The sequence below is a fragment of the Streptomyces sp. NPDC026538 genome, from assembly GCF_055567535.1.
Window position 1 is genome coordinate 1 of record NZ_JBVHQG010000009.1, and the last position, 226,258, is coordinate 226,258.

205 protein-coding genes, 1 tRNA gene, 1 rRNA gene and 6 pseudogenes (1 of these 213 cut by a window edge) are annotated in these 226,258 nt (G+C 71.2%); 123 read left to right on the forward strand and 90 right to left on the reverse strand.

Annotated features, from left to right (window positions below; genetic code table 11):
* The 3 genes from rrf to ACZ4N4_RS31485 all read left to right on the forward strand — a co-directional run.
* Positions 1-91: ribosomal RNA gene (rrf, locus tag ACZ4N4_RS31475) — 5S ribosomal RNA — on the forward strand; the annotation flags it as partial.
* A 159-nt stretch (positions 92-250) separates the two neighbouring features.
* Positions 251-1,477, forward strand: coding sequence for a hypothetical protein (locus ACZ4N4_RS31480; RefSeq protein WP_467595800.1), 1,227 nt, complete (start codon positions 251-253; stop codon positions 1,475-1,477).
* Positions 1,360-2,280 (forward strand): tetratricopeptide repeat protein, encoded by a 921-nt coding sequence (locus ACZ4N4_RS31485; protein ID WP_467595803.1) that lies wholly within the window; start codon positions 1,360-1,362, stop codon positions 2,278-2,280. Before ACZ4N4_RS31480 ends, ACZ4N4_RS31485 begins: the two co-directional genes overlap by 118 nt.
* 65 nt (positions 2,281-2,345) lie before the next feature.
* Here ACZ4N4_RS31485 and ACZ4N4_RS31490 read toward each other — a convergent pair whose 3' ends face one another.
* Positions 2,346-3,629 carry a DUF1015 family protein gene (locus ACZ4N4_RS31490; protein ID WP_467595172.1) on the reverse strand — a complete coding sequence of 428 codons (1,284 nt, stop codon included), beginning with the start codon at positions 3,627-3,629 and terminating at the stop codon, positions 2,346-2,348.
* 85 nt (positions 3,630-3,714) lie between these two features.
* On the opposite strand from ACZ4N4_RS31490, the gene ACZ4N4_RS31495 reads away from it, so the two are divergent.
* The 4 genes from ACZ4N4_RS31495 (at position 3,715) to ACZ4N4_RS31510 (ending at position 7,755) form a co-directional block, all read left to right on the forward strand.
* Positions 3,715-4,743, forward strand: coding sequence for an HAD hydrolase-like protein (locus ACZ4N4_RS31495; protein WP_467595174.1), 1,029 nt, complete (start codon positions 3,715-3,717; stop codon positions 4,741-4,743).
* A gap of 62 nt (positions 4,744-4,805) precedes the next feature.
* Positions 4,806-5,849, forward strand: a complete 1,044-nt coding sequence (locus tag ACZ4N4_RS31500; protein ID WP_467595176.1) for a FecCD family ABC transporter permease — start codon at positions 4,806-4,808, stop codon at positions 5,847-5,849.
* Positions 5,846-6,883, forward strand: coding sequence for a FecCD family ABC transporter permease (locus tag ACZ4N4_RS31505; RefSeq protein WP_467595178.1), 1,038 nt, complete (start codon positions 5,846-5,848; stop codon positions 6,881-6,883). The genes ACZ4N4_RS31500 and ACZ4N4_RS31505 overlap by 4 nt, the downstream gene beginning before the upstream one ends.
* Positions 6,880-7,755 carry an ABC transporter ATP-binding protein gene (locus tag ACZ4N4_RS31510; RefSeq protein WP_467595181.1) on the forward strand — a complete coding sequence of 292 codons (876 nt, stop codon included), beginning with the start codon at positions 6,880-6,882 and terminating at the stop codon, positions 7,753-7,755. The genes ACZ4N4_RS31505 and ACZ4N4_RS31510 overlap by 4 nt, the downstream gene beginning before the upstream one ends.
* Here the strand turns inward: ACZ4N4_RS31510 and ACZ4N4_RS31515 are convergent.
* Positions 7,739-8,086 (reverse strand): sterol-binding protein, encoded by a 348-nt coding sequence (locus ACZ4N4_RS31515; RefSeq protein ID WP_351699480.1) that lies wholly within the window; start codon positions 8,084-8,086, stop codon positions 7,739-7,741. The genes ACZ4N4_RS31510 and ACZ4N4_RS31515 overlap by 17 nt on opposite strands.
* 42 nt (positions 8,087-8,128) lie before the next feature.
* Between ACZ4N4_RS31515 and ACZ4N4_RS31520 the strand changes: the two genes are divergently transcribed.
* The 5 genes from ACZ4N4_RS31520 (at position 8,129) to ACZ4N4_RS31540 (ending at position 13,532) form a co-directional block, all read left to right on the forward strand.
* Positions 8,129-8,449 (forward strand): hypothetical protein, encoded by a 321-nt coding sequence (locus tag ACZ4N4_RS31520; protein ID WP_453574769.1) that lies wholly within the window; start codon positions 8,129-8,131, stop codon positions 8,447-8,449.
* Between the two features lie 7 nt (positions 8,450-8,456).
* A complete protein-coding gene (locus ACZ4N4_RS31525) occupies positions 8,457-9,272 on the forward strand; it encodes a TlyA family RNA methyltransferase (protein ID WP_467595184.1) in 816 nt (271 codons plus the stop codon).
* The gene (locus tag ACZ4N4_RS31530) at positions 9,269-10,174 is read left to right on the forward strand and encodes an NAD kinase (protein WP_384489717.1); all 906 of its coding nucleotides are present in this window, start codon (positions 9,269-9,271) and stop codon (positions 10,172-10,174) included. Before ACZ4N4_RS31525 ends, ACZ4N4_RS31530 begins: the two co-directional genes overlap by 4 nt.
* A gap of 242 nt (positions 10,175-10,416) precedes the next feature.
* Positions 10,417-12,144 carry a DNA repair protein RecN gene (recN, locus tag ACZ4N4_RS31535; protein WP_453575031.1) on the forward strand — a complete coding sequence of 576 codons (1,728 nt, stop codon included), beginning with the start codon at positions 10,417-10,419 and terminating at the stop codon, positions 12,142-12,144.
* A 257-nt stretch (positions 12,145-12,401) separates the two neighbouring features.
* Positions 12,402-13,532, forward strand: coding sequence for a glycosyltransferase family 4 protein (locus ACZ4N4_RS31540; RefSeq protein ID WP_467595187.1), 1,131 nt, complete (start codon positions 12,402-12,404; stop codon positions 13,530-13,532).
* A 3-nt stretch (positions 13,533-13,535) separates the two neighbouring features.
* On the opposite strand, the gene ACZ4N4_RS31545 is transcribed toward ACZ4N4_RS31540, so the two are convergent.
* The 3 genes from ACZ4N4_RS31545 to ACZ4N4_RS31555 form a co-directional block, all read right to left on the reverse strand.
* Positions 13,536-15,176: a PucR family transcriptional regulator gene (locus ACZ4N4_RS31545; RefSeq protein WP_453574773.1), complete on the reverse strand. Its 1,641-nt coding sequence runs from the start codon at positions 15,174-15,176 to the stop codon at positions 13,536-13,538.
* Positions 15,177-15,219: 43 nt separating this feature from the next.
* Positions 15,220-16,602 carry an FAD-binding oxidoreductase gene (locus tag ACZ4N4_RS31550; protein ID WP_467595190.1) on the reverse strand — a complete coding sequence of 461 codons (1,383 nt, stop codon included), beginning with the start codon at positions 16,600-16,602 and terminating at the stop codon, positions 15,220-15,222.
* A 123-nt stretch (positions 16,603-16,725) separates the two neighbouring features.
* Positions 16,726-18,528, reverse strand: a complete 1,803-nt coding sequence (locus tag ACZ4N4_RS31555) for a glycoside hydrolase family 15 protein (protein ID WP_467595806.1) — start codon at positions 18,526-18,528, stop codon at positions 16,726-16,728.
* A 513-nt stretch (positions 18,529-19,041) separates the two neighbouring features.
* Between ACZ4N4_RS31555 and ACZ4N4_RS31560 the strand changes: the two genes are divergently transcribed.
* The 11 genes from ACZ4N4_RS31560 (at position 19,042) to ACZ4N4_RS31610 (ending at position 31,942) form a co-directional block, all read left to right on the forward strand.
* Positions 19,042-20,712: a CTP synthase gene (locus ACZ4N4_RS31560; RefSeq protein ID WP_467595192.1), complete on the forward strand. Its 1,671-nt coding sequence runs from the start codon at positions 19,042-19,044 to the stop codon at positions 20,710-20,712.
* Positions 20,713-20,824: 112 nt separating this feature from the next.
* Positions 20,825-21,451: an NUDIX domain-containing protein gene (locus tag ACZ4N4_RS31565; RefSeq protein ID WP_450758540.1), complete on the forward strand. Its 627-nt coding sequence runs from the start codon at positions 20,825-20,827 to the stop codon at positions 21,449-21,451.
* 171 nt (positions 21,452-21,622) lie between these two features.
* The gene (locus ACZ4N4_RS31570; protein WP_467595195.1) at positions 21,623-23,680 is read left to right on the forward strand and encodes a tetratricopeptide repeat protein; all 2,058 of its coding nucleotides are present in this window, start codon (positions 21,623-21,625) and stop codon (positions 23,678-23,680) included.
* Between the two features lie 135 nt (positions 23,681-23,815).
* Complete coding sequence (ald, locus tag ACZ4N4_RS31575; RefSeq protein WP_453574781.1) at positions 23,816-24,940, forward strand: alanine dehydrogenase; 1,125 nt, start codon at positions 23,816-23,818, stop codon at positions 24,938-24,940.
* Positions 24,941-25,352: 412 nt separating this feature from the next.
* Complete coding sequence (locus tag ACZ4N4_RS31580) at positions 25,353-26,480, forward strand: ParA family protein (RefSeq protein ID WP_450758544.1); 1,128 nt, start codon at positions 25,353-25,355, stop codon at positions 26,478-26,480.
* Positions 26,465-27,091 (forward strand): hypothetical protein, encoded by a 627-nt coding sequence (locus ACZ4N4_RS31585; RefSeq protein WP_453574783.1) that lies wholly within the window; start codon positions 26,465-26,467, stop codon positions 27,089-27,091. Before ACZ4N4_RS31580 ends, ACZ4N4_RS31585 begins: the two co-directional genes overlap by 16 nt.
* Before the next feature lie 18 nt (positions 27,092-27,109).
* Entirely contained in the window at positions 27,110-28,189 is a 1,080-nt protein-coding gene (locus ACZ4N4_RS31590) for a segregation and condensation protein A (RefSeq protein WP_467595198.1), read from the forward strand.
* Positions 28,186-28,836 (forward strand): SMC-Scp complex subunit ScpB, encoded by a 651-nt coding sequence (gene scpB, locus ACZ4N4_RS31595; protein ID WP_453574787.1) that lies wholly within the window; start codon positions 28,186-28,188, stop codon positions 28,834-28,836. Before ACZ4N4_RS31590 ends, scpB begins: the two co-directional genes overlap by 4 nt.
* Before the next feature lie 11 nt (positions 28,837-28,847).
* Complete coding sequence (locus tag ACZ4N4_RS31600) at positions 28,848-29,969, forward strand: pseudouridine synthase (protein ID WP_453574789.1); 1,122 nt, start codon at positions 28,848-28,850, stop codon at positions 29,967-29,969.
* Positions 29,970-30,203: 234 nt separating this feature from the next.
* The gene (locus ACZ4N4_RS31605) at positions 30,204-30,923 is read left to right on the forward strand and encodes an NUDIX hydrolase (protein ID WP_467595807.1); all 720 of its coding nucleotides are present in this window, start codon (positions 30,204-30,206) and stop codon (positions 30,921-30,923) included.
* Entirely contained in the window at positions 30,920-31,942 is a 1,023-nt protein-coding gene (locus tag ACZ4N4_RS31610; protein WP_467595201.1) for an ADP-ribosylglycohydrolase family protein, read from the forward strand. Before ACZ4N4_RS31605 ends, ACZ4N4_RS31610 begins: the two co-directional genes overlap by 4 nt.
* Here the strand turns inward: ACZ4N4_RS31610 and ACZ4N4_RS31615 are convergent.
* The 3 genes and pseudogenes from ACZ4N4_RS31615 to ACZ4N4_RS31625 form a co-directional block, all read right to left on the reverse strand.
* The gene (locus ACZ4N4_RS31615; RefSeq protein ID WP_467595204.1) at positions 31,939-32,625 is read right to left on the reverse strand and encodes a nucleotidyltransferase domain-containing protein; all 687 of its coding nucleotides are present in this window, start codon (positions 32,623-32,625) and stop codon (positions 31,939-31,941) included. The genes ACZ4N4_RS31610 and ACZ4N4_RS31615 overlap by 4 nt on opposite strands.
* A gap of 22 nt (positions 32,626-32,647) precedes the next feature.
* Complete coding sequence (locus tag ACZ4N4_RS31620) at positions 32,648-33,130, reverse strand: Rieske (2Fe-2S) protein (RefSeq protein ID WP_467595206.1); 483 nt, start codon at positions 33,128-33,130, stop codon at positions 32,648-32,650.
* Positions 33,130-33,309, reverse strand: a pseudogene (locus tag ACZ4N4_RS31625) (DUF6529 family protein); the annotation flags it as partial. The gene ACZ4N4_RS31620 and the pseudogene ACZ4N4_RS31625, both read right to left, overlap by 1 nt.
* A 41-nt stretch (positions 33,310-33,350) precedes the next feature.
* On the opposite strand from ACZ4N4_RS31625, the gene ACZ4N4_RS31630 reads away from it, so the two are divergent.
* The 6 genes from ACZ4N4_RS31630 (at position 33,351) to der (ending at position 38,372) form a co-directional block, all read left to right on the forward strand.
* On the forward strand, positions 33,351-33,806 hold the full coding sequence (locus ACZ4N4_RS31630) for a YidB family protein (protein ID WP_467595810.1): 456 nt from the start codon (positions 33,351-33,353) through the stop codon (positions 33,804-33,806).
* Positions 33,807-33,902: 96 nt separating this feature from the next.
* Positions 33,903-34,265, forward strand: a complete 363-nt coding sequence (gene aroH, locus ACZ4N4_RS31635; protein ID WP_453378616.1) for a chorismate mutase — start codon at positions 33,903-33,905, stop codon at positions 34,263-34,265.
* The gene (locus ACZ4N4_RS31640; RefSeq protein ID WP_453574797.1) at positions 34,262-35,347 is read left to right on the forward strand and encodes a prephenate dehydrogenase; all 1,086 of its coding nucleotides are present in this window, start codon (positions 34,262-34,264) and stop codon (positions 35,345-35,347) included. The genes aroH and ACZ4N4_RS31640 overlap by 4 nt, the downstream gene beginning before the upstream one ends.
* A gap of 96 nt (positions 35,348-35,443) precedes the next feature.
* On the forward strand, positions 35,444-36,130 hold the full coding sequence (gene cmk, locus ACZ4N4_RS31645; RefSeq protein WP_467595209.1) for a (d)CMP kinase: 687 nt from the start codon (positions 35,444-35,446) through the stop codon (positions 36,128-36,130).
* Positions 36,088-36,816 carry a lysophospholipid acyltransferase family protein gene (locus ACZ4N4_RS31650; protein ID WP_467595212.1) on the forward strand — a complete coding sequence of 243 codons (729 nt, stop codon included), beginning with the start codon at positions 36,088-36,090 and terminating at the stop codon, positions 36,814-36,816. Before cmk ends, ACZ4N4_RS31650 begins: the two co-directional genes overlap by 43 nt.
* Before the next feature lie 77 nt (positions 36,817-36,893).
* The gene (gene der / locus ACZ4N4_RS31655; RefSeq protein WP_450758566.1) at positions 36,894-38,372 is read left to right on the forward strand and encodes a ribosome biogenesis GTPase Der; all 1,479 of its coding nucleotides are present in this window, start codon (positions 36,894-36,896) and stop codon (positions 38,370-38,372) included.
* 55 nt (positions 38,373-38,427) lie between these two features.
* Here der and ACZ4N4_RS31660 read toward each other — a convergent pair whose 3' ends face one another.
* Together ACZ4N4_RS31660 and ACZ4N4_RS31665 are read right to left on the reverse strand one after the other, a co-directional pair.
* Positions 38,428-38,844 carry a hypothetical protein gene (locus ACZ4N4_RS31660; protein WP_453574803.1) on the reverse strand — a complete coding sequence of 139 codons (417 nt, stop codon included), beginning with the start codon at positions 38,842-38,844 and terminating at the stop codon, positions 38,428-38,430.
* 161 nt (positions 38,845-39,005) lie between these two features.
* A complete protein-coding gene (locus ACZ4N4_RS31665; RefSeq protein ID WP_467595215.1) occupies positions 39,006-39,791 on the reverse strand; it encodes a hypothetical protein in 786 nt (261 codons plus the stop codon).
* Between the two features lie 541 nt (positions 39,792-40,332).
* Here ACZ4N4_RS31665 and ACZ4N4_RS31670 point away from each other — a divergent pair.
* Positions 40,333-41,025 (forward strand): transglycosylase family protein, encoded by a 693-nt coding sequence (locus ACZ4N4_RS31670; RefSeq protein ID WP_467595218.1) that lies wholly within the window; start codon positions 40,333-40,335, stop codon positions 41,023-41,025.
* Between the two features lie 462 nt (positions 41,026-41,487).
* Positions 41,488-41,703: an I78 family peptidase inhibitor gene (locus tag ACZ4N4_RS31675; RefSeq protein WP_467595221.1), complete on the forward strand. Its 216-nt coding sequence runs from the start codon at positions 41,488-41,490 to the stop codon at positions 41,701-41,703.
* 108 nt (positions 41,704-41,811) lie between these two features.
* On the opposite strand, the gene ACZ4N4_RS31680 is transcribed toward ACZ4N4_RS31675, so the two are convergent.
* Entirely contained in the window at positions 41,812-42,843 is a 1,032-nt protein-coding gene (locus ACZ4N4_RS31680; protein ID WP_467595223.1) for a phosphatase PAP2 family protein, read from the reverse strand.
* A 238-nt stretch (positions 42,844-43,081) separates the two neighbouring features.
* Positions 43,082-44,413: a mannosyltransferase family protein gene (locus tag ACZ4N4_RS31685; RefSeq protein WP_467595225.1), complete on the reverse strand. Its 1,332-nt coding sequence runs from the start codon at positions 44,411-44,413 to the stop codon at positions 43,082-43,084.
* A gap of 260 nt (positions 44,414-44,673) precedes the next feature.
* Here ACZ4N4_RS31685 and ACZ4N4_RS31690 point away from each other — a divergent pair, with 260 nt between their 5' ends.
* On the forward strand, positions 44,674-46,281 hold the full coding sequence (locus ACZ4N4_RS31690; protein WP_467595228.1) for an MFS transporter: 1,608 nt from the start codon (positions 44,674-44,676) through the stop codon (positions 46,279-46,281).
* A gap of 101 nt (positions 46,282-46,382) precedes the next feature.
* On the forward strand, positions 46,383-47,576 hold the full coding sequence (locus ACZ4N4_RS31695) for an acyl-CoA dehydrogenase family protein (protein WP_453574816.1): 1,194 nt from the start codon (positions 46,383-46,385) through the stop codon (positions 47,574-47,576).
* Between the two features lie 37 nt (positions 47,577-47,613).
* Here ACZ4N4_RS31695 and ACZ4N4_RS31700 read toward each other — a convergent pair whose 3' ends face one another.
* Entirely contained in the window at positions 47,614-48,054 is a 441-nt protein-coding gene (locus ACZ4N4_RS31700; protein WP_351699550.1) for a cell division protein SepF, read from the reverse strand.
* Between the two features lie 889 nt (positions 48,055-48,943).
* On the opposite strand from ACZ4N4_RS31700, the gene ACZ4N4_RS31705 reads away from it, so the two are divergent.
* The 11 genes from ACZ4N4_RS31705 (at position 48,944) to ACZ4N4_RS31755 (ending at position 58,840) form a co-directional block, all read left to right on the forward strand.
* On the forward strand, positions 48,944-49,108 hold the full coding sequence (locus ACZ4N4_RS31705) for a hypothetical protein (protein WP_467595230.1): 165 nt from the start codon (positions 48,944-48,946) through the stop codon (positions 49,106-49,108).
* Positions 49,105-50,862: an FAD/NAD(P)-binding protein gene (locus tag ACZ4N4_RS31710; protein ID WP_467595233.1), complete on the forward strand. Its 1,758-nt coding sequence runs from the start codon at positions 49,105-49,107 to the stop codon at positions 50,860-50,862. Before ACZ4N4_RS31705 ends, ACZ4N4_RS31710 begins: the two co-directional genes overlap by 4 nt.
* A gap of 36 nt (positions 50,863-50,898) precedes the next feature.
* Positions 50,899-51,030 carry a hypothetical protein gene (locus ACZ4N4_RS31715; RefSeq protein WP_453574822.1) on the forward strand — a complete coding sequence of 44 codons (132 nt, stop codon included), beginning with the start codon at positions 50,899-50,901 and terminating at the stop codon, positions 51,028-51,030.
* Positions 51,027-51,185, forward strand: a complete 159-nt coding sequence (locus ACZ4N4_RS31720; RefSeq protein ID WP_467595237.1) for an amino acid ABC transporter ATP-binding protein — start codon at positions 51,027-51,029, stop codon at positions 51,183-51,185. The genes ACZ4N4_RS31715 and ACZ4N4_RS31720 overlap by 4 nt, the downstream gene beginning before the upstream one ends.
* 22 nt (positions 51,186-51,207) lie before the next feature.
* Positions 51,208-52,023 (forward strand): LLM class flavin-dependent oxidoreductase, encoded by an 816-nt coding sequence (locus tag ACZ4N4_RS31725; protein ID WP_467595240.1) that lies wholly within the window; start codon positions 51,208-51,210, stop codon positions 52,021-52,023.
* Between the two features lie 93 nt (positions 52,024-52,116).
* Positions 52,117-52,893, forward strand: coding sequence for a DUF1684 domain-containing protein (locus ACZ4N4_RS31730; protein ID WP_467595243.1), 777 nt, complete (start codon positions 52,117-52,119; stop codon positions 52,891-52,893).
* 250 nt (positions 52,894-53,143) lie between these two features.
* Positions 53,144-54,043, forward strand: a complete 900-nt coding sequence (locus tag ACZ4N4_RS31735; RefSeq protein WP_453574830.1) for a S1 family peptidase — start codon at positions 53,144-53,146, stop codon at positions 54,041-54,043.
* Positions 54,044-54,166: 123 nt separating this feature from the next.
* Positions 54,167-55,015 carry a slipin family protein gene (locus ACZ4N4_RS31740; RefSeq protein WP_467595247.1) on the forward strand — a complete coding sequence of 283 codons (849 nt, stop codon included), beginning with the start codon at positions 54,167-54,169 and terminating at the stop codon, positions 55,013-55,015.
* Between the two features lie 232 nt (positions 55,016-55,247).
* On the forward strand, positions 55,248-56,327 hold the full coding sequence (locus ACZ4N4_RS31745; protein ID WP_467595249.1) for a S1 family peptidase: 1,080 nt from the start codon (positions 55,248-55,250) through the stop codon (positions 56,325-56,327).
* Between the two features lie 189 nt (positions 56,328-56,516).
* Positions 56,517-58,595 (forward strand): ATP-binding SpoIIE family protein phosphatase, encoded by a 2,079-nt coding sequence (locus ACZ4N4_RS31750; protein ID WP_467595252.1) that lies wholly within the window; start codon positions 56,517-56,519, stop codon positions 58,593-58,595.
* A gap of 68 nt (positions 58,596-58,663) precedes the next feature.
* Positions 58,664-58,840 carry a hypothetical protein gene (locus tag ACZ4N4_RS31755; protein ID WP_453574837.1) on the forward strand — a complete coding sequence of 59 codons (177 nt, stop codon included), beginning with the start codon at positions 58,664-58,666 and terminating at the stop codon, positions 58,838-58,840.
* A 10-nt stretch (positions 58,841-58,850) separates the two neighbouring features.
* Here the strand turns inward: ACZ4N4_RS31755 and ACZ4N4_RS31760 are convergent, their stop codons facing one another.
* Positions 58,851-60,347, reverse strand: a complete 1,497-nt coding sequence (locus ACZ4N4_RS31760; protein ID WP_467595254.1) for an MFS transporter — start codon at positions 60,345-60,347, stop codon at positions 58,851-58,853.
* A gap of 168 nt (positions 60,348-60,515) precedes the next feature.
* Between ACZ4N4_RS31760 and ACZ4N4_RS31765 the strand changes: the two genes are divergently transcribed.
* The 3 genes from ACZ4N4_RS31765 to ACZ4N4_RS31775 all read left to right on the forward strand — a co-directional run bounded on the left by ACZ4N4_RS31765 (position 60,516) and on the right by ACZ4N4_RS31775 (position 63,605).
* Positions 60,516-61,418 carry a LysR family transcriptional regulator gene (locus ACZ4N4_RS31765; protein WP_453574840.1) on the forward strand — a complete coding sequence of 301 codons (903 nt, stop codon included), beginning with the start codon at positions 60,516-60,518 and terminating at the stop codon, positions 61,416-61,418.
* A 205-nt stretch (positions 61,419-61,623) separates the two neighbouring features.
* Positions 61,624-62,589: an alpha/beta fold hydrolase gene (locus ACZ4N4_RS31770; RefSeq protein ID WP_467595257.1), complete on the forward strand. Its 966-nt coding sequence runs from the start codon at positions 61,624-61,626 to the stop codon at positions 62,587-62,589.
* Between the two features lie 350 nt (positions 62,590-62,939).
* Complete coding sequence (locus ACZ4N4_RS31775) at positions 62,940-63,605, forward strand: CBS domain-containing protein (protein WP_453574844.1); 666 nt, start codon at positions 62,940-62,942, stop codon at positions 63,603-63,605.
* On the opposite strand, the gene ACZ4N4_RS31780 is transcribed toward ACZ4N4_RS31775, so the two are convergent.
* The 7 genes and pseudogenes from ACZ4N4_RS31780 to ACZ4N4_RS31810 form a co-directional block, all read right to left on the reverse strand.
* Complete coding sequence (locus ACZ4N4_RS31780; protein ID WP_467595260.1) at positions 63,571-63,810, reverse strand: hypothetical protein; 240 nt, start codon at positions 63,808-63,810, stop codon at positions 63,571-63,573. The two genes, ACZ4N4_RS31775 and ACZ4N4_RS31780, sit on opposite strands and share 35 nt — an antisense overlap.
* A 127-nt stretch (positions 63,811-63,937) precedes the next feature.
* A complete protein-coding gene (locus ACZ4N4_RS31785) occupies positions 63,938-64,705 on the reverse strand; it encodes a CBS domain-containing protein (protein ID WP_467595262.1) in 768 nt (255 codons plus the stop codon).
* A gap of 138 nt (positions 64,706-64,843) precedes the next feature.
* Positions 64,844-66,562: a sensor histidine kinase gene (locus tag ACZ4N4_RS31790; RefSeq protein WP_467595265.1), complete on the reverse strand. Its 1,719-nt coding sequence runs from the start codon at positions 66,560-66,562 to the stop codon at positions 64,844-64,846.
* Positions 66,563-66,888: 326 nt separating this feature from the next.
* A pseudogene (locus tag ACZ4N4_RS31795) lies at positions 66,889-67,038 on the reverse strand (universal stress protein); the annotation flags it as partial.
* 68 nt (positions 67,039-67,106) lie between these two features.
* Positions 67,107-67,547 (reverse strand): pyridoxamine 5'-phosphate oxidase family protein, encoded by a 441-nt coding sequence (locus tag ACZ4N4_RS31800; RefSeq protein WP_467595268.1) that lies wholly within the window; start codon positions 67,545-67,547, stop codon positions 67,107-67,109.
* A 68-nt stretch (positions 67,548-67,615) separates the two neighbouring features.
* Positions 67,616-68,290: a helix-turn-helix domain-containing protein gene (locus tag ACZ4N4_RS31805; protein WP_467595271.1), complete on the reverse strand. Its 675-nt coding sequence runs from the start codon at positions 68,288-68,290 to the stop codon at positions 67,616-67,618.
* Between the two features lie 23 nt (positions 68,291-68,313).
* A complete protein-coding gene (locus tag ACZ4N4_RS31810) occupies positions 68,314-69,381 on the reverse strand; it encodes a zinc-dependent alcohol dehydrogenase family protein (RefSeq protein ID WP_467595812.1) in 1,068 nt (355 codons plus the stop codon).
* Positions 69,382-69,659: 278 nt separating this feature from the next.
* Between ACZ4N4_RS31810 and ACZ4N4_RS31815 the strand changes: the two genes are divergently transcribed.
* Positions 69,660-70,073 (forward strand): STAS domain-containing protein, encoded by a 414-nt coding sequence (locus ACZ4N4_RS31815; protein WP_467595273.1) that lies wholly within the window; start codon positions 69,660-69,662, stop codon positions 70,071-70,073.
* Between the two features lie 255 nt (positions 70,074-70,328).
* The gene (locus ACZ4N4_RS31820) at positions 70,329-71,249 is read left to right on the forward strand and encodes a DUF1918 domain-containing protein (RefSeq protein WP_467595275.1); all 921 of its coding nucleotides are present in this window, start codon (positions 70,329-70,331) and stop codon (positions 71,247-71,249) included.
* Positions 71,250-71,402: 153 nt separating this feature from the next.
* Here ACZ4N4_RS31820 and ACZ4N4_RS31825 read toward each other — a convergent pair whose 3' ends face one another.
* Entirely contained in the window at positions 71,403-71,897 is a 495-nt protein-coding gene (locus ACZ4N4_RS31825; RefSeq protein WP_467595278.1) for a flavodoxin domain-containing protein, read from the reverse strand.
* 31 nt (positions 71,898-71,928) lie between these two features.
* Positions 71,929-74,313, reverse strand: a complete 2,385-nt coding sequence (locus ACZ4N4_RS31830) for a phosphoketolase family protein (RefSeq protein WP_467595281.1) — start codon at positions 74,311-74,313, stop codon at positions 71,929-71,931.
* A 41-nt stretch (positions 74,314-74,354) separates the two neighbouring features.
* Here ACZ4N4_RS31830 and ppk2 point away from each other — a divergent pair, with 41 nt between their 5' ends.
* A complete protein-coding gene (gene ppk2 / locus ACZ4N4_RS31835) occupies positions 74,355-75,158 on the forward strand; it encodes a polyphosphate kinase 2 (RefSeq protein ID WP_453574862.1) in 804 nt (267 codons plus the stop codon).
* 17 nt (positions 75,159-75,175) lie between these two features.
* On the opposite strand, the gene ACZ4N4_RS31840 is transcribed toward ppk2, so the two are convergent.
* From ACZ4N4_RS31840 to ACZ4N4_RS31855, 4 genes and pseudogenes are all read right to left on the reverse strand, one after another.
* Positions 75,176-76,036 (reverse strand): universal stress protein, encoded by an 861-nt coding sequence (locus ACZ4N4_RS31840; protein ID WP_467595814.1) that lies wholly within the window; start codon positions 76,034-76,036, stop codon positions 75,176-75,178.
* Positions 76,037-76,041: 5 nt separating this feature from the next.
* A pseudogene (locus ACZ4N4_RS31845) lies at positions 76,042-76,209 on the reverse strand (zinc-dependent alcohol dehydrogenase); the annotation flags it as partial.
* Between the two features lie 99 nt (positions 76,210-76,308).
* Positions 76,309-77,253: a universal stress protein gene (locus ACZ4N4_RS31850; protein WP_467595284.1), complete on the reverse strand. Its 945-nt coding sequence runs from the start codon at positions 77,251-77,253 to the stop codon at positions 76,309-76,311.
* 175 nt (positions 77,254-77,428) lie between these two features.
* Complete coding sequence (locus ACZ4N4_RS31855; RefSeq protein ID WP_467595287.1) at positions 77,429-78,058, reverse strand: hypothetical protein; 630 nt, start codon at positions 78,056-78,058, stop codon at positions 77,429-77,431.
* Between the two features lie 215 nt (positions 78,059-78,273).
* Between ACZ4N4_RS31855 and ACZ4N4_RS31860 the strand changes: the two genes are divergently transcribed.
* The gene (locus tag ACZ4N4_RS31860; RefSeq protein WP_467595290.1) at positions 78,274-79,998 is read left to right on the forward strand and encodes a SulP family inorganic anion transporter; all 1,725 of its coding nucleotides are present in this window, start codon (positions 78,274-78,276) and stop codon (positions 79,996-79,998) included.
* A 227-nt stretch (positions 79,999-80,225) separates the two neighbouring features.
* Here the strand turns inward: ACZ4N4_RS31860 and pflA are convergent.
* The 3 genes and pseudogenes from pflA to ACZ4N4_RS31875 all read right to left on the reverse strand — a co-directional run.
* Positions 80,226-80,950: pseudogene (gene pflA, locus ACZ4N4_RS31865) on the reverse strand (pyruvate formate-lyase-activating protein).
* Between the two features lie 8 nt (positions 80,951-80,958).
* A complete protein-coding gene (pflB, locus tag ACZ4N4_RS31870; protein WP_467595292.1) occupies positions 80,959-83,217 on the reverse strand; it encodes a formate C-acetyltransferase in 2,259 nt (752 codons plus the stop codon).
* A 108-nt stretch (positions 83,218-83,325) separates the two neighbouring features.
* Positions 83,326-83,454: pseudogene (locus tag ACZ4N4_RS31875) on the reverse strand (carbamate kinase); the annotation flags it as partial.
* A gap of 134 nt (positions 83,455-83,588) precedes the next feature.
* On the opposite strand from ACZ4N4_RS31875, the gene ACZ4N4_RS31880 reads away from it, so the two are divergent.
* From ACZ4N4_RS31880 to ACZ4N4_RS31890, 3 genes are all read left to right on the forward strand, one after another.
* Positions 83,589-84,053: a Crp/Fnr family transcriptional regulator gene (locus ACZ4N4_RS31880; protein ID WP_467595295.1), complete on the forward strand. Its 465-nt coding sequence runs from the start codon at positions 83,589-83,591 to the stop codon at positions 84,051-84,053.
* 15 nt (positions 84,054-84,068) lie between these two features.
* On the forward strand, positions 84,069-84,782 hold the full coding sequence (locus ACZ4N4_RS31885; protein ID WP_467595298.1) for a CBS domain-containing protein: 714 nt from the start codon (positions 84,069-84,071) through the stop codon (positions 84,780-84,782).
* Between the two features lie 79 nt (positions 84,783-84,861).
* Positions 84,862-85,563, forward strand: coding sequence for a response regulator (locus tag ACZ4N4_RS31890; RefSeq protein ID WP_453574869.1), 702 nt, complete (start codon positions 84,862-84,864; stop codon positions 85,561-85,563).
* A 92-nt stretch (positions 85,564-85,655) separates the two neighbouring features.
* Here ACZ4N4_RS31890 and ACZ4N4_RS31895 read toward each other — a convergent pair whose 3' ends face one another.
* From ACZ4N4_RS31895 to ACZ4N4_RS31905, 3 genes are all read right to left on the reverse strand, one after another.
* Positions 85,656-86,099 carry a universal stress protein gene (locus tag ACZ4N4_RS31895; RefSeq protein ID WP_467595302.1) on the reverse strand — a complete coding sequence of 148 codons (444 nt, stop codon included), beginning with the start codon at positions 86,097-86,099 and terminating at the stop codon, positions 85,656-85,658.
* A 200-nt stretch (positions 86,100-86,299) separates the two neighbouring features.
* A complete protein-coding gene (locus ACZ4N4_RS31900) occupies positions 86,300-87,283 on the reverse strand; it encodes a DNA polymerase Y family protein (RefSeq protein WP_467595816.1) in 984 nt (327 codons plus the stop codon).
* A 5-nt stretch (positions 87,284-87,288) separates the two neighbouring features.
* A complete protein-coding gene (locus tag ACZ4N4_RS31905; RefSeq protein ID WP_467595304.1) occupies positions 87,289-90,741 on the reverse strand; it encodes a DNA polymerase III subunit alpha in 3,453 nt (1,150 codons plus the stop codon).
* 849 nt (positions 90,742-91,590) lie between these two features.
* On the opposite strand from ACZ4N4_RS31905, the gene ACZ4N4_RS31910 reads away from it, so the two are divergent.
* Both ACZ4N4_RS31910 and ACZ4N4_RS31915 read left to right on the forward strand, forming a co-directional pair.
* The gene (locus ACZ4N4_RS31910; RefSeq protein ID WP_467595307.1) at positions 91,591-92,451 is read left to right on the forward strand and encodes an esterase/lipase family protein; all 861 of its coding nucleotides are present in this window, start codon (positions 91,591-91,593) and stop codon (positions 92,449-92,451) included.
* A gap of 364 nt (positions 92,452-92,815) precedes the next feature.
* The gene (locus tag ACZ4N4_RS31915) at positions 92,816-93,265 is read left to right on the forward strand and encodes a GNAT family N-acetyltransferase (RefSeq protein WP_467595310.1); all 450 of its coding nucleotides are present in this window, start codon (positions 92,816-92,818) and stop codon (positions 93,263-93,265) included.
* 20 nt (positions 93,266-93,285) lie between these two features.
* On the opposite strand, the gene ACZ4N4_RS31920 is transcribed toward ACZ4N4_RS31915, so the two are convergent.
* Positions 93,286-93,420 carry a hypothetical protein gene (locus ACZ4N4_RS31920; RefSeq protein WP_352220125.1) on the reverse strand — a complete coding sequence of 45 codons (135 nt, stop codon included), beginning with the start codon at positions 93,418-93,420 and terminating at the stop codon, positions 93,286-93,288.
* 141 nt (positions 93,421-93,561) lie between these two features.
* Here ACZ4N4_RS31920 and ACZ4N4_RS31925 point away from each other — a divergent pair, with 141 nt between their 5' ends.
* Positions 93,562-94,176 carry a class I SAM-dependent methyltransferase gene (locus ACZ4N4_RS31925; protein WP_467595313.1) on the forward strand — a complete coding sequence of 205 codons (615 nt, stop codon included), beginning with the start codon at positions 93,562-93,564 and terminating at the stop codon, positions 94,174-94,176.
* A gap of 33 nt (positions 94,177-94,209) precedes the next feature.
* Here the strand turns inward: ACZ4N4_RS31925 and ACZ4N4_RS31930 are convergent, their stop codons facing one another.
* Positions 94,210-94,710 carry a ribonuclease FAU-1 family protein gene (locus ACZ4N4_RS31930; RefSeq protein WP_453574881.1) on the reverse strand — a complete coding sequence of 167 codons (501 nt, stop codon included), beginning with the start codon at positions 94,708-94,710 and terminating at the stop codon, positions 94,210-94,212.
* Positions 94,691-95,620: a GNAT family N-acetyltransferase gene (locus tag ACZ4N4_RS31935; RefSeq protein WP_467595316.1), complete on the reverse strand. Its 930-nt coding sequence runs from the start codon at positions 95,618-95,620 to the stop codon at positions 94,691-94,693. Before ACZ4N4_RS31935 ends, ACZ4N4_RS31930 begins: the two co-directional genes overlap by 20 nt.
* Before the next feature lie 70 nt (positions 95,621-95,690).
* Between ACZ4N4_RS31935 and ACZ4N4_RS31940 the strand changes: the two genes are divergently transcribed.
* A complete protein-coding gene (locus ACZ4N4_RS31940; RefSeq protein WP_450758630.1) occupies positions 95,691-96,059 on the forward strand; it encodes a GntR family transcriptional regulator in 369 nt (122 codons plus the stop codon).
* A 193-nt stretch (positions 96,060-96,252) separates the two neighbouring features.
* Here ACZ4N4_RS31940 and ACZ4N4_RS31945 read toward each other — a convergent pair whose 3' ends face one another.
* Complete coding sequence (locus ACZ4N4_RS31945; protein ID WP_467595319.1) at positions 96,253-97,023, reverse strand: DUF72 domain-containing protein; 771 nt, start codon at positions 97,021-97,023, stop codon at positions 96,253-96,255.
* A 15-nt stretch (positions 97,024-97,038) separates the two neighbouring features.
* Positions 97,039-98,133 (reverse strand): DUF5925 domain-containing protein, encoded by a 1,095-nt coding sequence (locus ACZ4N4_RS31950; RefSeq protein WP_467595322.1) that lies wholly within the window; start codon positions 98,131-98,133, stop codon positions 97,039-97,041.
* A 174-nt stretch (positions 98,134-98,307) separates the two neighbouring features.
* Between ACZ4N4_RS31950 and ACZ4N4_RS31955 the strand changes: the two genes are divergently transcribed.
* On the forward strand, positions 98,308-99,732 hold the full coding sequence (locus tag ACZ4N4_RS31955; protein ID WP_467595325.1) for a GH39 family glycosyl hydrolase: 1,425 nt from the start codon (positions 98,308-98,310) through the stop codon (positions 99,730-99,732).
* 23 nt (positions 99,733-99,755) lie between these two features.
* Here the strand turns inward: ACZ4N4_RS31955 and ACZ4N4_RS31960 are convergent, their stop codons facing one another.
* From ACZ4N4_RS31960 to ACZ4N4_RS31980, 5 genes are all read right to left on the reverse strand, one after another.
* Complete coding sequence (locus ACZ4N4_RS31960) at positions 99,756-103,628, reverse strand: lipopolysaccharide biosynthesis protein (protein ID WP_467595327.1); 3,873 nt, start codon at positions 103,626-103,628, stop codon at positions 99,756-99,758.
* The gene (locus tag ACZ4N4_RS31965) at positions 103,621-104,421 is read right to left on the reverse strand and encodes a polysaccharide deacetylase family protein (protein WP_453574892.1); all 801 of its coding nucleotides are present in this window, start codon (positions 104,419-104,421) and stop codon (positions 103,621-103,623) included. The genes ACZ4N4_RS31960 and ACZ4N4_RS31965 overlap by 8 nt, the downstream gene beginning before the upstream one ends.
* A complete protein-coding gene (locus ACZ4N4_RS31970) occupies positions 104,414-105,427 on the reverse strand; it encodes a glycosyltransferase family 2 protein (RefSeq protein WP_467595330.1) in 1,014 nt (337 codons plus the stop codon). The genes ACZ4N4_RS31965 and ACZ4N4_RS31970 overlap by 8 nt, the downstream gene beginning before the upstream one ends.
* Positions 105,424-106,245: a glycosyltransferase family 2 protein gene (locus ACZ4N4_RS31975; protein ID WP_467595332.1), complete on the reverse strand. Its 822-nt coding sequence runs from the start codon at positions 106,243-106,245 to the stop codon at positions 105,424-105,426. The genes ACZ4N4_RS31970 and ACZ4N4_RS31975 overlap by 4 nt, the downstream gene beginning before the upstream one ends.
* Before the next feature lie 421 nt (positions 106,246-106,666).
* Entirely contained in the window at positions 106,667-107,113 is a 447-nt protein-coding gene (locus ACZ4N4_RS31980) for a hypothetical protein (RefSeq protein WP_467595335.1), read from the reverse strand.
* Positions 107,114-107,460: 347 nt separating this feature from the next.
* Between ACZ4N4_RS31980 and ACZ4N4_RS31985 the strand changes: the two genes are divergently transcribed.
* Complete coding sequence (locus tag ACZ4N4_RS31985) at positions 107,461-108,258, forward strand: SGNH/GDSL hydrolase family protein (protein ID WP_467595338.1); 798 nt, start codon at positions 107,461-107,463, stop codon at positions 108,256-108,258.
* Positions 108,259-108,343: 85 nt separating this feature from the next.
* Here the strand turns inward: ACZ4N4_RS31985 and ACZ4N4_RS31990 are convergent, their stop codons facing one another.
* The 4 genes from ACZ4N4_RS31990 to ACZ4N4_RS32005 form a co-directional block, all read right to left on the reverse strand.
* Positions 108,344-109,951, reverse strand: a complete 1,608-nt coding sequence (locus ACZ4N4_RS31990; RefSeq protein WP_467595340.1) for a serine/threonine-protein kinase — start codon at positions 109,949-109,951, stop codon at positions 108,344-108,346.
* 45 nt (positions 109,952-109,996) lie between these two features.
* On the reverse strand, positions 109,997-111,820 hold the full coding sequence (locus ACZ4N4_RS31995) for a sulfite exporter TauE/SafE family protein (RefSeq protein WP_467595819.1): 1,824 nt from the start codon (positions 111,818-111,820) through the stop codon (positions 109,997-109,999).
* Positions 111,821-111,849: 29 nt separating this feature from the next.
* Positions 111,850-113,256, reverse strand: a complete 1,407-nt coding sequence (locus tag ACZ4N4_RS32000; protein WP_467595342.1) for a tetratricopeptide repeat protein — start codon at positions 113,254-113,256, stop codon at positions 111,850-111,852.
* Positions 113,257-113,462: 206 nt separating this feature from the next.
* Positions 113,463-114,986: a DUF4331 domain-containing protein gene (locus tag ACZ4N4_RS32005; protein WP_467595345.1), complete on the reverse strand. Its 1,524-nt coding sequence runs from the start codon at positions 114,984-114,986 to the stop codon at positions 113,463-113,465.
* A 206-nt stretch (positions 114,987-115,192) separates the two neighbouring features.
* Here ACZ4N4_RS32005 and ACZ4N4_RS32010 point away from each other — a divergent pair, with 206 nt between their 5' ends.
* The 3 genes from ACZ4N4_RS32010 to ACZ4N4_RS32020 all read left to right on the forward strand — a co-directional run bounded on the left by ACZ4N4_RS32010 (position 115,193) and on the right by ACZ4N4_RS32020 (position 116,934).
* Entirely contained in the window at positions 115,193-115,735 is a 543-nt protein-coding gene (locus ACZ4N4_RS32010; RefSeq protein WP_358915503.1) for a sigma-70 family RNA polymerase sigma factor, read from the forward strand.
* Positions 115,732-116,535 carry an anti-sigma factor gene (locus ACZ4N4_RS32015; protein WP_467595347.1) on the forward strand — a complete coding sequence of 268 codons (804 nt, stop codon included), beginning with the start codon at positions 115,732-115,734 and terminating at the stop codon, positions 116,533-116,535. The genes ACZ4N4_RS32010 and ACZ4N4_RS32015 overlap by 4 nt, the downstream gene beginning before the upstream one ends.
* A 126-nt stretch (positions 116,536-116,661) precedes the next feature.
* Positions 116,662-116,934 carry a hypothetical protein gene (locus tag ACZ4N4_RS32020; protein ID WP_450758657.1) on the forward strand — a complete coding sequence of 91 codons (273 nt, stop codon included), beginning with the start codon at positions 116,662-116,664 and terminating at the stop codon, positions 116,932-116,934.
* 15 nt (positions 116,935-116,949) lie between these two features.
* Here the strand turns inward: ACZ4N4_RS32020 and ACZ4N4_RS32025 are convergent, their stop codons facing one another.
* From ACZ4N4_RS32025 to ACZ4N4_RS32035, 3 genes are all read right to left on the reverse strand, one after another.
* Positions 116,950-118,146: a CaiB/BaiF CoA transferase family protein gene (locus tag ACZ4N4_RS32025; protein ID WP_467595350.1), complete on the reverse strand. Its 1,197-nt coding sequence runs from the start codon at positions 118,144-118,146 to the stop codon at positions 116,950-116,952.
* A 177-nt stretch (positions 118,147-118,323) separates the two neighbouring features.
* Positions 118,324-119,100, reverse strand: a complete 777-nt coding sequence (locus ACZ4N4_RS32030; protein WP_467595352.1) for an ABC transporter permease — start codon at positions 119,098-119,100, stop codon at positions 118,324-118,326.
* On the reverse strand, positions 119,097-120,032 hold the full coding sequence (locus ACZ4N4_RS32035; RefSeq protein ID WP_467595355.1) for an ATP-binding cassette domain-containing protein: 936 nt from the start codon (positions 120,030-120,032) through the stop codon (positions 119,097-119,099). The genes ACZ4N4_RS32030 and ACZ4N4_RS32035 overlap by 4 nt, the downstream gene beginning before the upstream one ends.
* A gap of 63 nt (positions 120,033-120,095) precedes the next feature.
* On the opposite strand from ACZ4N4_RS32035, the gene ACZ4N4_RS32040 reads away from it, so the two are divergent.
* Complete coding sequence (locus ACZ4N4_RS32040; RefSeq protein ID WP_453574914.1) at positions 120,096-120,806, forward strand: TetR/AcrR family transcriptional regulator; 711 nt, start codon at positions 120,096-120,098, stop codon at positions 120,804-120,806.
* 76 nt (positions 120,807-120,882) lie between these two features.
* Here ACZ4N4_RS32040 and ACZ4N4_RS32045 read toward each other — a convergent pair whose 3' ends face one another.
* The 3 genes from ACZ4N4_RS32045 to hmgA are packed head-to-tail and all read right to left on the reverse strand — an operon-like array spanning position 120,883 to position 124,178.
* Complete coding sequence (locus tag ACZ4N4_RS32045) at positions 120,883-122,034, reverse strand: type ISP restriction/modification enzyme (RefSeq protein ID WP_467595360.1); 1,152 nt, start codon at positions 122,032-122,034, stop codon at positions 120,883-120,885.
* Between the two features lie 12 nt (positions 122,035-122,046).
* Complete coding sequence (locus ACZ4N4_RS32050; protein WP_453574918.1) at positions 122,047-122,796, reverse strand: GntR family transcriptional regulator; 750 nt, start codon at positions 122,794-122,796, stop codon at positions 122,047-122,049.
* Between the two features lie 26 nt (positions 122,797-122,822).
* Positions 122,823-124,178, reverse strand: coding sequence for a homogentisate 1,2-dioxygenase (gene hmgA / locus ACZ4N4_RS32055; RefSeq protein ID WP_467595363.1), 1,356 nt, complete (start codon positions 124,176-124,178; stop codon positions 122,823-122,825).
* 157 nt (positions 124,179-124,335) lie between these two features.
* Here hmgA and ACZ4N4_RS32060 point away from each other — a divergent pair, with 157 nt between their 5' ends.
* The 9 genes from ACZ4N4_RS32060 (at position 124,336) to ACZ4N4_RS32100 (ending at position 133,409) form a co-directional block, all read left to right on the forward strand.
* The gene (locus ACZ4N4_RS32060) at positions 124,336-125,019 is read left to right on the forward strand and encodes a hypothetical protein (RefSeq protein WP_467595365.1); all 684 of its coding nucleotides are present in this window, start codon (positions 124,336-124,338) and stop codon (positions 125,017-125,019) included.
* A 64-nt stretch (positions 125,020-125,083) separates the two neighbouring features.
* A complete protein-coding gene (locus ACZ4N4_RS32065) occupies positions 125,084-125,701 on the forward strand; it encodes a TetR/AcrR family transcriptional regulator (protein WP_467595368.1) in 618 nt (205 codons plus the stop codon).
* 261 nt (positions 125,702-125,962) lie between these two features.
* Positions 125,963-127,399: a CitMHS family transporter gene (locus ACZ4N4_RS32070; RefSeq protein WP_467595371.1), complete on the forward strand. Its 1,437-nt coding sequence runs from the start codon at positions 125,963-125,965 to the stop codon at positions 127,397-127,399.
* A gap of 23 nt (positions 127,400-127,422) precedes the next feature.
* Positions 127,423-128,667: an MFS transporter gene (locus ACZ4N4_RS32075; RefSeq protein WP_467595374.1), complete on the forward strand. Its 1,245-nt coding sequence runs from the start codon at positions 127,423-127,425 to the stop codon at positions 128,665-128,667.
* Between the two features lie 101 nt (positions 128,668-128,768).
* Positions 128,769-129,530, forward strand: a complete 762-nt coding sequence (locus ACZ4N4_RS32080; RefSeq protein ID WP_467595377.1) for a hypothetical protein — start codon at positions 128,769-128,771, stop codon at positions 129,528-129,530.
* A complete protein-coding gene (locus ACZ4N4_RS32085) occupies positions 129,517-130,173 on the forward strand; it encodes a class F sortase (RefSeq protein WP_453574932.1) in 657 nt (218 codons plus the stop codon). The genes ACZ4N4_RS32080 and ACZ4N4_RS32085 overlap by 14 nt, the downstream gene beginning before the upstream one ends.
* A gap of 190 nt (positions 130,174-130,363) precedes the next feature.
* Positions 130,364-130,816: a DUF3574 domain-containing protein gene (locus ACZ4N4_RS32090; RefSeq protein WP_467595380.1), complete on the forward strand. Its 453-nt coding sequence runs from the start codon at positions 130,364-130,366 to the stop codon at positions 130,814-130,816.
* A gap of 102 nt (positions 130,817-130,918) precedes the next feature.
* Positions 130,919-132,307, forward strand: a complete 1,389-nt coding sequence (locus tag ACZ4N4_RS32095; RefSeq protein ID WP_467595383.1) for an aldehyde dehydrogenase family protein — start codon at positions 130,919-130,921, stop codon at positions 132,305-132,307.
* A gap of 13 nt (positions 132,308-132,320) precedes the next feature.
* Positions 132,321-133,409, forward strand: coding sequence for a Zn-dependent alcohol dehydrogenase (locus tag ACZ4N4_RS32100; RefSeq protein ID WP_453574938.1), 1,089 nt, complete (start codon positions 132,321-132,323; stop codon positions 133,407-133,409).
* Positions 133,410-133,423: 14 nt separating this feature from the next.
* On the opposite strand, the gene ACZ4N4_RS32105 is transcribed toward ACZ4N4_RS32100, so the two are convergent.
* A complete protein-coding gene (locus ACZ4N4_RS32105; RefSeq protein ID WP_453574940.1) occupies positions 133,424-134,356 on the reverse strand; it encodes a DMT family transporter in 933 nt (310 codons plus the stop codon).
* Between the two features lie 140 nt (positions 134,357-134,496).
* Positions 134,497-135,144 (reverse strand): TetR/AcrR family transcriptional regulator, encoded by a 648-nt coding sequence (locus ACZ4N4_RS32110; protein ID WP_467595385.1) that lies wholly within the window; start codon positions 135,142-135,144, stop codon positions 134,497-134,499.
* A 65-nt stretch (positions 135,145-135,209) separates the two neighbouring features.
* Between ACZ4N4_RS32110 and ACZ4N4_RS32115 the strand changes: the two genes are divergently transcribed.
* From ACZ4N4_RS32115 to ACZ4N4_RS32125, 3 genes are all read left to right on the forward strand, one after another.
* Positions 135,210-136,361 (forward strand): acyl-CoA dehydrogenase family protein, encoded by a 1,152-nt coding sequence (locus ACZ4N4_RS32115; RefSeq protein WP_467595822.1) that lies wholly within the window; start codon positions 135,210-135,212, stop codon positions 136,359-136,361.
* 59 nt (positions 136,362-136,420) lie between these two features.
* Positions 136,421-136,708, forward strand: a complete 288-nt coding sequence (locus ACZ4N4_RS32120; protein WP_360489640.1) for a YiaA/YiaB family inner membrane protein — start codon at positions 136,421-136,423, stop codon at positions 136,706-136,708.
* A 91-nt stretch (positions 136,709-136,799) separates the two neighbouring features.
* Positions 136,800-137,423, forward strand: coding sequence for a TetR/AcrR family transcriptional regulator (locus ACZ4N4_RS32125; RefSeq protein WP_453574943.1), 624 nt, complete (start codon positions 136,800-136,802; stop codon positions 137,421-137,423).
* A 70-nt stretch (positions 137,424-137,493) separates the two neighbouring features.
* On the opposite strand, the gene ACZ4N4_RS32130 is transcribed toward ACZ4N4_RS32125, so the two are convergent.
* A complete protein-coding gene (locus ACZ4N4_RS32130) occupies positions 137,494-137,955 on the reverse strand; it encodes a MaoC family dehydratase (protein WP_467595389.1) in 462 nt (153 codons plus the stop codon).
* A 113-nt stretch (positions 137,956-138,068) separates the two neighbouring features.
* Here ACZ4N4_RS32130 and soxR point away from each other — a divergent pair, with 113 nt between their 5' ends.
* Positions 138,069-138,527, forward strand: coding sequence for a redox-sensitive transcriptional activator SoxR (gene soxR, locus ACZ4N4_RS32135; protein ID WP_453574945.1), 459 nt, complete (start codon positions 138,069-138,071; stop codon positions 138,525-138,527).
* Positions 138,528-138,630: 103 nt separating this feature from the next.
* Here the strand turns inward: soxR and ACZ4N4_RS32140 are convergent, their stop codons facing one another.
* On the reverse strand, positions 138,631-139,233 hold the full coding sequence (locus ACZ4N4_RS32140; protein WP_467595392.1) for a hypothetical protein: 603 nt from the start codon (positions 139,231-139,233) through the stop codon (positions 138,631-138,633).
* Positions 139,234-139,501: 268 nt separating this feature from the next.
* Between ACZ4N4_RS32140 and ACZ4N4_RS32145 the strand changes: the two genes are divergently transcribed.
* Positions 139,502-142,291: a penicillin acylase family protein gene (locus tag ACZ4N4_RS32145; protein WP_467595395.1), complete on the forward strand. Its 2,790-nt coding sequence runs from the start codon at positions 139,502-139,504 to the stop codon at positions 142,289-142,291.
* Positions 142,292-142,311: 20 nt separating this feature from the next.
* Here ACZ4N4_RS32145 and ACZ4N4_RS32150 read toward each other — a convergent pair whose 3' ends face one another.
* Both ACZ4N4_RS32150 and ACZ4N4_RS32155 read right to left on the reverse strand, forming a co-directional pair.
* Positions 142,312-143,631: a serine-threonine protein kinase gene (locus tag ACZ4N4_RS32150; protein ID WP_467595397.1), complete on the reverse strand. Its 1,320-nt coding sequence runs from the start codon at positions 143,629-143,631 to the stop codon at positions 142,312-142,314.
* Between the two features lie 80 nt (positions 143,632-143,711).
* Positions 143,712-144,950 carry an exo-beta-N-acetylmuramidase NamZ family protein gene (locus ACZ4N4_RS32155; protein ID WP_453574953.1) on the reverse strand — a complete coding sequence of 413 codons (1,239 nt, stop codon included), beginning with the start codon at positions 144,948-144,950 and terminating at the stop codon, positions 143,712-143,714.
* A gap of 203 nt (positions 144,951-145,153) precedes the next feature.
* On the opposite strand from ACZ4N4_RS32155, the gene ACZ4N4_RS32160 reads away from it, so the two are divergent.
* The 5 genes from ACZ4N4_RS32160 (at position 145,154) to ACZ4N4_RS32180 (ending at position 149,777) form a co-directional block, all read left to right on the forward strand.
* The gene (locus ACZ4N4_RS32160; protein WP_467595401.1) at positions 145,154-145,918 is read left to right on the forward strand and encodes an SDR family oxidoreductase; all 765 of its coding nucleotides are present in this window, start codon (positions 145,154-145,156) and stop codon (positions 145,916-145,918) included.
* Positions 145,915-147,591 (forward strand): class I adenylate-forming enzyme family protein, encoded by a 1,677-nt coding sequence (locus ACZ4N4_RS32165; RefSeq protein WP_467595404.1) that lies wholly within the window; start codon positions 145,915-145,917, stop codon positions 147,589-147,591. Before ACZ4N4_RS32160 ends, ACZ4N4_RS32165 begins: the two co-directional genes overlap by 4 nt.
* Positions 147,592-147,620: 29 nt before the next feature.
* Positions 147,621-148,214 (forward strand): TetR/AcrR family transcriptional regulator, encoded by a 594-nt coding sequence (locus tag ACZ4N4_RS32170; RefSeq protein WP_450758706.1) that lies wholly within the window; start codon positions 147,621-147,623, stop codon positions 148,212-148,214.
* 109 nt (positions 148,215-148,323) lie between these two features.
* The gene (locus ACZ4N4_RS32175) at positions 148,324-149,019 is read left to right on the forward strand and encodes a type 1 glutamine amidotransferase domain-containing protein (protein ID WP_467595407.1); all 696 of its coding nucleotides are present in this window, start codon (positions 148,324-148,326) and stop codon (positions 149,017-149,019) included.
* A 44-nt stretch (positions 149,020-149,063) separates the two neighbouring features.
* On the forward strand, positions 149,064-149,777 hold the full coding sequence (locus ACZ4N4_RS32180) for a methyltransferase domain-containing protein (protein WP_467595410.1): 714 nt from the start codon (positions 149,064-149,066) through the stop codon (positions 149,775-149,777).
* A gap of 63 nt (positions 149,778-149,840) precedes the next feature.
* Here ACZ4N4_RS32180 and ACZ4N4_RS32185 read toward each other — a convergent pair whose 3' ends face one another.
* The 3 genes from ACZ4N4_RS32185 to ACZ4N4_RS32195 form a co-directional block, all read right to left on the reverse strand.
* Positions 149,841-151,055, reverse strand: a complete 1,215-nt coding sequence (locus tag ACZ4N4_RS32185; protein ID WP_453574963.1) for an acyl-CoA dehydrogenase family protein — start codon at positions 151,053-151,055, stop codon at positions 149,841-149,843.
* Positions 151,056-151,058: 3 nt separating this feature from the next.
* The gene (locus ACZ4N4_RS32190; protein ID WP_453574965.1) at positions 151,059-152,081 is read right to left on the reverse strand and encodes a phosphotransferase family protein; all 1,023 of its coding nucleotides are present in this window, start codon (positions 152,079-152,081) and stop codon (positions 151,059-151,061) included.
* Between the two features lie 176 nt (positions 152,082-152,257).
* A complete protein-coding gene (locus ACZ4N4_RS32195) occupies positions 152,258-152,554 on the reverse strand; it encodes a hypothetical protein (RefSeq protein WP_453574967.1) in 297 nt (98 codons plus the stop codon).
* A 127-nt stretch (positions 152,555-152,681) separates the two neighbouring features.
* On the opposite strand from ACZ4N4_RS32195, the gene ACZ4N4_RS32200 reads away from it, so the two are divergent.
* The gene (locus ACZ4N4_RS32200; RefSeq protein WP_467595414.1) at positions 152,682-153,626 is read left to right on the forward strand and encodes an NADP-dependent oxidoreductase; all 945 of its coding nucleotides are present in this window, start codon (positions 152,682-152,684) and stop codon (positions 153,624-153,626) included.
* A 9-nt stretch (positions 153,627-153,635) separates the two neighbouring features.
* Here the strand turns inward: ACZ4N4_RS32200 and ACZ4N4_RS32205 are convergent, their stop codons facing one another.
* From ACZ4N4_RS32205 to ACZ4N4_RS32220, 4 genes are all read right to left on the reverse strand, one after another.
* Complete coding sequence (locus ACZ4N4_RS32205; RefSeq protein WP_467595417.1) at positions 153,636-153,950, reverse strand: DUF202 domain-containing protein; 315 nt, start codon at positions 153,948-153,950, stop codon at positions 153,636-153,638.
* Positions 153,947-154,339 carry a YidH family protein gene (locus ACZ4N4_RS32210; protein ID WP_360489622.1) on the reverse strand — a complete coding sequence of 131 codons (393 nt, stop codon included), beginning with the start codon at positions 154,337-154,339 and terminating at the stop codon, positions 153,947-153,949. Before ACZ4N4_RS32210 ends, ACZ4N4_RS32205 begins: the two co-directional genes overlap by 4 nt.
* A gap of 205 nt (positions 154,340-154,544) precedes the next feature.
* Positions 154,545-155,054, reverse strand: coding sequence for an NUDIX hydrolase (locus tag ACZ4N4_RS32215; protein ID WP_467595420.1), 510 nt, complete (start codon positions 155,052-155,054; stop codon positions 154,545-154,547).
* 33 nt (positions 155,055-155,087) lie between these two features.
* Positions 155,088-155,981, reverse strand: a complete 894-nt coding sequence (locus tag ACZ4N4_RS32220; protein ID WP_467595423.1) for a DMT family transporter — start codon at positions 155,979-155,981, stop codon at positions 155,088-155,090.
* A gap of 394 nt (positions 155,982-156,375) precedes the next feature.
* Here ACZ4N4_RS32220 and ACZ4N4_RS32225 point away from each other — a divergent pair, with 394 nt between their 5' ends.
* From ACZ4N4_RS32225 to ACZ4N4_RS32235, 3 genes are all read left to right on the forward strand, one after another.
* Positions 156,376-157,344, forward strand: coding sequence for a hypothetical protein (locus tag ACZ4N4_RS32225; protein WP_467595426.1), 969 nt, complete (start codon positions 156,376-156,378; stop codon positions 157,342-157,344).
* A 90-nt stretch (positions 157,345-157,434) separates the two neighbouring features.
* Positions 157,435-158,157, forward strand: coding sequence for a molybdopterin-dependent oxidoreductase (locus ACZ4N4_RS32230; RefSeq protein ID WP_467595428.1), 723 nt, complete (start codon positions 157,435-157,437; stop codon positions 158,155-158,157).
* Positions 158,141-158,764 (forward strand): cytochrome b/b6 domain-containing protein, encoded by a 624-nt coding sequence (locus tag ACZ4N4_RS32235; protein WP_450758731.1) that lies wholly within the window; start codon positions 158,141-158,143, stop codon positions 158,762-158,764. Before ACZ4N4_RS32230 ends, ACZ4N4_RS32235 begins: the two co-directional genes overlap by 17 nt.
* 18 nt (positions 158,765-158,782) lie before the next feature.
* Here the strand turns inward: ACZ4N4_RS32235 and ACZ4N4_RS32240 are convergent, their stop codons facing one another.
* From ACZ4N4_RS32240 to ACZ4N4_RS32250, 3 genes are all read right to left on the reverse strand, one after another.
* On the reverse strand, positions 158,783-158,971 hold the full coding sequence (locus tag ACZ4N4_RS32240; RefSeq protein ID WP_467595431.1) for a hypothetical protein: 189 nt from the start codon (positions 158,969-158,971) through the stop codon (positions 158,783-158,785).
* 38 nt (positions 158,972-159,009) lie between these two features.
* Positions 159,010-160,407 (reverse strand): GntT/GntP/DsdX family permease, encoded by a 1,398-nt coding sequence (locus tag ACZ4N4_RS32245; RefSeq protein WP_467595434.1) that lies wholly within the window; start codon positions 160,405-160,407, stop codon positions 159,010-159,012.
* 82 nt (positions 160,408-160,489) lie between these two features.
* Entirely contained in the window at positions 160,490-161,011 is a 522-nt protein-coding gene (locus ACZ4N4_RS32250; RefSeq protein WP_360489614.1) for a gluconokinase, read from the reverse strand.
* Positions 161,012-161,171: 160 nt separating this feature from the next.
* On the opposite strand from ACZ4N4_RS32250, the gene ACZ4N4_RS32255 reads away from it, so the two are divergent.
* Positions 161,172-161,873 carry a FadR/GntR family transcriptional regulator gene (locus ACZ4N4_RS32255; protein ID WP_467595437.1) on the forward strand — a complete coding sequence of 234 codons (702 nt, stop codon included), beginning with the start codon at positions 161,172-161,174 and terminating at the stop codon, positions 161,871-161,873.
* A 6-nt stretch (positions 161,874-161,879) separates the two neighbouring features.
* Here ACZ4N4_RS32255 and ACZ4N4_RS32260 read toward each other — a convergent pair whose 3' ends face one another.
* From ACZ4N4_RS32260 to ACZ4N4_RS32275, 4 genes are all read right to left on the reverse strand, one after another.
* Positions 161,880-162,278, reverse strand: coding sequence for a YchJ family protein (locus ACZ4N4_RS32260; RefSeq protein WP_453574987.1), 399 nt, complete (start codon positions 162,276-162,278; stop codon positions 161,880-161,882).
* A 12-nt stretch (positions 162,279-162,290) separates the two neighbouring features.
* Positions 162,291-163,664, reverse strand: a complete 1,374-nt coding sequence (locus tag ACZ4N4_RS32265; RefSeq protein WP_467595440.1) for a M1 family metallopeptidase — start codon at positions 163,662-163,664, stop codon at positions 162,291-162,293.
* 77 nt (positions 163,665-163,741) lie between these two features.
* On the reverse strand, positions 163,742-167,611 hold the full coding sequence (locus ACZ4N4_RS32270; RefSeq protein ID WP_467595443.1) for a Pls/PosA family non-ribosomal peptide synthetase: 3,870 nt from the start codon (positions 167,609-167,611) through the stop codon (positions 163,742-163,744).
* Between the two features lie 377 nt (positions 167,612-167,988).
* Complete coding sequence (locus tag ACZ4N4_RS32275) at positions 167,989-168,432, reverse strand: ATP-binding protein (protein WP_453574992.1); 444 nt, start codon at positions 168,430-168,432, stop codon at positions 167,989-167,991.
* Between the two features lie 241 nt (positions 168,433-168,673).
* On the opposite strand from ACZ4N4_RS32275, the gene ACZ4N4_RS32280 reads away from it, so the two are divergent.
* Both ACZ4N4_RS32280 and ACZ4N4_RS32285 read left to right on the forward strand, forming a co-directional pair.
* On the forward strand, positions 168,674-169,540 hold the full coding sequence (locus tag ACZ4N4_RS32280) for a helix-turn-helix domain-containing protein (RefSeq protein ID WP_450758748.1): 867 nt from the start codon (positions 168,674-168,676) through the stop codon (positions 169,538-169,540).
* Positions 169,541-169,543: 3 nt separating this feature from the next.
* Positions 169,544-169,780 carry a DUF397 domain-containing protein gene (locus ACZ4N4_RS32285; protein ID WP_467595446.1) on the forward strand — a complete coding sequence of 79 codons (237 nt, stop codon included), beginning with the start codon at positions 169,544-169,546 and terminating at the stop codon, positions 169,778-169,780.
* A 51-nt stretch (positions 169,781-169,831) separates the two neighbouring features.
* Here the strand turns inward: ACZ4N4_RS32285 and ACZ4N4_RS32290 are convergent.
* Positions 169,832-169,919 (reverse strand) — tRNA-Leu (locus ACZ4N4_RS32290).
* A 198-nt stretch (positions 169,920-170,117) separates the two neighbouring features.
* Here ACZ4N4_RS32290 and ACZ4N4_RS32295 point away from each other — a divergent pair.
* From ACZ4N4_RS32295 to ACZ4N4_RS32305, 3 genes are all read left to right on the forward strand, one after another.
* On the forward strand, positions 170,118-171,443 hold the full coding sequence (locus tag ACZ4N4_RS32295; RefSeq protein ID WP_467595448.1) for a M20/M25/M40 family metallo-hydrolase: 1,326 nt from the start codon (positions 170,118-170,120) through the stop codon (positions 171,441-171,443).
* 162 nt (positions 171,444-171,605) lie between these two features.
* Positions 171,606-171,839 (forward strand): chaplin ChpH, encoded by a 234-nt coding sequence (gene chpH / locus ACZ4N4_RS32300; protein WP_046732802.1) that lies wholly within the window; start codon positions 171,606-171,608, stop codon positions 171,837-171,839.
* A gap of 134 nt (positions 171,840-171,973) precedes the next feature.
* A complete protein-coding gene (locus tag ACZ4N4_RS32305; RefSeq protein WP_467595451.1) occupies positions 171,974-172,972 on the forward strand; it encodes a chaplin family protein in 999 nt (332 codons plus the stop codon).
* Between the two features lie 102 nt (positions 172,973-173,074).
* On the opposite strand, the gene ACZ4N4_RS32310 is transcribed toward ACZ4N4_RS32305, so the two are convergent.
* Positions 173,075-173,263, reverse strand: coding sequence for a DUF5703 family protein (locus tag ACZ4N4_RS32310; protein ID WP_046732800.1), 189 nt, complete (start codon positions 173,261-173,263; stop codon positions 173,075-173,077).
* A 47-nt stretch (positions 173,264-173,310) separates the two neighbouring features.
* Between ACZ4N4_RS32310 and ACZ4N4_RS32315 the strand changes: the two genes are divergently transcribed.
* Complete coding sequence (locus ACZ4N4_RS32315) at positions 173,311-174,039, forward strand: hypothetical protein (protein WP_453575000.1); 729 nt, start codon at positions 173,311-173,313, stop codon at positions 174,037-174,039.
* A gap of 117 nt (positions 174,040-174,156) precedes the next feature.
* On the opposite strand, the gene ACZ4N4_RS32320 is transcribed toward ACZ4N4_RS32315, so the two are convergent.
* Positions 174,157-176,574 carry a helix-hairpin-helix domain-containing protein gene (locus ACZ4N4_RS32320; protein WP_467595455.1) on the reverse strand — a complete coding sequence of 806 codons (2,418 nt, stop codon included), beginning with the start codon at positions 176,572-176,574 and terminating at the stop codon, positions 174,157-174,159.
* Positions 176,571-177,554 (reverse strand): aldo/keto reductase, encoded by a 984-nt coding sequence (locus ACZ4N4_RS32325; protein WP_467595458.1) that lies wholly within the window; start codon positions 177,552-177,554, stop codon positions 176,571-176,573. Before ACZ4N4_RS32325 ends, ACZ4N4_RS32320 begins: the two co-directional genes overlap by 4 nt.
* A gap of 254 nt (positions 177,555-177,808) precedes the next feature.
* On the opposite strand from ACZ4N4_RS32325, the gene ACZ4N4_RS32330 reads away from it, so the two are divergent.
* Both ACZ4N4_RS32330 and ACZ4N4_RS32335 read left to right on the forward strand, forming a co-directional pair.
* Positions 177,809-178,864, forward strand: coding sequence for an LLM class F420-dependent oxidoreductase (locus tag ACZ4N4_RS32330; protein ID WP_467595461.1), 1,056 nt, complete (start codon positions 177,809-177,811; stop codon positions 178,862-178,864).
* 229 nt (positions 178,865-179,093) lie between these two features.
* A complete protein-coding gene (locus ACZ4N4_RS32335) occupies positions 179,094-179,882 on the forward strand; it encodes a ferritin-like domain-containing protein (RefSeq protein ID WP_467595463.1) in 789 nt (262 codons plus the stop codon).
* 29 nt (positions 179,883-179,911) lie between these two features.
* On the opposite strand, the gene corA is transcribed toward ACZ4N4_RS32335, so the two are convergent.
* Positions 179,912-180,916: a magnesium/cobalt transporter CorA gene (corA, locus tag ACZ4N4_RS32340; RefSeq protein WP_453575010.1), complete on the reverse strand. Its 1,005-nt coding sequence runs from the start codon at positions 180,914-180,916 to the stop codon at positions 179,912-179,914.
* Positions 180,917-181,089: 173 nt separating this feature from the next.
* Between corA and ACZ4N4_RS32345 the strand changes: the two genes are divergently transcribed.
* The 4 genes from ACZ4N4_RS32345 (at position 181,090) to mshC (ending at position 184,587) form a co-directional block, all read left to right on the forward strand.
* Positions 181,090-181,776, forward strand: a complete 687-nt coding sequence (locus tag ACZ4N4_RS32345) for a histidine phosphatase family protein (RefSeq protein ID WP_467595466.1) — start codon at positions 181,090-181,092, stop codon at positions 181,774-181,776.
* 108 nt (positions 181,777-181,884) lie between these two features.
* Entirely contained in the window at positions 181,885-182,475 is a 591-nt protein-coding gene (locus tag ACZ4N4_RS32350) for a DUF3090 domain-containing protein (protein ID WP_360489597.1), read from the forward strand.
* A complete protein-coding gene (locus tag ACZ4N4_RS32355; RefSeq protein ID WP_453575014.1) occupies positions 182,439-183,254 on the forward strand; it encodes an SCO1664 family protein in 816 nt (271 codons plus the stop codon). The genes ACZ4N4_RS32350 and ACZ4N4_RS32355 overlap by 37 nt, the downstream gene beginning before the upstream one ends.
* Before the next feature lie 103 nt (positions 183,255-183,357).
* Complete coding sequence (gene mshC, locus ACZ4N4_RS32360) at positions 183,358-184,587, forward strand: cysteine--1-D-myo-inosityl 2-amino-2-deoxy-alpha-D-glucopyranoside ligase (RefSeq protein WP_467595469.1); 1,230 nt, start codon at positions 183,358-183,360, stop codon at positions 184,585-184,587.
* Positions 184,588-184,720: 133 nt separating this feature from the next.
* On the opposite strand, the gene ACZ4N4_RS32365 is transcribed toward mshC, so the two are convergent.
* The 6 genes from ACZ4N4_RS32365 to ACZ4N4_RS32390 form a co-directional block, all read right to left on the reverse strand.
* The gene (locus ACZ4N4_RS32365; protein ID WP_467595472.1) at positions 184,721-185,764 is read right to left on the reverse strand and encodes a PAC2 family protein; all 1,044 of its coding nucleotides are present in this window, start codon (positions 185,762-185,764) and stop codon (positions 184,721-184,723) included.
* 163 nt (positions 185,765-185,927) lie between these two features.
* Complete coding sequence (locus ACZ4N4_RS32370; protein WP_450758776.1) at positions 185,928-186,599, reverse strand: FadR/GntR family transcriptional regulator; 672 nt, start codon at positions 186,597-186,599, stop codon at positions 185,928-185,930.
* Positions 186,600-186,849: 250 nt separating this feature from the next.
* The gene (locus ACZ4N4_RS32375) at positions 186,850-188,466 is read right to left on the reverse strand and encodes a glycerol-3-phosphate dehydrogenase/oxidase (RefSeq protein ID WP_453575023.1); all 1,617 of its coding nucleotides are present in this window, start codon (positions 188,464-188,466) and stop codon (positions 186,850-186,852) included.
* Positions 188,467-188,519: 53 nt separating this feature from the next.
* Entirely contained in the window at positions 188,520-190,058 is a 1,539-nt protein-coding gene (gene glpK, locus ACZ4N4_RS32380; protein ID WP_453575025.1) for a glycerol kinase GlpK, read from the reverse strand.
* Positions 190,059-190,139: 81 nt separating this feature from the next.
* Positions 190,140-190,934, reverse strand: coding sequence for an MIP/aquaporin family protein (locus tag ACZ4N4_RS32385; protein WP_351700240.1), 795 nt, complete (start codon positions 190,932-190,934; stop codon positions 190,140-190,142).
* 377 nt (positions 190,935-191,311) lie between these two features.
* On the reverse strand, positions 191,312-192,076 hold the full coding sequence (locus ACZ4N4_RS32390) for an IclR family transcriptional regulator (RefSeq protein WP_453575335.1): 765 nt from the start codon (positions 192,074-192,076) through the stop codon (positions 191,312-191,314).
* A gap of 376 nt (positions 192,077-192,452) precedes the next feature.
* Between ACZ4N4_RS32390 and metH the strand changes: the two genes are divergently transcribed.
* The 3 genes from metH (at position 192,453) to ACZ4N4_RS32405 (ending at position 198,858) form a co-directional block, all read left to right on the forward strand.
* Positions 192,453-195,968, forward strand: a complete 3,516-nt coding sequence (metH, locus tag ACZ4N4_RS32395; protein ID WP_453575337.1) for a methionine synthase — start codon at positions 192,453-192,455, stop codon at positions 195,966-195,968.
* Between the two features lie 160 nt (positions 195,969-196,128).
* The gene (locus ACZ4N4_RS32400) at positions 196,129-196,830 is read left to right on the forward strand and encodes an HAD family hydrolase (protein WP_453575339.1); all 702 of its coding nucleotides are present in this window, start codon (positions 196,129-196,131) and stop codon (positions 196,828-196,830) included.
* 423 nt (positions 196,831-197,253) lie between these two features.
* Positions 197,254-198,858: an ABC transporter substrate-binding protein gene (locus ACZ4N4_RS32405; protein ID WP_467595480.1), complete on the forward strand. Its 1,605-nt coding sequence runs from the start codon at positions 197,254-197,256 to the stop codon at positions 198,856-198,858.
* A gap of 104 nt (positions 198,859-198,962) precedes the next feature.
* On the opposite strand, the gene ACZ4N4_RS32410 is transcribed toward ACZ4N4_RS32405, so the two are convergent.
* Both ACZ4N4_RS32410 and ACZ4N4_RS32415 read right to left on the reverse strand, forming a co-directional pair.
* Entirely contained in the window at positions 198,963-199,634 is a 672-nt protein-coding gene (locus ACZ4N4_RS32410) for a response regulator (RefSeq protein ID WP_020939010.1), read from the reverse strand.
* 15 nt (positions 199,635-199,649) lie between these two features.
* Entirely contained in the window at positions 199,650-200,591 is a 942-nt protein-coding gene (locus tag ACZ4N4_RS32415; protein ID WP_467595482.1) for a RecB family exonuclease, read from the reverse strand.
* A gap of 140 nt (positions 200,592-200,731) precedes the next feature.
* Between ACZ4N4_RS32415 and ACZ4N4_RS32420 the strand changes: the two genes are divergently transcribed.
* The 3 genes from ACZ4N4_RS32420 (at position 200,732) to ACZ4N4_RS32430 (ending at position 204,297) form a co-directional block, all read left to right on the forward strand.
* Positions 200,732-202,300: a site-2 protease family protein gene (locus ACZ4N4_RS32420; protein ID WP_467595485.1), complete on the forward strand. Its 1,569-nt coding sequence runs from the start codon at positions 200,732-200,734 to the stop codon at positions 202,298-202,300.
* Between the two features lie 50 nt (positions 202,301-202,350).
* Entirely contained in the window at positions 202,351-203,253 is a 903-nt protein-coding gene (locus ACZ4N4_RS32425; RefSeq protein ID WP_360489583.1) for a tRNA (adenine-N1)-methyltransferase, read from the forward strand.
* Positions 203,254-203,715: 462 nt separating this feature from the next.
* Positions 203,716-204,297 carry a hypothetical protein gene (locus ACZ4N4_RS32430; protein ID WP_453575347.1) on the forward strand — a complete coding sequence of 194 codons (582 nt, stop codon included), beginning with the start codon at positions 203,716-203,718 and terminating at the stop codon, positions 204,295-204,297.
* A gap of 46 nt (positions 204,298-204,343) precedes the next feature.
* Here ACZ4N4_RS32430 and ACZ4N4_RS32435 read toward each other — a convergent pair whose 3' ends face one another.
* Positions 204,344-204,649, reverse strand: coding sequence for a ferredoxin (locus tag ACZ4N4_RS32435; RefSeq protein ID WP_467595488.1), 306 nt, complete (start codon positions 204,647-204,649; stop codon positions 204,344-204,346).
* A 535-nt stretch (positions 204,650-205,184) separates the two neighbouring features.
* Here ACZ4N4_RS32435 and arc point away from each other — a divergent pair.
* The 6 genes and pseudogenes from arc to prcA all read left to right on the forward strand — a co-directional run bounded on the left by arc (position 205,185) and on the right by prcA (position 211,171).
* Entirely contained in the window at positions 205,185-206,951 is a 1,767-nt protein-coding gene (gene arc, locus ACZ4N4_RS32440) for a proteasome ATPase (RefSeq protein ID WP_453575351.1), read from the forward strand.
* 244 nt (positions 206,952-207,195) lie between these two features.
* Positions 207,196-208,707 (forward strand): depupylase/deamidase Dop, encoded by a 1,512-nt coding sequence (dop, locus tag ACZ4N4_RS32445; RefSeq protein ID WP_450758797.1) that lies wholly within the window; start codon positions 207,196-207,198, stop codon positions 208,705-208,707.
* Between the two features lie 195 nt (positions 208,708-208,902).
* Positions 208,903-209,121: a ubiquitin-like protein Pup gene (locus ACZ4N4_RS32450; RefSeq protein ID WP_351739822.1), complete on the forward strand. Its 219-nt coding sequence runs from the start codon at positions 208,903-208,905 to the stop codon at positions 209,119-209,121.
* Positions 209,122-209,310: 189 nt separating this feature from the next.
* Positions 209,311-209,544, forward strand: a pseudogene (locus tag ACZ4N4_RS32455) (endonuclease domain-containing protein); the annotation flags it as partial.
* Positions 209,496-210,341, forward strand: a complete 846-nt coding sequence (prcB, locus tag ACZ4N4_RS32460; protein WP_365796801.1) for a proteasome subunit beta — start codon at positions 209,496-209,498, stop codon at positions 210,339-210,341. The pseudogene ACZ4N4_RS32455 and the gene prcB, both read left to right, overlap by 49 nt.
* A 71-nt stretch (positions 210,342-210,412) precedes the next feature.
* Complete coding sequence (gene prcA, locus ACZ4N4_RS32465) at positions 210,413-211,171, forward strand: proteasome subunit alpha (protein ID WP_453575355.1); 759 nt, start codon at positions 210,413-210,415, stop codon at positions 211,169-211,171.
* Positions 211,172-211,251: 80 nt separating this feature from the next.
* Here prcA and ACZ4N4_RS32470 read toward each other — a convergent pair whose 3' ends face one another.
* The gene (locus tag ACZ4N4_RS32470; protein WP_467595492.1) at positions 211,252-212,268 is read right to left on the reverse strand and encodes a LacI family DNA-binding transcriptional regulator; all 1,017 of its coding nucleotides are present in this window, start codon (positions 212,266-212,268) and stop codon (positions 211,252-211,254) included.
* 88 nt (positions 212,269-212,356) lie between these two features.
* On the opposite strand from ACZ4N4_RS32470, the gene ACZ4N4_RS32475 reads away from it, so the two are divergent.
* From ACZ4N4_RS32475 to ACZ4N4_RS32525, 11 genes are all read left to right on the forward strand, one after another.
* Positions 212,357-213,616, forward strand: coding sequence for an MFS transporter (locus ACZ4N4_RS32475; protein ID WP_467595495.1), 1,260 nt, complete (start codon positions 212,357-212,359; stop codon positions 213,614-213,616).
* Between the two features lie 9 nt (positions 213,617-213,625).
* Positions 213,626-214,987, forward strand: coding sequence for a Pup--protein ligase (gene pafA / locus ACZ4N4_RS32480; RefSeq protein ID WP_059196529.1), 1,362 nt, complete (start codon positions 213,626-213,628; stop codon positions 214,985-214,987).
* Positions 214,988-215,091: 104 nt separating this feature from the next.
* On the forward strand, positions 215,092-216,093 hold the full coding sequence (locus ACZ4N4_RS32485; RefSeq protein ID WP_453575361.1) for an FKBP-type peptidyl-prolyl cis-trans isomerase: 1,002 nt from the start codon (positions 215,092-215,094) through the stop codon (positions 216,091-216,093).
* 74 nt (positions 216,094-216,167) lie between these two features.
* Entirely contained in the window at positions 216,168-216,539 is a 372-nt protein-coding gene (locus ACZ4N4_RS32490; protein ID WP_453378758.1) for an FKBP-type peptidyl-prolyl cis-trans isomerase, read from the forward strand.
* A gap of 207 nt (positions 216,540-216,746) precedes the next feature.
* The gene (locus ACZ4N4_RS32495) at positions 216,747-217,700 is read left to right on the forward strand and encodes a helix-turn-helix transcriptional regulator (protein WP_453575363.1); all 954 of its coding nucleotides are present in this window, start codon (positions 216,747-216,749) and stop codon (positions 217,698-217,700) included.
* A gap of 19 nt (positions 217,701-217,719) precedes the next feature.
* Entirely contained in the window at positions 217,720-218,742 is a 1,023-nt protein-coding gene (locus tag ACZ4N4_RS32500) for a helix-turn-helix transcriptional regulator (protein ID WP_453575365.1), read from the forward strand.
* A gap of 86 nt (positions 218,743-218,828) precedes the next feature.
* Entirely contained in the window at positions 218,829-219,062 is a 234-nt protein-coding gene (locus ACZ4N4_RS32505) for a hypothetical protein (RefSeq protein WP_360489570.1), read from the forward strand.
* Between the two features lie 10 nt (positions 219,063-219,072).
* Positions 219,073-219,267 (forward strand): hypothetical protein, encoded by a 195-nt coding sequence (locus ACZ4N4_RS32510; protein WP_453575367.1) that lies wholly within the window; start codon positions 219,073-219,075, stop codon positions 219,265-219,267.
* A gap of 260 nt (positions 219,268-219,527) precedes the next feature.
* Entirely contained in the window at positions 219,528-219,812 is a 285-nt protein-coding gene (gene tatA / locus ACZ4N4_RS32515) for a Sec-independent protein translocase subunit TatA (protein ID WP_360489568.1), read from the forward strand.
* Between the two features lie 47 nt (positions 219,813-219,859).
* The gene (gene tatC, locus ACZ4N4_RS32520) at positions 219,860-220,804 is read left to right on the forward strand and encodes a twin-arginine translocase subunit TatC (protein ID WP_453575369.1); all 945 of its coding nucleotides are present in this window, start codon (positions 219,860-219,862) and stop codon (positions 220,802-220,804) included.
* A gap of 83 nt (positions 220,805-220,887) precedes the next feature.
* Positions 220,888-223,740: a DEAD/DEAH box helicase gene (locus ACZ4N4_RS32525; protein WP_453575371.1), complete on the forward strand. Its 2,853-nt coding sequence runs from the start codon at positions 220,888-220,890 to the stop codon at positions 223,738-223,740.
* Between the two features lie 99 nt (positions 223,741-223,839).
* Here ACZ4N4_RS32525 and atzF read toward each other — a convergent pair whose 3' ends face one another.
* On the reverse strand, positions 223,840-225,495 hold the full coding sequence (atzF, locus tag ACZ4N4_RS32530) for an allophanate hydrolase (RefSeq protein WP_467595500.1): 1,656 nt from the start codon (positions 225,493-225,495) through the stop codon (positions 223,840-223,842).
* Between the two features lie 19 nt (positions 225,496-225,514).
* On the reverse strand, positions 225,515-226,258 hold the 3' end of the coding sequence (locus ACZ4N4_RS32535) for a 5-oxoprolinase/urea amidolyase family protein (protein WP_467595503.1). Its footprint extends 2,769 nt past the window's final position; 744 of the gene's 3,513 nt are visible here — the last part of the coding sequence; its start codon lies off the right edge, out of view — the gene reads right to left on this strand; the stop codon is at positions 225,515-225,517.

The following is a 226,258-nucleotide window of genomic DNA, read 5'->3' on the forward strand; positions in this document are numbered from 1 at the left end:
GCCCGGTTACATTCCGAACCCGGAAGCTAAGCCTTACAGCGCCGATGGTACTGCAGGGGGGACCCTGTGGGAGAGTAGGACACCGCCGAACAATCTTTGAGGACCCCTGGTCACCAGCGTTCAGCTGGGACCAGGGGTCCTTTTGTTTTTACAATGCTTGTGGTACCGAAGACAGGAGTCACCATGTCCACCAACTCTCCCGACGAGCGACCGGAGCGCGACCAGCGGCGACGGGACAGTGGTGACCGCGGTGACCGTGGCGGATACCGCGGAGACCGCAACGACCGCGGCAACGACCGCGGAGACCGCGGCGGTTACGGCCGTCGCGACGACAATCGCGGCGGCAGCGGCGGCGGTGGCTACGGTCGCCGCGACGACAACCGCGGTGGTGGATACGGCCGTCGGGACGACCGTCGTGGCGACGACCGCGGCGGCAGCGGTGGCGGTGGCTACGGTCGTCGTGACGACAATCGCCGTGACGACAACCGGCGTGATGACCACCGTGGTGGTGACAACCGTGGTGGTGGCTACGGCCGTCGGGACGACAACCGCGGTTCCCGCCCGGCGTTCCAGCGGGACGACCGTGGCGACCGGGGCGGCTTCCGTCGGGACGACAACCGTGGCGGCGGCTACCGCGGCCGGGACGACCGGCGCGATGACAATCGTGGTGGCGGCGGTGGCTACGGCGGCCGTCGAGACGACAACCGCGGTGGTGGCGGTTACGACCGCCGTGACGACAACCGGCGTGATGACCACCGTGGTGGTGACAACCGTGGTGGTGGCTACGGCCGTCGGGACGACAACCGCGGTTCCCGCCCGGCGTTCCAGCGGGACGACCGTGGCGACCGGGGCGGCTTCCGTCGTGATGACCGTGGTGGTGACCGCCCGGCGTTCCGTCGTGACGACCGTGGCGACCGTCCGACGTTCCGTGGTGACGACCGGGGCGACCGGGGCGGCTTCCGCCGTGATGACCGTGGTGGTGACCGCCCGGCGTTCCGTCGTGACGACCGTGGCGACCGTCCGACGTTCCGTCGTGACGACCGCGACGACCGTGGCGGGCGGAGTGACTTCCGTCGGGACGACAACCGGAGCGGTGGTGGCTACCGGGGCCGGGACGATCGGCGTGACGACCGCAGGGACGACCGGCGCGACGACAACCGTGGTGGCTTCCGCGGCCCCCGCAGCGACGACCGCCGTGATGACCGCCGAGACGACCGGGGCGGCTTCCGTCGGGACGACAACCGTGGCGGCGGCGGTTACCGCGGCCGGGACGACCGACGTGACGACCGGCGTGGCGACGACCGGCGCGGCGGTGGTGGTTACGGACGCCGTGACGAGCGGGACCGTGACCGGGAGCCGATCAAGCGGCTGCCGATCCCGGAGGACGTCACCGGCGACGAGATCGACAAGGACGTACGGCAGGAGCTGCAGAGCCTGCCCAAGACGCTCGCGGAGGACGTCGCCAAGAACCTGGTGATGGTCGCACGGCTCATCGACGAGGACCCCGAGGGCGCGTACGGCTACTCCAGGGTGGCGCTGCGCCTCGCGTCCCGTGTCGCCGCCGTACGGGAGGCCGCCGGGTTCGCCGCGTACGCGAACCAGAAGTACAGCGAGGCGCTCGCAGAGTTCCGGGCCGCGCGGCGGATGACCGGCAGCGTGGACCTGTGGCCGGTCATGGCCGACTGCGAGCGTGGGCTCGGGCGGCCGGAGAAGGCGCTGGACATGGCCGGTGCCCCCGAGGTGCACAAGCTCGACAAGGCCGGCCAGGTCGAGATGCGGCTCGTCGCCGCCGGCGCCCGGCGTGACATGGGGCAGCTGGACGCGGCCATCGTGACGCTGCAGAGCCCCGAGCTGGCGTCCAACTCCGTGCAGCCGTGGACCGCACGGCTGCGGTACGCCTACGCCGACGCCCTGCTCGAGGCCGGGCGTGTGGACGAGGCGCGGGAGTGGTTCGGCAAGGCCGTCGAGGCCGACCGGGACGGTAGCACGGACGCCTCCGACCGGCTGGCCGAGCTGGACGGGGTCGAGTTCGTCGACGCCCTGAACGACGAGGACGCGGAGACGGACGCGGACGCGGACGAGGACCTGGACGAAGACGAGGGCCCGGACGAAGACGCGGACGAGTCCGAGGAGACCCTCGTCGAGACCGCGACCGAGCCCGAGACCGAGCCCGAGTCTGCCACCGCCCCCAAGGCGGAGTCCGAGCCCGTGTCTGAGTCTGCCACCGAGCCCAAGGCGGAGTCCGAGCCCGTGTCTGAGTCCGAGGCCGACAAGGACTGATCAGCGCGTTCGACAGAGGGCAGGCTCCGACCGGAGCCTGCCCTCTCTCGTTGTCGTCGTCGCTCTCAGACGTCGAGCGCCCGCAGCACCAGCCCCGACGCCGGCTTCGGGCCGAAGGACGTCGACTTGCGGGGCATCGTCACGCCTTGGCGGGCCAGGTCGCGGACGACCTCCTCGCGGACCGGGTGCAGGAGGACGGCCGTGCTGCCGGCCCGTTCGGCCTTGGCGACCGTCGCCGCCGTGTCGTGGATGTACGCGATGTGCGCGTTCGAGTCCTCGGGGATGCGCCAGACGTGGTCGAGGAGCGTGGCGTGCAGGACGGTGGCGTCGAGCGTGCGCCACGCGGCCGGGCGGTCGGCGGGGATCGTGCGGGCCAGGAGATCCGGGTCCGGGCGGTCGATGAGGTGGAAGGTACCGTCACCGGCCAGCAGGAACGCGTTGCCGACGCAGGCCGCGTCCGCGAGCGCCTCCTGGGCCTGCGGCAGGGGGACGTCGAGCCGTCGTACCCGGAAATGGTCCCGCACGGCCGCCAGGGCGTCCGCCACCGGCAGGCCGTGCAGCAGGCGGTGGATGGCGCGGACGCGCAGCGGGTAGCGGGCGGTGTCGACCAGGAGCACCAGGCCGTAGTCCCAGGGGCTGGGAGAGGCGTGCTCCGCGCGTAGACGTAGGTAGGTGGCCCAGCGGTGATGGCCGTCGGCGATCAGGGCCTGGTGGTGGGCCAGGTCGGACTGGACGCGTGCCACCTCGGCCGGATCGGTGATCGACCAGAGGCGGTGGTGGAAGCCGTCCTCCGTGGTGGTGGCCAGGAGCGGGGGGCGGTCGGCCGCCGCTTCGACGACTTCGGCGGCCGCGCCGTTGCCCCGGTAGGTCAGGAGAAGGGGTTCGAGGTTCGCGGAGGTCGCGCGCATCAGGGCCGCGCGGTCGGCGACCACCGGGGGCATGACCTCCTCGTGCGGCAGCACCACGCCCTCCGACGGTTCCGAGACCCGCAGGGCGCCGATGACGCCGCGCTGCAGCATGCCGTCGCCGTCGTGCTGCTCGTAGACGTACAGGCCGGGTTCGGGGTCCATGGTGAGGACACCCTCGGCCTGCCAGCGGTGCAGGGTGTCGGCCGCCTGTTCGGTGCCGGCGCTGGGGGTACCGGCCTGGGGAAGGATCAGGCGGACGATGTTGTACGGGTCGGCGGACTGGAGGTGGTGTACGCCGTCGGGACGTACGACGACGTCGTACGGCGGGGAAGTGACGGCGGCGAGGCTGCCGACCCGGTCGGGGTCGTAGCGAAGGCCTCGGAACGGGTTGAGTTCCAGGCCTCGGCGCTCCGTTGCTTCCGAGTGACCTGCAGTGTTCATCCCGGCATCGTACGTGTGTCAGTGGCGTGCGGGATGATCGATGGGGAAAGGCGGGGCAACGAAGAGTGACGAGGAGCGATGGGGAATGAGCCAGGGTGTCAGGACGGGTCCCGAGGGCAGCGGACAGGCTCTGAGCACGGCGTATGACACGGCGCTGCTGGATCTGGACGGCGTGGTGTACGCGGGCGGCAGCGCGATCGCGCACGCAGTGGAGTCGCTGGCGGCGGCCCGCGCGGGCGGGATGCATCTGGCGTACGTCACCAACAACGCGCTGCGGACGCCGGACACGGTGGCGGGGCATCTCACCGAGTTGGGGATCCCGACCGGCGCCGATGACGTCATCACCTCGGCGCAGGCGGTCGCGCGGCTGATCAGCGAGCAGGTGCCGGCAGGCGCGCGGGTGCTGGTGATCGGCGGCGAGGGACTGCGGGTCGCGCTCCGGGAGCGGGGGCTCGAGCCGGTGGAGTCGGCGGACGACGATCCGGCGGCGGTGGTGCAGGGGTTCGGCGGTCTCGATCTGCCGTGGGGACGGTTCGCCGAGGCGTCGTACGCCGTCGCGCGCGGGGTGCCGTGGTTCGCGTCCAACACCGATCTGACGATTCCCAGCGGGCGCGGGATCGCCCCGGGCAACGGCGCGGCGGTGGAGGTTGTCCGGATCGCGACCGGTGCCGAGCCGCAGGTGGCCGGCAAGCCGCTGCCGCCGATGCACCGGGAGACGGTCCTGCGGACGGGTGCGAAGCGGCCGTTGGTGGTCGGGGACCGGCTGGACACCGACATCGAGGGCGCGTTCAACGGCGAGGTCGACTCGCTGCTCGTCCTGACCGGCGTCACCGACGGGCGGCAACTGCTCGCCGCGCCGCCGCAGCACCGGCCGACCTACGTCGACGCCGATCTGCGGGGGCTGCTCACCGGGCAGCCGGAGGTCACGGCGGACGGCGACGGCTTCCGGTGCGGTGGCTGGACGGCGACGGCGGCGGCGAACGGCCTGGAGCTGGAGGGGGACGGCGAAGCCCTCGACGGCCTGCGAGCCCTGTGCGCCGCGGCCTGGACGGCGGCCGGGGAGGGCTCCTGCGAGCTGGACGGAGGCAAGGCGCTGGCCCGGCTCGGGCTCTGAGTCCACGCTGCTCACGGGACCGGGCATCGAAAGTCGTGGGGAGGGTAGGCTAACCTAACCAGGTGTTGGTCGACAGTCCTCTCGAACAGCGCGCGGAGACCGCCCCCGCGCCCCCAACCCGCCGGGCGATACGAACCCTTGGGCTCCTCGTCTCCGTCGCGGTCCTGATGCTCGTCGCCCTGTCGAGCATCGCGATCGGAGCGAAAGAGCTGCCGCTGGACCAGGTCTGGCACGGCCTGTTCCACAACACGGGGACGTACGGGGACGTGGTCGTCGACGAGCGGCTGTCCCGGACCGTGCTCGGTCTGCTGGCCGGTGCCGCCCTCGGCCTGTCCGGGGCGGTGCTCCAGGCACTCACCCGCAACCCGCTCGCCGACCCCGGACTCCTCGGCATCAACGCGGGCGCGTCGGCCGCGGTCGTCACCGCCATCACCTACTTCGGCGTCACCACCCTCGACGGCTATGTGTGGTTCGCCTTCTTCGGGGCGGCCGCGGTGGGCGCCCTGGTGTGGTTCCTGGGCGGCAGCCGGGGCGCCACCCCGGTCCGGCTGGCGTTGGCCGGCACGGCGATCAGCGCCGCGCTCTACGGCTACCTCCAGGCCGTGATGATCACGGACGGCGCGGCGCTCAACAAGTGGCGGTTCTGGACGGTCGGTTCGCTGGCCTCCGCGAACAACTCGACGATCATGCAGGTACTGCCGTTCCTCGTGGCCGGCACCCTGCTCGCCCTGGGCCTCGCCCGGCCGCTGAACGCGGTGGCGATGGGCGACGACACCGCCCGTGCCCTCGGCGCGAACCTGGGCCGCACCCGGGCCCTCGCCATGCTCGCGGCCGTCGTCCTGTGCGGCGCGGCCACCGCGGCCTGCGGACCGATCGCCTTCGTCGGCCTGATGGTGCCGCACGTCGTGCGCTCCTTCACCGGCCCCGACCTGCGCTGGATCCTGCCGTACGCGACGATCCTGTCGCCCGTGCTGCTGCTCGGCGCCGATGTCGTCGGCCGGATCGTCGCCCGCCCCTCGGAGCTCCAGGTCGGCATCGTCACCGCGATCATCGGCGGGCCGGTTTTCATTCTTCTCGTACGACGGCGGAGGACGGCCCAGCTGTGAGGAACACGCGTACCCTACGCACCCCTGGCGGGCTCTCCCTGCGGACGGAGCTGCGCGCGCTGGTCGTCGTGAGCGCGTTGCTGCTGGCCGCGTGTGCCGCGAGTGTCGTGCTGATCGGCACCGGCGACTTCCCGATCTCCTTCGGCGACGTGGTGAGGACGCTGGCCGGCAACGGCACCGCGGGCCAGGACTTCATCGTCAACGAACTGCGGCTGCCGCGCGTTCTGGTCGGTCTCCTGGTCGGCGCCTCGCTCGGCCTCGGCGGCGCCCTGTTCCAGTCGATCTCCCGCAACCCGCTCGGCAGTCCGGACGTCCTCGGCCTCTCTCAGGGTTCGACGTCCGGCGCGCTCGTCGTCATCGTGCTGACGTCCGGGGGAGCGGCCCAGGTCACGGTCGGCGCCCTGGTCGGCGGTCTGCTGACCGGCCTCGCCATCTACCTGCTCGCCTGGAAGCAGGGCGTGCACGGCTACCGGCTGGTCCTGGTCGGTATCGGCGTCTCGGCGGTCGTCACCGCGGTCAACGGCTATCTGCTCACCAAGGCCGACTTCGTCGACGCGACCCGGGCGGTCGTCTGGATGACCGGTTCCCTCAACGGCCGGGACTGGAGCCAGGTCTGGCCGCTGCTCGCGCTGTGTGCCGTCCTCGTCCCACTGGCTCTCGCCAACGCGCGCGGCCTGCGGATGATGGAGATGGGCGACGACGTGTCCAACGCCCTCGGCGTGCGCGTGGAGCGGGTACGGCTGCTGCTGATGGTGTCGGCCGTGCTGCTGACCGCGGCCGCAACCGCCGCCGCGGGCCCGGTCAGTTTCGTGGCGCTCACCTCCCCGCAGCTCGCCCGCCGTCTCACCCGCTCGCCCGGCCCCAACCTGCTGCCCTCGCTCTGCATGGGCGCCACCCTGCTGGTCACCGCCGACTGGGCCTCCCAGCGCGCCTTCGGCGCCGACCAGCTGCCCGTGGGCGTGGTCACCGGCGTCCTCGGCGGGGTCTACCTGCTGTGGCTCCTCGTCACCGAACGCAGGGCGGGCCGGATATGAGCACGCGCGGCGGGCCGGAGAAGAGCACGAACCCCGAGTCGGAGAGCAAGAACAAGAAGAGGAACGCTGTGAACCGCCTGTCCGCCGAGAACGTCACCCTCGCCTACGACCAGCGCGTCATCGCCGAGCAGTTGTCGGTGGAGATCCCCGACAACTCCTTCACGGTGATCGTCGGCCCCAACGCCTGCGGCAAGTCGACGCTTCTGCGCGCGCTGTCCCGGATGCTCAGGCCCAGCCAGGGCCGGGTCCTGCTCGACGGGCAGGTCATCCAGTCGATGCCGGCGAAGAAGGTCGCCCGCACGCTCGGCCTGCTGCCCCAGTCGTCCATCGCGCCCGACGGCATCACCGTCGGCGACCTGGTCGGCCGCGGCCGCTACCCGCACCAGGGACTGCTGCGCCAGTGGTCCGCCGAGGACGAGCGGGTCGTCCAGGAGTCGATGGCCCGGACGGGTGTCGCCGAACTCGCCGACCGGTACGTCGACGAGCTGTCCGGCGGTCAGCGGCAGCGTGTGTGGATCGCCATGGCGCTCGCCCAGCAGACCCCGCTGCTGCTCCTCGACGAGCCGACCACCTACCTGGACATCCAGCACCAGATCGACGTCCTCGACCTCTGCGCCGAGCTGCACGAGGAGCAGGGCAGGACGCTGGTCGCCGTGCTGCACGACCTCAACCACGCGGCCCGGTACGCCACCCATCTCATCGCGCTGCGCGACGGCGAGGTGATCGCCGAGGGCGCCCCGAACGACATCGTCACCGCGAAGCTGGTCGAGGACGTCTTCGGGTTGCGCTGTCAGATCATCGACGACCCGGAGACGGGCACCCCGCTGGTGGTGCCGGCCGCCCGGAAGGCACGGCTCACAGCAGCTTCCTGAGCCGGAACAGGTCCAGCAGGTTCGCGTCCAGTTTCACCCGGCCCGAGCCCCAGGCCCCGGCGAAGTTCAGCTCGCCGTCGACCAGGGCCACCAGGTCGTCGCCGGCCATGGCCAGCCCGATCTGCGCCTTCTCCCGCGGCGGCCCGGGAAACGTCTCCTCCACCTCGATTCGGCCGCCGGTGAGCCGGCCCGCGAAGGTGACGTCCAGGTCGGTGATGTGGCAGCTGACGGTTCGGTCCATGGCGGCGGCCGCGCGAACATCGCCCTCGGCGCCGCCCATGGTGTGGGAGAGCTTGTCGAGTGCGGCGCGGCACTCCTCGATCGTGGCCATCGCGATCGACGGTACCCCAGCGGTTCGGGGTAGCGTCGGGGCATGACCGACTCTGTGCCCGAGGGCCGGGTGGCGGAGGCGGCGGAAGCGGTACCGGCCGAGCCCGAGTACGACCCCGCCGCCCCGGCCCCGCTGAACGTCCCCCGCACCCCCACCGGCAACGCCGAGGTCGACGCCCAGCTCGACCGGCTGGGCGACGCCGACCACCTCGCCACGGACGGGCATCTGGAGGTGTACGAGGATGTACACCGGGGGCTGCGCGACGCGCTCACCGCGCTCGACGCCCGCCCCGGGCCTCCGGCGCCCGCACCGCCGTACGGCGACCGGGCGCCCACACCGTCGTACCACCAGAGCAGGAGCTGAACCGAACGTGGCAGGAGTCGCACGCCGCCGTCTGGACGCGGAGCTGGTCCGCCGGAAGCTGGCGCGCTCGCGCGAGCACGCCAGCCAGCTGATCGCCGCCGGGCGGGTCACCGTCGGCAAGACCCTCGCGACCAAGCCGGCCACCCAGGTGGAGACCGCCGCGGCCATCGTGGTGCAGTCCGACGACAGCGACCCCGAGTACGTGTCCCGGGGCGGTCACAAGCTGGCGGGGGCGCTGACGGCGTTCGTCCCGCAGGGGCTCGTGGTCGAGGGGCGGCGGGCGCTGGACGCGGGTGCGTCCACCGGAGGCTTCACCGATGTGCTGCTGCGCGCGGGCGCCGCGCATGTCGTCGCCGTCGACGTCGGATACGGCCAACTCGCGTGGTCTCTGCAGAGCGATGAACGCGTCACCGTCAAGGACCGTACGAACGTACGCGAGTTGACGCTTGAAGCGATCGATGGGGAGCCTGTGGATCTTGTCGTGGGTGATCTGTCCTTCATCCCGCTCGGGCTGGTGCTGCCGGCCCTGGCGCGGTGTGTGAAGCCGGACGCCGACCTGGTGATGATGGTCAAGCCGCAGTTCGAGGTGGGCAAGGAACGGCTGGGCAGCGGGGGAGTCGTACGGAGTCCGCAGCTGCGGGCGGAGGCCGTGCGGGGGGTCGCCGAGCGGGCGTGGGAGCTGGGACTCGGGGTGAACGGTGTCACCGCCAGTCCGCTGCCCGGGCCGTCCGGCAATGTCGAGTACTTTCTGTGGCTGCGGGCCGGGGCACCCCGACTGGACCCGGCCGACGTTGACCGTGCAGTGGCGGAGGGGCCGCGTTGACACAGAACCGAGCTCGTACTGTTTTCCTGCTGGCCCACACCGGGCGGCCTGCGGCGATCCGCAGCGCCGAGCTTGTGGTGAAGGGGCTGCTGGCGGCCGGAGTCGGCGTGAGGGTCCTGGATTTCGAGGCCCGCGACCTGCCGCTTCCCGAGGAGGTCGAACTCGTCGAGGAGGCCTCGCCGCACAGCCTCGACGGCTGCGAGCTGCTGATCGTGCTCGGCGGTGACGGGACGCTGCTGCGCGGCGCCGAGTTCGCACGCGCCTCCGGGGTGCCGATGCTCGGCGTCAACCTCGGCAGCGTCGGCTTCCTCGCGGAGGCCGAGCGGGACGACCTCGACAAGGTCGTGGACCGGGTGGTGAGCAGGGCGTACGAGGTCGAGGAGCGGATGACCGTCGACGTCGTCGTGCACCGCAACGGGGACATCGTGCACACCGACTGGGCGCTGAACGAGGCGGCCGTGCAGAAGGCGGGCGCTGAGAAGCTGCTCGAAGTGGTGCTGGAGATCGACGGGCGGCCGGTGACGGGGTTCGGGTGCGACGGGATCGTGCTGTCGACGCCTACCGGGTCCACGGCGTACGCGTTCTCCGCGGGCGGGCCGGTGGTGTGGCCTGAGGTGGAGGCGCTGCTGATGGTGCCGATCTCCGCGCATGCGCTGTTCGCCAAGCCGCTGGTGACCTCGCCGGACTCGGTGCTGGCGGTGGAGGTGCTGCCGCACATCCAGCCGGGCGTGCTGTGGTGCGACGGACGGCGGACTGTCGAGCTGCCGCCGGGGGCGCGGGTCGAGGTGCGCCGGGGCGCGGTGCCGGTGCGGCTGGCCCGGCTGCACCACGCGTCGTTCACGGACCGGCTGGTGGCGAAGTTCGCGTTGCCGGTCTCCGGATGGCGGGGGGCGCCGCAGTAGCGGTTCGTGGGGGGGCGGCCGGGGAGCGTCGGCGGCTGCGGGTGGTTCGTGGTCGCTCGCGCAGTTCCCCGCGCCCCTTGGTTTCTCCGCTCGCCCGCGTGACTGGCTGCCGCGCCCCTTGGTTTCTCCGCTCGCCCGCGTGACTGGCTGCCGCGCCCCTTGGCTTCTCCACTCGCCCGGGTGACAGGGGGCCTCGCACTTCGTCGGCCGGACCTCGTAAGGTCTTCTCCGTGCTGGAAGAAATGCGGATACGGTCGCTCGGGGTCATCGACGACGCTGTCGTCGAGTTGTCGCCGGGGTTCACCGCCGTCACCGGTGAGACCGGTGCGGGCAAGACCATGGTGGTCACCAGCCTGGGGCTGCTGCTCGGTGGGCGGGCCGATCCCGCGCTCGTGCGGATCGGCTCCGAGAAGGCGGTCGTCGAGGGACGGCTCACCGTGCCACCTGGCACCTCCGCGGTCGTACGGGCCGAGGAGGCAGGCGCCGAGCTGGACGACGGGGCGCTGCTGATCAGCCGTACCGTTTCCGCCGAGGGCCGCTCCCGGGCGCACCTCGGCGGGCGGAGCGTGCCCGTGGGGCTGCTCGCGGAACTCGCCGACGACCTGGTGGCCGTGCACGGCCAGACAGACCAGCAGGGCCTGCTGAAGCTGTCCCGGCAGCGGCAGGCCCTGGACCGGTACGCGGGCGACGGGGTCACCGTGCCGCTCGCCAAGTACGGCGAGGCCTACCGGCGGCTGCGGGCCGTGGCGGTGGAGCTGGAGGAGATCGTCACCCGGGCGCGTGAGCGGGCCCAGGAAGCCGACATGCTGCGCTTCGGCCTCGACGAGATCGCCGGCGTGGAGCCGCGGGCCGGCGAGGACGTCGAGCTCGCCGAGGAGGCCGAGCGGCTCGGGCACGCCGAGGCGCTGTCGTCGGCCGCGACCGCCGCGCACTCCGCGCTCGCGGGCAACCCCGAGGACCCCGAGGGCATAGACGCGACCACCCTCGTGGCGGGCGCCCACCGAGCCCTGGAGGCCGTACGGTCGCACGACCCGGCGCTGGCCGCGCTCGCCGACCGGATCGGCGAGGTCGGGATCCTGCTGGGGGACGTGGCGGGCGAGCTGGCCGGATACGCCGACGACCTCGACGCCGACCCGCTGCGGCTCGCGGCCGTGGAGGAGCGGCGCGCCGCGCTCACCGCGCTCACCCGCAAGTACGGCGAGTACGGCGACGGCATCGACGCGGTGCTGGCCTGGGCCGAACGGGGCGCCGCGCGGCTGACCGAACTCGACGGCGACGACGAGCGGATCGACGAGCTGACCGCCGAACGCGATGCCCTTCGTGCGGAACTGAGCGGGCTCGCGCAGGCGTTGACCGACGCGCGTACCGAGGCCGCCGCGCGCTTCGCGGCCGCCGTCACCGCCGAGCTGGGCTCGCTCGCGATGCCGCACGCGCGCGTGTCCTTCGACATCCGCCAGACCGAGGACCCGGAAGGCGTGGAGGTCGGCGGGCGCACGGTCGCGTACGGTCCCTCGGGCGCCGACGAGGTCGAACTGCTCCTCGCCCCGCACCCCGGCGCCCCGCCCCGGCCGATCGCCAAGGGCGCCTCCGGCGGTGAGCTGTCCCGGGTGATGCTCGCCGTGGAGGTCGTCTTCGCGGGCACCGACCCGGTCCCGACCTACCTCTTCGACGAGGTCGACGCGGGCGTCGGCGGCAAGGCCGCAGTCGAGATCGGCCGTCGGCTGGCGAAGCTCGCCAAGTCGGCGCAGGTGGTCGTGGTCACGCACCTCCCGCAGGTCGCCGCCTTCGCCGACCGGCAGTTGCTGGTCGAGAAGACGAACGACGGGTCGGTCACGCGCTCGGGCGTGAAGGTCCTGGAGGGCGAGGAGCGGGTCCGGGAGCTGTCCCGGATGCTGGCCGGACAGGAGGACTCGGAGACGGCACGGGCCCACGCGGAGGAACTGCTCGCCACCGCGAGAGCGGACGCCTGACGAGCCCCTTCCCGGTCGCGGGGGGCTCGCCGGTGGGCGAGGGCTCCGCCGGGTGGGCGCGACAACGCGCCCACCCCTCCGCGCGCCCGCGCCCCCTCGGCTTGCCGTACTGTCACTCTCACGGGTGACACACTCCGGCGCGTGCCCCGGCCCGCCCCGGTATGCCCCTCCTCGGAGCCCCGCAGTGCCCCCCTCGGCAGATACCTTCTCTACGTACCCTCGTGACGCCCCGACGCCGAACACAGGAGCCCGGCTGCGTGAGCCCCGTGAGCAGCAACGCATCGCACGGTCAGTCGCCGCTGCGCACCGTGCAGGTGCTGGGCGGTGGCAACGCCGGCAGCAGTGCGCACGTGCGTTCGCTCGCCGCCGGTCTTGTCGCACGGGGCGTGCGGGTCACGGTGTGCGCCCCCGTCGAGGCCGACCGCGCCTACGACTTCTCGGGCGTCGGCGCCGACCACGTTCACGTACCGCGCAGCAGTGACCCGGGGTCGGTGGCCGCGCTGCGTGCCGCCTGTACCGATGCCGACCTGGTGCACGCGCACGGTCTGCACGCCTCCTTCCGTGCCGTGCTGGCGCTCAGCGGCCGCAGTACCCCGCTCATCGTCACCTGGCACAACCGGGCGGAGGCCGAGGGCGCCCGGGCGCATCTGCTGCGGATGCTGGAGCGACGGGTGGTGCGCACGGCCGCCGTGGTGCTGGGCACGACCTCCGACCTGGTGGACCGCGCCCGCCGTACCGGCGCCCGGGACGCGCGGCTCGCCGCCGTGACGCTGCCCGGTCTGCGGCGGCCCGTGGAGGAGGAGGCGGACCGGCTGCGGCCCAAGGTGCGGGCCGAACTCGGCGCCATGGGACGGCCGTTGCTCATCGCCGTCGGCTCCCTCGACCGGCACCGCGGCTATGACGTCCTGCTGGACGCGGCACGTGCCTGGTGCCGGCTCGATCCGGTACCCCTGCTCGTCATCGCGGGGGAGGGGCCGCTGCGTGCGGTGCTGCAGCGGCGGATCGAGGACGAGCAGCTGCCCGCCCGGCTCATCGGCCGCCGCGACGACGTCAGCGAACTGCTCGCCGCCGCGGATCTGGCGCTGCTGCCCAGCAGTTGGGAGTCGCGTTCGGTGCTGGCCCAGGAGGCCCTGCACGCGCGCGTGCCCCTCGTCGCGACCGCTGTCGGCGGTATCCCCGACCTGGTCGGCGACGCGGCCGAACTCGTGCCCTACGGCAACGCTGCCGCCCTCGCCGACACCGTCCTACGACTGCTCGGCGACCCGGAGCGCTGCGAGGAGCTGCGCGAGAAGGGCACCCGGCAGGCGGCGAGCTGGCCGACGGAGGACGAGACGGTCACCCAAGTGCTCAGCGTGTACGACGAGTTGACCCAGCCCCGGCCGCTCTAGCGGCTAGGGGGCGTGCCGGCGGGCCCGCAGGGCGAGGCTCAACGCCAGTACCACCTGGGGGTCGTCGAGGTCGGTGCCCAGCAACTCGCCGATCCGGGCGAGCCGGTTGTAGAGGGTCTGCCGGTTGAGGTGGAGTTCACGGGCCGTCTCCGCCTTGCGGCCGGCATGCGCCAGGTAGGTCTCCAGGGTGGGCAGCAGGGGCGGCCTGGAGCGGTTGTCGTGGTCCCGGAGCGGGCCGATCGCCCGGTCGACGAAGGCCGCCAGGTCGGGGTGGTCGCGCAGCCGCCACAGCAGGAGGTCGATGTCGAGGCGGCGGGCGTCGTACCAGGGGCGGTCGGACAGGCCCTGGGCCGCCGTCGCCGTCTCGGCCGCGTGCCGCAGACCCGCCGAGGCGGCCGCCCAGCCGCCGGCCGCCCCGACCACCACGACCGGGGGAGCGGACCCGGGACGCTGCATCCCGGCGCGCTCCACGCCCGCCCGCAGCGCCGCCGCGACCCGGTCCGCGACCGTCGCCCGCTCCGCCTCCGAGCGCAGGCCCAGCAGGAGCGGCACCCGGCCCTCCACCGGCCGTACCCCAAGGAGCACGGGCGCGCCCACGGCCGCCAGCTCCTCGCCGACCGCCCGGGCCAGTACCGCCCAGCCCCCGCCCGGGGACAGCGAGTCGCCGACCCGCATGACCACCGGCAGCAGCGGGCTGTTGCCGGGCTTGAAGCCGAGGACGCGGGCCTGGGCCGGGGCGTCCGCCGCGGTGATGCGGCCCTCGGCGAGATCGGTCAGGAAGTCGCCGCGGCCGCGGGCCGCCAGCTCCTCCTCCTGACGGGCCTGCATCAGGACGACGGCCAGGATGCCGGCGGCCCGCTCGGCGGCCATGCGGTGCACGGAGGTGAGCGGCCCGCGTACCGGCAGCAGCACCAGCCGGGCGCGCACCGAGCCGGTCCCCGGGCCGCCGCCCGGCACGTCCACCAGGACGGCCCCGGTCGGCGGCGGCGCGTGCTTGTGCTGGCCGCGCAGCCCCTCCCACACCTGGAGCGGATCCGCACCCTCGGGCCCCGGTCCGGCGGCGTACAGCAGCTGGCCGTCGGTGGTCTCCAGGAAGACCGGGTTGCCGCAGAAGTCGGCGAGGATCGCCAGGACCTGAGGGACCCCGCCGCCGCCCAGCAGGGCCTCGGTGCAGCGGCGGTGCACCTCCTCGGCGCGCTGGAGGAGCGTGTAGTGGTGGTTGACGATCTCGGTGTGGATCTCCTCCGTCACCGTCACGAAGGGCACCTCGCGGTGCAGCGCGACCAGCGGCAGTCCGGTCGCCCGGGCGGTGTCGACGAGGGTGGCGGGCAGCCGGGAGAAACGCGGGCCCAGCTCCACCACCAGGGCGGCGATGCCCCGATCGGCGAGCGTGCGCACGAACGCCCGCTGGTCGCCCGGCCGGGTGCCCAGCCCGTAGCCGGTGGTGAGCAGCAGCTCGCCGCCCTTCAGCAGCGAGGCGATGTTCGGCACCTCGCCGGCGTGCACCCACCGCACGGTCCGGCCCAGCCGGTCTGCGCCCGCCAGGATCTCCGGGAGCCCGCTGCGCAGCCCGGGCAGCTCCAGCGCCCGCTGCACGGTGATCCCGCCCTGGGTGTCGAATCCGCTGCCCGTACCGCTGTCCATGGAGCGGACGCTACCTGGGCGAACGCCTTCCCGGCACCTTCCGCTAGAGCGGTTCGATGTTGTGGTTGAAGCGGAAGACGTTGTCGGCGTCCCAGGTCCGCTTCACCTTGCCGAGCCGCAGCGCGTTCGCCGCGCCCAGACCGGCCCGCACCCGCTCGGGGCCCTCGTCGCCGATGAAGTTGAGATAGACCGCGCCGGTGGACCAGGGCCGTACGGCGCTCCGGACGTCCCGCACCCAGGCGACCGCCCGCTCGTCGTCCGCGGGCCGAGCCCACATGCCGAAGGGGTGCACCGCCCAGGACGCGCTCCGGTACGGCACGGGGTACTCGGCCGGCCCGGCCGCGATCGCCCCGCCCTGCGGGAACAGCACATGCTGCGTGCCGGACGGCACCGGCATACCGTCCGCGCAGGCGCAGTAGGCGTCCACCGCCTCGTCGGGCAGCGCGGCCAGGTACTCGGCCGACCAGTAGTTCCGCAGGCCGAACGGGAAGTCGAGCATGCACTGCACCTCGGTGTACGGCATCGGGCCGACCACCTCCGCCTCGTGCGGCAGCGCCAGCAACGGCTCGGCGACCTTCCGCAGGCCCTCCTCGCCGCCGGCGTAGGTCACCAGGGCGACGCACACCAGCCTGCCCACCAGGTGCGCCGGTACGAACGGCAGCGGCGGGCCGGTGAGGTACTGCACCAGGCCGGCCGCCTCGTCGGGGCCGGTGCGGATCACCTCGCGGAAGGTGCGCACCGCGTCCGGGCCGGACTGCGGCGCGTACAGCAGCAGCGCGATCGAGAAGGCCGGCAGTTCGTGCAGTTCGAGGGTGAGTGCGGTGGCGACGCCGAAGTTCCCGCCGCCGCCGTGCAGGGCCCAGAACAGCTCCGGGTTCTCGTCGGCGCTGGCGTGCGTGAGCTCGCCGTCGGCGGTGACCAGCTCGACGCCGAGCAGGTTGTCGACGGCCAGGCCGAAGGCGCGGTCCAGCCAGCCCGTCCCGCCGCCCAGCACGAATCCGCCGACACCGGTGGTGGGGGCCCGGCCACCGGTGGTGGCGAGGCCGTACGGCTCGGTCGCCCGGTCCAGATCGCTCATGGTGGCGCCGCCCTGCACGCGCACCGCCTCCGCCGCCGGGTCGACGGTCACCGTGTGCATCCCGCGCAGATCCACCACGAGCGCGCCGTCGCCGCTCGCCGAGCCCGCCACGCTGTGGCCGCCGCCACGCACCGCGATCGCCAGGTCCAGCTCCCGGCCGAACCGCACCGCGCGGACCACGTCGGCGTTGTCGGCGCACTGGGCGATCACGGCGGGCCGCCGGTCGATCATGGAGTTGAAGACGGCACGGGCGTCGTCGTACCCGACGTCCCCCGGCGCGAACACCGGACCGATCAGATCCTCACGCAACGCGGCGAGCGCGGTGTGCGCCTTCGACGGGGGAGCCATGGCCGCCCCCCTTCCGACAACGGGGAGTCGCTCTCCACCAGCCTAAGCGTGAGCGCCCCGTCAGGGGCGCGGGGAACTGCGCGACCCGCCACAGCGGACGCGCAGACACCCGACCACCCGCACCTAGCCCCCGTACGCGCCCGACGCGGTCAGCCGCAGCGCCGTGTCGATCAGCGGCACATGGCTGAACGCCTGCGGGAAGTTCCCCACCTGCCGCTGCAGCCGCGGATCCCACTCCTCCGCCAGCAGCCCGAGGTCGTTCCGCAGCGCGAGAAGCTTCTCGAACAGCTTCCGGGCCTCGTCGACGCGGCCGATCATCGCGAGGTCGTCCGCCATCCAGAACGAGCAGGCCAGGAACGCCCCCTCGTCACCGGGGAGGCCGTCCACGCCCTCCTTGCCGCCCGAGGTCGGGTACCGCAGGATGAAGCCGTCCGACGTGGACAGCTCGCGCTGGATCGCCTCGATGGTGCCGATGACCCGCTTGTCGTCCGGCGGCAGGAACCCCATCTGGGGGATCAGCAGCAGCGACGCGTCCAGCTCCTGCGAGCCGTACGACTGCGTGAAAGTGTTCCGCTCCTTGTCGTAGCCCCGCTCGCAGACGTCCCGGTGGATGTCGTCGCGCAGTTCCTTCCAGCGCTCCAGCGGGCCGTCCGCGTCCCCGGACTCGATCAGCTTGATGGTGCGGTCCACCGCGACCCAGGCCATCACCTTGGAGTGCACGAAGTGCCGGCGTGGGCCGCGCACCTCCCAGATGCCCTCGTCCGGCTCGTCCCAGTGGTCCTCCAGGTAGCGGATGAGCTTCAGCTGGAGGAGGGAGGCGTAGTCGTTGCGCGCGAGGCCGGTCATGTGGGCCAGGTGCAGGGCCTCGGTGACCTCGCCGTAGACGTCCAGCTGGAGCTGGTGCGCCGCGCCGTTGCCGACCCGGACCGGGGCGGACTGCTCGTAGCCGGGCAGCCAGTCCAGCTCGGCCTCGCCCAGCTCGCGCTCGCCCGCGATGCCGTACATGATCTGCAGGTTCTCCGGGTCGCCGGCGACCGCGCGCAGCAGCCACTCGCGCCAGGCGCGGGCCTCCTCGCGGTAGCCGGTGCGCAGCAGCGAGGAGAGCGTGATGGCCGCGTCGCGCAGCCAGGTGTAGCGGTAGTCCCAGTTGCGGACGCCGCCGATGTCCTCCGGCAGGGAGGTGGTGGGCGCGGCGACGATGCCGCCGGTGGGGGCGTAGGTCAGCGCCTTCAGCGTGATCAGGGAGCGGATCACCGCCTCGCGGTACGGGCCGTGGTACGTGCAGTGCTCGACCCACTCCCGCCAGAAGTCCTCGGTCGCCTGCAGTGACTGCTCCGGCTCCGGCAGCGCGGGCGGCTGCTTGTGCGAGGGCTCCCAGGAGATCGTGAACGCGATCCGGTCACCCGGGGCCACCGTGAAGTCCGCGTACGTGGTCAGCGCCTTGCCGTAGGTCTCCGCCGAGGTGTCGAACCACACCGAGTCGGGGCCGGCGACGGCGACCGTACGGCCGTCGTGCTTGTGCACCCAGGGGACGACCCGGCCGTAGGAGAACCGCATGCGCAGCACCGAGCGCATCGGCACCCGGCCGGTGACGCCCTCGACGATCCGGATCAGCTGGGGCGCGCCGTCACGCGGCGGCATGAAGTCGGTGACCCGGACCGTGCCGCGCGGGGTGTCCCACTCCGACTCCAGGATCAGCGAATCGCCGCGGTAGGTGCGGCGGGCGGCGGTCGGCGGCTCGGAGTCGGCCGCGTGGGCCGGGCCGAGCCGCCAGAAGCCGTGTTCCTCGGTGCCGAGCAGACCGGCGAAGATGGCATGCGAGTCGAAGCGGGGCAGGCACAGCCAGTCCACTGTGCCGTCCCGGCAGACCAACGCCGCGGTCTGCATGTCTCCGATGAGTGCGTAGTCTTCGATGCGCCCGGCCACGTGCAACTCCAGTCGAACGGCCACGTCACCCCCCAGGCAAAAGGGGGCTGTCGCTAGTGCGGTCAAGGGGGGTTGTTGTTGTGCGTCGTTAAGCGGTGAAGCAAAGCAGCCCGCCGCGCCCTGAGGCAAAACGACAGTCATAGCTCAACGAACTGCCAAGCTCTCGTGTTCCGGGTGTGACGGGCGGGGGTGTGCCGTGTTTTTCCGGCCGGCTCGGCAGCGAGTGTCCGAGCAGGATACGACGCACGTAGATGATCTGCGTGCCGCTCCGGGCAACCCGTGTGAGCCGAATGGGTGAGCCCTGAGTGAAAACACGGTAAGCCAGGCCCCACGTCTGTGCCGATGTGTGTACGGAGCGTGGCCGGAAGCCATCTCTCCGCGGCGCTGATACCCTGGTAGCCCGTGGACCGGTGGGCACGAAACCCCCGAACCGCCGCGACGGCACCCCCGGAAACCTCCGGCGGGCGGCCGTACCGCATGACAGACCGCGACCACGGGAGCACCCTCTTGGCCATGCCGCCGAAATCTACGACGACCAAGCACATCTTCGTCACCGGGGGTGTCGCCTCCTCGCTCGGCAAGGGCCTCACCGCCTCCAGCCTGGGCATGCTGCTCAAGGCCCGCGGCCTGCGTGTGGTGATGCAGAAGCTCGACCCGTACCTGAACGTCGACCCGGGCACGATGAACCCCTTCCAGCACGGTGAGGTGTTCGTCACCAACGACGGTGCCGAGACCGACCTGGACATCGGCCACTACGAGCGTTTCCTCGACCGCGACCTGGACGGCTCCGCCAACGTCACCACAGGTCAGGTCTATTCGACGGTGATTGCCAAGGAACGGCGCGGCGAGTACCTGGGCGACACCGTCCAGGTCATCCCGCACATCACCAACGAGATCAAGCACCGCATCCGCCGGATGGCCACCGACGAGGTGGACGTCGTCATCACCGAGGTCGGCGGCACGGTCGGCGACATCGAGTCGCTGCCCTTCCTGGAGACCGTCCGCCAGGTCCGCCACGAGGTCGGCCGGGACAACGTCTTCGTGGTGCACATCTCGCTGCTGCCCTACATCGGGCCCTCCGGCGAGCTGAAGACCAAGCCCACCCAGCACTCGGTGGCCGCCCTGCGCAACATCGGTATCCAGCCGGACGCGATCGTGCTGCGCTGCGACCGCGAGGTGCCGACCGCCATCAAGCGCAAGATCTCGCTGATGTGCGATGTCGACGAGGCCGCGGTCGTGGCCTGCCCGGACGCCCGCTCGATCTACGACATCCCGAAGACCGTGCACGGCGAGGGCCTGGACGCCTATGTCGTCCGCAAGCTGGACCTGCCGTTCCGCGATGTGGACTGGCGGACCTGGGACGACCTGCTCGACCGCGTCCACAACCCCGACCACGAGATCACCCTCGCCCTGGTCGGCAAGTACATCGACCTGCCCGACGCCTACCTCTCGGTGACCGAGGCGCTGCGCGCCGGCGGTTTCGCCAACAAGGCCCGCGTGAAGATCAAGTGGGTGACGTCGGACGAGTGCAAGACGCAGGCCGGTGCCGCCGCGCAGCTCGGTGACGTCGACGGCATCTGCATCCCCGGCGGCTTCGGCGACCGCGGTGTGCTCGGCAAGGTCGGCGCCATCAGGTACGCCCGCGAGAACCGGATCCCGCTGCTCGGCCTCTGCCTGGGCCTGCAGTGCATCGTGATCGAGGCCGCGCGCAACCTGGCCGACATCCCGGACGCCAACTCCACCGAGTTCGACTCCGCCACCGGCCACCCGGTCATCTCCACCATGGCCGAGCAGCTGGACATCGTCGCCGGCGAGGGCGACATGGGCGGCACCATGCGGCTGGGCATGTACCCGGCCAAGCTGGCCGAGGGCTCCATCGTGCGCGAGGTGTACGACGGCAAGGAGTACGTCGAGGAGCGCCACCGGCACCGCTACGAGGTGAACAACGCCTACCGCGGCGAGCTGGAGAAGAAGGCCGGCATCGTGTTCTCCGGCACCTCCCCGGACGGCAAGCTCGTCGAGTACGTCGAGTACCCGCGTGACGTCCACCCCTACCTGGTCGCCACCCAGGCGCACCCGGAGCTGCGGTCCCGCCCGACCCGCCCGCACCCGCTCTTCGCGGGCCTGGTGAAGGCCGCCGTCGCCCGTCAGCAGGCCGAGGCCGAGCAGCCGAACTCGAAGTGACACACCGGTTGTACGGTGGCCGGGGTGCATACCTTCAAAGGGCGGGCACCCCGGTTTCATCCGGCCGGTCTTCTCGGCCGGTCTTTGAGAAGCGTGTGCGGAAGGGCAGGGCATGACGATCAAGGACACCCCCGAGGAGTGGGAGATCCGGGCGACGGAGACCCCCTTCGTGGGCAACAAGACCTCCGTCCGCACGGACGAGGTGGTCATGCCCGACGGCTCGGTGGTCCGCCGTGACTACCAGGTCCACCCCGGCTCGGTCGCCGTCCTCGCCCTCGACGAGGAGGACCGGGTGCTGCTCATCCGCCAGTACCGCCACCCGGTCCGGCACAAGCTCTGGGAGATCCCGGCCGGGCTGCTCGACGTCCCCGGCGAGAACCCGCTGCACGCCGCCCAGCGCGAGCTGTACGAAGAGGCGCACGTCAAGGCCGAGGAGTGGCGGGTGCTGACCGACCTCTACACCACCCCCGGCGGCTGTGACGAGGCCGTACGGATCTTCCTCGCCCGCGATCTCTCCGAGGCCGAGGGCGCGCGCTTCGAGACGGAGCACGAGGAGATCGACCTGGAGTACGCGCGCGTACCGGTCGACGAACTGGTACGGCTGGTGCTCGCCGGCGATGTGCACAACAACTGCCTGGTGACGGGCGTCCTCTCGCTGGTCGCCGCCCGCACCGGCGACGGCCTCGACACGCTGCGCCCGGCCGACGCGCCGTGGCCGGCCCGGCCCTTCGAGTCCTGACCCCCCTCAGGCGGTCCGGTGTGACCATCGCCTGATCCGATCGGGCGATGTGCCCGCCGCGCTCCACCCGGAACGTCCTTGCACGTGAACTAGGCTCGACGCGATTGAGCCGAAAGGCCCGAACCGGAGTCCCGGCGGGCATGCGTGTGCGGTGGGACGGGAGTGTGGCCCGTGACGGATCAGGCGGTGGACACAGGCGGCGCGCGAGTGCCGGCGCCCGCGGCCACGGAAGACCAATTCCTGGGCCGTACAAGGGAGTTGAAAGAACTGCGCGCCGACATCGAGCGCGCGGGCCTGGACACCATCGCCGGGCGCAAGGCACCGCGCGCCCGGGTCCTGCTCATCGCGGGCAGACCCGGATCCGGCCGCACCGCCCTCGCCGGGGAACTCGTACGGCGGGTCGCCGCCGACTACCCCGACGGGGTGCTGCGAGCCCGCCTCGCCGAGCCCGACGGCACCCCCGTCCCCGTCGAGCGCACCGCCCGGGAACTCCTCACCGCCCTGCGGCTGCCCACCCCGGCCGGCGCCGCCGAGGACGACCTCACCCACGCCCTGCGCACCGCCCTCGCCGAGCGCCGGATGCTGCTCCTCCTCGACGACGCGCCGGGCGCCGAACACGTCGACGCGCTGCTCCCGGACACCCCCGGCTGCCTGGCCGTCGCCGTCTCCGGCGGCCCGCTCACCGGGATCTCCGACGTCCGCCCGTGCACCCTGGGCGGACTGGACACCAAGTCGGCCGTGGAACTCCTCTCCCGGTACACCGGCTCGGTCCGCATCACCGTCGACCCGCGGTCCGCCGAGGCGCTGGTCGAGGTGTGCCAGGGGCAGCCCGCCGCGATCACCCTGGCCGGCGGCTGGCTGGGGGCACACCCCAAGGTGGCCGTCTCCGACCTCGCCAAGCGGCTGCACGCCGACCCCGAGGACGGCACCGCCCTCGCCCGGGTCTTCCGGTTCGTCCACGACGACCTGTCCGCCCAGTCCGCCCGGATACTGCGACTTCTCTCCCTGGCCCCGGCCGGCCTGGTCGACCCGCACACCGCCTCCTCCCTGGCCGGCTGCTCTGTTGACACCGCCCGCACCACCCTGGACGAGCTGGTCCGCCTCAGCCTGCTGCACCCCATGACCACTCCGCTGCCCCAGTACGAGGTCCCCGGCTGCCTGCACCCCCTGCTCCGCGGGCTGGCCGAGACCCAGGAACGCGCCGGGGAACTCCAGCTGGCCCGGGCCCGGATGCTGGAGCGCACGGTACGGCTGCTGCAGTCCTGCCGGGCGATCACCGAGACCGACAACCCGCAGGCCCGCGAGAAACTTCAGGCCCTGCCCCGCGAGCTGCGCTTCCCCACCCCCCGGGCCGCCGCCGACTGGCTGCGGGTCCGGCGCCCGGCGCTGCTCGCCGCGGCCCGCGCGGCGGTCGCCGACGGCGAGCTGGACACCCTGGCCCGCCGGCTGATGTCCCAGCTGGTCAAGGCCATGGCGGCACACTTCGGCACCCAGGCGGCCGCCCCCGACCTGTACGGGATCCACCGGCTCGTCCTCGATGTCGCCGAGCGCCGTCACCTGCCCCGCGAGCAGGCCGCCGCGCTGCTGAACCTGGCGGACCTGGACGCGCAGACCGGACGCACCATGGACGCGCTGGTCCGCTATCGGTCTGCTCTGAACGCCGGACGCAGTGCAAATGACCCGTACGCGACCGGCCGCGCAATGGAATCCGTAGGTGGCGCGTACCAGGAGCTGGGGGATTACGACCGGGCCGCCGACTGGTTCGGCCGCGCCCTCGCCGAGCGCCTCGCCCGGGACGAGCGCGCCGAGGCCGCCCGGCTCTACGGCCGTATCGCCGGTGCGCACACCTACGCGGGCCGCTACGGCGAGGCGCTGCGGGCCTGGCGGGCGGCCGTTTCCGGACACCGCAAGAACGGCGATGTGGCCGCGCAGGCACGGGCGTTGAGCGAGCTGGCCCGGGTCCAGGAGTACGCCGGCCGGCCCACGGAGTCGCTGCGCACCTGCCGGGAGGCGGTCGAGTGGGCGCGCCGCGCCGAGGACACCCGGCTGCAGGCCGCGCTCCAGCTGCGGCTCGCCGACACGCTGGAGCGCCTCGGCGACTCCACCGCCGCGAGCCTGCACCGCTCCGCCGCCGAGCGCATGCTGGGTGAGGAGCCCCTCGACCAGGACTCCAGCCCGGAACAGGGAGATAACGCCTGCGAAATCCGTAGCGAGTCCGGCGAAGATTGATGCAATGAAAGGCTAGACAGCCGGAACGCCTTCATTAAACTGGCTCTGCCGCCGGTTCTCCTGCGGTGTCTCCTGGTGTGTTCCCGCATGCCGGGTATGTGCTGTTATGCCCCCACACCCTCTGAGCCAAGGACCGTGATCGACGTGAAGGTCGGCATCCCCCGCGAGGTCAAGAACAACGAGTTCCGGGTGGCCATCACCCCCGCCGGTGTGCACGAGCTGGTGCGCCACGGCCACCAGGTCGTCGTCGAGCGCGGCGCCGGCGTCGGCTCGTCGATCCCGGACGACGAGTACATCGCCGCCGGCGCGCAGATCCTGGACACGGCCGACGAGGTGTGGGCCACCGCCGACCTGCTGCTGAAGGTCAAGGAGCCGATCGCGGAGGAGTACCACCGTCTCCGCAAGGACCAGACCCTCTTCACCTACCTGCACCTGGCCGCGTCCAAGGAGTGCACCGACGCCCTCCTGGAGTCCGGCACCACCGCCATCGCCTACGAGACCGTCGAGCTGCCGAGCCGCGCCCTGCCGCTGCTCGCCCCGATGTCCGAGGTCGCGGGCCGGCTCGCCCCGCAGGTCGGCGCCTACCACCTGATGCGCGCGGCCGGCGGCCGTGGCGTCCTGCCCGGCGGCGTCCCCGGTGTGCTGCCCGCCAAGGCCGTCGTCATCGGCGGCGGTGTCTCCGGCTGGAACGCCGTGCAGATCGCCATCGGCATGGGCTTCGACGTGACCCTGCTCGACCGTGACATCAACAAGCTGCGCGAGGCCGACAAGATCTTCGGCACCAAGGTCAAGGCCGTCATGTCCAACTCCTTCGAGCTGGAGAAGGCGTGCCTGGAGGCCGACCTGGTGATCGGCGCGGTGCTCATCCCGGGCGCCAAGGCCCCCAAGCTGGTCACCAACGAGCTGGTCTCCCGCATGAAGCCGGGAAGTGTTCTTGTCGACATCGCGATCGACCAGGGCGGCTGCTTCGAGGACTCCCGCCCCACCACGCACGCCGAGCCGACCTTCCGGGTCCACGAGTCGGTCTTCTACTGCGTCGCCAACATGCCCGGCGCGGTGCCCAACACCTCCACCTACGCGCTCACCAACGCCACGCTGCCGTACATCGTGTCGCTGGCGGACAACGGCTGGGTCGAGGCGCTGCGCCGCGACGCCGCGCTCGCCCGGGGTCTCAACACCCATGACGGCAAGGTCGTTTACCGCGAGGTCGCCGAGGCGCACGGCCTGGAGCACGTGGAGCTCGACACGCTGCTGGACTGAGCCGCTCCGCCGAGGCGGTGGCTAAGTCACCTTTTCGTAAAGGCGATACGTCAACAAGCCGCGTCAATCGCGTACACCCGGCCGGACCTTGCCCGACAAGGTCCGGCCGGATGTGTGTATGGTCACTTTGCGACGCTCGGTCAACTCGCCTCGAACGTAACCCTTCGACCGATTCGCACACCGGTGAAACCTGCTGTGCGACGGCCGTACGCCCTTGACAGCAGGATGTTTCATTGCCGACACATCCTGCCGGGTCCGGCGGATTGTGTTGCTGCGGACGCCCGACACGCCATAGAGTCGCCAACCGTCGGCATGGTGCCACGCTGACCTGTCTAGAAGTTTCCTGGTCACCAAGGAGGTAAGACGACTTGTGAATGAGTCGACATTTTCTCCCGGGGGTGGTCAACCAGGAATGCCGGTGAGGGACCAGGGTCCCGCGGGGTTCGAGGCTGTCGGCTCCGTCGCGGTGCGCACCTTCGCAGCCCATCAGAGTTCGCTGACCACGCGGACAGCACACCAGAGCATGGATGGCCATCACGTGAACGCCATGGCCGGCGACGGAAGTGGCGCGCCCCACAGCCAGTTCGCCGACTACGACGACCTGCCCGACGGGCACTTCTACGACCCCGACGCCGAATACGAGCCCGATCCGGAGTACGCGGCCACACTCGCGCCCGACGCGGCCCGCCAGCGCCGCGAGCGCGTCGGCCCGACCGGGCGCCCACTGCCGTACTTCCCGATCCCGGGCCCGGTGACCAGTCACGGCCCCGCGACGATCATCGCGATGTGCAACCAGAAGGGCGGCGTCGGCAAGACCACGTCGACCATCAACCTGGGTGCCGCGCTCGCGGAGTACGGCCGGCGGGTGCTGCTCGTGGACTTCGACCCGCAGGGCGCGCTGTCGGTCGGTCTGGGCGTCAACCCGATGGAGCTCGACCTCACCGTCTACAACCTGCTCATGGAGCGGGGCATGGCGGCCGACGAGGTGCTCCTGAAGACGGCGGTCCCCAACATGGACCTGCTGCCCTCCAACATCGACCTGTCGGCCGCCGAGGTCCAGCTGGTCTCCGAGGTCGCCCGCGAGTCGACGCTGCAGCGCGCCCTGAAGCCGCTGCTGCCCGACTACGACTACATCGTGATCGACTGTCAGCCCTCGCTCGGCCTGCTCACGGTCAACGCGCTGACGGCCGCCCACAAGGTGATCGTGCCGCTGGAGTGCGAGTTCTTCGCCCTGCGTGGTGTCGCCCTGCTGACCGAGACCATCGAGAAGGTCCAGGAGCGGCTCAACCCGGAGCTGGAGCTCGACGGCATCCTCGCCACCATGTACGACTCCCGCACCGTGCACAGCCGTGAGGTGCTCGCGCGTGTCGTCGAGGCCTTCGACGACCACGTCTACCACACGGTCATCGGCCGCACGGTCCGCTTCCCGGAGACCACGGTCGCCGGCGAGCCGATCACCACGTACGCCTCCAACTCCGTCGGTGCCGCCGCCTACCGCCAGCTCGCCAGGGAGGTGCTCGCCCGGTGTCACGCCGAGTGAGTCTGCCGGGGGCCGACGAACTGTTCCGTACGACCGGGGGGATGGCGCTGCAGCCGTCCACACCCAGGCGCCCGGCCAACGGCGAGGCCCGGGTGCCGGCTCCCGCGAGTCCCGCGGAGAGCGACGGCACGGCGGCCGAGGCCGCCGACGACGCGCCGCACTCGGTGCCCGTGCAGGGCGGCGACGGCGAGGGCGCGGAGCACGTGGCGGCGGAGGCCGAGTCGACCGACGCCGGGGAGTCCCGCAACCACGCCGTGGCGCCGGCCGGGTCCTCGGCGACGGTCACGCCGTCGGTCGACCGGTCCGGGCGGCGGCAGGCGGCGCAGGAAGGTTCTGGCGCCTCCGCCGAGCAGGCGCAGCCCCGCAAGCGCGGCGGCCGGGCACCCGCGCGGCGGCCCAGCGGCCGCGAACGGCACGACGAGAAGATCACCGTCTACGTCTCCGCCGAGGAGCTGATGGATCTGGAGCACGCGCGTCTCGTGCTCCGCGGCGAACACGGACTGGCCGTGGACCGGGGCCGGATCGTCCGCGAGGCGGTCGCCGTGGTGCTGGCCGACCTGGAGTCCCGAGGGGACGCGAGCATCCTCGTACGACGGCTGCGCGGCCGGTAGGGGTAGCCTGCGGGGGCTATGACCTCGACCGACGCTCCCGTTCCCGGCCCCTCGGGCGGCCGTCGGCGTGTGCTGGGACAGGGTCCGGGCACGGCGGCTCCGACCGTTTCCGCGGAGGCGGAGGCGGCGCCCGAGGCCGTCGTGGCGGAGCCGGAGCCTGCCGTAGCGGAGCCCGTCGTACCTGCCGTAGCGGAGCCCGTCGTAGCGGAGCCCGGACCCGAGCCGGAGGCTCCTCCTGCCGAGGAGGTCGGCGAGGCTCCCGCCGCGACCAGTGAACCGGAACCCGTACCCGACGGGGTCTTCAAGGTCCGGCTCGCCAACTTCGAGGGTCCCTTCGACCTCCTCCTCCAGCTGATCTCCAAGCACAAGCTGGACGTCACCGAGGTCGCGCTCTCCAAGGTCACCGACGAGTTCATGGCGCACATCCGGGCCATGGGGCCGGACTGGGACCTGGACCAGACGACCGAGTTCCTCGTCGTCGCCGCCACCCTGCTCGATCTCAAGGCCGCCCGGCTGCTGCCCGCCGCCGAGGTCGAGGACGAGGCCGACCTGGCCCTCCTCGAAGCCCGCGACCTGCTCTTCGCGCGGCTGCTGCAGTACCGCGCGTACAAGCAGATCGCCGACATCTTCAACCGGCGCCTGGACGAAGAGGCCCGCCGCTGGCCCCGTACCGTCGGCCTGGAGCCGCACCTGGCCGAGCTGCTGCCCGAGGTCGTCATCAGCATCGGCCCCGAAGGCTTCGCCAAGCTCGCGGTCAAGGCGATGCAGCCCAAACCCAAGCCGCAGGTGTACATCGACCACATCCACGCCCCGCTGGTCAGCGTGCAGGAGCAGGCCGGGATCGTGGTGGCGCGCCTGCGGGAGCTGGGCGAGGCCAGCTTCCAGTCGCTCATCGAGGACACCGACGACACCCTCACCGTCGTCGCCCGCTTCCTGGCCCTCCTCGAGCTGTACCGCGAGAAGGCCGTCGCGCTGGACCAGGAGACCGCGCTCGGCGATCTGATCGTGCGGTGGACCGGCGGGGACGGCGCCACCGAGCCGGTGGTGACCGACGAGTTCGACCGGCCGCCCGAGCCGCCCAAGGAGGACAAGGCGTGAGCGAGGACACCACCCAGCTGCCGGCCGGGCTGCGCCCGGTCGCCGAACTCGACCTCAAGCCGGCCCTGGAGGCCGTCCTCATGGTCGTGGACGAGCCCGCCACCGCCGAGCACCTGGCCAAGATCCTGGAGCGGCCGAGGCAGACGATCACGAAGGCGCTGCGGGCGCTGGCCGAGGAGTACACCGCCCAGGGCCGCGGCTTCGAGCTGCGCTTCGTCGCGGGCGGCTGGCGCTTCTACACGCGGGGCGAGTACGCGCCCGCCGTCGAGCGGCTGGTCCTGGAGGGCCAGACAGCCCGCCTCACCCAGGCCGCGCTGGAGACCCTGGCGGTCGTCGCGTACCGCCAGCCGGTGAGCCGCAGCCGCGTCTCGGCCGTACGCGGAGTCAACTGCGACGGTGTGATGCGCACCCTGCTGCAGCGCGGTCTGGTCGAGGAGGCGGGCGCGGAACCCGAAACAGGTGCGATCCTGTACAGGACGACGAACTACTTCCTGGAGCGGATGGGCCTGCGCGGCCTGGACGAACTTCCGGAACTCGCGCCCTTCCTCCCGGAGGCGGAGGCGATCGAGGCCGAGACCCAGGAGGGCGTACCGTCGTTCGACCCGGACGCACCCGATGCGCCGGGTACAGACGACGCAGACGACTAGACGGAAATTTGATGCGAAGCAGCAGCGGCAGGAACAGCAGCGGAAACAACGGCGGGAGCCGTGGTGGCAACAGCGGCGGCCGCGGCGGGAGCAGCGGTGGCCGCGGTAACTACCGTGGCGCCGGTAACGCCCGCGACGACAAGCAGGGGGGCCGGCCGAAGAAGCCGCGCCCGGAGGAGCGGCGCTACGACGTGGGCCCCGGCGCCACCCAGGACGGCCCGAAGTCGGGCCGCGGCGCCTCGGCGCGCGGCGGCGCCAAGGGCGGTCCCAGGCAGGGCCAGGGCACCGGGCGCGGCCGTACCGCTCCGGCGAGCTCCCGCGAGTACGACGCCCGGGCCGAGGAGCGCAACCGGGAGCGGTACGCCGGCAAGCCGGACGTGAAGCTCCCCAAGACCTTCCCGGGCGCCGAGCAGGAGGGCGAGCGGCTGCAGAAGGTCCTCGCCCGCGCGGGCTACGGCTCACGGCGCGCCTGTGAGGAGCTGATCGAGCAGTCCCGGGTCGAGGTCAACGGCGAGATCGTCGTCGAGCAGGGCAAGCGGGTCGACCCCGAGAAGGACGAGGTCAGGGTCGACGGGCTGACCGTCGCCACGCAGTCGTACCAGTTCTTCTCGCTGAACAAGCCGGCCGGCGTGGTGTCCACCATGGAGGACCCGGACGGGCGGCAGTGCCTCGGTGACTACGTCACCAACCGGGAGACCCGGCTCTTCCACGTGGGGCGCCTGGACACCGAGACCGAGGGCGTCATCCTGCTCACCAACCACGGCGAGCTGGCGCACCGGCTGACCCACCCCAAGTACGGCGTGAAGAAGACCTACCTCGCGCACATCGTGGGCCCGATCCCGCGCGACCTCGGCAAGAAGCTCAAGGACGGCATCCAGCTGGAGGACGGGTACGCGCGCGCGGACCACTTCCGGGTCGTCGAGCAGACCGGCAAGAACTACCTCGTCGAGGTCACCCTGCACGAGGGCCGCAAGCACATCGTGCGGCGCATGCTGGCCGAGGCCGGCTTCCCGGTCGACAAGCTGGTGCGGGTCTCCTTCGGGCCGATCACCCTCGGCGACCAGAAGTCGGGCTGGCTGCGCCGCCTGTCCAACACCGAGGTCGGGATGCTCATGAAGGAAGTCGACCTCTAAGACCCCGTACAAGGCCCGCGACCCCGTGAAGGGGCTTGCGCGGCTTTCTGACGGCCGGTTCCGGGCACCCCGGAACCGGCCGTCGTCATGTCCGGGAACAGGGCTCCAGCGGCCGCTGAGGGCTTGCACGGTGACCTGCGACGACTTTATAGTCGTAGCGACTATTAGTCGGTTCGGGCAACAAGTACCGGGCGACAAGTACCGAGCAACAAGATCGAGGGGGTGGACGGGCGCATGCGGGGCTACGACAAGTACGCCTACGAACCCTTCGCCGTCACCGTCGACCTCGCCGTCCTTACTCTCCGCGCGGGTGCCCTGCACGTGCTGCTCGTCGAGCGCGGGCAGGAGCCGTACGCCGGACGGTGGGCGCTGCCGGGCGGCTTCGTGCTGCCCCGGGAGTCGGCCGAGACGGCGGCTCGGCGGGAACTCGCCGAGGAGACCGGACTGTCGGACGTGTCGGGGCTGCACCTGGAGCAGCTGCGCACCTACAGCGAGCCGGACCGCGACCCGAGGATGCGGGTCGTCTCCGTCGCCTTCACCGCGCTGCTGCCCGACGCGCCCGAACCGCACGGCGGCGGCGACGCGGCCCAGGCGCGCTGGCTGCCCTACGACGCGGCGCGGCCGCTCGCCTTCGACCACGAGCGGATCCTGGCCGACGGCCATGACCGGGTCGGCGCGAAGCTGGAGTACAGCAGCCTGGCCACCGCCTTCTGCCCGCCCGAGTTCACGCTCGGCGAGCTGCAGAACGTCTACGAGACCGTGTGGGGCGTCCAACTGGACCGCCCCAACTTCCGCCGCAAGGTGCTCGCCACACCCGGGTTCGTCGAACCGGTGCCGGGTGCCGCCCGGTTGACCGGCGGCCGCGGCAAGCCCGCCGCGCTCTACCGCGCGGGCACCGCCGCCACGCTCCATCCGCCCCTGCTCCGCCCGTCCCGGGAAGGACGCCCCGCATGACCTCGAACCTCGCGTACAAGCGTGCCGCCAGCGGCTCCCTGATCGGTCTCGCCCTCGGGGACGCGCTCGGCTTCCCGACCGAGTTCAACGACGTGCCCTCGATCCTCGCCAAGTGCGGGCCGTGGCGGGAGATGGAGCTGCCCGCGCGGGCCCACGTCTCCGACGACACGCAGATGACGCTCGCGGTCGGGCACGGGCTGCGCACCGCCATGGACCGGGGGGTGCTCGCGCCCAAGCGGCTGGAGCGGCCGCTGCGCGAGGAGTTCGTCAACTGGTACCAGTCGCCCGAGAACAACCGGGCGCCCGGACGGACCTGTCTGGTGGCCTGCAATCTGCTGAAGGAGGAGGGGCGGCTCTGGCAGGACGCCAGCCAGATCGGCTCCAAGGGGTGCGGGGCCAACATGCGGGTCGCGCCGGTCGGGCTCGCGCCCGGGCTGAGCGACGAACAGCGGGCCGGCGCCGCCCAGTTGCAGTCCGCCCTCACCCATGGCCATCCCACCGCCCTGGCCGCCTCGGACCTCACCGCGCGGGCCGTGCGGCTGCTGGCAACGGGGACCGAACCGTCCGCCCTGGTGGGGCGGTTGCGGTCGTACGCCGTCGACAACCGCACCCACTACCGCCACACCTGGCTCGGCGACCTGTGGACCCGGAGCCAGGACCCGACCTCTGAGGCGTTCATCGCGCGCGGCTGGGACGAGTGCCTGGCGATGCTCGACCGCCTCCAGGAGGCCGTGCGGACCGCCTCCCCGGAGGCCGACCCGTGCCTGGCCACCGGCGCCGGCTGGATCGCCGAGGAGGCCCTGGCCACCGGGCTGCTGTGTTTCCTGCTCTTCCCCGAAGAGCCGGTGACGGCCCTGCGCCGGGCCGCCTGCTCCTCCGGCGACTCGGACTCCATCGCCTGTCTGACCGGCGCCTTCGCGGGCGCCTGGCTGGGCGTCGAGGCCTGGCCGACGGAGTGGGCCGACCGCATCGAGTACCGAGGCGACCTGCAGGCCCTGGGTGCGCTCTGGGACGCCTAGGCGCAGAGCGCCGAGGCGCGGCGGGCCCGGAGCAGGAAGTCCGCCACGCGCGCGTGGTCCGGCTCCGCCGGCAGCGGGCTGCCGTGCAGGGCCCGCTCGGTCTCCTCGGCGAGCCGGGTCATCCGGGTCTCGATCTCCGGCCAGGGGACCTCGCCGCGCTTCACCGCCAGGAGTGACTCGCGCGCGTCGCCGACGTCGATCGTCAGCTCGCCCCTGCGCAGCAGATCGCGGGCGCTCGTCAGGAGCCGCAGGAGATGCATCGCGTGCTTCCAGCGCGGGGCGCCGTGGACCCGGATGTCGGCGTCGAGCTTGCGGCGCTGGCCCAGGGCGTAGCCGGTGAAGGTGTCGTACGCCTGCCGGGAGAGGAAGGCGCCGCGCAGGCCGCGCAGTTCGCGGCCGGTGTCGTCGATGTGCTCGACCAGGGGCGAGTGCAGGCACTCCAGGATGTTGGGGTTGGCCCGCAGTGCCAGCTCGCAGAACCGCTCCAGCTCCCAGGAGAACCGCTCCTCGCCCGGGCCCTCCACATGCGTCGGCGGCTTCTCGAAGCGCCAGAACAGGGGAGTGGGTGCGAGGAACACGCCCCGGTGGTCGGTGTCGCTGTCCTCCGTGGCCAGCCCGAAGGCCCGTGACCCCATGACACAGGCGTAGATCGTGTGGTCGCGTACCAGGTCCTCGGGCTGCATGGCCGGGAGCGTACGCGGCCGGTCACGTCAGGGTGATCGAATTTCCGCTCACCGTGATGGACTTGGTGGGCAGCGGCCTCGTAGCCGGGCCGTGCGCGACCGAGCCGTCGGCGATGTGGTACTTGCTGCCGTGGCAGGGGCAGTCGATGGTGCCGTCCGCCACCTGCGAAACCGTGCAGCCCTCGTGGGTGCAGATCGCCGAGAAGGCCTTGTACTCGCCCTTCTTAGGCTGTGTCACCACGATCTTCTGCTCCTTGAAGATCATGCCGCCGCCCTCCGGGATCTGACTGGTCTGCGCCAGCGCCTTGCCGGCGGCCGCGCTCGCCGACCCGGAGGAGGACGCCTCGGCGGAGGCTGATGCGGAGGCCGATGCCGACTCGGAGGCGGAGGCCGATGCGGAGGAGCTGGAGGAACTGTTGTTGCTGTTGCTGCATCCCACGCAGCACGCGGCGAGCGCCGACGCGCCCGTCGTGAGCATTGTGCGGCGGGTGGATCCGTCGGGCATGTCGTCACTCCGAACGTGCGAAAGAACCAGAAGGCGGACGCCAGGGAGTGCTCCGAGCGGAGCAGCAGCATCTTGGCACTGAAAGCACCCAAGGAGAAGCAAGTGGGGATGGAGTGCCATAAAACGTGCGATTCGTACGTCTGATAGCTCAACGCGGGGCGGCCGCGCACCGCCACGGGGCGTTTCACCCCAAGTAGCGGGACGGGGCGATTCGGGTCAGATTGGCGACGGGACACAACCGGTACCGAGAAGACTCCCGAAAGGCGCGGCCATGGCGGGCAACGATCTCGACCGCATACTCGGCCGCCTGCTGGGCGGCGACGGGAACGGCGCCGGGAACGGCGCCGGACCGCTGTCCACGCTGATCGGCGCCCTCAGCCAGGGCCAGGGCGGCGGTTCGCTGGACGGCCTCCTCGACAGCCTGGCCAGGTCCGGTCGCACGCAGAAGGACTCCTGGGGCGGCACCGGCACCGACCGGCCCGTCACCGGCGACCAGGCCCAGCGGGCCCTGCCCGACGACACCCTCCGGCAGGGCGCCGAGCGGGCCGGCGTCAGTCCAGGGCAGGCCGCGGACCTGATCGCCCGGGAGCTGCCCCAGGCAGTCGACAGGCCGACGCCCGCCGGCGAGGTGCCGCAGGACTCGGTCGAGGACCTCGTCGGGCAGCAGTCCCGGTGAGCCGTCGTCTCAGCGGGCGGGCACCGCGCACCGGCCCGCCGACGGTCTGACTAGGCTGGACGGACCAAGCGCCCACGTCAGAACAGGAGCAGCGCCGTGGCGGTACGAGCGGTCCGGGGGGCCGTCCAGCTGGAGCGGGACGAGGCCGGTCACATGGACGAGCAGGTCGGAGCGCTGCTCACCGCCGTCCTGGAGCGGAACGGGCTGACCGCCGACGACCTGATCAGCATCTGGTTCACGGCCACGCCCGACCTGCACAGCGACTTCCCGGCGGCCGCCGCGCGCAAGCTCGGCATCGTCGACGTGCCCCTGATCTGCGCCCAGGAGCTGGACATCGAGGGTGCCATGCCCCGGGTCGTCCGGATCCTCGCGCACATCGAGTCCGACCGGCCCCGCACCGAGATCAACCATGTCTACCTCGGCGCCGCGGCCACCCTGCGCAAGGACATCGCCCAGTGAGAACCGCGCTCGTCATCGGTACCGGTCTCATCGGTACGTCCGCCGCACTCGCCCTCTCCCAGCGGGGCGTCGTCGTCCACCTCGCCGACCACGACCCCGAGCAGGCCCGCACGGCGGCCGCGCTCGGCGCCGGCACCGACGAGACCCCGCACGGCCCCGTCGACCTGGCGATCGTCGCCGCCCCGCCCGCCCATGTGGCCGCCGTCCTCGCCGACGCGATGAGCAGGGGCCTGGCCCGCGGCTACATCGACGTGGCCAGCGTCAAGGGCGGCCCGCGCCGCGAGCTGGAGGCGCGGGGCCTGGACCTGTCGTCGTACATCGGGACCCACCCCATGTCCGGCCGGGAGAAGTCCGGGCCGCTGGCGGCCACCGCGGACCTCTTCGAGGGCCGCCCCTGGGTGCTCACCCCCACCCGGGACACCGACACCGAGGTGCTGAACCTCGCCCTGGAACTGGTCTCGCACTGCCGTGCCGTGCCGGTCGTCATGGACGCCGACGCCCACGACCGCGCGGTCGCCCTGGTCTCCCACATGCCCCACCTGGTCTCCAGCATGGTCGCGGCCCGTCTGGAGCACGCCGAGGAGGCGGCCGTACGACTGTGCGGGCAGGGCATCCGGGACGTGACCCGGATCGCCGCCTCCGACCCCGGGATGTGGATCGACATCCTCTCCGCGAACCCCGGCCCGGTCGCCGACCTGCTCGCCGACGTCTCCGCCGACCTCGACGAGACCGTGCGCGCGCTGCGGGCCCTGCAGTCCTCGGACGACGCCAAGCGGCACGAGGGCGGGGCCGGCATCGAGGACCTGCTGCGGCGCGGCAACGCGGGCCAGGTCCGGGTGCCCGGCAAGCACGGGTCCGCGCCCCGCGCCTACGAGGTCGTGGCGGTGCTCATCGACGACCAGCCCGGTCAGCTGGCCCGGATCTTCGCGGACGCCGGCGCGGCCGGGGTCAACATCGAGGACGTGCGGATCGAGCACGCGACCGGACAGCAGGCCGGTCACGTCCAGATCTGGGTGGAGCCGAAGGCGGTGCCGGTGCTCACCGCGGCGCTGCGGGACCGCGGCTGGGCGCTGCGGCAATAGGCTGAATCAGGCGGTCGCGGGGGCCGGTAACCTTGTGCGGGGCGCGACGGCGCCCCGCACACCACCCACCACCCTGCACCCGGAAGGTTTCCCCCCGTGGAAAACGGCGCCGTAAAGCCCGTGATTGTCGCGATCGACGGCCCCTCGGGCACCGGCAAGTCGAGCACGTCCAAGGCCGTGGCCGCCCAGCTCGGCCTGAGCTACCTGGACACCGGCGCCCAGTACCGGGCGATCACCTGGTGGATGGTGAACAACGGCATCGACCTCACCGACCCGACCGCCATCGCGGCGGTCGCCGGCAAGCCGGAGATCGTCTCCGGGACCGACCCGGCCCACCCGACGATCACCGTCGACGGCGTGGACGTCGCCGGCCCGATCCGCACCGAGGAGGTCACCTCCAAGACCAGCGCGGTCAGCGCGGTCCCGGAGGTGCGCACGCGGATCAGCGAGCTGCAGCGGTCGCTGGCCCGCAACACCGAGACCGGGATCGTCGTCGAGGGCCGGGACATCGGTACGACCGTGCTGCCCGACGCCGACCTGAAGGTCTTCCTCACCGCCTCCGCCGAGGCCCGCGCGCTCCGGCGCAGCGGCGAACTCAAGGGCGCCGACGTCAACGCCACCCGCGAGGCCCTGGTCAAGCGGGACGCGGCCGACTCCACCCGCAAGACCTCGCCGCTCGCCAAGGCGGACGACGCGGTCGAGGTGGACACCACCGAGCTGACGCTGGCCCAGGTCATCGAGTGCGTCGTCACCCTCGTCGAGGAGAAGCGGGCAGGGAAGTGAGCCTTCCGTCGAACCCGTCGGACCCGTCGACACCGTCGGACCCGTCGATTCCGTCGCAGCGGGGCGCCGAGGTGGGGCGGCGCATCGGTGTCGGCCTCATGTACGGGCTGTGGAAGCCGCGCGTACTCGGTGCCTGGCGGATGCCGGCGCACGGCCCGGCGATCCTCGCCGTGAACCACTCCCACAACATCGACGGCCCGATGGTCATGGGCGTGTCGCCCCGCCCGACGCACTTCCTCATCAAAAAGGAGGCGTTCATCGGGCCGCTGGACCCGTTCCTGAACCGGATCGGCCAGCTGAAGGTGGACCGCCAGTCCACCGACCGCACGGCGGTCACCCGCGCGCTCGGCGTGCTGGCGGCCGGGGGAGTGCTCGGCATATTCCCCGAGGGCAGCCGGGGTGAGGGCGACTTCGCCTCGCTGCGCGCGGGCCTCGCCTACTTCGCGGTCCGCTCCGGGGCGCCGATCGTGCCCGTGGCCGTGCTGGGAAGCTCCGAGCGGCGCGGACGGTTGGTGAAGGGGCTGCCCCCGCTGCGCGCCCGTGTCGACGTCGTCTTCGGCGACCCCTTCGAGGCGGGCGACGGCAGCGGCCGGCGCACCCGCACCGCCCTGGACCAGGCCACCGAGCGCATCCAGAAGCAGCTCACCAGTCACCTGGAAAACGCCAGGCGTCTGACCGGACGCTAGGCGACACTAAGTAGTGGATCAGCCCGATACGGGGCCTATCCACCGATCACCACGATGAACGACGAGGTACGGACTTCATGAACGACCACATCCAGCCCGGCGACTCGGCTGAGCACGAGTACGACCACGGGGCGCTCGGCGACGCCGAGTACGCGGAGTTCATGGAGCTCGCCGCCGAAGAGGGCTTCGACATCGAGGATGTCGAGGGTGCCATCGAGGCGGCGGGCCACGGCCCGTTGCCGGTGCTCGCGGTCGTCGGCCGCCCGAATGTCGGCAAGTCGACGCTCGTGAACCGCATCATCGGCCGCCGCGAGGCCGTCGTCGAGGACAAGCCCGGCGTCACCCGCGACCGGGTGACCTACGAGGCCGAGTGGGCCGGCCGCCGCTTCAAGGTCGTCGACACCGGCGGCTGGGAGCAGGACGTCCTCGGTATCGACGCCTCCGTGGCCGCCCAGGCCGAGTACGCGATCGAGGCGGCCGACGCGGTCGTCTTCGTCGTGGACGCCAAGGTCGGCGCGACCGACACCGACGAGGCGGTCGTACGACTGCTGCGCAAGGCCGGCAAGCCCGTGGTGCTGGCCGCCAACAAGGTCGACGGACCCAGCGGCGAGGCCGACGCGGCCTACCTCTGGTCGCTCGGCCTCGGCGAGCCGCACCCGGTCTCCGCCCTGCACGGGCGCGGCACCGGCGACATGCTCGACGCCGTCCTGGAGGCGCTGCCGGAGGCGCCCGAGCAGACCTTCGGCACGGCCGTCGGCGGCCCGCGCCGGATCGCGCTCATCGGCCGCCCGAACGTCGGCAAGTCCTCCCTCCTCAACAAGGTGGCGGGCGAGGAGCGGGTCGTCGTCAACGAACTCGCCGGGACCACCCGCGATCCGGTCGACGAGCTGATCGAGCTCGGCGGGATCACCTGGAAGTTCGTCGACACCGCCGGTATCCGCAAGCGGGTCCATCTCCAGCAGGGCGCCGACTACTACGCCTCGCTGCGCACCGCGGCCGCCGTCGAGAAGGCCGAGGTGGCGGTCATCCTGATCGACGCCTCCGAGAACATCTCGGTCCAGGACCAGCGGATCGTCACCATGGCCGTCGAGGCGGGCCGCGCGATCGTCGTCGCCTTCAACAAGTGGGACACCCTCGACGAGGAGCGCCGCTACTACCTGGAGCGCGAGATCGAGACCGAGCTCGGCCAGGTCGCCTGGGCGCCCCGGGTCAATGTCTCCGCGCAGACCGGCCGCCACATGGAGAAGCTGGTCCCCGCCATCGAGACCGCCCTCGCCGGCTGGGAGACCCGCGTTCCCACCGGCCGCCTGAACGCCTTCCTCGGCGAGCTGGTCTCGGCCCACCCGCACCCGGTCCGGGGCGGCAAGCAGCCCCGCATCCTGTTCGGTACCCAGGCCGGCACCAAGCCCCCGCGGTTCGTCCTCTTCGCCTCCGGCTTCATCGAGGCGGGCTACCGGCGCTTCATCGAACGCCGGCTGCGCGAGGAGTTCGGCTTCGAGGGCACCCCGATCCACATCTCCGTCCGGGTGCGCGAGAAGCGCGGCAGGAAGAAGTAGCCGTACGCCTGAGGGGCGGCCACCGTCACCGGTGGCCGCCCCTCAGGCATGTCCGTCACTGACCCCGGCGCGGTCCCGGCGGAAGCGCTGCCGGCACGGGATGCATCCCGGTGTCGTGGGAGCGCCCGAGCGTCCCGATCCGCTGCCACTGCGGCGGCTGGGGCTGCGGCTGGTCACCGCCGTTGCGGGCACTGTAGGCGCCCGCGCTGTACGCGCTGTACGAGTTCCCTCCGTACATCCCCAGACCGTGCGTGCTGCCGGTACTGAAGGGGGTCGTGCCGAAGGCGACGAACCCCAGCCCCTCCTCACCGCTGCGGTCACCCGGCAGCGTACGGAAGGCCTTGACCCACTCCGCGTAGAGCGAGTCGTAGATCGGCGTGGCCGAGAGCGCGGCCAGGCTCTCCTGCCCCGCCCGAGCGGACGGAACAGTGGAGAAGGACGGCCGGCGGGGCGGAAAGTCGTATGCGTGCACGTATGTCCAAACGACCGGGTCACCAAAGAGATGCGGCTATGCGGCGCCCCGTTGGGGCGCGGGACCGCATCAGACATGCGGCTCCGCCGCGCGGGCGCGACCAGCCGCGATGCACCCGTGCCCGCCGACGAGGCGGGCACCTTCCGCCCTCCGGGCGACCCTCAGACCCCCGCGAGGGGCAACGCCGCCGCCACCAGCTTCCCGTTCGCCGCGGCCTTGTCCAGCGCATCGCGCAGCAGGTCCTCCCGGGGCTGCCGCCCGATCGACCCGACCGGCGCCGCGAACATCAGCACCTGCTGGTGCTTGTTGGCGGCCGCCCGCCACCCGTCGGTCACCTGCAACGGCTGGTGCGCCTGCCACCAGGCAACCGGCTGCCCGCCGTTGCTCCCCGGCTGGAGCACGGCGTGCAGCTGGCCCACCGCCAGCAGCACCGACCAGCCGTGCAGCACCGGCGGCACCGCGGCCAGCTCCGTCACCGGCATGAAGCCCTGCTCGATGAGGAGCGGCAGGAAGTCGTCGCCCACCCCGTCCGTGCCCGGCCGTACGATCGGCGAGGTCGGTTCGACGACGAGCGCGGGGTGCAGTTCCCCGGCGATCAGTACGAGTCCGCTGGTCACGCCGAGCACCGCCTGCTCGGGCACGGACTTCTGCGCCCCGCCGCCGGGCGCGCCGTCGCCGCTGATGGAGCGGACCGCGCCCTGCAGTTGCTCCTCGGTGACCTGGACGACCTGCGAGGGCAGGCAGCCCGCGTGGGCGAAGGCGAGGACGGCGGTCTCGTCCCCGATGAACAGGACGGTGCTGGTGCGCTCCTGTTCGGAGTCGCCCGGGGTACGGCAGGACGTGCAGTCGTAACTGCCTGGGGCGTTGTCTCCGGCGAGCAGCCGGTCGGCTTCTTCGTCGCCGATCTCGGCGCGTACCTCGTCGCTGACGTCGAGCATGCGCGGCACGGTGGCTCCCTCGGGATGCGGTCGTGAAGGCCCGGGCGGATCCCGGTCCGTGAGCCCCAGGGGGTTGCGGGCTCATGAAGAAGACAACGGGTGATCTGTGGTGGTGGTCACGCCCCGGGGGGATCGGGATCCAACCATCCATTGCACAGGGTCACTCGACGTGCGGAATCCGGCACTCACCGTCAACTCTTCGCAAGCCAAAGGAATTTGACGTGGTGAAGTGAATCACAGATCCATCGATCCGATGGTCGACAAATCATGAAATCAGGGAATGTAGCGGGTGTCCGAAAATCGCTGCTACCTACGGTAACGCTGAACTGGCCTGGCCTGACGGGGAGTTGGTTGATTTCGGGCGTTCCAGATCTCTAGATTCCTCCGCCGTGTGCAACGAGCACCGCTCGGGTACGTCCGCCGGCCGGCACCAGGCAGAGCACCATCGCAGTACCGGCCGCGGCGGACGGGGCGAGCGCGACGAACCGCGTCCATCGCGCGGGGACCGCGTCCCGCTTGGGGGATCCCGGGTATGTGGAGAGGGAAATACATGTCCGAGTGTGCCGATACCACCCGTGAGACCGTCGCCAAGAACGGCTCCCGCAAGGGCCGTACGACGGCGGCCCTGGCCGGAGCGGCGCTGCTCGCCCCGCTGGGCCTGCTGGCCGCGACCGGCAACGCCGAGGCGGCGGACAACGGAGTGTGGGACCGCATCGCCCAGTGCGAGAGCGGCGGCAACTGGCACATCAACACCGGCAACGGCTACTACGGCGGACTCCAGTTCTCCGCCTCCACCTGGCGCGCGTACGGCGGCTCCGCCTACGCGTCGACGGCCGACCAGGCCTCCAGGGAAGCGCAGATAGCCGTCGCCACCAAGGTTCAGCAGGCCCAGGGCTGGGGCGCGTGGCCGGTCTGCTCGGCGCGGGCCGGTGCGACCGGCTCGGCGCCCGAGGGGGCCTCGGCGACCACGAAGAGCAGCACCGAGCCGGCCACCAGGTCCACCGGCGGATCGACCGCCAGGTCGACCACCGAGTCGGCCCCCGCGCAGAAGAAGGCGCAGCGCCCGACGGCCCACACCGGCCGTGACTCCGCCCGGGGCGACTACACCGTCCGCGAGGGCGACACCCTGAGCGAGATCGCCGAGCGCCACGGCACCACCTGGCGACACGTGTACGCCGCCAACGAGGCCGTCATCGGCGACGACCCGAACCTCATCGTGCCCGGGCAGAGCCTCGCGCTCTGACGCCCGTCCCTGCCCCGCACCGCCACGCCCCGCCCGGTCCGACCGGGCGGGGCCCGGTGCGTTGTGAGGGAGATTCATGTGAGGTCGACCGGCTTCGAGTTCGCGCCGCCGGAACCGGCCCGGGCCCGGGGCCGTAGGGGGGTTCTGTGCCGAAGCAGTGAAACTCTTATGCGGTGTCAGCTTCGGCGGCGGCTCGCGGATTCGGAATGGAATGGGCTCCCCTGAGCGCCCCTGATCGTTACTCCCGGTTCTTTCCGGCTGGATTTTCGGAAGACCCTACCGGCATCAGGGAATTGCGCGGGAATGCGCCAGGAAGGCGTACTGAACCGCCCGTACGTGTGACAGAGTTCGAACGAAACGCGTGTCGTGATTCTGTGACAGAAGTGTGACCGGAGACGGACGGCGGACTTCGCCGGCCGTTCTCGACTTCCGCCGCCGCCGGAAGCGGCCTAGCGTGGCCGTATGGCACCGAATCCGGCTCCGCCGAAGGAGCCCCAGGACAGCCCGCAGGGGTACGTAGGCCTCGACGCGGGCGACGCGGAACGGCTCGCCCGGCAGCGCGGGTGGCCGACGATCCGCTCGCTGCCGCCGGGCGCGATCATCACCATGGAGTACCGGATGGGACGGCTCAACTTCGAGGTACGGGACGGCGTCGTGGCACGTGCCTGGAAGGGCTGACCGTACGACGGCGAAGGCCCCGGTTCCCGCAATGGGGAACCGGGGCCTTCGCCGTGCGGGCCGGCTGTGCGTACCGGGCTCCCGCGCTGTCGTGTCTTCGTTCGGCCGTCAGCCGCCCGTCAGCGGGCGGGCCGGCTGGGGGGCGCCGCCGCGCGGCTGACGCTCGGGGTGCTGCGGGCGGCGGCTGCCGACCGGGGTCACCGGGGTGCGCTCCGAGCGGGCCGTGTGCGGCCCGGGGGCCAGATGGATCGGGGCCCGGGGCGAGCGGGTCGAGGAGACCGGCTCGCGCTCCGGTGCGGGCGCGTCCTCGGCGGGCGCCGTTCGCGGCTTGAGCGCCACCGGCGAGACCGGGACGGGCGCGGGCACGGGTGCCGTACGGCCGCGGCCGGCGCGCCAGCGGTCGCGCAGGTCGAAGAGCCAGGTCTCGGCACGGGCGATGAACGGCTCGCACCACGGCAGCGCCAGCAGGATCAGCAGCCCGGCGGCCCAGCCCAGCAACACGTCGCTCAGCCAGTGCGTACCGAGGTAGACGGTGGACATGCCGACGCCGAGCGAGGTGACCGCGGAGGCCGCGGAGAGCCAGCGGCGGGCTCTCGGGGTGGAGGCCAGATACGCCAGAATTCCCCAGGTCACCACCGCGTTGGCGGTGTGGCCGCTGGGGAATATATCGCCGCCCAGGCCCATCTCGTTCGAGCCGATCACGGTCGCGTAGTGCGGTCCCAGGCGCCCCATGCCGAGCTTGGCGGCGCCGACCGTGATGTTGAGCAGCAGCAGTGAGGCGCCGAGGGTCAGCAGCGGGCGCAGGGTGTGCTGTCGCCATGAGCGCCAGCCCAGCCAGGCCGCGACCATCACGGCGGTCGGGCCGCGCTGGCCGAGGACCACGTAGTAGTCGACGAACCAGTGGATTCCCGACCACTGCTGGTACGGCCGGAAGAACATGACCTGCCAGTCCAGCCGGACAAGCCAGGACGTGATCACGACGGCCCACACGATCGCCAGGTAGAAGGCCAGGGTCGCGGTGAACAACACGACCCGGTGCCGGCTCATCTTCGGCAGATCAAAGTGGGCCGGTCGTTCCGGCTCACGGTCCAGCCTGGTGAACACCCGGTCCAGACGGGTGAGGTTTCGTTCGGTACGCACCCAATCGACGTTACAGCGAGTGAGCTCTGTTCCCGGTCGAAACTGCGGCTTTGTGATGACGATGTGATGTGGGAAACCTCTCAGGAGGCCTCCGAATTCTAAGGATTTCGCAATCCTCGGCGCGCCCGTCCTTCAATTCCTTTGATCATGCCGGGCAGCCGTTTTATGGCACTTATGAATTCGTTAACCAAAGCGTGGTGTGGAATCCTCCGACTGCTCACCGTCGCCACGGCGATGATCATGGTGGCCCCGAACCGTTCAGCCAGAACGCGCCATACACCGCCGAGGCCACCGCCACACCTGTGATGACCAGCATCGATCTACGGGTACGCGCCCGGGCGAGGAGCTGGGCAGGCGGCAGCAGTACCGGGAAGGCCGGCATCAGCAGGCGCGGCTTGGAGCCGAAATAGCTCGACGCGCACAGCGCGAGCGCGAGGACGACACCCGTGTAGACCAGCAGGGGAAGTGGTTGCCGCTGCCGGACGCCGATCACGTAGAGCCACAGCAGCAGGCAGACAGCGACGATCAAACCTGCTCCGGCCAGGGCGGACGGAAATGACGCGAACTTGTCGGCGACGAAGCGCGCGAAGGCGTAGCCGCCGTCGAAGCCGTTGCGCCAGCCCGCCTGGACGTCCAGATAGCCGAGCGGGCCCTTGCCGGTGCGATGGCCGACCCACAGGACATAGGCGGCGGCGCCGGCGGGGGCGAGGATCATGCCGAGGACGCGGCGCCAGGGGGGTGCGCCGGAGGCGCGTGCGCTGGTTGCGGTGTACGGGGCGCGTGTCGTGCGCGGGGCGCGTGTTGTCTGGTGCGCGCCGGTCGTTCGTGGAACGCGCCGGGCGCGGGCGGCGCTGGACGGCTCGGGGGCGCGTCCGTCGTCCCGCGCGCCCTGCGCGCGCTTTTCGCCACCGTCGCGCACGCCCCCGCTCCGATCCCGCACGAACGAGACCACCCCCGCCGTCCACACCGCCGCCACGACGGCGAGCCCCACCGGCCGGGTCAGCCCGGCCAGCGCGGCCAGCGTGCCCGCGCTCAGCCAGCGGCCGGTCAGCACGGCGTACAGCGACCAGGCGGCCAGCGCCGTGAAAAGGGACTCGCTGTACGCCATCGACTGCACGATCCCGACCGGCAGCACGGCCCACAGCAGCACCGCGCAGAGGCCGACCCGCGGGCCGTACACGAAGTCGGCGACCGCGAAGATCCCCCAGGCCGCGGCGAGCGAGGCGAGCAGACCGACCGTGAAGCCCGCGCCGGCGTACGACAGGGGCGTGAGCGCGTGCAGCACGCGCTCCAGCCAGGGCAGCAGCGGGAAGAAGGCCAGGTTGGAGTGGACGTCGCCGTTCGGCAGCCGTACCTCGTAGCCGTACCCGTGCTCGGCGACCCGCGTGTACCACAGCGAGTCCCAGCGTGCCGTCAACAAGGTGTACGCGCTCTTGCCGCGCGCCCCGCTCCATACGGCCAGCGCCAGCAGGCCGAGGGCGCGCACGGCGGCGTATCCGAGCAGGGCCGGCGCCGCCCGGCGCGGGGTGGGGGCGCGCGGTACCGCCACGGGCGTTTCAAGATCGGTCACGGGCTCGATTATCGGGGGGGCACGGAACCGGAGGGCGCGCCGTGGCGTGGTGCGAGGCGAGGCCAGTGGCGTACGCCACACGACTTCCGTGGAGCGTGTGAGAGGTCCGCCACGTGCCACCGGAACGAACTCGCGTACGCTGACGTGTCACTCGCGTTCGTATGCGCGGGCCGGAGATCCCGCTCCTCTCCGGCCGTACGACGGGGAGTCCCCGCCCCGTCGATCCGCCGCCCGCGAGGGATCATCTGGGAGGTACGTACATGTCCGGGACGACCACGGCAGCCGTACGGCCGCGCCGTCGGGCGACCGGGGCCGGTGCCGGTGCCAACCGCTGGGTCGTCCTCGTCGTCCTCTGCGTCAGCCTGCTGCTGGTCGCCCTCGACGCGACCGTGCTGCATGTCGCGGTGCCGGCCGTCACCAAGGACCTCAGGCCCGGCGCCATGGAACTGCTCTGGATCGTCGACGTCTACCCGCTGGTCTGCGCCTCGCTGCTGATCCTCTTCGGCACGCTCGGCGACCGCGTGGGCCGGCGGCGCGTCCTGCTCCTCGGGTACGCCCTGTTCGGGGTCGCCTCGGCGGCGGCGGCCGTCGCGCCGACGGCCGAGGCGCTGATCGGTGCCCGGGCGCTGCTCGGCGTCGGCGGTGCGATGATCATGCCGGCGACGCTGTCGATCCTCCGGCAGGTCTTCCCCGACCGCCGTGAACGGGCCCTTGCCATCGGCGTATGGAGCGCGGTGGCGGCGGTCGGCGCGGCCGTCGGGCCGCTGTTGGGCGGCTTCCTGCTCGAACACTTCTGGTGGGGCTCGGTCTTCCTGGTCAACATCCCGTTGATGCTGGTCAGTCTCCCGGTGGGGCGGCTTCTGCTTCCCGAGTCGCGCGGCGACCGCGACGGCCCCTGGGACGTCGTGGGCGCCCTGATGGCGGCGGCCGGACTCTTCGGTGTGGTGTTCGCCGTGAAGCGGCTGGGCAGCGGCGAACCGGCCGCCGACGCGCTCACGACGGCGCCGCTGGTGCTCGGTGCGCTGCTGCTGTTCCTGTTCGTACGACGGCAACGGCGGCGTACCTACCCGCTGGTCGACCTGAAGATGTTCGCGCGGCCCGCGTTCAGTACGGCGGTGGGCTGCATCGTGCTGGCGATGCTCGCGCTGGTGGGTCTCGAACTGATCGCCGCGCAGTATCTGCAATTGGTGCTGGGCCTCTCGCCGTTGCAGACGGGGCTGCGACTGCTGCCGCTGACGCTCGCCGCGATGGCCGCCGGACTGGCCGGGGCCCGGCTGCTGCGGCGCTTCGGGCCGCGCCGGATGGTGTGTTTCGGCTTCTGCCTGACCGCGGCGGCGGTGCTGACGCTGACCGCGATGGGCGGGGTGGACAACGCGGGCCTGCTGCTGTTCGGCTTCGTGCTCCTCGGCTTCGGCCTGGAGACCACGCTCTTCGGGGCGTACGAGTCGATGCTGAGCGAGGCGCCCGCGGCGCAGGCCGGTGGGGCGGCGGCGATCGGCGAGACCTCGTACCAGCTGGGGGCGGGCATCGGGATCGCGCTCCTCGGCAGCGTGATGAACGCGGCGTACGCGCCGGGGCTGTCCCGGGTGCCCGGGGTGCCGGAGTCGGCGTCCGCCGCGGCCGGGCATTCACTGGGCGAGGCCTACGAGGTCGCCGGACGGCTCGGCGGGCCGACGGGTGCGGCGTTGCGCCGGGCGGCGCGGGACTCCTTCGTGCACGGTTTGCATGTGACGCTGCTGGTGAGCGCGGGACTGCTGTTGCTGGGCGCGGTGATGGCGCTGCGGTTGCCGCGGGCGATGCAGTGCGAGGAGCCGGCGGTGGAGGTCCCGGCCCCCAGAGAGCCCCAGATGTCCCGCGTCTCCGCGTGACCCGACGATCTTCCACGCACTGCCCGTGCGGGTGGGTGGGAGAAGTGGCGGACTCCGCGTAACCTGGTGTAACTAGCGGTGCTAGTTTTGGGAGGGTTTTCATGTCAGCGTCCGGGAAGTTGCCTCCGTTCGATGCCGGTGATCCGCTCGGTATCGACGATCTTCTGGAGCCGGAGGATCTCGCCGTCCGCAAGACCGTGCGGAGCTGGGCGGCGGACCGGGTGCTGCCTTTCGTCGCCGAGTGGTACGAGAGCGGGGAGCTGCCGGGTATCAGGGAGCTCGCCAAGGAGCTGGGCGGCATCGGGGCCCTCGGGATGTCGCTGACCGGGTACGGCTGCGCGGGCGCGTCCGCCGTGCAGTACGGGCTCGCCTGTCTGGAGCTGGAGGCCGCCGACTCGGGCATCCGCTCGCTCGTGTCCGTGCAGGGGTCGCTGGCCATGTACGCGATCCACCGGTTCGGCAGCGAGGCGCAGAAGCAGCGCTGGCTGCCGCCCATGGCCGCCGGTGACGTCATCGGGTGCTTCGGCCTCACCGAGCCCGACCACGGCTCCGACCCGGCCGCCATGCGGACGTACGCCAAGCGCGACGCCGGCGGCGACTGGGTGCTCAACGGGCGGAAGATGTGGATCACCAACGGCTCGGTGGCCGGCGTGGCCGTCGTGTGGGCGCAGAGCGACAACGGGATCCGGGGGTTCGTCGTGCCCACCGACACGCCCGGCTTCTCGGCCCCGGAGATCAAGCACAAGTGGTCGCTTCGGGCGAGCGTCACCAGCGAGCTCGTCCTGGACGACGTACGGCTGCCGGCCGACGCCGTGCTGCCGGCGGTCACCGGCCTCAAGGGCCCGCTCAGCTGTCTGTCGCACGCCCGCTACGGCATCGTCTGGGGCGCCATGGGCGCGGCACGTACCTGCTTCGAGACGGCCGTCGACTACGCGAAGTCGCGGGAGCAGTTCGGCAGGCCCATCGGCGGCTTCCAGCTCACCCAGGCCAAACTCGCCGACATGGCGGTCGAACTGCACAAGGGGATCCTGCTCGCCCATCACCTGGGGCGGCGGATGGATGCCGGCCGCCTGCGTCCCGAGCAGGTCAGCTTCGGCAAGCTCAACAACGTACGAGAGGCGATCGAGATCTGCCGTACGGCACGGACGATCCTCGGGGCGAACGGGATCTCGCTGGAGTATCCCGTGATGCGGCACGCGACCAACCTCGAGTCGGTGCTCACCTACGAGGGCACCGTCGAGATGCACCAGCTCGTGCTGGGCAAGGCGCTCACCGGGCTCGACGCCTTCCGGTGACCCCTGCGCGGGGGCAGGGCCGGCGAGCGGCCCTGCCTCAGCTCTGGTTGAAGAAACCGTCCTCCCGGCGCGAGGCCGGTTCACCGTTGACGATCTCCGTGTTGGCGGGGGAGAGCAGGAAGACCCGGTTGGACACCCGGTCGATCGAACCCCGGAGGCCGAAGATCAGCCCGGCCGCGAAGTCGACGACCCGCTTGGCGTCGCCGGCCTCCATGGCCGTGAGGTTCACGATGACCGGCACGCCCTCGCGGAAGAGCTCGCCGATCGCGCGGGCGTCCCGGAAGCTGTCCGGGGTGACCGTGCCGATCCGGCGGCCCTTCTCCTCGGCGGTGTCCGAGGCCACCTTGACCCGCGGGTCGGTGACCCAGGCATCCCCGGGCTGCTCGGTCCCTTCGGAGTAGTCGTCGTCGTAGTAGCGCTCGTCATCGTTGTCGTCGACGAGGCCAAGCCAGGCACTCGCCTTGCGTACCGATCCCATGGACGCCTCCTCTCACAGCGGTCTTTCATGCTTCCGCATCCCTATGGTCGTCCATGATGCGGATGCCGCGCCAAGTGGATAGACGCCGCGCGGGGGGTTTGTGACGGTACTGGTGCAGAGCGAATACGTCGAGAGCCCAAGTGTGCCAAGGGCCGTAGCCCGCACGGCTGCTGACTGTGAGTGAAATATGATTGTTCCGGGCGTATGGGTGATGAGCGGTGCGTCCGGGTGAACCGGCGGCGGGTGCCGAACCGACAGTAGGCCGATACGACAGCGCAGCTCAGCGTCGTATCAGCCCTGACGTACCGTCAGTTATTCGGTCCGGCGGGGAGATCCGGAAGGTGCCGGCCGCCGACGCGGTCGTCCCCCGCTTCTTCGGAATTCGGTCGTACGTACCGGCGGTGACGAGTTTGTTCACAGCCGCCTGGACGTCGTCGAGCGATTTCCTGAAATCAGCAGGCGTGCGGAGCGCGGGGTGCGAGGAGAGGGGGTGCGCGAGGGGAGGGGTGCGCGTGTGAAGGCGAAGCGAGGAGTGCGAGGGAGAACGCGAAGAGTCCCCGCCGTGGGCGGGGCGCGCAGTGGGTCAGCTCAACAGGAACAGGACCACACGCGACCGAAGTCGATGTGGGAGCGGGTGACCAGCCACTGCTGTGGATGCATGGGCCAAGTGGAACAGGTCTCCGGTTTTCCGTCAACTGTCTTGAGACGCGCTGCTCACAGTCTGGACACCCTTGACAGAGTGGGGAAACGGCCCCGTAGAGTCGACGGACGGCCCTGCTGAGGGGCTCGGCCGTAAGAGCGCCGCCCAGCGGCGTTCCGTGTGAAGGCACTCGCCGCACCACCGTGCGCGCGTCCACCGTGTTCGATCGATCCGCCACGGAGCCTTCGCATGTCACCCGACACCCTCGCCCCAGCCTCCACCGTCTCCGGCATACCCGGGCGTGCGGACGTCCTGAGAACCGTCCCGCGGCGCCGGTACGGGGGGTGGGCGGCCCCCGTCGCCGACCGCTTCACCTCGGACTCCGTCCTGAACGGCACGGGGACGGCACGATGAGGCCCCAGCTGGTGATCGTGGGGGCCGGTCCGCGGGGGACCGGGCTCCTCGAGCGCATCGCTGCCAACGCGCCCGAGCTGTACGCCGGTTCGGGCCTCGACATCCATCTGGTCGACCCGCATCCACCGGGCGCCGGCCGTATCTGGCGGGCCGCCCAGTCGCCGCTGCTGTGGATGAACTCGCACGCCGAGGACGTCACCATGTTCACCGACGAGACGGTGCGGATGACCGGCCCGGTGCGCGAGGGCCCGACCCTGCACGAGTGGGCGGGCCTGGACGGCTCCACCTTCGCCGACCGGCAGATCCAGGGCCGGTATCTGCGGCACGTCTACGACCACGCCGTGGCCGACCTGCCCGAGGGCGTCACGGTGCACCACCACCCCCGCCGTGCCCTGCGGGTGAGCGGGCCACGCGAGGGGCGCCAGCAGGTCTGGCTGGAGGGCCGCCCGCGCCCGCTCCTCGCCGACCTCGTGATCCTCGCCCTCGGCCACCTGGACGCCGAACTCGACCCCGAGCAGACCACTCTGGCCGCGTACGCCGACACGCACGGCCTGGTCCACCTGCCGCCGGACTTCACCGCCGACAGCGACCTGTCCGCACTGCGCCCCGGCGAACCGGTGCTGGTGCGGGGGTTCGGGCTCGCCTTCGTCGACCTGATGGTGCTGCTCACGGAGGGCCGGGGCGGACGCTACGACGGTGACACCTACATGCCGTCCGGACAGGAGCCGGTGCTGTACGTCGGGTCGCGGCGCGGAGTGCCGTACCACTCGAAGATCGGCTACGACTGGACCGGTGAACGCCCGCCGCTGCCCCGGTTCCTCGGACCCGGCGAGGTCGACGAACTGCGCGCCCGGCCGGGCGGGTTCGACTTCCGCCGGGACGTGTGGCCGCTGGTGGAGAAGGAGCTGGGCTTCGCCCACTACCACCGGCTGTTCGCCGTCCATCCCGAGCGGACGGCCGTCGCCTGGCGGGACTTCGAGGAGAAGTACTCCGCCGCCGAGGGGGACACTGAGGTGCGGGCGCTGGTGGCCGCCGCCGTACCGGACCCGGCCGACCGGCTCGACCTCGCGGCGCTGGACCGCCCCCTGGACGGGGTGCGGTACGGCTCGCACGAGGAGTTCCAGGAGGGGCTGCGGGCCTATGTCGAGGACGACCTGAGCCGCCGTCACGACCCGGAGCACAGCCCCGATCTGGCGGTCTTCCTCGGACTGCTCTCCGTCTACGGGCAGTTGGTGCGGCTCGGCGACATCGGGTCCTGGTGGCACGGGTTCTTCAGCTACCTCGCCTCCGGGCCGCCCGGGCCCCGGTTGCGGCAGCTGCTCGCGCTGTCCAGGGCGGGGGTGGTCAGGTTCGTCGGCGCCGGGATGACGGTGACGGCGCGGGACGGGGTGTTCCGGGCGTCCGCGGACACCGTGCCCGGGTTCTCCGTCGAGGCGCGGGCGCTGGTCGAGGCGCGGCTGCCCGAACCGACCGTGCGGCGGGCCCGGGACGCGCTGCTGCGCGAGCTGCAGAGCGACGGGGCCGCCGAGACGCCCGACGGGCTGCTCAGGGTGGACCCCGCCGACGGGCGGGTCCTCGACGAGGGCGGGCGGCCGCACCCCCGGCGGTTCGCGCTCGGGCCGTTCACCGACGGACGTACGCCCGGCGCGTTCACCCGGCCGCGTACCGGAGGGCCCGCGTTCCGGCAGAACGACGCCACGGCGCGGGCGGCACTGGCCTTCCTGCGGGACCTGACGGGCCGGGCCGCCGCCTAGTCCGCCTCCCACCACTTCTCCAGAGGGACTCACTCCATGAGCGTCACGGTCGACATCGGCTCCGTGCACAAGAGATTCGGCCTGCCTGGGCCGGAGGTGCTGAGGCGGCGGACCCGGATCGGGTCCGTGTTCCGGGACGTCCGTCCGGTCGACGAGCCGACGTCATGATCGCCGCGGCGTGCGGGACCGGGTTCGCCCGGCAGGTCGCCGACACCGTTGTCCACCTGGCCGGCGGACGGGCCGCGGAGGCCGGACCCCCGGCGGAGCCGTCGGACGCTCCGCGGGAGGAGCGGACCGGGGCGTCTCCTTCCGAGGTGCTGTGATGCGCGGAGAGGATGGTTTGTCATGACCGGCTCGTACGGCCGGGGGCTGCTGCACCTGGCCGCCGCCGTGGACCAGGTCGGAGTGTTCGACACGGAGCGCTATGTCGAGCTGGTGCGGCTCGCCGAGAGCGGGGGCCTGGACTTCGTCACGCTCGACGGCCGGTTCGGGTGGACGGAGACCGACCCGCTCGCCGTGCTGTCGCACGTGGCCCCGGCCACCCGGCGGATCGGGCTGGTGCCGCTGGTCACCGCCCCGCAGGCCGCCCTCGCCGACCTCGACCAGGTCAGCCGGGGCCGGGCCGGCTGGTGGAGCGACGCGCCGGGACCCTCGCCCGGGCATCCGGTCCGGGTGGCCGACGCCACCGAGGGGGCCGCCCGGCAGACCGCGGCCCGGTACGCCGACGTGGTCCTGGTGCGGGCCGCGAGCTCCGCGCAGGCCGCCGACGTACGCGATGAACTACGGAGCCGGGCACGGGAGTCGGGGCGGGAGCCGGACGCGCTGCGGGTGCTGGTGAGCCTGCTGGTGGATCTGGGGGACGGGGAGCGTGCGGCCGAGCCGGGGCACGGTGGCGGCGGGCCCCGGCAGACCGTGCAGGGGCCGCTGTACCGGGGCGGCCCGGTGGACCTCGCGGAGCTGATCGCCGGCTGGCACGGCGAGGGCGCCGCCGACGGCTTCCACCTGGTCCCCGCCGAACCGCGCCGCGATCTGGAACGGCTGGTCAACGGCACCGTGGCGCTGCTCCAGCACCGCGGGCTGTTCCGCACCTTCTATCCGGGCAGCACCCTGCGCGAGCACCTGGGCCTGGCCCGGCCCGCCGGGCAGTTCGCGGCGCCCTGAAACAACCGGGGGCTCCCGGCTGTTGTCGACGGATCCCGTGCATATGAGAGACATGAGGTAAACCATGCCGAGAGCCAAGGAAGGGCTGATCGTATGACCGAGGACGCGAACGACGACTGGAAGCGCTGGCACGAAGACCGCGTGGAGACCGTGTCGGCCCCTTACGGGCCGCTCGCGCTGACCGGCACCCACTGGGTGGAGGACCACCCGGACGGCCGGCTCCCCGGAGTCCCCGGCGCCTGGACGGTGGACGGCGACACCGTGCTGCTCACCGCGACGGCGGCCGACGGTCTGGCCCTGGACGGCGAGCCCTTCGCCGGTACGGTCCGGCTCGCCGCCGACCGCGAACCGTCGGCCCGGATCACCCTCGGCGAGCGCCGGCTGGTCGTGCTGGTCCGCGAAGGCGTCTGGGGCGTACGGGACTACGACCCGGCCGCCCCGGCCCGCCGCACCTTCCTCGGTATCGACGCCACCCCTTACGACCCGCGCTGGTCGGTGCCGGGCCGCTTCACGCCGTACGACGACCGGCGCACCGTCCGCGTCGACACCGCGGACGGAGTGGAACGCGCGCTCGTGCTCGCCGGGGAACTCGCCTTCACCCTGGCGGACCAGGCCCTGACGCTCCAGGTCGCCGAGCAGACCGACGGCCGGCTGTGGGCGGTGTTCGCCGACGCCTCCAGCGGGGCCGGCAGCTACCGTTTCAGGTTCCTTTATTCGGCCGCCCCGGGCGCCGACGGCACCACCACCGTCGACTTCAACCGGTCGCAGCTGCCGCCCTGCGCCTTCGCGGACCACTTCATCTGCCCCTTCCCGCCGCCGAGGAACAGGCTGGGCCTCGCGGTCGAGGCGGGGGAGCGCATAGTGGCCTGAGGGTTTCGTGGGAATTGTGACCGGGAGTCAACTCGCCCGGACCGCGACGAGATCACACAAAGTCGGCATGGTTCGAACACAGTCGCACGGCCGAAAGGCACTCTTGCGGGTACCGGTCGTTCGCCCGAATACTCCCCCTCAGCGCTTGTCAGGGGCATTACGTGTCCGGAACCCGGACGTCACCCCTGGCTGCGCCTCACGGGCCCCGACCCCACGCGGGCCCCCTGATTCCCCTGGGAGGGAACGAAAAGTGAGGATCAAGCGCACGACCCCCCGCAGCGGTATCTCGAGACGGACCCGGCTGATCGCCGTGGGCACCGGTTTCCTGGCCGCGGCAGCGTTCGCCGTCCCCACCGCGAGCGCGAGTCCCGTCCACACCTTCAGCGCGAGCGAACTGAAGGCCGTGAACAGCTCCGTTCTGAAGGCGGACGTCCCCGGCACCGCCTGGGCCGTCGACAGCAAGAACAACCGTGTCGTCGTCACCGCCGACTCCACGGTCTCCGCCGCCGAGATCGCCAAGATCAAGCAGCAGGCGGGCGCCGACGCCGGCGCGATCACCGTCAAGCGCACCCCCGGCACCTTCAAGAAGCTGATCACCGGCGGCGACGCCATCTACGGCGGCGCCTACCGCTGCTCGCTCGGCTTCAACGTGCACAGCGGCAGCACGTACTACTTCCTGACCGCCGGGCACTGCGGTGAGGTGGCCTCGACCTGGTACAGCAACTCCGGCCACACCACGGTCCTGGGCACCAACGTCAGCTACAGCTTCCCGACCAACGACTTCGCGCTGGTCCGCTACACCAACAGCTCGATCGCGCACCCGAGCGCGGTCGGCAGCCAGACCATCACCAGCGCGGCCACCCCGTCCGTCGGCACGACGGTGTACCGCCGCGGTTCGACCACCGGCACCCACAGCGGCCGGGTCACCGCGCTCAACGCCACCGTCAACTACGGCAGCGGTGACGTCGTCTACGGCATGATCCAGACCACGGTCTGCGCCGAGGGCGGCGACAGCGGCGGCCCGCTCTACGGCGGTTCCGTCGCCTACGGTCTGACCTCCGGCGGCAGCGGCGACTGCACCTCCGGCGGTACGACCTTCTTCCAGCCGGTCACCGAGGCGCTGAGCTACTACGGCGTGAGCGTCGGCTGACGATCCTCCCGGATCCGTTCTCCCAGTGGACCCCCGTACGCAACCGGCGTGCGGGGGCTCCCTTTTGACGGGGTGCCGGAGTTACCGTCGAAGGACCATTGGAGTCACCCCCTGGGGGCCGGCATGGTCGAGGCGCTGGTGGCGGCCGGAGCCGCTCTCGTGTCCGTCGGAGCGGTCTACGCACTGGCCGCGGCACGGGTCGTCAGACAGTACGAGCGAGGCGTGGTGTTCCGCCTCGGCCGGCTCCGACCAGAGGTGCGCGAGCCAGGGTTCACCATGATCGTCCCGTTCGTGGACCGGCTCCAGAAGGTCAACATGCAGATCGTCACGATGCCCGTGCCGGCGCAGGAGGGCATCACCCGGGACAACGTGACCGTCCGCGTCGACGCCGTCGTCTACTTCAAGGTGACCGCGCCCGCCGAGGCGATCGTCCGGGTCGAGGACTACCGGTTCGCGGTCTCGCAGATGGCGCAGACCTCGCTGCGGTCCATCATCGGCAAGAGCGAGCTGGACGACCTGCTGTCGAACCGCGAAAAGCTCAACCAGGGGCTCGAGTTGATGATCGACAGTCCGGCCGTGGAGTGGGGCGTCACCATCGACCGCGTCGAGATCAAGGACGTCTCGCTGCCCGAGACCATGAAGCGGTCCATGGCCCGGCAGGCCGAGGCCGACCGGGAGCGCCGGGCCCGGGTCATCAACGCCGACGCCGAACTGCAGGCGTCCAAGAAGCTCGCGGAGGCGGCCAAGGAGATGTCGGAGCAGCCCGCCGCGCTCCAGCTGCGGCTGCTGCAGACGGTGGTGGCGGTCGCCGCCGAGAAGAACTCGACGCTGGTGCTGCCGTTCCCGGTGGAACTGCTGCGGTTCCTGGAGCGGGCCCAGCAGCAACTGCCGCCGGGGGCCGACGGGTCCGCGGCGCACGGGGCCAAGAGCGAGGCCGGTGAGCCTGGAGGGGCGCATTCCGGCCAGGGGTGAGGGTTACTCTCCGCCGAAGGTTACTCGCCCGTAGTGTTTGCAGTGCGAATCCTCCTGGCGTGACCGTGAACGGCCCGGGCACAGGGGGCGCACAACATCCGCGCACGCGCGTCCTGAAGTCGACCTTGTGTGCCCCCTGTGGGTGTCGGAATAGTAGGCGCCCGTCAACCAGCCTTCCGGCCCCCGAGGTCCCCACAACCTTTCGGGTCGACCCCCCACAGGAGGACATGAGTTGAAGCACCGACGCATACCCAGGCGCCGGGCGGCCCTCGCGGGCGCGGGAGTAGCCGCGCTCGTCGCCGCCGGAGTGACCTTCCAGAGTGCGAACGCCAGCGAGCCCGCGAAGCCCGCCGCCCCGCGGATCCTGTCCGCGCCGGCGGCCGGAAAGCTCGCCTCGACGCTCGCCGCCGACCTCGGCACCGACGCGGCCGGCACGTACTACGACGCCAGGACGAAGAACCTCGTCGTCAACGTGCTCGACGACACCGCCGCGGGGACCGTCGAGGCGGCCGGGGCCAAGGCGAGACTCGTCGCCAACTCCCTCGCCGAACTCGACGGCGCACGGACCACGCTGAAGCGGGACGCCACCATCCCCGGCACCTCGTGGGCCACCGACCCGGTCACCAACAAGGTCGTCGTCACCGCCGACAAGACGGTCGCCGGGACCGCGCTGAGCAAGCTCACCAAGGTCGTCGACGGACTCGGCGAGAAGGTCGAACTGCGGCACTCGAAGGGAGAGTTCAAACCCTTCGTCGCCGGCGGTGACGCGATCAGCGGATCCGGCGGGCGCTGCTCGCTCGGCTTCAACGTGGTCAAGGGCGGCGAGCCGTACTTCCTGACCGCCGGGCACTGCACCGACGCCATCTCCAGCTGGTCGGACTCCTCCGGCAACGTGATCGGCCAGAACGCCCAGTCCAGCTTCCCGGGCAATGACTTCGGTCTGGTCAAGTACACCTCCGCGGCGGACCACCCGAGCGAGGTCGACCTCTACAACGGCTCCACTCAGAAGATCACGGGCGCGGCCGAGGCGACCGTGGGCATGAAGGTGACCCGCAGCGGCTCCACCACCCAGGTCCACGACGGCACGGTCACCGGGCTCAACGCCACCGTGAACTACTCGGAGGGCACGGTGAGCGGGCTCATCCAGACCGACGTGTGCGCCGAGCCGGGCGACAGCGGCGGCTCGCTCTTCTCGGGCAGCAACGCGATCGGCCTGACCTCGGGCGGCAGCGGTGACTGCACCTCCGGCGGGGAGACGTTCTTCCAGCCGGTGACGGAGGCGCTGTCGGCCACCGGCACCCAGATCGGCTGACCCGCGCCGAATCCCCGAGCTGCCCCGCCCCCGTCCGAGGGGCGGGGCAGCTCCGTGTCGTACGCCGGGCGGCGTCGGCCGGAGGCGGGCGCCAGCCGGGACAGCGCTGTCGTGCACACGTCACGGTGGCCGGGCGAGGGAGCGGCTCACCGGTGCTCGGTGCAGGCTGGACTAGGGAGGTGGGTTGCCGTGGCGCACAACGAAGCCGTCTCGCCGGGCAAGGGTGCCGTAGTACTGGAAGCGCTGTTCCACCAGTCGCCCACCGGCCTGCTGATCCTGGACACGGAGCTGCGCATCCTGCGGCTCAACCTCACCAGACCGGATCTGCACGGAGCGCCCAATGACCGGATCGTGGGCCGGTACATCACCGACGTGTACGACCTTTCCGCGCCCGGTGAGGTGGAGGCGATGCTGCACGGCGTGCTGAAGAGCGGCGAGCCGGTGCGGGGGCGACTCGTGGGGGTCCGGCGGAAGGGCGCAACGGGGCCGGAGTACCTGTTCTCCGTCTCGGCGTCCCGTCTGGAGGACGCACAGGGGAAGGTCTGGGGCGTGCTCACGGAGATGCTCGATGTCACCGAGTGCGAAAGGATCGGTCTCCGTATGCGGGTCCTCGGCTCCGTGCGCGAGCACGTGGGACGGACCCTCGACGTGGTCGCCACCTGCGAGGAACTGGCACAGGCCGTGGTACCGGACCTCGCCGACATCATCGTGGTGGAAGTGGTGGACGCCGTGATACGCGGCGAGGAACCTCCGCTGAGCCCGCTGGGACCGGAGGTGCCGCTGCGCCGTGCCGCCTACCGTCACAGCGGCGCCGAGGAGCAGATCCAGGCACATCCGGTGGGCGACGTACGCGCCCTGCCTTTCCCCACGCCCTACGCCCAGACGCTGACCGACCTCAAGCCCCGCCTCGTCGCCCTGGACTGCGACACGCCCTGGCTGGCGGCCGACCCGCCCCGCGCCAAGGCGATCCGCGCCTCCGGTGCCCGCCTGCTCATCACGGCACCCCTGACCGTGCGCGGAACCGTGCTGGGACTGCTGAGCCTGTACCGCACCGAGCATTCCGACGTCTACGACCAGGGCGATGTCACCCTCGCCCTCGAAGTGGCCGCTCACACCGCGCTGTGCATCGACAACGCGCGCCGCTACACCCGCGAACACACCATCGCCCTGACGGTCCAGCGGCACCTGCTGCCACCCCAGCCCGCGCCGCGGAGCACCGTCGAGACCGCGTACCTGCATGTGCCGTCCGAGGTGGGCGGGGGCGGCGGGTTCGACACCTTCGCCCTGTCCGGTGCCCGCACCGCGATGGTGGTCGGCGAAGTCGCAGGCGAAGGCATCCACGCGGCCATCACCATGGGACAGATGCGGACCGCCGTCCACTCCCTGGCCGCTCTCGACCTGGAGCCCGACGAGCTCCTCGCCCGCCTCAACGACACGGCCCTCAGCCTCGCCGAGGAACGCCTGGCGCTGCCGCCCGGTGACCCGGTGCCCCTGACCGGAAGCTGTCTGTACGCGGTCCACGATCCGTTCGCCCAGACCTGCACCGTCGCCCTGGCCGGGCACCCTCCACCCGTCATCGCCCATCCCGACGGGACCACCGAGATCCTGGACATGCCGAGCGGACCTCCCCTGGGCAGCGCCGCGGGCCCGCCCTTCGCCGCCACCACGATTTCCGTCGCCGACGGCGGCGTCCTCGCCTTCTACACCCCGGCCCTGCTGCACGCCTCACCGGCCCCGGACACCCTGCGACGGGTGCTGGCCCACCCCGGGCGGCCGCTGCAGGACCTGTGCGACGACGTGCTCTACCGGCTGCGGACCGACAGCCGTCAAAGCGACGTCATCCTCCTCCTCGCCCGCGCCCATCCCTTCCCCGCCGACCAGGTCGCCACCTGGCACCTCGGCCACCACCCCAAGGCCGTCGCCACGGCCCGCAGCCAGGCCCGCCACCAGCTCGTGCGGTGGAACGTCGACGAGGAGACCGCCTACACCACCGAAATGATCGTCAGCGAGCTGGTCACCAACGCCGTCCGCTACGGTGCCCCGCCCGCCCGGCTGCAGCTCATCAAGGACCGCACCCTCACCTGCGAAGTCCACGACAGCAACTCCCTTGCGCCGCGGCTGCGCCATGCGAAGACCGCCGACGAAGGGGGACGCGGTCTGTTCATCGTCGCGCAGCTCGCACAGAACTGGGGCGTCCGCCATACGCCCGACGGCAAGACCGTGTGGGCCGAACAGACCCTCCCCTCCCCGGAGCGCCGTCGCCAGTGACCGTGGACCGTGCACCGCCGGTTCGCGCCGTCGGCGGGTCACGCCGGTCTGAGCCGGGCGTTGTCGCGGTGTTGCGGGCCGCGCGGCCCGCAGCCGATGCCCGCGCCGATGCTGCCGCCGGCCACGACCTCGGCGGGGGCGTCGCAGGGACCTTCCAGGTGCGCGGCACCGCCAGGACCCCGGCCGAGGCCGTCGGCCCGGACCCGGACGACGGCGGCCGGCCCGGCGAGCAGCTCGCCGGGTAAACGCGTCCAGTCACTCCTCGTCTGGCAGCGCCGGGGCGGCCCGTGCGGCGGGCGGTCCGTCGGGGGCGGCCTGCTGGTGCTCGGGTCCGACGCGGTGGGATTTCGAGCGGAGCTGGAGCGCGACGATGATCGCGGCGAGGATTGCGAGACCGGTCGCGATGAGGAACGACAGGCGGTAGCCGTCCACCAGAGAGCCGCTGTGGCCGGCGGTCGCCGCGGCGGCGGTGGCGAGGATCGCGAGGCCGACCGCGGCGCCGGTCTGCTGGCTGGTGGTGAACAGGGCCCCGGCCAGTCCCTGGTCGCCGGCCCGGACTCCGCTGGTCATCGCGACCGACGCGGTCGGCAGGGCGAGCCCGACGCCGGCCGCGGTCAGCACCAGGCCGGGCAGGACCGCCGCGGGGTAGCCGGCCCCGGCGGTGATCTGGGCAAGCCACAGCTGCCCGGCGCCCATGCAGGCCAGCCCGGCAAGCAGGACGGCCTTGATGCCGAACCGGGCCAGCAGCCGGCGGGTACCGAGGGTGGAGACGAGCACGACGGTGACAGTCGACGGGACCAGCGCCAGGCCGGTCTCCAGCGGGCTGAACCCCAGTACCTTCTGCAGGTAGAGCGACGCGAAGTAGACGTAGCCGGCCAGGATGGCGCCGATCAGCAGCATTGCCGCGATCGCGGCCCGCCGGGCCGGCTCCGCCAGGATCGACAGGGGCAGCATCGGAGCCGCCGAGCGCTTCTCGGCGAACACGAAGCCCGTGGTCAGAAGCACCGCCAGAGCGAGCGCGACGAGGGTGGCGGGCGCGGTGAAGCCGTGCTGCTGCCCGCTGCTGAGCCCGAAGATCAGCGCTGCGATACCGGTGGTCACCAGCAACGCGCCGCGTACATCGACGCTGCCGCCGCTGCCGGACCGCTTCCCGGCCGGCAGCCGTGGGACCAGCGCGAGCATGATGGCGATGACCGGCGGATTGATCAGGAACACCGCCCGCCAGCCGAAGTACTGGGTGAGCAGCCCGCCGGCCACGATCCCGGCGGTCGCGCCCGCCGCGGTGGTGGCCTGCCAGATCGTCAGCGCCCGGGTGCGCGCGGCCCCTTCTGCGTTGGTCGTCGTCAGCAGCGACAACGCCGCCGGGGAGACCATCGCCCCGGCCGCGCCCTGCACGATCCGGGCGATGATCAGCATGAGAGGCCACTGCGCGAGCCCGCAGGCCAGCGACGCGATCCCGAACAGGGCCAGGCCGACGGCCAGCACCTGCCGCCGGCCGAGCAGGTCCGCCAGGCGGCCGCCCGCCAGCAGCAGCGACCCGAACGCCAGCGCGTACCCGGTGACGATCCACTGCAACTCCGCCGCGGCCATGCTCAGCTCCCGCTGGATCGACGGCAGCGCCACGTTCACAATGCTGAAGTCCAGCTGCAGCACGAACTGGGCGGCGCAGATCAGCGGGATGACGGACACGGCCCGCCGCGAGCCGCCGGCAGCGGGCAGTGGCGCGGTGCCATCCGTCGAGTGGTCCGCCATGGGCAAATCTCCTGTCCTGACTGTGTTCCTTGCTGGTTCGTCGGCGTCAACCACGCCCGTCAGAACTTCGATGGCGATCCGGCGGCAGTGCGCACAGATACAGTGCATCTGTCTGGCAGATCAAAGTTGGCCGGATGCGCTGCGATTCAGTCCTGGAGGCGGTGCCCGATGGAACTCAGACAGCTACGTCACTTCCTGGCGTTGGTCGAGGAACGCAGCATCACCCGAGCCGCCAAGCGCGAGCTCATCGTGCAGTCAGGCCTGTCGAACTCGCTCCAGGCCCTCGAACGCGAACTCGGTACGCCCCTCTACATCCGCGGAACCAGGCCCGTCCGGCTCACCGCGGCCGGCGAGGCTCTGGTGGGCCCGGCTCGCCGGACCGTGACCAGCGCCGCGCACGCGGAACAGGCCGTACACCACACCCGTGACGTGCTCATCGGCACCCTGCGTCTCGGCGTCTCGCTCTCCGCTCAGCATCTGGTGCCGTTCGCCTCCTATCTCGGTGAGTTCACTCGCGATCATCCCGGCATCGACCTGCGCCTGCGGTACGCGCCCGGATTGACGATGATCTCGATGGTCGAGACGGGAGAACTGGATTGCGTGATCGGACCGGCGGTCGGCCAGGTCCCGGGCGTCCGGATGACTCGCCTGGCGCGAGAGCAGCTGCACCTCGTCTGCCGTGCTGATCACCGCCTGGCGGAGCGGGCTGAGGTCAACATCAGGGAACTCGCCGACGAGCGGTTCGTCGAGGTACCCCCGGGATGGACGGCTCGCCTGTTGAGCGACGCCGCGTTCGCCGGCGAAGGAACACCGCGCCGCATCGCCTGTGAGGTCGGCGACTGGGAACTGTTCCTCGAGCTGGTCAGCGCGGGCGTCGGTATCGGCTTCGCTCCGGTCGGCCTGCAGTACCCGGTGCTCACCGCACCGGACAGCGTTCTGCGGTTCATCACGGTCGAGGGCGTGCGTATGGAAAGACACATCTACCTGATGCTGCCCTCGGTGGGCGAGACCAGCCCGGCAGCACGGCGGTTCGCCGACCAGCTGCTGCGTATCCACCACGCGGGCAGCTGACCCGGCGCCTGTTGACCAACGCGGACCTGTCGACTCGCAAGTGGCGCGGCTGCGGGTGCGCTCATGCCGCGACCATCTGATCGCCAGATGGACTCCATCTGAGGCGGGCGCGACGCGGGCGACATCGGCGGCGACGGAGGCGCGGTTGTACGGGGCGGAACTTCCATGCCGACCGTGGGCGCCGGCCCAACGGCACAGAAAAGAGATGCCACTCCGGAAGATCCGCAGCCCGGTCGGCGCCTGCACGGCCGAAGAGACGAAGGAGTTCGCCGAGATGAACCTCACTGACCACGCCGGAGTCCGGCTCGCACACGGCAAGCCCAAGGTCAACGGTGTGGAGATCCACTACGCGATCGGCGGCTCCGGTGAGCCGGTGTTCCTGCTGCACGGCGTGCCGAAGACCATGTCGTACTGGCGCCACGTCGTGCCGCTGCTGACCCCGCACTACACCGTCGTCGCGGTCGACAACCGAGGCTTCGGCGGCTCCCAGCGCCCCCTGACCGGCTACGACACCGCCACGATGGCCGGTGACGTCGCCGAACTCGCCACCCACCTGGGCTTCGACCGGTTCCGCGTCGTCGGCGAGGACTGGGGTGCGGCCATCGCCTACGCCGTCGCCGCCTTCCACCGGCCCCGGGTGCGGCAACTGGTCTTCCAGGAAACGCTCCTACCAGGATTGCCGGCCGGCCCAGGACTGCCAGGCGGCGAACACGACCCCTCGCTCGCCGCCGACGACGGCCGCACCGGCTGGCACTTCAGCTTCTTCAGCCTGCCGAACCTGCCCGAGCTGCTGCTGGCCGGAAGGGAACGGCCTTTCTGGACGTACTACGCCAGACGCCAGATGTGGGACCCCAGCGCGCTGACCGAGGAGGACATCGACGAAATGGTGCACTCGGCCGAGCAGCCGGGCGGCACCAGGGCCATCCTGGAGATGTACCGCGCCCGCCAGACCGACGCCGAACAGAACCGCCCCCATTACGCCGACCCGATCAGCTGCCCGGTCCTGGCCGTCGGCGCGCAGGCCTATCTCGGGGACGAAGTGTCCAGACAGCTCGCGCAAGTGGCCCGCGACGTCCGCGGCGCCGTCATCCCCGCGTCCGGTCACAACATCGCCCTGGAGAACCCGGCCGTCCTGGCCCAGGCCTACCTCGACTTCTTCGCAGGCGGCTGAGGGCGCTTGCTGTGCACGCCATTTCCCACCTGAAAGAACACCGGCGGCGTCATCTGGCCGAAAGGACAGTTCGGCGCCCGGCAAGGAGGAAGGACTGCCGTGCGTGACGGCCTTCAGCCGGCGGCGGGAGTGATGGTGGTGCGCGGCGGCGCTGAGGGAGTGTGGGTCTCCGGCGTGCGGGGGTGTGGGGACGGTGCCGTGCGCTCGGGAGGCCTTGGGCGCGAAATGCCCGCGCCGAGGGCCGAACGACCCTGTGCCAGGTCCGGGCGGCCCGTGGCGCCGGGTCCTGGCCGGGCACACCCTGGGGTCAGGGACCCTTCGGCCCCGCCCGTCCTCCCGAGGAGGAGATCATGCACGGCAAACCACACACCGTGGGCGACGTGATGACCCGCTCAGTCGCCGCCGTCGGCCGCGACGCCCCGTTCAAGGACGTCGTCACCCTGATGGAGGAGTGGAAGGTCAGCGCCCTGCCCGTGCTGGAGGGCGAGGGCCGGGTGATCGGTGTCGTCTCCGAGGCCGATCTGCTCCCGAAGGAGGAGTTCCGGGACAGCGACCCGGACCGGTTCACCCAGCGGCAGCGCCTCGACGACCTGGCGAAGGCCGGCGCGGTGACCGCCGAGGAGCTGATGAGCACGCCCGCCGTGACCGTGCATCCGAACGCCACGCTCGCCCAGGCGGCGCGCATCATGGCCCAGCGCACGGTCAAGCGGCTGCCCGTCGTCAACGCCGAGGGTGTGCTCGAAGGCGTCGTCAGCCGCTCGGATCTGCTGAAGGTGTTCCTGCGGGACGACGAGGAACTCGCCGAAGAGGTGCGGCACGAAGTCGTCGACCGTCTCTTCCCGCTCTCCGCCGACCACATGCAGGTCGAGGTTGCGGAAGGTGTCGTCAGCCTCACCGGGTGGGTCGACGACAACGGGTTGGCCCGGGTGGCCGAGCAACTGGCCCGCGCAGTCGAGGGCGTGGTCGACGTCCGCTGCTGCCTCATGCCGATGTCCCCGCGGAACGACCCGCGCTGACATGCCTGGGCGTACGGAAACACCACCGTCCCGTGCCCGTTGACGACTCGGCGCGGCGGTGTGCGCCCGGGAGTTCGGCCCACAGCACGTAGGCGGCGTCCTTGAACTCCTCCTCCACGCGGATGGGACCGGGGAAGCCGGACTCGGCGGCCCAGCCGGACAGGTCGCCGGGCAGCATCGGCCGACCGCGCAGCCGCTCGATCATGCCACTCGTCTGCTTCTTCCTTTCGGATTCTCATCTCCAGCCTCATGTCAGGGCGTTGGCACAGCCGTGGGCCGACCGGCCCTGCCCCGGCTCTGGTCGTCCCTCTCCTCACTGCTGAGGGCCTGGGTCAGGCCGGTGGTCGAGAGGCCGTCGGCGGTGGGCCAGCGCGCCGTGACCCCACGACTTCCCCCGGTCGTAGCCGGCCCCGGTCCGGCGGGAAGCGCTCGGCGTCGGGAAGATCGGGGTCGAGGTCCGGACGGTGGCGCGGGCCGGCCAGCGCGCACTCCACGGCGACCACTCCGTCGACGCTCCGCACCCATCCGACGGCCACCGGCACCAGCGTGGTGTCCCGGACACGGCCGGTGAGGGTCACGACACCGCCGTTGACCTGCACGCCAACCGGTTCGGCGGAGTCGGCGAAAAGATGCGGGACGATCTCGCGCCGGATCTCCTCGGCGATCTCCTCGTCGGCACGCAGGAACACCTTCAGCAGGTCGGCGCGGCTCACCACGCCCTTCAGCCGGCCGTCCACGTCGACCACCGGAAGCCGCTTGACGCCGTGCAGTGCCATGGTGCGCGCGGCCTCGGGCAGCGTGGCTTCCAGGCGGACGGTGACGGCCGGAGCGGTCATCAGCTCCTCGGCGGTGAGCGCCGCGGCCTTGGTGCGGGCGGGGTGAGGCAGGCGGTCCCGGGCATCGCCGTGGGCCTCCTCCTTGCGCAGCAGGTCGGCCTCCGAGACGACGCCGACGACGCGCCCGTCGCCGTCCAGGACAGGAGCCGCGCTCACCTGCCACTGCTGCAGGGCCTTCACGATGTCCCTGAAGGCCGCGCCTTGGCGCAGGGCGAGGACGGTGTGGGTCATCACGTCGCTCACGACGTGTGGAGTGCCCGTCATGGCGACCTCCAGGGTTCGGCTGCCGTGGTCCGACACCCTCAGACTCGGTCACCCGTCCGCGAAAAACATGGGCCCAACGGTCCCCTTCCCGGTCCCGGTCGTCCCCGGCCGGGAACGGGAGGCAGTCCCGCGCGGCTGCTACGGCTTCGCGACCGGCACCCGCCACACCAGCGTCGTACCGCCGCCCTCGGGGCAGTCCCACTCCAGTCGGCCGCCGAGTTCCTCCGCCCGCTCCGCCAGGTTGCGCAGACCGCTGCGGCGTCCTTCGGGCGGGATGCCCATGCCGTTGTCCTTGACCGTCAGCACCAGTTCGCGTCCGTCGGTCGTCAGAGCGACCTCGGTGCGGTCGGCGCGGGCGTGCCGGGCGACGTTGGTCAGGGCCTCGGAGAGAACGGCGACGGCGTGATCGGCGATCTTCTTGGGTACGTCGGTGTCGATCAGGCCTTCCATGCGCACGCTCGGCGCGAAACCGAGCGTCGGGGCCGCCTCACCGACCACCCGTACGGCACGGCCCCGAAGTCCGGCGCCGGAGGTGCCCTCGCGGGCCCGCAGCCCGAAGATGGTCGACCTGATGATCTTGATGGTCTCGTCCAGGTCGTCCACCGCCCGCAGCACCCGCTCGGACGCTTCGGTGTGCTCGATGAAGCGCCCGGCGCTCTGCAGGGTCATCCCGGTGGCGAACAGCCGCTGGATCGCCAGGTCGTGCAGATCCCGCGCGATCCGGTCGCGGTCCTGCAGCACCGCGATCTCCTCGGCGTCCCGCCGCCGGTCCGCCAGCTCCATCGCGATCTCCGCCTGGGCCGCGAAGGCCTGGAGCGGCTCGGTCTCCTGGCCGGTGTACTGCGGGCCGCCCGCCTGACGCGCCAGCAGCAGCACGCCGCGCACACCGGCTTCGCCACTGCCGATGGGGATGGCCACGGCGGGGCCGAGCCCTCGAAAGCGCGGCGGTTCGGGCGAGACCCGTTCGTCGTGGACGACATCCCCGCTGGTCACCGCGGTGCCTCGGGAGAACGCCAGGCCCATCAGGGTCTTGCCGAGAGGCAGCACCAGCCCCCGGTGCTCGTCCGCGTCCATCCCGACGGCGATCTCCACGGTGAGCGAGTCGCTGTCCGGCATCGGCGTCGCGACGGCCGCCAGTGCCGAGCCGGTGATCTCCCGGGCCTGCTCGGCGATCAGCCCGAGGGCTTCGGCGACCTCGCTGCCGGACATCAGGCTGTGGGTGATCTCCGTGCTCGCCCGCAGCCAGCGCTCGCGCAGCCGTGACTCCTCGTACAGCCGGGCGTTGTCGATCGCCACGCCTGCCGCCACCGCCAGTGTGGACGTCACCGACACGTCGTCCTCGTCGAACTGTGCCCCGCCCCGCTTCTCGGTCAGGTACAGATTGCCGAAGACCTGGTCGCGGACCCGGATCGGGACGCCCAGGAAGGTGTTCATGGGCGGGTGGTTCGGCGGGAAGCCGTACGAAGCGGGATGTTCTGAGATCTTCGCCAGGTGCAGTGGCTCCGGGTGGCGGATCAGCTCTCCCAGGATGCCGTGTCCCTCCGGGTACGGTCCGATCGCGGCGATCTGCTCCTCGCTCACGCCGACCGTGTGGAACGCCGACAGCCGGCTGCCGTCCGGCCCGATCACGCCCAGGGCGGCGTACTCGGCGTCGACCAGCACGGCCGCCGCCTCCACGATGCTGTGCAGGGCCTGCTCCAGGTCCAGCTCCCGGCCGACCGAGAGGACCGCCTCCAGGAGGCGGTGCACCCGGTCGCGGGTGCCGCGAGCGGCGTCCAGCCGCGCCTGCAGCTCCTCGAGCAGCTCGTCCAGCCTCAGCTGTGGCAGCCGTACGCGGGCCGCCTCAGGGCTCTCCACCGCGCTCCTCCAGATCCCGTCGACTCGTACACCGGCAGGTCCGGTCAGTGCCACCGTAATGCGGGGCGACCGGGGTGGACACCTGGATCGGGTCAACTCGTCAGCGTCCCTTCGGCAGGGCCGATCGGCCCTGCCGAAGGGACGCGCAGCACCTGCCTCCGTGATGCCCCGTCTTTCGACGCTGGGACGCACCGGCACCGCAGTGCGACGGAGGAGACCGCGTCATGGTCCCTTACGTGTACGACGTCGCGGAGGGCGGCCGCGAGATGGCCGGCCTGCTCGGCGGCAAGGGCGCGAACCTCGCCGAGATGACCCGGCCGACGGCCTCAGGGGGCGCAGTCCGGCGGTCGGTCGTGCGGTACGACCGCCACAGGCGCGGCCGCGTGGCGCAGTACCGCGTCGGTGACCGGACCGATGCCCGAGCCGAGCGGGGCCCGGCGGACCCGGCGGCCGACGACCACCAGGGAGGCGTTGCCCGCGGCAGGCGGGACCGTAGGTCCTCGCGGTGGGCCCATCGGTCCCTGGCGCGGTCGATGACGGAAATTCAGGAGACAGGGTCCAGGCCGTACATCGTTCGTCCGCCGGTCAGCCGGCGTCCGGTGACCAGCTCCGGCGCGATGCGCACGAAGACCTCCTGCGGGGACGGAACCCAGGAACGCGGGCCGTGACGGACCAGCCGTTCGTGCTCACCCGGGTCGCTCACCAGGGTCGCGGTGCCGGTCACGACGACGCTCCAGCCGGAGTGGGCGGCGTCGTCGAACTCGTCGGCCTCGAACGCGACCACCGAACCGTCGATGGCGCGGACCAGTTCCGAGGCCGCGGACGTCCGCAGCAACACCCCTCCGTCACCGGCCAGGGCGAAGTTGACGGGCAGCACCGCGGGCAGCGCGTGCCGGGTGTGGACGATCCGGCCGACCGGCACCCGGGCGAGCAGTCTCAGGCACTCCCGCCGGTCGAGTTCACAGAATCCGTCGTTGGCATACATCGGCCGTCTCGTCTCTCGCTTCGTCCCGCGTTGGTGTGTGGCTGCTCCGTCGCACGGCACGGCCCGGATCAGACCGTGATGCGACGCCCGGTCACGGAGCGCGGCTCGATGCGCACCCACAGCTCACGCTCGCCGCCCGCCCACGGGGCGCTGTGGACCGACGCGGAGAGCCGGCGCACCTCCTCCGTGTCGCACACGCGGCGTGCCGGTCCGCGCACCAGCACGCTCCAGCCCTGGCTGAAGGCGTCGTCGATGCGGTCCACCTCGAAAGCAACCTGGCAGCCCGGGGCCATGGCCGGTGTGGCGTCGTCCGCGGTCCTGAAGACGATCGCGCCGTCGACGACGGTGTAGTTGACCGGCACGACGACAGGGCCCCACGCGGTGTCGACTCCGAGGCGTCCCACACCGTGCGAACCGAGCAGTGCCCTGCATTCGAGGGTGTTCAACTCGGTGAATCGGGGGTGGTGGCCCGCCCTGGCTCCGCCGGACGGGGCTTCGGTGTCGCCTCCGGTGAGGTGCGGCATGGTGGTGTGCAGCACGTTCGCGAGCCTGAGCAGGGCGCCCGTGCCCGGCGTGGCCTCGGGGCGTTCCTCCAGGTACCGGAGGTACCCCGGTGCGATGCCGGCCCGTTCGGCCGTCTCCTCGCGGGTGAGGCCGAGTTCCTTGCGGCGGGCCGCCAGGCGGCGCCCCAGGTCTCCCAGCGGCGGTGCTTCTGCCGTGTTCGGCCCTACCTGTTCGGTCATGACCGCTCACCTCCTCTCGTGGGTCAGGTCCCGCGGACGGCGACCTCGTGCTGCTCCCCGCCGAGCACGACCTTGAGCGCGCCGGTGTCGGCGGCCCGGGCGAAGACGTCGTAGGCCTCGGCCATGTGGTCCAGCGGGAAGGTGTGGGTGACCAGCTGTGCGGTGGGCAGCCGGCCGGCGGCGGCCATCCGCAGCAGGGTGGGGGTGGAGTGGGTGTCGACCAGCCCCGTGGTGATGGTCACGTTCTTGATCCACAGGTCTTCGAGGTGCAGGGTGGCAGGCTTGCCGTGCACGCCGATGTTGGCGACGTGTCCGCCGGGCCGGACCATGCGGGTGCACAGTTCGAAGGTCTCGGGTACACCGACGGCCTCGATGACGACGTCCGCGCCGAGCCCGTCGGTGAGGTCGGCGATCAGCTGCTCCGGGGCTTCGCGGGCGTCGGCGACGGCGTCCGCGCCGAACCTCCTGGCCGCTTCCAGACGGGCGGGGGCCAGGTCCACGGCGACGATCCGCTCGGGCGCGAACAGCCGTGCCGTGGTGATCGCCGCGAGGCCGATGGGGCCGGCGCCGACGACGGCGACGGTGGCGCCGGGGCGCACCCGGCCGTTGAGGACGCCCACCTCGTAGGCGGTCGGGAAGATGTCCGCGAGGAGGACGGCGTCCTTGCTGTCGACGGCGGCGGGCAGCGCGTGGACGGACAGGTCCGCGAAGGGAACGCGCAGGTACTCGGCCTGGGTGCCGTCGATCAGATGGCCCAGGATCCAGCCTCCGCCGCCCCGGCACTGGCCGTACATGCCCTCCCGGCAGTACGAGCAGCGCCCGCAGGAGCTGATGCAGGAGACCAGGACACGGTCTCCCGGCCGGACCGTCCGTACGTCACCGCCGACCTCGACGACCTCGCCGACGGCCTCGTGACCCAGGATCGTGCCGGGCTGTACCTCGGGGACGTCGCCCTTGAGGATGTGCAGGTCCGTCCCGCAGATCGTGACGGCGTCCACGCGCACGACGGCGTCGGTGGGCTCCTTGATCGCGGGATCGGGGACCTCTTCCCAGGCGGACTGCCCGGGGCCGTGGAAGACGAAGGCCTTCATGGGATCGCTCACCGTCCTTGGTCCGCTGCGGGGCACGGGGGTCGGCGGACGTCGGCGGCGGGTGCCGGCCGGGCGCCCGGGTATTGCCGGTATTGCCCCGCAGATCCAGCTTGTCCTGTCCCGAACGGGTCCGCTTGGGCCGTTTGGACTCCGTCCCGCGCCGGACGGCCCTGCGCGCGGGAGCACCGGAACACGTGCCGTTCGGACCCTGCCGCCATGGTTCCAAGAGGGCCGAACGGCCCTTCCGTACGACCCGCCGACTGCACTTGTGTGTGTCCATGGACGACAACCACACCAGGTCCGCGTCGTACCACACGGCACGAACCGACGGCGGCACCACCGTCGTCACTCTGCACGGCGACATAGATCTCCTCTCGGTTCCGGTCCTCTTCGCGGCCCTGGACGCCCTGACGGCCGGTGCGGAGCCCGATCTGGTGCTCGACCTGAGCCTCGTCTCCTTCATCGACTGCACAGGCCTCAGCCTGCTGTGCCGGGCCCGCAACCGGATCCGGTCCCGCCTCGGCAGACTCCGGCTCGTCGTGCCCGGCGGCGGCTTCCTGCGGCTGCTGCACTGCACGGGCCTCAGTGGCGCCTTCGAGTGGTATCCCGGCCTCGGCGAGGCCCTCGGCGGCAAGGACTTATCGGGACCAGCCTCCGTCGCGGTCGCCTGCCCCTCTCCCGCTATGGGCTGAACGGCCCCTGTCAGCAGCGGAGTTGGTCCCGGGCCGCCCCATGGTGGTCCCTGGTCGGCCCATGGCCCGGTACTCGGGCGGCTGCCACCTCCGGAGGTGTCACGGCCGGACCCTCCCAGGCAATCCGAACGCCACCGCCCACACCACCGACGGCACGCACATGTGCCGCAACGCGGTGGCCGTTCCCGCCCGCGCTGTGCCGTGTCCCGCGTGGCAGGGTGGAGACAGCACCACTCTGAGGAGAGGGCGGCGACCATGCGAGCTCACCTCGGCGACCAACTCGTCATCGAAAGCCCGGCCACGGGCGCCACCAGGCGCGACGGGGAGATCATCGGCCTCCACCACGAGGACGGCACGCCCCCCTACGACGTGCGCTGGTCGGATTCGGGCGAGATCACGCTGGTCTTTCCCGGGCCCGACGCGCACATCCACCCTCTCGGCCCCGGACCGCCCGGTTCCCACCACGGATCACCGGGGAACGCGGGTGAGGCGGAGAACCTGTCCGCGCCTCCGCCATCGGGCGGGGCCGCCAGTCCCGGAGACTTCGGCGGGTGGATGGCCGCGGAACGGCGACGGCGGGGCCTCAGCCGAGAAGTGACGGCCGCACGGGCCCGTATGGCCCCCGAATACCTGGCCCGTCTGGAGCAGCACCCCACGGCCCCGGCCCTGGGGACCGTCATCAGGCTGGCCGAGGCGCTGGGCACCAGCGTCAGCGCGCTGTACAACGCCGGCGTCGACCTCCCGCCCGGCCAGGGACACGCCCTGCTCCACCCACGGCTGGAGGACCTCGCCCCGGAGGAATGCCGGGCCCTGCTCTCCACCCACGGGGTCGGACGCGTCACGGTCTCGACGCCGGACGGTCACCCGGCGGTCGTCCCGGTCAACTACGACGTCATCGAGGGCGCCATCGTCTTCCGGACCGCGCCCGAGTCCGTCACCGCGACGGTGGTGGACGAGGAGGTCGCCTTCGAGGTCGACCGTGTGGACGAGGCACTGAGCGTGGGCTGGAGCGTACTCGCCGTCGGGCGGGCGAGCATCGTGACGGATCCCGAGGCGGTACGCAGGCTCGTTCAGAACGCCCACGCCACACCATGGGCGGGCGGCGAGCGCGCGATGTGGGTGTCGATCCGGCCCAGAAGCCTCACGGGGCGCCGCATCACATCGGCGGATCGGTAGCCGAGGACCCTGGAGTTCACGTCATATCGGCGTCATCACGCCGCCCGCACTCGTATGGCTCGAGCGGGCCCCGCCGGGACCATCTGGCGGGGCCCGCTCGAAATGGGCTCATGATCTGCGGCTTCGGTCGAGGCTGAGGCGCGGCGAGTCCTGTCAGCCTTTCAACTCCCCGGCGATCCCGGACGCCCACGCCGCCACGGCCTTGAAGTCCCGGAAGTCCCCGCCCTTTCCGGAGCGCAGGATCCTGCGGGCCAGCCAGCCGTCCGCGTCACCGTCGAGGCAGCCGCCGAAGGTGGCGTGGCCCCGTGCGTGCAGGGACCGCATCGAGCGGCGCACCCCCCGCACGGGTGGGATGTCCCGCTCGGAGGCGGAGGTGTCGAGCGGGCCGCTGCTGAAGAACCACACGGGTCGTTCGGCGAGGTCCTGGCGGTGGCGGCGGATGAACGTCCGGGCGTCCTTGTGCCAGCGGCCGGCGTACAGTCCGCCGCCGACCACGACCGCGTCGTACCGGTCCACGAAGGGCACGGACGTGGCTCGCATGGTCTCGACGGTCAGCCCGTTCTCGCGCAGGGTGTCGGCGATCGATTCGGCGATGTGGGCCGTCGATCCGTTCTTGGTGCCGTAGGTGACCAACACAGGTCCGGTCATGGGACGGTCCCCTCTCAGAGTCCGCGGGTGCTCAGCCCGCCCAGGTCCAGTCGGCGACCTCGGGCAGGTCGGTGCCGTGCTCGCGGATCCAGGCCTGGTGGCGGGTTCGTACGTCGGCCATCTGCTGGCGTACGGCGGCGGCGCGCACGGCGAGGCCGGGGACGCGGTCGATGACGTCCATGACCAGGCGGTAGCGGTCCAGGTCGTTGCGGACGACCATGTCGAACGGCGTGGTAGTGGTGCCGGACTCCTTGTAGCCGCGGACATGCAGGTTGGCGTGGCCGGTGCGGCGGTAGGCGAGGCGGTGGATCAGCCAGGGGTAGCCGTGGTAGGCGAAGATCACCGGCTTGTCGGTGGTGAACAGGCCGTCGTACTCGAAGTCGGTCATCCCGTGCGGGTGTTCCTCCTTGGGCAGCAGCCTCGTCATGTCGACGACGTTCACCACCCGCACGGCCAGCTGCGGCAGGTGCCGGCGCAGCAGCTGGGCGGCGGCGAGGACCTCCTGGGTGGGCACGTCGCCGGCGCAGGCGAGGACGACGTCGGGCTCGCGGGAGCCGTTCTCCGTGCCGGCCCACTCCCAGATGCCGGCGCCGCGCGCGCAGTGCACCCGGGCCTGGTCCATGGACAGCCAGTCGAAGCAGGGCTGCTTGCCCGCCACGATCACATTCACGTAGTCGCGGCTGCGCAGGGTGTGGTCGGCGACGGAGAGGAGGGTGTTGGCGTCCGGCGGGAGGTAGACGCGTACGACCTCCGGGCTCTTGTTCAGCACATGGTCGACGAAGCCGGGGTCCTGGTGCGAGAAGCCGTTGTGGTCCTGGCGCCAGACATGGGACGTGAGCAGGTAGTTGAGCGAGGCGATGGGCGCGCGCCAGGCCAGCCCCCTGGACGTCTTCAGCCACTTGATGTGCTGGTTGACCATCGAGTCGACGATGTGCACGAACGCCTCGTAGCAGGAGAACAGCCCGTGCCGGCCGGTCAGCAGATAGCCCTCCAGCCAGCCCTGGCAGAGGTGTTCGGAGAGGATCTCCATCACCCGGCCGTGGTGTTCGAGGTGTTCGTCGACGGGGAGCCGCTCTGCCTGCCAGGCCTTGCCGCTGACGTCGAAGACGGCCTGGAGCCGGTTGGACGCGGTCTCGTCGGGGCCGACGATGCGGAAGTCCCGGCGCAGCCGGGTGTCCTTCATGACCCGGGCGAGGAAGTCGCCGAGGACCCGGGTGGGCTCGTGCAGGGTGGTGCCCGGCTTGTCCACAGGGACGGCGAACTCGTCGACGTCGGCCAGGGGCAGGTCGCGGACGAGCAGGCCGCCGTTGGCGTACGGCGACGAGCCCAGCCTCCGGGCACCGCCGGGGACACAGGCGAGCACGTCGGCGACCGGCCGCCCGTCGGGGCCGAAGAGCTCCTCGGGCCGGTACGACCGCAGCCACGCCTCCAGCTGCCGCAGGTGCTCGGGGTTCTCGCGGACGCCGGCGAGCGGGACCTGGTGGGCCCGCCAGGTGCCCTCGACGGGCACGCCGTCCACCTCGGCCGGGCCGGTCCACCCCTTGGGCGTGCGCAGCACGATCATCGGCCAGTGCACCCGCTCGGTGACACCGTCCTCGCGGGCCGAGCGCTGCATGACGGCGATGCTGTCCAGGGCGTCGTCCATCGCCGCGGCCATGGCGCGGTGGACCTCGCGCGGGTCGTCTCCCGTGACATGGATCGGGTCGTGGCCGTATCCCCGCAGCAGCGAGTCGAGTTCGGCCTCGGGGACCCGGGAGAGCACGGTCGGGTTGGCGATCTTGTAGCCGTTGAGGTGCAGGATCGGCAGCACGGCGCCGTCGTTGACCGGGTCGAGGAACTTGTTGGAGTGCCAGGAGGCGGCCAGCGGCCCGGTCTCCGCCTCGCCGTCGCCGATCACGCAGGCGACCAGCAGGTCCGGGTTGTCGAAGGCGGCGCCGTAGGCGTGCGCGAGGGAGTAGCCGAGCTCGCCGCCCTCGTGGATCGAGCCGGGCGTCTCCGGAGCCACATGGCTCGGCACACCACCGGGGAAGGAGAACTGCCTGAAGAGCCGGCCCATCCCCTCCCCGTCGCGCGACACGTCCGGGTAGGTCTCGCTGTAGCTGCCCTCCAGCCAGGAGTTGGCCAGCACGGACGGACCCCCGTGCCCCGGCCCCCACACGCACAGCGCGTCGAGTCCGCGGGCCTTGATCACCCGGTTGAGGTGGGTGTAGACGAGGTTCAGGCCCGGTGAGGTGCCCCAGTGGCCGAGCAGCCGGGGCTTGATGTGCTCGGGCCGCAGCGGTTCGGTGAGCAGCGGGTTGGACATCAGGTAGATCTGGCCCGCGGCGAGGTAGTTGGCGGCACGCCAGTGGGCGTCCAGGGTGCGCAGTTCGTCGTCGGAAAGTACGGTGGCGTCCTGGTGTTCGACCTTGGACATGAGATGGCTCCGTGAGTCAGTCATCGGGTGGTGGAGGCGGCATGGCCGGCAAGAAGGCGGCGCAGCTGCCGCGCAAGGTGTACGAAGCGGAACTGATGCGTCTGCAGGCGGAGTTGGCGAAGCTGCAGGAGTGGGTGCGGGCCACGGGGGCACGTCTTGTGGTGATCTTCGAGGGGCGGGACGCGGCCGGCAAGGGCGGCACGATCAAACGGGTGACGGAGAACCTCAACCCGCGTATCGCCCGGGTCGCGGCGCTCCCCAAGCCCACCGAGCGCGAACGCACCCAGTGGTACTTCCAGCGGTACGTGGAGCACCTGCCGGCCGCCGGGGAGATCGTGCTGTTCGACCGGTCCTGGTACAACCGGGCCGGTGTCGAGCACGTGATGGGTTTCTGTACGAAGGAGGAGTACCAGCTCTTCCTGCGGCACTGCCCGATCTTCGAGCGGATGCTGGTCGAGTCGGGGATCCTGCTGCGCAAGTACTGGTTCTCGGTGAGCGACACCGAGCAGCAGGAGCGGTTCCGCAAGCGGTTGGCGGACCCGCTGCGGCGCTGGAAGCTGTCGCCGATGGACCTGGAGTCGATCACCCACTGGGAGGCCTACTCCCGGGCCAAGGACGAGATGCTGGTGCACACCGACGTCCCCGAGGCGCCCTGGTACGTCGTGGAGAGCGACGACAAGCGCCGGGCGCGGCTGAACATGATCGCCCACCTGCTGTCGACCGTCCAGTACCACGACGTGCCGCCGCCGGTGCTGAAGCTCCCGAAGCGGCCGCCGTCGACCGGCTACGAGCGACCGCCGCGGGATCTGCAGACCTACGTCCCCGACCACGCGGCGAGTCTCTGAGCAGCCGGTCATCGCGGTCACGTCCGCTCGGGTACGACGGCGACCGGGCACGCGGCGTGGTGCAGGACGCCGTGGGCCACCCGGCCGAGCTGGAGCCCGAGGTGCCCGGTGGTGCGCCGGGCGCCCACCACCAGCAGGTCGGCCGTGTGGGAGGCGGCCAGCAGTACCTGGCGGGCGGGGCCCTCGACGGTCTGCCGGTGCACGCGCACCTCCTCCGGTACGTCGCGCAGCGCCTCCTCCAGCGTGTCCATGGCCTGTTGCTCGTGCAGTCGGGCGGGTTCCCCGGACAGCAACGGGTGGTCGGTGCTCTCGTGCGCCGGACACCGCCAGGCACGTACGGCGTCGACCTCGGCGCCTCGCAGCCCGGCCTCCCGGACGGCGAAGCGCACCGCCTCCTGACCGCCGACGCCGAGCACGATCCGGCCCCCGGCCCCGGAACGAACCTGGTTGTCGTGGCTGCCACGGAGCACGATCACAGGGCAGCGGGCCTGCGCGGCGACGGTCAGGCCGACCGAGCCAAGCAGCATCTCGACGAAACCGCTGCGTCCCCGGGAACCCAGCACCAGCGCCTCGGCGTCGCGGCTCTCCCGGACAAGGGCGTACTCCGGTTCCTCCGGCAGGACGTCGGTGGTGACCTTCAGCCCGGGCTGCCGGCGGTGGGCCCGCTGAGCGGCGACGGCGACGACGTCCTCGGCCATCACCTCGTCCGACGGCTTGGTCAGGTCGTCGGTGAGCGACTCGCCCTCGTACCGCTCCCACAGCGAGGCGTACACCAACCGGAGCTGCAGACCTCGCAGGACGGCCTCATCGGCCGCCCAGTCGACGGCTCGCAGACTGGACTCGGAGCCGTCGACCCCGACGACGACCGGCAGGTCCATGGTGCTCACCGGCCCGCGCCGAGGTCGAAAACGATCCGGGCGTTGACCTGGCCGCGCAGCACCTCGTCGAAGGACTCGTCGACGGAGGCCGGTGGGCGGGTCTCGCGGATGACCTGGGTCTGTCCGGCAGCGTGCGGCTGGAACACCTCGGTGAGATCGTGCCGGGTGCCGACCTGGCCGGGCTCGGGGCCGGAGCGCTCCTCGATGACCGGGGGCTCGCCGAAGGCTCGTACGACCGCTGCCTTCATGATCTGTTCTCTCCTCAGGGTGGGTCAGCCGTGGGCTACGACGGCGACGGGGGCGGGGGAGTGGTGCAGGGCGGCATGGGTGACATGGCCGATGTGCGCGCCCAGGGCAGCGCGGCGGATCCGCCGGCCGACGACGACCAGCGAGGCCTCTCGCGACGCCTCGACGAGCTGCTCGGCGGCGCTGCCGCAGCGGGACTCCTCGGTCGTCGCGACATCCGGGTACTTCAGCCGCCAGAGGCTGAGCACCTCGGCGAGGGCCTGGGACCGCTCCAGGGCCAGGGCCTCGTACAGGGGCTGGTTCACGGGCATCCCGTACGCGTAGTACGGGGGCGGGAACCAGGCGTGCACGACCCGCAACGACGTGGCGCGGCGCAGGGCGGCGTCGAAGGCGAACTCGATCAGTGTCTCGTCCGGGTGGTCGATGTCGAGGCCGAGGACGACGGGCCGGAAGGGGGTCGCGGCGGACGGGATGCCCGCCGGGTCCATCCGGTGCTCGTCGGCGGCCTGCTCTCCGGCCCGCACCAGCACCACAGGGCTCTCGGTGTGGGCCACGACGCTCAGGCCGACGGAGCCGACCAGGAAACCGCCGACACCGCCGAGGGCCCGGGACCCGAGGACGAGGAGGGAGGCGGTCTTCGACGCCTCGACGAGGACTTCACCAGGGTTGCCGGACACCTGCTCGCTGATCACCTCGATGCCGGCGTGGCGCAGCCGCAGGCCCTCCGCGGACTCCCGCGGAATGCTCCCCCAGCCTTCGGCCTGGGGTACCCCCGTCTCGCTTCGCCCGGTCCAGTGCTGGTGGGTCTCGGGGCCGAGCAGCGGGGCCTGTGCCATGGGGTCGGGTACCGGTTCCCAGACGTGGACGATCTTCAGCGGCAGACCGCGCAGTTCCGCCTCGCGGGCTGCCCATTCGGCAGCCGCCCGGCTCTCGGCCGAGCCGTCGAGTCCTACGGTGACAGTGCGGGTCATGATCTGCACCTCCTGGCGTGAGGGATCCCACCGGGTTCCTTCGGTGAATCCGGTTCCAGAGTCGTCGTCGGGACGTTCCGGGGGCAGGGGCCACAAGTCCCGCACCGGGGCCGTTCGACCCCCTGCCCGGCTCCGGGTGGCGGGACTGACGGCGGTCCCGCCACCCGGCGGGCCTTCAGCGCAGCCACCCGCTGGTGCGGACGAAGGGCAGCCGGGCCCACAACCGGCCCAGGCCGAGGGTGTCGCCGGCGGCCGCGACGGCCAAGGCGATCAGGACCACGGCGTAGATGAGGTGGTAGTCGGCGAACGGGTTGCTGGACATGCTCACGGAGCCGTCCGAGAGGTGCTTGGCGGGCGGCCACTCGGCCGTCCACATCAGCGCCATCATCGCGGTGCCCGCGACGGCGGCCAGGCGCAGCGCGACGCCCGCGGTCAGGGCCACGCCGACGCCGAGGAGACCGAGCATGAACAGCCAGTCGGCCCAGGTGTCACCGGCCCAGGAGTGGAAGGTGGACTCCAGCGGGCCGGCGGCGACGGAGCTGAGGAAGCCCTTGGTCGGCGAGCCGCCGCCGATCCAGCCCTTGCCGGACGGGGTGGCGTAACCGAGGCCGAAGGTCTTGTCGAGGAACGCCCACAGGAAGACGAACCCGGTGAGCAGCCGCAGGGACCCGAAGACGTAGGCCCGCGCGGTGTGCGTGCCGGTCACCGCCGCCACCGCGGAGCCGGAGGCGGTGGCGGTCCGAGGCCGGAGGAAGGACGGCAGGTGGAAGCCGGAGCCACGGTGAGAGTGCTCGTGCACGGCCATGGTGGTGATCCCTTCAGGGAGCCGGGGGAGGGGCCGTTCGCTGTCTGACGCCCTTTACTCTCGTGGTGCGTGAACGCCCGCGCCGGATGCCGAAGGTCCGCACCGGTTGGGCTGAACGGCCCTGTCCGCTGGGCCTGTTCGGCATGTGCACGGCGTTTGTGCCGCGGCCCGGTACGGTCCGGTGGATGCTGGGAGCACCAGGCGGAAGGCGGCGTATGACCGACGGGAGAGGCGAACGTCCGGGGTGGCACCGGCCGGCGCCCGGCCTCGCCTCGCTGCTCGGCTACCGGCGTGCCTGGCTGCGGGGTGACCTGCTGGCCGGTGTGACCGTCGCCGCGTATCTGGTGCCGCAGGTCATGGCGTACGCGGGGGTCGCAGGGCTGCCTCCGGTCGCCGGCCTCTGGGCGATCCTGCCCGCCCTGGCCCTGTACGCCCTGTTCGGTTCCTCACGGCTGCTCTCGGTCGGCCCGGAGTCGACGACCGCCCTGATGACGGCCACCGTGGTCGCCCCGCTCGCCGCCGGCGACCCCGGCCGGTACGCCGTACTGGCGGCCGGCCTGGCCGCCACGGTCGGCCTGCTCTGCCTGATCGCGCGGGCGGTACGCCTCGGCTTCCTCGCGGACCTTCTCTCCCGCCCGGTGCTGATCGGCTACCTGGCCGGCGTGGCCCTGATCATGATGGTGGACCAGCTGCCCAAACTCACCGGCGTACGCATCACGGGAACCGAGTTCTTCCCCCAGCTCTGGTCGTTCTTGGCGCACTTGGGAGAGATCGATCCGGCCACCGTCGTCTTCTCGGCCGTGACTCTGGTCTTCCTCCTTCTCGTGACGCGATACGTCCGAATGCTTCCCGGCCCGCTCCTGGCAGTGGTCCTGGGCACGGCGGCCGTGGTGGCCTTCGACCTCGACGACCGTTACGGCATCAAGGTCATCGGCACGGTCCCGTCAGGACTGCCCGACCTCGCCATGCCGGACCTCACCGAGATCCCGCACCTGGTCCTGCCCGCGCTCGGCGTCCTGCTGGTGGCGTACACGGACTTCATCCTCACCGCCCGCGCCTTCGTCGGCCGGGGCCCGGACGAAGGCCCCGGACTGGACGCGAACCAGGAGTTCCTGGCCCTGGGTACCGCCAACCTCGGCGCGAGCGCCCTGCACGGCTTCCCGGTGAGCAGCAGCGCCAGCCGCACCGCCCTGGCCACCTCGGCGGGCGCCCGCAGCCAGGCCTACTCGCTGTTCGCCGGTGCCCTGGTGCTGGCCGTACTGCTGTTCCTCAGCCCCCTTCTCACCCGGACGCCCGCCGCGGTGCTCGGCGCGCTGGTCGTCTACGCGGGGATCCGCATGATCGACCTCGCCGGCTTCCGCCGCCTGGCCTCCTTCCGCCGCCGCGAACTGCTGCTCGCGCTCGGCTGCCTGGCCGGAGTCCTCGCCCTGGACATCCTCTACGGAGTGCTGGTCGCTGTCGGCCTGTCGGTGGCCGAACTGCTCACGCGCGTGGCGCGTCCGCACGACGCGATCGAGGGCCTGGTGCCCGGCGTGGCCGGCATGCACGACATCGACGACTACCCCTCCGCCCGCACGATCCCCGGTCTCCTGGTCTACCGCTACGACTCACCGTTGTTCTTCGCCAATGCAGAGGACTTCCACCACCGCGCCCTGGCCGCCGTCGACGAACAGACCGAACCCGTCCACTGGTTCGTCCTCAACGCCGAGGCCAACGTGGAGGTCGACATCACCGCCCTCGACGCGGTCGACGAACTCCGCCGCGAACTCACCACCCGCGGCATCCTGTTCGCCCTGGCCCGGGTGAAGCAGGACCTCCTGGACAGCCTGAACGCCTACGGTCTCACCGACGCCGTCGGCCTGGAACGCATCTTCCCGACCCTTCCGACCGCGGTCTCGGCGTACCGGGAGTGGCTGGCGGAGCACCCCGAGAAGTCCTGAGGGACTTTCCCGACCTCCCCGGGAGGGGACGCCCAAGAAGAAGGGATGGCCTTCACCAGGGTGCAGGGTCACTCCGTCCGGCAGATTTCGGCCCTGTCCTCTCCGGCCCGCGTGATGGTCACGGCGTTCCTGGGCCTGATCCATGGCAGGGCATGAGCCCGACGGACCGACAATCCCCCTGCGAACGCCGGTCCAGAGCGCCGGCCCGGGCTCGGACACACAATCCCTCAGTAGGCCTCGACGCCCTGCCGGCGAAACTGGCCACGCACCCGCTCGACCAGTTCCGCCGACGGACCGGGCGTGCCGGCCAACGCGAAGGGCATCCCGGGTGCCGGGTACTTCGCCGCGCCCAGCTTGTGGAAGGGCAGGACGTCGACCCGTTGTACCGCCGGGAGCTCGCCGACGAAGCGGGCCAGGCCGTCGATGGGCTCTGGAGTGTCGGTCCAGCCGGGGACCAGGACGTAGCGGATCCACATCGGGACGCCGAGGCGGTCGAGGCGGGTGACGAAGCTGAGAGTGGGGGCCAGTTCGCCGCCGGTGAGAGCGCGGTAGGTGGGTACGTCGAAGGACTTGATGTCCAGCAGGACCAGGTCGGTGTCGGCGAGGAGTTCGTCGGTGGCGCGGGCGCCGAGGAAGCCGGAGTGTCGAGGACGGTGTGCAGTCCGGCCTCCTTGCAGTGGCGCAGCACGGCACCCGCGAAGGCCGACTGGAGGAGTGGTTCGCCGCCGGTGAGGGTGACTCCGCCGCCGGCCGTCGTGATGAAGTCCCGGTACTTCTCGATCTCCGCCATCACTTCGTCCACCGTCATCGACCGCCCGTCGCGCATGTGCCAGGTGTCCGGGTTGGCGCAGTACAGGCAGCGCAGCGGGCAGCCGCTGAAGAAGAGGACGAACCGGGTCCCGGGACCGTCCACGCCGGTGGACAGGTCCCAGGAGTGGATCCGGCCCCGCACCACGGTGCTCACAGCGATCCGTGGAAGGTACGGCTGATCACGTCGAGCTGCTGCTCCCGGGTCAGCCGGACGAAGTCGACCGCGTATCCGGAGACCCGGATGGTCAGGTCCGGGTACTTCTCCGGGTGCTCCATCGCGGCCTCCAGGGTGGCCCGGTCGAGCACGTTGACATTCATGTGGAACCCACCGGCCGCCGTGTAGGCGTCGAGGATGCCCACCAGGTGGCCCGCGCGTTCGGCCGGGTTGTGGCCCAGGCCCTCGGGCGTGATGGTCGTGGTCAGGGACATGCCGTCGCGGGCGTGTTCGTACGGCAGCTTGGCCACCGAGAGGGCCGAGGCGGCGACGCCGTGGCGGTCGCGGCTGTTCATCGGGTTGGCGCCGGGGGCGAAGGGCTGTCCGGCGTGGCGGCCGTCGGGGGTGTTGCCGGTGTGCTTGCCGTAGACGACGTTCGAGGTGATGGTGAGGACCGACTGGGTGTGTTCGGCGTTGCGGTAGGCGGGGTATTGGCGGACCTTCGCCATGAAGGACTCCACCAGGCCTACGGCGATGCTGTCGGCGCGGTCGTCGTTGTTGCCGTACGCCGGAAAGTCGCCCTCGGTGCGGAAGTCGACGGCGAGGCCGGTGGCGTCCCGGAACACCTTCACCCGGGCGTGCTTGACGGCGGACAGGCTGTCTGCGGCGACCGACAGGCCGGCGATGCCGCACGCCATGAAGCGGTGCACGGGGTAGTCGTGCAGGGCCATCTCGATGCGTTCGTAGGCGTACTTGTCGTGCATGTAGTGGATGACGTTGAGGGCGTTGACGTACGTCCGGGCCAGCCAGTCCAGGACGTGGTCGTAGGCCGCCGACAGCTCCTCGTGGTCGAGGTACTCCCCGGTCAGAGGGGGCGCGGCGGGCGCGACCTGTTCGCCGGTCATCTCGTCGCGGCCGCCGTTGACCGCGTACAGCAGGGCCTTGGCGAGGTTGACCCGGGCGCCGAAGAACTGCATCTGCCGGCCGACCTGCATCGCGGACACGCAGCAGGCGATCGCGGTGTCGTCGCCGGTGTGCGGGCGCATCAGTTCGTCGGACTCGTACTGGACGGCGCTGGTGTCGATCGACACCCGGGCGCAGAACTCCTTGAAGCCGGCAGGCAGTTGGGGCGACCAGAGCACGGTCAGGTTGGGTTCGGGGGCCGGGCCGAGGTTGTACAGGGTCTGCAGGAACCGGAAGGAGGTGCGGGTGACCAGGGTGCGTCCGTCGTCGCCCATGCCGCCGATGGACTCCGTCACCCAGGTCGGGTCGCCGGAGAACAGGGCGTCGTACTCGGGGGTGCGCAGGAACCGTACGATCCGCAGCTTGATCACGAAGTCGTCGATCAGTTCCTGGGCGCGCGTCTCGTCGATGATGCCGTCCGCGAGATCTCGCTGGAGGTAGACGTCGAGGAAGGTGGAGGTACGGCCGAGGGACATCGCGGCGCCGTTCTGCTCCTTCACTGCGGCCAGATAGCCGAGGTAGAGCCACTGCACGGCCTCGTGGGCGGTCGCGGCGGGCCGGGAGACGTCACAGCCGTACGTCGCCGCCATCTGCGTCAGCTCGCCCAACGCCCTTATCTGTTCGGCGAGTTCCTCCCGGTCGCGGATGACCTCGGTGCCGGACCCGCAGGCGTCGAGGACGGCCCGCTCGGCCTTCTTCGCCTCGACCAGCCGGTCCGTGCCGTAGAGCGCCACACGCCGGTAGTCGCCGATGATACGGCCACGGCCGTAGGCGTCCGGGAGGCCGGTGATGATGCCGGCCTTGCGGGCGGCGCGCATCTCGGGCGTGTAGGCGTCGAAGACGCCGTCGTTGTGGGTCTTGCGGTAGGTGCCGAAGACCCGGGTCACGAACGGGTCGGCCTCGTAGCCGTACGCGCGCAGCCCGGTCTCCACCATCCGCAGGCCGCCGTTCGGCATGATCGCGCGCTTGAGCGGGGCGTCCGTCTGGAGGCCGACGATCAGCTCGCGGTCGCGGTCGATGTAGCCGGGCGCGTGCGAGGTGATGGCCGAGGGGGTGGCGGTGTCGACGTCGAGGATGCCCCGGCGCCGCTCCTCCGGGAACAGCGAGCTGACCTTCGCCCAGACCGCACGGGTCCGGTCGGTGGGTCCGCTCAGGAACTCCGGGCCGCCCTCGTAGGGCGTGTAGGTGGCCTGGATGAAGTCACGTACGTCGATCCGCTCGCGCCAGCGCGTCCCGGCGAACCCCCGCCACGCGTCGGTCGTGCGGTTGCCGGCTGTCATGGTTGCGGTCATCGTCGGTCCTCTCCGGTTCTCTCACTTGGGATGCTTGTCGCTCGCCGCGCTTGCCGGGAGTGCCGTCCGGTACCGAGGACCGGGGCCGGACGGCCCTGCCCGGCCGTCGAGGTCCGGGCGGATCAGCGTGCCCGAGCGGCCGTGGACGATCTCGTAGGCCGCGTCCAGGGCCCCGATGGCGGCCAGCCCCCCGGTCCGCTCCACGAAGCGGGCGACCGCCTCCGCCCTGGGGCCCAGCGGGGAGCGGACGTACGGTCTCGGGGACGTACTGAAGGTCCCGGAAGGCCGGGCCCAATCGGCCCATGGCAGGTCCGGGGCTGCCACCGCACGCTGGAGACAGTTGTCGGTACCCGGCACCCGGGAGGTACGCCATGAACACCGCTCCGACCACCACCATGCTGCGCGGGCTTCCCACCGATCACCGGGAACGGCTGATGCGCTTCGCCCGCGAGGTCTCCATCCCGCAGGGGACCCGGCTCTTCGAGGAAGGCGGCCGTGCCGACCGGTTCTGGATCATCCGCTCCGGCCGGGTCGAACTCGATTTGCACGTGCCCGGCCGTCGGGCGGCCGTCATCGAGAACCTCGGGCCCAACGAACTGATCGGCTGGTCCTGGCTGTTCGCACCCCATGTGTGGCACATGGGGTGCGAGGCCACCACACCGGTACGGGCCTACGAGTTCGACGCCGCGGCCGTCCGGACCACGTGCCAGGACGACCCCGTGCTGGGCAACGCCGTCGGTCAGTGGGTGGGTCAGGTACTCGCCCACCGCCTGCGCGCGGCACGGACCCGGCTGCTGGACCTGTACGCCCCGTACGGCGCAGGCTCGAGCGTCTGACACGAGGGAGTGGCCATGCACGGCACACCGCACACCGTGAGCGACGTCTTGACGCAGACCGTCATCAGCGTCGGGCGGCAGGCTTCTTTCAAGGAACTGGTGCAGCTGATGCGGGACTGGCAGGTCAGCGCCCTGCCGGTCGTCGAGGGCGAGGGCCACGTCATCGGCGTGGTCTCCGAGGCGGATCTTCTGTACAAGGAGGAGTTCCGGGACGGCGAGCCCGACCTCCCCCGGTCTCGGCTCCGCTCGACCGGGGGGACGCCCATCACGCAACCAAGCAGGCTCGCCGACCAGACGAAGGCCGGCGCGGTGACGGCGGAGCAGCTGATGACCTCACCGGCCCTCACCACCCGCCCGGGCGACACCCTCGCGCAGGCCGCCCGCACCATGGCACGGGCCAAGGTCAAGCGGCTCCCCGTGGTGGACGACCTCGGTGCGCTCCAGGGCGTGGTCAGCCGCGCCGACCTCCTCAAGGTCTTCCTGCGCGATGACGAGGAGATCGCCGAGGAGGTACGGCGCGAGGTCGTCTCCTACCTCTTCCCACCGCCCTCCTCCGCCCTGCACGTCGACGTCCGGGAGGGTGTGGTGAAGCTCGTCGGCCGGATCCGGGACACGGCCATGGTCCCCGTGGCGGCGCGACTGGTCCGGGCCGTCGAAGGGGTGGTGGACGTGGAATTCGAGCTGGCCGCCGACCGTCCGGAGGAGGCAAGTGGGGCCGGTCGGCCCTAGTACAACCTGCCCCGGCGGATAATGATCCTGCGTGGGCAGATCGCAGTCCGCCCTTCATCCGGGGACAAGGGGACGTCATATGGCCGAGCCGCGCACCTTCACGGAACAGGACCCGATCCGCGTGTTCCTGCTCGACGACCACGAGGTCGTCCGGCGTGGCCTGACTGATCTGCTCGACGCGGAGCCCGACATCTCGGTCGTCGGTGACGCCGGCACCGTCCAGCACGCCCTCGCTCGCGGTCCCGCCCTGCGCCCGCACGTCGCCGTCCTCGACGTCCGGCTGCCCGACGGTGACGGGATCACGGTCTGCCGGGAGCTGCGCGACCAGATGCCGGAGCTGGCCTGCCTCATGCTGACGTCGTTCGACGACGAGGACGCCCTGCTGGACGCGATCATGGCGGGAGCGTCCGGCTACGTCCTGAAGCAGATCAAGGGCTCGGACCTGGTCTCGGCGGTACGCACGGTCGCCTCCGGTCAGTCGATGCTGGACCCCGCGACCACGGCCCGCCTCATGCGCTCCCTGCGCGCCGACCCCGCGGAGACCCCCTCCATGCCGCCCGAGCTGGCGAGCCTGTCCCCCCGCGAACGGGACATCCTCGCCCTCATCGGCGACGGCCTCACCAACCGCGAGATCGGCAAGAAGCTCTACCTCTCCGAGAAGACCGTCAAGAACCACATCTCCCGCCTGCTCGCCAAGCTGGGCGTCCAGCGCCGGGTCCAGGCCGCGGTACTCGCCTCGCACCTGGAGCAACCGGAGTCGGGGGACCGTCCGACGAGGTGAGCCGGGCCGGAAAGCCCTCTCACCCGCTGATCGCCAGTGCCGGCCGTGCCGCCGAGAACCGCATGCACGGTTCAGCACTCGCCGGTCTGCGCTCAAGGCCCCTCGGAACGCACGATCACCACCGGACAGCTCGCGTGCTGCGAGACGTGCATGCTGACCGACCCGAGCAGCGCACGCGCGAACCCGCCTCTGCCCCGGCTGCCGACGACCAGGACCTCAGCTCCCTCCGCGGCCCGCAACAGCACGTCGGTCGGGTTGCCGTGCACCAGGTGTGTCGTCAAGGCCCCGGCTCCGTCCGCGCCGAGCACGTCGGTCAGCTCCCGCCGCATCCGGTCCCGGGCCTCCTCCTCGTCGATGTCCATGTCCACCGCGGGCCCCGACCAGCCTGACAGACCCGGCAGCTCCCACACGGCGACCGCGTCCACGGTGCCGCCGACGAGACCGGCGTAGCGCACCGCCCACCGCAGGGCCCCGTACGAGGACGAGGATCCGTCGACACCGACCACTACCTTCGGTGCGGCGACTTCGCTGCCCATGTGTCCCACCTCTCCTGTGGACCGGACGCCGTCGACCAGCCGTCTCTCGTCACCACGCTGCGTGAGGCTCCGCCGTACCGCCAGAGATGCGCCTCCGAGGGCATGACGGGGACGCTCTCCTGGACCTCCGTCGGTTCGCCCCGCCGGACGGCTGCGCGGCCCCGTTCTTGTCGTCCCCACCGGCTGATCTGTGCACAAGGTCAGTCCGTCGCCAGAGCAGCTGGGCGTACGGCATCTGGCCCGAAGCGCCGCCGGGCGCGGTCCGCGGCGGCTTCGGCTGCGCGGGCGCGGACATCGCTCGGGTCCAGAGAAAGCTGCCGGTAGGCGCTGTCGGCCGGCAGCAGACCGTCGGCCCGGATCGCGCAGGCGCGGACTCTTGCTCGCTGCAGTCCCAAGGAGGTCAACAGTCCCAGGGCCGCTGCGCTGAGGGCGGGTGAGTGGTTGGTGGGTTCCGGCAGGGTGCGCGTGCGGGTGGTGGAGCTGCGGTCGGCGTATCGCATGGTGAGGGTGAGCCGGCCGGCGACCTGGCGCTCGCCGCGCAGGCGTTGGCCGATCCGGTCGGCAAGTCCCAGCACCGTGCGGTGGTGCTGTGCCGGGTCGAGGCAGTCCCGCTCCAGTACGAGGTCGGCGGTCAGGTGTTCCGCCGGTTCCGCGGGGACGACCGGGCGGGGGTCGTGGCCGCGGGCGCGTTCGGCCAGCAGCCGGGCGGGACCCGCACCGAGGAGCCGTTGCAGGGTCGCTGGGGGCAGGTCGGCGACCTGGCCGATGTTGTGCAGGCCGTATCTGGCGAGCGTCTGCGCCGTGGTGCGGCCGATCCCGGGCAGTGCGGTGACCGGCCGCGGGTACAGCCAGTCGGCCGCCCGCCCGGTGGGCACCCAGGTGGTCTCGCCCGGCGCGGACGCGTCGGCCGCCATCGCCGCCAGCATGCGGTTGCCCGCGAGCCCGGCGCTGCTGTCGATGCCGTAGAGGGCCTTCAGCCTCATCATCGTCGTCTGGACCATGTCGTAGGGGGACAGGTCGAAGTACCGGAGCGCCGACGCCAGGTCGAGCTGGACGGCGTTGGGCGGGACCGCCTGGACATGCGGCGTGATCCCGGACATCAGTTCGATTATATCGGCGTACTGATCCTCGGTCAGTGTCGCGTGCAGGTGGAGGTGGGCGATGTGCCGCTGCCGTGTGGTCACCCCGCTCATCCCGCGCTCCCGGGGCTTCGGTGGCCGTACTTCTTCAGGTCGGCGGAGCGGGTGCCGGCCGGCTGGAGGTCGGCGTAGGGGTGGAGGCGGGCGCCCGCGGTGCCGTCGGCCAGGGTGCGGTGCGGCTGGGCCGGGGTCGGATGCGGGCGGCTCGCGCCGAGGAGGGCGAGGGCGGCTTCGGGGCCGTTGTCGCGGCGGGCGGCGGCGATCTCGTCCAGGTCCCAGGCCATGGTGCCGACGACGGTACGACGGCTACCGCGCACCTGGACCGTGCCCCGGACGAGGAGCAGTCCGCTGTGGAAGACGGTGTGTGCGCAGGCCGGGTGGGAGTCCTCGAAGAAGGCCAGGTCGACCAGGCCGGAGCCGTCCTCCAGCGTGACGAAGATGATCCGCTTGCCGCTCGCGATCGGCGGGGTCTGGGTCGAGGCCCGCACCCCGGCCACGAGGACCTGCTGACCGGCGCGCATGCCGGCCAGATGGGCCGCGTCGATCGCGCCGATCTCGCGCAGCAGCCGGTGGTGGTGCTCCATCAGGTGCCGGGAGATGTCGATGCCGAGGGTGTTCAGCTCGGCGCTCAGGGCCTCGCGGCCGGTCATCTCCGGCAGGCCGCTCGGCTCCGCCCCGCCGACGGGGTCCGCGGTGATGGGCAGTTGTCCCTCGTGCGCGGAACGGTTGCGGGACTGCCGGTGCAACTCGGCGATCTGGAGCAGCAGATCGCGGCGCGTGAGGCGGCCGTCGTGGAGACCGTTCAGGGCACCGATCTCGGCGAGGCGTTCGGCGACCGGTCTGCTGGGGTGTGCCCGCTGCCAGAAGTCCGACAGCGATCCGTACGGCTGCCCCTCCTCGATCCGCGCACACTCCTCCTCGCCGATGCCGTGCACCGCGGAGAGGGCAAGACGTACACCCCACTGGTCCCCGTCGGCCTTCTCCACGGTGTGCCGCACCCGAGAGCGGTTGACGTCGACGGGCAGGACGGGGACACCGCGGCGGCGGGCGTCGGAGACGAGGACCCGCTTGGGCCACATCCCGGGGTCGTGTTCGAGAAGGCCGGCCAGCAGGAACGCCGGATAGTGCGCCTTGAGCCAGGCGCTCTGCAGAGCGGGTACGGCGAAGGCGACCGCGTGCGCGCGGCAGAAACCGTACGCCCCGAAGGCCTCGACGGTCCTCCAGACCTCGTCCCGGACGGACGCGCCGTAGCCACGCGCGCGGGCCCGTTCGTGGAACCAGTCCCTGATCCTGGGCAGCTGCTCCTTGTCACCGAGCGCCCGCCGGGTGATCTCCGCGAAGGCCCGGTCGCAGCCGGTCAGCACCGAGAGCGTCTCGATGATCTGCTCGTGCCAGATGGTGACGCCGTAGGTGTCGGAGAGCACCGGTTCGAGGTCCGGGTGGGCGTAGTCGGGTGTGCCGCCGTGGCGGGCGGCGATGTACCGCTCGGGCATGCCGCCGGCGACCGGCCCCGGACGGAAGAGGCTGATGTCGGCGATGACGTCCTGGACGTCGCGGGGCTGGAGCCGGGAGAGCAGGTCCTGCTGGCCGGGGGACTCCAGCTGGAACAGGCCCAGGGTCTGGCTGGCCTGGATGAGCTTGAACGCGAAGACGTCGTCGAGCGGCACCTGCCGGGGGTTGTCGAGGTCGATGTGGTTGCCGGTGGTGCGTTCGATCTCGGTGACGGCGTGGGCCATCGCGGACTGCATGCGCACGCCCAGGACGTCGAGTTTGATGTTGCCGAGCGCCTCGATCTCCTCCTTCGCGGCCATGGCCATGGGGTAGTCGCCCTGCGGGGTGGGCTGCACCGGCAGCCGGTCCAGGAGGGTCGCGTCGCTGATGACCACGCCGCAGGGATGCATGGCCATGCCGTGGACCAGGGAGTCGAGGCCTTCGGCCAGCTCCCACAGGGGGCCGTACCGGTGTGCCTCGCCCGCCAGCTGTCGTAGCTCGGGCAGTTCGGCGAGGGCGCTGGTGATGTCGGAGGCGCGCAGGTGCGGGAAGCTCTTGGCGATCCGGTCGATCTCGGCCGGCGCGATGCCGAGCGCGAGGCCGGTGTCCCTGAGCGCCCTGCGCGCCCGGTAGGTCTCGGGCATGGCGGTGACCGCGACCCGCTCCTTGCCGAACCGTTCGAAGATCGTGTCGTAGCACTCCAGCCGGCGGGCGGACTCCACGTCGATGTCGATGTCGGGCAGGGACGCCCGGCGCGTGCTCAGGAAGCGTTCGAACAGGAGGCGGTGGTCGAGTGGGTTGGCGGTGGCGATGTCCAGGGCGTGGCAGACCAGCGAGCCGGCGCCGGAGCCGCGGGCGGCGACCCGGATGCCCTTGGCCCGGATGTCGGCGACGACCTGGGCCACGGCGAGGAAGTACGAGTCGTAGCCCAGCTCGGAGATCACCTTGAGCTCTTCGTCCAGCCGGTCGAGCGCCGTACGGTCGCGGTCGAGGCCGCGTCCGGCCAGGCCGGCCTGGCACTGCCCGCGCAGCAGCTGTGCGGCTCCGCCCGCTCGGGGCTCGGCGCCGAAGAGCGACGGTTCCGGGAAGTGCCGAGCGCCGAGCCCGAGGTCGGACACCGGATCCACGGTGCACGCGGTCGCGGTGTCCGCGGTGTCCGCCAGGAGCCGGCGGGCCCGGCGGATGTCTCCTCCGGCGCATTCGACGATCATTCGCGCGACGGTCTCCATTCCTCGCTCGTCCTTGAGCCAGCGCTGTCCGCTGTCCAGCCGGCGCCGGTCGATCGGCCGCAGCAGCCGGGCGGCGTCCAGGACGTCGGCGAGGCGGTGCTGGTCGGGGTCGGCGTAGCGGACGGCGTTGGAGAGCACCGCGGTGGCGCCGGTGCGGTCGGCCAGCGCGAGGGTGCGGGCGGCCAGGCGCAGGGATCCCGGGCCGGTGCCGGAACGTTTCTGCGCGACGGCTTCCAATCGAACATCCCTCCCGAAGATCTCCGTCCAGGGCGCCAGCAACTTCATCGCCACGTCCTCCCGGCCCACCGACAGCGCCCGCGCCGGCTCCGAGAGCGGCCCGAGCAGCACGGTCAGGCCCGGGCCGCCGTACTCGCGCAGCGCCTGCCACGGCACCACCGGCGGCGTACCGGACACGGCACCGACGTGGGCGGCCGACGTGATCCGGCACAGCCGCGCCCATCCCTCCCGGTTCTGTGCGAGCAGCGCGAACCGCAGCGGCGGCTCCATGACGTGCGCGCCACCACGCGCCGGGGTGCGGCGGCGCTGGGTGGGCGGCGGAGGTGCCAGGGCCGCCACCGCCAGGTCGATGCCGAAGACCGGCCGGACCCCGTCCTTCGCGCAGGCCTGCGCGAACCGCACGGCCCCGGTGACCGTGTCCCGGTCGGTGAGCGCGAGCGCCGGCATGCCCCGCTCCGCCGCCCGTCGGACGAGCTGCTCGGGATGGGAGGCGCCGTAGCGGGCGGAGTAACCGGACGCGACGCGCAGATGGGCGAAGCCCGTCATGCCGCACCTCCATCACTCCGCCCCTTTTCGGTAGTACGCCCGATATGTTCATCGTACGCTCGTTCGATTACTCTAACCTCATCAGCCCAGGTAGGCGACTGGAATCGAACGCGTAAACGATTCTTTGGTCGAGTGGGCGGCGGGAGGGAGAGCTGCCGCTCCGTCACCCCTCCCTCCCGCCGGGGCGGTTGGGGCTCCAGGTGGCCGGATGGTGGCCACTTGTAGCTATAGCGAGACTTTCCGTTACGGCGGTGGTGTCGGCCGGCTCCCGAAGGCGACGCCGGCGCATCGCGAGGGGGTCGTCGCCCGCGGCTTCGAGGGGCTCGCGCCCGCCCGCGACTCCGCCTCCGCGCGGCTCGCCCCGGGCGGGGTGACCGGCGCCGGGCTCGCGCATCTCGGGGTGACCGTCGCCGGGCGCGCCGCGTATCTCGGGGTGACCGTCGCGCCGGGCGCGCTGCGCATCTCGGGGTGGCCGTCGCCGAGCCCGCCGCGCATCTCGGGGTGGTCGAGCGGGCGGCGAGTCAGCTTGTCGACGAAGTCGTACGCAAGGGGCGGCGGAGGAGGCGGCCGTCGAGGTCGTGCGGGGCCGGGGTGACGCGCTGGGGGAGGGCTAAGTGCGCGTGTTGCGCGAGGGTTTGGCATGTATCGCGCCCTATGGTCCCCACAGGCCCGGCTGGTGACATCCCATCAGGTGAGTGGCGCGCGACCGGTTACCCGGAAGTTTTACCGACGCGTAACTTCACGCTTGCACTACTCGTCCGTAACTTGATGGGTGAACAGCATCCTCGTGATCCGGATCACAGGGCGTAAGGCCGTCGCAACTCCCTTGAGCCGCAAGGAGATCACACGATGCTGCCCTGGAAACGAGTGCTCAGACCCCTGACCGCACTGCTCTTCGCCGCCGCCGTCGCCACCGTCCCCGCCGCCACCGCCCACGCGTCGAGCGCCCCCAGCAGCGGCTGGAACGACTACTCCTGCCGCCCCTCCGCCGCCCACCCCCGCCCCGTGATCCTGGTCCACGGCACACTGGGCAACTCCGTCGACAACTGGCTCTCCCTCGCCCCGTACCTGGAGGACCGCGGCTACTGCGTCTTCTCCCTCGACTACGGCCAGCTGCCCGGCGTCCCGCTCTTCTACGGCCTCGGCCCCATCGACAAGTCGGCAGAGCAACTCTCCGCCTACGTCGACAAGGTGCTGAGCGCGACCGGTGCCGCCAAGGCCGACCTCGTCGGCCACTCCCAGGGCGGCATGATGCCGCGCTACTACCTCAGGTTCCTCGGCGGCGCCGCCAAGGTGAACGCCCTCGTCGGCCTCGCCCCCGACAACCACGGCGCCACCATCAGCGGCCTCACCAACCTGCTGCCGTACTTCCCCGGCGCCGCGGACCTGATCACGGCCAGTACCCCCGGACTCGCCGACCAGATCCCCGACTCCGCCTTCCTCGCCAAGCTCAACGCGGGCGGCGACACCGTCCCCGGCGTGCACTACACGGTCATCGCCACCAAGTACGACGAGGTGGCCACCCCCTGGCAGAGCCAGTACCTGAGCGGCTCCGACGTCCACAACGTGCTGCTCCAGAACCTGTGCTCGCTCGACCTCTCCGAGCACGTGGCGATCGGGCTCTTCGACCGGATCGCCTTCCACGAGGTGGCCAACGCGCTCGACCCGGCACACGCCACCGCCACCAGCTGCGCGTCGGCGTTCAGCTGAGCGGCCCGCCCAACTGAACGCCGCCGGGGCCTGTCCGGCCTGAGCCGCCGGTCAGGCCCCGGAGTCGTGAGGGATCAGCGCCGGTGCGCCCGCCGCCGTACGGACAGGGAGAGCGCGCCGGCGACGGCGGCCCTGCGGCGTGCTGCGAACATGCGGGAACTCCTCGGAACGGTCCTCGGGGCGGGCTCGGTCCCGCCGGGCCGGATCCCGCGGGCCGGATCCGGTCGGGCTGGATCCCGTGGGGGCGATCAGAAAGCTAGCCCCAAGAAACCGTGAAATCGCCTGCTGGGAGGGGGCGAAGGAGATCCTTATGGTCGCCTTAAGGGAGTGCTCAGGCTGCGCTGAGGAAGCTAGCGTTCCCGCCATGGTGAACGACGAGATCCGGCCCGCCCGGGAAGCCGACGTACCGGCCGTGAAAGCCGTCACAGACATGGCGTACCACCACTACATCGCAAGCATAGGGGTGGTGCCGCAGCCCATGGAGGCGGATCACATGGCGGATGTGGCCGCGGGCAGGGTGTTCGTCGTCGGGGAGCCGGTGACCGGGCTCGTCGTCATCGAGGCCCACGACGACCACCTCTTCCTCGACAGCATCGCCGTCCACCCCGACGCGCGTGGCCGGGGGGTGGGGCGGCGGCTGCTGGAGTTCGTGGACGCACGCGCGCGTGCACTCGGCCTGTCCGAGGTCAGGCTCTACACCAACGCGTTGATGTGGGAGAACCAGGAGCTCTACCCGAGGTACGGCTACGAAGTCGTCGGGCGGCGCGTGGACGGGCCGTACGACCGCGTCCACTACCGCAAGCGGCTGGGCTGAAGGGGCGGGGACGGGCGCGGTCAGCCGTCCGGCCACCAGGTGCGTGCGATGTCCTTCCGCACCTCCGGGCGTCCGGCGGGGCGCTCGTCGGCCTCCTCGCGGATCCGGCGGCTGTCCGTCTTCTTCAGGGGCTTCTGCACGGTTGCGCGGCGCATGGCTGCCTCCTTCAGTGCCTACCGGGTTCCGTGGTGTCACGGAGGTAGACCCTTTCGGCGAGAGTTCCTCATCGGTGCCGGTCTGTCAGTGGTCGCTGTCACACGGACCGAGTGTCAGTGGTGGGTGTCACGCTGGGGGGCATGACGAACGAGAGTGATCGGACAGTTGCGGTGAGTGTCGACTGGGATGCGCGGGCCGCCACCTTCGACGCCGAGCCGGATCATGGGCTGGGGCCGCCCGAGGTGCGCGCGGCCTGGGCGGAGCGGCTCCGGACCTGGCTGCCCGGACGCCCCGCCGACCTCCTGGACCTCGGCTGCGGCACCGGCAGCCTGGCCCTCCTCGCCGCCGAGCAGGGCCATCACGTGACCGGGGTCGACAGCTCGCCGGCGATGGTGGAGCGGGCCCGCGCCAAGCTGGCCGGCCGTGACGCGGTGTTCCTGCTCGGTGACGCGACGGCACCACCGGTGGGCGAGCGGCTCTTCGACACCGTGCTCGTACGGCATGTGCTGTGGGCCCTGCCCGACCCGGCGCGCGTGCTGCGCCACTGGCGCGGCCTGCTGCGTCCGGGAGGGCGGTTCGTGCTGGTGGAGGGGGTGTGGGGGACCGTGGCCCCGGTCGGCATACCCGCCGAACGGCTCACCGCCCTCCTGGCGCCGCTCGCCGCGGACGTGCGCGTGGAGCGGCTGTCGGCGCAGGCGGCGCTGTGGGGCAAGGCGGTGAGCGACGAGCGGTACGCGGTGGTGGCTACGGTGTGACGGCCAGAGGGGGGCGTCAGCCCCAAGGGGGTGTCAGGACAGCAGGGCGTCGAAACCGCCCTCGCGGGCCAGGGCTTCCAGCGTGTCGAGTGCCGTCACGGCGGCCGTGGCGGCGGCCGGGTCCCGGTCCGCCAGCCCGCTCTCGGCGAACTCGTCCTCGTCCAGCCGCCGTACGTCCGTGCCGTCGGCGGACCGCCACAGGTCCAGGTCGAGGTCCTCGACGACCAGTTCACCGCCGGTGAGCGTCGCCGGGCGGGTGACGTCGCAGTACCAGCCCTTCAGCGTGCCGTCGGCGGCGCGGACCTCCTTGACCGCGTACCAGCGGTCGCGCCAGTAGAACTCGGTGAAGACATCGCCCTGTTCGAAACGGACGAAGCCGAAGTCGCGGGACACGTCACCGGCCCACGGCGCGCGTACGGTGATCCGGGTGCCGTCGTCGTGCAGCAGCTCGGCGGGGTAACGGATCTTTGTCCGGCCCGCCTTGACCAGGACGACGTCCACCGTGGCCGGCGGCTCAGCCGAGTTCGCGGACATACCTGACCTCCGTCGCGCAGATGTCGTACCCGAACCACTTGTTGATCGCCAGCATCGGGCCGTTGCCGCTGTCGTTGCCCGTGAACGCCTCCGTGCAGCCGGCGGCGCGGGCGCGGTGCAAGGAGTCGTTCTTGGCGAGCTTGGCCAGGCCCCGGCCACGGAAGGCTCGGGCCGTGCCGGTCATCACGGTGCCGTACCGGGTGCCGCCGTCGGTGCGTGCCGCGCTGAACGCCGCGGGGCGGCCGTCGACCAGGACGACCGAGGTCAGCTCCTGGCTGAACAGGGGATGCCGCCAGGTGCCGTCCAGCCAGGCCTCGTAGTCGGCGAACTCGGTGTCGATGTCGCTCGGTTCGTCCAGCGTCGCCTCCGCGTCGAGGGCGAAGAGCGGACGCGGGTCGTCGGCGAAGTCGGCGGCGGAGCGGAGTTCGACGCCGGGCGGGGGAGTCCGGAGCGGCGGGAGTGTGCCGTGCGCGAGATCGAGGCGGAGGAAGTGGGCGGAGCGGCTGGCCGTGTAACCGCGGCGCTCGGCGAAGGCGCGGTGGGACGGGGCGTCCAGGACCCAGGCGTACGAGGTGGTCGCGCCGGCGTCCGACAGATGTGCCTCCGCCGTACGGACGAGGAGGGTGCCGGCGCCCCGGCCGGTGCGTCCCGGGTGTACGTACACGTTGGCGAAACCCTGGCCCGGGTCGGTGCTCTCGTGGGCGAGGCCGACCTGCGCCGTGCCGATGATCTCGCCGTCCTCCTCCGCGACCAGCTGGCGGAAGCGGGCGTCGGGATGGGTGTGCGTCAGGTCGTGGACCAGGGACTCCGGAGTGGACAGCAGGTAGGGAAGGGTGAGCTGCCGGACCCGGGCGAAGCCTTCGGCGTCCGACCGGACATCGGGGCGCAGATCGCGCACGATCACTGTCATAGGGCGCACGCTATGCGGGGGCGAATGCGGGATGCCTCTCATTTTCCGGCGGATACGGGAGAATCGGGCCGTGACTCTGAAGATCCACATCGATGACAGCGCGCCGCCGTACGAGCAGGTAAGGGCGCAGATTTCCGAGCAGGCGCGGGGCGGGGTGCTGCCGGTGGGGTACCGGCTGCCGACGGTGCGGGGGCTGGCCGAGTCGCTGGGGCTGGCGGTGAACACGGTGGCCAAGGCGTACCGGGCGCTGGAGACGGACGGGGTGATCGAGACGCGGGGCCGTAACGGCACGTTCGTCGCCGCCGCGGGGTCGGCCGCCGAGCGTGAGGCGTCGGCGGCCGCACAGGCGTACGTGGAGCGGGTGCGCCGGCTGGGGCTGGGGGAGAAGGAGGCGCTGGCCGCCGTGCGGGATGCCCTGCGGGCGGCTTATGGGGGGTAGGGGGCAGGGGCCCAGGGCCCAGGGGCCAGGGGGTAGGGGTTTCGGGCTTCGGCTGAGCAGGGCTCGGCACCGCCGAGAGGCGCCGTGGCGGCTGATCGCCGTGGCGGCGGGAAAAGATTTCAAGCGGCGAGGGAGAGGGGAGCGCGAGGGAGACGGATGGGGTGGTGGGAAGTGAAGCGGCAGGGGAAGGTGATCAACCGCTGGGGGTCAGCTGCGGTGTTCGGGTCACCGGCAGCCCCGCTCTCTCCGCGACCCTCGCGAACGCCACCGCGTCCCGCACCGCCGCTCCGCCCGGGTCGTTGTTGAAGTACGTGTAGACGTCGGCCTTCTCGGGGTACGCCGTGGCGATGCGGTCGGCCCAGGTCTCCAGGGCGCGGCGGCCGTAACGGGGCCAGGGGGCGGCCCGGCCCTCGTGGAAGCGGACGTAGGCCCAGCCGGTGGTGCGCCAGAGCGGGGTCATGGGGTGGGCCCGGATGTCGGACCAGCACAGGGCCGCGCCGCGGGATTCCAGGACCTCGCGGGTCTCCCGTGTCCACCAGGAGTCGTGGCGGGGTTCCACCGCCACCCTCGTGCCGCGCGGGAAGCACGCCAGGCAGGCGTCCAGCAGGGCCGGATCGGCCTTGAGGGTCGGCGGGAGCTGGAGCAGGACCGGGCCCAGCCGGTCGCCCAGACCCGCCGCGTGGGTCATCAGGCGGTCGACCGGCTCCGCGGGCTCCTTCAGGCGCTTGATGTGCGTGAGGTAGCGGCTCGCCTTGACCGCGATCACGAAGTCCGCGGGGACCCGGTCCCGCCAGGACGCGAAGTTCTCGCGGCTCGGCAGGCGGTAGAACGCGTTGTTCAGCTCGACGGTCGGGAAGTGTGCCGCGTACTCCTCCAGCCACCGCCGCACGGGCACGTCGGCCGGGTACAGGACGTCCCGCCAGTCCTTGTACTGCCAGCCCGAGGTCCCGATGAACAGGGGCATACCCCCATCAAAGCACTACAGGTACAGCCCCGCGTCCGCGTCCTCCCGTGCGCCCGGTACCGAGGTCGGTGCCGTGCCCCGGCGCAGTGCGTACAGCTCCGCCAGGGTCGCTCCCTCGCGGCCCACGCCCTCTTCCGTGCCGAGCCAGTTCACCGCCTCGGGGCGGGTCAGCGCGCCCACCTCGATACGGGCGAGGCAGCGGCCGGGGCGGACCACGGCGGGGTGCAGGCGTTCCAGGTCCTCGTTGGTGGTGACCCCCACCAGGACGTTGCGGCCCTGGCCGAGCAGCCCGTCGGTGAGGTTCAGCAGTCTCGACAGCGCCTGGCCCGCGGTGTGCTTGGCCTCGCCGCGGATCAGCTCGTCGCAGTCCTCCAGCAGGAGCAGCCGCCAGCGGCCCTTGCCGGCGCCGTCCTCCTCGCCGATCGCGATGTCCATCAGATAGCCGACGTCGGAGAAGAGCCGTTCGGGGTCGAGGACGCAGTCCACCTGGCACCAGTCCCGCCAGGAGCGGGCGAGCGTACGCAGGGCGGAGGTCTTGCCGGTGCCCGGCGGGCCGTGCAGCAGCAGGAGACGGCCGGCGATGTCCTCGGGTGTCGTCTCCATCAGGCGGTCCATGGCGTCCGCCACCGGTGTCGTGTAGTTGGCGCGTACCTCGTCCCAGGTGCCGGCGGAGATCTGCCGGGTGGTGCGGTGCGGGCCGCGCCTGGGGGAGACGTACCAGAACCCCATGGTCACGTTGTCCGGCTGGGGCTCCGGCTCGTCCGCCGCGCCGTCCGTAGCCTCGTTCAGCACCTTCGCGGCCAGCTCGGCGGTGGTCGCGGTGACCGTGACGTCCGCGCCCCGGTTCCAGCGGGAGACCAGCAGCGTCCAGCCGTCGCCCTCCGCGAGCGTGGCGCTGCGGTCGTCGTCACGGGCCACCCGCAGCACCCGCGCCTCCTTCGGCAGCAGGGTCGCCCCGGTGCGCACCCGGTCGATGTTGGCCGCGTGCGAGTACGGCTGCTCGCCCGTCGCGAAGCGGCCGAGGAACAGCGCGTCGACGACGTCGGACGGAGAGTCGGAGTCGTCGACGTTGAGCCGGATCGGCAGCGTCTCGTGCGGCTTGGCAGACATGCCGCCATGATCCGACACCGGGGGCCGCCGCGCACCCGTTTTCCGAAGTGGGCGGAGAGTGTCGGATGTGCGCCGAGCTTCCGGAGTATCCGGAGTGCCCCCTGGTCCTGTCGCACGGCTGTCGATCGCCGATACCTCCCCCGGGGGCGATTTCCGCCACTACTGTTGTCCTTGATGGGACGTCATGAGTGGAATTCGGGGGCTCGGCGGTGGCGGCTCACCGCCCTGCTCGGTGTGGGCGTGGCCGCGCTCGCGCTGATCGTGACACTGATCAACACCCTGCCCGGGGGCGGCGGCAGCACCGCGGGCACGACCCGCGACGGCGACAAGGTGCACGGCACCCCGGCCACCCCGCACGACGCGGCGCAGCCGTATGTGGGCTGGGGCTTCACCCACACGCAGTACAGCGCGGACGAGGGCAGCGCCACCGCCACCGACCGGGTCGAGAACCTGCTGGCCCAGGACGGCGGGCTGCCCCAGGACCAGGCGATCATGGGCTGGGGCGCCGACAACCCGGAGCCGGTGAAGGGCCGTTACGACTTCGGCGCCCTGGACCGCCGGGTCGACTTCATGCGCGGGTCGGGCGGCACCCCGGTGATCACCCTGTGCTGCTCGCCGGACTGGATGAAGGGCGGCAGGGCCGGTGTGAACAACACCGACTGGAGCCAGGCCGCCCTGGAGACCGCCCCCACCCCCGGCCACTACCAGGACTACGCGAACCTCGCCGCCACCGTCGCCAGGCGCTATCCCGACGTACGGCACTTCATCGTCTGGAACGAGTTCAAGGGCTTCTGGAACAACGACAAGGCCCGCTGGGACTACGAGGGCTACACCGAGCTGTACAACCTCGTCTACAAGGCGTTGAAGGCCGTGAACAAGGACATCATGGTCGGCGGGCCGTACCTCGTCATGGACAGCTTCGACCCGCGCCAGACCGAGAACGCCTCACCCACCCTCAAGGGCCCCTGGGGCGTCATGGACCAGCGGGTCGTCGACGCCTTCGACTACTGGAACACCCACAAGGCGGGCGCCGACTTCGTGGTCGTCGACGGGTCCAGCTACACCAACGACGACGACCTGCTGCCGGACGAGTTCGCGGCCACGGACAAGCTGACGTACGTGAGCGAGTGGGTGCGGAAGCAGACGCACGACCTGCCGCTGTGGTGGGCCGAGTACTACGTCGAGCCCGCCGACGGCAGCGACGAACGCGACGGCTGGACCGAACCGCACCGGGTCGCCGTCCAGGCCACCGGCATGATCGCCATGGTGAAGGGCGGCGCCGGCTCCGGCTTCTACTGGAACCCGGAGGACGAGAAGGGCGGCGACTGCGCCGGCTGTCTGTGGACCACCACCGACAGCGCCGACGGAGGACGGCAACTCCCCATGTACGACCTGGTGTCGCGGTTCGGGAAGGCGTTCCCGCCGGGGACCCGCTACGAGACGGTCTCCGTCGCCGAGGACGACGCGCCCAACGTGCGTGTCCTCGCCGACGACGGGACCGTACTCGTCGTCAACACCCTCGGCCGGACGATCAGCGCGCAGGTGGACGGCAAGCGGTTCGACCTGAAGGGGTACGAGGTCAAGTGGCTCACCCGGTGAGCGGGTGAGCCACTTCGTCCCTCCTACTTGAGCGTCAGGAACCGCTGCACCAGCGATGCCAGCACCATCGCGAGCAGGGGCAGCGAGAACCAGAAGCTGCCCTGCAGCAACCGCAGCTGACGTACCCCGGGCCGGACCGCCACCCGGACCACCTCGCGAGCCGTCAGCAGCAGGATCAGGGCCACGGCGGCGAGACCGCCGACCACCGACCACGGCGTCCAGGTGATCCGCGGCCCGATCGGCCCCGGATCAGGTTCCTCCACCGCACCCGCGGGCCGCGTGCGCAGCGTGTACATGGTCACGTCATCGTTGACCAGGGCCTTCGTCAGATCCTGCCGGTCGTCCAGGTTCTGGATCAGCCGGCTCTCCCAGGTCGCCGAGTATCCGGCGTCCATCTGGAGATAGACGACCTGACTCCTGTTGATCATCAGATACGAGTTCGGGCCGGCCTCCTTCAACGCCTTGACCAGGCCCGACACCAGCACCGGGTCGGCCGGCGCCAGTGTCGGCACGTAGTCGACCCGCTCCATGTCCTTCGCCCCCCACGGAATCGCCGGGGTCACGTCGTTGACCGTGTCGTTGCTCAGCCACAGCAGCCGTACGGTCGGCTTGTCATGGGCGTAGACATAGTCCATCGCGGCGACCTCGCCGGGCCGGACCCGCTCGAAGGACTCGTTGCCCCAACGGGCCACCAGAAAGCCGCCCATGAGCAGCAGACCTGCCATCAGCGCGGCCACCGGCGCCAGGCTGACCCGGTCCTTCTCGCGCTCCTTCGCCGTGGCGCCGGTGCGCGGGAACAGGGCGAGAGCCGCCAGCAGGGCCGCGCCCGGCAGAGCGAACATGAAGACCCGCAGGGCCATCTCGCCGCCGTACGACTGCATGCCGAAGCCCAGGAACGGCACGAAGGTCAGGACCAGCAGGGACCGCTCGCGGTACTTGTGGAAGCGGCGGCGCCACCAGCCCCAGACGGCGAGGACCATCATGCTGCCGGCCAGCAGGACCCGGACGTACAGGACCAGCTTGTGGGTCGAACTGCCGCCCTGGATACGGCCGGAGACCGAGGTCGAGACATTGCTGCCGACCCCGCCGACCCCGCCGAACAGGTCGTTGAAGTGACCCGACCAGTACGGCTCGGCCATGAAGCCCAGCCAGACAGCCGCGACCACCCCGAACAGGATGGGCAGGCCGCGCAGTTCGGACCTGCCGACCAGGACCAGGGCCGCCAGCACGCCCAGCATCACGAACGGGGTCAGCTGGTGTGCCGGGACGGTCGCCGCGTACAGGCCGATCAGCACCATGAGCATGACCGCCTGTTGGCGGCGGTCGGTCGGCTCGACCTCGGCCTCGCCCGGGCGGAACCTCGTCCAGACGACATGCGGGGCACGGAACCAGACGAGCAGGATCGCCACGAACATCAGATAGAGGAGGTACGTGAAGCCCTGCGGGGAGAAGTAGTCCTGGCCGACCCAGCCGCACAGCACGAAGATCCAGATGCCGGTCCACTTCGCCCGCCAGCTCGCCCGCAGCGACCGTACGAGCAAAAACATCGGTGCCAGATAGGCGAGTTGGACGAACGTCGGCCACCAGCGGATGACCTCGGTGAAATCCGTGACCCCGCAGGCCCGGCCGATGAAGGCCGCCGCCGCGAAGAAGCCCGGCCAGCTCCAGCGGGCGTCCAGGTCGGGGACGGCCGACCCGGTACGGTCGATGTAGTCGATGAACCCGAGGTGCTGCCAGGCGGTCGGGAACCGCGGCTGCGTCTCGATCACGGCGGGCAGCGCGTGCAGCGACACGACCGTGGCCAGCAGGGTGACCAGGAGCAGCGCCTTGTGCTCGCGGCGCAGCCACAGCAGTGCGGCGAACACCGTGACCAGCAGGGCAGCCCCGACCAGCGTCGGCAGCGGCAGCACCGAGATCAGCCCGAGCCCGCCCATCCGGTCCAGGTCGGCGTCGTCGAGCCGGGCGGCCGGTACCCAGTAGAGCAGGAGGGCGGCGACCAGAAGGCAGCCGAGGACGACTCCCTGGCGGGTCGGGATCAGCCGCTCCCGCAGCGACAGCGCGGTCTCCGCCGGAGGTTCGGCCGGCACCTCTTCCTGCTCCGCCGGTACGACCGCCTCCCCGAACGGCGCGTCGACCTCCGCCTCCTTCGGCGGCGAGGACTCGGCCGGCCCGAGCGAGGCCTCCGAGCCCGGCTCCCTCCCCCAGTCCCGGCTTCGCTCGACCGGGTGGATGCCCGTCTCCACCGGCAGCCCCAGGTTCCGCGGTGGCCGCAGCGCCCAGGTCGGCCGGTCGTCCGGCAGGACGACGGACGTGCCCGAGGGCGGGGTTCCCGGACCCGGACGGACGTCCGGGCGGCGCTCCACATGGTCGAAGTCCACATGGATGCCGAGGGCGAGGGTGTCGGTGTCCAGTGCCCAGGCCGGGCCCCGCCTGCGCGGTGCCGCGGTGGTGGGGATCATGGGGGTCCCCCCGCGCGAGCGAAGCCGAGCGTGGGGGAGCGCCCCCAGGTCGGCGAGGTCCCCGTCCGGTGCCGCGTCCTCCGGGACGTCGGCCGGAGATGCCCGGAGCGTCCGCCACAGCCTGGGCGCGGCGATCGTCACGATCACCGCGAGGCTGGAGATCTCGGCCACGCCCGCGCCGGTCAGCCCCATCCGGGGCAGCAGCAGCAGGGTCAGCCCGAGCACCAGCACGCACAACAGGCCCTGCAGCCAGGCCAGTCCGGCGGTGCGGCTCTGAGCGCGCAGTACCGCGAAGTAGGTCTCCATCACGACCCTGAGCAGCGCGCCGGCCGCGAACCAGCGCAGCAGCGGGGTCGCCGCGTCCGCGTAGCCCGCGCCGAACACACCGAGGATCCAGGGCGCCCCGAAGAACAGCAGCGAGCAGATGGGGATCATGATCCGGGCCATCCGCTTCAGCGCGGCCCGGGTGTTGGCGGCCAGCCGGGCCGGGTCGTGCGAGCCCTCGACGGTGAGCGAGGCGCCCATGTTGATGGCGAGCAGGTTGGTGGTGCCGCCGATGGTGGTGGTGATGTAGAAGTACGCGTTGTCCTCGGAGCTGACCTGCGAGGCGATGATCACCGGGACCAGGTAGACCACGGCGAGGGAGAACAGCGAACCGGTGTAGTCGCCGGCCAGGAACCTGCCGATCTCCTTCAGAGTGGGCGGCCTGGCGTGTTCCTCGGTCGCCTTGACGTGCCGGGGCACCAGGCGCCGGAACACCAGCCAGCCCAGCGGCACCACCGAGGTGGCGATCGCCGCGACCCAGGACACGAACACACCGGCCAGCGGGACGGCCACCGAGAAGGCGACCAGCAGGCCCAGCTTGACCGCCGAGAACACGGTGTTGCCCACCGGCACCCAGGGCGCGTTGCGCAGCCCGGTCAGCACGCCGTCCTGGAGCGTGAGCAGGTTCCAGGCGACGACCGCGACGACGAACCCCAGTCCGGGCAGCGGCCCGTGCAGGAAGCGGTACGACGGCCCCCACATCCCGAGGGTCATCAGGAAGACCCCGGCGGCCAGCGCCACGATCAGCGAACTGCCTGCGTAGGTACGGAAGATGAGCCGTCCGGTGGCCTTGCCCGCCACCGGGATGAAGCGGGCCAGGGCACCGGTCAGGGTCACCGCGGTCAGGCCCGCCAGGAGTTTCATCGCGGCGATCGCGGCGGAGCCCTGGCCGACCGCCGACTCGGAGTAGTAGCGGGCCGCGGCCAGCCAGAAGCCCAGGCCCAGCACGGCGGAGATGCCGGTGTTGAGCATCAGCGCGTAGGCGTTCCGGAAGAGCGGGCTGCCGCCGGAGGAGCTGCCTCTGCCGGGCAGCCGAAGACGGCGCCCCGACTGCTCGGGCGCCGCGGTGTCGTTGGTCGCGGCCTCGGTTGTGGTGGTCGTCGTGTCAGACACGGGAACGGATGGCCTTCCGGCGGAGCTGGCGGGCTCTGCGGAGAACGGCGTACCCCTTGGTGAGGGCACGGTCCTTGGCGAAGTTGCGGGCGATCGCACGGCCTTCGAGCAGCTGTGCGAACTCCGCGGCGTCCGTGCTGCGGCGTACGGTGACGCGGCGCAGCGCGTACGGACCCTGTCGGCGGCGGGCGAGGCCGTTCTCGACGGCGAGCGCCTGGGCGTACCCGGTGTCCCGCACGGCCTGCCGAACCCGGCGGCTGGAGTAGCCGTACGGGTAGGCGAACGAGGCCGGCTCGGTGCCCAGTTGCTCGGCGACGATCTCCCGGCACCGCACCAGTTCCTCGCGCAGCCGGTCGTCGGCCAGCTGGTCGAGCTGCGGATGGGTGTGGCTGTGCCCGCCGATCTCGCAGCCGGCGTCCGCGAGTTCGCGTACCTGGTCCCAGTCGAGCATGGCGTCCAGGCCGCCTCCGGTGTCGTACGCGCCCCGGATCCAGCCCGTCGAGACGAACAGGGTGGACGCGAAACCGTGCTTGGCGAGGACGGGGAGGGCGTGCCGGTGCACGCCCTCGTAGCCGTCGTCGAAGGTGATCAGGACGGGCCGGTCGGGGAGCGGGCCGCCGGCGCGCCACCCTGCGGCCAGGCCGGCTGTGTCGACGGGGGTCAGGCCCAGGTCGCCGATGAGTGCCATCTGCTCGGCGAACGCCTCCGGTGCCACCGACAGCGCGCGGGTGGCCTCGTTCGGCGCGGTCGCGACCGAGTGGTACATGAGGATCGGCACCGGTGTCTCAGCCATGAGGTCCCCCCTCCGCCTCGGCCATGAGATGCTCCTCGATCTCGGCGACGGTGAAGGTCGCCCCGCCCCGCCGTGCCCGCAGGCTTCCCACCACGTAGCCGCCCGCCGCCGTCAGTACCCCGGTGACGATCGCACCGGCCCGGCCGGCGCCACCCGGCCGGGCCAGGAGTGCGTCCCGCAGGCCACGAGCGACCCCCGCGGGCAGCACACGTGTGGTGTACCGGCGTTCGGACTCGAGTCCCTTGCCGGCGCCCACACTCCGGGCGACCAGCGCCTTGGACAGGCCCTCGGCGTAGGCGCGGGTGCGGAAGTAGCCGAAGTGCTCACGAGCCCGCGGCACCCGGTGGTGGATCACCGCGCGGTCGTCGATGAGCAGCACGGCGTCCGGGCGGGCCCGGGTGAGCCGGATGCACAACTCGGTCTCCTCGCAGCCCAGCGGGCGCTTGTCGCCGTCCCGTCCGATGCCGGTGGCGAAGCCGCCCGCCGCGTCGAACGCGGTACGCCGGAAAGAAGCGTTTCCGCCGAGGACGTTGCGGACCCGGACCCGGCCCGCCGGCAGTCCCCGGTAGGTGCAGCCGACCACCCAGTCGAACTCCTCGGGGAACCAGTCCGGTCGGCGGCCCGAGGCCCAGACGGGCATGGTCCGGCCGCCGACCGCCATCACCTGCGGGTCGGCGTACCCCTCGGCGAAGCGGCGCAGCCAGTCCCGTTCGGCCACGGCGTCGTCGTCGAGGAAGGCGATCACCTCGCCGTAGGAGCAGGCGATACCGGTGTTGCGGCCCGCGGACAGGCCGCGGGGGCCCGCGTTGGCGAGCACCCGGACGTCCGTGGCCTGCTTGTACTCCTCCGTGAGCCGTTCCAGGAGCGCCGGGTTGTGGTCGACGACCAGCAGGGTCTCCAGCGCCGGATACGACTGGGCGCGCACCGAGGAGACCGCCGCGAGGATGTCCTCCCAGCGGTCCTCGGTGTACACGCAGATCACGACGGAGATGTCGGGATCGCTCAAGACGACTCTCCCTGGCCCGTGCTGAGCATCGGGGAGTGCCGGACCTGCCGGCGCAGCGCACGCCGGTTGGAGCGCTCCCCGAGGATCACCTTGAGGACCCGGAACCCGTCCCGCACGGCGCGCAGATTACTGGTGCCGTGGATGCGCAGGTACTCGTAGCTGGGTATCTCCTGTACCTTCAGGCCCGCCTTGACCACCCGGACGTTGATCAGGGTCTCGATCTCGAAGCCGGTGCAGTCGAGGTCGATCTTGTCGAGGCAGTGCCGCCAGAAGGCGTTGTATCCGTAGCAGAGGTCGGTGTAGCGGGCGCCGAACTTGCGGTTGACGATCGTGCACAGCGCCCAGTTGCCGAGCTTGCGGATGAAGGTCATGTCGTCCGTGCCGCCGCCGTTGGCGAAGCGCGAGCCCTTGGCGAAGTCGGCGCCGGAGACCAGGGCGGAGACGTACGACACGATCTCGTGGCCGTCGGCCGAGCCGTCCGCGTCCACCATGACGATGATGTCGCCGGTGCACGCCTCGAACCCGGTGATCAGGGCATCCCCCTTGCCCTTGCCACTCTGTTCGACGACTTTCACATCGGGCCACAACTCTCGCGCGACTTCCACGGTGTTGTCGGTGGAATTGCCGTCCACAAGGACCACTTCGTGTATCCAGCCGGGAAGTGTCTTGAAGACGTAGGGGAGATTCTCCGCCTCATTCATGGCGGGGATCACCACGCTCACCGGCGGTGTGATCGCCAGGTGCGAGGAGATCGGTCGGTATTCGGCAGCCAGTAACGGATCTTGGTCCGAGGCAGGCTGGCGCAGAACAGAACTCATGAGTCTTGTCCCTCTCGTCCGGTGGACCACCCGCCCCTGGGCGGCCCGCTTCCGTGTCCGGTTCGAAAGGGGGGTTATCACCCGTGGCACGGAAAACGGCTCTCCGTATCCGCAGGTGAGCTGGTAAAGCTAACCGGTCTGCCGGAAAACGGCAGCCGGTCGCGCGGCACGACTCGGAAACAACAGTGGTCACACTCGAAATGACAGTGGTCATTGCGGTCACCGAGCACGGCACCCCCCTACCGCGCCCCGCTCCGGAACATCGCGGTCCTTGAGCCCTCCCCTGGTGCCGCTTGATGATGATCCGATGCGGGTGAGATGTACGACGGTATTGATGATTGAACCAGTATGGCAAGGCCTGGAAGTGCGCCTCACGTTTTTGTTGGTTTGGCCGTTACGTAAATTTGGCCGACCTCGTTCCTCAACTCGAACGGATTTTCCCGGTCCGTCGGGACGTCCGTTTGAGAATTCGTTCCACCGGTCGCAGTCGTACCAGCAGAAGCGGGAGAACGCTGATAGCTGTCACGGCGACGACTCCGCCGCGCCAGGACCAGCGGTGCGTGGCGAGCATGCCCTGTGCGATCAGCATGTCCAGGGCGACGGCGCCCGCCAGTGCGGTGAGCGCCCGGGCGAACGGATCGAGCCCGCGCAGCGCCAGACCGATCGCCCCGGCAGGCGCGGCGATCAGGAAGAGCAGCGTGAACGGGCCGCGCAGGGACGAGCCCGAATCGGTCAGCGCGAGCAGTGCGCCGGTCCCGGCGACGGCGGTCGCGGCGCCCGCGAGCAGCGGTCCCAGGTCCCTCCCCGGTCCTGGCCGTGCCCGTTCGTCGCCGTCCGGCGATGGTGTCTTGAGCCGTATGGTCTGCATGGCCGACTTTGCCCCCCAAGGCGTCGGATGCCGGACTTCAATGTCGCGCAGGAAAACCGGGGGCGTCAAGCGGGTCTCCGGACCTGACCGTTCCCCGGAGACACGGGTTGCCTCCAGGGAACAAGTCGCTCGTTTCGGGTCCCTATCGCTGATCGATTACGACACGAGCTTCAGGAGCTTGTTCTGTCCTGACTGGCTTGTCATGAGCATGTAAGCACATCGTCAACCACAGGATCGTTCCGGCGAGGGCCGGTTGGGGGCCCGAAAAGTTTTGGCATGGACACTTCCCGTCAACACGCGTAGTTGGTACGACAGTTGTGGCAGAGATCCTGCTAAAGGGAGGTTCCATGAGACGTTCCCGAATTACGGCATACGTGGCTTCACTCCTCCTCGCCTCCGGCCTCGCTCTCGCCGGGGCCGCAACCGAAGCCCAGGCCGCGACCGGCGGCTACGTGGCGCTCGGCGACTCGTACTCGTCCGGTGTCGGCGCCGGCAGCTACATCAGCTCAAGCGGCAGTTGCGACCGCAGCACGAACGCCTATCCGTACCTGTGGAACGCCGCCCACAGCCCGTCCTCGTTCTCGTTCCTGGCCTGTTCGGGCGCCACCACGGGCGACGTGCTCTCCGGTCAGCTGGGCACCCTCAGCTCCTCGACCGCCCTGGTCTCGATCACCATCGGCGGCAACGACGCGGGCTTCGCCGACGTCATGACGACCTGTGTGCTCAGCTCCGACAGCACCTGCCTGTCCCGGATCAGCACCGCTGAGGCCTACGTCGACTCCACCCTCCCCGGCAAGCTCGACAGCGTGTACAACGCGATCAGCGCCAAGGCCCCCAACGCCAGGGTCGTCGTCCTCGGTTACCCCCGCTTCTACAAGCTGGGCACCACCTGCCTCGGCCTCTCCGCGGCCAAGCGCTCCGCCATCAACAACGCCGCCGACTACATCGACGCCGCGATCGCCAAGCGCGCCGCCGACCACGGCTTCGTCTTCGGCGACATCCGCACCACGTTCACCGGCCACGAGATCTGCTCCAGCAGCTCCTGGCTGCACAGCGTCAACTGGCTGGACATCGGCGAGTCGTACCACCCCACCGCGGCCGGCCACTCGGGCGGCTATCTGCCGGTCCTGACCAGCAACGCGTGACCTTCGGTCCTCAGTGCCGACGCGAGACCTCCGGTCCTCGGTCCCGACGCGAGACCTCCGGTCCTCGGTACGCGCTTGCCGGCACTCAGGACGAGCTTGAAGGCGAAGGCGAAGAGGAGGCCCCGCCGGTCGGGGTCTCCGTCGTTTTGGTGCAGGTCACCGAGAACGGCACCGAGTTGGACGTGGTCGTCACCGGACTGCGTACCTCGACGGCGATCGCGTCGTTCAGCGTCCCGCTGTCGGACCAGGTCGTCACGGTCACCCCGGTCTGCCGGGTCTTCCCGCCGCCGTCCGGGAAGGACAGCGTCTTCCACCCCTGGTCGTCGAGCGAGCCGTTCTTCAGCACCCAGCGGTACTGCACCTCCGCGGGTGCCCTCCCGACCGTGAACGTCGCCGTGAAGGCGGGGGCCTGTGCGGTCGACGGCGGACAGCTCCCCGAGTAGTCGGTGCGGGATCCGGCCACGCTGACCTTCACACTCTGTGCGGCCGTGCTGCTGCTCGCGGACGGCGACGGGGACTTGGACTCCTCCTTGCTGCTCCGGCTGGGCGCTGGGGAGCTGAGGTTGCTGGCCGACTGACTGGGGCCGGCGTTGTTGTCGCCGCCATCGCCGTCGTCATGGTGGAGAAGGGCGTACGTCAGCCCGCTCAGCGCGAGGACGACCAGCACCAGCCCGATGACCAGCACGGTACCGGCCCTGCGGTTGCCGTCGCGGTCGGACGCGGGCGGCCGGGTGTCCGTGGGGGTGGGCAACGGCGGTGTGGGGGAGGGCGGTTGCTGCTGGTGGGCGACGCGGGTCGGGGCGTCGTACCGCCCCGGGACCGGCACGGTGGCGGCGGTGCCGGGCGTGCCCCCGAACGAGGGGGTACCGCCCGCCGCGACCAGCCGCAGGTCGTGTTCGGCCTGTTCGGCCGACAGCCGGTCGGCCGGGTCCTTGCGGAGCAGCCCCTCGATGACGGGCGCGAGCGGCCCCGCCCGGTGCGCGGGCGGCAGTTCCTCGTCCACCACGGCACGCAACGTGTTCAGCGGGGTGTCCAGCCGGAACGGGGAGGTGCCCTCCACCGCCGCGTACAGCAGCACACCGAGCGACCAGAGGTCCGACTCGGGGCCGAACGCGCGCCCCAACGCCCGTTCCGGGGCGAGGAACTCGGGTGAACCGATCACCTCGCCGGTCATGGTCAGCGCCGAGCTGCCCTCGACGGTGGCGATCCCGAAGTCGGTGAGCACCACCCGTCCGTCGTTCGACAGCAGCACGTTGCCCGGCTTCACATCGCGGTGCAGCACCCCGGCGGCATGCGCGGCCCGCAGCGCGGACAGCACCTCGGCGCCGATACCGGCGGCCCGCTGCGGGGACATCGGGCCCTCGGTGTCCAGTACGTCGGCGAGGGACACCCCGCGGATCAGCTCCATGACGATCCAGGGCCGTCCGCCCTCCATCGCCACGTCGTACACCGTCACCACATTGCGGTTCGCGACCCGGGCCGCGGCCCAGGCCTCGCGCTCCAGACGGGCGTACATCCGCTCGACGTCGGGGCCGGGCAGCCCGGCCGGCGCCCGTACCTCCTTGACGGCGACCTCGCGGCCCAGCACCTCGTCCCGGGCCCGCCACACGGTGCCCATGCCACCCTCGCCGAGCGGGGACAACAGTCTGTAGCGGCCCGCGATCACTCGCTCACGGCCCGGCTCTTCGGTCACGGGTGCTCCCCACGGCAGCTCGCGCTGATTCATCACAAAAGTAACTCAGAGCAGTGCGGATGCGGCGCCCTTGAGCACCAGTCCGGCGCCCAGGGCCACGACCACGAGCGCCGAGGCGAGCGGGGTGGTCCTGCGGACCAGTGTGGCCATGGGGTGGGTGGTCCACCGAGGGCGTTTGTCGAGCATCCGGGTCATTCCCGTACCCAACTTGACGACGGCGAACCCGGCGGCGGTCAGCGTCAGTGCGAGACCGATGCCGTAGGCGACGACGAGAAGCAGCCCGAACCAGGCCTGTCCGAGGGCGGCGGCGCCGACGAGCACGACCACGGCGGAGGGGCTGGGGACCATGCCCCCGGCGAACCCGAGGAGGAGGGTGCCGCGGAGGGTGGGGGCCGTGTCGTGGGTATGGGTGAACCCGCCGTGGCTGTGCGGCACGGCGGTGTGACCGCTCTCGGGGCCTGCGCCCCCGGGCCCCGCTTCGGCCTGAACGGCCGCGTCCTCGAGCGCCGGACGGGCTGTGCGGGGCGCGGACCGGCCGTCCGCCTCAGCCGTCGTGGCGGTGAACCCATGTGACCCGGCGTCGTGACCGTGGCTGTGACCGTCGGCGTGGCGGTGGTCGTGGTCGTGGGTGTGCGCCTGACCGTGTTCGTGTTCGTGGTCGTGCGGGTGCGCGTGACCGTGTTCGTGGTCGTGTGCGTGGCCCCGCTCATGTGCGTGGGCGGGACCGTCGCCGTCGTCGTGCGCGCGGGCGTGTACGTGGCCCTGCCCGTGGGCTCCGGCCAGGGCGAGCTCTCGCTTCTCGGCTGCGGCGTGCGCGTGCTCGTGTTCATGCGCGTGGTCGTGCTCATGGTGATGGCCGTGGCCGTGCGCCTGCTCGTGGGCCCTGTTCCGCCAGGCTCGGCGGGTCAGGTTCGCGCCCGCCGCCAGGACCATGAGGCCGCTCGCGATGCCGAGCCAGGCGATCACCGACGGGGTGGCCGCCGAGCCCGCTGTGACCAGGACACCCAGGGCCACCACGCCCAGCGTGTGGGTGACCGTGACCGACGCGGCCAGCGGGAGGACGTCGCGCAGGCGAGCGCGGCCGCCGCGGGCCGCCGCCGTCGCCGCCATCAGGGTCTTGCCGTGGCCCGGCGCCAGCGCGTGCATCGCGCCGAGGCCGATCGCGATGAACAGCGCGAGCGCCGCGAACCCGACGGTGAGGTGGTTGCGGGCGACCAGGTCGGTCAGGGCCTGGGTCCAGTGGTCGACGCCCCGGGGGAGGATCGCGGCGCCCGGTGCGTCCTGCCGTTCCTCGGCGAGGGCCGGCCCGCCCGGCCGTACGCGCACGGCGGCGGTCGTGATGTCCGCCGGGGAGGAGAGCAGGTCCTTGGGATAGCTGGTGAGTTCGTGGGAGACGGACGTCTTCGGTACGTCCGTCCTCGTCAGCGTCATCCGGTCGCCGCGCGCCGTGATCTCCCGCCAGCCGGGACCGGTGTCGGTGCCCGCGCTGTGGAAGGAGAGGGAGGCCGTGCTGCCCTTGGGGAGGGGCGCGGTGAACCGGCACTCCACGCGGAGGGTGTTCAGACCGGCCTGGCCGGGCCGCAGTTCGGCGTGGCTGGTCCCGACGGTGAGCGCGGTCGCCCTGCCGTCGACGGTGAGTGTGCTGCCCTCGGCCGCGGTCGTGCAGCGCTGCTCGGCCCACCTGGCCGTGCCCAGCCGCTTCAGGTCGGGCTTGGCCTGGGTCGCCGGGATCTCGGCCAGGTCCTCGACATGGTCGACGCGGAGCTGTCCGGGGGCGGCGACGAGACCGTCGTACTTGTTGACGGTGAAGTTCCCGAGCGGGTGGGCGCTCGCGGCCGTGGCCGGCAGGAGTGCGAGACCGCCGGCCATGACGAAGAGGGCGGCGACGCGGCGGAGGTTCACCTCGAGGCCTCCAGCGCCTTGCGGGCCGTACGGGCGCCCAGCGGGGAGAAGCCGGGGTTGAGCGTGAGGGCCTTGGTGAGGGCCGCCCGGCCGGCCGCCTTGTCGCCGTCTGCCATCTCGATCATGCCCAGGTGGTAGCTGAAGGAGGCGTTGCGGTAGCCGGTGGCGGTGGCCCGACGGGCGTACGGCAGCGCTTCCTTGTCCTTGCCGTTGACGTGCAGCGCCCAGGCCAGCGCGTCCGCCGTGTGCACGGTGTGGCGGCGGGCCCACTCGGCGCGGGCGGCCTTCAGTGCCTCGGCCTTGTTGCCGTGGTCGGCGGCGGCGAGCGCGGTGTCGAGGTCGGCGTTGACGCCGTTGGCACGGGCCAGCGCGATCCAGGCCTCGACGAGCGCGTACTGGTCCTCGGCCTTCGCCCTGTCGCCCTTGGCGTTCCGGTCCTCGTACAACTCGCCGAGCTCCACGAGCGGTTGGGGCAGTGGATAGCGGGAGACGACCAGCTCCATGCCCTTGATGGCGGCGGCCCGGTCGCCGCTCGCCGCCTGGGCGCGGGCCCGGCCCTCCAGTGCGGGGAGGTAGTTCTCGTCGGCGGTCAGCGCGCGGGCGTAGTAGTCGAGCGCGCTCTTGTAGTCGCCCTGGTTCCAGGCGAGCAGGCCGAGCTGCGCGGCCACGTAGGCGATGTCGCCCTTCGAGGTGGCCGTGGACAGCGCCTGCTGCAGCACCTGCCGGGCCGTCCGCACGTCACCCCGCAGCTCCCGCACATACGCGTACCGGGTGAACACCGGTACGCCCGGCTTGCGTCGGTCGGCCAGGTCGGCCGCCTTCGCCGCGTCGGCGTAGCGGCCGAGTTCGACCAGGGCGTCGATACGGGAGGACAGGGCACCGGCGTTGTACGGGTTCTGCTCGAGGGCCCGGTCCGCGTAGGTGAGCGCCGGGGCGAACTGGTGCCGGGCGGCGGCCAGCGCGGCCTGGCCGGCCAGCGCCTGGTCGTTGTCCGGGGTGATCCGGAGCGCGCGCTCGAGGGCCTTCTCGGCCTGCGGGTAGCGGGACGGATCGCCCTTGGTACGCGCCTGCTCGACATAGGCGAGGCCCAGGGTGGCCCAGCTGTCGGAGTCCTTCGGCTGGGTGCGGAGATGGGCCTGGAGGGAGGCGATGCTGGTGTCGAGATCCCCGCTCGCGAGCAGCGCCGGTGACACGGCACTCGACGCGGCCATCGGCGTACCGCCGTTCCCGGACGCCCCGAAGGCGATCGCTCCACCGGTCAGCGCGATGGCCAACAGCACTGCGGAACCCGCGAGTTGAGCCCGCCGCCAGTTCCGCCCCGCGGCGGCGAAGCGGCGCAGGGCGGTGACCCGCTCGTCGTCCTTCGGCTCGGCGGGCTGCTTGTCGTTCGTACCCGGGGCCATGCCCTCTCCTCATAGGTGTCGCATGGGGGTGGCGCGGCCCGCTGCCGTGGGGGATTGAGTGGGAAGCGGGCCGCGCCAGTCAATGGGTTGCATGCAGCGCCCGGTAAGGGGCGCGGGACTGCGTTGGAGATGCGGCTACCGCCGCGTGTGCGCGACCAGCCACAACCGGGCCCGCAGTCACCCCACTACCTGAGTCGCGACGGCGATCAGTACGGCCGCTGCATCCGACGGCGCCACCAGCCGAACGCGGTGCCGATCAGCAGGACGCCCGCCGCACCCGCGGCCGCGGACCCGGCGATCAGCGTCGTGTTGCTGCTGTCGGAGCTGGTCAGGGCGTCGCCCAGGGCGCTCTTCGTGCTGCTCCCGGCCGCCTTGGCGAGCGCGCCGCGCGAACCGGACGTCGGTTCGGCCACATACGGGAAGTACTTCTCGAAGCCCTTGTCGTTCTTGTCGACCGCGTCGCCCAGGTCGTTCTTGGAACCGACCAGTTCGCCCTCGACGACCTGCAGTGCCTCGTCGATCACGTCGTCGGTGAGCCGGCGCCCGTTCGGGAAGCCCGCGTTGTCACCGTCCAGGACACCGAGCCGCTTGGGCTTCGCGGTGGGCTTGATGGACGTGTTCAGGCGGAGCATCTCCGACGGCGTCGCGTACGGCTGCTCCTGGTTGAGACCCTTGACGCCCTTGAGGAACACGTCCACGAGGTCGTTGCGGGGCTCGGACGGCGCCTTGATGTTGTAGATCGCCTGGATGAGCTTCGGCAGTTCCGGGTTGGTCACGTTCTTCAGGAACTGGCCGTCGTCCTTGGGCTGGGACGCGTTGAACTTGTCCTTGTCCTTCTGCGGGTTGACGACCTCGTTGACCAGCGGGTTGCCGAGGCGCGAGACCTGCGCGTAGTAGCCCTGCGCGTTCCTGCGCTGGGTCGTCGCGTAGATGCCGACGGTCGGACGCGACGCCGACTGCCGGATCAGGGAGTTCGGCACCTGGAGGGCGATCGTGTTGACGTTGTAGCCCTTGAGGGTGTCCCGGCCGACCTCGCTGAGGTTGCCGCCGTACAGCAGGTCGAAGACGCGCAGGTCGGCGAAGAACGGGTCGTCCGCCTGACCGGCGAAGGTCGCGCCGCCGTTCGACGTCTTGTAGATGGCCTGGGAGCGCAGCTTCGCGTAGTTCGGCATCGACGCCTTGCCGACGTCCGACGGGGCCGCCGGGATGTCGTCGGCGACCTTCGTCTTGTACTGCTCCTTCCCCTTCTTCAGCTTGATGAGGTCGATGTCGTACGACTGCGTGACGTTCAGGTCGGGGTCGGTCAGGTTGTCGACCACCCCCGTGTTGTAGAGGAACGTCTTCTTGTTCTTGATCTGGGTGTGGAAGGTGTAGCGGAAGATCAGGTCGTCCAGCGCGTCACCGTTGTTGTCGATGTGGATGTCGTACTGGGCGTCATCCGCGAACTGGTAGAAGTTCGGGCCGCCGGCCGGTTCCTCGAAGGGGATGTAGTCCGACACGATCGTCGTCGTGTCGGGCTTGTCCGGGCTGACGAACGCGTACAGGTCGGTGTTGTCGTACTGGGGGGTGCCCGAGATGAGCGGGGCTTCCCGGTGGGAGGAGGCGGAGGCCGCTCCCGGTTCCAGCGCGGCGACGCTGGCGGCTGTGATCCCGCCGGTGGCCAGTGCCCCACAGATGAGCGAGACAAGGCCCTTGCGCCCCGCGCCACTCCTGGAGATTAGAGGTGTCATGCCGTCCGTCCCTCGGTCCCAACTTGCTTGACGGACGGGTATACGGAGCAGGAGGGCCGTTTGGATTGGTCCGAAGAAAAAAATCTTTTCTTCCTGCTCGACCCGCGTTTTCGCCTCCCGCATACGTACTTCTGCCGGAGGTGCGTCAGTTGCCAATGCCTGGTGTGGAAGGACGGGCCGGGTGCGGCCACAGAAGGGGGAACGGGGTGGAGGCGGACGAACTGCTGGTGCTCGTCGCGGCCGGCGACCAGAAAGCGTTCGAGGACCTCTACGGACTGGTGTCCGGTCCGGTGTTCGGACTCGTACGACGTGTGGTGCGCGACCCCGCCCAGTCCGAGGAGGTGGCCCAGGAGGTGCTCCTCGAACTCTGGCGTTCCGCACCCAAGTTCGACCCGGGCCGGGGCAGTGCCCTCTCCTGGATCCTCACCCTCGCCCACCGCCGCGCCGTCGACCGGGTGCGCAGCGCCCGCGCGGCCGGCGAACGCGAACAGCGCGAGGCGCTGCGTGCGGGCGAACCGGCCTTCGACCAGGTCGCCGAGGAGGTGGAGGCGGGCCTGGAGCGCGAATGGGTACGCCGCTGCCTGGACCGGCTCACCGCACTCCAGCGCCAGTCGGTCACCCTCGCCTACTACGACGGCTACACGTACCGTGAGGTGGCCGAGCGGCTCAAACTGCCGCTGGGCACGGTCAAGACACGGATGCGCGACGGACTCACCCGGCTGCGCGACTGCCTGGGAGGTGCCGCATGAGCCTGGTCGGCCGCCTGCTGCACCGCGAGGACCTGCATTCGCTGGCCGCGCCCTACGCCCTGGACGCCCTGGAGCCCGGCGAACGGCGCCGCTTCCAGAAGCACCTGGGGGACTGCGACCGGTGCGCCGCCGAGGTCCGGGCGCTGACCGAGGACGCGGTACGGCTGGCCTGGTCCACGGCCGCCCCGCCGCCCCTCGCGATGCGTGACCGGGTCCTGGCCGCCGTACGCGCCACCCCGCAGGCACCGGCTGCCGCCCGCGAGCACGTTCCCAACCTGCCGCCGCATGTCTGGGGCGGGCAGCCCCCGCCGCCGCGCAGACGGCGGCGTCCCCTGTTCGTGCCGTTCGCCACCGCCACCGCGGCCGCCGCGCTGGTCGTCGCCTCCCTCTTCGCGGTGCAGGCCGGCCGGACCCAGGACCAACTGGACGCGGAGCGGGCCCAGTCGCGTGACATCGCCCACGTTCTGGCCGCGACCGACGCCCGTGCGACCAGCGGCAAGGACGCCCAGGGCCGAAGTATCGGCGCGGTGGTCTCCGCGTCGGAGGGGCGGGCCGTCGTCACGCTCAGCGGATACGCTGGCCTGCCGAAGGGCCGCGTGCATCAGCTCTGGCTGATGCGCCCCCATGTGCAACCGCGCTCCCTCGGGCTTTTCAAGGCCGACACGCCCCTGGTCGCCACCGGTCTCGACAAGTCCGCCACGTCACTCGCCGTAACCGTCGAGCCCGTCGGCGGCTCGGCGCAGCCCACCAGCCAGCCGGTTGTCCAACTCGCCCTGAAATCGGTCGGATTCGGAGAGTAGTCGAAGAGGGGTCGTCAACAGCCTTGCGGGGAAGGTGAATCCTGTGACCGCGATACACGAGTGCCCCATCGGGGCGATAGGGTTACCCTGCCCGGGCCGGGTGGACTCGTACGGGTGGGGAGTGACATGGATCAGATAACACGCAGCAGGGCGAGGGTTCCTGCGATCACCTGCGGGAGCGGCGCCACCAGTTCGCGCCTCGACCGCCATCTGTCGGTGCTGGCGGGTCCCGCCATACCGCAGCAGCAGGCGGTCGAGGCGACGTCGCTGATGCGTGAGCTGACCGCGCGTGAACCCGCGCGGCGCAGCGACCGGGGTGCGCGGGTCAGCCGTGTCTCCCTCTTCGCACCACTGCGTCGACTGCGCCGTTCGCTCTTCGGCGGCAGCGACAAGCACTGACCGTCAGGCTCGCGCTCAGGCAGCCACACCGTCCCGGCGCAGCGCTGCTGTCTCGGCGTCCGTCATCCCCACGGCGCGCAGCAGCGCCTCGGTGTGCTGTCCGAGCGCGGGCACGTCACCCATCCGTGCCTCGTCCCCGCCGGGCAGCGTGATGGGCGGCAGCAACGCGCGCAGCGGCCCGACCGGCGACCCCACCTCCCGCCACCGCTCCCGGGCCGCCAGCTGCGGATGCTCCGCCAACTCGTGCAGGTCCCGCAGCCGCGCGCACGCGATGCCCGCGGCTTCCAGGCGCGCCACCGCCTCGTCGGTGCCGACCGATCCGAGGGCCGTCGCGACCAGCTCGTCGGTCCGCGCCCGGTTCGCCACCCGTGCGGCGTTCGTCGCGAACGCCGGATCCGAACCCAACTCCGGCCGCCCGATCACCTGTTCGGCGAGTCGCCGCCACTCCCGGTCGTTCTGCACCGACAGCAGCACCCGCCCGCCGTCCCCGGTCGGGTAGGCGTCGTACGGCGCGATCACCGCGTGCGCCAGGCCGGTGCGCTCCGGCGGGGTCCCGCCGTGCAGGGTGTGATGGAGCGGATGCCCCATCCACTCGGCGAGCGCGTCCAGCATGGACACCTCCACCGGCCCGCCCCGGCCGGTCGTCCCGCGCCGCACCAGCGCCGCGAGGACGCCCGAGAAGGCGTACATGCCCGCCGCGATGTCCGCCGCCGGGATCCCGGCCTTCACCGGCTGCTCCGGCGTCCCGGTGACCGACACCAGCCCCGCCTCGCACTGCACGAGCATGTCGTACGCGCGTTTGCCGGCGTACGGTCCTGACGCGCCGTATCCGGACACGTCCACGGCGACCAGGCGCGGGTGCGCGGCACACAGCGTGGCCGCGTCGAGGCCGAGCCGGGCGGCGGCCCCCTGCGCGAGGTTCTGCACGAAGACGTCCGCGTCCGCGACGAGTCGTCGCACGACGTCCAGTCCGCGTGGGTCCTTCAGATCCAGCGCGATGGACTCCTTGCCCCGGTTGCACCACACGAAGTGCGAGGCGAGCCCGCGGGCGGTGGTGTCGTAGCCGCGCGCGAAGTCGCCGCCGTCGATCCGCTCGACCTTGATGACCCTGGCCCCCAGATCGGCGAGCTGCCGGGTGGCGAAGGGCGCGGCCACGGCCTGTTCGACGGCGACGACGGTGATGCCCTCCAGGGGCAGCGGGAGACGGTCCATGGGCTGGATCATGACCCGCGACCGGCGGTTCTGTCAGCAGCGCCGCCACGGGCCGGGGCCGTCGGCCGCGCCCTTGCCGGCGGGTCGGTCGGCCGGGCCGCTGCCGCGGGGTCGGTCGGCGGCGCCGGTGCTGCCGGGTCGGTCGGCGGGTCGGTGCTGTCGGTACCGCGGGTTGTGTCAGCCGCGGCCGTACCGCCGTACGGCCAGCGGGAGGAAGACGGCGATCAGGAGCGCGCTCCAGGCGACCGAGCCCGCGACCGGGTGGGCCACCGGCCAGGCGGCGCCCTCGGGGACGGGCGCGTTGCCGAAGAGGTCGCGCAGGGCCGTCGTCACCGCGCTGATCGGGTTCCACTCGGCCGCCGTGCGCAGCCAGCCCGGGAGGTTGCCGGTGGGGATGTAGGCGTTGGAGAGCAGCGGCAGGACGAAGGACGCCGCGCCGAGCTGACCCGCGGCCTCCTCGCTGCGGCTGAGCAGACCGAGGAAGACGCCGACGGACGTGCAGGCGAACCGGAACAGGAGCAGCAGCCCCACCGCGCCGACGGCCGCGACCGCCGATCCCTCGACGCGCCAGCCCACGGCGAGGCCCACCAGGAGCAGGGGCACGGTACCCGCCGTGGTGACGACGAGATCGGCCACGGCCTGCCCCAGCGGTACGGCGGCCCGGCTCACCGGCATGGTCCGGAAGCGGTCCGTCACACCCCGGTGGGTGTCCTGGGCGGCCTGGAACATCCCGGTCATCACCCCGCCGGCCGCGGTCGCCACCAGCAGCCCCGGCACGAGGAACGAGCGGTACTCCGGGCCCGGCATCGCCAGCGCGCTGCCGAAGACGTAGCCGAAGAACAGCAGCATGTTGACCGGCATCATCTGGGTGAGGACCACCAGACCCGGGCTGTTGCGGACCCGGCGCAGCTGCCGGCCCACCATCGCCGCACCGTCGTACGCGAGCGCGCTCATGCGGGACTTCCCGTCAGTCGGAGGAAAACGTCGTCCAGGGTCGGCGGTCTGAGGCTCGCGTCGAGCAACCGCACCTCCGCCGCGTCGAGTTCGCGTACCAGCCGGGGGAGGGTGAGCGTCGGGTCGGTGGTGAGGGCGCCGACGGTGTGCCGGTCGTGGTCGAACCGCGGCTCGGTCCCGGTGAGGTGGTCGAGAACGGCGGCGGCCTTGGCCAGCGCGTCCGGATCGGCTACCACCGCCTCCGCGTACCAGCCGATGAGCGCCTTGAGTTCGGCGGGGGTGCCGGTCTGCGCCACCCGGCCCCCGTCCATCAGCACGATGTCGTCGGCGAGTCGGTCGGCCTCCTCCAGGTGCTGCGTGGTCAGCAGCACGGTCGTACCGTCGGCCGCCAGCTCCCGCACCGCGTCCCAGACGCCGTTCCTGCTGGCCGGGTCGAGGCCGGTGGTGGGCTCGTCGAGGAACAGCACCTCGGGCCGGCGGACCAGGCTCGCCGCGAGGTCGAGGCGCCGGCGCATACCGCCCGAGTAGGTGGCCGCCTTGCGGTCGGCGGCCTCGGCGAGGCCGAAGCGGTCGAGCAGTTCGGCCGCCCGGTCGTTCGGCCCCCGCACCCGGTGCAGCCGGGCGAACAGGCGCAGGTTCTCGCGTCCGGTGAGATCGCCGTCGACCGAGGCGTACTGCCCCGTGACGCCGATGCTGCGGCGCACGGCCGCCGCCTCCCGGACGAGGTCGTGCCCCGCGATGCGGGCGGAGCCCGCGTCCGGCCGCAGGAGCGTGGTCAACAGCCGTACGGCCGTCGTCTTCCCCGCCCCGTTCGGCCCGAGCAGTCCGCAGACCGAGCCCCGCCGGACGGCCAGATCGAGGCCGCGCAGGGCGTGCACAGCGCCGAAGCGCTTCTCCAGACCCTCACTAAGTACAGCGTACGTAGTATCCATGGGTCGACCATAGCGCACTACGTACGGTGTACGTAACTAGCATGGTGGGCGAGGTGATGACCGATGTCAGTCCGAGGGGCCGAACCCGAGGTGATCTGGGCCCGCCCCGAACGGGCGGGACGGGGGCCGAGGCCCGCGTTCACGCGTGCCGACGTCGCGGCGGCCGCGGTGCGGATCGCCGATGCGGAGGGGCTGGACGCCGTGTCGATGCGGCACGTGGCGGCCGCGCTGGGGTGCGGGACGATGTCCCTGTACAACTACGTCCCCCGCAAGGAGGACTTGTACGAGCTGATGGTTGACGCGGTCGGCGCGGAGCACGAGCTGTGGGAGCCGACGGGGGACTGGCGGGCCGACATGGTGCGGGTCGCCGAGCAGACGCGGGAGCTGATGTACCGGCATCCCTGGATGCCACGTCTCATGTCACCGGTCTATGGGTTCAGCCCCCACGCCCTGCGGTATCTGGAGCACTGTCTGGCCTGCCTGGATCCGCTGGACGCTCCGTACGGGACGAAGCTGGAGCTGATCGCCATGGTGAACGGCGTGGTGACCACCTATGTGCGGAACGAACTCGACACGGCCGAGCGGGCCCGGAGTCTGCCGTGGTCCAAGGAGCAGGAGAACGCGGTGCGGATCGCCTATCTCGGGGGGCAGATCGCCTCGGGGGCGTATCCGCGGATGGCCGCGGCGTTCGCGGAGGACGCGGGGCCGATCGATCTGGAGGGGGTCTTCCGGCGGGCGCTGGGGAGGGTTCTGGACGGGTTCGCGTCGTCGTAGGCCGCGGGTGGGTGAGGCTGGTCGCACCCACGCGGCGGTAGCCGCATGTCGCATGCGGCCCCGCCCCCTGGGTGACTCACAGCAAGGTCAGTTGACCCGCCGGGCCTTCTTCCGTGTGCTCCAGGATCGACGCTGGTTTCCGGGCTGCCTCCGGGGGTGGGAGCAGGCCGGCTGTCGTCAGGTCCGTGGCCGTGATCTGTGACTCGATCTCCCACTCGGCTCGCTGGGCGCGCACGTCCGCCAGCAAGGTCAGGACCGTGATCAGCTCCAGCAGATCCGACGTCCATGACTGGGGCCAGGCCCGCGGGACGATCGCCGCCAGCGTTCCCGGTTCCGCCGAGGCCGTCCGTGCCGCGAACCACGCCTCCAGGATCTTCACGTCACCCATCGCGAACTCCCACGCCTGGGGCGGTACCGGCGAGACGCGGCCCTCGTCGATGTGCAGGGTCTCCTCCTGCGGGTCATAGCGGATGGTGAGCGGGCGGGAGGGGAGCGGGGCGCGCACGTAGGGACGGCGGCCGCCCGGGAGCTTCGGGCGTTCGCCGTCGCGGCGCAGCAGCCACAGGGCCCGGTGGCCCAACCGCACGCCCCGTGACCAGAGATCGGGGTCGTCGGTGAGCGGGACCGTGTGGTCGGGACGGATCGTCGCCAGGGCCCAGGCCAGGACGTCCGGCGGGGCGGGAGCGACGCCCAGGCGGTCGGCGAGGTGCCCCAGCAGGCCCGGTGCCAGGTTCGGTTCCGCGCCGCCCGGGCGGCGGTACAGCGGGCGGACGCGGCCGGCGCGAAGGGTGGGCAGCAGGGAGGTCGCCAGCAGCGGCATGCCCTCCGCCGACTCCACCGCGAAGATCTGGTGGCCGTCCGCCACACGCCACAACTCCGGTCGGGCCGTGTCGATGAGGCGGTGGTCCGGGACGAGCCACTGTTCGTCGAACGGAGCGGACAGCACGCGGACCGGATCCGCGCACGGGCCCGAGGCCTGCGCCAGCCGCTCCGTGCCGGTCGGCTGCCCGGGCAGCTGGGGCACGGCCGAGTGGACCGTGCGGGCGCGCGTCGGTTCGAACAGGGTCTCGCGGTCGGGGCCCTCGGCCTTGAGGAGGGCGTCCCAGCGGGCCTTGAGGGTCGCCGGATCGGGGGCCGTCGGCCACCCTCGGCCGAGCCGTAGTGGTGCGACGGACCACGGCATGAGGTCCGCAAGCAGCGGAGCGTCGTCGTGCGTCACGCCCGGCATCGTACGACGAGTTCAGGTGGCGTCGAGGGTGACCGTGAAGGAGAAACGGTCGCCCCGGTAGTGGATGACCGCCAGGTCCAGGACCCGGCCGGCGGTGTCGTAGGTGACCCCCGTGTAGTGCAGGATCGGGCTGAGGAGGGGGACCTGGAGCAGCCGGGCCGTCTCCGGGTCGGCCAGCCGGGCCTCGACCGTGTCCGTGATACGGCTGATGTCCGCGCCGACCACGTCGCGCAGCACCTTGGTCATGGGCTGCCTGGCCAGGTCCTCCGGGTCGATGCGTCCGGCCAGTTCGGGGCGGACGTGGTTGCGGGCGTGATTGGTCGGCTCACCGGTCTGTTCGTCGCTGCGCAGGCGGTGGTACGTCGCCACCACGTCGAGATCCGGGAAGTACTCGGAGAGTTCGCCCGTCACGGGTGCCGTGCCGTGGTCCAGCAGCTCGGCCGTCATGCCGGACTGCTGGGCCACGATCGCGTCCACCGAGCCGAGGAGCCGTACCGGGGTACCCCGCCGGGCGTCCGGTTCGATGAAGGTGCCCCGGCGGCGGTGCCGGCTGATCAGGCCCTCGTCCTCCAGTTCCTTCAGCGCCTGCCGCATGGTCAGCACGCTCACGCCGAAGTGCTCCGCCAGCTGTTCCTCGGTGGGCAGCCGGAGCGGGTCCCGGGGCGAGCGGCCGAGTATCGAGGCACGCAGCGACTGCGACACCTGGTACCAGAGCGGCAGCTTGCGGTTCAGGACGATCGAGTCCGGGGCGAAGGAGGTCACGGGCCATCCGTACCGGTAGGGGATCTTCAGTGCAAGGGCCGGAAGTGACGTTCCATGCCCTGCCACACGTCGTCGTAGCGCTGTTGCAGGTGCTCGGCGGTCGCCGCCTGCGGGGTGAGCGTCACCGGCCAGCGGGTCTCGAACATGAAGGCGAGGCCGTCGTCGATCTTCTGCGGACGCAGGTCGGCCGTGCTCGCCCGGTCGAACGTCTCCCGGTCCGGGCCGTGTGCCGACATCATGTTGTGCAGGGAGCCGCCGCCGGGCACGAAGCCCTCCGCCTTCGCGTCGTAGGCGCCCTCGACCAGGCCCATGTACTCGCTCATCACGTTCCGGTGGAAGTACGGGGGCCGGAAGGTGTTCTCGCCGACCAGCCAGCGTGGGGCGAAGACCACGAAGTCGACGCCCGCCAGGCCGGGAGTGTCCGACGGGGACGTCAGCACCGTGAAGATCGACGGGTCGGGGTGGTCGTACGAGATGCTGCCGATCACATTGAAACGGTGGAGATCGTAGAGGTAGGGCACATGTGTGCCGTGCCAGGCGACCACGTCCAGGGGGGAGTGGTCATATGTGGCGGTCCACAGGTGGCCGCAGAACTTGTTGACCACCTCCACCGGGCCCTCCACGTCCTCGTAGGCGGCCACGGGGGCCTGGAAGTCACGGGCGTTGGCGAGGCCGTTGGCACCGATCGGGCCCAGATCGGGGAGGCGGAACGGCGAGCCGTAGTTCTCGCACACATACCCCCGGGCCGTGGCATCCAGCAGTTCCACACGGAAGCGGACCCCACGGGGGATCAGCGCCACCTGTCCCGGCTCCACATGCAGCAGGCCGAACTCCGTGCGCAACAGCACCCCGCCGCGCTCCGGGACGATCAGCAGTTCGCCGTCCGAGTCCGAGAAGACCCGCTCCATCGAGGAGTTGGCGTGATAGAGGTGCACGGCCATACCGGTGCGCTGGGTCGCGTCGCCGTTGCCGCCGAGGGTCCACAGGCCCGCGAGGAAGTCCGTACCGGGCGCCGGCTCCGGCAGCGGGTTCCAGCGCAGCCGGTTCGGGTCCGGGGCGACGTCCGTGAAGGGGCCGGTGCGCAGCGCCCCGTCGCCGGCGGCCCGGGTGAACGCCGGGTGGGCGGCCGAGGGGCGGATCCGGTACAGCCAGGAGCGGCGGTTGCTGGCCCGCGGCTCGGTGAAGGCCGTACCGCTGAGCTGCTCCGCGTACAGGCCGAGGGGGGCGCGCTGCGGGGAGTTGCGGCCCTCGGGCAGGGCGCCCGGCACCGCCTCCGAGGAGTGCTCGTTGCCGAACCCCGAGAGATATGTCAGTCCCTCGGCGGTCTTCCGCGCTCCCTCACGCTCGAACACGCTCGCGCGGGAGGTGCCCCCATCGCTCATGATCGCTCCCTGGGCCGGTGCCTGCCTGATTCCTATGTATCACCGTAGGATTGAGTCGGGGCGGGTGCAAGAGGGCCGGGATCATCCCAGCGGGGTACGGCGAGAACCCGACTTCAGGGGGATCCGGTCTCCGGCGCGCTGTTCTACGCTCCCGGGCATGTCGTGGACGCGTGGACTGCCGGGCGCGCTCGCGGTCTGCGTGCTGCTGCTGGTCGCGGCGGCGGGGTGCGCGACCGGGGAGGCGCACGAGCAACGGGAGACGGGGTCGCCCTCACCGGTGGGCAAGATCCTGGACGACACGGACGAGGGCGGACGCCACTACCGGGAGATCGACAAGAAGCAGGCGCCCGAGGTGGACACGGTGGTCACGCCCGACCGCGCCGGAGGCTGGGACGTACGGCTCGACGTGCACCGCTTCCGCTTGTCCCGGACCGGCACCGCGGCCCGCGCGGTCGCCGGGCACGGCCTCGCCTACCTCTTCGTGGACGGCGGCCTCGTGACCCGGCTGCGCACCCCCGCGTACCACCTCCCCGCCAGGCTCGTCCCGCACGGCACCCACCACATCACCGCCCGGCTCTACGCGGACGACGGCACGGTGTGGGCCGTACACGGCAAACCCGTCGAGAGCACGGCGGACGTCACGGCGTCGGGTGCGGAGACGGCAAAGGCGACACCGACCGCCGCACCGAAACCGGCACGGACGGCCACGCCGACGTCGATGGCCACGCCGACATCGGCACGGTCAGCCGCGCCGACGCCGACGGCCGGTCTTCCGGACGCAGGGGCTTCCCCCACGCACCCGGGTGCCGCGGCCGGCGACGGCGGCACACCGTCCGGATGAGTGCATGGGCCATCCGTCTCCGTACTGGGGGGCGAGGTTCACCTGCTCCCTGCGGAAAGGCATCATGAAGCCCGTGCCCCCAGCGCCCTCGCTACGCAAAGCTCCCGTCCAGCGCCGCAGTGCGGAACGGCTGACCAGGATTCTCGACGCCTGCGCCGACCTCCTCGACGAGGTGGGCTACGAGGAGCTGAGCACCCGGACCGTCGCGGTGCGCGCCGGGGTGCCCATCGGCTCGGTCTACCGCTTCTTCGGCAACAAACGGCAGATGGTCGACGCTCTCGCCCAGCGCAACCTGGACCGCTACACCGAGCGCGTCGCCGAGCGGCTGAAGGACGCGCCGAAGGGCGACTGGCGGGCGGCGATGGACGCGGTGCTGGACGAGTACCTGGCGATGAAGCGCACCGCCCCCGGCTTCTCGCTCGTCGACTTCGGCAACCAGATCCCGGTCGGCGCCCGCCACGCCGAACCCAATCGCAGGGTCGCCGACCGCCTCACCGACCTGCTCTCCGACTACATCGGCCGCGCCCCGGACGAGGACCTGCGCCGCACGTTCCTGGTGGCCGTGGAGACCGCCGACACCCTGGTCCATCTGTCCTTCCGGATGAACCCGGAGGGCGACGAGACGATCATCACGGAGGCCCGGGAGCTGCTGCGGGCCTATCTGGCACGGGTGCTGGACTGAGTCCGACTCCTGGGCCCGATTCCGGGGCCCGACTCCTGGGCCCGATTCCGGGGCCCGACTCCTGGGCCCGATCCCGGGGCCCGACTCCGCTGCCGACGGAGCGCCCAGAGGCGCCACCCCGGTCGCCACACCCTCGTGACCTGGAGTTTTGCGCTTATTGCTCGCGTGTCAACGTCTTGTTAACGACGTTTGACGCGACCTAACGTCATCGGACCGCCGGCCCTGGTGGGAGTTCAAGGGCGAACGTTAGGTGTTCCACTCATGCTGACCATCCTCGGCTTCACCATGATCGCGACCTTCCTGGTCCTGATCATGCTGAAGAAGATGTCGCCGATCGCGGCACTCGTGCTGATCCCCGCGCTGTTCTGTGTGTTCGTCGGCAAGGGGGCCAAGCTCGGTGACTACGTCATCGACGGCGTCACCAGCCTCGCGCCCACCGCGGCGATGCTCATGTTCGCGATCGTCTACTTCGGCGTGATGATCGACGTGGGCCTCTTCGACCCGATCGTCAAGGGGATCCTGAAGTTCTGCAAGGCCGACCCGCTGCGGATCGTCGTCGGTACGGCCCTGCTCGCCGCCATCGTCTCCCTCGACGGCGACGGTTCCACCACCTTCATGATCACCGTCTCGGCGATGTACCCGCTGTACAAGCGCCTGAAGATGAGCCTGGTCGTGATGACCGGGGTGGCCGCGATGGCCAACGGCGTGATGAACACGCTGCCCTGGGGCGGACCGACGGCACGTGCGGCGACCGCGCTGAAACTGGACGCCAGTGACATCTTCGTGCCGATGATCCCGGCGCTCGCCGTCGGGCTGGTCTTCGTGATGGCCCTCGCCTACGTCCTCGGCCGCCGTGAGCGCAACCGGCTCGGTGTGCTGACGCTGGAGGAGGCGCTGGTCGAGGAGAAGGAGCGGGCAACGGAGACCGTGCTGGTCGGTGCGGGTACCGGTACGGGCGTGGGAGCCGACTCGGGCAAGTCCGCGGTGCGCGGCGGCGGCACCGGCCCCGGCACCGCCTCCGGCTCCGAGGCGGACCGGCCGGCGGAGGACGACGGCTTCCAGGGCCTCGACCCGCACCGCGAGACCCTGCGCCCCGGGCTGTACTGGTTCAACGCGCTGCTCACGGTCGCCCTGCTCACCTCCATGATCATGGAGTGGCTGCCGATCCCGGTGCTGTTCCTGCTCGGCGCCGCACTCGCGCTGACCGTCAACTTCCCGCAGATGCCCGCCCAGAAGGCCCGCCTCGCCGCCCACGCCGAGAACGTCCTCAACGTCTCCGGCATGGTCTTCGCCGCCGCCGTCTTCACCGGCGTCCTCCAGGGCACCGGCATGGTCGACCACATGGCCACCTGGCTCGTCGACAACATCCCCGACGGCATGGGCCCGCACCTGGCCCTCGTCACCGGCGTACTCAGCATCCCGCTCACGTACTTCATGTCGAACGACGGCTTCTACTTCGGCATCCTCCCGGTCCTCGCCGAGGCCGGCCAGGCGCACGGGGTCTCCTCCGTGGAGATCGCCCGCGCCTCGATCATCGGCCAGCCGCTGCACATGTCGAGCCCCCTGGTGCCCGCCGTCTACGTCTTGGTCGGGATGGCCAAGGTCGAGTTCGGCGACCACACCCGCTTCGTCGTCAAGTGGGCCGCGCTCACCTCACTCGTGGTGCTCGGGGCGGGCATTCTGTTCGGCATCATCTGACCCACCGCACGGAGGACTTCACCATGGCGCCCGGCAGGAACCGCGGCTGGCTGCTCCGCCTCGTCATCGCCTTCGGCTTCGCGCAGGGCGCGGTGTCGATGGCCCGGCCCGCCGTCTCCTACCGGGCGCTCGCGCTCGGCGCCGACGAACGGGCCGTCGGTGTCATCGCCGGTGTCTACGCCCTGCTCCCGCTCTTCGCCGCCGTACCGCTCGGCCGTCGCACCGACCACGGCCGCTGCGCGCCGCTGCTGCCGGTCGGCGTGGTGCTGATAGCCGGCGGCTGTGCGCTCAGCGGCCTCGCGAACTCCCTCTGGGCGATGGCCCTGTGGAGCGGGGTGATGGGCCTCGGCCATCTCTGCTTCGTGATCGGCGCGCAGTCGCTGGTGGCCCGGCAGTCGGCCCCGCACGAACAGGACCGCAACTTCGGCCACTTCACCATCGGCGCGTCGCTGGGCCAGCTGATCGGGCCGATCGCCGCGGGTGCGCTGATCGGCGGCCCCGACATGGCGGGCAGCAGCGCGCTCGCCCTCGTCGTGGCGGGTGCGGGGGCGGCGGTCGCGTTCAGTTCGCTGTGGCGCGTCGAGGACCGTACGGCGGTGACGTCCCGTCCCGAGCCGGGCGGGCGCGTCCCGGTGGGCGGCATCCTGCGCGCCCGGGGCGTCCCGGCGGGCATGCTGGTCAGCCTGTCGGTCCTGTCCGCGACCGACATCCTCACCGCGTACCTCCCGGTGGTCGGCGAGCACCGGGGCATCGCACCGGCGGTGATCGGCGTCCTGCTCAGTGTCCGGGCGGGGGCGACGATCGCGTGCCGGCTGGTTCTCACGCCGTTGCTGCGACTGCTCGGCCGGCCGCTCCTGCTGACCGTGACGTGCGTCCTGGCGGCCGTGCTGTGCGCGGGGATCGCGCTGCCGGTCCCGGTGTGGGTGCTGGCCCTGATGCTTGCCGCGCTCGGCTTCTGCCTGGGGGTCGGGCAGCCGCTGTCGATGACGACGGTCGTCCAGGCCGCGCCCGAGGGTGCCCGGTCCACGGCGCTCGCCCTGCGGCTGACCGGCAACCGCCTGGGCCAGGTGGCCGCGCCGGCCGGGGCGGGGCTGGTGGCGGGGGTGGCCGGAGTGGCCGCTCCGTTCGTGATGCTGGGCGCGTTGTTGCTGGTCTCGGCTGGGGTGGCGGTGCGCTCGCCGGCGGCGGCGGGGCGGTCCGGGGGCGGCGGTCCGGCGCCGCGTCCGCGGCGCAGGGGTCCGGCGTTGCGCCGCACGAGCGATATCTGACGGCGCGTCGAATGTCGATGCCACGGGCCGTGGAGTGCATGGGTGACAGTCCAGACGAAAGGTCGATTTGTATGAAAATCGTCTAACTCGGAGGAGCTTGCATGCCCACGCTCACACTGCCACGCGCCGCCGGTCCCCGTGCGGGCGCAACCGTCGTCCTCACCGCCCTCGCCGCGGCGGGCGCGTCGTGGGTGGCGGCGCCGAACGCGGCGGCCGTAGGGGAGAACGGCGACATCAGGATCCACCGGGTGGGCGTGCCCTTCGGCGTGTCGAAGGACGACCCGGTGGTCTGCAGGTTCTATCTCGACGCCGTCAACTTCGACGTCCTCCCCGGTATCGCCTACACCATCACGCCACAGCCCCCGTTGCCCACCGCCGCCACCGTCGCCGGCACCATCCAGCTCGCCGGAGGTGCCGGGCACACCGATCCGCTGGGGCTGGCGGACGGACAGTACAAGCTCTCGTGGACCGTGTCCGGCGCGTTGAAGGAGAAGGTCTTCCGGCTCAACTGCCATGACGGCAAGCAGGACGGGGCGCAGGGCCAGAACGGTCCGAACGGGCAGAACGACCAGAACGGCCACAACGAGCAGGGCGGTCCGAACGGGCGGAACGAGCAGGGCGGTCCGAACGGGCAGGGCGGTCCCAACGGGCAGATCGAGGACACCCAGCGGGGCGACGCGGCCTGGACGCAGGGTGACGACCACGGCGGCCCGCAGGGCGGTGTGCACGCGGGTGGCGGCGGCCTCGCCGACACGGCGGCCGCGTTCTCGCCGGTGGCCGCGGCCACGGCCGTGGGCCTGGTCGCGGCCAGTGGTGTGGTGTACGTCCGGCTGATCCGCCGTCGGCCCCATGGCGCCGCGTAGGCGCAGACGCAGGCCCTGGTACCGGACCCGCGCCTACCGCCTCGCCAGGACGGCCCTGCTGGCGATCATCCTGGTGACCGTGGTCCGGTACTGGGGGTCCGACGGGCCGGACGGGTCGGACGCCCTGGCGGCGGCCGGCCCGGGCGCGGGCCGGGACGGGTCCGACGGGCCCCCGCCCCGCCCGCTGCCCCGGTCCCGGCCGACGTCGATGCGCATCCCGTTCCTGGGCGTCGACGCGCCGGTCATCGGGGTCCGGGTCGACAGGGAACGGCAGTTGGAGACACCGCCGGTCGACGACCCGAAGCTGATCGGCTGGTTCCAGGGCGGCGCCACGCCGGGGGAGTCCGGCCTCGCGGTCGCCGTCGGCCACCGTGACACCAGGACGGGGCCCGCCGTCTTCGCGGCGCTCGCCCAGGTGAAGCCCGGCAAGCGGATCGAGGCCGGGCGCGCGGACGGCCGTACCGCCGTGTACACCGTGGACCGGGTGAAGGTCTATGACAAGGCCGGTTTCCCGAGCAAAGAGGTGTACGGCACGACCCGGCGTCCCGAACTCCGCGTCATCACCTGCGGTGGCCTCTTCAGCCGGAGGACGGGCTACACCAGCAACGTGGTGGTCTTCGCCCACCTGACCGCGACGCAGTGACCGGGCGGTGCGGGCGGCCGCCCGCACCGCCCGGCCGCTGCGGCCTCCGTCGAATACGGTCCGCCACGCCGTCAGGCTGGTCGCGCGGATCTCCACGCCCCCGGCGGGGCGGCGCTGATGTTCGACCTGGATGAGTGAACCCCGGCTGGAATCCGGGACTTGAGAGGGGCAAACCCCCTAAGAAGGGGGCATGCGTACTCATTCGCTCCGTAACCGGTCGGCCCTTGCGCTGGCCGGAGTTCTGCTGGCCGGCACCCCTGCTGCGTACACGGCGTTGGCCGACGACCGGCCCGCGGCCGTGCCGGTGCGCGGAAAGGCCTACGTCGAGACCCGGCTCTTCTTCGGCACCGCCCGGCCGGCCGGCGGCCCGGCCGTCACCGACCGGCAGTTCACGGCCTTCGTCGACAAGGAGGTCACCCCGGACTTCCCCGACGGACTGACCGTGCAGAGCGGGCACGGGCAGTGGCGGGACGCGCACGGCGCGATCGAGAAAGAGCGGTCGTACGAGCTGACCCTGCTGTATCCGGAGTCGGCGGCGAAGCGCGGCGACCGGAAGATCGAGGAGATCCGGCGGGCCTACGAGAAGGCCTTCGCCCAGGAAAGTGTGGGGCGGGTGGACGAACGCGCCCAGGTCGACTTCTGATGGTCCTGCCACGCACGTGTCTCCGGCGCCGACCCCTGGTGCCAAAAAACTATCGCCGCTAGTTTGTGAGTCGGAGACCCAGCCCCGCCGGGAGGAAGCAGCATGAAGGCACACGACGGCCTGTACATCGACGGCGCCTGGCGCGCCGCCGAGAGCCAGGACGTGATCGAGGTCGTGAACCCGGTCGACGAGCAGGTCATCGGCCAGGTCCCGGCGGGCGGCGCGCTGGACGTCGACACCGCCGTACGCGCCGCCCGTGCCGCCCTCCCGGCCTGGGCCGCCACCCCGCCCGCCGAGCGGGCCGCCCGGCTCGGCGCGCTCCGCGACGCCCTGGCGGCCCGCCAGGACGAGATCGCCGAGACGGTCACCGCGGAGCTGGGCTCGCCGCTGCAGTTCTCGCAGGCCGTGCACGCGGGGCTGCCGATCGCGGTCGCCGGCTCGTACGCCGAACTGGCCGCGACCCATCTCTTCGAGGAGAAGGTCGGCAACTCGACCGTCCACCAGGAGCCGGTCGGCGTGGTCGGCGCGATCACGCCCTGGAACTACCCGTTGCACCAGATCGTCGCCAAGGTCGCCCCGGCGCTCGCCGCCGGCTGCACGGTCGTACTCAAACCCGCCGAGGACACCCCGCTCACCGCCCAGCTGTTCGCGGAGACGGTGGCCGAGGCCGGCTTCCCGGCCGGTGTGTTCAACCTGGTCACCGGCCTCGGCCCGGTCGCCGGGCAGGCCCTCGCCGAGCACCCGGGGGTCGACCTGGTCTCCTTCACCGGCTCCACGGCCGTCGGCAAGCAGATCGGCGCGGTGGCCGGTGCGGCCGTGAAGAAGGTGGCCCTCGAACTGGGCGGCAAGTCCGCGAACGTCATCCTGCCGAGTGCTGATCTCGCCAAGGCCGTCAACGTCGGGGTGGCCAACGTGATGGCCAACTCCGGCCAGACGTGCAGCGCCTGGACGCGGATGCTGGTGCACACCGACCAGTACGCGCAGGCGGTGGAGCTGGCGGCCGCCGCTGCCGCCAAGTACGGGGACCGGATCGGGCCGGTCGTCAGCGCCAAGCAGCAGGCACGGGTGCGCGGTTACATCGAGAAGGGGATCGCGGAGGGCGCCCGGCTGGTCGCCGGCGGGGCCGAGTCCCCGCGCGAGCAGGGTTACTTCGTCAGCCCGACCGTACTCGCGGACGTCACCCCGGAGATGACCGTCGCCCAGGAGGAGATCTTCGGCCCGGTGCTGTCGATCCTGCGTTACGTGGACGAGGAGGACGCGCTCAGAATCGCCAACGGCACCGTCTACGGGCTCGCGGGCGCCGTCTGGGCCGGGGACGAGGCGGAGGCGGTGGCCTTCGCCCGGCGCATGGACACCGGGCAGGTCGACATCAACGGCGGCCGCTTCAACCCCCTCGCGCCGTTCGGCGGATACAAGCAGTCGGGCGTCGGCCGGGAACTCGGCGCGCACGGCCTCGCCGAGTACCTCCAGACCAAGTCCCTCCAGTTCTGAGGAGGTTGCTCTGATGGCCGCCAAGGTCCGAGCCGCCGTACTGCCCGCCGTGGGCGCCCCGCTCACGGTCACCGAGATCGACCTCCCGGACCCCGGCCCCGGCCAGGTCCGGATCCGGCTCGCCGCCGCCGGTGTCTGTCACTCCGACCTCTCCCTGTCCGACGGCACCATGCGGGTGCCGGTCCCGGCGGTCCTCGGCCACGAGGGCGCGGGCACGGTGGTCGCCGTGGGGGAGGGCGTCACCCGGCTGTCACCCGGAGCCCCGGTCGTCCTCAACTGGGCGCCCTCCTGCGGAAGATGCCATGCCTGCACGCTCGGCGAGGTCTGGCTGTGCGCCAACGCGCTGAACGGCTCCGCCGACGTCTACGCCCGTACCGCGGACGGCACCGACCTGCACCCCGGCCTGAACGTCGCCGCGTTCGCCGAGGAGACGGTGGTCGCCGAGTCCTGCGTCCTGCCGCTCCCGGCCGGCATCCCGCTCACCGACGCGGCCCTCCTCGGCTGCGCGGTGCTCACGGGCTACGGCGCCGTCCACAACTCCGCGCGGGTCCGGGAGGGCGAGACCGTCGCGGTCTTCGGCGTCGGCGGGGTGGGCCTGGCCGCGGTGCAGGCGGCCCGGATCGCGGGTGCGTCCCGGATCGTCGCGGTGGACGTCTCCGCGGCGAAGGAGGAACTGGCCCGGGCCGCCGGCGCCACCGACTACGTGGTCGCCTCCGACACCACGCCCCGGGCCATCCGTGCCCTCACCGGCAAACAGGGCGTCGACGTCTCCGTGGAGTGCGTCGGCCGCGCGGTCAGCATCCGCGCGGCGTGGGAGTCCACCCGCCGGGGCGGTCGTACGACGGTGGTCGGCATCGGCGGCAAGAGCGAGCAGGTCACCTTCAACGCCCTGGAGCTCTTCCACTGGGGCCGCACCCTCTCCGGCTGCGTCTACGGCAACTCGGACCCGGCCCACGACCTGCCGGTCCTCGCCGAGCACGTCCGGGCCGGCCGTCTGGACCTGGGCGCGCTGGTGACGGAACGGATCGCGCTGGAGGGCATCCCCGCGGCGTTCGAGAACATGCTGGCGGGCAAGGGCGGCCGGGCGCTGGTCGTCTTCTGACCCCCGCGCGAGGGTCACGGCACCTGTTCGGACTGCGGCTCCCCGGCCACCGGTACGGCACGGGGAGCCCGCGTCCGCGTCCGCGACCGGGACACCGCCACACCGGCCAGGCACAGCACCCCGCCGGCCAGGGTGACAAGCCCCGGCACCTCGCCGAGGGCCAGCCAGGACATCAGCACGACCAGCGCCGGCACGGCGTACGTCGTCGCACCCATCCGGCTCGCGGTGGTCCGGGCCAGGGCGTACGCCCAGGTCGTGAAGGCGAGCGCGGTCGGGAAGACCCCGAGATACACCATGTCGAGGGTCGCGGACAGCGGCGCGTCGGCGACCTGGCGCACCAGCTGCCCGGCGAATGGCAGACAGGCCACGGTGCCGACGAGACACCCGTACGTCGTCACCTGGAGCGCGCTCGCCCGGGCCAGGGCGGGCTTCTGGGAGACCACACCGGCCGCGTAGGCGACGGCCGCGAGCAGGCACAGCACCACGCCCAGCACCGAGGAACCGCCCCCGCCGGCCATCGACAGCCCCACGGTCACCGCACCCGCGAACGACACCGCCATCCCCGCGAGCAGCCGGGGCGGCATCGGATCACCGAGCAGCCGGGCCCCGAGCAGGGCGATCAGCAGGGGGCCGACGTTCACCACGAGGGCGGCCGTCCCCGCGTCCACCTGCTGCTCGCCCCAGTTCAGGGCGACCATGTAGAAGCCGAACCACAGCACGCCGGATATCCCGATACCCCGCCAGGCGGACCGGGGCGGCAGCCCTTCGCGCCGCACGAGACAGAGCAGCCCGAGGGCGAGGGACCCGGAGAACAGCCGGCCGAGGGCAAGGGCACCGGGGGAGTAGGAGTCCCCCGCACTCCGGATGGCCACGAAGGCGGAGGCCCACAGCACGACGGTGACGACGGCGGCGAGGGCGGGGAGCGGGCGGGGCGCGGAATTCGTCATGGGACCGAGGTTAGAGAGGAGGGACGGGGCGGGGCTGGCGGATTTCGGACGGCTGGGTGGGCGGCTGGTCGCGCAGTTCCCCGCGCGCCTCGCGGGGCACGTCGTGGCGGCGGGCTGGTCGCAGGACGTCCCGCCGCCCTCTACGCGGTCTCTTTTGCTCCCGCGAACTGCTGAGCCAACCCGTCCAGCAACGCCCGCAACCCCGTCTCGAAGGCCCGCTCGTCGATCTTCTCCTGCTGTTCCGCCAGCAGATGCGCCTGCCCGAGATGGGGATAGTCGGCCGGGTCGTAGGCGCTCGCGTCGTCCACGAAGCCCCCGGCGAACGACCCCAGCGCCGACCCCATGACGAAGTACCGCATCAGCGCCCCGATCGACGTCGCCTGCGCCGGCGGCCACCCCGCGTCGACCATCCCGCCGTAGACGGCGTCCGCGAGCCGGAGTCCGGCGGGGCGGCGGCCGGGGCCGCGGGCCAGGACCGGGACGATGTTCGGGTGGTCGCGGAGCGCGGCCCGGTAGGACACCGCCCAGTCGTGCAGCGCGGTGCGCCAGTCCCGCCCGTCGCCGCCCTCGAACATCGACAGGTCGACCTGGGCGCTCACCGAGTCCGCGACCGCCTCCAGGATCTCGTCCTTGGTGCGGAAGTGGTTGTAGAGCGAGGGCCCGCTCACCCCCAGCTCGGCCGCGAGCCGACGGGTGGAGACGGCCGTCAGACCCTCCGCGTCCACGAGTTCCCGTGCCACCCGGACGATCCGGTCGGTGCTGAGGAGGGGCTTGCGCGGTCGGGCCATGGCGCACATAGTAGGGCTGCACCAAGAAACTAGCAGTGCTAATTTAAATGTGGGGTGATCGCGTGGTGAACCTGGGACTCAGCGAGGAGCAGACCGCCGTACGGCAGCTCGCCCGGGACTTCGTCGAGCGCGAGATCGCCCCGCACGTGGTCGCCTGGGACCGCGCCGAGGAGGTGGACCGGGGGATCGTCAAGAAGCTCGGCGAGGTCGGCTTCCTCGGCCTGACCGTGGACGAGGAGTACGGCGGCTCGGGCGGCGACCACCTGTCGTACTGCCTGGTCACCGAGGAACTCGGCCGCGGCGACTCCTCCGTGCGCGGAATCGTGTCGGTCTCCCTGGGCCTCGTCGCCAAGACCGTCGCCGCCTGGGGGAGCGAGGAGCAGAAGCGGCGCTGGCTGCCGGGGCTGACCTCCGGCGCGTACGTCGGCTGCTTCGGCCTCACCGAACCCGGCACCGGTTCCGACGCGGGCAACCTCACCACCCGCGCCGTTCGCGACGGCGACGACTACGTGGTCAACGGCTCCAAGATGTTCATCACCAACGGCACCTGGGCCGACGTGGTGCTCCTCTTCGCCCGCTCCACCGACGCGCCCGGTCACAAGGGCGTCTCCGCCTTCCTGGTGCCGGCCGACACCCCCGGCCTGACCCGCCGTGCCGTCCACGGCAAGCTCGGCCTGCGCGGCCAGGCCACCGCGGAGCTGGTCCTGGAGGACGTCCGCGTCCCCGCCGCCGCGATGCTCGGACCGGAGGGCAAGGGCTTCTCGGTCGCCATGTCGGCGCTGGCCAAGGGGCGGATGTCGGTCGCCGCCGGCTGCGTCGGCATTGCCCAGGCCGCACTGGACGCGGCCGTGCGGTACGCGGGGGAGCGCGAGCAGTTCGGCACGCCGATCGCCGGCCACCAGCTGGTCCAGGAGCTCATCAGCGACATCGCCGTCGACGTGGACGCGGCCCGGCTGCTGACCTGGCGGGTCGCCGATCTGGTCGACCGCGGCCTGCCGTTCGCCACCGAGTCCTCCAAGGCCAAGCTCTTCGCCTCCGAGGCCGCCGTGCGCGCTGCCAACAACGCCCTCCAGGTCTTCGGCGGCTACGGCTACATCGACGAGTACCCGGTCGGCAAACTCCTGCGTGACGCCCGGGTGATGACCCTCTACGAGGGCACCAGCCAGATCCAGAAACTGCTCATCGGGCGGGCGCTGACGGGCGTTTCGGCGTTCTGAGTAGGTCCCTGAGTATCCCGACGGATGTGGCCCGGGCCACATCCGCCGATGATCGAACCATGAATGACACACCGGTCAGACAGCAGAACACGGCCGCCTACTACGGCCAGGCCGTCGCCTCCTTCGCCGTCGCCATCACGGCCACCGCCATCGGCATCTTCCAGCTGCACGCCGACGCCTGGGTGCGCGCCTTCCTGGGCATCGCCGTCCTCTACCTCGTCACCTCCGCCTTCACGCTCGCGAAGGTCATCCGCGACCGTCAGGAGGCCGGGCAGATCGTCAGCCGCGTCGACCAGGCCCGGCTGGAGAAGCTGCTCGCCGAACACGACCCCTTCGAGAAGCTCTGAGCCGCGGGACAAGCTCTGAGCGGGCACACTAAGCGCTCGCTCAGCTTCGGCGGTATGGTGGAGCTCCGGTATCGAGAGGGGCGAGCGAGCGATGAGTACGGCGGAGGAGACGACCGGCGGCGAGGTAGAGCCGTGGGAAGAGGTCACCCCTGACGCGGCCCGGCGTCTGCTGGTCGCCGCCGTGGAGGCCTTCGCCGAGCGCGGCTACCACGCCACCACCACCCGGGACATCGCCGGCCGCGCCGGGATGAGCCCCGCCGCGCTCTACATCCACTACAAGACCAAGGAAGAGCTGCTCCACCGGATCAGCCGCATCGGTCACGACAAGGCCCTGGACATCCTCCGGACCGCGGCCCGGCGCGAGGGCACCGCCACCGAGCGGCTCGCGGACGGCGTCAGCTCCTTCGTCCGCTGGCACGCCGGGCGGCGCACCACCGCCCGGGTCGTGCAGTACGAACTTGACGCCCTCGGCCCCGACGCCCGCGCCGAGATCCTCGGGCTGCGCCGCCAGGTCGACGCCGAGGTGCGCGGGATCATCCAGGAGGGCGTCGAGTCCGGGGAGTTCGACGTCATCGACATCCACGGCACCACCCTCGCGGTGCTCTCCCTCTGCATCGACGTCGCCCGCTGGTTCAACGTGGACGGCCCCCGCACACCCGAGCAGGTCGGCACGCTCTACGCCGACCTCGTGCTGCGGATGGTGGGGGCCAAGTAACCCTGCGGGCCGAGTGACCCCGCGGGCCGAGTAACCCTGCGGGCCGATTGACCCCGCGGGCCGACCGGCCCTACAGGTAGTACCGGGACACCGACTCCGCCACGCAGACCGGCTTGTCGCCGTCCTCGCGCTCCACGGTGAAGGCCACGCTCACCTGGACACCGCCCGTGACGTCCGACACGTCGGTGATCGTGGCGGTGGCCCGCAGCCGGGAGCCGACCGGGACGGGGGCGGGGAAACGGACCTTGTTGGTGCCGTAGTTCACGCCCATCTTCACGCCCTCGACCTTGATCAGCTGGGGGCCGAAGAGCGGGAGCAGCGACAGCGTCAGATAGCCGTGCGCGATGGTCGTCCCGAACGGGCCCGCGGCCGCCTTCTCCGGGTCGACGTGGATCCACTGGTGGTCGCCCGTCGCCTCCGCGAACAGGTCGATCCGCTTCTGGTCGACCTCCAGCCAGTCGGTGTGGCCCAGCTGCTCGCCCACGGCCGCCTTCAGCTCGTCGGGGGAGGTGAAGATCCTCGGTTCTGCCATGTTCCCGGCCCTCTCGCGGTCGCGCGTCCATTCCTAAGCAACTGCTTAGCATGGTCGCGTGAGGGCTCCCTGTCAACGGAGCGCGGCTCACCCGGGTCGGTAGGCTCTGCGGGGTGCCGCAGATTCCCGAGAAGATCCAAGAGCTGAGCGTGGGCCAGCTGTCCGCGCGCAGCGGCGCCGCCGTCTCCGCCCTCCACTTCTACGAGGCCAAGGGTCTCATCAGCAGTCGGCGGACCAGTGGCAACCAGCGCCGCTACACCCGTGACACGCTGCGCCGAGTGGCCTTCGTCCGGGCGGCACAACGTGTCGGCATCCCCCTGGCCACCATCCGCGAGGCCCTCTGCGAACTCCCCGAGGAGCGCACCCCGACCCGGGAGGACTGGGCCCGTCTCTCGCGGGCGTGGCGCGCCGAACTGGAGGAACGCATCAAGCAGCTCAACCGGCTGCGCGATCACCTCACCGACTGCATCGGCTGCGGCTGTCTCTCGCTGGACACCTGCGTCCTCTCCAACCCGGACGACGCCTTCGGTCAACGCCGGGCGGGCTCACGGCTGTTGCCGGAACGCCCGTGAACGTGGCCGGCGCCGGCCTGTGCGAGGGTGGCGGCCGTCATGGACGGCGGCCGGGACCACCGGCAGTTGGGGGGTGCGGCATCCCCGGCGCACCCCCACGTGGTCAGGCCGACATGAGCAGCCGCCCGCGCCTGGCGTAGGCCAGGGCCTCGGGGGTGAGCACCGGACGCGGCACCAGAATCCCGCAGTCCGCGCAGACCGGACCGGCGGAGGGCTCGTGGTCCAGGTCGTACTTCCAGATGAGGCGCTCCCCCGCGCACACCGGGCAGACCGCGCCCGGTTCGCGCTCCAGGGCGGCGATCAGCCGTCGCAGCACCTCGGCCAGTGGTTCGTCGGGGTGGACCCGTGGGTCGTCGCACCAGGCCACTCCGAATCCGCCCCAGGTCAGCCGGTGCCAGTCGTCCACGGTGCCCGGGCGGCGCAGCCCGTCGTGCTTCTCCTTCTTGCGGCGCTCGGCGAACTCGACCTCGTAGGCCAGCCAGACCGCCCGCGCCTCTTCCAACTCCTCCAGTGCGCCCACGAGACGCGCCGGATCGGGGGACCGGTCCTCAGGACCGAACCCGGCCCGCGAGCAGAGATGGTCCCAGGTCGCGCGGTGCCCGTAAGGGGCGAACCGCTCCAGGCACTTGCGCAGCGAGTAGCGCCGTAGCGCCAGATCACACCGTGGGTCTCGCACCTGTCTCGCCAGACTCCGGAAACCGGCCATCGCCCTGCACCTCCGTCACACCTGCACCTGTACTTCGGTCACTTCGGCGGCGTCGCACGGACTTCGCGCGGCGTTGCCGTATAGACGTATCGACACTCGAATCGGCTCCATCCGATTTCCGATGCCGTCCATAAGGCCGCCCGCCTTGACCGACGGCCCGTGACGCCACCGACACGGGCGACCACTCCAAAACTTGACGCATGTTCATCTTCAATCCCGGGGATACCGGCGGTAACGTCCAGCACCACCCCCGTCGTGAGGAGTCGCCATGCCCCGGCGCACCAGACATCACGCGTTGTTCGACAAACTGAGAACTCCCCGCAAGCTCCCCGGGTTCCTGAAAGCGGCGTCTGTATGCGTCCTCGTCGCCGGCCTGCTCTCCCCGCTGGCCCAGGCGACTCCGGCCGCGGCGGCCACCGCCTCCAACGACTACTGCGGCGGCCGGTGTTCGGACATCCTGCCGCCCGGTGAGAACGGCAACGCCACCCTCGCCCAGGTCCTGCTCAACCAGATATTCGGCACCCAGCCCGACCACGCCGAGGACCAGCTCGGCCCCTACAACAACCTGGCCACGGGTTACTCCACGCTCACCGACGCGAAGATCAACACGTTCTTCAACGACTCGTCGTTCGGGGTCGCTTCCGATCAAGTCGCCTCCACGGAGAGTCCGGCGGGCCGCACTGATGTGACGATCGTCCGCGACAAGAAGACGGGCGTCCCGCACATCACCGGTACCACCAGATACGGCACCGAGTTCGGCGCCGGTTACGCCGCCGCTGAGGACCGGCTGTGGCTCATGGACGTGTTCCGGCACGTCGGGCGCGGCCAGCTCACCACCTTCGCCGGCGGCGCCGCCTCCAACCAGGGCCTTGAGCAGGAGTTCTACCGCAACGCCCCCTACACCGAGGCCGACCTCCAGGCGCAGATCGACAACGCCGTCGCCAACAACGGCACCCGTGGCCAGCAGGCCCTCGCCGACGCCAACGCCTACCTCGCCGGCATCAACTCCTACATCGACGCCTCCGACAGCGGCCGTTACTTCCCCGGCGAATACGTCCTGACCGGTCACAAGGACTCGATCACCAACGCCGGCACCATCGACCACTTCAAGATCACCGACCTGGTGGCGCTGGCCTCCGTGGTCGGCTCGCTGTTCGGCTCCGGCGGCGGAGGCGAGGTCAACAACGCCCTCTCGCTGCTCGCCGCCCAGCAGAAGTACGGCGTGGAGCAGGGCACCAAGGTCTGGGAGTCGTTCCGCGAGCGCAACGACCCCGAGGCCGCGCTCACCGTCCACAACGGCGAGAGCTTCCCGTACGGCACCAAGCCGTCCACCCCGCAGGGCGAGGCGCTGCCGGACTCCGGTTCGGTGACGACCGAGCCACTGGTCTACGACGCCACCGGCACCGGAGCCGACCAGAGCGCCTCCGCCGCCTCCGCCGCGGCGACGGCGACCGCCCTCAGCTCGGCCAGGCGCGGGATGTCCAACGCGCTGGTGGTCAGCGGCAAGTACACCGCGAGCGGTCACCCCGTCGCCGTCTTCGGACCGCAGACCGGGTACTTCGCCCCGCAGCTGCTCATGCTCCAGGAGATCCAGGGCCCGGGCATCAGCGCCCGCGGCGCCTCCTTCGCCGGCCTGAGCATGTACGTCGAACTCGGCCGCGGCCAGGACTACGCCTGGTCCGCCACCACCTCCGGCCAGGACATCATCGACAGCTACGCCGTCGAACTCTGCCAGGACGACGACCATTACCTGTACCACGGCACCTGCACGGCCATGGACGAGGTCGAGCAGAAGAACTCCTGGAAGCCGACCACGGCCGACGGCACGGCCGCCGGCTCGTACACCATGCGCGTGTGGAAGACGAAGTACGGACCCGTCGAATACCGCGCGACCGTCGGCGGAAAGAAGGTCGCCTACACCACCCTGCGCTCCTCCTACATGCACGAGGCCGACTCGATCATCGGCTTCCAGATGCTCAACGACCCCGACTACGTGAAGAGCCCGCAGACCTTCCAGAGCGCGGCGCAGCACATCAACTTCACCTTCAACTGGTTCTACGCGGACTCCTCCCACACCGCGTACTACAACAGCGGCAACAACCCGGTGCGGGCGACCGGTGTCGACCCCGAGTTCCCGGTCTGGGCGCAGGCGGCCTACGAGTGGCAGAACTGGGACCCGGCCACCAACACGTCCGACTACACCCCGGCCTCCCAGCACCCCAACTCCATCGACCAGGACTACTACATCTCCTGGAACAACAAACAGGCGCTGAACTACACCACCGCCAGCTGGGGCGACGGTTCGGTCCATCGCGGCAACCTCCTTGACGACCGAGTGAAGAAACTGGTCGCGGCGGGCGGTGTCACACGCTCCTCGCTCGTCAAGGCCATGTCGGACGCGTCGCTCACCGACCTGCGGGCCGAGGACGTGCTGCCGGATCTGCTGAAGGTGATCAACAGCAGTACGGTGACCGACGCCACGGCCGCCGCGGCCGTCACCAAGCTCCAGACCTGGCTGACGGCGGGCGGCAAGCGCACGGAGACCTCGGCGGGCTCGAAGACGTACGCCAACTCCGACGCCGTCCGGATCCTGGACGCCTGGTGGCCGCTGCTGGTGAAGGCCGAGTTCCAGCCCGGCCTCGGTTCCGACCTGTACACCGCGTTCACCAACAACCTGTACATCGACGAGACTCCGTCGGCCGCGCACGGTCCGACCGGGGCACACGCCGGAAGCTCCTTCCAGTACGGCTGGTGGAGTTATGTCGACAAGGACATCCGGTCGGTGCTCGGGCAGAGCGTGTCGGGGCCGCTGGCCGAGCAGTACTGCGGCGGCGGCAGCCTCAGCGCCTGCCGGGACATCCTGATCAGCACGCTGAAGACGGCGGCCGGTACGAGTGCGTCCACGGTCTACCCGGGGGACTCGCTGTGCTCGGCCGGCGACCAGTGGTGTGCCGACTCGATCGTCCAGCGCACCCTGGGCGGCATCAAGCACTACAACATCAGCTGGCAGAACCGCCCGACCTTCCAGCAGGTCGTGGAGTTCACCTCGCACCGCTGAGCACGTCCATGGCGGCGGGGTCAGCCGATCCGCCCCGCCGCCAGCACCACCCTCGCCAGTTCGGGGTGCACGATGTCGCTGTGCGCCCCGGACGGCGGGCCGCCCCTCTTCACGACCGCCGCCGCGTCGACGTTCACACAACCCGGCGCGGCGAGCGGGCCGCGCAGAGCCGCCGCCAGGTCCAGCGACCGGGTGCCCGGCACCGCCTGCACCCCGTCGTGCCCCATCGCGCCCCACCGGGCGCCCAGCGCGTCGCCCACATCCACGCCCAGCACCGACTCGCAGTCGTCCGCCATCCGGGAGGCCAGCGGGTACATCGTGCCGAGCGCCCCGTCGAAGCGGGAGTAACAGCACACCAGCGGGCCGTCGATCCGGTTCTCCTGGCCCTGCAGCACCCCGCCCGCGCGCGGGTCGTGCGGCAGCCGGGCGGCGAACGCGTAGTGCGAGAAGGCCCCTTGCAGCAGCGTCACGGACTTCACCGTGCGCACCCCGTCCGGCAGCCCGCGCAGCGCGAACGACACCAGCCGGCCGCCGAAGCTGTGCCCGACCAGATGCACCCGCAGCTGCGGGGCGACGCCGCCCAGCTGCCCCACGACCCGCCCGAGCCCACGCTCCCCGACGGTCCCGGCGCGCCGCTTCATCGCGTAGTACGTCGCCTGCCGCAGCAGTTCCTTCGCGCCGTCCCAGGGGTTGGGCAGAGTGAAATCCGCCGCGCCGGCGCCCTGCCGGACGGAAGCCAGTGTCTGCGCGAACTCCTCGCACAGCGCCGTCGTGTCCCCGGTGAACAGCACCGGCTCGCTCTGCGGGACGCCCTCCGCGAGCGTGTCCGCCGCGAACAGCGGCTGGGGGCCGCCCGGCAGGACCTCGACGAGCAGCCGTACAAGGCGGCCGAACTCCTCCAACTCGCCACCCGGGCGCTGGTCCAGCATCCGGGCGATCTGGTCGACCACGGTCGCCCGGCCCGGGAACGTGTCGAGGAGCGCGTGCCGGGTGTCCTTGTCGAGGACGGGGACCGGTCTCTCCTCCGCCTCCGTGGCCACCACCGACTTCGGGAAGTCCGGGATCGGCTCGTCGCAGAACCGCATCGACGGCCACACCACCCCGACGTACCCGATCCTCGCCTTCGGCACCAGCTTCGGGATCGGCGCGAAGAACCGCCGGTACAAGGCGGTCGCGCCCGAACGGTCGTTGTTCCAGCCGTGCGCGAAGACGATCAGGTCATGGAGGCCGTGCGCCGTGACCCCGCCCAGCAGCCGGTCGCGTTCGGCGCCCTCCGGGTCGCCGTCGGCGTCGAAGGTCAGCTCCCAGTAGGGAGCCACGCTCATCCCAGGATCCGCCATACCAGGCTCCTCGTCACCCGAACCGGTGCGATCTGCGCGCATCGTCCCGCCGCCGGGCAAGGTTGGCCATACGACGCGCCTCACCTGTAGAGCAGAAATTCCTTTCGGATCCGGCGGAACGCGGCGAGTTCGTCCTGCCAGGCGCCGACGATCTCGTCCGTGCCCGCGCCCGCGTCGGTCATCGTGCGCACGGTCGTGGACCCGGTGAGCTTGTCGATCCAGTTGTCCGACCGCCAGGCGAAGTCCCCCCACACCTTCTTGGCGGTCACCAGGAGCGCGATCCCGGTCCGTACGGGGTCGTAGGCGGCCCGGTCGTGCACATGGAGCTGCACCCCGCCGACCGTCCTGCCCTGGAACTTGGAGAAGGTGGGCGCGAAGTACGCCTCCCGGCACCGCACGCCCGGCAGCCCGACTCCGTTGACGGCGGCCGCCCACCGCGCGTCGATCCCTTCCGCGCCCAGCAGTTCGAAGGGGCGGGTCGTGCCGCGCCCCTCGGACAGGTTGGTGCCCTCGAAGAGACAGGTTCCCGAGTAGACGAGGGCGGTGTCCGGGGTGGGCATGTTGGGGCTCGGCGGCACCCAGGGCAGTGCGTAGGCGTCGTAGAAGCGGTCGCGCCGCCAGCCCGTCATCGTCACGACGTCCAGCGCGACCGGGGTGCTCAGGAACTCCGCGTTGAACAGCTTCGCGAGCTCGGCGACCGTCATCCCGTGTGCCTGCGCGATCGGCTGCCGGCCGACGAAACTGGCGAACTCCCGGTGCAGGACCGGGCCCTGGGCGGTGCGCCCGGTCACCGGATTGGGGCGGTCGAGCACGACGAAGCGCTTGCCCGCCGACCGGGCGGCCTCCATGCAGTCGTACAGCGTCCAGATGTACGTGTAGAAGCGGGCGCCGACGTCCTGGATGTCGAAGACGACCGTGTCCACGCCGGAGGCGCTGAAGACGTCGGCGAGGGGCTGTCCGCTCTTGAGGTACGTGTCGTAGACGGGGAGGCCGGTCGCCGGGTCGTCGTAGCGGCCCTCGGAGCCGCCGGCCTGGGCGGTGCCGCGGAATCCGTGCTCGGGGCCGAAGACCGCGGTCAGCCTGACCCGGGGGTCGGCGTGCATGACGTCGACGATGTGGCGGACGTCGGTGGTGATGCCGGTGGGGTTGGTGACGATGCCGACCTTCTGCCGGCCGAGGAGGGAGTAGCCGTCGGCGGAGAGGCGGTCGAAGCCGGTCTCGAAGCGGCCGGGGGCGTCGGCCGGAGAGGCCGTGGGTACAGGTGTCACGGCTGCCGCCGTGGCGGCTGTGAGCAGACTTCGTCTGGAAGGGCGCCGCATGAGAGGCCTCCGTCGTCCGGGTGCGGGTTGTGTGTGGCTGGTCGCGCAGTTCCCCGCGCCCCCAGGGGGTTGCGGTCGTCCCTTGTCGGGCAGTGGCCCCGCGCCCTTAGGGGGGTGTGACGGTTGCCCTTTTCTCAAACATACCGACCGGTTAGTGTGTCCGTGCTGAGCCGAGTCTGGTCGCGTCGTGTCGAAGGAGACCGATGGTGGGAGCCGTGCAAGATGCCCGAGTCGTCGTCACCGGTGCGGGAGGTGGCATCGGGGCAGCTCTGGCCCGTCGGTTCGCCGCCGAGGGCGCCCGCGTCGTCGTGAACGACCTGGACGGGGAGAAGGCGGCCGCCGTCGCCGAGGAGATCGGCGGGATCGCGGTCCCGGGTGACGCGTCCGGCATCGTCGGCGCCGCCCGGGATGCGCTCGGCGGCGGCGTGGACGTCTACTGCGCCAACGCCGGGCTCGCCTCCGGCGGGTCCGAGGCGGCCGAGGCCGGGGTCTGGGCCGCCGCCTGGGACGTCAATGTCATGGCCCATGTGCGGGCCGCGCAGGACCTGCTGCCCGACTGGCTGGAGCGGGGCAGCGGCCGGTTCGTTTCCACCGTGTCCGCCGCCGGCCTGCTCACCATGATCGGGGCCGCGCCGTACAGCGTGACCAAGCACGCCGCGTACGCCTTCGCCGAGTGGCTGTCGCTGACGTACCGGCACCGTGGCCTCAAGGTGCACGCGATCTGCCCGCAGGGCGTGCGCACCGACATGCTCGCCGCCACCGGCAGCGCGGGCGACCTGGTGCTCCAGCCGACCGCCATCGAGCCGGATGCGGTCGCCGACGCGCTGTTCAAGGGGATGGCCGAGGACCGGTTCCTGATCCTGCCGCATCCCGAGGTCGCCGACTTCTACCAGGCGCGGGCCGCCGCCCCGGACCGCTGGCTGACGAACATGAACCACATCCAGCAGAAGTGGGAGGCCACCCGGTGACCCAGCCGCAGACCCAGTCCCTGTACGCCGCCCGGCCCTGGGTGGCGCTTCTCGACGAGGCCCAGCGCGGCCCGGTCGATCCCCCCGCATCGATGGTGCACGCCCTGCGCGCCGCCGTCGCCGAGGCGCCCGACCGCGCCTTCCTCGCCTACTTCGACGCCCGGCTCAGCTTCCGCGAGGTCGACGAGCTGAGCGACTCCGTCGCCGCGTACCTCGCCGAGCGCGGTCTGGAGCGCGGCGACCGGGTCGCCGTGATCCTGCAGAACTCGCCACACTTCGTGATCGCGGTGCTCGGTGCCTGGAAGGCGGGCGCGACCGTCGTACCGGTCAACCCCATGTACAAGTCGGGGGAGGTCTCCCACGTCCTGCGGGACGGCGAGGTGGCCGCGCTGGTCTGCTCGCAGCGTGCCTGGGAGTCGTATCTGCGGGACACGGCCGCCGACTCGTCGGTGCGGATCGTGCTCACCGCCAGCGAGCTGGACTTCCAGACCCGGGACGACGCGCGGGTGCTGGCCTTCGAGCGGCTGCCGCAGGCCGCCGACGCCGAGGACCTGGTGGCCGTCGCGCGCCGCGGCGGCACGGCCCCCGAGGGCCGCGACCCGGTACCGTCCGACATCGCGCTGATCAGCTACACCTCGGGCACGAGCGGCACCCCCAAGGGCGCCACCAACCTGCACGGCAACATCATGTACAACGCCGAGCGGCAGAGGACCGGGCTCGGGCTGCCCGACGCGCCGGTCTACTACGCCCTCGCGCCCCTCTTCCACATCACCGGCATGGTCTGCCAGTTCGGCGCCTGCCTGACCAGCGCCGGCACGCTGGTGCTGACGTACCGCTTCGAGCCGGGCCTGGTCCTGGAGGCGTTCGCCGAGCACCGGCCGCACTACACGGTCGGCCCCTCCACCGCCTTCATGGCACTGGCCGCCCACCCGGACGTCACCCCGGAGCACTTCGCCTCCTTCGCGACCATCTCCTCCGGCGGCGCGCCCCTGCCGCCGGCCCTGGTGGAGAAGTTCCGGGCCGGCTACGGGCCGTACATCAGGAACGGCTACGGACTCACCGAGTGCACCGCGCCCTGCGCCTCCGTGCCGCCGACCCTGGAAGCGCCCGTGGACCCGGTCTCCGGGACCCTGGCCGTCGGCGTGCCCGGCCCCGACACGATCGTCCGTATCGTCGACGACGAGGGCAACGAGCTGCCCTTCGGCGAACCGGGCGAGATCGTCGTACGCGGGCCGCAGGTCGTGCCCGGGTACTGGCGGCGGCCCGAGGCCACCGCCGAGACCTTCCCGGACGGCGAGCTGCGCACCGGCGACATCGGCTTCATGGACCCGCAGGGTTGGCTGTACGTCGTCGACCGCAAGAAGGACATGATCAACGCGTCCGGCTTCAAGGTCTGGCCGCGCGAGGTCGAGGACGTGCTGTACACCCATCCGGAGGTGCGCGAGGCGGCCGTCGTCGGGGTGCCCGACGGCTACCGCGGGGAGACCGTCAAGGCGTACATCAGTCTTCGCCCCGGTGCTGCAACCGATCCGGACGATCTGGCCCTCTATTGCAAGGAGAGGCTGGCCGCCTACAAATATCCGCGGCTTGTGGAGATCCTGCCCGACCTGCCGAAGACGGCAAGTGGGAAGATCCTCCGACGGGAACTTCGTTCCCGGCCGCAACAGGGTTAGCAGACATACGAGAGAGGCAGGTGGCGGCAGTGCCCAGGACGACGGAGGGCGACGGAGCCCCTGTTCCGCAGCGGCTCCTGGCCGCCGCCACCCGGCTCTTCGCCGAGCAGGGGTACGACCGCACCTCCGTGCAGGAGATCGTGGAGGCGGCCGGCGTCACCAAGGGAGCGCTGTACCACTACTTCGGCTCCAAGGACGACCTGCTGCACGAGGTGTACGCGCGCGTGCTGCGCGTGCAGCAGGAGCGGCTGGACGCCTTCGCGAACGCGGACGAGCCGATCGAGAAGCGGCTGCGGGGCGCGGCCGCGGACGTGGTCGTGACGACGATCGAGAACCTCGACGACGCGTCGATCTTCTTCCGGTCCATGCACCATCTGAGTCCGGAGAAGAACAAGCAGGTGCGCGCCGAGCGCCGGCGCTACCACGAGCGCTTCCGCGCGCTGATCGAGGAGGGCCAGCGCGAGGGCGTCTTCTCCGAAGCGACCCCGGCCGACCTGGTCGTGGACTACCACTTCGGCTCGGTCCACCACCTGTCGACCTGGTACCGCCCGGACGGCCCGATGACCCCCCAGGAGGTCGCCGACCAGCTGGCCGACCTGCTGCTGCGAGCGCTGCGCCCCTGACCGGCAGGGCTCGGAGAACCTGGGCACATGCACCCGGCCCTGTGTGTGCCTAGGCTGAAAAGGCTGAATTCCTCCACGATTCGACTCGGGGGGAAGGAGACCGAGTGCGATGGCGAGAGTCCTGTTCATCGTCAGCGGGGCGACCTACTGGGTGCTGAAGGACGGCACCAGATACGCGACCGGCTACTGGGCCGAAGAATTCGCCATGCCCTACAAGAAGATCACGGAAGCCGGTCACGAGGTGGTGGTCGGCACGCCCGGCGGCGTGATCCCGAACGTCGACATGATGAGCCTGCGTCCGTCGATGGCCGGTGGTGAGGAGATGGCCCTCGAACTGGAGGAGATCATCCGCTCCGCCGAGGTGATGCGGCGGCCCCTCCAGCTCTCGGACGTCCGCCTGGAGGACTACGACGCGGTCTACCTGCCCGGCGGCCACGGCCCCATGGCGGACCTGGCGTTCGACGCCGATGTCGGCCGCCTGCTGACCGCACAGCTGGCCTCCGGCAAGCCGCTCGCGATCGTGTGCCACGCCCCCGCCTCGATCCTCGCCACCAGGATCCACGGCAAGTCGCCCTTCGAGGGATACCGCATCACCTGCTTCACCGACGAGGAGGAAGAAGCCGTCGGCCTGGCCCCCCGGGCACCGTGGCTGCTGGAGACGGAACTGAAGGAGAAGGTCGGCATCGACTTCAGCCGCGGCCCGATCTGGGAGCCCTACATGGTCGAGGACCGCAATCTCGTCACCGGCCAGAACCCCCACTCGGCGGCGATTCTGGCCGACCACCTGCTCCAGCTCCTCAAGTAGCCACTGGTGGCGGCGCACGGGCGCGTGCGCATAGTCTCGCCGGCATGGCAGATGCGTTCGCGGGTGTCCGGCTGCTCGGACCGCCGGTGACCGACGGCGAGTACATCGAGTTGAGCGGGCACGAGACGGTGCACCTGCACGAGTACACGCGGATCTACGCCGTGCCCGGCCTCTACGAGCATGTCGTCCAGGAACGGTTGCGGTGCAGGTCGCCGCAGGTCGCGGCGGAGGGTTTCGTGCGCGCGGCCGCGAGCCTCGGGCTGGCGCCGGGATCGATGACGGTGCTCGACGTCGGCGCCGGCACCGGACTCGTCGGTGAACTCGTGCGCCGCGCGGGCGTGGCCCGGGTCGTCGGGGTCGACGCGCTGCCGGCGGCACGGGAGGCGAGTCTGCGCGACCGGCCGGGCGTCTACGCCGACTACGTGGTCGGCGACTTCCAGCTCGGTGACGGACTGCGTGCGGCACTACGCCCGTATGCGTTCGGCGGGTTGGTGTCGGCCGGCGCGTTCGGCGGCACGCACGCCACACCGCAGGCGCTGGTCAACGCGCTCGCGGTGCTGCCCCAGGGCGCGCCCGCGGCCTTCACCGTCGACGAGCGGTGGATGGACGAAGCGGACCCGGACGGGTTCGGCGCCGCCGTCGAGCGGCTGGTGGCCGACGGAAGTCTCGCCCTGCTGGAGCGAACCCGGTTCCAGCACCGGGTGACGACGACCGGCGAGCCGATCTTCTACCAGCTCGTGGTGGGCCGGACGGGCTGAGGCGGACGGTGCGAGGCCGGTGCGGGCATCGGGGATGCCCGCACCGGCCCGACCATGCGTCGCCTACAGGTACTTCTTCAGCTCCCGGCGGGCCAGCGACCGCTGGTGCACCTCGTCCGGACCGTCGGCGATCATCAGCGTCCGGGCCCCGGCGTACAGGTCGGCCAGCGGGAAGTCCTGGCTGACGCCGCCCGCGCCGTGCAGCTGGATCGCGCGGTCGATGATGCCGACGACCGCGCGAGGCGTGGCGATCTTGATGGACTGGATCTCGGTGTGGGCGCCCCGGTTGCCGACGGTGTCCATCAGCCAGGCGGTCTTCAGGACCAGCAGCCGCAGCTGTTCGACGGTCACCCGGGCGTCCGCGATCCAGTTGTGGACCACGCCCTGCCGCGCCAGCTCCTTGCCGAAGGCGGTGCGGGACACGGCCCGCCGGCACATCAGCTCGATCGCCCGCTCGGCCATGCCGATCAGCCGCATGCAGTGGTGGATACGGCCGGGGCCGAGCCGGGCCTGGGCGATGGCGAAGCCGCCGCCCTCCTCGCCGACCAGGTTCGACACGGGCACGCGCGCGTGGTCGAAGATCACCTCGGCGTGACCGCCGTGCGAGTGGTCCTCGTAGCCGAAGACCTTCATCGCCCGCTTCACGGTGACACCCGGCGTGTCGCGCGGCACCAGGACCATGGACTGCTGGCGCCGGATGTCGGCGCCGTCCGGGTCGGTCTTGCCCATCACGATGAAGATCTTGCAGTCCGGGTTCATCGCACCGGAGATGTACCACTTGCGGCCGGTGACGAGGTAGTCGTCGCCATCGCGCTCGATGTGCGTGGTGATGTTGGTGGCGTCGGAGGAGGCCACCTCCGGCTCGGTCATGGCGAACGCGGAGCGGATCTCCCCGGCGAGAAGCGGCTCCAGCCACTGCTTCTTCTGCGCCTCGTCGGCGAACTGGGCCAGCACCTCCATGTTGCCGGTGTCCGGCGCCGCGCAGTTCAGCGCGGTGGGCGCCAGGTGCGGGGAGCGGCCGGTGATCTCGGCGAGGGGCGCGTACTGGAGGTTGGTGAGCCCCGCGCCGTACTCGGCGTCCGGGAGGAAGAGGTTCCACAGGCCCTGCCTGCGCGCCTCCGCCTTCAGTTCCTCGACCACGGCCGGGGTGTCCCACGGCGAGGCGAGCGCGGCGCGCTGTTCCTCGGCGACCGCCTCGGCCGGGTAGACGTACTCGTCCATGAAGGCGAGCAGCTTGGCGCGCAGTTCCTCGGTGCGCGCGTCGAACGCGAAGTCCATGGCTCAGCCTTCCTGAAGAGTGGTCAGTCCGTGGTCGATGAAGACGGGCACGAGTTCGCCGATGCGGTCGAAGCCCTGCCCGAGCGTCTGGCCCTGCGTGTACCGGTAGTGGATGCCCTCCAGGATCACGGCGAGCTTGAACCAGGCGAACGCCGTGTACCAGGCGATGTGCGAGACGTCCCGCCCCGAGCGGGCCGCGTAGCGCTCGACCAGCTCCCGCGGGTCCGGGTGGCCGGGCGCCTCGGCGGTCGTCGACACCGGCGAGTCGGGTGTGCCCAGCGGCTTGCTGTACATGACCAGCAGGCCCAGGTCGGTCAACGGGTCGCCGAGTGTGGACATCTCCCAGTCGAGGATCGCCCTGATGGTGTCGTCGTCGCCGATCAGCACGTTGTCGAGGCGGTAGTCGCCGTGGATCACGGTGGGCGCGGGGGAGTCGGGCAGCCGGCGGCCCAGGGTGGCGTGCAGCTCGTCGATGCCGGCCAGCTCACGGTTGCGGGAGGCGTCCAGCTGCTTGCCCCAGCGGCGCAGTTGCCGGTCCAGGAAGCCCTCCGGGCGCCCGAAGTCGGCGAGGCCGACCTCCTCCGGGTCCACGGCGTGCAGCTCGACGAGGGTGTCGACGAGGGAGAGCACGGCGTTCCTGGTGCGCTCGGGGCCGAGCGGGACGAGCTGGTCGGAGGTGCGGTACGGGGTGCCCGCCACGAACTCCATCACGTAGAACGGCGCCCCGAGGACCTCCGGGTCCTCGCACAGCAGCACCGGCCGCGGCACCGGCACCTCGGTCGGGTACAGCGCGCTGATCACCCGGTGCTCGCGCTTCATGTCGTGCGCGGTGGCCAGGACATGGCCCAGCGGCGGCCGTCGTACGACCCACTTCGAGGCGGAGTCGGAGACCGCGTAGGTGAGGTTCGACCGTCCGCCCTCGATCAGCCTTCCGGTCAGTGGACCGGTCGCCAGGCCGGGGCGCTCTCGGTCGAGCAGTCCGCGCAGCCGGTCGAGATCCAGTCCGGGCGGGTGGTCGGGGCTCATGCATCGCTCCTACGAACGAGTGAACAGGACCCAACTCATGATGCCGACCAGTCGGTATGTCGTCCAGCGGGAGAACCAAACGTGACCGGGACCACCCTACGATCCGGCCGTGGGTGTGGGGTGACGGCTCCCCGCGCGCGCAGAGCAGGGAGCCGCCGTTCGGGTCGGGGACCGTCTCAGTGGTCGTCCCAGTGACCGTTGTGCTCGGCGTGCCGGTGGCCGTCGTGCAGATAGTCGATGTGGTCGCCGTGCAGTACGCCGGTGTGCCCGCAGCCGTCGCCGTGCCGGTGGTCGTGGGCCTGGTGGGTGACGTGCCCGGCGGGCTCGCACTCGTCCCAGTGGCCGCCGTGCTCGCGGTGCAGGTGCCCGTTGTGCGCGTAGTCGAGGTGGTCGCCGTGCGGCACCTGGTCGTGCCCGCAGTCCGGGCCGTGGCTGTGGCCGTGCGAGGTGTGTTCCTGGTGAAGGGTGGTCATGGTGTTCGCCTTCAGCGGTACGGGGTCGGGAAGGTGGCGTGCTGCCGACGGACAGGCTGCCACGCGAACGGCACATATGCGGGCATCCCGGTTGCGTGGCGTGCGAGTACCCCGGAGGGTCGGTTGCATGAAGGGCATCAGCTACAGCCGGTACGGCGGACCCGGGGTACTGGAGTACGGCGAGGTCAAGGACCCGAAGGTGGGCCCCGACACGGTCCTGGTGAAGGTCCGGGCGGCCGCCGTCAACCCGGTCGACTGGAAGTGCCGGGAGGGCGATCTGCACGGCATCTTGGACGCCGTCTTCCCGGTGATCCCCGGCTGGGACGTCTCCGGCGTGGTCGTTCAGCCGGGGCCGGCCGTCACCGAGTTCGGGGTCGGCGACGAGGTGATCGGTTACGTCCGGGAGGACTTCCTCTCCCGGGGCACCTTCGCCGAGTACGTCGCCGCCCCGGTGCGCACCCTGGCCCGCAAGCCGCGCAACCTCTCCTTCGAGGAGGCCGCGGGTCTGCCGCTGGCCGGGCTCACCGCCTACCAGGTGCTGGTCCACGCCCTGGAGGTCAAGCGCGGCGAGACGGTCCTGGTGCACGCCGCCGCCGGCGGGGTCGGCTCCATCGCGGTCCAGATCGCGGCGCACCTCGGGGCCCGGGTCATCGGCACGGCGAGTGAACGCAACCACGACTTCGTCCGGGGCCTCGGCGGCGAGCCGGTGAGCTACGGGCCCGGCCTGACCGAACGCGTACGGGGACTGGCCCCGGAGGGCGTCGACGCGGTCTTCGACACCGTCGGCGGCGATGCCCTGACCAGCTCGGCGAACATGCTCGCCCCCGAGGGACGGATGGCCTCGATCGCCGACCCGGACGTCGTCGACTTCGGCGGCCGCTACTGCTGGGCGCGACCCGACGCCGAGGACCTGAAGCGGCTCGCCGGACTCGCGGAACAGGGAGCGGTGACGGTCCACGTCGCCGAGACGTTTCCGCTGAAGCGGACGGCCGACGCGCACCGGCGCAGCCAGGAGGGGCGCACCCGCGGCAAGCTGGTGGTCACGGTGGAGTGGCCGGAGGAGGAGGGCTAGGCCCGAGGCCTAGACGACCAGCGCGGCGGCGCACAGGGCGACGGCGACCGTGCACAGCACCGCCGCGGTCGCCTGCCGCGGGGCCAGTGCCGAGGGGCGGTCGGTGGCCGCCAGGGCGCGGATCCGGCGGTTGGCGACCAGGAGGAAGCCCAGCCACAGGACGCAGCAGGCCGCGCAGGCGAGCACGCCGCCGGCCGAGGTGCTGCCGTGCACCGCGGTCTTCGCGGCGAGTACGGCGGCGACGGTCGCCGACAGTGTCGTACGGCGCCAGGCCAGCCGGGTCCGCTCCGGCTGGAGCCCCGGGTCGCGGGCCGGCGTGGTCATCCTTCCCACCCGACGAGCACCACGACGACCATCGCGACGGCGACCACGGCGACGACCACGCCGAGCAGGGCCGGGAACCGGGAGACCGGCAGATCCTCGCCGCGCCGCATGGCCCGCTCACAGCGCACCCAGTGGTTCACCGCCCGCAGCGAGCACAGCACGCCGGCGGCGAGGAGCGCGAGCGCGAGGCCGACCCGCCAGGCCCAGCGGAGGTCGGGCAGGAACTGGTCCACGGCGAAACCGCCGCCGATCAGGGCGAGGGCGGTGCGCAGCCAGGCCAGGAAGGTCCGCTCGTTGGCGAGGGAGAAGCGGTAGTCAGGGGTCGTTCCCTCTTCGCGCACCACTTCGGGGGCGAACCACAAACGGACGTTCCGCGCGAATTCGATCACGTGCCGGAAGCCTACCGGGGAGGGCGGCCGAGGGTTCGTCTGCGGGTGAGTGGGGGCTGCTCGCGCAGTTCCCCGCGCTCCTGAAGGGGCGCCTCAGGCACGGGCCGCCCTGTCAGCTGACGCGGCTGCGGGCAGTCGTGCCGCATGGGCGGCACGGTGGGCGCAGCGGCACCCTGCCGGCGCCGGTAAGCATCCCCACCCCACCTCAGCCCCGCCACTCCCGCAGTCGCTCCCACGCCGCCAGCCCGTCCGGTACCCACTCCCACGCACCGAGCCGCCCCGTCAGTTCCTCCTCCGTGAGGAAGCCGTGCCAGGCCACCTCCTCCACCTGGGGCCGTACCGGCAGCTCGCAGCGGACCTCGTACACCGCCGACCACCAGCTGTGGCCGGCGCCGTCGTCGTACCGGAACTTGAAGAGGTACGTCGGCCGGGGCAGCCCGGACACGCCCAGCTCCTCCTCCGCCTCCCGCAGCGCCGCGTCGTCGTAGGACTCGCCCGCGCCGACCACGCCCCCGACGAACATGTCGTACAGGGAGGGGAAGACCAGCTTGGTCGCGGTGCGGCGGTGGACGAAGACGCGGCCGGCGGCGTCGCGGGCCAGGATGAAGGCGCAGCGGTGGCGCAGGCCCCGGGCGTACGCCTCACCGCGGGGGGCCTGTCCGATCACCCGGTCGTGCTCGTCGACGATGTCGAGGATTTCGTCAGCAGGCTTCATGCCGCCATCCAAGCAGGCCGGAGCCCGGGGGCGTCAGCGCGGCTGGAGGTCCAGCGAGGGCTCCTTCGGCGCCGGACCGCGCGGCATCGCGGGGTGCAGCCCGAGCAGCACGATGCCCGCCACGATCGCCGCGAGCCCGGCCGCCTCCCAGGCCAGCGCCCCGGTGTCGGTGCGCAGCCGGTCCCCGAGGAAGCCGACGCCGCACAGGATCCCGGCGAGCGGCTGGGCGGCGGTGAGCGCGGGCAGCGAGTTGCGCAGCTCCGCCGTCTCGAACGCGCTCTGGACGAGGATCAGCCCGCTGACCCCGAGCACCAGCACGCCGTACGGCTGCCAGCCGGTCAGCACCTCGGTGATGCCGCCCTCGGAGAAGCGGGTGCTGGTGACCCGGGTCAGCGCGTCCTGTACGCCGTACAGCAGGCCGGCGGCGAGGGCGAGCAGGGTCGGCCCCGCGCTGAGCCGGGACCGCTTGGCGTAGGTGGTGAGCACCAGGGCGAGGCCGACCACCACGCCGATGATCAGCCAGTGGCGCAGCGGGTTGACGATGGCGTCACCGCCACGTGGCTGGCCCGCCAGGATGAACGCGGTCACCCCGCCCGCGAGCAGACCGAGTCCGGCCCAGCCCTGGTGGCTCAGGGGATGCTTGGTCTGGTGCCGGGAGAGCGCGAGGGCGAAGAGCAGGTTCGTCGCCAGTAGCGGTTCGACCAGGGAGATCTCGCCCTTGCCGAGCGCGATCGCGCCGAGCACCATGCCGGCCACCATCAGGCCGATCCCGCCGAGCCAGCGCGGCACCCTCATCAGGTCGAGCAGCAGCCGGAAGGAGAGGAAGTCGCTGAGCGGGGCCTTCTGGGCGGCGTTCTGCTGGAGCACGAACCCGAAGCCGAGGCAACAGGCCGCACTCACGGCGAGAATCAGAACCAGAACGGACACGCTGCGTACCTCGATCATGCGGCCGGGCTACGGGGTGCGTAGTGGCCGACTGTAGCGCTCGCGGATGGGTGTTGCCCCGGGAGTACCCGGAATCGGGCGGTTGACTCGGTCACGATGCCCGAGCCGAACACGGCAGGTGGATCAGGGCGCGGCGGTGCGACCGGTACGGCCATGGTCCGATGCCCGGGCGGCCCGCGCCATGGCGTACGCCACAGCCGGAACCCGGAGCCCCACGGCCACGGTACGCCCAACGGACCCCGGCGCGCGTCAAGTTCCGCTGCGCTCGGGGTAGTTGAACGGGGTACCAGCCCCGTTCAGCTTGACGCAAAGTCTTGGCTGGGGGTTTGCTGTGCGTGATCGGCCGATGGCAGCCCGACAACCAGGAAGTTCCGCGGTGCCCCCAACCCCGCCCCTCTTAGGCCCAGGCCGGGCCGTCGCAGAAGGTCCCCGCGCGGCAGCGCACCCCGGGTGCGAACACTGTCCCGACGATGCCCTCGACGACGCCGAACTCATCTCCGCGCGAGCCGCGTTGGCCCAGGGCCGCTGGCAGGCCGCCCGCTCCCTGCTGCTCCACACGGGTGATGACTGGGACCGCCGGGGCCACCGGGTCACCGCCCTCGCCCGCGAGCCCTACGCCATCGCCTGGGCCCGCGAGTGGCTGCTCGCCGAGCCCGGCTCCGCGGGTGCCGCCACCCTCTACGCCCTGACCCTGGTCCGGCGTGCCCTGCGCGGCAAGGAACCCCTTGACCGGGCTCGCGAGGCCTGCTCCGGTGCCGCCGCGCTCGCCCCCGCCGACCCCACCCCGTGGCTCGGCCTCCTGCTGCTCGCCCGGCACCTCGGCACCGACGACGAGACGCGCCGCATGTTCCACGAGGTGCGCGACCGCCATCCCGAGCACCACCACGCCCACCACCTGATGGCCGCCCGTATCGCGGAGACCGAGACCGAGGGGACGTACGAACTGTGCGCCTTCGCGGAACGCTCGGCCGCCGCGGCCCCGGCCGACTCCCCGCTCGCCGTCCTCCCCGTCGTCGCCTACACCGAGCGGCACCGGGTGCTCGCCGCCGCCGGCCGGGCGCCCGCCGACCCGGCCGAGGCCGGCCACTGGGCGGAGCCGTCCGCCCGGCGTGCCCTGAGCGCGGCCTTCGACTGGTGGCTGGAGTGGGGCATCGAGGAGCACCCGCGCCGCCATGTCGACCTCAACCACCTCGCCCACGCCACCTCCGGCGCCGGCCGGTACGCCGAGGCCGCGGCCCTGTTCCAGCGCATCGGCCGGCATGCCACGCCGGCGCCCTGGTCCTACCCGGACCGCGACCCGTGCGAGGCGTTCCGGGCGGCCCGGGAGCGCGCGCTCGGCGGGTGACGCGAAGCGGTTGATGAGAAGAGGTTGTGGATTTCTTACGGCGGCCGGATTTCCTGGCCGGGGCCGCCCCGAGGGTGTTCGAATGTGTACGTGAATTCTGAACGACCCGAGGAGGGTCGGCCGATCGGCCGACGGGTGTTCCTCGGCACCGTAGGCCTGGGCGCCCTCGGTGTCGTGACCGCGCCGGTGCTGCAACGCGTCACCGAGTCGGTCCTCGGCACCTTCTCCGGCAAGGACCCCACGGGCCTGACCGGCCTGCTCCCGAACGGCGGCGGCTTCCGCTACTACTCGGTGACCGGGCCGGTGCCGAACAGGACCGCCGCGGACTACCAGCTGAAGATCGACGGCCTGGTCGACAAACCGCGCACCTTCAGCCTGGCCGAGCTGCGCGCCCTGCCGCAGACCCGGCTGGTCAAGGACGTCCAGTGCGTGACCGGGTGGCGGGTGCCGGAGACCCCGTTCGAGGGGGTCCGCCTCTCGCACCTGCTGGACCTGGCGGGGGTACGCGATACCGCGAAGGCGATCCGCTTCACCTGCTTCGACGGCGCGTACACCGAGAGCCTCACCCTCGACCAGGCGCGGCGGCCGGACATCCTGGTCGCGCTGCGCATGCAGGACAAGGCCATCGGACACGACCACGGCGGCCCGGTCCGCCTCTATGTCGCCCCCATGTACTTCTACAAATCGGCCAAGTGGCTCTCCGGCATCACGGTGACCGACAAGGTGCAGCCGGGATACTGGGAACACCTCGGTTACGACGTCGACGCCTGGGTCGGCCGCTCGAACGGACGCGACGATGAGCCTACGAGCTGAGGCACCGGCCGCAACCGGGCGGCTGCACCGCTTCACCCCCGCCGAGCGCTGGATCCACCGCACGACGGCGGCGCTGATGGGCATCTGCGTGCTGACGGCCGCCTGCCTCTACATCCCGCAGCTGGCGATCCTGGTCGGCCGCCGCGAACTGGTCGTCCGCATCCACGAGTGCGCCGGCCTGGCCCTGCCCGTGCCGGTCCTGCTCGGCCTCGCCTCCCGCGCCTTCCGCAGGGACCTCGGCTTCCTGAACCGCTTCGGCCCCCACGACAGGCTCTGGCTGCGGGCCGCCCTGAGCCGTGACAAACGCCCGTCCTCCCGTCCGGCGGGCAAGTTCAACGCCGGCCAGAAGATCTACGCGAACTGGATCGCCGGCGCCACCCTGGTCATGCTCGCCACCGGCCTGCTGATGTGGTTCACCCACCTCACCCCGCTGATGTGGCGCACCTCGGCCACCTTCGTCCACGACTGGCTGTCCCTGACGATCGGCGTCGTCCTGGCGGGCCACATCGGCATGGCCATGGCCGACCCGGAGGCGAGGCAGGGGCTGCGCACCGGGAAGGTGAGCAAGGAGTGGGCGAAGCGGGAGCATCCGCTGTGGCGGCCCTGATTCCCCGCCGGACGTCGATCAGGCCGGTGGCCGCCCGAGCAGCGAGCGCGGCCGCGAGTCCAGGTTCGCTTCAGCCGCCTCGCTGATCGCGCGGACCACGTGGGCGGCAGGGCGCACGCCCCCGACGGAGGACGCCGACTGTCCGTAGAGGATCTCGCCGGTCCGCCGCCGGATGCCGAGCGGACCCACCCGCTCCTCGACGTCCACGACGCCGGTGTGCGGCCGGCGTCGTGTCCGCGGTGCCTCTAGACGATCAGCGAGAGGAGCAGGACCAGGCCGCCCGCCACCACCGAGATGATCGTCTCCATGATCGACCAGGTCTTGACGGTCTGCCCGACGCTCAGCCCGAAGTACTCCTTGACCAGCCAGAAACCGGCGTCGTTGACATGGCTGAAGAAGAGCGAGCCGGCGCCGATGGCCAGGACCAGCAGGGCCGTGTGGGCCGTCGACATGTCCGCCGCCAGCGGGGCCACCAGGCCCGCCGCCGAGACGGTCGCCACCGTCGCCGAGCCCGTCGCCAGCCGGATCGCCACCGCGATCAGCCAGGCCAGCAGCAGCGCCGGGATCGACCAGTCCTTGGAGATCTCCAGGATCATCTGGCCGACACCGCAGTCGATCAGCGTCTGCTTGAAGCCGCCGCCCGCGCCGACGATGAGCAGGATGCCCGCGATGGGCATCAGCCCCTTGTCGACCGTCTGCTGGAGCCGTTCCTTGGAGAACCCGGCCGGGCGGCCCAGCGTGAAGAAGCCGACGATCACGGCCGCGAGCAGGGCGATCAGCGGGGAGCCGATGACGTCGAAGACCCGCTGGACGGTGTGCGCCGGGTCGTCGACGACGATGTCCACCAGCGCCTTGGCCAGCATCAGCACGACCGGGAGCAGGATGGTGGCGAGGGTGGCGCCGAAGCCGGGGCGCTTCTCCAGCTCCTCCGAGGGACGCTGCGGGAGCATCCGGTCGGGGGCCGGGACGTCCACCCAGCGGGCGGCGACCTTGGAGAACAGCGGACCGGCGACGATCACGGTCGGGATGGCCACCAGGACGCCGAGGGCCAGGGTCACGCCCAGGTTGGCACCGACCGCGTCGATCGCGACCAGCGGGCCGGGGTGCGGCGGCACCAGGCCGTGCATCACGGACAGACCGGCCAGTGCCGGGATGCCGATACGCATCAGGGAGTAGTTGCCACGCTTGGCGACCATCAGCACCACCGGGATCAGCAGCACGATGCCGACCTCGAAGAACAGCGGCAGACCGACCACGGAGGCGATCAGCACCATCGCCCACGGCATGGAGCGGCCGCCGGCCTTGGCGAGGATCGTGTCGACGATCTGGTCGGCCCCGCCGGAGTCGGCGAGCAGCTTGCCCAGGATCGCCCCGAGCGCGATCAGGACACCCACGCCGGCGACCGTGGCGCCGAGGCCGGCGGTGAAGCTGGTGATGACCTTGTCCAGCGGCGCCCCGGCGAACGCGCCGAGCGCGAGCGAGCCGATGGTCAGCGCCAGGAAGGCGTGGAGCTTGAACTTGGTGATGAGCAGGACGATGACGGCGAAGGCCGCAAGGACGGCGATGCCGAGCTGGGCATGTCCGGCCGAGGTGATGGGCGCGACGGTGTCCGCTGCCAGCATCTCGACGCTGAGTCTGGTCACGGTGGTTCCTTGGAGATACGGGGACGGAGAACTTGCAGATACGGGGACAAAAAAAAGGGGGGGTACTGCCGAGAAGGGGGAGTTACCGCCGGGTGAGGTCGGGCAGCGCGTCCAGGGCCCGCACGGCCCGTGCGGTGATCTCCTCGGGGCTGCCGGTGACGTCCACGGCGACCCCCGGCTCGTCCGCCTCCAGCGGCTGGAGCGTGGCGAACTGGGAGTCCAGCAGCGCGGTCGGCATGAAGTGACCCTGCCGATGCGACATCCGGTCCTCGATGAGCTTCCGGTCACCGGTGAGGTGCACGAAGACGACGCCCGGGGCGGCGGCGCGGAGCCGGTCACGGTACGACCGCTTCAGCGCGGAGCTGCTGACCACTCCGCCCAGGCTTTCCCGCCCGTGCGCCCAGGAGCCGATGGCGTCCAGCCACGGCCACCGGTCGGCGTCCTCCAGCGGGTGCCCGGCCGACATCTTGGCGATGTTGGCCGGCGGGTGGAAGTCGTCGCCCTCGGCGTAGGGGACGCCGAGCCGGGCGGCGAGCAGAGGACCGATCGTGGTCTTGCCCGTGCCGGCGACGCCCATCACCACGACGACATGGGGGGTCCGCATCACTGCCTCGCTGTCTTCCTCGGGATTCCTCAACGAGAGACACCGGCGTACGACATCCGGCGTCGGCCTCACTGAAACCCATTAGGTACGACGAATTCAAGAGTCTGTGACAAATAAGTCTGACTTTTTGGCTCTGTGATCCGCTCGGTACGCTGAGTGCATGAGCACCATGGGCCGTGGGCTGCACGGCCGCGTACTTGACTCCCTCGGCCCCGCGATCACCGCCGGCGAGTACCCGCCGGGCAGCGTCCTGCGCACGGACGAGCTGGCCCAGCACTTCGAGGTGTCGCGCTCGGTGATGCGCGAGGCGGTCCGGGTCCTGGAGTCCATGCACCTGGTCGAGTCCCGTCGCCGGGTCGGCGTGACGGTCCGCCCGAAGGCCGAGTGGAACGTCTACGACCCGCAGGTCATCCGCTGGCGGCTGGCCGGCGCCGACCGCCCCCACCAGCTGCGCTCACTGACCGTGCTGCGCTCGGCGATCGAGCCGGTGGCCGCGCGCATGGCGGCGAAGAGCGCCACGGCGGAGCAGTGCGCCGAACTCACCGAGTGCGCGCTCGGCATGGTGGCCAACTCACGCGGCCACCGGTTGGAGCACTACCTGATCCACGACATGGCGTTCCACCGGGTGATCCTCAACGCCTCCGGCAACGAGATGTTCGCCCGCCTCGGCGACGTGGTGGCGGAGGTCCTCGCGGGCCGTACCCACCACGAGGTGATGTTCGAGGACCCCGACCCGGCCGCCGTCACCCTCCATGTCCAGGTCGCCGAGGCGGTACGGGAGGGCGACGCGGTCCGAGCCGAGCAGCTGACCCGCGAGATCACCGTCGGCGCCCTCCAGGAACTGGACATCCTGGCGCCCTAGGCCGCCCTAGTCCAGGAAGTCACCGTCCAGGTACACCCAGGCGCCGTCGACCCGCTCGAACCGGCTGAGTTCGTGCAGGGACCCGCCCCTGAAGGAGGCGCGGAAGGTCACCGTGCCGGTGGCGTGGAAGGCCGAACCGTCGCTCGTCGCCAGGATCTCCAGGCCCGTCCACCGCATCCCGGGGTCCAGGTCGAGCCGGCCCGGACGGGTCCGGGGATGCCAGGTGCGCAGCAGGTACGGCTCGTCACGCCTGACGAACGCGCTGTAGCGCGAGCGCATCAGTGCCTCGGCGGTGGGCGCCGTCGCCGCACCGCGGTGGAACCGGCCGCAGCACTTCTCGTACGTCTCCGCCAGGCCGCACGGACAGTCGGCGGCGGGCTGTCGCCGGGATCGCTTCGCTGCCAAGAGTCCGCCCCCCTACGCCGACTCGGCGTTGGTGGGCGGCTGCACCGGACGGGCCGGCACGCTCAGGGTGGGCAGCGCGGGCAGCGCCACGCCGTGCACCCAGGCGTCGAGGAGGGCGTCGAGCGGCTCGTCCGCGAACCGGTTGACGTGCGCCGTGAACATGGCGGTCGTCACCGTCCCGCCCCGGTGCAGGCCTGCCCACGCCCGCAGCATGTGGAAGAACCGCTCGTCGCCGAGTGCGCAGCGCAGCGCGTGGACCGTGACCCCGCCGCGCTCGTAGAGCCGGTCGTCGAACATCGCCTTGCGGCCCGGGTCGGCGATCCGGATGTCCTGCGGCAGCCCGGACAGCAACCGGTGCGCACCGGCCGCCAGTTGCTGGGCGCTACGGCCACCGGACCGCTCCGACCACAGCCACTCCGCGTACTTGGCGAGCCCCTCGTTCAGCCAGATGTGCCGCCAGTCCGCGATGGAGACGCTGTTGCCGAACCACTGGTGCGCCAGCTCGTGCGCCACCAGCCGCTCCGAACCCCGAGCCCCGTCCACGTGGTTGACGCCGAACAGCGACAACCCCTGTGCCTCGACGGGGACGTCGAACTCCTCGTCGGTGACGACGACGGCGTACTCCTCGAACGGGTAGGGCCCGAAGAGCCGTTGGAACAGGTCCATCATCGCTGGCTGCCGGGCGAAGTCCCGCGAGAACTCGGGCAGCAGCTGCGCGGGTATGTGCCCGTGCATCGGGATCCCGCCGAAGCCCGGATCGCCCAGCAGCACCGTCTGGAACTTGCCGATCGCGAGGCCCACCAGATAGCTCGACGTCGGTGCCGCCTGCTCGTACACCCAGGTCGTCGTGGACGCCTTGGTGGTCCGGGTCAGCAGCCGCCCGCCGGCCACCACCGAGTACGCGGACGGGCAGGTGACCGAGATCAGGTAGGACGCCTTGTCGGCCGGCCGGTCGTTGCAGGGGAACCAGGAGGGCGCGCCGACCGGCTGGCTCGCCACCAGCGCGCCGTCCGTCAGCTCCTCCCAGCCGATCCCGCCCCAGGGGCTGTTCACCGGCCTGGGGTTGCCCGACCAGTGGATCTCCACGGTGAAGGCGGCCCCGGCCCGCAGCGGTTTGGCGGGCTTCACCCGCAGCCTGCCGCCGCGGTGCGTCCAGTGCGGCTGGCGGCCGTCCACCCGGATCCGGCCGATCTTGAAGTCGGCCAGGTTCAGCTGGAACTCGGGCAGCGCCGCCCGGCCCGCTATGGCGTTGATCCGGACCGAGCCGGCCAGTCGGTTGGGGCCGGGCCGGTAGTCCAGCGTGAGCTCATAGCGATGCACCCGGTACCGGGGATCGCCGTTGTCCGGGAAGTACGGGTCCGGACCCGCTGACTGCTGCACTGCCACTTCCGCGTTCGCTCCCTGCGCTGTGCTCGAACCGTCTCTCGGCGCACCGACGCCCGCGGCCACCGAACGGCCCGCGCTCAGGAACGCCATGCCTCGATCGGGTTGCCGAGCCAGCGGGTGTCGTCGGGAACCGACTCCGCCGCCATGACGAGCGACGCGGGACCCAGGGTGGTACGGGCCCCGATCGTGCTGCCGGGCAGCACGATCCCGCCAGGACCCAGTGTGGCGCCCTCACGGAGAACCACAGTATCCGTCCGCAAGATCCGGTCGTGGAAGAGGTGAGTCTGCAGGACACAGCCGCGGTTCACGGTGGCCGCGTCCTCCAGGGTCACCAGATCCGTCTCCGGCAGCCAGTAGCTCTCCACCCAGACGCCCTTGCCGATCCGCGCGCCGAGGCCGCGCAACCAGGCCGTCATCACCGCAGTACCCGGAACCGAGCCGGCCAGCCACGGCACCGCCAGCACCTCGACGAAGGTGTCCGCCAGCTCGTTGCGCCACACGAACGAACTCCACAGCGGGTGCTCCCCACCGCGGTGCCGCCCGACCAGCAGCCACTTGGCCAGCACCGACACCCCGCCCGCGACCGCACCGGCGGCGAGCAGCACCAGCCCCGACAGCACCGGCGCCCAGCCGCCCAGCGCGCACAGCGCGGCGACCGTCAGCCCGGCCAGCGCCACCGAGCACAGCACCGGCACGATCCTGCACAGCTCCACCAGACCGCGCGCCCACAGCAGCCGCGCCGGCGGCTCGTAGGTCCGGCTCTGGTCACCGTCCGACGCGCTGCGCGGCAGTTTCACCGGCGGCAGCCCCAGGTACGACGTGCCCTTCTTCGCCTTCTTCGGCGTCGCCGACAGCACGCCCACCAGACCGCCGTCCGGCACGCTGCGGCCCGGCGCGGTCATCCCGGAGTTCCCGAGGAACGCCCGCCGCCCGATCTCCGCGCGCCCGATCCGCACATATCCGCCACCGAGCTCGTACGGCGCGGTCAGCGTGTCGTCGGCCAGGAACGCGCCCTCGCCGACCGTCGTCAGACTCGGCAGCGCGAGCACGGTCGACACCTCGGCACCGCGCCCGATCCGCATCCCGAGCAGCCGCAGCCACACGGGCGTGACCAGACCGGCGTACAGCGGGAACAGGGTGTCCCGGGAGCGGTCCATCAGCTGGGAGACCGTCCAGGCCTGCCAGCCGATCCGGCTGTGCGTCGGATGCGTGCCGACCCGCAGGCCCAGGCTGAGCAGCCGAACGGAGACCAGGATCAGCAGCGCGTACACCAGCCCGAAGGCCAGCGTGGCCGGGACCAGCGCGACCGCCGCGCCCCGCAGGGCCTCGGCCAGGCCGTCCCCGGGAGCCACGAGACGCCCGGCGACCAGCAGTGCGGCGGCACCCGCCAGCACGGGCAGCGCGCTGAGCCCGACGCCCGTCAGGCCGTACATCACCCGCCAGTAGGTGCCGCGCTGCGGCCGCTGCTTGGGCCAGTTCCGCTTGGCCTTGCCCAGCTTGACCGCCGGGGCGCCGGCCCAGCGCTGGCCGGTCGGGATCTGCCCGGTGACCGCCGAGCCGGGCGCCACCTCGGCGCGCTTGCCGACCCGGGCGCCCGGGAAGAGGATGCCGCGCGTGCCGACGACCGCGTGGGCGCCGATCCGGACCGGACCGATCACCAGCCGGTCGCCGTCCAGCCAGTGGCCGGACAGGTCCACCTCGGACTCCACGGCCGCGCCGCGCCCCACCCTGAGCAGGCCGGTGACCGGCGGCAGCGAGTGCAGGTCCACCTCGGGACCGATCTTGGCGCCGAGCGCCCGCGCGTACCGCTCCAGCCAGGACCCGGTCAGCGCGGTCGCGCCGGTGAACTCGGTCAGCCGCTCGGCCGTCCACAGCCGCAGATGGACCGAGCCGCCGCGCGGATACCGGCCGGGCTTCACGCCCCGCAGCAGCAGCCGCGCGCCACCGGCGGCGATCGCGATCCGGCCGGGCGGGGTGTACAGGACCAGGGCCCCGAGGGCGACCAGCCACCAGGGTGCGGTGGGCAGCCAGCCGTAGCCGCCGAGCACGTTGCCGAGGGCGGCCAGGACGACCGTCCAGCGCAGCCCGAGCAGGCTGAACAGCGGGAGCAGCACCATGAGCTGCACCAGCTGGGCGGCGCGCGGCACCGGCGCGATCGTCCGCTGCGCGGTGTCGTCCTGCGCGGACTCCTCCAGGTGGCGGGCCAGCTTGCGCAGCTCCGGCTGCTGGTAGATGTCGAGGACGGCCGCGCTCGGGTAGCGGGTGCGCAGCCGGGTGGTGAGCTGGGCGGCGGACAGGCTGCCGCCGCCGATCGCGAAGAAGTCGTCGGAGGCGCTGCTCACCGGGATGCCGAGGACCTCGGTCCACTGCTCGGCGAGCCAGGCCTCGGTGCCGTACAGCTGCTCCGCCCTGCCGGCCGTCTCCAGGCCCTCCAGGGGCCAGGGCAGGGCGTTGCGGTCGACCTTGCCGGAGGTGCGGGTGGGCAGCTCCTCGACGGGCGCGAGCAGCGGGACGAGGGCCGCGGGCAGCTCGGCGCGCAGCTTCTCGACGGCGGTCGGGTGGTCCCAGCCGTCCTGGGTGACGATGTAGCCGACGAGCAGCTGGTTGCCGCTGCGGGCGGTCCGTACGGCCGCCGCGGCGCCCGCGACGCCCGGCAGCGCCTGGAGGGCCGCGTCGACCTCGCCCAGCTCGATACGGCGGCCGCCGAGCTTGATCTGCTCGTCCGCGCGCCCGAGGAACACCAGTCCCTCGCGGTCGGCGCGCACCAGGTCACCGCTGCGGTACGCGCGGTCCCAGCCCAGCGACGGAAGCGGCGCGTACTTCTCCGCGTCCTTCTCGGCGTCGAGATAGCGGGCCAGGCCGACCCCGCCGATCACCAGCTGGCCGCTCTCGCCCATCGCCACGGGCTCGCCCGCGTCGTCGACGACGGCGAGTTCCCAGCCTTTCAGCGGCAGCCCGATGCGGATCGGCTCCTCGCCGCTCATCAGGGCCGCACAGGCGACGACGGTGGCCTCGGTGGGCCCGTAGGTGTTCCAGACCTCGCGGCCCTCGGTGACCAGCCGCTGCGCCAGCTCGGGCGGGCAGGCCTCGCCGCCGAAGATGAGGAGACGGACGTCGTTGAGGGTCTCGGGCTCCCAGAGCGCGGCCAGGGTCGGCACGGTCGAGACGACGGTGATCTCCTGCTCGACCAGCCAGGGGCCGAGGTCGGCGCCGCTGCGGACCTGGGAGCGGGGCACGGGCACCAGGCAGGCTCCGTAACGCCAGGCCAGCCACATCTCCTCGCAGGAGGCGTCGAAGGCCACCGAGAGGCCCGCCATGACCCGGTCGCCCGGGCCGATCGGGTCCTCGGTCAGGAACAGCGCGGACTCGGCGTCCACGAAGGCGGCGGCGCTGCGGTGGGTGACGGCGACGCCCTTGGGCTTGCCGGTGGAACCGGAGGTGAAGATGATCCAGGCGTCGTGCTCGACGCCGGGCCGCCGGGCGGCGTGGCGCGCCTCGGGGTTCCGTACGTCGATCTCCAGCCCGGCACCGAGGACGGCCGCGACCTCCGCCTCCCCGAACACCAGCGCGGCCCGCTCGTCGGGGTCCTCGGCGTCCACGGGGACATAGGCGGCACCGGCCGCGAGCACGCCGAGTACGGCGATGTACAGGTCGTTGGTCCCGGACGGCACTCGAACGCCCACGCGGTCGCCGAGCCCCACCCCGGCCTCGTGGAGCCGTCGCCGCAGCCGCTCGACCTCGACCGCGAGGGCGCGGTAGGTGAGCTGGGCGGTGCCGTCGTCCAGTGCGGGCTCGTCGGGGTGGGTCCGTACCGTTGCTTCGAGCACGTCCACGAGCGTGCGCGGCGAGGCCGCCGCTCCCGCCGAGAAGCGTGCCGTGTCCCCGAACTCCTCGCGGATCTCTTCGTCGAGCAGGCCGAGAGCACTGCTCTCGTCAATCGCTGCCATCCGGTCCTCGCGTCTCGTTCCCGGCACATCCGGGGCGCCGGCGGGTCCCCAGGTCTGCCTGGGGTTATCCGGCTCCGGCTGGGTAACAAGCCGGAAATATTAGTACGACGCTAGGCTCCCGTTCATCTTGTGGCCACTTGGAAGCGGCCGTTCGGGGCAGTCGCTTGAATTTTAAGGCACCGCTGACCAGGCCTTCTCCGACGTTGACGAGAGATGGGACACACAGCGTGAGGCCGGTCAACACAGTGTGAGAAACGCCAACGCGGCGTGGGAGGGGTCGATTCCACGGGTCCGACGGCGCGCGCGGCGACGGCCGGTGCCGTGGCAGGGAGGGGACTACGCCACGGAACCGGCCGTCGTCGTGGGGGGAGTGCGGATCAGGCGGCGGTGACCTCGGCCCAGATGGACTTGCCCCAGGGCAGATTGCCCACGCCCCAGCGGCCCGAGCACAGGGCGTCCAGGATCAGCAGACCGCGCCCGCGGTCGCGTTCGACGGAGATGGGGCGCAGCCGGGGATGGTGGTTGAGCGGATCGTGCACCTCGACCCGGGTCCGGGAGCCGTCGGTGTCGATGAGGAGTCTGACCGGGTCGTCCGGGTCGGTCTCGTAACGCAGGGAGTTGGTGACCAGCTCGCAGGTGACCAGCGCGACGGCCTCGATGTGGTCACGGGAGGCGTCCGGGGTGTGATGGCTGATGAAGTCGCTCACGAACGTCCGTGCCGCCCTGGCCGACTGGGGCTCGCTCGCCAGTAACAGGACCGGCGGCGGGGCGACTTGCAGTGCACGGGTTTCGGTCGTGGTGCTCCGCTGGCGCTCGATCATGTAGATCCCCTCACGGGCATGTCCCAACGCAGGCACGGTGGTTCGCCATGCGAGTGCGGTCACTTTCGTATTTCCCGGATTCATGGTGCCTTCACAGCACAGTCGATCGCAATACGTCCCACGTGATGTGAAAAATTGCGCACCTCTGCGAGAGACTTGCGGCACAAGCCGCCAGCCGGTGGCGAGGGTTGGGGCGGCACGGCAGACTGTCGGGCAGTTCACCGGACAGAAGGGGGAATCCGTGAGCACGCCCACGGTGCGCCGGCGACGGCTCGGTGCGAAGTTGCGCGAACTGCGCGGCGAACTCACCCTCGACGAGGTCGCGGAGCACTCCGAAGGCGCGTTCGTCTCCTCGAAGCTGTCCCGGATGGAGACCGGCAAGACCGCCCCCAAGGCAGCGGACATCCAGGCGCTGCTCGATCTGTACACCGCACTCGGCCGCGACGTGAGCGACGAACTGCGCGCGGCCCTGATCACACTCACCAAGGACGCAGGGCGCCGTGACTGGTGGCACTCGTACCGGGGTGTCCTCACCCCGGTGTACGAGGACCTGATCAGTCTGGAGGCCGAGGCAGAGACGGTCTCCACCTGGCAGTTGGGGATGATCCCCGGACTGCTCCAGACCGCCGAGTACGCCCGCGAGATCATCCGGGCGACCGCCATGTCCGAGGCGGTCGAGGCACGGGTCGACGCGCTGGTCGAGGTACGGCTGGCACGTCAGGCCGTGCTCACCCGCGACAGCGACCCGCTGGCGCTCTGGGCGATCATCTCCGAACAGGCCCTGCGCTGCACCACCGAGGACCCCGCCCTGATGTACGAGCAGTTGGGGCGCCTGCTTACGATGGGGCGGCGTCCGAACATCAACATCCAGGTGTTGCGCTCGGACGCCCCCCTCCACGCCGGCCTGACCGGCACCTTCAGCATCCTGGGCTTCGGTCCGCACACGGACCTGGACGTCGTCCACCAGGAAGGGCTGACCTCCGCCCTGTACATCGAGGAACGTGATCGGGTCTCCACGCACCGGGCCGCGTGGCAACGCCTCACGTCTGCCGCCGAGTCCGTCGAGGCGTCGGTGGAACTGATCACCCAGATAAGGAAGAACGAATAGCGAATGAAGCACGTTGACGACGCGTCGACTCTGCCGGTGACCTGGTGGAAGTCCTCGGCGTCCGCATCACAGTCCGACTGCGTGGAATGCGGGATCGTCGACGAGGCGACGGTGGCCGTCCGCGACAGCAAGCGCCCCTGCGGGCCCGCGCTGCTGCTGGGCCGGGCGGCGCTCTCCGCGTTCACCTCGGCCGTGCCCCACGGAGACCTCGGGAACGGCCGAATAGGCCGCCTCGGCTGACCCCCACACCCTCGAAAACCAAGAAACCCCTGCTCAGCAGGGGTTTCTTTGTGGTGTCCGAGGGGGGACTTGAACCCCCACGCCCGATAAAGGGCACTAGCACCTCAAGCTAGCGCGTCTGCCATTCCGCCACCCGGACAAGGTGTCTGTCGCGCGGGGTCTCCCTCGCGGCGACGAAGGAAACATTACCAGGCTTTCGGAGGTGGCCGATCACACCCCGTTCCGGGGGCGGCCGGGCGTGAACGGCGTGTGACGGACCAGGACCGGTCTTGGGCTCGGGCGGGAAGGGAGAGAGGATGACAGGGACCGGCCGGTAGTGACAGCGGAAGGAAGCAGCGTGAGCGAGACGGACACGGCCAGGAGCGTCACCGGTGAGGACGAGGTCGTGGACCTCTGCCGCGAGCTGATCCGCTTCGACACCAGCAACTACGGCGACCACTCCGGGCCCGGCGAGCGCAAGGCCGCCGAGTGGGTGGCCGAGAAGCTCGCCGAGGTCGGCCTCGAGCCGAAGATCTTCGAGTCGCACCCGGGCCGCGCCTCGACGGTGGCCCGCATCGAGGGCGCGGACCCGACCCGGCCCGCCCTGCTGATCCACGGCCACCTCGACGTCGTACCGGCCAACGCCGACGACTGGACCCACCACCCGTTCTCCGGCGAGGTCGCGGACGGGTGCGTGTGGGGCCGGGGCGCGGTCGACATGAAGGACATGGACGCGATGACCCTGGCGGTCGTACGCGACCGGCTGCGCAGCGGCCGGAAGCCGCCCCGGGACATCGTGCTCGCCTTCCTCGCCGACGAGGAGGCCGGCGGCACCTGGGGCGCCCGGCACCTCGTCGACAACCACCCGGACCTCTTCGAGGGCGTCACCGAGGCGATCAGCGAGGTCGGCGGCTTCTCCTTCACGGTGAACGAGCAGCGCCGCCTCTACCTGATCCAGACGGCCGAGAAGGGCATGCACTGGATGAAGCTGAAGGTGGCCGGTACCGCCGGGCACGGTTCGATGATCCACCGCGACAACGCGATCACCGAGCTGTCCGAGGCCGTCGCCCGGCTCGGCCGGCACAAGTTCCCGGTCCGGGTCACCAAGACCACCCGGGCCTTCCTCGACGAACTGGGCGACGCGCTCGGCACCGAACTGGACCCGGAGGACATGGAGTCGACGCTGGCCCGGCTCGGCGGCATCGCCAAGCTGATCGGCGCGACGCTCAGCAACACCGCCAACCCGACCCAGCTGAACGCCGGTTACAAGGTCAACGTCATCCCCGGCGAGGCCACCGCGCACGTGGACGGCCGTTTCCTGCCCGGCCACGAGGAGGAGTTCCTCGCCGACCTCGACCGGATCCTCGGCCCGAACGTGGTCCGCGCGGACGTGCACTCCGACAAGGCGCTGGAGACCTCCTTCGACGGGGCGCTGGTGGAGGCCATGCAGTCCTCGCTGCTGGCCGAGGACCCGACCGCCAGGGCGATCCCCTACATGCTCTCCGGCGGCACCGACGCCAAGTCCTTCGACGACCTCGGCATCCGCGGCTTCGGCTTCGCGCCGCTCAAGCTGCCGCCGGAGCTGGACTTCGCGGGCATGTTCCACGGCGTGGACGAGCGGGTGCCGGTGGACGGTCTGCAGTTCGGCGTGCGGGTGCTTGACCGGTTCATCGACGCGTCGTGAAGCGGTACGCGTCGTGAAGTCCTGGCTTCAGGTAATCGGGCGGCTGTGCGAGTTCGACTGAAAAGAGTGAATGCGACGATAAGCTCGTAGCTCGATTACTTCCTCCTCGTTACATCTAATGCGATCCGCTACTTGGGATCGCATTGCCAACAAGGAGGAATAATGCTCAAGAAGGTCGTCGCTGCTGCGGCTGCCACTGGTGGTCTGGTTCTCGCGGGTGCGGGCCTGGCCGTCGCCGACTCGGGTGCTCAGGGCGCTGCCGTGGGTTCCCCGGGTGTCATCTCCGGCAACGTGATCCAGGTTCCCGTGCACGTCCCGGTGAACGTCTGCGGCAACACGATCTCGGTGATCGGGCTGCTGAACCCCGCCTTCGGCAACACCTGCATCAACAAGTGACGCCGGCTCCCTGAGGGGCGTCTTTCCGTCGGCCCCGGAGTGCGCGCCATGCGCTCCGGGGCCGACCGGTTTTTCCGCGGGCTCTTTCCGCGGGAAATGCAACGGTCAGGATCCAAGGCAGGGGGAATTCAGAAATGCGACAGGGCACCCGTAAGGGCCTTATGACAGTTGCCGCGGCGACCGGCGTGATCGCCGCGGCGGGCGGCTACGCCCACGCCGACTCGGGGGCCGTCGGCTCCGCCACCGACTCACCCGGCGTGCTGTCCGGCAACACGGTGCAGGCGCCGGTGCACGTGCCGGTGAACGTCTGCGGCAACACCGTGAACGTCGTCGGCGTCCTCAACCCGTCGATGGGCAACAAGTGTGCCAACCACGGTGGCGGGGGCGGTGCTTCCACGGGCCACGGCGGGTACGGGGGGCAGACGGGACACGCCGGGCACACCGGGCACGGCGGTGGCCACGGAAGCCATGGCGGCTCGCACGCCGGGGGACACACCGGGGGTTCGCCCGGGGTCGGTTCGGGCAACACCGTGCAGGTGCCGATCGACGTTCCGGTCAACGTGTGCGGGAACAGCGTCGACGTCATCGGGATCGGCAACACCGCCGTGGGCGACGAGTGCGCCAACGGGGGGAGTTCCGGACATTCCGGTGGCTCCGGTGGTTCCGGTGGCGATCACTGCACGCAGCCGCCCGGTCACGGAGGTCACGGAGGCCACGGAGGTCACGGACACGGGACGCCCCCGGGGCACGGAGGGCACGGAGGGCACGGCGGCCACCCGGGTCACCCCGGGACTCCGGGTCAGCCGGGTCAGCCTGGGAATCCGGGTCAGCCGGGTCACCCCGGGACTCCGGGACAGCCCGGAACGCCAGGACATCCGGGTCACCCGGGCAACCCGGGCCAGCACACCGGTACGCCGCCCGGTCACTCCGGGGGACGGACCGTCACGACCGGTACCCACGGCTCCGGCCTCGTCGCCCCGCTGGGCAGCCTGTCGGTGACCCAGCCCGGCCCGGCCACCGCCCAGCTCGCGCACACCGGCAGTGACCTCCCGCTGGGCCTCGCGCTTCCGGCGGGCGCCGGCGCGCTGCTCGCGGGCGCGGTGCTGTACCGCAAGGCACGCGCCTCGGCGTAGCGCACGGACGGTGACGCGCTCCCCGAGGGGGCGCCCCGGCAGCGGTGCGTGGAACGGAGCGGGCCCCGTCGATGCGGGGCCCCTTCCGTCATTCGGAGAGTCTCACCATGTGGCACGCACCTGGCGGATGATCCGCCGGCGCAACCGCACCCTGCGGCTGCCGTCGCGCATGAGGCTCAGTCGGTCCAACTCCCAGTGTCCGTACTCGGCATGGTCCGTCAGTAGACGCGTCGCCTCCTTGCGGGACACCCCGCGAGGCACGTACACGTCGACAAATTCGTATTCCGGCATCGCATCTATTGTGCGGGCTGGTGCCCGGTACGGATAGCGTCTGCACTATGTCTGATGCTGCGCAGCCCACCGCTGCCGAGGTACGCGCCGCCGCCGAGGCGGTCAAGACCGCGCTCGACCGCCATCTGGCCGCGGTCGAACGCAGGTCGGGGGAGGACGACCCGGCTGTCTACGAGGCGTTCAACCAGCTCGCCGCGGCCGCCGAGGTCTACGACGAGCTGCTCTACGACCGCTATGACGAGGTCACCCCCTTCGAGATCCCCGGCACCGAGGACTCGCTGCCACCGTACGCGGGGCCCGAGGAACCGAACGCGATCAGCGTGCTGATCCGCCGCGACTACGCCGTGGCGGAACCACAGCGGCTGCTGGCGCAGGCCCAGCGGGTCGAGGCGGCGGAGTACGGCGACGGCCCGGGCGCGGACCAGGACGCGGCCGGCACGATCCACGGGGCGCTGGGGATCCTGTTCGGCGAGTTCGAACCGGACGAGATCGCTTCCCGGCACAAGGAGTTCGGCCTGGAGGAGGGCGACTCCACACTGTGGGTGACCGCGGCGGACGAGCCGGCCGAGCCCGGTGAGTGGCTGGAGGCCCCGTTCGAGGGGGTCGATCCGCAGCGGGTCGTGTGCCGGTTCGACGTCAGCGCGGTGTTCGACGACGAGGACCATGAGGACCACGAGGACGCCGCCGGCATCGCGCGCAGCGAGGACCCGGACGAGCTGGAGGTCCTCGGCCTCGACGAGGACGAGGACCTGGAGCCGCTGGACGCCGAGCGCTGACCCTCCGGCCGCCCGGCGGTGCCTTGCCGGCCTTGCGGCCGGTTCGGCACCGCCGGTCAGCGGAGACAGCGGAGACAGCGGAAGAACGGGACAGCGGAGCAGAGAGGCGGAGCCGGGTCAGGCCCCGGCCGTCGTCGGTACCTGGGTCCTGAGCAGGAGCGGAAGGCGGGTCGTCCGGGGCTTCGGCAGGGTCTCGGCCACCGCCTTCGGCAGAGCCTGGTCCACGCCGTGGACCACCGACAGATGCCGCTCCGCCCGGCTGAACGCCGTGTACACCCAGGGGCGGCTGAGCGACTGGGCCGCGTCGCCGGGGAGCACCACGACCGCCGCAGGCCAGCGGCCCCCGACCGCCTGGTGGGCGGTCAGCGCCCAGCCGTGCCGTACGGCCTGCTCCACCCGCTCCTTCGGGACGACCACGGGCGCGCCCGCGCACGACAGGTGCAGCCCGTCGGCGTCGGCGTTCACCACCTGCCCCGGGACCGTACGGCCCGGCGCGGGGGAGTAGGCGATCCGGTCACCTGGATCGAAGCCGCCGAAACGGCCGGGGCCCGGGTTGAGCCGTTCCTTGAGGGCCGCGTTGAGGGCACGGGTGCCGGCCGCGCCGCCATGGCCCGGGGTGATCACCACAGTCTGCTCGGCGGGGACGCCGATGGCGCGCGGGACGGAGTCGGCGACCAGCTGCACCGTCCGGTGCACCGCCTCGCCCGCGTCCCGCACCGGCACGATCACGATCTCCTTGCCGGGCGCCTCGACCTGGCTGAGCTCACCGGCGCCGATTCCGGAGACCAGTTCGCCGAGCGGGCCGGGGTCGGGCGTGCGCGAGGCGATCTGTGGGCACACCCGGGCCGCCAGCAGGTCGGCGAAGACCCGCCCGGGGCCCGCCGACCACAGCACCGCCGGATCCCCGCTGAGCACCAGCCGGGCCCCGTCCGGCAGCGCCTCCACGAGCATCGCCGCGCCCTCCACGTCCAGCTGGGGCGCGTCCAGCACGATCAGCAGGTCGAGGTCGAGGGCACCCTCCGCGTCCCGGCCCGGCCCCTCGGTGCCGGAGAGCAGACCGGCGACCGTACCGACGGCCGCCTCGCCGTCCGCCGGCAGGGCGGCCAGGCGGCGGCGTCCCTCCGGGGTGTGGACGGCGGCGAAGGCGCGCAGTCCGGCGCTCCGGGCGGCGGTCAGCAGGGCCGCCGGTTCGGCGCGGGCCGCCTCGCCGCCCGTGTGCAGCACCAGGCCGTGTCCGGCGACCGCCGCCGCCAGCTCGGCCGCACCGCCGGAGGTCGCCGCGGCGGCCGCCTCCCAGGGCTGTGAGGCGTCGGTGGACAGCGAGTTGACCAGCCGGGCCAGTCCGTCGGCGAGGCTCTCCTCGGCCAGCGCGTACCGCTCCAGACCGACCAGGACCCGGACCGGCCGCTCCTCCTCGTCGTCCTCGGGCTCGGGGGCTCCTGGATCCAGCAGATCCTGGAAGACCAGCGCGTCTCCCTCGGCGAGCGCGTCCTGCACGGCCGCCTCCGGGTCGGGCACCGCCCGCTGGGCCAGCGCGGCGGTGAGCGCCGGCATCTCCAACGCGGTGTGCCCGGCCAGGGCGGCCTGTTCCAGGAGCCAGCCGGTCAGCGCCCGGCCGCGCCGTTCGTCGCCCGGACCGCACTCCGCGCCCAGCAGCGCCCGCGCGAACCCGTCCGCGTGGTCCGGCCGTACGCCGGTGACCCGGAGCAGCTGCCAGGGGTCCTCCCGCAGCAGGGTGTCCGCGCCCTCACCGAGGACGGCGGCGACCTGGGGGGCGAGCGACTCGGGCGCACCGCCCTCGGCCAGCACCGCCCGAACCACCGAGACCGTCTCCACGGCGGGCGCCGCGGGTGCCGCGGGCGCGGCGGCGACAGGTGCGGGCTGGGGCCGGTGAGCCGGCTCCGGTACGGACGCCTGCCGCGGGGCGGGCTCCGGGGCGGCGAACACGGTGGCCGCGGGCTTCTCGCCGCTCTCCACCGCCCGGATCGCCGCGAGCAGGTCGGCCGCCTTGCCACTGAGCTTGGTCCCGGCCTCGACCGGCCCCGCCTTCTCGGCCTTCCGCCGCTCGATCCGCTCCCGCTCGACCCGCTGGGCGGCCAGCTCGGCCTCGGCCTCCGACAGCCGCGCGGCACCCACCGAGCCGCCGTCGCCCCCACCGCCCTCCGAGTCACCGCCCGCGCCCGCGCCGCCGCCGTCGGCCCGGTCGCCGCCATCGCCTTCGCCGGCCTCCGGGGCACCGCCCGCGCCTGCGGTGTCGCCGCCCTCGGCCCGGCGGCTGCCGTTGCCCGCGTCGCCCTTTGCGCCTGCACCGCCCTCCGGGCCACCGCCCGCGTCCGAGATGCCGCCGTCGGCCCGATCGCTGCCGTCGCCCGCGTCGTCCGTGCCCGTCGCGCGGGAGTCGGCGGGTTGCGTGTCGCTTGCCGTGTCGCCTGCCGCGGCGGTGGTGGTGGCGAGGGCGTCGGTCTCCGTCGTGCCCCCGGACGTCGTGCCCTCGTCGGCCTCGGGCGTGGCGCCCAGCCCCGGCTCCGTGCTCACAGCGTGCTCCAGTCGTGATCGGGATAGCGGTGCACGGGCGCCGACACGTCGTCGAGCGCCCGGCAGATCTCGTCAGGAAGACTAAGCGCCTCCACTGACAATGCCCCCGTGAGCTGCTGCGCGTTGCGCGGGCCGACGATGGGCGCGACCACGCCCGGCCGGTCCCGTACCCAGGCGAGCGCCACCTGGAGCGGTGTCACGGCGAGCCCGTCCGCCGCCGTCTGCACCGCGTCCACGATCCGGGTCGCGGTGTCGTCGAGATACGGCGCGACGAACGGCGCCAGATGCTCCGAGGCGCCTCTGGAGTCCGGGGGAGTGGAGTGGCGGTACTTCGCGGTCAGTACGCCCCGGCCCAGCGGGGAGGACGGCAGCAGGCCGATGCCGAGGTCGAGGGTGGCGGGCAGCACCTCGCGCTCCACCCCCCGCTGGAGCAGCGAGTACTCCAGCTGGGTGCTGGCCAGCCGGGTGCGGGTGCCCGGTGCCGCGAGCTGCCAGGTCGCCGCCTTGGCGATCTGCCAGCCGCAGAAGTTGGAGACCCCGGCATACCGGGCGCGGCCGCTGCTCACGGCCAGGTCGAGGGCCTGGAGGGTCTCCTCCAGCGGGGTGTCCGGGTCGTAGGCGTGCACGTGCCAGACGTCGACGTAGTCCGTGCCGAGGCGGCCCAGGGAGGCGTCGAGCGCGGCGAGCAGATGGCCGCGGGAGCCGTTGAAACGGCGGTCGGGGTCGGGGACACTGCCCGCCTTCGTCGAGATGACCAGGTCCCGGCGCGGCACCAGCCCCTCTATGAGTTGCCCGAGCAGATACTCGGCCTCTCCGTCGCCGTACACGTCCGCGGTGTCGACGAGGGTTCCGCCGGCCTCCCAGAACGCCTTCAGCATGTCCGCGGCGTCGTGCTCGTCGACGTCCCGGCCCCAGGTGAGGGTGCCGAGTCCGATGCGGGACACGCGCAGGCCGGTACGGCCGAGATGCCTCTGCTCCATGCCCGCGAGATTACTGGCCAGAGCTGGTGCGTTGGGTTGCCTGTGGATAACCGATTTCACAGCGCAGCGGTGCGTTGCAGGAGGCGGGAGCCGCCCTACCCAGGGGCGCGGGGCAGTCCCGATGCGCGGCTCCGCCGGGTGGGCGCGCTCAGCCCCACGACCCGCCGTCGGACCACGACCAATCCCCCACACAGAAAGTCCCCGCGCTAAGGTCTCCGCGACAGCGACGTTACTGATCGGTAAGGGGATCGGCCATGAAGCTCGGGATCAACCTCGGCTACTGGGGTGCCGGGATGGACGGGGACAATCTGGCCGTGGCGCAGGAGGCCGAGCGGCTCGGGTACGCCGTCTGCTGGGCCGCCGAGGCCTACGGCTCCGACGCCGCCACCGTACTCAGCTGGGTCGCCGCCCAGACCGAGCGCATCGACGTCGGCTCGGCCATCTTCCAGATCCCGGCCCGGCAGCCCGCGATGACCGCGATGACCGCCGCGACGCTCGACTCGCTCTCCAAGGGCCGCTTCCGGCTCGGCCTCGGCGTCTCCGGGCCGCAGGTCTCCGAGGGCTGGTACGGCGTCAAGTTCGACAAGCCGCTCTCCCGCACCCGCGAGTACGTGGAGATCGTGCGCAGGGCGATGAGCCGCGAGCGGCTGTCGTACGAGGGTGAGCACTGGACACTGCCGCTGCCGGGCGGCCCCGGCAAGCCGATCAAGCTGACCGTGCACCCGGAGCGCGAGCACATCCCGGTCTACATCGCCGCCATCGGGCCGAAGAACCTGGAGCAGACCGGCGAGATCGCCGACGGTGCGCTGCTGATCTTCCCCTCCGCCGACCACCTGGAGGAGACGGCCGTCAAGTACCTGCGCGCGGGGCGGGAGAAGGCCGGCAAGACCCTCGACGGGTTCGACATCTGCCCGACGCTGCCGCTCGCCGTCGGCGAGGACAAGGACGTGGCGACGCTCGCCGACACCTTCCGGCCGTACACCGCGCTGTACGTCGGCGGCATGGGCAGCCGCAAGCAGAACTTCTACAACCAGCTCGCCCAGCGCATGGGGTACGAGCAGGAGGCCGTCGAGATCCAGGACAAGTACCTGTCCGGGGACAAGAACGGGGCCGCCGCCGCCGTACCGCAGGAGCTGATCGACCAGACCACGCTGCTCGGTTCCGTGGACCGGATCGCCGACCGGATGAAGGACTACGCGGCCGCCGGGGTCACCACCCTGTCGCTCGCACCCGCCGGGTTCGCCCTGGAGGAGCGGCTCGCCTCGCTGCGGGCCGGCGCCGAGGCCCTGGAGCGCGCCGGACTCGCGTAAGCGCTCCGGCGAGAGAGAAGTCCGCGGCCGTGGTGGGGGCTCGGGGGGTCTTCCCCGCCACGGCCGTCATGCAGAACAACGCGCCCGCGCCCGCCCGGTTACGCCCCCCGTGTGACCCCGGCGCCCCTCCTTTCGGCCGAGTTCGTCCGCACAGCTGTTGCGGCCGTCCGGATGCGGCATTTGACTCGTTCTCTGCGGGTTTGGTGAGTTCTCCGGAGGGGTGCCCACGATGCTTTCGGCGAAGAGTCTGTTCCTGGAGATCCTCGACAACGACGAGTCCTTCCGGCTCTTCTGTTCCATCGCGGCCAGCGGGGAGTCGCAGGGCGGCTGGGAGAACGCGCGGATCGCCGCACTGGTACCGAGGACCGAACGCGACCTCGCCCCCAAGATCACCCGCCACGGCGCCGACGAGGACAAGCACGGGCGAATCTTCGACGCCCTCATGAACAGGCGCGGGCTCACCCCCGTCCCGGTCCCGCCCGACACCGACTACACGATGCTCCTGGAGCGGCACGGCATCGGGCTCGCCCACGACAAGCTCCGGGCCGACCGGCCGCTCACCGTGCAGGACATCGTCACCTACCTCGCCCACAGCCGGGTCACCGAGCAGCGCGCCTCGGAGCAGATGACGCTGCTGCGCAGGTACTTCGCCGACCACCCGGACCTCGGCCGCGCGGTGCGGATGATCTCCGACGACGAGGACAACCACCTCGCCTACTGCCACGAGGAACTGCTGCGGTACGCCGCCGCCGGGCACGGCCGCGCGATCCAGCGCACCCTGCGCGCGTGCGCGCTCGCCGAGATCCGGATCTACCGGGACGTCAGCCTCGCCTTCATGGCCCACATGGGACGCATACTCGGATGGCCCAAGGGCAGGTCCGCGCTGCTCGCGTTCGGCGTCCACGCCGTCTACGCCTACGAGCGCGCCGCCGGCTGGCGCCGGATGGTCTCGCTGCGGATGCCGGAGCGCAGGAACGCCCTGGGCGGCCCGGCCTCCGCCGCCCCCGAGTTCGCCTGAGCGGGAGCGAGGCGCTCGGCCGGCGCAGCTCACATCCAGCCGCGGCGCTTGAACATCCGGTACAGCACCAGCTCCAGGGAGGCCATGACCAGGATCACCGCCGGGTATCCCCAGAACCAGTGCAGCTCGGGCATGTGGTCGAAGTTCATTCCGTAGATCCCCGCGATCAGCGTGGGGACCGCTGCCATGGCCGCCCACGCGGAGATCTTCCGCATGTCGTCGTTCTGGCGCACGCTCATCTGCGCGAGATGGGCGTTGAGGACGTCCGACACCAGCCGGTCCAGGCCCTCCACGCCCTCGTTCACCCGTAGCAGGTGGTCGTTGACGTCCCGGAAGAACGGCCGGGCGTCCTCGCGCACGAAGGGTCCCGTCGCGCCGCTGCCGTAGGGACCCACTGCCGCCAGCTTCGTCATCGGCACGGCCAGCGGCACGGTGGCCCGGCGGAACTCCAGGATCTGCCGCTTGAAGGTGTAGATCCGCGACGCGGTGTGCCGGGAGCCGCCGCCGCTCGGCGAGAACACCTCGGCCTCCAGCTCCTCCAGGTCGTTCTGCAGCTCGGTCGCGACCTCCAGGTAGTTGTCGACGACCGCGTCGGAGATCGAGTACAGCACCCCCGTCGGCCCGTGCTTGAGCAGCTCGTGCTGCTCCTCCAGGTGCCGCCGGATGTCCCCGAGCGGCGAGGGCGTCCCGTGGCGCACAGTCACCACGAACGAGTCACCGATGAAGATCATCAGCTCCCCGGAGGTCACCGTGTCGCTCTTAGGTTCGTACGTCACCGGTTTCAGGACGACGAACAGCGAGTCGTCGTACACCTCCAGCTTGGGCCGCTGGTGGGCGGTCAGGGCGTCCTCGACGGCCAGCGGATGCAGCCCGAACTCGTCGGTGACCAGGTCGAACTCGTGCTCCGTCGGCTCGTACAGGCCGATCCAGAGAAAACTGTCGCCACGCGCGCGTGCCTCCGCGAGGGCATCGGAGAAGTCCTGCGGGGTCTCCATCCGCTCCCCGTCCCGGTAGATGGCACAGTCGACGATCACGGAGAGTATTCTCCCGTCGCCCGGCCCGCACCGCATTCGGTGACGTTCCTCTCCCCCGGACCGCCCCGGGCGGTGTCGAAGGACCGCACGCGCGCAGACCCGAAGCGGCGGGCGCGTTCGGCCCCTCGACACCGGCGCACCCCTTGGGCGGGCGAACGCCTACCCTGGGCCGCATGCCCACGCTGATCCTCGTAAGGCACGGACGGTCCACCGCCAACACCTCCGGGCTGCTCGCCGGCTGGACGCCCGGTGTCGCCCTCGACGAGCGCGGCGCCGCCCAGGCCGCCGCGCTGCCCGGCCGGCTCGCCGGGCTGCCGATCTCCGAGGTCGTCGCCAGCCCCCTGCAGCGCTGCCAGGAGACGATCCGCCCGCTGCTGGACGCCCGTCCCGGCCTCACCGCCCACACCGACGAGCGGATCGGGGAGGCCCACTACGGCGACTGGTCCGGCCGCAAGCTCGCCGAGCTCAAGGACGAGCCGCTGATGGAGGTGGTGCAGGCGCACCCGTCGGCGGCCGCCTTCCCGGGCGGGGAGTCCATGCGGGCCATGCAGACCCGCGCCGCCGAAGCGGTACGCGAGTGGAACGCGCGCGTGGAGCGCGACCACGGCGCCGACGCCGTCTACCTGATGTGCTCGCACGGCGACATCATCAAGTCGCTCGTCGCGGACGCGCTCGGTCTGCATCTCGACCTCTTCCAGCGGATCTCCGTCGAACCGTGTTCCATCACCGCGATCCGTTACACCCGTCTGCGGCCGTTTCTCGTTCGTCTCGGGGACACCGGGGATTTCGCCTCCCTTGCCCCCCGCGAGGAACCTGCCGGGGAAGACGCCCCGGTCGGTGGCGGTGCCGGCGCGCCGTGATCGTCAGCCGCAGTAGGGTGAAGCGATCCACGTAGTCGCCGACCGGCAACCCGCACGGTCAGTCGCCCTTCCGAGCCCCCGCACTCTCGATTCCCATGGAGACAGGACGTGTCCCGTCAGGTGTTCCTCTACGATCCGCCGGACCGCTTCGTCGCGGGCACGGTCGGACTGCCCGGACGCCGTACGTTCTTCCTCCAGGCCACGGCCGGCCCCCGGACGACCAGCGTGGCCCTGGAGAAGACCCAGGTCGCCGCGCTCGCCGAACGCATGGACGAACTCCTCGACGAGGTCGTCCGGCGCAGCGGCGGCAACGCGGCCGTCCCCGCCGTCGCACCCAACGAGATCGCCGACAGCGCCCCGCTGGACACCCCCGTCGAGGAGGAGTTCCGCGTCGGCACCATGGCGCTCGCCTGGGACGGCGAGGAAGAGCGCATGATCGTCGAGGCGCAGGCGCTCGTGGAGCTGGACGCCGATTCCGAGGAGGACCTCGCCGAGGCCGAGGAGCGGCTCCTCCAGGACGAGGAGAACGGGCCCCCGATGCTGCGGGTCCGGCTGACCGGCGCGCAGGCCAGGGCCTTCGCCAAGCGCGCTCTGGACGTCGTCAACGCCGGGCGGCCGCCGTGCCCGCTGTGCAGCCTCCCGCTCGACCCGGAAGGACACGTATGTCCGCGCCAGAACGGATACCGCCGCGGAGCGTGACCGCCGCCGAACTGCTCGCCCAGGGTGAGCTGAAGGTACGCGGACGCATCCGTGACGCCTCCAACGCGGCCCTGTTCTGCACGGTCGCGTACGACGGCGAGGAAGCGTCCTGCGTCTACAAGCCGGTCGCCGGGGAACGCCCGCTGTGGGACTTCCCCGACGGCACCCTCGCGCAGCGCGAGGTCGCCGCCTACGAGGTCGCCGCGGCCACCGGCTGGGACCTCGTCCCGCCCACCGTGCTGCGCGACGGGCCCTACGGCGAGGGCATGTGTCAGCTGTGGATCGACGTCGACCCCGAGAGCGCCGACCTGCTCGCCCTGGTCGACGCCGAGGAGCCGGAGCCGGGCTGGAAGGCGATCGGGTTCGCCGAGGTCGGCGAGGGGAAGACCGCCCTGCTGGTGCATGCCGACGACGAACGGCTGCGCCGGCTCGCCGTCCTCGACGCCGTGATCAACAACGCCGACCGCAAGGGCGGCCACCTGCTGCCCACCGGCGACGGACGGCTCTACGGCATCGACCACGGCGTGACCTTCAACGTCGAGAACAAGCTGCGCACCCTGCTGTGGGGCTGGGCGGGGGAGCCGCTCACCGGTGAGGCCGTGGAGGCCCTCAAAGGGCTGCGTGAGGCCCTCGGCGGGGCGCTGGGGGCCCGGCTGGCCGAGCTGATCACCGCGGCCGAACTCGACGCCACGCGCGCGCGTGTCGACGCGCTGCTCACCACCGGAAAGCACCCGGAACCGAGCGGAGAGTGGCCGGCCATCCCCTGGCCGCCCGTGTGACCGGGCCGCAGCACATCGCGGACGCAAGATCAAGAGTGCCTTCCCGGCCATCTGGCCTGGTCCGGTTCGTATACCGAACTCGGGTCCGGTTACGCTCATGTACATGCATGCCTGGCCCGCTTCCGAGGTCCCCGCCCTGCCTGGTCAGGGCCGCGACCTGAGGATCCACGACACCGCGACCGGCGGTCCGGTCACCCTCGACCCCGGTCCCGTCGCCCGTATCTATGTCTGCGGCATCACCCCGTACGACGCGACCCACATGGGGCACGCGGCGACCTACAACGCGTTCGACCTGGTCCAGCGCGTGTGGCTCGACACCAAGCGGCAGGTGCACTACGTCCAGAACGTGACGGACGTCGACGACCCGCTCCTGGAGCGCGCCGAGCGCGACGGCGTCGACTGGGTCGCCCTCGCCGAGCAGGAGACGACCCTCTTCCGCGAGGACATGACCGCCCTGCGGATGCTGCCCCCGCAGCACTACATAGGCGCGGTCGAGGCGATACCCGGCATCGTGCCGCTGGTCGAGCGCCTGCGCGACCTCGGCGCCGCCTACGAACTCGACGGCGACATCTACTTCTCCGTCGAGTCCGACCCCCACTTCGGCAAGGTCTCGGGCCTCGACGCCGCCGCCATGCGGCTGCTGTCCGCCGAGCGCGGCGGCGACCCCGACCGCCCCGGCAAGAAGAACCCCCTCGACCCGATGCTGTGGATGGCCGCCCGCGAGGGCGAACCCAGCTGGGACGGCGGCTCCCTCGGCCGCGGCCGGCCGGGCTGGCACATCGAGTGCGTGGCCATCGCCCTCGACCACCTCGGCATGACCTTCGACGTCCAGGGCGGCGGCTCCGACCTCGCCTTCCCGCACCACGAGATGGGCGCCTCGCACGCCCAGGTGCTCACCGGCGAGTTTCCGATGGCCAAGGCCTACGTCCACGCCGGCATGGTCGGCCTGGGCGGCGAGAAGATGTCCAAGTCCAAGGGCAACCTGGTCTTCGTCTCCCAGCTGCGCCGCGACGGCGTCGACCCGGCCGCCATCCGCCTCGCCCTGCTCTCCCACCACTACCGCGCCGACTGGGAGTGGACCGACCAGGTCCTGGCGGACGCGGTGACGCGCCTCGACCACTGGCGAGCAGCGGTCTCCCGCCCGGACGGGCCGCCGGCCGATGCCTTGGTGGAGGAGATCCGCGAGGCCCTGAGCAACGACCTGGACGCCCCGGCGGCACTGGCGGCGGTGGACCGCTGGGCCGCACTCCAGCAGACCGAGGGCGGCACGGACACCGGCGCGCCCGGCGTCGTGTCGCGCGCGGTGGACGCCTTGCTGGGCGTAGCCCTCTGAGAAGCGCCAACCCCCGCGCCCTTTCTTTCAGGGGCGCGGGGGACTGCTCTTTCAGAGGCGCGGGGAACGGCAGTTCCAGGGGCGCGGGGAACTGCGCGAGCAACCACAACTCACCCGCAGACGACTCTCTCGATCAGTCCTCGGAGGTGTCCTCGCCGTCCGGGCCGGGGTCCCCGCCGGCGTCCGCGGAGTCGCCGGTGTCCGCGGAATTCCCCGTGTTCCCGGGCGTGTCGGGCTTCGGTGCTCTGGGCGGCCGGGTCTTGCCGCTGGGGTTGTCCCGCAGGTAGGAGACGCTGTCGGTGCCGTCCGCGGTGGCGTGGCCGCCGGGCGGCGGATTCACGTCCCGGCGCCGCAGATAGCGCTCGAACTCACGGGCGATCGCCTCGCCCGACGCCTCCGGCAGCTCGGCGGTGTCCCGGGCCTCCTCCAGCGTCTGCACGTACTCCGCGACCTCGGTGTCCTCGGCGGCCAGCTGGTCCACGCCGACCTGCCAGGCGCGCGCGTCCTCGGGCAGCTCGCCCAGCGGGATCCGCAGGTCGAGCAGGTCCTCCAGGCGGTTCAGCAGCGCCAGGGTGGCCTTCGGGTTGGGCGGCTGGGAGACGTAGTGCGGGACGGCCGCCCAGAGCGAGACCGCCGGGACGCCCGCGTGCGTGCAGGCCTCCTGGAGGACGCCGACGATGCCCGTCGGACCCTCGTACTTGGTCTCCTCCAGGTCCATCCGCTGGGCCAGGTCCGGGTCGGAGGTGACTCCGCTGACCGGCACCGGACGCGTGTGCGGGGTGTCGCCCAGCAGGGCGCCCAGGACGACCACCAGCTCCACGCCCAGCTCGTGGGCGAAGCCGAGCAGCTCGTTGCAGAACGAGCGCCAGCGCATGGACGGCTCGATGCCCCTCACCAGCACCAGATCGCGCGGCTTGTCGCCGCCGACCCGGACCACCGACAGCCGTGTCGTCGGCCATGTGATCTTGCGCACGCCGGCGTCCATCCACACCGTGGGACGGTTGACCTGGAAGTCGTAGTAGTCCTCGGCGTCAAGGGCCGCGAACACCTCGCCCTTCCATTCCCGCTCCAGATGCGCGACCGCGGTGGAGGCGGCGTCGCCGGCATCGTTCCAGCCTTCGAACGCGGCCACCATGACTGGGTCGATCAGCTCGGGAACCCCCTCCAGCTCGATCACCCAGCGCCTCCTTCCGACGTACCCTCGCGTACGCCCCAACCTTACGGCGTCCGGCGGGGGCGCCCGCAGCCCCCTTGCACGGGGGAGTGAACGGATCACTGCCCCGTTCAACCCCCTCGAACACCCCGATTCGGCGAGGAACCGCTCACCGGTGGTAAGCGCTTCACAGGCTGCTGCGCAGCCATTGCTCCACGCTCGCGATGTGCACGGTCGCCCAGGAACGGGCCGCCTCCGCGTCCCGGTCGCGCAGCGCGGCCAGGATCGCCCGGTGCTCGCGCAGGGTCCGGGCGACCGCGTCCTCCTGGGTCAGCCCGCGCCAGATCCGGGCCCGGGTGGTCGGCCCGGACAGCCCGTCAAGGAGCGAGCAGAGCACCGAGTTCCCGGAACTCTGCACGATGCCCCGGTGGAACTCCAGGTCGCAGGCGACCAGTTCCTCCACCGAGGGCGCGGCGCCCAGCGCGTCCAACTGGGCGCCCAGCGCGTCCAGTTGCTGCTCGCTGATCCGGGAGGCGGCCATCGCGGTGGCGGCCGGCTCCAGGATCCGGCGCACCGCGAGGAACTCCAGGACCGTGTCGTCGCGGTGGAAGTCGACGACGAAGCTCATCGCCTCCAGGAGCAGTTGCGGGTCCAGGCTGGTGACGTAGGTGCCGTCGCCCTGCCGTACGTCCAGGATCCGGATCAGCGACAGGGCGCGCACCGCCTCCCGCAACGAGTTGCGGGACAGGCCGAGTTCGGCGGCCAGTTCGCTCTCCTTCGGCAACCGGTCACCGGGGCGCAGCGCACCGGAGACGATCATGTCCTTGATCTTCTCGATCGCCTCATCGGTGACAGCCATACCGGCCTCCTTGTCGCTGAGACATCCGATGTCTCAGCCACATTATGCGACCTGGTCAGGCCGGGGCGGAACGTGGTGCCGCGCACTGACGACGGGCGCGCGAAAGGGGCGGCCCCTAGGGGAGAGGAGCCGCCCCCTCGCCGGCCCGGCCCCGGTACGGTGGGGCCGGGATCCCGGCGGCTGCCGGACCGGTCAGGGGACCCGGCGCACCGTCCGTGTCGCGTCCGCCTCACGGCGGCTCACTTCTGGCTCACTTCTTGTCGAGCAGGTCCTGGACCTTGGCCTTGACGTCGTCCGTGGCCAGGCCGCGGATCGTCAGGGTGGTACGGCGGCGCAGCACGTCGTCCGTGGTCTCGGCCCACTCGTGGTCGCGGGCCCAGACGACCTGGGCCCAGATCTCCGGGGCGTCCGGGTGGACGCGCTCGCCGAGCTGCGGGTGCTCGTTGGCGAGGCGGGCGATGTCGAAGGCCAGCGAACCGTAGTGGGTGGCCAGGTGCTTGGCCGTGTCGGCGGCCATGCGCGGGCCGGGGGCCGGGTTGTCCACCAGCAGCCGGTGGGCGACCGCACGGGGGTTGGCGACACCGGGCAACGGCAGCTTCTTCGGCAACGAGGCGATCGGTTCGAAGTCGTCGCCCAGCGGGTGCCCCGGCAGCGCCTCCAGCTTCTCCATCACGGTGCGGCCGATGTGCCGGAAGGTGGTCCACTTGCCGCCCGCGACGGACAGCATGCCGCCCCTGCCCTCGGTCACCACGGTCTCCCGCTTGGCCTTGGCGGTGTCGCCGGGACCGCCCGGCAGCACCCGCAGGCCCGCGAAGGCGTAGGTGATCAGATCGCGCTGGAGCTGCTGGTCCCGGACGGAGAACGCGGCCTCGTCCAGGATCTGGGCTATGTCCTTCTCGGTGACGGAGACGTCCGCCGGGTCGCCCTCGTACTCCTCGTCGGTGGTGCCGAGCAGCAGCATGTCCTCCCAGGGGAGGGCGAAGGTGATCCGGTACTTGTCGATGGGCGTCGCGAGGGCGGCCTTCCACGGGGCCGTCCGCTTCAGGACCAGGTGCGCGCCCTTCGACAGGCGGATGGACGGGGCCGCGTTCGGGTCCTCCATCCGGCGCAGGTGGTCGACCCAGGGGCCGGTCGCGTTGAGCACCAGACGGGCGTTGACGCCGAACTCCTCGCCGGAGACCGCGTCCTTCAGGTCGGCGCCGGTCACCCGGCCCCTGGTGAAGCGCAGGCCGCTGACCTGGGCGTGGTTGAGGACGACCGCGCCCGCCTCGACGGCCGCGCGGACCGTCATCAGCGCCATGCGCGCGTCGTTCATCTGGTCGTCGCCGTACACGGCCACGGCCTTGAGGTTCTCGGTGCGCAGCTCCGGCACGTCCCGCTGGGCCCGGGCGGGCGACAGCAGGTGGCCGACGCCGTCACCGAACGCGGAGAGCGCGGAGTAGGCGAAGACGCCCGCTCCGAGCTTCGCCGCACCGTGCGGACCGCCCTTGTACACGGGGAGGTAGAACGTGAGCGGGTTCGCCAGGTGGGGAGCCACCTGGCGGGAGACCGCACGGCGTTCGAAGTGGTTCTCCGCCACCAGCTTCACCGCGCCGGTCTGCAGGTAGCGCAGACCGCCGTGGAGGAGCTTGGAGGAGGCGGAGGAGGTGGCACCGGCGAAGTCGCCGGCGTCGACCAGGGCCACCCTGAGGCCGGACTGCGCGGCGTGCCAGGCGGTGGAGATGCCCAGGATGCCGCCGCCGATCACGAGAAGGTCGTACGACGCCTTGGAAAGCTGCTCCCTGGTCTCGGCACGGCTCGGAAGCGAGCCGGAGGCCGGGTGTGTTCCCAGGGCAGGCACGGACTGCAGGGTGGACTGACTGGTCATGTCGGGTTCTTACTCCTCGTCAGAGCTCGATCGTGAGAGCGTGCGCGCTCTCGTCAGCTCTCGTCGTCGATCCAGCCCATGGTCCGGTCGACGGCCTTGAGCCAGTTCTTGTACTCACGGTCGCGGGTCTCCGCGTCCATGCGGGGGGTCCACTCGGCGGCCCGGCGCCAGTTGGCGCGCAGTTCGTCGGTGCTGGACCAGAAGCCGACGGCGAGGCCGGCGGCGTAGGCGGCGCCGAGGCAGGTGGTCTCGGCGACCATCGGGCGCACCACCGGTGCGTCGAGGACGTCGGCGAGCTGCTGCATCAGCAGGTTGTTGGCGGTCATGCCACCGTCGACCTTGAGGGCCACCAGCTCGTCGCCGGAGTCCTTCACCATGGCGTCGGCGATCTCGCGGGTCTGCCAGGCGGTGGCCTCCAGGACGGCGCGGGCCAGGTGCGCCTTGGTGACGTACCGGGTCAGGCCGGCGATCACACCGCGGGCGTCGGAGCGCCAGTGCGGGGCGAACAGACCGGAGAAGGCCGGCACGAAGTAGGCGCCGCCGTTGTCCTCGACCGAGAGCGCGAGCGTCTCGATCTCGGCGGCGGTGGAGATCAGGCCCATCTGGTCGCGCATCCACTGCACCAGCGAGCCGGTGACGGCGATAGAGCCCTCCAGCGCGTACACCGTCGGCTGGTCGCCGATCTTGTAGCCGACCGTGGTCAGCAGGCCCGCGTAGGAGTTGATGATCTTCTCACCGGTGTTCATCACCATGAAGGTGCCGGTGCCGTAGGTGGACTTGGTCTCGCCCTCGGAGAAGCAGGTCTGGCCGAACAGGGCCGCCTGCTGGTCGCCGAGCGCGGAGGCGACCGGGATGCCACCGAGCAGCTCGCCCAGCGGGCCGCCGGTGACCTCGCCGTAGACCTCGGCGGAGGAGCGGATCTCGGGCAGGATCTGCAGCGGCACGCCGATGGACTCGGCGATCTTCTCGTCCCACTGCATGGTGTGCAGGTTCATCAGCAGGGTGCGGGAGGCGTTGGTCACGTCGGTGACGTGCTTGCCGCCGTCGACACCGCCGGTCAGGTTCCAGATGACCCAGGTGTCCATGGTGCCGAAGAGGATGTCGCCCGCCTCGGCGCGCTCCTTGAGGCCGTCGACGTTGTCGAGCAGCCAGCGGGCCTTGGGACCGGCGAAGTAGGAGGCCAGCGGCAGACCGGTCTCGCGGCGGAAGCGGTCCTGGCCGACGTTGCGGCCGAGCTCCCGGCAGAGGGCGTCGGTGCGGGTGTCCTGCCAGACGATGGCGTTGTAGACCGGCTCACCGGTGTTCTTGTCCCACAGCACGGTGGTCTCGCGCTGGTTGGTGATGCCGATGGCCTTGATGTCGTCGCGGGTGATGCCGGCCTTCTGGATGGCCCCGGCGACGACTTCCTGGACGTTGGTCCAGATCTCGTTGGCGTTGTGTTCGACCCAGCCCGGCTTGGGGAAGATCTGCTCGTGCTCCTTCTGGTCGACCGAGACGATACGGCCGTCCTTGTCGAAGACGATGCAGCGGCTGGAGGTCGTGCCCTGGTCGATCGCGGCGATGAACGGGCCTGCGGTGTGGGCGTCGGTCACTGTGTGCTCCTCGAAGATCCGTGGTGTGTGGCGGTGCGTCTGCTGCTTCAGCGGAGTTCAGCCGGTAGCGGAGGTCTGCTTCTAAGCAAAAGCGACGTTGTAGATGCCCGCGGCTATCGCTGCGCCGATCAGCGGACCGACCACCGGGATCCAGGCGTAGCTCCAGTCGGAACCACCCTTGTTGGGCAGCGGGAGCAGCGCGTGCACGATACGCGGACCGAGGTCACGGGCCGGGTTGATGGCGTAGCCCGTCGGGCCGCCGAGCGAGAGACCGATGGAGACGACCACCAGGGCGGTGATCAGGCCGCCCAGCACACCGAGGCCGTTGCCCTTGTCGTTGAGGCCCTGCGTGAGGACCGCCAGGATCAGCACGATGGTGCCGATGATCTCCGTGGCGAGGTTCTGCACCACGTTCCGGATCTCGGGGCCGGTGGAGAAGATGCCGAGGACCGGGCCGGCGCCCTTCTCCTGCGCCTCGACGGCCTTGGCCGTGGTGGCCTGCGCGCCCGGACCGCCGACGATCTCCCGGTCGGTCAGGTGCGCGTGGAACTGGCCGTAGTAGGCGACCCACACCAGGGTCGCGCCGATCAGCGCGCCGAGCAGCTGGCCGGCGAAGTAGACCGGAACGTTGCTCCAGTCGTCGTTCTTGATCGCGAGGGCGACGGTGACGGCCGGGTTGAGATGGGCGCCGGACAGCGGTCCGGAGATGTAGACCGCCGTCATGACGGCGAAGCCCCAACCGAAGGCGATGGCGAGCCAGCCGGCGTTACGGGCCTTGGAGGCCTTGAGCGTGACGGCGGCGCACACACCGCCGCCGAGCAGGATGAGTATGGCGGTACCGATGGTCTCGCCGATGAAGATGTCGGAGCTGGACACCCGCGACTCCTTTGTCCTTCGTCCAGGGAAGCCGAACCCCGAGTCCCGTCGGGGTGTTGGCGCCCTCGTGGGTGAGAGCGAATCCGGCCCTTGGCGTTGTCACACTCTAGCGCGTATTGCCGGTAGGTGTTCGACAATGCCGACCGATGGACGGGAGTCTCGCCCCGGCGTCACGCGTGCGTCAAGAGTTCTGTTATCGAAAGCGCGATCGTTATTGATTGCTGTGGGTTGTCGATCTTTGTCGGGACCGTGGGTCGGATGTGCTGCGGTAGCCCCACTGAACTCCACTTTTGTCCTGTTTTGTCCACATCAGGGTACGGCTGAGGCCGGTCCGCCGACAGGCGGACCGGCCTCAGGTGGTGATCAGTGGGTCGCGGTCAGAACCGTCCCGCGCCCAGGTCCCGCGACACCGCGCGGGCGCAGTCCCGCACCGCGGCGATCAGCTCGGGCTGCAACTCCCCGTCCTTGCACAGCCGCTCCACCGCGCCCGTGATGCCCACCGCGCCGACCGGCATGCGCCGCCGGTTGTGGATCGGCGCCGCTATCGACGCCACGCCCTCCCAGGTCTCCTCCACGTCCGCCGCGTACCCCCGCGCGCGGGTGAGGTCGAGGACGTGTTCGAAAGCGTCCAGGTCGCTGGTCGTACGGTCCGTGAAGGGCTTGCGGTCGGCCTCCAGGGCCTCGCTGTGCGCCACCGGGTCGTAGGCGGACAGCACCTTGCCGAGCGCCGTGGAGTGCAGCGGCTGCATCGCCCCGATCTCCAGCACCTGCCGGCTGTCGTCGGGCCGGAACACGTGGTGCACGATCAGCACGCCCTGTTGGTGGAGAACGCCCAGGTAGACGCTCTCCCCGCTGGACCGGGCCAGGTCGTCCGTCCACACCAGCGCCCGGGCCCGCAGCTCGTGCACGTCCAGATAGGTGGTGCCGAGCCGCAGCAGCTCGGCGCCCAGCTGGTAGCGCCCCGAGGCCTCGTCCTGCTCGACGAACCCCTCCTGCTGGAGGGTGCGCAGTATGCCGTGCGCGGTGCCCTTGGCCAGACCCAGTGACGAGGCGATGTCGGACAGACCGAGCCGTCGCTCGCCGCCCGCGAGCAGCCGCAGCATCGCGGCCGCCCGTTCGAGCGACTGGATGTTCCGTGCCATCGCAGTCCTGCCTCCGTCCCCTACGACCCTCGCCGTAAGACTGCCGTAACCATCGTTCGGCAATGCCGAACACTACCGGTCCGTGTCGACTCTCCGCTAACGGTTGGTCGACACCCGTTACGCCAGGCGTGGTCCGCGCTCACCGCACGTGTGCTCCCCGTGGCTCACCTCACGTGCGGAGGCCCGTGCCCGGCGCGGATGCCGTGGTGGGCGACATACTCGCCCATCCGCCGCCTCACCAGCCCCTCACTCGTCCGCCACATGGACGCCCTGCACATCCAAGCCCACACCCGGTTACGCTGGCGCAGTGCGTCCATGCCGGGCCCGGCCCGGCGGACCGCATAGCCGACAGCCGTCGCATCCAAGGGAGCCCTTCATGGCCTCGTCGCCACCGTCCCCTTCCGCCGACAGCCGGACCCGCGTGTCCGCGCTCCGAGAGGCGCTCGCCACCCGTGTGGTGGTCGCCGACGGAGCCATGGGCACCATGCTCCAGGCCCAGGACCCCACCCTGGACGACTTCCAGCAGCTCGAGGGCTGCAACGAGATCCTGAACCTGACCCGCCCCGACATCGTCCGCTCGGTCCACGAGGCGTATTTCGACGCGGGCGTGGACTGCGTCGAGACCAACACCTTCGGCGCCAACTACGCGGCGATGGCCGAGTACGACATCCCCGAGCGCGTCTACGAGCTGTCCGAGGCGGGCGCCCGCATCGCCCGGGAGACCGCCGACGGCTATCTCGCCCGTGACGGCCGCCAGCGCTGGGTGCTCGGCTCCATCGGCCCCGGCACCAAGCTGCCCACCCTCGGTCACATCGGGTACACCACGATCCGCGACGCCTTCCAGCAGAACGCCGAGGGCCTGATCGCGGGCGGCGCCGACGCGCTGATCGTGGAGACCACCCAGGACCTGCTGCAGACCAAGGCGGCCGTCATCGGCGCCCACCGCGCGCGCGAGATCGCCGGCCTGGACGTCCCGATCATCGTCTCCGTCACCGTCGAGACCACCGGCACCATGCTGCTGGGCTCCGAGATCGGCGCCGCGCTCACCGCGCTGGAGCCGCTCGGCATCGACATGATCGGCATGAACTGCGCCACCGGCCCCGCCGAGATGAGCGAGCACCTGCGCTACCTCTCCCGGCACTCCCGCATCGCGCTGTCGTGCATGCCCAACGCCGGCCTGCCCGTCCTCGGCAAGGACGGCGCCAGCTACCCGCTCACCCCCTCCGAGCTGGCCGACGCCCACGAGACCTTCGTACGGGACTACGGCCTCTCGCTCATCGGCGGCTGCTGCGGCACCACCCCCGAGCACCTGCGCCAGGTCGTCGAGCGGGTCCGGGGCGTCACCCCGCCCGAGCGCAGCCCGCGCCCCGAGCCCGGCGCCGCGTCCCTCTACCAGACCGTCCCGTTCCGCCAGGACACCTCGTACCTGGCCATCGGCGAGCGCACCAACGCCAACGGTTCCAAGAAGTTCCGCGAGGCCATGCTGGACGCCCGCTGGGACGACTGTGTGGAGATGGCCCGCGAGCAGATCCGCGAGGGCGCCCACATGCTCGACCTCTGCGTGGACTACGTCGGCCGGGACGGCGTCGCCGACATGCGGGAGCTGGCCGGCCGCTTCGCCACCGCCTCCACCCTGCCGATCGTCCTGGACTCCACCGAGGTCCCCGTCATCCAGGCCGGCCTGGAGAAGCTCGGCGGCCGCGCCGTCATCAACTCCGTCAACTACGAGGACGGCGACGGCCCGGAGTCCCGCTTCGCCAAGGTCACCGCGCTGGCGCGCGAGCACGGTGCCGCGCTGATCGCGCTGACCATCGACGAGGAGGGCCAGGCCCGCACCCCGGAGAAGAAGGTCGAGATCGCCGAACGGCTGATCGAGGACCTGACCGGGAACTGGGGCATCCACGAGTCGGACATCCTCATCGACACCCTGACCTTCACCATCTGCACCGGCCAGGAGGAGTCCCGGGGCGACGGCATCGCCACCATCGAGGCGATCCGCGAACTCAAGCGCCGCCACCCGGACGTCCAGACCACCCTGGGGCTCTCCAACATCTCCTTCGGCCTCAACCCGGCCGCCCGCATCCTGCTGAACTCCGTCTTCCTCGACGAGTGCGTCAAGGCGGGCCTCGACTCGGCGATCGTGCACGCGAGCAAGATCCTGCCGATCGCCCGGTTCTCCGAGGAGGAGGTGCAGACGGCCCTCGACCTCGTCCACGACCGCCGCACCGAGGGCTACGACCCGCTCCAGAAGCTGATGGCCCTGTTCGAGGGCGCCACCGCCAAGTCCCTCAAGGCCGGCAAGGCCGAGGAACTGGCCGCCCTCCCGCTGGAGGAGCGGCTCAAGCGCCGCATCATCGACGGCGAGAAGAACGGTCTGGAGGCCGACCTGGACGCGGCCCTCCAGGACCGCCCCGCCCTCGACATCGTCAACGAGACCCTGCTGGACGGCATGAAGGTCGTCGGCGAGCTGTTCGGCTCCGGCCAGATGCAGTTGCCGTTCGTCCTCCAGTCCGCCGAGGTCATGAAGTCCGCGGTCGCCCACCTCGAACCGCACATGGAGAAGTCGGACGCCGAGGGCAAGGGCACCATCGTGCTCGCCACCGTGCGCGGCGACGTCCACGACATCGGCAAGAACCTCGTCGACATCATCCTGTCCAACAACGGCTACAACGTCGTCAACCTCGGCATCAAGCAGCCCGTCTCCGCGATCCTGGAGGCCGCCGACGAGCACCGGGCGGACGTCATCGGCATGTCCGGCCTGCTGGTCAAGTCCACGGTGATCATGAAGGAGAACCTGGAGGAGCTCAACCAGCGCGGCCTGGCGGCCAGTTACCCGGTGATCCTGGGCGGCGCCGCCCTCACCCGCTCCTACGTCGAGCAGGACCTGCACGAGATCTACGAGGGCGAGGTCCGCTACGCCCGCGACGCATTCGAGGGCCTGCGCCTGATGGACGCGCTCATCGGCGTCAAGCGCGGAGTGCCCGGCGCCAGCCTGCCGGAGCTGAAGCAGCGCCGGGTGCGGCCGACCGCCACCGCCGAGGTCGAGGAGCGGCCCGAGGAGGGCCATGTCCGCTCCGACGTCGCCGTCGACAACCCGGTGCCCACCCCGCCGTTCTGGGACACCCGCGTCATCAAGGGCATCCAGCTCAAGGAGTACGCGAGCTGGCTCGACGAGGGCGCCCTCTTCAAGGGGCAGTGGGGCCTCAAGCAGGCCCGCACCGGCGAGGGGCCGTCGTACGAGGAACTCGTCGAGACCGACGGCCGCCCCCGGCTGCGCGGCCTGCTGGACCAGCTCCAGACCGAGAACCTGCTGGAAGCGGCCGTGGTCTACGGCTACTTCCCGTGCGTCTCCAAGGACGACGACCTGATCATCCTGGACGAAAGCGGCAACGAGCGCACCCGGTTCACCTTCCCCCGCCAGCGCCGCGGCCGCCGGCTGTGCCTCGCCGACTTCTTCCGCCCGGAGGAGTCGGGGGAGACGGACGTGGTCGGCCTCCAGGTCGTCACCGTCGGCTCCCGCATCGGTGAGCGGACCGCCAGGCTCTTCGAGGCCAACTCCTACCGCGACTACCTCGAACTGCACGGCCTGTCCGTCCAGTTGGCCGAGGCGCTCGCCGAGTACTGGCACGCGCGCGTCCGTGCGGAGCTGGGCTTCGCCGGCGAGGACCCGAGCGCCGTCGAGGACATGTTCGCCCTGAAGTACCGGGGCGCGCGGTTCTCCCTCGGCTACGGCGCCTGCCCCAACCTGGAGGACCGCGCCAAGATCGCCGACCTGCTGCAGCCCGAGCGGATCGGCGTGCAGCTGTCCGAGGAGTTCCAGCTGCACCCCGAGCAGTCCACCGACGCCATCGTGATCCACCACCCGGAGGCGAAGTACTTCAACGCACGCTGAGTCCGTGGGCGCGCGGCACTGAGCCGTACGTGTGCGGTGCGGCGCCGAGACGCGTGCCACAGAGCACTCTGATCGGATAAGTCGTACACTGGTCGGTCCACAGCAGGCCGGTTCCCCGCATGGGAACCGGCCTGGTCGTCCCTCAAGGAGGTGCGCCCGGATGACCAGTACGGTCCCCGCGCTCGGAACCCGTACGGCGGAAGGCTCGGCGCTTCAGGCGGTGCTCCTGGACATGGACGGCACCCTGGTGGACACCGAGGGCTTCTGGTGGGACGTCGAGGTCGAGGTCTTCGCCCGCCTCGGCCACGCCCTCGACGAGTCCTGGCGCCATGTGGTGGTCGGCGGCCCCATGACCCGCAGCGCCGGGTTCCTCATCGAGGCCACCGGCGCGGCCATCACGCTCGCCGAACTCAGCGTGCTCCTCAACGACGGCTTCGAACAGCGCATCGGCACCGCCCTGCCGCTGATGCCGGGCGCCAAGCGGCTGCTCGCCGAACTCCACGAACAGCAGATCCCCACCGCCCTGGTCTCCGCCTCGCACCGCCGCATCATCGACCGCGTCCTGACCTCACTGGGCCCCCACCACTTCACCCTCTCCGTCGCCGGCGACGAGGTCTCCCGCACCAAGCCCTATCCGGACCCGTATCTGCTCGCCGCCGCGGGACTCGGCGCGGATCCGGCCAGGTGCGCGGTGGTCGAGGACACCGCGACGGGTGTCGCCGCCGCCGAGGCGGCCGGCTGCCAGGTGGTCGCCGTACCGTCCGTCGCGCCCATCGCCCCGGCCGAGCGGCGCACCGTGGTCAGCTCCCTGGAAGAGGTCGACCTGACCTTTCTGCGCGGGTTGATGACAGAAATGCGCTAGCCGTTCACCCAGCGTGCAAAGGGCATTGGGTGAAATCCCGGCGGAGCTCATTCAACGGAATTCGCAAGTGTTCAACCGGCTGAATTCCGTTGCCGCTCCCGGTCATTGTGCGTGTGACGTTCCCCACGCGCACGGGGGTCGACAACGTTGCCCGGGTGTGCCGCTTCCCCCCTGATCGGGGGGAATTCAGGCGCCCTTGTGTCCCGATTGGGGAGAGGCTGCACTAATCCTGCCGCCGTCGGGCTTTCGGTCTGTCCGCAGCCGGTTCCGCTGCGTGATGGGACCTCAACTCAGGGCCCTGTGAGCCCTCCTGCGGGTGCGGACTAATCTCATCGCGAGAACATCGCCGCTACCCCCGTGATCCGCTTCGACACCCCTGCATGCCGGATACACGGACTCGAACAGCTCTGGAGAACTTCGAGCATGAACCGCAAGACTTTGGTGCTGCCGGCCGTCATCGGTCTGCTCACTCCGGTTCTCGCCGCGTGCGGTGGATCCGACAGTGGGAGCAACAGTGACGGCGCGATCGTCGTCGGCACCACCGACCGGTTCACCGCCACGAAGGACGCCCCGGCGCCGATCGACCCCGCCTACTCCTATGACGTCGGCGGCTGGAACATCCTGCGCCAGACGGTGCAGACCCTGATGTCCCAGCCCAAGGGCGACGGCCAGCCGGTTCCCGACGCCGCCGAGAGCTGCTCCTTCACCGACAGTGGCAGCGAGCGCTACGCCTGCAAGCTGCGCGAGGGCCTGAAGTTCTCCGACGGCAACGCCGTCACCGCCGCGGACGTCAAGTGGTCCATGGAGCGCGCCCTGCGCATCAAGTCCAGCACCGGTGTCTTCGCCCTGCTCTCGAACATCGACACCATCGAGACCCAGGGCGACCGAGAGGTCATCTTCCACCTCAAGTCGGCCGACGCCACCTTCCCGTACAAGCTGTCCACCCCGGTCGCCGGCATCCTGAACCCGAAGGACTACGCGAAGGACAAGCTCCGCGACGGCTTCGACGTCGACGGCTCCGGCCCGTACACCTTCAAGGCCGACGTCCAGAACAACGAGATCGTCTCCGCCACCTTCACCAAGAACCCGAACTACAAGGGCAGCGTGACGGTGAACAACGAGCAGGTCGTCATACGCTCGTTCAAGGACGCCGACGCCATGGGCGAGGCGATCGACAAGGGCGACATCGACGTGATGACCCGCACCATGTCGCCGTCCCAGATCGACAAGCTCGACGCCGGCGACGACTCCAACGTCGACCTCGTCGAGATGTCCGGCCTGGAGATCCGCTACCTCGGCTTCGACACCGACGCGCCCACGGTCAAGAGCAAGGCCGTCCGCCAGGCGATGGCCCAGATCATCGACCGCGCCGCACTCGTCGCCAAGGTGTACGGCTCCCAGGCCGAGCCGCTGTACTCGCTGGTCCCGGCCTCCGTGACCGGCCACTCCAACTCGTTCTTCAACAAGTACGGCGACCCCAACGTCTCCAAGGCCAAGAACCTGCTGGCCGCCGCGAACATCACCACGCCGGTGAAGCTGACGCTGCACTACACGACCGACCACTACGGCTCCGCCACCAAGGAGGAGTTCGAGGTCCTGCAGAAGCAGCTCAACAACAGTGGCCTGTTCGACGTCGACATCAAGGGCACCCCCTGGTCGACGTACCAGACCGCCGAGCGCAAGCAGGCGTACGACGTCTACGGCATGGGCTGGTTCCCCGACTTCCCGGACGCCGACAACTTCCTGGCGCCGTTCCTCGACAAGGACAACTTCCTTGCCTCGCCGTACACCAACAACAAGATCATCAACACGCTGATCCCCGACTCCCGCCTCGAGGCCGACCGGGCCAGCGCCTCCAGCAGCCTCACCGAGATCCAGGACATCGTCGCCGACGAGGTCCCGGTGCTGCCGCTGTGGCAGGGCAAGCAGTACGTCGCCGCCCGCGACGACATCACGGGCGTCGCCTACGCCCTCAACTCCTCCTCCAGCCTGCAGCTGTGGGAGCTCGGCCGCGGCTCCAGCAGCTGACGACCGGTCACACGCCGTTCATACGACGGGAAGGGCGCCCCACTCCATCGAGTGGGGCGCCCTTCCCGTCGTAGCGCGTCCTGCCGGGCTTCGCGTGGCGCGTCCTACTGGGCGCCCGGACGCACCAGGCCGCTCTCGTACGCGTACACCGCCGCCTGCACCCGGTCCCGCAGCCCCAGCTTGGTCAGCACATGCCCCACATGCGTCTTCACGGTGGTCTCGCTGACGAACAGGTCGGCGGCGATCTCCGCGTTCGACAGTCCCCGCGCGACCAGCTTCAGCACCTCCACCTCACGGTCCGTGAGGGTGTGCAGGGTGTCCGGCACCGGCTCCTCACCGGACGGCAGATGCGTGGCGTACTTGTCCAGCAGCCGGCGCGTGATGCTCGGCGCCAGCATCGCCTCGCCACCCGCCACCACCCGGATCGCCTGCACCAGCTCATTGGCCGGCGCGTCCTTCAGCAGGAAGCCGCTGGCTCCCGCACGCAGCGCCTCCACCACGTACTCGTCCAGATCGAACGTGGTCAGCACCAGCACCTTCGCCGGGCCGTCCCGGCCGGGCCCGGTGATCTGCCGGGTCGCCTCCACGCCGTCCATCCGCGGCATCCGGATGTCCATCAGCACCACATCCGGCTGGAGGGCGCGCACCTGGTCGAGAGCCTGCAGGCCGTCTCCGGCCTCGCCCACGACCGCGATGTCCTGCTCGGCCTCCAGGATCATCCGGAACCCGGTTCGCAGCAGCGGCTGGTCGTCGACCAGTAGGACGCGGATGGCCACAGTGAGTCTCCTTAGCTAGTCCGCGCCCATTCTGCCCTGCGGGGCGTCCCCGGACTCGGCCGACCTCACCGGCAGCGGGTACGGCGGGGGAGTACCGCCGAACTCCGGGCAGTGCGCCTGATGGTCGCACCAGCCGCACAGCTTCGTCGGACGCGGCCGCCAGTCCCCGGACTCCGTCGCCTGCCGGATCGCCTCCCACAGTGCGAGCAGCTTGCGCTCCACCCGCTCCAGATCGGCGAGCACCGGGTCGTACGTCAGCACGTCCCCGCTGCCGAGATAGACCAGCTGCAGCCGCCGGGGCACCACGTTCTTCAGCCGCCACACCACCAGGGCGTAGAACTTCATCTGGAACAGCGCGCCCTCGGCGTACTCGGGTCTCGGCGCCTTGCCGGTCTTGTAGTCGACGATCCGCACCTCGCCCGTCGGCGCCACATCGACCCGGTCGATGATCCCGCGCAGCCGCAGGCCGGACTCCAGCTCGGTCTCGACGAACAGCTCCCGCTCCACCGGCTCCAGCCGCGCCGGATCCTCCAGCGTGAACCAGCGCTCGACGAGCTGCTCCGCCTCGCCCAGCCAGCGGGCCAGCCGCTCGCCCTCGGGATCGTCCGCGAACAGCTCACCGACCTCCGGCCTGCTCTCCCGCAGCCGGTCCCACTGCCCCGGAACCAGCGACCTGGCCCGCGGCGCCGTCCGCTCCGCGGCGGGCGCGTCGAAGAGCCGCTCCAGCACCGCGTGCACCAGCGTCCCCCGGGTCGCCGCCTCGCTCGGCTTCTCCGGCAGCCGGTCGATCACCCGGAACCGGTACAGCAACGGACACTGCATGAAGTCACTGGCCCGCGACGGCGACAGCGACGCCGGCGGACCGGCCGGCGCCGCCCGCACCGCCGTGACCGGTTCTTCCCCCTGCGTGACGGCCGCGCCCTGAGCCCGCGAAGCGTCCTCCATGCTGCTCTCCATGACCACAGACCATACGGCCCGCCACTGACAGTCACCCAACCCGCGCGACGCCCCGGCCAACACAAGGGGTGCCGGGGCGAAACGCGTCACGACGGCCGCATACCATCGACCGGAGACGACGTTTCTAACGAGGGGACACCGTGGACGTGAGCGGCGGGAGCGGGCAGCCCCGGTCGGACGACGCCGAACCGACCGAGCAGCCCGCAGGTCCTACGGCCCCGACCAACGACGGAGGCCCGGACCCCACCGACGCCCCGACGGATCCCCCACAGGCCGGGACACCCGCCGACACCGGGAAACCGGAGCCGGAGCCGTCCGCGGAACCGCCCACGCCGGAGAACGAGAACGCCAAGACACCTCCCGGTCCACCGGCCTCCAGCCCTGACGGGACCGGCACGCCCGGCGCTCCCGGCCCCGACCATCCCGGCGTCGGCGGTCCCGACCACCCCGGCGTCGGCGGTCCCGACCGCACCGGCGACGGCGGCCCCCACGAGACGGGCGGGCGCGGCCACGCGCACTCCGGCATGGCCAAGGGGCGGCCGCCGCAGCGGCCCAAGGAACCCGGCGGCGGCCTGCTCATGGGGCGGCCCTTCGGCGTCCCCGTCTACGTCGCCCCCAGCTGGTTCGTCGTCGCCGCACTGATCACCTGGGTCTTCGGCGGCCAGCTCGACCGTGTGCTGCCCGAACTCGGCGCCGCCCGCTACCTCGTCTCCCTCTTCTTCGCCATCGCCTTCTACGCCTCCGTCCTGGTCCACGAACTCGCCCACACGGTCGCCGCGATCCGCTTCAAACTCCCGGTCCGCCGCATCCAGCTGCAGTTCTTCGGCGGTGTCTCCGAGATCGAGAAGGAAGCCGAGACCCCCGGACGGGAGTTCGTGCTGGCCTTCGTCGGCCCACTGCTCTCCCTCGTCCTCTCCGGCCTCTTCTACCTCGCCATGCAGCCCGTCGAGCCCGGCACGGTCCCCGGCGTCCTGCTCGCCGGGCTGATGGTCTCCAACCTCATCGTGGCCATCTTCAACCTGCTGCCCGGCCTGCCCCTCGACGGCGGCCGGATGCTCCGCGCGGTCGTCTGGAAGATCACCGGCAGACCCATGAGCGGCACCATCGCCGCCGCCTGGGTCGGCCGCGCCCTCGCCGTCTCCGTCCTGATCGGCCTCCCGCTGCTCAACTACTCGGGCGCCTTCGGCGGCGGCACCGAGGACGCCAACGGCATGGACGCCCTCACCGACGGCCTGCTCGCCGCCGTCCTCGCCGCGATCATCTGGACCGGCGCCGGCAACAGCCTGCGCATGGCACGGCTGCGCGAGCACCTCCCGGAGCTGCGCGCCCGCACCCTCACCCGCCGTGCCGTCCCCGTCGAGACCGAGACCCCCCTCTCCGAGGCCCTGCGCCGCGCCAACGCCGCCGGGGCCCGCGCCCTGGTCGTCGTGGACGCCGACGGCACCCCGCTCTCCCTGGTCCGCGAGGCCGCCATCGTCGGCGTACCCGAGCACCGCCGCCCCTGGGTGGCCGTCAGCGGCCTCGCCCAGGACCTCACCGACGGCATGCGCGTCTCCGCGGAACTGGCGGGCGAGGAACTCCTCGACGTGCTGCGCGCCACCCCCGCCACCGAATACCTGGTGGTCGAGGAGACCGGCGAGATCTACGGCGTCCTCTCGGCAGCGGACGTGGAACGGGCCTTCGTCAGGGCCATGGCGCGGCCGGCCTAGGACAGGCCCTCGTGGTCGGACCCCTCCACAAACCCCGGTAGGCTGTTCACATGTCCGAACCGACCGGTGCCGCCCGCAGGCGCGGGCCCTTCAAGGTCGGGGACCAGGTACAGCTGACCGACCCCAAGGGCCGCCACTACACGTTCACGCTCGAAGCAGGGAAGAACTTCCACACCCACAAGGGCTCCTTCCCGCACGACGAACTGATCGGTGCTCCCGAGGGCAGCGTTGTCCGCACCACCGGCAACGTGGCCTACCTCGCGCTGCGCCCCCTGCTCCCCGACTACGTCCTGTCCATGCCCCGCGGGGCAGCCGTCGTCTACCCCAAGGACGCGGGGCAGATCCTCTCCTTCGCCGACATCTTCCCCGGCGCACGCGTCGTCGAAGCCGGCGTCGGCTCCGGCTCGCTCAGCAGCTTCCTGCTGCGCGCCATCGGCGACCAGGGCATGCTGCACAGCTACGAGCGCCGCGAGGACTTCGCCGAGATCGCCCAGCAGAACGTGGAGCGCTACTTCGGCGGCCCGCACCCCGCCTGGCAGCTCACCGTCGGCGATCTCCAGGACAACCTGTCGGACACCGACGTCGACCGCGTCATCCTCGACATGCTCGCCCCCTGGGAGTGCCTGGAGGCCGTCTCCAAGGCGCTCGTGCCCGGCGGCATCCTCTGCTGCTACGTCGCCACCACCACCCAGCTCGCGCGGACCGTGGAGTCCATCCGCGAGATCGGCTGCTTCAACGAGCCGACCTCCTGGGAGACGATGATCCGCAACTGGCACGTGGAAGGCCTCGCCGTCCGCCCCGACCACCGGATGATCGGCCACACCGGCTTCCTGCTGACCGCGCGCCGCCTCGCCGACGGCGTCGAGCCGCCCATGCGCCGCCGCCGCCCCGCCAAGGGCGCCTACGGCGAGGACTACGAGGGTCCCAACGCCGACGGCGGCGCCGGCCGCTGAGCCGTCCCGTCATCTCCTCGCCGCGTCAACGTACGAGCGTCGCTGCCGAGTTCCCCCGACCCCACCGGAACTCGGCAGCGACGCTCACGCGTTGACACGGCAGGACGTCGACCTGGCTTCCACGCGGCGCAGGACCACGGAGTCCCTCGCCCGTGGACACCAGCCCTGCCGGCCCGGAAGCCGGCTGCGCCACCATGAAAGCCCCTCTCGCCACCGCGGAGGCTTCCCGCCGTCACGGAGGAAGCCCACCCCCGCCGTCGGGGTGGCTTCGCGCCGTCAGGGAGGCCGCGCGTCCGGGGCGGAAGCCGACCGTCGGTGGCGTGGTTCCGGCGCCAGGGAAGGCTCCTCGGCGGCGTCAGCCGCCCGGTGCCGGAAGGCCACCCCGCCGTTCCCCACCCGCTGTGACGTGTGGCACTATGCAGGCCATCCCCACCAGCACAGGCCTCGCAGGAGACACTCCTAGTGCAGCAATCCGTGGTCCCGGAGCTCGCCCACACCGACACCCGCCCCATGCACTGGCTGGCCACGGCCACGGCCCTGACCGGTGTCATCGCGCTGTCATCCCTCTTCCAGCCGGGCGCGGCCAAAGCCGCCCAGCCGACGGCCGGCACCGAGCCGAAGCCCACCCCCGCGGCCACCGCGCCGCCCAGCACCACCGGCGTGGACTTCCCCCTCGACTGCGGTCCCGTGAAGGAGGCGGTCGTCAAGAAGGCCACCGGCGACCTTGACGGCGACGGCAGACCGGAAACCGTGGCGGTGGTCCACTGCGACTCGGCCATGGGCACCCCGCCCGACGGCGTCTACGTCCTCACCCAGGCCGCCGACGCCACCCGGCCCCGTGTCGTGGCCACGCTCGTCGACCCCAAGGACCGGCTCACGGTCACCGACTTCACCCTGGCCGCCAAAACGGTCACCGCGACCCTGCTCGGCTATTCCTCGGACAATGTGCCCAGTTGCTGCCCGGACGTGAAGACCGCCGCCACCTGGCAGTGGAACGGCCACACGTTCGTCCGCTCCACCCCCGCGGCCACCCACAGCGTCTGACCGCCGCACCCGCACGACCCAGGGGCCACGCGGGGTGGCCGGAAAGTCACTCCGCGTCCGGCCCGTACACCTCGACCCGGTCCGTGACCCGGCGCACATGAATGCACTCGCCCGGACATTCCCGCGCCGAATCCACCACGTCCGTCAGCAGCGGCAACGGCACCGGCGCCGTCGCCCCCTTCGTCTGCAGCAGCTCGTCGCCCACGCCCCTCACGTAGGCCAGGCCGTCGATGTCCAGCTCGAACACCTCCGGGGCGTACTGGGCACAGATCCCGTCACCCGTACAAAGATCCTGGTCGATCCAGACCTCAAGCGCCTCCGCGCCGGCCAGGGCCTCCTGCTGCACGGTCATCTCTCCTGCCGTCGAAAGCGCCGGCAGCCGGACCCGGCGGTCACCCGGTCCCGCCCCGGCGGGTGTTGGACTCCCTTGACCCTACCCCCGCCCGAACCGCCCCCGGCCGTGGCCGCCGCCCGCGCACCCACCCGCCCCCCGGCGCCCCCTCCGGCCGCGCACACGGCGCACCGGGCCGCGCGGAGGACGGCGCTCGGCCACCGGATCGATCGACTTGAGCCAACCCCTGGCAGGCGTCCGCGATCACCCGTGCCACCCGGCCGGTTGCTCTGTGTAAGGAGGCCCTCACCGGGGCACAACCCCTGAACCGGCATCGGAGCGGACAACTCCGGTCAGTCACGAAGGGTTTTGACCGTTCCCGGCCCGGAACACGCAGCTTCTAAATCGCGTTGAGTGGGTATCCACCGGGCACGGGGGAGAAGCGATGGGTGACCGACGACACACCTTGACAGTCTTTGTGATCTAGGGGTTTCAATCGACACCCACCCAGGTAGGGTCTGGAAGCGTCCAGCTCCCCTTGGAGGAGGTGAGGACCGTGGCAGCCCACGACGACGACATGAACCGCGGCATCCGCCCGGGACGAGGGTCCGACGACCCCGCCGGGCAGATTGCCTACCTTGAGCAGGAGATCGCCGTCCTGCGACGCAAGCTCGCCGACTCTCCGCGACACACGAGGATTCTCGAAGAGCGGATCGTCGAGCTGCAGACGAACCTGGCCGGCGTGTCCGCCCAGAACGAACGACTCGCGAACACACTCCGCGAGGCCCGCGACCAGATCGTGGCCCTCAAGGAGGAAGTCGACCGACTCGCACAGCCGCCGGCCGGCTTCGGTGTCTTCCTGCAAGCCAACGAGGACGGCACCGCGGACATCTTCACCGGCGGTCGCAAACTGCGGGTGAACGTCAGTCCAAGCGTTGACCTGGACGACCTCAGGCGCGGCCAGGAAGTCATGCTCAACGAAGCGCTCAACGTGGTCGAGGCCATGAAGTACGAGCGCGTCGGCGACATCGTCACCCTCAAGGAGATCCTCGAGGACGGCGAACGCGCCCTGGTACTGGGGCACACCGACGAGGAGCGGGTGGTGCGGCTCGCCGAGCCGCTGCTGGACGTGAACATCCGGCCCGGCGACGCCCTGCTGCTCGAACCCCGCTCCGGCTACGTCTACGAGATCGTTCCCAAGAGCGAGGTCGAGGAACTCGTCCTCGAAGAGGTCCCCGACATCGGCTACGAGCAGATCGGTGGTCTCGGCGGCCAGATCGAGGCCATCCGCGACGCCGTCGAGCTCCCCTACCTCTACCCGGACCTGTTCAAGGAGCACGAACTGCGTCCGCCCAAGGGCGTCCTGCTCTACGGGCCCCCCGGATGCGGCAAGACGCTCATCGCCAAGGCCGTCGCCAACTCGCTGGCCAAGAAGGTCGCCGAGGTCACCGGCCAGGCCGCCGGCAAGAGCTTCTTCCTCAACATCAAGGGCCCCGAACTCCTGAACAAGTACGTCGGCGAGACCGAGCGGCAGATCCGTCTCGTCTTCCAGCGTGCACGGGAGAAGGCCAGCGAGGGCACCCCCGTCATCGTCTTCTTCGACGAGATGGAATCCCTCTTCCGCACCCGCGGCTCCGGTGTCAGCTCGGACGTGGAGAACACCATCGTCCCCCAGCTGCTCGCCGAGATCGACGGTGTCGAAGGCCTGCAGAACGTGGTCGTCATCGGCGCCTCCAACCGCGAGGACATGATCGACCCCGCCATCCTTCGCCCCGGCCGCCTCGATGTGAAGATCAAGATCGAGCGTCCGGACGCAGAGGCGGCCAAGGACATCTTCGGCAAGTACCTCACCGAGCGCCTCCCGCTGCACTCCGACGACGTCGGCGAGCACGCCGGCAGCAAGGCCACCACCGTCGCCAGCATGATCCAGACGGCAGTGGAACACATGTACGCCGAATCCGAGGAAAACCGCTTCCTGGAAGTCACCTACGCCAACGGCGACAAGGAAGTCCTCTACTTCAAGGACTTCAACTCCGGCGCGATGATCGAAAACATCGTCGGACGAGCCAAGAAGATGGCGATCAAGGACTTCCTCGAGCACAAGCAGAAGGGTCTCCGCGTCTCCCACCTCCTCCAGGCCTGCGTGGACGAGTTCAAGGAGAACGAGGACCTGCCCAACACCACCAACCCCGACGACTGGGCCCGAATCTCCGGAAAGAAGGGCGAACGGATCGTCTACATCCGTACCCTCATCACCGGAAAGCAGGGCGCCGACACCGGGCGCTCCATCGACACGGTGGCGAACACCGGGCAGTACCTGTAAAACACAGGGCGGCTGCGGGTGCCCCCACCGGGTACCCGCAGCCGACTGTTTTTCCGGCCAAAACCGGAACCGAGGCGAGCAAGGCAATGACGCAAATGATCTCCCCACCAGCGCAGAGGCGTTCTAGGCTCGTTCCTACCGCCGAGTCGCGCAGTGCGGGGACGGGCACCGCACACGCACCGGAGCACCAGCGGTACGCGAGCGGAGCCCACGACCGAGGGCTCCGCCGGGCAAGGAGGGCCGCATGACCGTACGGCGAGTAATGGGCATCGAGACGGAGTACGGCATCTCCGTCCCCGGCCACCCCAATGCCAATGCCATGCTCACCTCATCCCAGATCGTCAACGCCTACGCGGCGGCGATGCACCGGGCCCGCCGCGCCCGCTGGGACTTCGAGGAGGAGAACCCGCTGCGGGACGCCCGGGGATTCGACCTCGCCCGCGAGGCCGCCGACGCCAGCCAGCTCACCGACGAGGACATCGGCCTCGCAAACGTCATCCTCACCAACGGCGCCCGCCTCTACGTGGACCACGCCCACCCCGAGTACAGCGCCCCCGAGGTCACCAACCCCCGCGACGCCGTCCTCTGGGACAAGGCCGGCGAACGCATCATGGCCGAGGCCGCCGAACGAGCCGCCCAGCTCCCCGGCGCCCAGCCCATCCACCTCTACAAGAACAACACCGACAACAAGGGCGCCTCCTACGGCACGCACGAGAACTACCTGATGAAGCGGGAAACCCCCTTCTCGGACATCGTGCGCCACCTCACCCCCTTCTTCGTCTCCCGCCAGGTCGTCACCGGCGCCGGCCGCGTCGGCATCGGCCAGGACGGCCACGAACACGGCTTCCAGCTCAGTCAGCGTGCCGACTACTTCGAGGTCGAGGTCGGCCTGGAGACGACCCTCAAGCGCCCCATCATCAACACCCGCGACGAGCCGCACGCGGACGCCGAGAAGTACCGCCGGCTGCACGTGATCATCGGCGACGCGAACCTCTCGGAGATCTCGACCTACCTCAAGCTCGGGACCACGGCCCTGGTCCTCTCGATGATCGAGGACGGCTTCATCGCGGTCGACCTCGCCGTCGACCAGCCCGTACGGACGCTCCACCAGGTCTCCCACGACCCCAGCCTCAAGCGCCTCGTCACGCTCCGCAGCGGCCGCACACTCACCGCCGTCCAGCTTCAGATGGAGTACTACGAGCTCTCCCGCAAATACGTCGAGGAGCGCTACGGCGCCGACGCCGACGAACAGACCAGGGACGTGCTGCAGCGCTGGGAGGACACCCTCAACCGCCTGGAGAACGACCCCATGAGTCTCTCCGGCGAACTCGACTGGGTGGCCAAGAAGGAACTCATGGAGGGCTACCGGCGCCGCGACGACCTCGACTGGGACGCCGCCAAGCTCCACCTCCTCGACCTCCAGTACGCCGACGTACGGGCCGAGAAGGGCCTCTACAACCGCCTCGCGGCCCGCGGACGCATCAAGCGGCTGCTGGCCGAGGCCGACGTCGACAAGGCCCGCACGAGCCCGCCGGAGGACACCCGCGCCTACTTCCGCGGCCGCTGCCTCGAGCAGTACGCCGACGACGTAGCCGCCGCCAGCTGGGACTCGGTCATCTTCGACCTCCCCGGCCGGGACAGCCTCCAGCGCGTCCCAACCCTGGAACCGCTACGCGGAACGCGAAATCACGTCAAGGAGCTCCTGGACCGCTGCCGCACCGCAGAAGACCTGGTCAGGGTCCTCTCCGGCGGCTGAACGGGCACCCGGGCCGTACCGGGCGACCGGGGTCAAAATCCCGCCGCCCGGGAATCATCGAGGTGGCCCCCGTACGTTGGAGAAACTGCGGGGCCGATGTCGGACCCGGCTTGTAGGGTCTGATCACCACCGATCGGCAGGAATGCCGACCTGTCGACCATGTCGGGCGAACGCGAACTGAGCGGGGTGAGGGTTATGGCAACCAAGGACACCGGCGGCGGACAGCAGAAGGCCACACGTTCCACCGAGGAGGCCGAGGAGCAGACGCAGGAAGCGCAGGCTTCGGAGGACCTCAAGGAGCGCCACGAGAAGCTGAGCGACGACGTGGACTCGGTGCTGGACGAGATCGACGACGTACTCGAGGAGAACGCAGAGGACTTCGTGCGCTCCTTCGTTCAAAAGGGTGGGCAGTAGACCCCTTTTCCCTTCGAACCGAAGGTGAATGGAGATCGGGAGTGTCGGGGGACCTGAGCGTGAAGCGCTGCGCACGGCCTGGTGACGCCAAGCCGCGCGCAGCCTTCGCAGTCAAGCGGTCGAACCCTCGGCGCCTGTCGGCCTCACCGAGTCAGAGTCCGAGCGCGAGTCGCTGATCGCCTTGCGTCGCTGATCGCCTCGCAACGGGGCGTCCGCCGTATCCGCCCATCCGCCCCCGCCGTTCATGTGGATCACCGCCACAAGACGGGTAGGGTCCGAGGCGTACTGTGCTTCAACTGCAATTCGGCCGTCGGTCTGTTGAGGGACGCCCCCGAGACGATCAACCGAGCAGCCGACTACCTGGAAGGAAACGCGTGGAAGCCAACACTCGTAGCACCGGGCGTCTACCAGCTGCCTTCCTGACGCCTGGGTCCTCTTCGTTCATGGACTTTCTCGGTGAGCACCAGCCGGAGTTGCTGCCCGGCAAGCGGCAGTTGCCGCCCACGCAGGGGGTGATCGAGGCGCCGCACGGGACGACGATCGTCGCGGTGACCTTCCCCGGGGGCGTGGTGCTCGCCGGTGACCGTCGGGCCACGATGGGGAACGTGATCGCCCAGCGCGACATCGAGAAGGTGTTCCCGGCCGACGAGTACTCGGCGGTCGGCATCGCCGGCACCGCCGGCCTCGCCGTGGAGATGGTCAAGCTCTTCCAGTTGGAGCTGGAGCACTTCGAGAAGGTCGAGGGTGCGCAGCTGTCTCTGGAGGGCAAGGCGAACCGGCTGTCGACGATGATCCGTTCCAACCTCGGCATGGCGATGCAGGGGCTGGCGGTCGTGCCGCTGTTCGCCGGGTTCGACGTGGACCGGGGCAAGGGGCGGATCTTCTCGTACGACGTCACCGGTGGCCGTTCCGAGGAGCACAACTTCTCCGCGACGGGCTCCGGCTCGGTCTTCGCGCGCGGGGCCATGAAGAAGCTGTTCCGTGAGGACCTGAGCGAGGAGCAGGCGACCACACTGGTGGTGCAGGCCCTGTACGACGCGGCCGACGACGACTCGGCGACCGGTGGTCCCGATGTCGCCCGCCGGATCTACCCGATCATCACCGTGATCACCGAGGACGGGTTCCGCCGGCTCACCGACGACGAGTCCTCCGAGCTCGCCCGCGCGGTGCTGGCGCGCCGTCTGGAGGAGCCGGACGGTCCGCGCGCGGCGCTGCTCTGAGGCGCTCGGCGCTTGTTGTGAAGGTGATCCCAGTGACTTCGACGGAACCCTAAGGAAGGGGACGGATACCGGTGTCGACGCCGTTCTATGTCTCACCTCAGCAGGCCATGGCGGACCGTGCGGAGTACGCCCGGAAGGGCATCGCGCGCGGTCGGAGCCTGGTGGTGCTCCAGTACGCCGACGGCATCGTGTTCGTCGGTGAGAACCCCTCCCGTGCGCTGCACAAGTTCAGCGAGATCTATGACCGGATCGGTTTCGCGGCCGCCGGTAAGTACAACGAGTACGAGAATCTGCGGATCGGTGGTGTGCGCTATGCCGACCTGCGTGGTTACACCTATGACCGTGACGATGTGACGGCGCGTGGTCTTGCCAACGTCTATGCGCAGACGCTGGGCACGATCTTCTCCAGTGCGGCCGAGAAGCCGTACGAGGTGGAGTTGGTGGTCGCCGAGGTCGGGGAGACCCCGGAGGGTGACCAGATCTATCGGCTGCCGCACGACGGTTCGATCGTGGACGAGCACGGTTCGGTCGCGGTCGGTGGCAATGCGGAGCAGATCAGCAGTTATCTGGACCGTGAGCACCGGGACGGTATGACGCTCGCGGAGGCTCTGAAGCTGGCGGTGACGGCTCTGTCGCGGGAGTCGAACGGCACGCAGCGGGAGATTCCGTCGGAGCGGCTGGAGGTTGCGGTGCTGGACCGTACGCGTCCGCAGAAGCGCAAGTTCAGGCGTATCGGCGGCCCGCAGCTGTCCCGGTTGCTGGAGTCACAGGGTGCGGCCACGGCTGTGGCCACCGACGAGGCGGAGGAGTCCGGCGGAGACGTCGAGTAGTCCCCGCTGCCACCCGCTCTGTGCGCCCCGTCCGGCGAGTCGTCCGGGCGGGGCGCGGGTGTGTGCGGCTCAGACAGGCCCTAGGACTTCCGCGGGGGCGCTGTGGAGCCTCGTACGACCAGTTCGACGGGGATGTCCCGGCCTTCCGGCGTGCGGCCTTCCATGACGGCGAGGAGGGCGTGCATGCCGCGTTCGCCGAAGAGTTCGGCGTCCAGTCGTACGGTCGTGAGTTCGGGGTCGATGGCGGTGGCGAGGGCGAGGTCGTCGAGGCCGGTGACGGAGATGTCGTCGGGGATCCGCAGGCCGTGGCGGCGCAGGGCCTTGTAGGCGCCGGCGGCGAGTTTGTCGTCGTCGCAGACGAGGGCGGTGGGGTGGGGGCCGGGTGCGGCGAGGGCGGCCTCGGTGGCCGTGCGGGCGCCTTCGATGGAGATCGGGGCGTGGACGGTGTGTACCGAGGTGCCGGGTACCTGTGCCGTGCGTGCGGCCAGTTCGCGGGCACGGACCTCGAAGGTCCAGGAGGCGACGTCGGCGGCCAGGTGGAGGAAGCGGCGGTGGCCGAGGCCCAGCAGGTGTTCGGCCGCCTGACGTACGCCGTCGGCGATGTCCAGGTTGACGGTGGCGGCTCCGAGGCTGCCGTCCGGGTCGCTGTCGAGCATCACCAGGGGGAGCTGGTCGCCGCGGATGGCGGTGAGGGCGTCGGCGGCCATGGAGGAGGCGATGACGCCGTCGAGGGCGGCCTGGGCGGAGGCGAAGGGGTCTCGGATGGGGCCGATGCCTTCGGGGGAGGGGTAGAGGACCACGCCGAAGCCGTGGTCGGCGGCCACGCGGGCGGCGCCGGTGTAGACGCCGGCGAAGAACTCGGTGGTGAGGGCGGGGACGACGAGGAGGACGGTGCGGGTGTGGCCGAGGCGGAGGTTGCGGGCGGCGAGGTTGGGGCGGTAGCCGAGGTCGCGTGCGGCTTCCCGGACGCGTGCGGCGGTGGCCTCGGAGACGCGGCCGCGCCATTTGTCGCCGAGGACGAGTGACACGGCTGCCTGGGAGACGCCGGCGGCCTGGGCGACGTCGCGGCTCGTCGGGCGCGTGCTGCTGCGTGCCACCGGGTGCGGGCTCCTTCGTCTGGACGTGTGAACTGCGCACATGGTACGTATGGGAGCCGAGGTTATACGTAAAACTTGGAGGCGGATCATGGCCGCGGGATACCTGGAGATCCTCAGGGCGAGGCACGCGGTCCGCCTGCTGACGGGCACCTTGGTGGGCCGACTGCCGAACGCCACGGCCGCGCTCGCGATCGTGCTGTTCGTACGTGCGCAGGGCGGTACGTACAGCCTGGCGGGGGTGCTCGCGGCCGTGTACGGGGTCGCCAACGCGGTGGGTCAGCCGGTGCTGGGCCGGTTGGTGGATGTGCACGGGCAGCCGCGGGTCCAGTTGCCCGCGGCTGTCGCGTCGGCTCTCGCCATGGCCGGTTTCGCCTTCGCCGGCACCGATGCGCTGCCGCCGGCGTACGCGTGCGTGGCCGCGGCGGGCCTGTTCACGCCTCCCCTGGAGGGCGGTCTGCGCGCCCTGTGGCCGAGTGTGCTCGGCAAGGAGGACCAGGTGCACACGGCGTATGCCATGGACGCGGTGGCGCAGGAAGTCATGTTCACGGTGGGGCCGTTGCTGGTGACGTTGTGCGTGTCGCTGTGGTCGGCGCAGGCGGCGCTGCTGGTGGTGAACGCGGTGGGCGTGCTCGGTGCGCTCTCCGTGGTCCTCTCGCCGCCCTCGCGCGCGTGGCGTTCGGCGCCGCGCGAGGCGCACTGGCTGGGCGCGCTGCGGTCGTCCGGGCTGTTGGCGCTGCTGGGCGCGTTCCTGTTCGTCGGGATCGCGATGGGTTCCATCACGGTGGCGTCGGTGCCGTACGCGGACGAGCACGGCGGTGACGGGGTGTACGGCTGGATGATGGCGGGGCTCGGGCTGGGCGCGCTGCTCGGTGGCTCGGTGTACGGGGCGCGGCGGTGGCATGGGGAGCCGGCGGTGCGACTGCGGGTGCTGGTGGCGCTTCTGGCGGTGTGTTATCTGCCGCTGATGGTGATGCCGGATGCGGTGGCCATGGTGTTGCTCACCGTGCTGGCGGGGGTGTTCCTGGCGCCGGCGATCGCATGTGCGTTCGTGCTGGTGGACCGGCACGCGCCGATGGGGACGGTTACCGAGGCTTTCTCCTGGCTTGTGACGACGTTCACAGTGGGGGCCTCGGTCGGAACGGGCCTGGCGGGCCCGGTCGTCGAGGCGGGCGGGGCGCTGTGGGGCTTCGCGGTGCCGGGTGCGGCGGGGGGCGTGTCGTTGCTGGTCCTGATGGCCACGGGGCGGGTCCTCGCAGCTCCCGGTGGTGGCGCGGTGGTTGCGGCTTCATCGGAAAATGATCCAAATCGTGCTGCCGAACCCCGTTTCAGCTCAGGGGATCGGGCGTAATGTTCAGTCATGGACCGCCGCATTTTCGGGCTGGAGAACGAGTACGGCGTCACGTGCACGTTCAGGGGACAGCGCCGCCTGTCGCCTGACGAGGTGGCGCGGTACCTCTTCCGCCGTGTCGTGTCATGGGGCCGTAGCAGCAATGTCTTTCTTCGTAACGGCGCCCGGCTCTATCTCGACGTGGGATCACATCCGGAATACGCGACACCCGAATGTGACAACGTGACCGAACTGGTCACCCACGACAAGGCCGGCGAGCGCATTCTCGAAGGACTGTTGGTGGACGCCGAACGACGCCTGCACGAGGAAGGAATCGCGGGCGACGTCTACCTCTTCAAGAACAACACGGACTCGGCGGGCAACTCCTACGGTTGCCACGAGAACTATCTGGTGGCGCGGCACGGGGAGTTCTCCCGGCTCGCGGACATCCTCATTCCGTTCCTGGTGACCCGGCAGCTGCTGTGCGGCGCCGGCAAGGTGCTGCAGACGCCGCGCGGTGCGGTGTACTGCGTCAGCCAGCGCGCGGAGCACATCTGGGAGGGCGTCTCCTCGGCGACGACCCGTTCCCGGCCGATCATCAACACCCGGGACGAGCCGCACGCGGACGCCGAGCGCTACCGTCGGCTGCATGTCATCGTGGGCGACTCGAACATGTCCGAGACGACCATGCTGCTCAAGGTCGGCGCCACCGACCTGGTGCTGCGCATGATCGAGGCGGGCACGGTGATGCGGGACCTGACCCTGGAGAACCCGATCCGGGCGATCCGCGAGGTCAGCCACGACATCACGGGACGGCGCAAGGTGCGCCTGGCCAGCGGCCGGGAGGCCTCCGCCCTGGAGGTGCAGCGGGAGTACTACGAGAAGGCCGTGGACTTCTGCGAGCGGCGCGGTATCCGCACCGGCACGGTCGAGCAGGTGCTGGAGCTGTGGGGCCGGACCCTGGACGCGATCGAGGCCGAGGACCTGGACCGGATCGGCACCGAGATCGACTGGGTGATGAAGTACAAGCTCATCGAGCGGTACCGGGCCAAGCACAACATGACCATGTCTCATCCGCGGGTGGCGCAGATAGACCTCGCTTATCACGACATTCACCGTCGTCGGGGTCTGTATTACCTGCTGGAGAGGAAGGGTCAAGCCGCGCGGATCTGCAATGACTTGAAGATCTTCGAGGGCAAGTCGGTACCGCCGCAGACGACTCGGGCGCGGCTGCGCGGTGACTTCATCCGGCGGGCTCAGGAGCAGCGGCGCGACTTCACGGTCGACTGGGTGCATCTGAAGCTCAATGACCAGGCACAGCGGACGGTGTTGTGCAAGGACCCGTTCCGTTCGGTCGACGACCGGGTGGAGAAGCTCATCGCCGGTATGTGAGCGAACGCCACACGGGCGCCGTACGTTTACCGTACGGCGCCCGTGTCACGTCGTAGAGTTGCGCGCACGCATCTGCAAGATCGACCGATTATGAGGCTGTTTCCGTGCGCCGACGCTCTCTTCTCCTTGCCGCCGTACCCGCAGGACTGGTCACGATCGCCGCGTGCGGCGACGACAAGTCCGCTTCCAGCAAGGCCAGCGCGGCGCCGTCGGGTTCCGCGTCCTCGGTGCCGCCGCCGAAGATCGTGGACGGGCCGTTGCCGGCGATCACGGCGGGTACGAAGTTCGGCGAGAAGCCGACGGTGGCCAAGGGTTCCGGGGACCCGTCGAAGGACCTGGCGGTCAAGACGGTGATCGCGGGCAGCGGCAAGACGGTCGCGGAGAACGACTTCATCCAGGCCAACTACCTCGGGCAGATCTGGTCCACGGCGAAGGTCTTCGACGAGTCGTACGACCGTACGCCGCTGCTCATGCAGCTCGCCCAGGGCAGCATCATCGACGGCTGGCGGTACGGGCTGGCCGGGAAGAAGGTCGGCAGCCGGGTGCTGATGGCGGTGCCGCCGACCTGGGGCTACGGCACGGCGGGCAACTCGCAGGCGGGTATCAAGGGCACCGACACGCTGGTGTTCGTGGTGGATGTGCTGAACTCCTTCAACTCCAAGAGTTCCAGCACCGGCAAGGAGGTCGCGCAGAGCGACTCCGCGCTGCCCAAGGTCGGCACCAACACCGACGGGAAGGCTCCGTCGATCGACATTCCCAAGGCCGACCCGCCCAAGACGCTGGTGTCGAACTACGTCCTGGAGGGCGACGGCCCGGAGGTGAAGTCCTCGCAGACGGTCCTGTGTCAGTTCAAGGGCGAGGTCTGGGACAGCGGCAAGGCCTTCGAGCAGACCTACGACAGCGGGCGGCTGGCCCAGTTCGCGGTCGCGCAGATGCAGGAGGTCGTCAAGGGGCTGGCGCAGGGCATCACCGGCAAGAAGGTGGGCAGCCGGCTGCTGATCGTCGTACCGCCGGATCTGGCCTATGGGAACAACCCGCCGAGCGGCGGTGTGGTGAAGAAGGGTTCGACGCTGGTGTTCTCGGTGGACATCCTGGCGGCGATGTAGTCGCGCGGGCGGGAGCCGGGCGGGGATGAAAGACTGTCCGGGTTCCGTGTCGTACACAAGCAGGAGCGAGAGACGTGAGCATCGACAAGCCCGAGATCGACTTCCCGGGCGGCGAGCCCCCGGCCGACCTGGAGATCAAGGACATCTGGGAGGGCGACGGCGAGGTGGCCAAGGCCGGCCAGACCGTCACCGTGCACTACGTGGGTGTCGCGTTCAGCACGGGCGAGGAGTTCGACGCCAGCTGGAACCGGGGTGCGCCGTTCCGGTTCCCGCTGGGCGGGGGCCGTGTCATCAAGGGCTGGGACCAGGGTGTGGAGGGCATGAAGGTCGGCGGCCGTCGCCAGCTGACCATCCCGGCCCACCTCGCCTACGGCAACCAGAGCCCGACCCCGCTGATCCAGCCCGGCGAGACGCTGATCTTCGTCGTGGACCTGCTCGGGGTCTGAGCCCCGTGCCTGGTCGGCGCCGCTCCGGCGCTGATCGGTCCCGGTCGGAAACCGGCTGGACAAGGGCCCGTGCCGTGTGCGCGGGCCCTTGTTGTTTGTCGGGTCCTGTCCGTTTCGGTCCCCGTTGTTGGTACTGGCTTTTGCCGTGACACTCCGGAGCGGTACGGTCATCGGTCAGAAGCACCATAGGGAAGGCGAAGGGCGTCGATGGCCATTGCCAAGGCCGAGCGGCTGATGAACCTGGCGCTGTGCCTGCTGGGGACGAGACGGCCGCTCAGCAAGCGTGAGCTGCGGGAATCCATCGAGGCCTACCTCGAAGCCGGGTCCGACGACTCCTTCAACCGGATGTTCGAGCGGGACAAGGACGATCTGCGCGAGCTCGGACTGGTGATCGAGACCGTCGAGAACCTGGACGGCGAGGTCGGCTATCTGGCCCGCCGCGACAGCAACCGCCTGCCCCCGATCACGCTGGACGCCGAGGAGGCCGCCGCCCTGGGGCTGGCCGCCAAGGTCTGGCAGCAGGCCCGCCTCGCCGGCGCGGCCAGCGGAGCCCTGCAGAAGCTGCGCGCCGCCGGGCTGCCCGAGGACGTCGACCCGTACGAGGCGCACAGCGCCCTGGAACCGCGCATCCCGGTGCACGAGGCCGCCTTCGAGCCGCTGATGCTGGCCTGCCGCGACCGCCGCCCGGTCCTCTTCGACTACCGCAAGGCCACCGCCGCCCGCCCCGAGCCCCGGCACGTGGAGCCGTGGGCCCTGGAGTGCTGGCGCGGCCACTGGTACCTGGCGGGCTGGGACCGGGACCGGGGTGCCGAGCGGGTCTTCCGGCTGTCCCGGATCACCGGCCGGGTCCGCTCCCGGGGCGCCCGCTTCACCGCGCCCGTCCCGGACGTGGTCACCGTCCGCGAGACCGTCGCGGGCTGGGCCGGTGAGATCGCCGACCGCTCGGCGCTGATCCGGCTGCGCACCGGTGCCGGCTACCCCCTTCGGGCGAAGGCCACGGCGGTGCGGGAACTCGGCGACGGCTGGGACGAGTTGGAGATTCCGTACGGGCACGGCCTGGACGCCTGGCTGGTGGAGTTCGGGCCGGACGTGGTGGTCCTGGAGCCGGCCGAGCTGCGCGCGGACGTGGTGGACCGGCTGCGTGCCGTGGCCAAGGGCTGAGGGGGAGCGGAGCGAGACAGTGGCAGGCAAACCGGTCAGGCCCGTGAACGCCATCGACCAGACCCGGCGGATGCTCTCCCTGGTGACCTACCTGCGCGAGCGCCCCGGCGCCCGGATCGCGGACGTCGCCCGTGCCTTCGGCATCACCGAGGACGAGCTGGTCTCCGACCTCGACGTGCTGCCCATGTGCGGCACCAGCTTCCGGGGCGGCGATCTGCTGGACATCGACACCGACGGCGAGCGCATCTGGTGGCACAACGCCGCCGCGCTCGGCGAGGAGGCCGCCGAGCCGCTCCGGCTCGCCGCCGACGAGGCGACCGCGCTGCTGGTGGCCGCCCGCGCGGTGTCCACCCTGCCCGGACTGCGCGAGGGCGACCGGCAGGCGCTGCTGCGGGCCACCGCCAAGGTGGAGACCGCGGCCGGCGAGACGGCCGGCGCCAGCGCCCGGCTGTCGGTGACCTTCGAGTCCGAGGGCGGGGTCTTCGCCGACGTCGACCGGGCGATCTCCGAGCGCCGCCGGCTGTGGATCCGCTACTACTCGCCGGCCCGTGACGAGGTCACCGAGCGCGAGATCGACCCCATCCGCCTGGTCAGCGTCGGCCACACCTACGTGGAGGCCTGGTGCCGCCGCTCCGAGGCCCGGCGCACCTTCCGCCTCGACCGCGTCGCCGAGATCAAGATCCTCGACGAGCCGTCCGCGCCCCCCGAGATCGAGCTGCGCGACCTGTCCGAGGCCCTGGTACAGCCCGCCGCCGAGGACCCCGAGGTGGTCGTCGAGGTCGGCCCGGCCGGCCGCTGGGTCGCCGAGTACTACCCGCACGACAGCGCGGATGAGCTTCCCGACGGCGGGCTGCGTATCACTCTGCGCACCCCCGATCCGGCCTCCCTGCGCCGGCTGGCACTCAGGCTCGGCGGCGACGGCCGGATCGTGTCGCCGCCCGAGCTGGCCGACAGCGCCCGCCGGGCGGCCCGCGAGGCCCTGGCGGCGTACGACGACCATGCGGTGCACGGCGACGAGGAAGGGCAGGCACGAGGGATTTGAACGAGTCTTCGGGGGTTCTGGACGAGTCTTCGGGTTCCGGTGCCGCAGGGGCGGGGGACGTGACGGTCGCGGCCGCGTTCGCCGGGATGAGAAGAGTGGTCCCCGTGGTGTTCAAGGCCGGCTGCCCGGACTGCCGGGGCAGTTTCGAGCTCACCGCGAGCGCCCTGCGGCTGGCCATCGGAGCCACCAGCAAGACCACGTTCTACTCCTTCACCTGCCCCGACTGCGACGTCCTGGTCCGCAAGCCCGCGGGCGAGCGGATCATCGAGCTGCTCACCGGCGGCGGGGTCAGGACCCTGCGGCTGCACCCCACCGTCTAGGCTCACCCGCATGTTCTGGCCGATGTTCGCGGTAGCTGTGGGTTTCGTGGGTCTCGCCGTCCTCGGCGTGCTCGCCGTCCGGGTCTTCCTGGAGGCGCGGCGCCTCGGCGCGCAGGTCACGGACTCCGCACGGCGTATCAACCGGGCCGCCGAGGACCTGGAGCGGGCGGCGGCCGCTGCCGCCCGCGCTGTGGACACCCTCTGAGACCTGCTGTGTGACCGATGTGAGTAGTGCGCCATAAGCGCTTTGCGTCACTTCGCCCTGTCACGGTGACCACCCCGGCAGGTACGCTGGCGCTCGCGGGGCGGAGAACGAGGCCCGTACCGCGGACCGGGCGTACGCACGGGGATTGCCTGACGTTTACCCCCGAGCGTTACGATCGCTGTCAGCACGATTACTCGGACACATGTCTGACTGATCGGACAGCACCCCACCCAGCCGCCTCGGTGAGAAGGTAAAGACTTATGTTCGGAAGGCTCGGAGCTCCCGAGATCATTCTCATCCTTGTCGTCGTCATCCTGCTGTTCGGCGCGAAGAAGCTTCCGGACATGGCTCGCTCGCTCGGCAAGTCCGCGCGCATCCTCAAGAGCGAGGCCAAGGCGATGAAGGAAGAGGGCAACACCACCTCCTCCGCCCAGGCGCCCGCCTCCGGCGAGCAGGCCCAGGCCCAGCGCACCATCCAGGCTGCCCCCGGCGACGTGACCAGCTCCCGCCCGGTCAACGAGCCGTCGGACACCACCCAGCGCTGACGCAAGGCCGGTGACCCCCGGCCTGCCGCACGAGATGAGGACGTGGGTTGCCCAAGTCTGCCCGCAAACAGGAGAAGGATCCCGAGGGGCGGATGCCTCTCGGAGATCACCTTCGTGAGCTCCGCAACCGGCTCGCGAAGGCCATGCTGGCCATCGTCATCGTGACGGTGGTCGCCGCCTTCTTCTACAACGACATCATCAACTTCCTCACCAAGCCGGTCCTCGACTCGGTCGGCTGTGAGCAGGCCTTCGGTGAACTGGCCCGGGCCAAGTCCGACTCGCATCCCTGCGCGCAGATCACGATCAACGGTCTGCTCGCGCCCTTCACGCTGGCCCTCCAGGTCTCGCTGATGGCAGGTGTGGTCTTCGCCTCCCCGGTCTGGCTGTACCAGCTGTGGGCCTTCGTCGCGCCCGGTCTGCACCGGAACGAGAAGAAGTACGCCTACGCGTTCGTCGCCACCGGCGTCCCGCTCTTCTTCGGCGGCGCGTTCTTCGCGTACAAGGTCCTGCCGACCACCGCGAAGGTGCTCCTCCAGTTCACCCCGCACAGCGTGAGCAACCTGCTGCCGCTGGACGACCTGCTCCAGCTGGTCACCCGCATGGTGATCGTCTTCGGGCTCTCCTTCGAGCTGCCGCTGCTGCTGGTCATGCTCAATCTCACCGGCATCGTCACCGGCCGGCGGATGCTCGGCTGGTGGCGGGCGATGATCCTCGGGATCACGGTCTTCGCCGCCGTCGCCACCCCGAGCACCGACCCGCTCTCCATGCTGGCGCTGGCCGGGCCGATCTGGGTGCTGTACTTCGGCGCGGTCCTCTTCTCGCTGCTCAACGACCGGCGCAGGCGCCGCCGCGACGCCGAGGGCCCCGGCGACGACGAGGCCTCCGACCTCGACCTCACCCCCGACGACATCGGCGAGATCGAGACCGTCTCCGCCAGCCGCGGGCTGCCCGAGACCCCGGAGCGGGTCAACGGCTACGACGACGTGACCTGACCGGTCCGTACCGGCCATAGAGAGGTGCCCGCGCCCCACGGCGCGGGCACCTCTTTGTCGTCCGTCGTCCCATGTTCCGGATAATGATCGTCCTGTTGTCAGTGGGGACCGGTACGCTCGAAAGCACGATGACAGAGGACCTCTCACCGGCCGAGCGGTATGCGGCGGCCCGCAGGCGGGCCGCCGAGCAGGCCACCGCACTCGCGTCTTTCCGCGAGATGTACGAATTCGGCCTCGACCCCTTCCAGATCGAGGCCTGCCAGGCGCTCGAAGCCGGGAAGGGCGTACTGGTGGCCGCCCCCACCGGCTCCGGCAAGACGATCGTCGGCGAGTTCGCCGTCCACCTCGCCCTGGAGCAGGGCAAGAAGTGCTTCTACACGACACCCATCAAGGCGCTGTCGAACCAGAAGTACGCCGACCTGTGCCGCCGCTACGGCGCGGACCAGGTCGGTCTGCTCACCGGTGACAACAGCGTCAACTCCGACGCCCCCGTGGTCGTGATGACCACCGAGGTGCTGCGGAACATGCTGTACGCGGGCTCCCAGACCCTCCTCGGCCTCGGCTACGTGGTCATGGACGAGGTGCACTACCTCTCGGACCGCTTCCGCGGCGCCGTCTGGGAAGAGGTGATCATCCACCTGCCGGAGTCCGTGACCCTGGTGTCCCTGTCGGCGACCGTGTCCAACGCCGAGGAGTTCGGCGACTGGCTCGACACCGTCCGCGGCGACACCGAGGTCATCGTCTCCGAACACCGGCCCGTCCCGCTGTTCCAGCACGTGCTCGCCGGGCGCCGGATGTACGACCTGTTCGAGGAGGGCGAGGGCCAGAAGAAGGCCGTCAACCCCGACCTCACCCGGCTGGCCCGGATGGAGGCGAGCAGACCCTCCTACCAGGACCGCAGGCGCGGGCGGGCCATGCGCGAGGCCGACCGGGAGCGGGAGCGCCGGCAGCGGTCCCGGGTGTGGACACCGGGGCGCCCCGAGGTCATCGAACGGCTCGACGCCGAGGGCCTGCTGCCCGCCATCACCTTCATCTTCAGCCGCGCCGCCTGCGAAGCCGCCGTCCAGCAGTGCCTGTACGCCGGCCTGCGGCTCAACGACGACGAAGCGCGCGAACAGGTGCGCACCCTCGTCGAGGAACGCACCTCGTCGATCCCGCGTGAGGACCTGCACGTCCTCGGCTACTACGAATGGCTGGAGGGCCTGGAGCGCGGTATCGCCGCCCACCACGCCGGCATGCTCCCGACCTTCAAGGAAGTCGTCGAGGAACTCTTCGTACGCGGCCTGGTGAAGGCCGTGTTCGCCACCGAGACCCTCGCGCTCGGCATCAACATGCCCGCGCGCTCGGTGGTATTGGAAAAGCTCGTCAAGTGGAACGGCGAGCAGCACGCCGACATCACCCCCGGCGAGTACACCCAGCTGACCGGCCGTGCGGGACGGCGCGGCATCGACATCGAGGGTCATGCCGTGGTGCTGTGGCAGCGGGGGTTCAGCCCCGAGCACCTCGCGGGGCTCGCCGGTACCCGCACCTATCCGCTGCGCTCCAGCTTCAAGCCGTCGTACAACATGGCGGTCAACCTGGTCGAGCAGTTCGGGCGGCACCGGTCGCGAGAACTCCTGGAGACCTCGTTCGCGCAGTTCCAGGCCGACAAGTCGGTCGTCGGCATCTCCCGTCAGGTGCAGCGCAACGAGGAAGGACTCGAAGGCTACAAGGAGTCCATGACCTGCCACCTCGGCGACTTCGAGGAGTACGCGCGGCTGCGGCGCGAGCTGAAGGACCGGGAGACCGAACTCGTCCGGCAGGGCGCGGCCGATCGGCGGGCCGAGGCGGCGGTGGCGCTGGAGAAGCTCAAGCCCGGCGATGTCATCCACGTGCCGACGGGCAAGTACGCCGGTCTCGCGCTGGTCCTGGACCCCGGGCTGCCCGCCGGGCGGTCCAACGGCCATCGGGGCTTCGAGCACCACGACGGGCCGCGGCCGCTGGTGCTGACCGCCGAACGGCAGGTCAAGCGGCTGGCGTCGATGGACTTCCCGGTGCCGGTCGAGGCGTTGGAGCGGATGCGGATCCCCAAGTCCTTCAACCCCCGCTCCCCGCAGTCCCGTCGCGACCTCGCGTCCGCGCTGCGCACCAAGGCCGGGCACATCCCGCCGGAGCGGGCCCGCAAGAAGCGGTCACAGGCCGCCGACGACCGTGAGATCGCACGGCTGCGGACCGCGATCCGGGCGCACCCCTGCCACGGCTGCAACGACCGTGAGGACCACGCCCGTTGGGCCGAGCGGTACCACCGGCTGATGCGGGACACCTCGCAGCTGGAGCGGCGGATCGAGGGCCGGACCAACACCATCGCCCGCACCTTCGACCGGATCGTGGCGCTGCTGACCGAGCTGGACTACCTGCGCGGCGACGAGGTCACCGAACACGGGAAGCGGCTGGCCCGGCTGTACGGCGAACTCGACCTGCTCGCCAGCGAATGCCTGCGGGCCGGGGTCTGGGAGGGGCTCGGCCCCGCCGAACTGGCCGCGTGTGTCTCGGCGCTGGTCTACGAGGCGCGGGTCGGAGACGACGCGATGGCCCCGAAGCTGCCCTCCGGGAACGCCAAGGCCGCGCTCGGCGAGATGGTGCGGATCTGGGGGCGGCTGGACGCGCTGGAGGAGGAGTTCCGGATCACCCAGACCGAAGGTGTCGGGCAGCGGGAACCGGACCTCGGCTTCGCCTGGGCCGTGTACATGTGGGCCTCGGGGACGGGACTGGACGAGGTGCTGCGGGAGGCGGAGATGCCGGCCGGGGACTTCGTGCGGTGGTGCAAGCAGGTGATCGACGTGCTCGGGCAGATCGCTGCGGCTTCTCCTGCGGAGGGCTCGACCGTGGGGAAGAACGCGAGGAAAGCCGTTGATCTGGTGCTGCGGGGGGTTGTGGCCTACTCGTCCGTGGGGTGATGGTTCATCGGCGGGTGCGGGTGGAGTGTGGCTGGTCGCGCTCACGCGGCGGTAGCCGCATATTGAATACAGCCCCGCGCCCCTGAAGGGGCGCTAGTGTCAGGCCTCTTCCAAAAAGGCTCGCCAGCCTCCGTGGTGGGTGATTTCCTCTGCGTCTGCCAGCGCGCTCGGTTCGCAGAGGAAGCCCGGGACTTGGCTGCCGTCCGCCAGCTCCACGCGGCCCAGCGCCATGGGGCGGGGGAGCGTCGCGAGCAGGCGGCCCAGGCCTTCGGCCGGAAGGCTCCACACCTCCGTCTCGATCGCCGCCCCGCCCTCGTCCACCCGCACCAGGCCCGGCTTCGGTGGGGTCGTCCGCAGCGCGTGGAGGCGGTACGTCGGTGCTGTGGTCGTCGTGCGGTCCAGTACCGCGCCCAGGGCCAGGAGCTGAGGGTTGAGGGGCTGGCCGGTCAGGTGGGCGCCCACCACCGCCAGGCTCACCCGCGGCTCCAGGGCGCGGGCGATGGTGGCCAGGCGGTCGTCCGTGAAGGCGGGGCCGATCAGCATCACACCGAACGGCAGACCGTCGACCTCTCCCGCCGGTACCGCCACCGCCGCCAGGTCGAATAGGTTCGTGGAGTTGGTGAAGCGGCCCAGGCGGGCGTTGGCGCCCAGTGGGTCGGCCGCGACCTCGGCCAGAGTGGGGTGGCCGGGGGCAGTGGGGAGCAGTAGGGCGTCCGCGTCGGACAGCTCGGCCAGGGCACGGGCACGCAGGGCGGACAGGCGGTCCTGGTCGGTGAAGAGCCGGTGCGCCGGGATGTCGCGGGCTCGGGTGATGATGCCGCTCACCGTGGGGTCGAGGCCTTCGCCGCCGGAGGAGAGCAGCTTGTCGATGAAGGGGCCCACCGCCGTGTAGCGCTCCGCCACGAACGCGCCCTCGTAGAGCATCGCCGCCGCCTCGGTGAAGGGGGTCAGGTCGAGCGGGCGGACCGAGGCGCCCGAGGCGGTGAGACGCGCGACCGCTTCCTCGTACGCCTTGGCCCAGCCCTCCTCCAGTTCGCCGAGTTGGGAGAGCGGCGGGACCGCGATCCGCCAGGGTCCCGGGGCCCGCTGGGGGAGCGGCGGGAGCGTGCGGTCGGGCGGGGCCGCCAGGTACGACAGCGCCTGCTCGGCCTCCGGGAGCGTGCGGGCGAACACCGTCACGCAGTCCAGGGAGGCGCAGGCCGGGACCACCCCGGTCGTGGGTACCAGGCCACGGGTGGGCTTCAGGCCGACGATGCCGTTGAAGGCGGCCGGGATCCGGCCCGAACCCGCCGTGTCCGTGCCGAGCGCGAAGTCGACGATGCCGAGGGCCACCGCCACCGCCGAGCCGGAGCTGGAGCCGCCGCTGATCCGGGTCGGGTCGACGGCGTTGCGGACCGCGCCGTAGGGGGAGCGGGTGCCGACCAGGCCCGTCGCGAACTGGTCGAGGTTGGTCGTGCCGAGCACGAGTGCGCCGGCCGCGCGCAGGCGGGCCACCACCGGGGCGTCGGCCTCCGGCTGGTAGGCGTACGCCGGGCAGCCCGCCGTCGTCGGCAGTCCCTGTACATCGATGTTGCCCTTGGCGGCGAACAGGCGCCCGGCGAGGGGGAGGTCCTCGCCCGCGGCCACCCGCTCGTCGATCGCCCGGGCCTCCGCCTCGGCATCCTCCCGTGGGCGCAGGTCGATCCAGATCTCGGGGCGGTCGACCGCTTCGATGCGCGCGTAGGCGGCACGGACACGGGAGACGGTGCTGGACATGGTCGGTTGCTCCTGTCGGTCAGTTCGCGGTCGGCGCCAGGACGAGCAGCGCCGTCCCCGCCTCCACCTGGTCGCCGGGCCTGGCCAGGATCTCCGTCACCACGCCGGCCATCGGGGCGTGCACCCTGGACTCCATCTTCATCGCCTCGAGGGCCAGGAGGGTCTGGCCGGTGGTCACCTCGTCGCCGGGGGCCACGTTCAGCTGCCATACGGAGGCCGCGAATTCGGCCTCTATCAGGCGGCCGCCCGGCGGGACGGACACCTCGGCCGGTGCGGTGGACGCGGGTGCCGTCGCCGCCTGGGCCCTCGCGAACTCGCCGGCCGCCTCCCAGGCGTCCCGCTCCGCGCCGAAGGCCTGCTGCTGGCGTGCCCTGAAGTCCCCGATGGCATCGGCGTGTTCGGAGAGGAACTCCTGGTAGGACGCCAGGGAGAAGGTCCCCTCCTCGATGCGTGGCACGAACCTGCCGGAGGTGATGTCGGCCCGCAGGTCGAGGAGTTCGTCGGCGGAGACCGGATACCACCTGATCCGGTCGAAGAAGCGCAGCAGCCACGGCGAGCCCGGCCGGAACGCCCCGCGCTGCTGCCAGCCCGACCACACCTGGGTGGTACGGCCCACGAACTGGTAGCCGCCCGGGCCCTCCATGCCGTAGACGCACAGGTAGGCGCCGCCGATGCCGACGGAGTTCTCGGCGGTCCAGGTGCGGGCCGGGTTGTACTTGGTGGTGACCAGGCGGTGGCGCGGGTCCAGCGGGGTGGCGACCGG

Excerpts from the sequence above, each read along its gene's own strand:
- ACZ4N4_RS31490 (WP_467595172.1), bottom strand. The coding sequence starts at position 3,629 with ATGAACACTGCAGGTCACTCGGAAGCAACGGAGCGCCGAGGCCTGGAA.
- ACZ4N4_RS31495 (WP_467595174.1), top strand. The coding sequence starts at position 3,715 with ATGAGCCAGGGTGTCAGGACGGGTCCCGAGGGCAGCGGACAGGCTCTG.
- ACZ4N4_RS31510 (WP_467595181.1), top strand. The coding sequence starts at position 6,880 with ATGAGCACGCGCGGCGGGCCGGAGAAGAGCACGAACCCCGAGTCGGAG.
- ACZ4N4_RS31515 (WP_351699480.1), bottom strand. The coding sequence starts at position 8,086 with ATGGCCACGATCGAGGAGTGCCGCGCCGCACTCGACAAGCTCTCCCAC.
- ACZ4N4_RS31520 (WP_453574769.1), top strand. The coding sequence starts at position 8,129 with ATGACCGACTCTGTGCCCGAGGGCCGGGTGGCGGAGGCGGCGGAAGCG.
- recN (WP_453575031.1), top strand. The coding sequence starts at position 10,417 with ATGCGGATACGGTCGCTCGGGGTCATCGACGACGCTGTCGTCGAGTTG.
- ACZ4N4_RS31545 (WP_453574773.1), bottom strand. The coding sequence starts at position 15,176 with ATGGACAGCGGTACGGGCAGCGGATTCGACACCCAGGGCGGGATCACC.
- ACZ4N4_RS31550 (WP_467595190.1), bottom strand. The coding sequence starts at position 16,602 with ATGGCTCCCCCGTCGAAGGCGCACACCGCGCTCGCCGCGTTGCGTGAG.
- ACZ4N4_RS31560 (WP_467595192.1), top strand. The coding sequence starts at position 19,042 with ATGCCGCCGAAATCTACGACGACCAAGCACATCTTCGTCACCGGGGGT.
- ACZ4N4_RS31565 (WP_450758540.1), top strand. The coding sequence starts at position 20,825 with ATGACGATCAAGGACACCCCCGAGGAGTGGGAGATCCGGGCGACGGAG.
- ACZ4N4_RS31580 (WP_450758544.1), top strand. The coding sequence starts at position 25,353 with ATGCCGGTGAGGGACCAGGGTCCCGCGGGGTTCGAGGCTGTCGGCTCC.
- ACZ4N4_RS31590 (WP_467595198.1), top strand. The coding sequence starts at position 27,110 with ATGACCTCGACCGACGCTCCCGTTCCCGGCCCCTCGGGCGGCCGTCGG.
- ACZ4N4_RS31600 (WP_453574789.1), top strand. The coding sequence starts at position 28,848 with ATGCGAAGCAGCAGCGGCAGGAACAGCAGCGGAAACAACGGCGGGAGC.
- ACZ4N4_RS31605 (WP_467595807.1), top strand. The coding sequence starts at position 30,204 with ATGCGGGGCTACGACAAGTACGCCTACGAACCCTTCGCCGTCACCGTC.
- ACZ4N4_RS31610 (WP_467595201.1), top strand. The coding sequence starts at position 30,920 with ATGACCTCGAACCTCGCGTACAAGCGTGCCGCCAGCGGCTCCCTGATC.
- ACZ4N4_RS31615 (WP_467595204.1), bottom strand. The coding sequence starts at position 32,625 with ATGCAGCCCGAGGACCTGGTACGCGACCACACGATCTACGCCTGTGTC.
- ACZ4N4_RS31620 (WP_467595206.1), bottom strand. The coding sequence starts at position 33,130 with ATGCCCGACGGATCCACCCGCCGCACAATGCTCACGACGGGCGCGTCG.
- der (WP_450758566.1), top strand. The coding sequence starts at position 36,894 with ATGAACGACCACATCCAGCCCGGCGACTCGGCTGAGCACGAGTACGAC.
- ACZ4N4_RS31670 (WP_467595218.1), top strand. The coding sequence starts at position 40,333 with ATGTCCGAGTGTGCCGATACCACCCGTGAGACCGTCGCCAAGAACGGC.
- ACZ4N4_RS31675 (WP_467595221.1), top strand. The coding sequence starts at position 41,488 with ATGGCACCGAATCCGGCTCCGCCGAAGGAGCCCCAGGACAGCCCGCAG.
- ACZ4N4_RS31690 (WP_467595228.1), top strand. The coding sequence starts at position 44,674 with ATGTCCGGGACGACCACGGCAGCCGTACGGCCGCGCCGTCGGGCGACC.
- ACZ4N4_RS31695 (WP_453574816.1), top strand. The coding sequence starts at position 46,383 with ATGTCAGCGTCCGGGAAGTTGCCTCCGTTCGATGCCGGTGATCCGCTC.
- ACZ4N4_RS31700 (WP_351699550.1), bottom strand. The coding sequence starts at position 48,054 with ATGGGATCGGTACGCAAGGCGAGTGCCTGGCTTGGCCTCGTCGACGAC.
- ACZ4N4_RS31705 (WP_467595230.1), top strand. The coding sequence starts at position 48,944 with ATGTCACCCGACACCCTCGCCCCAGCCTCCACCGTCTCCGGCATACCC.
- ACZ4N4_RS31710 (WP_467595233.1), top strand. The coding sequence starts at position 49,105 with ATGAGGCCCCAGCTGGTGATCGTGGGGGCCGGTCCGCGGGGGACCGGG.
- ACZ4N4_RS31715 (WP_453574822.1), top strand. The coding sequence starts at position 50,899 with ATGAGCGTCACGGTCGACATCGGCTCCGTGCACAAGAGATTCGGCCTG.
- ACZ4N4_RS31720 (WP_467595237.1), top strand. The coding sequence starts at position 51,027 with ATGATCGCCGCGGCGTGCGGGACCGGGTTCGCCCGGCAGGTCGCCGAC.
- ACZ4N4_RS31725 (WP_467595240.1), top strand. The coding sequence starts at position 51,208 with ATGACCGGCTCGTACGGCCGGGGGCTGCTGCACCTGGCCGCCGCCGTG.
- ACZ4N4_RS31730 (WP_467595243.1), top strand. The coding sequence starts at position 52,117 with ATGACCGAGGACGCGAACGACGACTGGAAGCGCTGGCACGAAGACCGC.
- ACZ4N4_RS31740 (WP_467595247.1), top strand. The coding sequence starts at position 54,167 with ATGGTCGAGGCGCTGGTGGCGGCCGGAGCCGCTCTCGTGTCCGTCGGA.
- ACZ4N4_RS31760 (WP_467595254.1), bottom strand. The coding sequence starts at position 60,347 with ATGGCGGACCACTCGACGGATGGCACCGCGCCACTGCCCGCTGCCGGC.
- ACZ4N4_RS31765 (WP_453574840.1), top strand. The coding sequence starts at position 60,516 with ATGGAACTCAGACAGCTACGTCACTTCCTGGCGTTGGTCGAGGAACGC.
- ACZ4N4_RS31770 (WP_467595257.1), top strand. The coding sequence starts at position 61,624 with ATGCCACTCCGGAAGATCCGCAGCCCGGTCGGCGCCTGCACGGCCGAA.
- ACZ4N4_RS31775 (WP_453574844.1), top strand. The coding sequence starts at position 62,940 with ATGCACGGCAAACCACACACCGTGGGCGACGTGATGACCCGCTCAGTC.
- ACZ4N4_RS31780 (WP_467595260.1), bottom strand. The coding sequence starts at position 63,810 with ATGATCGAGCGGCTGCGCGGTCGGCCGATGCTGCCCGGCGACCTGTCC.
- ACZ4N4_RS31785 (WP_467595262.1), bottom strand. The coding sequence starts at position 64,705 with ATGACGGGCACTCCACACGTCGTGAGCGACGTGATGACCCACACCGTC.
- ACZ4N4_RS31800 (WP_467595268.1), bottom strand. The coding sequence starts at position 67,547 with ATGTATGCCAACGACGGATTCTGTGAACTCGACCGGCGGGAGTGCCTG.
- ACZ4N4_RS31805 (WP_467595271.1), bottom strand. The coding sequence starts at position 68,290 with ATGACCGAACAGGTAGGGCCGAACACGGCAGAAGCACCGCCGCTGGGA.
- ACZ4N4_RS31810 (WP_467595812.1), bottom strand. The coding sequence starts at position 69,381 with ATGAAGGCCTTCGTCTTCCACGGCCCCGGGCAGTCCGCCTGGGAAGAG.
- ACZ4N4_RS31815 (WP_467595273.1), top strand. The coding sequence starts at position 69,660 with ATGGACGACAACCACACCAGGTCCGCGTCGTACCACACGGCACGAACC.
- ACZ4N4_RS31820 (WP_467595275.1), top strand. The coding sequence starts at position 70,329 with ATGCGAGCTCACCTCGGCGACCAACTCGTCATCGAAAGCCCGGCCACG.
- ACZ4N4_RS31825 (WP_467595278.1), bottom strand. The coding sequence starts at position 71,897 with ATGACCGGACCTGTGTTGGTCACCTACGGCACCAAGAACGGATCGACG.
- ACZ4N4_RS31830 (WP_467595281.1), bottom strand. The coding sequence starts at position 74,313 with ATGTCCAAGGTCGAACACCAGGACGCCACCGTACTTTCCGACGACGAA.
- ppk2 (WP_453574862.1), top strand. The coding sequence starts at position 74,355 with ATGGCCGGCAAGAAGGCGGCGCAGCTGCCGCGCAAGGTGTACGAAGCG.
- ACZ4N4_RS31840 (WP_467595814.1), bottom strand. The coding sequence starts at position 76,036 with ATGGACCTGCCGGTCGTCGTCGGGGTCGACGGCTCCGAGTCCAGTCTG.
- ACZ4N4_RS31850 (WP_467595284.1), bottom strand. The coding sequence starts at position 77,253 with ATGACCCGCACTGTCACCGTAGGACTCGACGGCTCGGCCGAGAGCCGG.
- ACZ4N4_RS31855 (WP_467595287.1), bottom strand. The coding sequence starts at position 78,058 with ATGGCCGTGCACGAGCACTCTCACCGTGGCTCCGGCTTCCACCTGCCG.
- ACZ4N4_RS31860 (WP_467595290.1), top strand. The coding sequence starts at position 78,274 with ATGACCGACGGGAGAGGCGAACGTCCGGGGTGGCACCGGCCGGCGCCC.
- pflB (WP_467595292.1), bottom strand. The coding sequence starts at position 83,217 with ATGACCGCAACCATGACAGCCGGCAACCGCACGACCGACGCGTGGCGG.
- ACZ4N4_RS31880 (WP_467595295.1), top strand. The coding sequence starts at position 83,589 with ATGAACACCGCTCCGACCACCACCATGCTGCGCGGGCTTCCCACCGAT.
- ACZ4N4_RS31885 (WP_467595298.1), top strand. The coding sequence starts at position 84,069 with ATGCACGGCACACCGCACACCGTGAGCGACGTCTTGACGCAGACCGTC.
- ACZ4N4_RS31890 (WP_453574869.1), top strand. The coding sequence starts at position 84,862 with ATGGCCGAGCCGCGCACCTTCACGGAACAGGACCCGATCCGCGTGTTC.
- ACZ4N4_RS31895 (WP_467595302.1), bottom strand. The coding sequence starts at position 86,099 with ATGGGCAGCGAAGTCGCCGCACCGAAGGTAGTGGTCGGTGTCGACGGA.
- ACZ4N4_RS31905 (WP_467595304.1), bottom strand. The coding sequence starts at position 90,741 with ATGACGGGCTTCGCCCATCTGCGCGTCGCGTCCGGTTACTCCGCCCGC.
- ACZ4N4_RS31910 (WP_467595307.1), top strand. The coding sequence starts at position 91,591 with ATGCTGCCCTGGAAACGAGTGCTCAGACCCCTGACCGCACTGCTCTTC.
- ACZ4N4_RS31915 (WP_467595310.1), top strand. The coding sequence starts at position 92,816 with ATGGTGAACGACGAGATCCGGCCCGCCCGGGAAGCCGACGTACCGGCC.
- ACZ4N4_RS31920 (WP_352220125.1), bottom strand. The coding sequence starts at position 93,420 with ATGCGCCGCGCAACCGTGCAGAAGCCCCTGAAGAAGACGGACAGCCGC.
- ACZ4N4_RS31925 (WP_467595313.1), top strand. The coding sequence starts at position 93,562 with ATGACGAACGAGAGTGATCGGACAGTTGCGGTGAGTGTCGACTGGGAT.
- ACZ4N4_RS31930 (WP_453574881.1), bottom strand. The coding sequence starts at position 94,710 with ATGTCCGCGAACTCGGCTGAGCCGCCGGCCACGGTGGACGTCGTCCTG.
- ACZ4N4_RS31935 (WP_467595316.1), bottom strand. The coding sequence starts at position 95,620 with ATGACAGTGATCGTGCGCGATCTGCGCCCCGATGTCCGGTCGGACGCC.
- ACZ4N4_RS31945 (WP_467595319.1), bottom strand. The coding sequence starts at position 97,023 with ATGCCCCTGTTCATCGGGACCTCGGGCTGGCAGTACAAGGACTGGCGG.
- ACZ4N4_RS31950 (WP_467595322.1), bottom strand. The coding sequence starts at position 98,133 with ATGTCTGCCAAGCCGCACGAGACGCTGCCGATCCGGCTCAACGTCGAC.
- ACZ4N4_RS31955 (WP_467595325.1), top strand. The coding sequence starts at position 98,308 with ATGGGACGTCATGAGTGGAATTCGGGGGCTCGGCGGTGGCGGCTCACC.
- ACZ4N4_RS31965 (WP_453574892.1), bottom strand. The coding sequence starts at position 104,421 with ATGGCTGAGACACCGGTGCCGATCCTCATGTACCACTCGGTCGCGACC.
- ACZ4N4_RS31975 (WP_467595332.1), bottom strand. The coding sequence starts at position 106,245 with ATGAGTTCTGTTCTGCGCCAGCCTGCCTCGGACCAAGATCCGTTACTG.
- ACZ4N4_RS31980 (WP_467595335.1), bottom strand. The coding sequence starts at position 107,113 with ATGCAGACCATACGGCTCAAGACACCATCGCCGGACGGCGACGAACGG.
- ACZ4N4_RS31985 (WP_467595338.1), top strand. The coding sequence starts at position 107,461 with ATGAGACGTTCCCGAATTACGGCATACGTGGCTTCACTCCTCCTCGCC.
- ACZ4N4_RS31995 (WP_467595819.1), bottom strand. The coding sequence starts at position 111,820 with ATGGCCGGCGGTCTCGCACTCCTGCCGGCCACGGCCGCGAGCGCCCAC.
- ACZ4N4_RS32000 (WP_467595342.1), bottom strand. The coding sequence starts at position 113,256 with ATGGCCCCGGGTACGAACGACAAGCAGCCCGCCGAGCCGAAGGACGAC.
- ACZ4N4_RS32005 (WP_467595345.1), bottom strand. The coding sequence starts at position 114,986 with ATGACACCTCTAATCTCCAGGAGTGGCGCGGGGCGCAAGGGCCTTGTC.
- ACZ4N4_RS32015 (WP_467595347.1), top strand. The coding sequence starts at position 115,732 with ATGAGCCTGGTCGGCCGCCTGCTGCACCGCGAGGACCTGCATTCGCTG.
- ACZ4N4_RS32020 (WP_450758657.1), top strand. The coding sequence starts at position 116,662 with ATGGATCAGATAACACGCAGCAGGGCGAGGGTTCCTGCGATCACCTGC.
- ACZ4N4_RS32025 (WP_467595350.1), bottom strand. The coding sequence starts at position 118,146 with ATGGACCGTCTCCCGCTGCCCCTGGAGGGCATCACCGTCGTCGCCGTC.
- ACZ4N4_RS32030 (WP_467595352.1), bottom strand. The coding sequence starts at position 119,100 with ATGAGCGCGCTCGCGTACGACGGTGCGGCGATGGTGGGCCGGCAGCTG.
- ACZ4N4_RS32035 (WP_467595355.1), bottom strand. The coding sequence starts at position 120,032 with ATGGATACTACGTACGCTGTACTTAGTGAGGGTCTGGAGAAGCGCTTC.
- ACZ4N4_RS32040 (WP_453574914.1), top strand. The coding sequence starts at position 120,096 with ATGTCAGTCCGAGGGGCCGAACCCGAGGTGATCTGGGCCCGCCCCGAA.
- ACZ4N4_RS32045 (WP_467595360.1), bottom strand. The coding sequence starts at position 122,034 with ATGCCGGGCGTGACGCACGACGACGCTCCGCTGCTTGCGGACCTCATG.
- hmgA (WP_467595363.1), bottom strand. The coding sequence starts at position 124,178 with ATGAGCGATGGGGGCACCTCCCGCGCGAGCGTGTTCGAGCGTGAGGGA.
- ACZ4N4_RS32060 (WP_467595365.1), top strand. The coding sequence starts at position 124,336 with ATGTCGTGGACGCGTGGACTGCCGGGCGCGCTCGCGGTCTGCGTGCTG.
- ACZ4N4_RS32065 (WP_467595368.1), top strand. The coding sequence starts at position 125,084 with ATGAAGCCCGTGCCCCCAGCGCCCTCGCTACGCAAAGCTCCCGTCCAG.
- ACZ4N4_RS32070 (WP_467595371.1), top strand. The coding sequence starts at position 125,963 with ATGCTGACCATCCTCGGCTTCACCATGATCGCGACCTTCCTGGTCCTG.
- ACZ4N4_RS32075 (WP_467595374.1), top strand. The coding sequence starts at position 127,423 with ATGGCGCCCGGCAGGAACCGCGGCTGGCTGCTCCGCCTCGTCATCGCC.
- ACZ4N4_RS32080 (WP_467595377.1), top strand. The coding sequence starts at position 128,769 with ATGCCCACGCTCACACTGCCACGCGCCGCCGGTCCCCGTGCGGGCGCA.
- ACZ4N4_RS32085 (WP_453574932.1), top strand. The coding sequence starts at position 129,517 with ATGGCGCCGCGTAGGCGCAGACGCAGGCCCTGGTACCGGACCCGCGCC.
- ACZ4N4_RS32090 (WP_467595380.1), top strand. The coding sequence starts at position 130,364 with ATGCGTACTCATTCGCTCCGTAACCGGTCGGCCCTTGCGCTGGCCGGA.
- ACZ4N4_RS32095 (WP_467595383.1), top strand. The coding sequence starts at position 130,919 with ATGAAGGCACACGACGGCCTGTACATCGACGGCGCCTGGCGCGCCGCC.
- ACZ4N4_RS32100 (WP_453574938.1), top strand. The coding sequence starts at position 132,321 with ATGGCCGCCAAGGTCCGAGCCGCCGTACTGCCCGCCGTGGGCGCCCCG.
- ACZ4N4_RS32105 (WP_453574940.1), bottom strand. The coding sequence starts at position 134,356 with ATGACGAATTCCGCGCCCCGCCCGCTCCCCGCCCTCGCCGCCGTCGTC.
- ACZ4N4_RS32110 (WP_467595385.1), bottom strand. The coding sequence starts at position 135,144 with ATGGCCCGACCGCGCAAGCCCCTCCTCAGCACCGACCGGATCGTCCGG.
- ACZ4N4_RS32120 (WP_360489640.1), top strand. The coding sequence starts at position 136,421 with ATGAATGACACACCGGTCAGACAGCAGAACACGGCCGCCTACTACGGC.
- ACZ4N4_RS32125 (WP_453574943.1), top strand. The coding sequence starts at position 136,800 with ATGAGTACGGCGGAGGAGACGACCGGCGGCGAGGTAGAGCCGTGGGAA.
- ACZ4N4_RS32130 (WP_467595389.1), bottom strand. The coding sequence starts at position 137,955 with ATGGCAGAACCGAGGATCTTCACCTCCCCCGACGAGCTGAAGGCGGCC.
- ACZ4N4_RS32140 (WP_467595392.1), bottom strand. The coding sequence starts at position 139,233 with ATGGCCGGTTTCCGGAGTCTGGCGAGACAGGTGCGAGACCCACGGTGT.
- ACZ4N4_RS32145 (WP_467595395.1), top strand. The coding sequence starts at position 139,502 with ATGCCCCGGCGCACCAGACATCACGCGTTGTTCGACAAACTGAGAACT.
- ACZ4N4_RS32150 (WP_467595397.1), bottom strand. The coding sequence starts at position 143,631 with ATGGCGGATCCTGGGATGAGCGTGGCTCCCTACTGGGAGCTGACCTTC.
- ACZ4N4_RS32155 (WP_453574953.1), bottom strand. The coding sequence starts at position 144,950 with ATGCGGCGCCCTTCCAGACGAAGTCTGCTCACAGCCGCCACGGCGGCA.
- ACZ4N4_RS32160 (WP_467595401.1), top strand. The coding sequence starts at position 145,154 with ATGGTGGGAGCCGTGCAAGATGCCCGAGTCGTCGTCACCGGTGCGGGA.
- ACZ4N4_RS32175 (WP_467595407.1), top strand. The coding sequence starts at position 148,324 with ATGGCGAGAGTCCTGTTCATCGTCAGCGGGGCGACCTACTGGGTGCTG.
- ACZ4N4_RS32180 (WP_467595410.1), top strand. The coding sequence starts at position 149,064 with ATGGCAGATGCGTTCGCGGGTGTCCGGCTGCTCGGACCGCCGGTGACC.
- ACZ4N4_RS32185 (WP_453574963.1), bottom strand. The coding sequence starts at position 151,055 with ATGGACTTCGCGTTCGACGCGCGCACCGAGGAACTGCGCGCCAAGCTG.
- ACZ4N4_RS32190 (WP_453574965.1), bottom strand. The coding sequence starts at position 152,081 with ATGAGCCCCGACCACCCGCCCGGACTGGATCTCGACCGGCTGCGCGGA.
- ACZ4N4_RS32195 (WP_453574967.1), bottom strand. The coding sequence starts at position 152,554 with ATGACCACCCTTCACCAGGAACACACCTCGCACGGCCACAGCCACGGC.
- ACZ4N4_RS32200 (WP_467595414.1), top strand. The coding sequence starts at position 152,682 with ATGAAGGGCATCAGCTACAGCCGGTACGGCGGACCCGGGGTACTGGAG.
- ACZ4N4_RS32205 (WP_467595417.1), bottom strand. The coding sequence starts at position 153,950 with ATGACCACGCCGGCCCGCGACCCGGGGCTCCAGCCGGAGCGGACCCGG.
- ACZ4N4_RS32215 (WP_467595420.1), bottom strand. The coding sequence starts at position 155,054 with ATGAAGCCTGCTGACGAAATCCTCGACATCGTCGACGAGCACGACCGG.
- ACZ4N4_RS32235 (WP_450758731.1), top strand. The coding sequence starts at position 158,141 with ATGAGCCTACGAGCTGAGGCACCGGCCGCAACCGGGCGGCTGCACCGC.
- ACZ4N4_RS32250 (WP_360489614.1), bottom strand. The coding sequence starts at position 161,011 with ATGCGGACCCCCCATGTCGTCGTGGTGATGGGCGTCGCCGGCACGGGC.
- ACZ4N4_RS32255 (WP_467595437.1), top strand. The coding sequence starts at position 161,172 with ATGAGCACCATGGGCCGTGGGCTGCACGGCCGCGTACTTGACTCCCTC.
- ACZ4N4_RS32270 (WP_467595443.1), bottom strand. The coding sequence starts at position 167,611 with ATGGCAGCGATTGACGAGAGCAGTGCTCTCGGCCTGCTCGACGAAGAG.
- ACZ4N4_RS32275 (WP_453574992.1), bottom strand. The coding sequence starts at position 168,432 with ATGATCGAGCGCCAGCGGAGCACCACGACCGAAACCCGTGCACTGCAA.
- ACZ4N4_RS32285 (WP_467595446.1), top strand. The coding sequence starts at position 169,544 with ATGAAGCACGTTGACGACGCGTCGACTCTGCCGGTGACCTGGTGGAAG.
- chpH (WP_046732802.1), top strand. The coding sequence starts at position 171,606 with ATGCTCAAGAAGGTCGTCGCTGCTGCGGCTGCCACTGGTGGTCTGGTT.
- ACZ4N4_RS32305 (WP_467595451.1), top strand. The coding sequence starts at position 171,974 with ATGCGACAGGGCACCCGTAAGGGCCTTATGACAGTTGCCGCGGCGACC.
- ACZ4N4_RS32310 (WP_046732800.1), bottom strand. The coding sequence starts at position 173,263 with ATGCCGGAATACGAATTTGTCGACGTGTACGTGCCTCGCGGGGTGTCC.
- ACZ4N4_RS32315 (WP_453575000.1), top strand. The coding sequence starts at position 173,311 with ATGTCTGATGCTGCGCAGCCCACCGCTGCCGAGGTACGCGCCGCCGCC.
- ACZ4N4_RS32325 (WP_467595458.1), bottom strand. The coding sequence starts at position 177,554 with ATGGAGCAGAGGCATCTCGGCCGTACCGGCCTGCGCGTGTCCCGCATC.
- ACZ4N4_RS32330 (WP_467595461.1), top strand. The coding sequence starts at position 177,809 with ATGAAGCTCGGGATCAACCTCGGCTACTGGGGTGCCGGGATGGACGGG.
- ACZ4N4_RS32335 (WP_467595463.1), top strand. The coding sequence starts at position 179,094 with ATGCTTTCGGCGAAGAGTCTGTTCCTGGAGATCCTCGACAACGACGAG.
- ACZ4N4_RS32345 (WP_467595466.1), top strand. The coding sequence starts at position 181,090 with ATGCCCACGCTGATCCTCGTAAGGCACGGACGGTCCACCGCCAACACC.
- ACZ4N4_RS32355 (WP_453575014.1), top strand. The coding sequence starts at position 182,439 with ATGTCCGCGCCAGAACGGATACCGCCGCGGAGCGTGACCGCCGCCGAA.
- mshC (WP_467595469.1), top strand. The coding sequence starts at position 183,358 with ATGCATGCCTGGCCCGCTTCCGAGGTCCCCGCCCTGCCTGGTCAGGGC.
- ACZ4N4_RS32370 (WP_450758776.1), bottom strand. The coding sequence starts at position 186,599 with ATGGCTGTCACCGATGAGGCGATCGAGAAGATCAAGGACATGATCGTC.
- ACZ4N4_RS32375 (WP_453575023.1), bottom strand. The coding sequence starts at position 188,466 with ATGACCAGTCAGTCCACCCTGCAGTCCGTGCCTGCCCTGGGAACACAC.
- ACZ4N4_RS32390 (WP_453575335.1), bottom strand. The coding sequence starts at position 192,076 with ATGGCACGGAACATCCAGTCGCTCGAACGGGCGGCCGCGATGCTGCGG.
- metH (WP_453575337.1), top strand. The coding sequence starts at position 192,453 with ATGGCCTCGTCGCCACCGTCCCCTTCCGCCGACAGCCGGACCCGCGTG.
- ACZ4N4_RS32400 (WP_453575339.1), top strand. The coding sequence starts at position 196,129 with ATGACCAGTACGGTCCCCGCGCTCGGAACCCGTACGGCGGAAGGCTCG.
- ACZ4N4_RS32405 (WP_467595480.1), top strand. The coding sequence starts at position 197,254 with ATGAACCGCAAGACTTTGGTGCTGCCGGCCGTCATCGGTCTGCTCACT.
- ACZ4N4_RS32415 (WP_467595482.1), bottom strand. The coding sequence starts at position 200,591 with ATGGAGAGCAGCATGGAGGACGCTTCGCGGGCTCAGGGCGCGGCCGTC.
- ACZ4N4_RS32425 (WP_360489583.1), top strand. The coding sequence starts at position 202,351 with ATGTCCGAACCGACCGGTGCCGCCCGCAGGCGCGGGCCCTTCAAGGTC.
- ACZ4N4_RS32435 (WP_467595488.1), bottom strand. The coding sequence starts at position 204,649 with ATGACCGTGCAGCAGGAGGCCCTGGCCGGCGCGGAGGCGCTTGAGGTC.
- dop (WP_450758797.1), top strand. The coding sequence starts at position 207,196 with ATGACCGTACGGCGAGTAATGGGCATCGAGACGGAGTACGGCATCTCC.
- ACZ4N4_RS32450 (WP_351739822.1), top strand. The coding sequence starts at position 208,903 with ATGGCAACCAAGGACACCGGCGGCGGACAGCAGAAGGCCACACGTTCC.
- ACZ4N4_RS32475 (WP_467595495.1), top strand. The coding sequence starts at position 212,357 with ATGGCCGCGGGATACCTGGAGATCCTCAGGGCGAGGCACGCGGTCCGC.
- pafA (WP_059196529.1), top strand. The coding sequence starts at position 213,626 with ATGGACCGCCGCATTTTCGGGCTGGAGAACGAGTACGGCGTCACGTGC.
- ACZ4N4_RS32495 (WP_453575363.1), top strand. The coding sequence starts at position 216,747 with ATGGCCATTGCCAAGGCCGAGCGGCTGATGAACCTGGCGCTGTGCCTG.
- ACZ4N4_RS32505 (WP_360489570.1), top strand. The coding sequence starts at position 218,829 with ATGAGAAGAGTGGTCCCCGTGGTGTTCAAGGCCGGCTGCCCGGACTGC.
- ACZ4N4_RS32510 (WP_453575367.1), top strand. The coding sequence starts at position 219,073 with ATGTTCTGGCCGATGTTCGCGGTAGCTGTGGGTTTCGTGGGTCTCGCC.
- tatA (WP_360489568.1), top strand. The coding sequence starts at position 219,528 with ATGTTCGGAAGGCTCGGAGCTCCCGAGATCATTCTCATCCTTGTCGTC.
- ACZ4N4_RS32525 (WP_453575371.1), top strand. The coding sequence starts at position 220,888 with ATGATCGTCCTGTTGTCAGTGGGGACCGGTACGCTCGAAAGCACGATG.
- atzF (WP_467595500.1), bottom strand. The coding sequence starts at position 225,495 with ATGTCCAGCACCGTCTCCCGTGTCCGTGCCGCCTACGCGCGCATCGAA.